This is a genomic window from Pseudobacter ginsenosidimutans (assembly GCF_007970185.1).
GTDB lineage: Bacteria > Bacteroidota > Bacteroidia > Chitinophagales > Chitinophagaceae > Pseudobacter > Pseudobacter ginsenosidimutans.
In genome coordinates, this window is sequence record NZ_CP042431.1 from 4,613,720 (window position 1) to 4,844,405 (window position 230,686).

Consider the following 230,686-nt stretch of genomic DNA (forward strand, 5'->3'; position numbering starts at 1 on the left):
TGTAGCCTTTGTTTGTATTGTCCAGAACGATCATCTGGTTCATGAAAGAGTTCAGCCTGTTCGTATAAATTGGACGCTTGTCGCCGGGCGTGTTCAGTTTTCCTTTTTCCGCACCGAGGTTGGCATTCCTGAAATAAACGTTGTTCACCATTTTGGTATAGAGCGCTTCTAACGTAAATGTGTAGTTGCCTTCGAATTTTTTATCTACTGCCAGGTTGGATCTCCATACCTGCGGCATTTTGAAATCTTTGGCAATAGCGCTATAATTGGAACCGCTGGGAATGGTTGTACCAACCTCAGGTGGGTTTGGTGGAATATGAGCGGTTCTGTCTGTGTTGTATTCGATATCCGCCAGCTGTGAGCTGTTGGCCTGGAAGGTAGCGCGCATGATGCCGTTATCACCTACCTGGTTCACCAGCCAGATGAATGGAATACGGCCTGTGAACAAACCGGTTCCGCCTCTTACTATTGTTTGTTTATCTCCATCCACATCATAGCTGAAACCTACGCGGGGAGATACCAGTACTTTCTTGCTGGGCCATTTGCTTACATCGAATTGTTCGTTGTTGCCATCGGGATCCTTGAACACCACTTTTTCCAGTGCGGGGTTGCGTGGAGGATCGTATGGATAGTTCGGTTGATCGAAGCGGACTCCATAAGTGAGTTTGAAATTCTTTGAAACGGTCCAGATATCCTGTACATAATAACCGATCTGTGCAAACTTCGCTTCAGGCACCCTGATGCCAAGACGGTTATTCGGATCATAGGCAACAGCAAATACAGTAGGAGCATTGCCATTGATGAACGCATCCACAGAAGCGTAACGGTAATAAGAAGGACCGCCTGCGCTGGTGAAGGAGTTGGCGAATTTCATGTATTCATAGCTCACACCTCCCGTAACAGTATGTTTTCCCAGGTTGAAAGTGATATTGTTGGCGATATTGAGCGCCTTATCGGAGATCTCATTCCTGTAAGAGAAAAGATCGGTTCCGAATGAAATGTATACATTGTTCTCGTTGCCTGCCTGCATGATATCAACAAAGGAGGCTGTTGAGTTGGGCACGCGCTTCAACTCATTATCTGTATAAGACACCAGCAACTGGTTGGAGATCCTGCTGCTGAAATTGGAGTTGAGCTCAGCCACACCAGACCATACTTTCACATTGTTCTTGAAATTGGAGCCATTGTATGCCATGCCACCCGTGGTACCGCCTCTGCGGCTGTTATTGATACGGGGCACATTGGAAATGCCTGTTACGCTGGATGCGTTGATCTGGTCGTCATCATCTGTGTTGGATTGTGTGTAACGCAGGGTGAGACGGTGTTTGCTGCTGATATTCCAGTCTAACCTCGCCAGGAATTTCTTGTTCTCTGTTTCAAAATCATATCCCTGGTAGATTCCTGGATCATATTGATAATTGTCCATCAGGTGTTTCCTGAGCCTGTCAAGATCGGATGCGAGAACGGCTGTTACGTTGGGGCCTTTATCGTCATCATTTTTCTTGGCCACAAATGTCTGGCCGGGCTGTGTTCTGTTTTCCATTTCGTAGTTCACGAAGAAGAACAGTTTGTCTTTGATGATGGGCCCGCCGATGCTTGCGCCGAATGTTTTGTTGGAACGTTTGGGATTGTCGATGGTTTGTTCAAGTACTTTCTTTCCTGTAAAATCCTGGTTCCTGTAGAATCCGTACACGGTGCCGTACCAGTTGTTGGTACCTCTCCTGGTAACGGCATTGATACCGCCTCCGATGAAGCCTGCCTGGCGAACGTCAAAGGGGGAGATGTTCACCTGCACCTGGTCGATGGCATCTACGGAGATGGCAGATACTGCGCCGCCGGGGATCATACCGTCGCCGCTTCTTCCGAAGTTGTTGTTGAACAGTGAGCCGTCGATGGTGATATTGTTGAACCTTTTGTTCATGCCTGCAAAGCCGTTATCATTCTGTTGCGGTGTGATACGCGTGAGATTGGTAAGGCTGCGTGTGAGGTTGGGAAGGTTCTGCACGGCCCGGTTGCTGATATTGGTGGAAGCGCCTGTTTTTTCAGTAGCGCCTCTTCGGGCAGCCGACACCGTTACTGCCTGCAGTTCTGCATTGGATGGCAGGAGCGTGGTTTGCAGATCGAATTTATCGCCAAGCGGAATATTGATATCATCCCTGCTGAAATCTGTATAGCCGATATAAGAGATCTTTATTGAGTAAGGGCCACCGGGAGGAATATTGTTGATGTCGAATACACCGCCGGTCCTGGTGGATACATTGAATGAGGCTCCGGTGGGAACGTGTTTCAGAGAAATGGTGGCGCCGGTGAGGGGTTCGCCTTTGTCGTTTTTCACAACGCCGGACATACTACTGGTAGTTACCTGGGCCAGGGTTTCAAAACCGGTAAATACCAATAAGAGGGTTAATAAATAAAGTGTAGTTCTTCTCATACTATAGAATGTTTAATAGTTGGCAGTAAAGAAACAACCGGTGCATTACCTCAGAGGTAAGCATGATATTATCTTATGATTAATTCAGGCTATATGAAATCTTGACTATGTACTGTTGCGGATAACGCTACCAACCAATCTGCTGAATGGCAAACCAGACTTTTTCGTTAGTCTTTGGGCTCGGGTTACGGAATGGATTGAGGGGTCTGAACGTAACAAAAGTAACAGGAAAAAATATCAAGTGTTAAAAAGCCATTAACATATTATTCACACTCCTGATCAGGCGGTTCATACTACCCAATTACCGTTTCAAAACATTATTATGGCCCCTGTTACTGCGCCTGAAAGCGTCGATTGGATAGACAGATCAGACCATAGCTCTGCTGCTCCTTAACCTTAACTTCATGGCACAGATTGCTGGAAATCATATCCGGACCGAACCTTCTTCTGAGTAGGGTGTTTTATTAGTAACTTTGCAAAAATTTGAGGTATGCTTGATTCCATAGAAAGTGCCATTGAAGATATAAAGAATGGTAAGCTTGTGATCGTGGTGGATGATGAGGACCGTGAGAATGAAGGCGATTTTATCACTGCTGCTCATAATATCACTCCCGAACTCATCAATTTCATGGCCACACATGGCCGTGGTCTGATCTGTGCCCCCCTGGATGAAGAACGTTGCAATGAACTGGAGCTGGACCTGATGGTGAACAACAATACGGCGCTGCACGAGACAGCTTTTACCGTGTCTGTGGACCTGCTGGGCGATGGCTGTACAACCGGTATCTCCGCACACGACAGGGCCAAGACCTTCCAGGCATTGGTGAATCCAAATACAAAACCTTCCGCGCTTGCGCGTCCCGGTCATATCTTCCCGCTTCGCTCCAAAAAAGGCGGCGTGCTCAGAAGGGCAGGACATACGGAAGCCACCACCGATCTTACCCGTCTCGCAGGATTTCCGCCTCCCTATGGCGGTGCGCTGGTGGAGATCATGAATGATGATGGCTCCATGGCCCGTCTCCCTGAATTGAAAGAGATCGCCAAAAAATTCAATCTCAAACTCATCTCCATAAAAGACCTGATCGAATACCGCCTCAAAACGGATTCCCTCATCGAGGAAGTGGTGCGTGTTGATATGCCTACCAAATATGGTCATTTCAAACTGGTGGCTTTCCGCGATAAAAGCACCAATGCAGAACACCTCGCCCTCATCAAGGGAACCTGGGAAAAGGATGAGCCCATTCTCGTAAGGGTTCACTCCAGCTGCTTCACCGGAGATATCCTTGGTTCTTTCCGCTGCGATTGCGGCGACCAGCTCCATGCTGCCATGGCCATGGTAGAGAAAGAAGGCAAGGGCGCCATCCTGTACATGAACCAGGAAGGAAGAGGCATCGGTCTCATGAATAAACTGAAAGCCTACAAGCTGCAGGAAAATGGAATGGATACTGTGGAAGCGAACCTGCATCTCGGTTTCCCGATGGATAAAAGGGATTACGGTATCGGTGCGCAGATGATGCGTTACCTGGGCATCACCAAACTCCGTCTCATGAGCAATAACCCAAAGAAACGCGCAGGGCTGCTCGGTTATGGATTGGAGATAGTGGAATCAGTTCCCATCGAGATCGAACCGAATGTGCACAATGAAAAATACCTGCAAACGAAAAGGGATAAATTAGGACATGAGATCCTGAAAGGATAATCAAGAATAAGATCAGTTGCCGGAATTATTGGTACCGGCGCTGTCCACTTTTTTAGGAGCCGGAGGCAGAGCAGCCTTCGGCTTTCTTTTTCTCTCTCCACGTAAGAGCTCCCCGATATTATCAAAGTCGCGGCGATAACTGATACTGGCGCCTGAACGGTTCTGCCTGGCGCCAACGCCGGTTCCGGTGAGGTAATTGTAGGAATCGCGGTAGAAGAAAGTGAGCACCAGTTTGCCATCGGGGCGGATCTTCCATTCTGCCGTGATATCGGGCAGGAACTGGAGGTTCTTGGTGGCCTGCACCTGTTCTGTGCTCAATCCGAAATCAAGCGCCGATCCGAAAGTGAAAGTGAGCCTTTCATTCAGGAAGCTCTTGCCGATATTGAGGTTGAGGTTACTGCGGTCGTAATTGATACGGTTGCGGTCTGTATTGTCTACCAGGTTATAGCCGCTATAGAGTTGTGCATTGAAGTTTACCTTGATGCTCTTGTCGTTGAAGATCTTCTGGAAGATATTGGAACTCCATTTACTGAGTGCGCCGGATACCATTCCGGAGATGCTGCCGATCACCACGCCTTCAAAGGCGATATTGCCCAGGCCGCTCTGGCTGCCGGTTTGAAGCGGACCAAAGCTGTTGAACACGATGAGGAAGGCTACCTGTTTGTTCAATTCGTTCTCGTCGTTCTGGATACGCTGCAGGATGGCGAGGGCATCGGGATCATTTTTAAGTGCGCTTCCCTGTGGCAGCTCGATGGCGAATTTGATGGTCGGGCGCATGAGCTTTTCCGTGAGACTGGCCACCACCACCACTTCGCCACGGTATTTACGTACGGCATTGTTCACTCCGCCGGAAGTACCGGCCTGGATGGAGAACTGATCCAGGCCGAGATCACTGAAGCGAACGTTCTCCGCATGATATTCTGCATCCACCTTGATATCTGCATCGTAGGGATCGCCTTTCCACTGGATATAGTTGCCCACGCCTTCGCGGAGGGTGAATGGTTTACGCAGGAAGCTCTGGAAACTGAAATTGTAATTACCCCTGTCGATCTCGTAGCGGCCGGTGATGGTGAAGTCACCGTCAGTACCAGCTTTGATCTTCAGGTTACCATGACCGTTAGCCTTGATGATATCGCCGGTGAGCTCATCAAGGATCACGTACATATTGGCGTAGTTATTGGCGCTGATATCCAGGTTCACAGTGAGGTTGCTCTCCTGGAATTGTTTCGGAGGCGTCATTTCGCGGCCATACACTTTCCATACGATGAAGTCTGCCTGTCCGCTTTCACGTGAAGGACCGGAACGGATATACAGTTTGGAACTGTCTGCCGGCTCGCCCCTGATATCCATTCTCATATCAGCGAGTGGTCCTTTGAGCGACATATTCGCTTTCGCGAATACGGTACCGAAGTAAGCATCCTTACCGGTTCCGTTGGTGGCCAGCACCAGGAGCTTATTGGTGTTCATCGCAAAATCGAATTCAAGATCATCGAAGCCTTTATGTTTGAGAATTCCTTTCGATACGGTACCTGTATTGCCGAATTCATCCCTGATGGGGAAGGCGCCAAAATCGATGAAACCATCCCTGAAATCGAAACTGGCCGCAGGGATCTTGTATAATACATTGGTATAGTTCACGCGCAGCTGCGCATCTTTGAGCGCCACCTGACCTGTATAGTTGAGCTCATCGGTGGGGCCAGATACGCGGAGATCGCCGGTAGCAAATCCATCCAGGTCGCTGAACACACCCGAGAGGTATTGCTGCAGCAGCTTGATGCGCATATTGCTGAACTCACCGTTGATATCGAGCGGCAGTCTTGTATTGGTGCTGTCTGAGATCGTATAAGCGCCGGTAAGGTTGAAATTGTAATTATCATTCTTGCTGATGGCGCCGAAGTTCACGATGCCGGACCGCATGCTGTAATTACCGGTGAGCGTTACTTTGCCGATGCTGTCGTCATCCAGCCTGAACTGTTCCGCTTCACCGCTGAGGTCCACCTGCATTTTTCGGAAGGGGTCCATGATATCGATATTGGCATTGAGCAAGCCTTCCAGCCTGTTCTTCTTCACAACATAGGGAGCAAAGTCGCCGATATTTATCTTCTTCAGCGATACCCTTATATCATTTGTATTGCCGATATCTGATGGATGCGTGGTTACCAGGATCTCCTGATCGCCGCTATAGATGCGGACGCCATCGGCAGATACGAGGTCTTCGCTGAATACCATTTCCCCGTCTTTTTCTATCAGCCAGTTCTTGCCGTTCACGTCGAAATTGGACTTGTCGAATGTAATGCGCACACCGCGCGGCATGGTCTGCACTTTGGCGGCGATGCTGGCGGTATTGATGGTTTGGCTGGCGCTTGTTTTTATCGATACACGGCTCAGGTCATTGGCAGAGCCGATCTTGATGGTGGTGCCGGGAAAATGCAGGCTGTCGTTGATGTACACATCTGCGATGGTGCTTTCCAGTGAGAGACTGTCGCGGTTCCCGATCCCTTTCAGGCTCACATTGTATACAGTAACATTCTTGTAATTGAACTGTGGTACTTCCGCATTCAGGTCCAGCATATTCTCCTTGCTGTTGATCCTTCCTGCCACAGTACTGAAGTTGAAACCTCCGAGGTTCTTGTCAACAAAGTCGAGGTAGTCCTCCACTTTCTTGGTAGTGATCACAAAGCTGAAGTTCTCGTTCTTCAGGGTGGTGGCGGGCTTGATATAGCTGGGGAAATATTTGTTGAGGAAAGAGCGGAATGCGGCAGGCAATTCCATGATGGAGAAATCACCCACCAGTGCTGCATCGAACTCGTTGCTGAGCACGGTGATCACTTTGTTGTTGCCCATCACTTTCGATTCAACATATAAAGAATCGAATGAGATACGGCGACTGTTCTTGAACACAGAAGCATCGTAGATGCGTGCTGTACCCAGGAAGTTATCGATATTATTACCGGTGAAATCGAAATCGAATTTGCCATAACCTTCGATGCTGTCCTTTGCCAGTTTCAGGTTCTTCAGGTTGATCTTGCTGATGTCTGCATCGAAATTGAATTCAGGCAGTTGCTTGCTGAAGTCCACCAGTCCATTGAGTTTGGCAATGAGATTGGAATCATTCACCATCAGCTCACCATTGAAGAGGCGTTTGGCTACCGTACCCTTCACTTCGATATTCCGGTAGTCGTAGCCGTTAGCTTCGAGCGACTGGATCTTTCCATCCAGTTTGGCGTTGAGGTTGCCGGTGCGGAGGCCTTGTCCGTTCACGCTTCCCTGGAAGGAGATCCTTCCGAGCTGCGGCACATCCAGGAACCTGCCGAGATCGAAGCCGTTCGTTTTGAGGTTACCGTTATAATTGGTATGGCCAACATCGGGGAATTTCATGTTCACGTCTGTGACCAGGGTTCCGAGATTGGTCTCGATGGTGCCATAGGTCACAAAGTCTTTCACAAATCCGGTGAAATTGCCACGGAAGCGGAGGTACTCCACATGGTCCAGCCTTGGCTGTGTAATATGCTGAAGTTGCGGAATGATGGCGATCGCATCCTTGTAGGTGGTTCGGAAATCAGTGGCTTCGAAATCGATGAAGGTCTTATCGATATCAGGCAATCCGCGCAGACTGATATTCCCGTTGAGATAAGCGTTCTGCCCGGATTCGATGGTTATCTTCTTTGCGGAGAGATTGTCTATCGATCCTCTTATCTTTCCATTGATCCTTACTTTCTTTTTCCATTCTTTCATTTCCGGGGCGAAGAAGGCGATATCATCGCTTTCGAGCCAGGCTTCGTCAAAATCGCCTTCCATGCGCACTTTGGTGATGAAGTCGCTCATATCATCGAAAGTATTGTAGCGCATGGCGAAGAAATGGTGGAGATGACTGCGGTTGGTGCGGAGATCCAGGTTATGGAATTCCATGGCCTCGGGATGCCATTTGAAGTTGGCATTGAGATTCTTTACTACCAGGCCGCTGCGCTCGATAGTGCTCAGTTTGATCTTTCCGATAATGGAATCCTGTTTGAATCGTACATCACGGAAATCGCCCTGGATATCACTGAACTGGATATGCGCACCATCGAAATAATCATAGGGCTGGCGGTTGTTTTGCACATCGGATTTGAAAGTACCGTCTTTCAATGTCAGATTGGCAATGCGGATATCCCAATTGCCGGCATTCCAGCGCAGATTATTGGGATCGTTCACATAGGTAGTGTCAACTGATTTGGGACGAAGGGAATCCGGCCTGTTGCCATCATAGTTGAGGATGGCGAAGAGCGGCTTGTCTATGACGATCGTGTTGATATAAAGTTGTTTATCGGCCAGGCTCACATGTTGGGCATCGATATCGAGCGAACCGATACGGAGGAGCTGGTCTTCTCCTCTCCATGCATCTTTTTGGTGCAGGGTCACATTGTCCAGGTCGATGGTCTTGAGATCGAGATTGATGGAGCCTTTGCCGGAGGAGGTCTCTTTGGGACCTGCGAAATGATCGATGATGAAGCGGTAGTTCCAGATGGAATCCGTTCTGTTGAGATGGATCACTGCATCGTGCAGGCCCAGGTATTTGAGCTCTATCTTGTCTTTGAAGAAGAACCAGTCGGTAATATTCACTTTCAGTGCTCCGGCATAGAGCAGGGTATCTTCCAGCCTGTCTTTGATGAGGGTGCCTTCCAGGCTCATCTTGTTGAAGAGGGCAAAGTCCACATGATTGATGGAAACGGTGGTCTGGAGATCCTTACTCAGTCGATGGGTTACCTGCTTAACCAGCCAGTTCTGGACCGGTGTGGTTTGCAGCGCAAGCCATACCAGCACGATCAGTGCGATCAGGACCAGCAAAATGGTCCGGCATATTTTCCAAAACTTTCTCAGGTTCTGAGTATTGGGTGCAAAATTAGGCGATCAGGGTTCATGAGCAAATTCGGTACCACTAATAATACAAATTCCCTGTTTACGGATGCCATCAAAAGGCAAAAAACATACATTGCAGTACCAGCCTAAACAACATTCGTATGAAAAACTGGATACCTTTTTTTATGGTGATGCTTTTTAACAGCGCTTTGGCTCAAAACGACAGTTCCCATATTCCGGTGAAACCGGTACTGGCGATCCATGGAGGCGCCGGCACTATTCTCAAAAAGAATATGACGCCGGAAAAGGAACGCGCTTACCTGGATGGATTGAAAGCCGCGCTGGATAAAGGTTATAGCATCCTGAAAAAAGGCGGCACTTCACTGGATGCTGTGGAAGCGGCCGTTCGTGAGATGGAAGACAATCCTCTGTTCAATGCAGGAAAAGGCGCTGTATTCACCAATGAAGGGAAGAATTAGATGGATGCAGCCATCATGAACGGGCAAAACCTGGCCGCCGGAGCAGTGGCGGGCCTTACCACCATTCGCAATCCCATCAGCGCCGCCCGCGCCTGCCCTGGGCGGCGATGGAGGTCTCATAGCCGTTGACAAAGCAGGCAATTTTACAATGCCTTTCAATACGGAAGGAATGTATCGCGGTTCGGTTGACCGTGATGGTAATGTTGTAATCAAGATCTATAAAGAATGATCAGATTGAGCCCACTGGCCACAGTCTTTAGAATTGCTTTGCAGGATCTTTAATCCCGGGAGCGTTGTTGTATGCCTCAGATTGTCCTTTTTCAATAGACAGACCCTTCCATTCGCCCTTCCTGATCTGTTTACCCAGGTATACTATCTGCCCCACATGACTGGGGTAATGCGCCATCTGCCTGATAATGGCATCGGTAACAGTCAGCGGTTCTTTACGTATATACACATCCGTGAGCAAGTCAGTTTCTTTCAGGCTTTGCAGGGTGTTGAACAGGCAATTCCACCCATCTTCCCACATTTTCAGCAATTGTTCTTTGGAATAGTGCTGGTCTTCAAATTCCTCATCGCGCTTGCGCCAGGATTTCTCTCCGTCCTCTGTGAGCAGGTTGGTCCAGCGGCTGAGCATATTGCCCGCCATATGTTGTATGATGATGGCAATATTGTTGCTGCCGGGATCGGGCCGGTAATGGAAATCGGCTTCCGACAACTGTTCAAATGTTTTATCTGCCAGTTGCTTTTGTGCCTTGAAGCGCCTGATGCTCGTCTGGATCAATTCATTTCCCAATGTCTTGCTCATGGTTCAACAATTTGATGCTAAGTTACAGCAAGCTGTATTGCACCGATGTTAAAAGGAGCTTAGAAACCGGCTGCATGATCATCTCCGCGATGATCGCCCACCGCTTCGATAGCGCCATCAGCCTGGATGCGGATCACTTCAGTCCTTCCGATCTGCCCGCGTTCGCGGATCTTGTAGCCCATCTTTTGTAATTCCTCACGCACTGCAACAGGGAAATTACGCTCCACGAAAATCTCGTCGGGCAACCACTGGTGATGGAACTTGGGCCTGTTGACGGCATCGCTTACGCTCATATCGAATTCCAGCAGGTTGATCAATGTCTGGAAAACAGAAGTGGTGATGGTGGTGCCGCCGGGTGTGCCGGCAATGATATAAGGTTTCTGATCTTTCAATACGATGGTGGGCGTCATGGAGCTCAGCATGCGTTTGCCGGGCAGGATGGCATTGGCGTCTGCACCAACAGCTCCGTACATATTCGGAACGCCGGGCTTCACACTGAAATCATCCATTTCGTTGTTGAGTAAGAATCCGGCGCGGCCCACTACGGTCTTGCTGCCATAACTTCCGTTGAGCGTGGTGGTTACAGCTACGGCATTGCCTTCCTTATCGTATACGCTGAGGTGTGTTGTCTCTTCGCTTTCAGGGATCTGTCCGGCCTGGATGGCAGTGCTGGTGCCGGCTTTGTTGGGATCGTAATCCTGCATGCGCTGCTTCGCATAGGCATCACTGGTGAGTGTTTGAATGGGCACTTTGTAGAAGTCTGCATCACCCAGGAATTTGGCGCGGTCTGCATAAGACCGGCGCTCGATCTCGGTCATGAGCTGAACGGAAGCGGCAGTCTGGAAGCCCATCGCTTTTACATTCCTGTCTTCGATCATCTTCATCATCTGAGGCAGCAGGATGCCTCCGCTGGATGGCAACGGCATGGTGAGAATAGTGTATCCTTTGTAAGGAAAGCTCACGATCTCCCTTTCTTTCGCTTCATAATCCTTAAGATCATCATAGCTGATGATGCCTTTACCGCGCTGCATCTCTTCCACGATCAGCTTTGCAGTCTCTCCTTCATAGAAACCTTTCTGTCCGTTATCGCGGATGCGCTTCAGTGTATTGGCGAGATCGGTCTGGATAAGTGTATCACCTTCTTTCCAGGGCTGGTCTTTCACAAATGCCGGTGAAATGGTATTCAGTTTGACGAAGGATTCTCTGGAATGATTCAGTCCGTTTGCTTCTCCTGCTGTGATCAGGAATCCTTTTTCGGCCAGATCGATCGCAGGTTGTATCAGGTCTTTGAAAGGCAGTTTGCCATATTTGGCGGAAGTGAAAAGTCCGGCTACAGTGCCGGGAACGCCGGCGGCCAGATGGCCATCCTGGCTGAGATTGGTATTGGCATTGCCATTGGCATCCAGGTACATGTCGCGGTGCGCAGCGCCGGGCGCTTTCTCCCTGTAATCGATAGCCAGTGTTTTTCCACTCGCGAGATAGCCTACCAGGAAACCGCCGCCTCCGATATTGCCGGCCCCGGGATACACTACTGCCAGCGCCAGTTGAGTGGCAATGGCTGCATCGATGGCATTGCCACCCTTACGCAGAATGGATAGGCCTGCTTCACTCGCCAGCGGGTGCGCACTCACTACAGCGCCATTCCGGCATTGAATGTTCTTTTGTACGGCATACTGATAAGCATTGATTCCTGTATTGCTCAGTTTGCGGTTGCCCGTACAGGCAGACAGCAATAATACGAGGGTCAGGAGGGATAGAAATGGAGCTCTCATGTTATGGTCTGGTTTGAATATATATAAACACTTATACATATTATTTTCCTCCCTAAAATTATTAAAAGAAAACATTCAAATGCGCAGGACCGACATGGTAATTTGATATTCTTTTATTACTTTCATTATACACAAGTAATTCCTGGTTAGACACCAAAGAACTACGAGCACATGAGAAAAAAGAATATCCCCGCCATGAGCGGGGATGTTCTTTTTTAGGAAGTTATTTCTATTTTCACGGCTCATACTCTTTTCAATATGAAGAAGATCTACTTTACCTGGCTGTTGATGCTGACCAGCATTATGCTGACTGCACAGGTCAAATCCCCTGAACAGTTCCTGGGCTACGCAACAGGAAGCCGTTATACCCCTCATTTCAATGTGGTGAACTATTGTAAGTATCTGGCCACTGCCGCACCAGATATGGTGAAAGTGGAACAGTATGGCCTTACCAATGAAGGCAGGCCGCTCTTGCTGGTATTTGTGGCATCACGCGAGAACAGCGCCAGACTGGAACAGGTCCGGGCCAATAATCTCCGCCTGGCAGGAACTTCCGGAGATAAAGCAGCCCCTGATGAAAATGCTCCCGTGATCGTTTGGCTCAGCTATAATGTGCATGGCAATGAAACCTCCTCTTCAGAAGCGGCCATGCTCACCCTCTTTGAACTGGTGAATCCTTCCAATACCAAAACAAAAGACTTCCTCAAAAATACTGTAGTAGTGGTTGACCCATGCGTTAATCCGGATGGCCGTGACCGTTATGTGAACTGGTTCAACAGCGTGGTTGGCAAACAGGCCAATCCTGTTCCCTTCACCCGGGAACATATCGAACCCTGGCCGGGCGGAAGACCCAATCATTATTATTTCGACCTGAACCGCGACTGGGCCTGGCAAACACAGGTGGAATCCCGTCAGCGCATGGCTGTTTACAACAAATGGCTGCCACAGGTGCATGTGGATTTTCACGAGCAGGGATTTAATGAACCCTATTATTTTGCACCTGCCGCCGAGCCTTTCCATGAGGTGATCACGCCCTGGCAGCGCGAGTTCCAGACACTGATCGGCCGCAACAATGCGCGCTACTTCGATCAGAACGGCTGGCTCTTCTTCACCAAAGAACGTTTCGATCTTTTCTATCCCAGCTACGGCGATACCTATCCCATCTATAAAGGCGCTATCGGCATGACCTATGAACAGGGCGGCCATAGCCGCGGCGGTGCCGCCGTGATCAATGAGGATGGCGATACACTCACGCTCTGGGACAGGCTGCATCATCATTACACCACCGGTATGAGCACCATCGAAGCCAGCGCAGATCATGCTTCCAGGCTGGTGCAGGAATTCAAGAAGTATTACGACAAAGCACGCAGCAATCCTCCCGGCGAATTCAAGGCCTGGCTGCTGAAAGCAGATGAGAGTGATCGCCTGAAACGACTCAGGGAATTGCTGGAAAGGAATAATATCGAATACTCCTTTGTTTCCGGTGGTTCATTCACCGGCCTGAATTATTTCTCCAATAAGAATGAAACAACAAAAGCAGAGAATGGCGATGTGGTTGTCAACATGAACCAGAGCAATTCCAATCTCATCAAGGTATTGTTCGAGAGAACATCCAAACTATCCGACTCTGCTACTTACGATATCACGGCCTGGAGCCTTCCTTTTGTTTATGGCATCAATACCTATGGGCTGAATGCCTATGTTACCAGCGGTTCAAAAACTGAACCCAATGTAAGGTTCGCCAAACCCCTCACCACGCCTCCGGTGGCTTATGCCATCAAATGGTCTGGTGTTAGCAGCGTACGCTTCCTGGCTGAATTGCTGAAACGCAAAGTGAAAGTGCGTTATGCCGAACAACCCTTTGTGGCGGCAGGGGAACATTTTGAAAAAGGAACATTGATCGTTACACGAACCAGCAACAATATCCCGGATAGCAAACTGACGGAGATCATCGATGAAGCATCCCGTAAAGCTGATCAGATCTATTATCCCGTTGGTTCAGGTTTTGTAGAGAAGGGATTCGATCTCGGGTCGGACCGTGTAAGAATGCTGAAAGCGCCGCGGGTGGTATTGCTCGCCGGTGATGGCATCTCATCTCTCGGCATGGGCGAGATCTGGCATTATTTCGACGAAGTGATCGGCTACCCGCTCAACGTGGTTTGGGTGAACAATCTCAACAAGGATGTGCTGAAAGAAACCGATGTGCTCATCATGCCAGATGGCGGCTACAGCAGTTTCGGCAAGCCCACGCATGATATGCTGAAAGAATGGGTGAGCAGCGGAGGAAGACTGGTGGCATTGGAAAGCGCTGTGGCCGCACTCGCCAGGAACGAATGGGGCATCAAATTGAAAGACGGAGAAAAGAAAGAAGACGAAAAGAAAGATGATAAAAAAGATGATTACGCATTACTCCGCAAATACGAGAACCGCGAGCGTGATTATCTTCCCAATTTCAATCCCGGTTCCATCTTCAAAGTAGAAATGGACAACTCGCACCCGCTCGCCTTTGGATACGACTCCACTTATTTTACCCTCAAACAGGATGATAATATTTATGATTTCTTTAAGGAAGGTCTCGGCTGGAATGTTGGCGTGATCAAAAAGAGTGCGCAGGTATCCGGCTTCGTTGGCTTCAAACTCAGGGACAGGCTGAAAGATGGCTTATTGTTCGGCGTGCAGGACCAGGGTGGCGGCGCAGTGATCTACCTGGCGGATAACCCTGTTTTCCGCAGTTTCTGGGAGAATGGAAAGCTCCTGCTTGCCAATGCTGTATTTATGGTGGGGCAATAAGCACATCACCTTTATCTTTGGCCCCGGAATTTGCTTGCTTAAAAATCATTTACTGAATGAGAGAATGTAGACCCCTTCAGCTGATCCTTTGTTTGATTATTTTGTCGCAGGCATTCAATGCTGCTGCGCAAACACCTGCCTCTTATTCCGCTGCTGACCTTCAGCAGCAATTCAAAAAACTGAATGTGCTTGGCTCTGTATTGTATATCGCCGCTCACCCGGATGATGAGAATACAAGGCTGCTGGCTTATCTGGCCAAAGAAAGATTGTATCGTACGGGGTATCTCAGCCTCACACGCGGAGATGGCGGGCAAAACCTCATTGGCGATGAACAGGGCATCGAGCTCGGCCTGATCCGCACACAGGAACTGCTGGCGGCCAGAAGAGTGGATGGTGCTGAACAGTTTTTCAGTCGCGCTTACGATTTCGGTTTCAGCAAAAGCACCGAAGAAGCCCTCAGCATGTGGGATAAAGAGAAAGTACTGGCGGATGCCGTTTGGGTGATCCGCAAATTCCAGCCCGATGTGATCATCACACGCTTCCCGCCGGACAGCAGGGCAGGGCATGGCCATCACTCCGCATCGGCAGTGATTGCACAGGAAGCTTTCAAAGCTGCTGCTGATCCAAAAAGATTTCCCGAGCAGTTCGCATTCGGCGTAAAACCCTGGCAGGCCAAACGCATATTCTGGAATACATTCAATTTTGGCGGCAACAATACTACCAGTAATGATCAACTGAAACTGGATGTAGGCGGATATAATCCCGCTCTCGGCAAAAGTTATGGCGAGATCTCCGCTGAAAGCCGCAGCCAGCATAAAAGCCAGGGATTTGGTGTGCCGGCCGCAAGAGGCGTGAGCACAGAATTCTTTTCCTTCACCGCTGGCGACCCCGCCAGGGAAGATATCATGGATGGAGTGAACGCCAACTGGGACAGGCTGCTGGCCAATGCCAGTGAAAAAGACAAGGGATCGATCTCGTCCATCAATAATTTCTTCAACAAGGCAGCTCAGGAATCATGGCCTGTAGAGCATCCGGAAAAAATGATCAAACCATTGTCTGTATTGTACCAGGATATTTCCAATCTGACAGACAGTTACTGGAAAACACAAAAACTTCAGGAAGTACAGGAGCTCATTGCACGTTGCGCCGGCCTCTGGCTGGAAGCCACTGCCAATACAGAGTTTGCAGTACAGGGCGATTCAATAAAACTGAACATTGTAGCCAATAACAGGATTGGAAAGAATATCATCCTCAACAGCATCAAGGTAGACATGTTGGATGAATCCGTCAACAAGGAACTCCAGCCCAATCAAAACTTTACTGTTAACAGGCCGCTCTATGTTTTCGCCAACAAACCTGTTTCGCAACCTTACTGGCTGGAAAAGAAAATGACCACCGGCTCTTTTGTGGTGAACGATCAGAACCTGATCGGCAGACCGGAAAGCCTGCCTGCATACACTGTCACTTTCAATGTGACTATCGATGGACTGAACTTAGCTTATACAAGACCGGTACAATACAAATTCACAGACCCGGTGAAAGGTGAGCTGTATCGTCCGCTTACCATTGTTCCTCCTGCCACAGTTACCACCGGTCCGGATATCATCGTATTCAGACAGCAGCAGAAACAGAATGCGGAACTCACCGTGAAAGTGACCGCCAATAAGGATTTCAATAATTACAAAGCCACCATCACCAACCGCATCAAGAACAACAGCGAATCCAAAAACGATTCCGCTTTCAATGTTGGCAAGGGACTCAGCAAGAATTACGGATTCACTATCGGCAATGCCAATATGAAAGATGTGGTGCAGGACAATGCACAGGTATTCGTTGATCTGAAAAATGGAAAAGCGGAACAACCAGCCTGGCTGCACCTGGTGAGCATCAACTACGATCATATTCCCCCGATCCATTACTATTACCAGGACAATGCGAAGATCCTCAACCTGGATCTCAAAACTGCCGGTAAGAAGATCGGGTATATCGATGGCGCAGGAGATAAAGTGGCTTATGCACTGGAACAAATGGGCTATGAAGTAAGCATTCTGAAAGAAAAAGATCTCTTCCCCGCCAATCTAACACAGTTCGATGCCATCATCACCGGTGTTCGCGCCTACAATGTGCACGACTTCCTCAAAACAAAATACGATGTGCTGATGGAGTATGTGAAAAATGGCGGTAACCTCATCGTACAATACAATACCAATAATAATATCAGTTCAGTGAAAGGTGGCATCGGGCCTTATCCCTTCACTGTCACACGTGGACGCGTAACTGATGAAACAGCGAAAGTGAATTTCCTTTTGCCCAATCATCCTGTGCTGAATTATCCCAACAAGATCACCGATAAGGATTTTGAAGGATGGATCCAGGAGCGTGGCATTTATTTCGCGGAACAGGTTGATCCTGCATTCCAGAGCCCGCTTTCGATGGCTGATCCCAATGAGGCAGACCAGAAAGGAAGCCTGATCATTGCAGACCATGGTAAGGGGAAATTCGTGTATACGGGACTGGTATTCTTCCGGGAATTACCGGCAGGTGTGCCGGGCGCTTACCGTCTGATGGCCAATATCATCGCATTGAATAAAACGAACAATAAGAAATGAGCACTTCCGCATCGGGAACAGACAAAACAAGGATCTATTTCATCATCGCCATGATCATCGGACTGATCATCGGCAAGCTGATCAAGAAAGTGGGAGTGGGATTGATGATCGGGATCGTGCTCGGTTTGATATTCATGATGGCTTTTTCAAGGAAACGATAATCATAAGAACAGATGCAAATACAACAAGATGATCAGGCTAAAGAGAAAGTGCCGTTATTCCGTAAATGGAGTTACTGGTACTGGCTGGTGATCGGGTTCCTGGGCCTGCTGATCCTGTTGTTCTATTTCTTTACCAAACATTTCGCATGAATTTTTCGGGGCTCGACTGGACGGTGTTGGTAACAACACTTGTCTGCATTATCCTTTATGGCGTTTACAAAGGCCGCAGCTCGAAGAAAAACCTGGAAGGGTATTTCCTGAGCGACCGGCAGATGCCCTGGTGGGTAGTGCTGCTCAGCATCATGGGCACCCAGGCCAGCGCCGTTACCTTCCTTACTGCGCCCGGACAGGCTTACTCAGACGGGATGCGATTTGTACAGTATTATTTCGGTCTACCTATTGCCATGGTGATTGTGGCCATCGCTTTTGTGCCTGTGTTCAGGCGACTGAAAATATTCACTGCCTACGAATACCTTGAACAACGTTTCGATATCAAGACCCGCCTGCTCACCAGTTTCCTCTTCATGCTGAGCCGCGGATTGTCAACAGGCATCAGTATCCTGGCCCCTTCACTGGTTTTGCACAGTATGCTGGGATGGGATATCACCATCACCAATCTGGTGATGGGCGGCGTGCTGATGATCTATACTGCCAGCGGCGGCGCAAAAGCCGTCGGTTATACCCAACAGTTACAGTTCGTGATCATCTACATAGCGATGTTCCTCGCCGCCTGGTGGGCCATCAAGATGCTGCCCGAAGGTGTGGGCCTCACAGATGCCCTGCATATCGGCGGTAAATCCGGCAAGCTGAATGTGATCACTACCGGCGTTACGGAAGAAGGAAACTTCGACTGGAAGGACCGCTTCAATATCTGGAGCGGTATCATCGGCGGTCTGTTCCTGGCATTGAGCTATTTCGGAACGGACCAGAGCCAGGTGGGCCGTTATCTCACGGCACGCACAGAAGGGGAGAGCAAGCTCGGCCTGTTGATGAATGGACTGGTGAAAGTGCCCCTGCAATTCTTCATCCTCCTGATAGGTGTATTGGTTTTCTCTTTTTATCAATTCTATAAGGCGCCTGCATTTTTCAACCTGTCGCTGGAAGAGAAGGTGAAGAAAACTGAATACGCTCCTGAATACAACAGCGCGGTGGCGAAGTATGATGTGTTGCAGGAAGAAAAGAAACAGACCACTATTGCGCTCACCAAAGCATTGCATAACGAAGATCAGCAAACGATAGATGCGCTGCGCGAGAAGATACAAGTGCAGGACAAAGCCACGCATCAGTTCCGTAAAGAGATAGAAGGATTGGTAAAGAAAGCCGTTCCCGGCGCAGACAGTAACGATACCAATTATGTATTTGTCCGGTTTGTGGGCGATTTCTTTCCGGATGGACTGGTGGGTCTGATCATCGCCATTATTTTCCTCGCTGCCTGGGGTAGTGTGGCGGCGGCGCTGAATTCTCTGGCCTCCTGCACCATGGTGGATTTTCACAAACGTTTATCCAAAAAAGAGCTCAGTCCTGAAAAGGAATACAAGTGGAGCCGTTACTATACTTTGTTATGGGGCATCTTCTGTATCATCGTTGCGCAGTTTGCGTACAATCTGGGCAATAGCCTGATCGAAGCGGTGAATATCCTGGGCTCCTGGTTCTATGGAGCCATCCTCGGTATTTTCCTCGTGGCATTCTACCTCAAACATGTGAAAGGGCACGCGGTGTTCATTGCGGCATTACTCACCGAGGTGATCGTGATCAGCATTTACAATATGGATCTGTTCTCCTGGCTCTGGTTGAATGTGATCGGTGCGGCACTGGTGGTAATATTGAGTCTGATCCTGCAGGCGATGATGCCGGTATTCAGAAGAAGAAAACCACTATGATAGTAGAGAGATAGTAGTGAAATACTGGCTTTTTAAACAGGGAGAGTACTGAGATAGTAGAGAGATAGTACTCAGAAAGTACTGAAAAGTGTAAAATTGGCGGAACTATTGGTGGAGATAACGGAGAGAAAAGTTTGATAACCAGCTTTATATATGCTGATTTGAATGGTCTTTTGAAATACTGAATTGGTTATCAATATATTATAGCAGGCTAATTGGTGCTTAATTGGTGGTTTATTGGTGTTTAGTTGCCTGTTAATGGTAGTGGGAGGTATGCCGGGGTGCTGTCGGAGCTACCTGAGAGGCATCAAGGGTCGAGCCATTGGTTACTCCTATAGCAAAAAAAGAGGCTGACCTCCCGGCCAGCCTCCAATAAATTTCTTGCATCAGTTCAGACTGAATCTTATTTCAAAGTCTTCAGGAGTTTTTCGTTCAAAGCAACATAGTCAGGGTTCTTTGCTTCCTGAGCCAGTTTCAGTGATTCGTTGGCAGAAGCGATTGCTTCCTGCTTCAATCCCAGTTTAGCTTCAGCATTTGCTCTCTGATGCCATACCCAGAAGAATTTAGGGTTAAGCTCAGTAGCTTTCTTCAGCCATTCATGCGCTTGTTTTGTGTCTTTTCCTGTTTCCAGATAATACATAGCTGCATTGAAGTACGGAGGTTTCTCAGACTTCATGGCGGTTTCGATCTGCGCCATTACTTTTCCATCGATATCAGTTTTGATGGGAAGTGCAACAGCTGTTTGGTCCCACATGATCCAGAGATTGCACTCGGTGCCTTTGATCTCGTCGAATTGCATGAAGAAGGTTTCGATCTTCTCCTTGATAGCATGAGGCTTCACTTTCACGCGCACTACGTCCTGATCTTCCTTGTAAGCAGAAGGAGAGGTAACATCCAGTTGTTTGGTGAGGATGAGGGTCCACTCGCTTTTGCCAGGAATGCTCAGCAGACCATATTTACCGGCAGGAATATTCTTTCCGCCGATGATCACATCGTCGCTGAAGTTGAGAATAGTTGCTGAATTTGCACCGGTACGCCATACTTTGTCGAAAGGAACCAGGTCTCCGAAGATCTTGCGGCCTTTCGTGCTGGGGCGGGAGTATGACAGTTCAATGTTACCCAGACCAAAATCCTGTTTAATGGTTTGAGCAGGAGATGGGGCGGGAACTTTCAAGCCCTGGGCCTGGATTGCGCCACAATACAATGTGATGCTGCAGGCGATGGCAATTGCTGTTTTGATCATTGCAAACAAGTTTAATGCGGCAAAGATAACCGGTTCAGCAGGAATCCGGAAATAGCTGCAACATTTTGAAGGCCTTAAAAATGCCCTTCATCCTAAAAATGTACGATTACGGTGGCGGTTGCTTTACGTCCGCGTTTGATCTTCCAGGCAGGACCTTCCTTGATGAGGCGGAGCGCCTCTGCATTGGCTTCGGTTGTAGAGCCACTGGTGATAGTGAATTCGGATAATTCGCCCCTGCGGTTTACCGCAAAGGAAACCACCACGTCTTTAACGGCCCTCGCAGAGTCCCTGCTGAGGCGATTGTTCTCACGCAGATAATTCTCGAAGCTCACCCATCCATTGACAGGTTCTGCATTCTGCAGCAGGATATCTGTTTCTTTTATTTTCTTACTGATATTACTCCTTTGTTTTCCGCCGTAACCTGTTACCACCACATCGTTCAACATTTGGTCTGCCGGCTGCAATTGCAGGTTATTGGTGGCCAGTGGTGATTGATTCAGCTTGAACTGTTGCGTGTTGAATCCGATAGCGGCAACGGATACATTGAGTGCTGCTGTATCTATATTTCGTAGAGGAATATTGAAATAGCCTTCCCTGTCTGTGAAATAGGTCATATTCATGGCTGGATTCTGGAAGGTATTCACGTTGGCATTGGGGATGGGCCTTTGTGCATTATCGGTTACACGTCCCCGTATTATATTGTTGAGACGCTTATTCTCTGCTGCATTGGTTTGCAAAACCAGTCCCGGCGTATGCCCCTCCAATGCACCCACGATCTCCGTTCTCACTGGCCTGCCCACAGTATCTGAGAAATTGAATTGGGGTGGATTGTTTTCAGATTTAAGTACGATGTCTTTCTTCTCGAAACCATCGGGTACTACCGTGGCAGGTACATTAGTGTCCAGCGGGATCTGTTTCGCATTAGCCCTGGGCTGAATGGCTATAGTATTGTATTGTGCTTTTTGACTGGCATTGTTTTGACTTCTCTGCAAATTCAAATTCTCACTGCGGGCCTGATCAGCATTTACTCTTGCATCAGCTGCAGATGGCTTTGTTTTTTCTGCAGCAGCATTATCCCTGGTGCTGAAAGTAGATGGTAAGCCTTCGTTATCAGTTAAGGTTAAAGTTTCAGGTGCTGGTAGAGAATCGGCAGGCGGAACTTTGGCAGGTTGCACTTTTTCCTGGTGCTGCACAGCGGCTATTTCTTGTGTTGCCACTGCTTTGTCCTCGCGACTTAAATAACTGTTCCAGAGGAATACGCCTGCTGCAATCACAACAACTGCGGCTGCAGCCATTTTCCACCATACCATGCCCCTGACCTTACCGGAAGCCGGTTGGATCTTTTCAGCAATGGCGGTTCTCAGCTCCTGCAGGTTTTGGTTCACCGGAGCTTCGCCATGGGATTGCATTGCCTGGTCCATTCCCTCGATGGCATCTGCCAGGAAAGGATCGTCCAGCGCTGCTTTTTCCATGGCATGCATTTCGGATGCAGACATGTTGCCACTCAGATATCTTTGGATATCCGCTGCTGTGTAATGGGTGATATGTTGTGATTGATCATTCATGGTGGTGAATGCTCAGTTATATTTCTTTTGTTTCGATAGCTGCCTGTTTATCCATACAGATCTTAAGGTTCCTTCTTCCATTCTGGATATAGCTTCTTACCTTATTCCATTCGATCCCTGTTTCAGACGCTATTTCTTTATAACATTTGTTCTGTAAATAGAATAATTCCACTGTTGTTTTCTGCTCATCGGGCAATGTTTGCAAACAATGTTCCAGTCTCGTCAGGTTCTCCTCTTTCTGCATCATGCCATTCAGATGCGTTTCTGCTTCCGATTGCATAATCTCGGCATTGAATTCAGAGGTGCGGAAATTGCGCGGAGAGCGGAGTTGCATCAGGCAGTGGTTCCTGGCCAGTGTATGCAACCAACTTTTAACATTTTCTACCTGGTGCTGCTTTAGTTTTTTGGTGAGCTCTTCAAAGAGTTGCATCACGGCATCTTTGGCGCTTTCGGGGTCTTTGAGATATTTCAGGCATACGCCATACATCAGGTCCATATACCGCTGGAACAGAGCGCCTAACACTTGCATGTCGCCCGTTTCACGATAACTGTCGGCCAGTTCTTTGTCTGTCCGCTCAGGGTGTTGTATGTTCTTCAGGAAGCCCACGAAAGATAAAATTAGCAAAAGATCGGTTAAGCAAAGAATTTGAAGGCGTACCGGTTGCTCGCCTGGCGAGCGACTGTACCCCGCCAATCATAAAGTTCCGCCTTCCGGCCAGTTGCTCCAGTGTGTATTGGTTGTTTGAGTGGGTTTGAATATTTTTTTGTCGCCGGTTTCCAGCGCATCGGCCAGCATGATGAAGGTCTCGTTCTTTCCGGGTTTCTCTTCATTGGCGAGGTCAGGATGGTTCCAGTCGTCCAGCCGGATGAACAGGGGCAGCCCTGCAGGGATGCGCTGTTTGATATCTTCTTCGGTGGCGAGGAACTGGTTCCGGTGTTCAGGAAGCAGTCCGCGCATCATTTCCCAGATCATGATCTTTCCGGGATCTTCCAGGTGAATGCCTTTGGCCTCATAAAATGCGGGATCATGGGAAAGCGTAATGGCATTCCCGCGGACCAGGATGGTATTGATGGAAGGATCGAGGTAGCTTTCAGTTTCCCGGTCGAATGTGTTGCCCTCCGGACTATCGGCCGTCAGGCTGAGGAAATTGGCATTATCCAGCCCTGGCTTATGTTTCAGGTCGTTGCCGAAAATATAAAGACAGTTCTCGATACCATTGTGGCCACCGCCGCGGTAGTTGAACCCGATCACTTCAATCACGATCCTCCAGTGGCTTTCATTGCGATAAGCGGAGAGCCTGGCCGTTACCGGATAGAGGTAGCCATTGTCCAGCATGGGAAAGGAGAACTGTCTGGCGGCACTGTCCAGTTGTTCCAGGATCTCTTTAGCTGTAAATGCTTCTTTATGTTTTTTGGGCGCCATAACCGGGAGATTTCATATGCAATGTACCGATTAGCGATTATTCTCCCACGTTATGATTCCGGTTTTATTGTTCTCTTATAGGCCCAGTACACCACAATGGGGAACACAAAGAGCTTGAAAATGGTATCGGTGACCAGTCCGCCGATCACCACACGGGCCAGCGGTCTTGCGGTTTCCGACCCGATGCCTGTGCTGATGGCCGCAGGCAGGAGGCCGATGGCCGCCATCAGGGCTGTCATCAATACCGGCCGGATCCTGGATTCCACGCCCTCCCGGATGGCATGTATAAGTCCTTGTTCTGTAGCCACTTTCATCGATCTCATATTGCTTTTGAAGGTGGAAAGGAGGATCACCCCATTCTGGATACAGATGCCGAAAAGGGCAATGAAACCAATACCGGCCGAAATGCTGAAATTGATATCCGTCACCAGCATGGAGAAGATGCCGCCTACAATTGCGAACAATACCGTATGCAATACCAGCAGAGAATCCCTGATATTCCCGAACAAAATGAAAAGGATAAAAAAGATGATCAGCAAACTGATGGGCACCACGGTGGTCAGCCTTTGTGTGGCGCGTTGCTGGTTCTCGAAATCGCCAGACCATTGCAGCGAATAACCATCGGGGATAGTAATGTCCGCCGCAACTTTCTGCTGTGCTTCCGTGATGGTGCTTCCCATGTCGCGGCCACGTACTGAGAATTTGATGGCGCCATAACGGGTATGATCATCCCTGTAGATGATGCTGGGGCCGGTGATGCGTTTGATATCTGCGATCTCCTTGATGGGGATCTTGGTGCCGCGGATCGAAGGCACCAGCAGGTTGCTGATCTCCTGCTCGTGTTGCCGGAAATCTTCCGGATAACGGATACGAAGGTCAAAGATCTTTTCACCTTCATAGATACTGGTGGCGGCCTTACCGCCAATGGCCATCTCTATAACGGCATTGGCATTGTCTGTGGTGATACCATAGAGCGCCATCTTCTGCTGGTTGAGATTGATCTGCAATTCAGGCTGGCCAAGGTTCCGGAGGATCGCCAGGTCTTCAATACCTTTTACTGTTTTCAGCACATTGAATATAGAATCTTCTGTTCTTTCGATCACCTTGTAATCATTGCCATACATTTTCACTACCAGTGATCCTTTCACTCCGGAAACGGCTTCCTCCACATTGTCCATGATAGGCTGGGAGAAATTGAGACTGATACCAGGGATCACTTCCAGCTGACGGTTCATTGCTTCGATCAGCTGCCCGCGGCTCAGTTTCGATTTCCATTCTTTCTCAGGAAAAATATCGATATGGCATTCCACATTGTAGAAACCTGTGGCATCAGTGCCGTCGTTCGGACGACCGGTTTGCGACATCACCTGTTTTACTTCCGGGAAGCCGAGAAATATTTTGCGCATTTCATTTGCCACGCGTACGGATTGGTCCAGCGATGCGGAGAGCGGGCCGGTGGCGCGCACATAGATGGAGCCTTCATTCAGCTGTGGCAGGAACTCTGTGCCAACAAAGCGGAAACTGAAAAATCCGCCGATCAGTATGATGATGGCAATGGTGAAGCTCATCATCTTTTTACCAAAAGAAAGCCGGAACAACCGCATCACATTCCGTTGCACCCAGTTGAGGAAGAAATTGTTTTTCTCTTTTACATTTTTCTTTAGCAATACACCTGATAATACCGGCACCAGCGTAAAGGTGAGTATCAGCGCACCGAGCAATGCAAAGCCAAGTGTCCAGGCTAGAGGAGAGAACATTTTGCCTTCCACTTTTTCAAAAGTGAAAATCGGTAATAAGCCTGCAATGATGATGAGTTTTGCAAAGAAGATGCTCTTGCCGCTTTCCATGCATGCTTTGCGGATCAATCCGAGTTTGCTTTGTGCATTGAACCGCTGCATGCCCACCGCATGCGCGCGCTTATCCAGCATCACGAAGATCCCTTCCACTATCACTACGGCGCCATCGATGATGATCCCGAAATCAACTGCTCCCATGCTCAGGAGGTTGGCCGACATCCCCTTCAGTTTCAAACACACAAAAGCAAAGAGCAGTGATAACGGGATAACTACAGAAACGATCAATGTGGTGCGCCAGTCGGCCATGAAAATGAACACCACTACGGTCACCAGGATGATGCCTTCCATCATATTGTGCAGCACAGTACCGGTGGCAAAGTCCACCAGGTTCTGCCTGTTGTAGAATGGTTTGATCTGCACATCAGCCGGCAATACCTTGTTATTGAGATAGTCTATTTTTTCCTGAAGGGCGGCAATCACTTCGGTGGCATTCTCACCCTTGCGCATCACCACAATGCCCTGCACCACATCCGGGTCCCGGTCCCGGCCCACCTGTCCGAGCCTCGGCAGCGCAGCAATGCTCACATCGGCGATATGGCTCACCAGTACAGGCGTTCCGTTGATATTGTCAACGATGATATTCCTGATCTCATCCACATCATTGAGGATACCGATACCGCGCACCACATATGCCTGTCCGTTTTCCACGATGATATCTCCACCCACATTGATATTGCTCCTGCTCACGGCCTCATAGAGCTCCAGCGGCGTGATGCCATATTGCGCGGCTTTGCCGGGATCCACTGTGATCTCGTACGTTTTCACTTCGCCACCGAAACTAACGATATCGGCTACACCGGGAACGGCCAGGATATTCTTTTCGATGGTCCAGTCCTGGATGGTTTTGAGATCGCGTACGGAATGTGTATTGCTTTCAAGCGTATAGCGATAGATCTCTCCTGTAGGACCATAGGGCGGCTGTATATCCGGCTCGATGCCTTCCGGAAGTTTGGCCTTGCCGATATTGTTGTTCACCTGCACGCGCGCAAATGCATCGTCCACCTTATCTTCAAAGATGATCTTTACCACAGAAAGACCGAACAGGGAAGAAGACCTGATAGCAGTTTTCTTCTGCGCGGTATTCATGGAGATCTCGATGGGCCTCGTCACAAATCTTTCCACTTCCTCCGCACTGCGTCCGGGCCATTGGGTAATGATGGTAACACTGGTATTGGTCACATCCGGAAAGGCCTCAATGCCGATGCTCCTGAAGCTCAGGTATCCTGCAATGGCCAGCAATCCTGTGGCGAAGAAGATGAAGAATTTATTCTTGAGAGAGAAACTGACAACTCTCCTGATCAATTTATTCATGGAACGGCATTAAGGGTTATTGTTTGAGCGCTTCGTAGAAATAGAGCTGACGGCCAGAGATCACCACATCATTTTCATGGAGCCCTTCGCTGATATAAGCGCGGCCGCTCATCTTTTCAGCCACTTCCACAGGTTGGATGCGGGCGGTATTGCCTTCGCGTACCACCACGTAGTAGCGGTTATTGTCGAAAATGAGCGAGCGAACGGGAATGCTTACACGACTATGTTGCTGCACCACTTTAACTTTGGCGGATACAAACATTTCCGGTTTGAGCAGCAGGTCGGGATTATGGATATTGATACGGGCGCGCATGGTCTTTGTTTCAGGATCCAGCACCTGGTAGATCTTTTCGATATCGCCCCTGAACACTTTGCCGGGATAGGAGAGGGACGTAAGGTGAACGCTATCACCCTGATGGATATACGAAATGTCAGATTCAAAGATGTTCACCATCGCCCACACATTGCTGATATCCGCGATCACGAATACGGGATCACTGTTATCCGGCCTGAGATGCGAGTGTTCTGTAACTCTCTTTTCGATCACGAAACCATTGATGGGCGTGGTGATCCGGTAGCCGGCTTCGCGGTCGCCTCCATTGATCTGTAATACCTGCTCTGCCTTGTGTACTTCACTACTTGCGCGCTTGTATTCACTTTTCGCTTCTTCCACATCTTTTTCGGAAGCCAGACCGGAACTGAAAAGATCCTGTTTCAGTGAAAGGTCCCTTCTTGCATTGGCAAGCGATGCCTCCGCGGAAGCGAGCTCATTGCTGAAAGCCGCCATCTCGCTGCTGACCAGCTCGGCCAGTGTTTGTCCGGCTTTCACATACCATCCGGAATGCACATTCACCTTGCGCACGATACCACTCACCATCGGGTAGATCCTGATCTGGCTGTCTTCATCCGGAACAATTTTTCCGCTCACGAGTATTTCATCCTTTACAGCATTGGTGCTGGCAGTATCAGTGATCACTTTGCCAAGCAGTTCTTCCATTTCTTTGGCGGGATCGCTGGCCGGCGCCGGATCTGGCTTTTGTTTGCAGGCAACCATCATAACGGTGATCAGGCAAAGGCCGGTTATAAATTGTTTATTGAGCATGGAAAAGTTTTAAAGGTGAATGAGCTGTGTGCCGCTGACGAAATTGATCTGTTCCAGCGCGCGGTAGCGGTTGTAACGGATCTGATGTAAAGAGATGATGGTCTCCTTGTAGGAGTCATAGAAGTCGATGAACTCGAGCAGGCTGATATTCCTTCTCACGAAATTCTTTTGAACTTCTTCGATGAGGTGATGGAACTGATCATCAAATTCCTGGTCGATTCCTTCATAGAGCGCTTCAGCATTGAGGGCATCGGTATAGCGCTGCATCACTTCGTGAGCGAGCTGGTCTTCGGCATGCTGCAACTGTGTTTTGCTTTGCAGGATGCGGCTTTCAGCCTGCCTGATATTTCCCTGGTTGCGATTGAAGAGGGGAAGTGGCATGGCTACTTTAACGCCGGTATAGTCGCGGATATAACTGCCTTGTCTATCGTATGTGATGCCAACAGTGAGGTCAGGCACAGCCAGCGCTTTCTGTAATTTCCTGTTGAGCTCCTGGCTATTTACATTCTCTTTCGCAGCCAGCAGGTCCTGCCGGTGTGTACGCGCTGAATCCAGCAATTGCTGCACGTTCAGTTCCTGTAAGGGATGAAAGGAGAAAGATGGTTCTGTCCAGACAGGTGTAACCGGTATTGCAGGATCGATGCGTGTGAGCATTTTCAGTTCGGTGCTGACTGCATTCACTTCCTGTTGCAATTCTTTTTTGGTTGCCTTCAAAGTGTAAAGCAGGCTCTGGATTCGAAGTAATTCTTTTTGTGCAATATTCCCTTTTGCCAGTTGTTCCTTGAAGCCGGTTACAATACGATTGAGGGATGCGATCTGCGCATCATACAATCCCAGTGATCTTTGCAGGAATGAAAGATGATAAAAATTATCGCGCAATGTGAAAGTGAGGGTGCGCACGAGATCATAGAATTCATGCTCGCTGAGTTTCACCTGGCTTTGCGCCAGGAGTACGGCTTTATTGCGTTTGCCTGCGAGGATGATCACCTGGGATAGCTCGGCTGTATTCTGGCCGTGGTATCCGGGTTCCAGCCATCTTTTGTTTTCGGGATCGTACAGAACATTCTCGAAGCTGAGTTCGGGGTTGTGGTAGAGGCCGGAGGTGATCACCTCGGTTTTGGCAATGTCGATATTGTATTTGGCTGCCAGCAGGCTGAGATTGCTGTGGATGAACCTTTGTTCAGCCTCGTGCAGGGTGAGGTGCAGGGTATCCGGCGCCTGTGCATGCACGGTAGCGTTGCAGGTGATCAGTACTGTTAGAATGAGGTATAGTTGTTTCTTCATTTGCTTGCCTGGTATTCAGGCTGCAAAATTTGAAAACGATCATTAGACGGTCCTTACGCGATTATTAGAACAAGATTAGAAAGCAGGGTTTATTGGTAAATTAATGTGAAAGCAGGCGCCTTTGCCCTCATTGCTGGCCGCTGTAACAGTGCCTTTGTGCATATGGATGATCTTCTCGGTGATACTGAGGCCCACACCACTGCCGGGGAAGATCCTGGCATTATTGCCCCTGAAGAATGGCTGGAATACTGTGTCCTTTTCTGCGGGATCGATACCGATCCCTTCGTCTGCAATACTGATCAGCACAGAATCGCCGGTATGTGAGATCATAATGGTAACCGGCTTGTTGCCTGAAAACTTGAAAGCATTTTTGATCACATTGTTGATAGCGGTTTCCAGCAATACGCGGTTGCCATCTATCCAAACGGTATCAGTGAGGGAGCTTGAGAAATCGAACTGGTACTGGTTTCCCTGTTCTTTCCAATAATCCATGATATCCTGCAACAGGTTCTGCATGTCTACCGGCTCAAAATGATGGAGCGGTCTGGCGGCGTCGTAATTGCTTAATTCGAAAAGGCGGTTGATGATCACGGTGAGCTTTTCCGATTCAGCCAGAACAGAACGCATAGTACTGATATATTCTTCCTGGCTGCGCGGCTTGTTCAGCATCACTTCCAGCTCACCGATGATGGTGGTGAGCGGCGTTCTCAGTTCATGCGAAGCATTGCTCACAAAGGAACGCTGCATATCGAAAGCATGCTCCAGGTGACTGAGCAGCTCATTGAAATTATTGGCGAGCTCATTGATCTCATCTTTATTTTCTGGTACGATCACGCGCTTGTTCAGGGTTCCTGTCCTGATCTGCCGGATGGTATTGTTCACATGCACGATGGGTTTGAGAGCCTTACCTGCAAAGCGCTTGCTGAGCAGGAAGAGAATGATGAGGCCGATCACATAGGTGATGCAGAGCATCATCAGCAGGTTGTTGAGGTGCTGGCGACCGGTGAAGTTTTCCGCTGTGACGATGATCACGAAATCACCCTGGTTGTCTTTGTACGCAATACCTGCAGCAGGTTTATCGTCGAGCAGGAAGAAGAGCTCGTTGTTATTGCTCTGCCTGATCCTGTTCACGATCTCCGGTGTGATAGTGGCGGTGGAATCGTTGATGAAGGATTGCGTGTTCTCTTCATTGTAGATGAAGGACCGCTCGCCGGCGAGGCTGCGCAAATATTTCTGCTGGATCTCCAGGAAGCTCTTTTTGGTGAGCTCATCTTTTTCCAGGAAAACCTGGGCGGTGATGAGGGCCCTGTCTCGCAGGCGATGATAGAATACCTGCTTCACATAATCGGCAAACAGGCCATAGATAAGGGCCATCACCAGCAGCATGATGCCGGCGGTGAGCAGGGTGAATTCCAGTGAAAGCCTGTTGCGGATCTTCATGAGCGATTACGATTTTAGTACATAGCCCATGCCGGTAAGGGTATGAATGAGCTTCTCCCCGTTGAAGGGTTTCTCGATCTTGTTGCGGAGATAGTTCACGTACACGTCCACCACATTGGCATTGGACTGCCGGTCGATCCCCCAGACGGCATCGGAAATGAAGGCGCGGCTCAATACCTTGTTGGGGTGTTTCATGAACAGCTCCAGCAGTTTGTATTCTCGGGCTGTAAGAATGATCTGTACGCCGTTGCGGGAGGCGGTCTTACTGGCTGTGTTCAGCAACAGGTCATTGAATTGAAGGGTTTCCTCTCCAATATTGTCCTGGTGATGCCTGCGGTGCAACGCCTGGATGCGCGCCAGGAGTTCACGGAAATGAAAGGGCTTGGTGAGGTAATCATCTGCGCCATGATCGAGACCTGTAACGATGTCATCAGTGGTCTGCAGGGCAGAGAGCATCAGAATGGGCGTCCAGACCTGGGCCTGGCGCAGCCTTCGGCAGATCTCGCGACCGTTCAGTCCGGGTAATAGGATATCCAGGATGATGATATCATAATCCTTTTCCATAGCGGCTTTGAGGCCGGCTTCTCCATCGGATTCCAGTTCAACGGTGAATTGCTGCTCTTCCAATCCTTTTTTGATGAAGGAAGCTACTTTCTGTTCGTCTTCGATGATGAGAATGGTCATTGGCGGCAAAGATTAGGAAATTTGCAGAGAGATGCTGCAAGGCAACGTTAAAACCTCCTTCTGAAAGCGGGATGATAGCTCGCCATCGTTGATTTCAGGAAATTATTATCGAGATGTGTATAGATCTCTGTTGTTGTGATGCTGGCATGCCCAAGCATCTGTTGTACTGCGCGGAGATTGGCGCCTCCTTCCACCAGGTGAGTGGCAAAGGAATGACGGAAAGTATGCGGAGAGATATTCTTGGTGATGCCGGCCATCGAGGCCAGCTCTTTCAATATAAGGAATACCATCACACGGCTGAGAGGTTTGCCTCTTCTGTTGAGGAAGAGAAAATCTTCCGAGCCTTTGGCGGGCATCTGCTGGTTGCGATAGTTCTGCTGGTAGATACGGATCTGTTCGATGGCCGAGGCGCCGATAGGGATCAGCCTTTCTTTATCGCCCTTGCCCACCACGCTGATAAAGTCTTTGTCGAGCGAAAGCTTCGAGATCTTCAGGTTGATCACTTCGCTCACGCGCAGGCCGCAGCTGTACATTGTTTCCAGGATGGCTTTGTTGCGATGCCCTTCGGGCTTGCTGAGGTCGATCTGTGCAATGATGGCTTCAATCTCTTCATAGGCCAGCACTTCGGGCAATGCCTTCCTGAGGCGTGGCGCTTCCAGCAGGATGGAGGGATCGTGCTGCGTGATCTCCTCGATCACGCAATACCTGAAGAACTGCCGGATACCGGCTACAATGCGGGCCTGGGAGGTGGTAGTCATGCCCAGTTCGCTTATCCATACCAGGAAGGCCTGAAGGTCTTTGAGAGTGATATCGGAAGGTTTGATGTTTTCCTCTCTGGCGGAGAGGTATTGCGTGAGCTTGTCCACATCACTCAGGTAGGCTTCCACAGAGTTGCCGGATAAAGACTTCTCCGTGGTGATATATCGTTGGAATCCTTTTTTGCTGTCAAGCCACATAACTATTATATTCGCCCTTCAAATGTACACAACTGATGTCACCATTCAATCTAAAGTCGTTCAAGAAAAAGATGTTGCAGAACAAGCCGATCCTCAGGAGGTTTCTCACCCGTCAGGAGAATAACCAACCCAGGGGTCTCGACAAAGTGATGCACCAGGAGAATGTGGAAGTGTGGAAAGACATGGATTGCCTGGCCTGCGCCAACTGTTGCAAAACCATGAGTCCTACCTTCACCAATGAAGATATCAGGCGCATTTCAAAGCATGTTGGCATGAGCGCGCAAGCCTTTCGTGATAAATACCTCTACCTCGATAAAGCGGATAACGACTGGATGAACAAGGCGCAACCCTGCCAGTTCCTCAACCTGGATGATAACAAGTGCAGTATCTACGAAGTGCGTCCCGCCGACTGCGCCGGTTTCCCCCATCACACCAAAAAGAAGCCACTGGATTATATCCACGTGTACAAACAAAATGTGGAGTATTGTCCGGCTACCTACAAACTGGTGGAAAGGATGATGTACCGCATGGAAGGGGAGAAACTGAAATAGTTTCAGCAGTAAATGTCTTCAATTAAATAATAGTCTGTATTGCCATTACGGTGAAGGGTGATGCTGAGGATATCGTACTGGATGCGTTTCCACTGCGGGTCCAGCTGCTGGTAATGTTCTGCGCACTTCATCATGTTCTCCATCTTCTTCCTTGAAACAGCCTCTTCCGGATAGCCGAAACTATGGCTGGTCCTGGTTTTTACTTCGATGAAATGAAGGGTATTGTTCTTCGTGGCAATCAGGTCTATCTCATATTTACGGAAACACCAGTTCCGGTGCAATACCGTGTATCCCTGTTGCCGGAACCATCTCGCAGCTTGATCTTCTCCTATTTTACCGGTCTCATTATGTTGAGCCATGCGGTTGATTTTGTATTATTGTAACCCGAAAACCAGTATATGCAAAATAATACAAAAATCTTCAGGCTCGAAGGCAAGGTGCAACATTACGCATGGGGCGGCAGCGATTATATTCCGGCATTGTTATCCCGGCAGAACCCGGAGAAGCAACCATTTGCTGAATACTGGATGGGCGGTCATGAGAATGCACCGGCCCTGGTAGTAACGGCAGAAGGAAAAATTCCCCTGAATGAATTCATCGCCGGTAATCCGGCCACACTGCTGGGTAAGACAGTGAATGAAAAATTCGGCCGTCTGCCTTATCTGCTGAAGGTACTCGATGTGAAAGATATGCTGAGCATCCAGGTGCATCCCGCCAAAAGCGCAGCAGTGGCAGAGTTCGAAGCAGAGAACAAAAAAGGAACGCCACTGAACGACCCCAAAAGGAATTATAAAGATGATAACCACAAACCCGAACTGATGGTGGCCCTCTCTGATTTCTGGCTCCTGCATGGATTCAGAAGTACGGAGGATACTGCCGTGATCATCGGGAAGATACCGGAACTGAACTTTCTTATCCCGTATCACGATCAAAAAGACCATGCGCGGATATACAAGCATGTTATGACCATGCCGCAACACGAAGTGAACCAGGCATTGCAACCACTGCTGGATCGCATCATTCCTCTTTACAAGGAAGGCAAGCTGGAGAAATCCGATCCCAGCTTCTGGGCTGCACGCGCAGCCATCACTTTCAATGAACCGGGCCGCATTGACCGTGGCATCTTCTCCATCTATCTTTTCAATCTCGTTCGTATCGAGCCTGATTATGCCATCTTCCAGGATGCAGGCGTACCGCATGCTTACCTGGAAGGACAGAATATGGAGATCATGGCCAATTCAGATAATGTATTGCGCGGTGGCCTCACCAACAAACATGTTGATGTGGATGAGCTGATGAAGCATGTGAAATTCACGCCGGTGGAACCAAGGCTTATCATGGGCTCTGTGGAAATGGAAACACCCGAAGGACAATTTGCTGAAACCCGTTTCAAAACGCCTGCACCCGATTTTGAACTGAGGCAGATCTGGTTGCCGGAAGGGGAGCAGCTGACAGTTCCGGTTGATACTGCCGATATCTTCTTTGCACTGGCCGGTAAGGCTGAGGTAAAGAGCGGTGATACTTCGTTTGAGCTGAACCGTGGCGAAGCCATGCTGGCCATTCCCGGAGCAGAAGTGAGTGTGAAAGCGATAGGGGATGAAGTGGTGATCTTCAGGGCTACTGCAGGAATATGACGTTATGCTATAAACGAAATGGGGATGTCTCATACTTTTGAGACATCCCCACTATTTGTTACTTGAACAGTTACGTTAAGATGGTGATCAGTCCTTTTATCACTGCGCCCAGCTTTACAGCTTCCAGCACTTTGCCTTCGCTGCTGCCGTGTTGCAGAACGGATTGCTCATGCGAGGTAACGCACATCTCACAACCATTGATGGAAGAGATCACTAAACTTGCCAGCTCAAAGAACTCCTTGCCCAGCACAGGATTCATCATGATGCTCATCTTGATGCCTGCAGGAGTGGCTGTGTAATATTCTTTCTGCATGAAGTGACGGAACCTGTAGAACACATTGTTGGTAGCCATCAGTGAAGTACAGGCGATCATCTCTGCAATTTCAGCTTCAGTGGCGCCGGCATCTTTTGCCAGGCCGGTGAAAGCTTCCTGCAGGAAGATCACGCGCTCGTTCACAGCAACGCCCAGCGCCAGCAGCAATGCTTCCTTGCGGGTGAGGTACTGCGTGTTGTTCAGTACATTGCCGGTATTGATCTTAAGATCCTTGATATACCTGGCATTCACCTGCAGCAATGCCTGTGCATTGGCAGAGGGAACGTAGTTGGGGATGTTCAGTTCCGCCAGCAGATTTTGAAAAGTCTCGTTCTGAATTACTTCAACGCTCATGGTTCCGGATTTTGATTAGTTCATGTTCAACTGGGTAGTCAGTGTTTCCTGACCTTTATTCCAGTTGCAGGGGCAGAGCTCGTCTGTTTGCAGGGCGTCCAGTACGCGGAGTACTTCCTGTACGTTGCGGCCTACGTTCAGGTCATATACACTTACCCAGCGAACGATACCCTGTGGATCGATGATGAAAGTAGCGCGGTAAGCGATCTTCTCTTCATTATCCAGGATACCCAGTTCTTCAGCCAGTGATTTGGAAGTGTCTGCCAGCATGGGGAACTTCAGGTCTTTCAGGTCAGCATGATCTTTTCTCCAGGCCAGGTGCACAAACTCGGAATCAGTAGAAGCGCCGATCAGCACAGTATCGCGGTCAGAGAAATCGGAAGCTTTCTTGTTGAACTCAGCGATCTCTGTAGGACAAACGAAAGTGAAATCCTTTGGCCACCAGAACATCACCATCCACTGACCCTGGCTGCTTGCATGGTCCTGTGTGAGGTCTGCGAACTCTTTTCCTTTCTCTGTAGATACTACTGCCTTTTTCTTGAATGCAGGGAATTGGCTCCCAATAGACAAAATTCTGTTGGACATATATTGTTGTTTGAAATTTTAATGCTGAATTTTTCTCAGTGGAGCAATCGAATGGTGGCGCAAAAGTAAGGGTGTTAATGATAGATAACCATAAACATTCTCTATTGATCAATAGTTTTTATCTATAAGGAGGGTGAAGCCACTGCCAGGTGGGGTGTATGCGAAAAAATTGTACTTTTGGGTTCTATTACTTTCCATTATGAAATCAAACAAGAAACTGATCTGGAGCCTGGTAGTGATGGTGATCGTTGCTGCCGTATATCGTGTTATCCCTGACAGGCCACTGGGCTTTGCTCCCCAGCTGGCAATTGCCCTCTTCAGTGGCGCCATGATCAAAGACAGGAAGCTTGCCTTCTTATTCCCTGTATTGTCCATGCTGATCTCTGACCTGTTGTATCAGGGACTGTATGCTGCCGGTATGTCTCCCTACGGAGGTTTCTATGGCGGTATGTGGATCAATTACCTGCTCTTCACTTCCGTAACTGTGTTCGGAATGATGATAAAGAAAGTGAATTTGAAGAATGTACTGGCAGCTTCTCTGGCTGGTCCTACATTTTTCTTCCTCTTATCCAATTTCCTCACCTGGGCAGGTGTAGGCGATTATGTTGAATATCCAAAGACCTGGGAAGGACTGATGGCTTGTTATGCAGCCGGCATTCCTTTCTATAAAGGCAGCCTGATGGCAACCGTAGCATTCAGCGGCCTGTTCTTCGGAACCTGGTACCTGCTTGGAAAGCGCGAAACAAAAACTGCCGTGGCCTAGGTCCGGAAAAAGATACAATGCAAAGAGGGCGGTTTCTCGTATGAGATTCCGCCCTTTTGCTTTATGTTTTTGTTCTATTGTAATTCAGTCAGACGGACCAGTTCTGAATCTATATCATCGAAGTGACGCACGTAGGCAGCAAGGTCCTGGTCCATCCATTGAAGAACTTCATAGATCTCTCTTTGAATTGTAGTGGCCAGATCGAAATTGACGCAGTATCCTGAAAAGCAAATGGGCTCATTGTGATAGATCCTGTTGCGGAAACTTCTGATCCGGTTCAGCTTACTGGCAATATCCCTTCTGTTGGCAAAGGAGGGCCGGTTAGGAAAGCAATGAATAGTGCTTCCGCCAATCAAACGATAATGTGCAAGATCAAAAAGCCTGGTCCAAAAACCGAAATGCTGATTGGCCATCACCCTTGTAGAAGAGATCAATCCATATTTGTTCAAAACAATTTCCTCCGCTTCACGCACGGAGTGCTTCATATGGAAACCTGAAACTGCCAGGGAACGGTCACTCATAAAACCATTCTTCTGTTGTAGTATCCAGTGCGGATCGGAAAAGTGGTGAGTCAGTCTTTCATACATGGAGTTTCGCAAGGCTATTTCAAACATATGCAGTATCGGATAAAAACTGCGTGACACATTTAGATTGATATGGTATAGTTTTTTAGCATTCTGCTCTGAATTCATAACTGCCGACAAAAATTTATCCATCCTCGGCTTTGAAATAAAAAATTCCAACCTGGAATAATCCATACCAAATTTTTTTTTTGATGATTAAATAATTTTGCTAGCTTTGAACTGTTATACTCGGTAAAGCCTCTTTCTAACCAGAAACGTAACCGGGTGATTGAATTGAAAAGCTCCGTTTATCGGGGCTTTTCTGTTTTTAGTTCCTGCTGATTCCGAATTCCTGGTTTGGATGGATGAATTTGGGCAGAACGATAATCCCTTAGCTTACGTAAGGGCCCATGTCAGAAAGTAAATGTTTGTACAGTGATGTACAATTGGATTGCGTTAATTCAAATATAAGAATAAATTCATTGCATAAAAAATGCCCCGACATCCGGGGCATTTGTGCGTTAACGTTAGTTACAATTATTTTACTTCATTTCCAGTTTTACTTCCGATACAATCAGGCTCTCTTTGTTCTCCTTGTCAAAAAAAGTAGCTTTAAGATTATAGCTGGCGCCTTTCTGCATGGGATCACCGGTGCTTAACCTGGCGCTGAGCCTGGTAGCCTCTTCGGGTTTGAATCCATCTTTCATGTCAGCGAAAGCATCAGGGAGGTTCAGTAATTCCTTGCCCGAAGTATCTGTTAGCACGATCTTGCAACCAGGGTAAACCCTTCCGTTTTTTTCTTTGTAATTGGTTACTCCGGTGGCAATGATGAACAGGGTAGTTCCCATGTCAACTTTGTTGGAGCTGATCTTATTGCCGGATTCATCTGCCAGGAAACTATCATCGATCCTGAATCCCTTGTAATGGGTGGTAAGCCCGGTATTCAGATCTTTTTTCACGCCCTGGCTGAAATTGCATGCCATGCAGAAAAGCAATGCCAGTGCAACGGGAATGGATAATCGCTTCATGAACGTTGTTTTAAGGTATTTGAAGAATGGTTCTGCTTAATTCTCCCCGCTCTCAAATCCCAGGTCCGGTGGAAGCCCTTTCTGATCGGCTGCTGTTGTGGCCAGCACATCGCAGCGATTGTTATAGGGATTGTCTGCATGACCTTTCACCCACACGAATTTAACCTGGTGTTTTTGTGCCAGTCCGTCGTACCGCAACCAGAGGTCTTTGTTCTTCTTGCCTCCTTTGAAATTGGTGCGGATCCAGTTACGGAGCCAGCCTTCCTGTACAGCCTTCACCACGTATTGCGAATCTGAATAGATGGTGATGTTGAGGCCCGGCCTGGTGAGTGCTTCCAATGCAGCGATCACGGCCATCAGTTCCATACGGTTATTGGTGGTTTTGCGGAATCCGGCAGAAAGCTCTTTCGCTTTTCCTCCCCACATAAGGATGGCGCCATAGCCACCCGGACCTGGGTTACCGCGGGAAGAGCCATCTGTATAAATGATCAGTTCTTTCGACATATAATTTCTTCCGTCAGTCTTTGATAAGAAGGGCGGCAAATGTAATCATTTAAACCTGTATCACTCCCGTTCTGAAAGGCTCGATATGAGGATTGTGATTGGCTGCCGCAATGCCTTCTGCAATCATTCTCCTGGTATCAACAGGATCGATGATACCGTCCACCATCAGACGAGCGGCTGCATAGTAAGCAGTGCTTTGCTCTTCGTAACGTTCACGGATCTTTTCCAGTAATGCATTCTCCTCATCGGGCGTGAGTTCCTTGCCTTTTGATTTGAGACTGTTGATCTGGCTTTGCAATACGGTTTTGGCAGCCTGTTCTCCGCCCATTGCTGCAAGACGTGCATACGGCCATGCATAGATGAAGCGGGGATCGTAGGCTTTTCCGCACATGGCGTAATTGCCTGCGCCATATGAATTGCCGATATAGATGGTGATCTTGGGAACAACGGAATTGGCCACAGCATTCACCATCTTTGCTCCATCCTTGATGATGCCGGCATGTTCACTTCTGCTTCCTACCATGAATCCGGTTACATCCTGCAGGAAGATCAGGGGGATCTTTTTCTGGTTGCAGTTCATCACAAAGCGGGCTACCTTATCTGCACTGTCGTTGTAAATAACGCCACCCATCTGCATTTCACCTTTGTGGTTCTTTACCATTTTGCGTTGGTTGGCAACAATGCCCACAGCCCAGCCATCAACACGCGCATAACCGGTGAGGATAGTTTTGCCATAATCTTCCTTGAACTGTTCGAATTCGGAATTGTCAACAAACCTTTCGATAATGTCCAGCATATCGTAAGGTTTGGTTGCATCTGCAGGCATGATGCCATACAGTTCCTGCGGATCTTTTTTGGGAGGAGCGGGAGCGATGCGGTCGAACCCGGCTTTGGGACCATGACCAAGTTTGCTGATCAGGCTTTTGATATAATCCAGGCAGGCTTCTTCCGATTCGAAACGATAGTCTGCATTACCACTGATAGCAGTATGCGTAACGGATCCTCCGAGTGTGAGGATATCGATATCTTCCCCGATGGCGGCCTTCACCAAATAAGGCCCTGCCAGGGCAATGGAACTGTTGTTGTCTACCATCAATACTTCATCGCTCATCAATGGGAGATAGGCGCCTCCTGCCACGCAGGATCCCATCACAGCAGCGATCTGTGTGATGCCCATGGCGCTCATCTTTGCATTGTTGCGGAAGATGCGGCCGAAATGTTCTTTGTCGGGAAAGATCTCCGACTGCATGGGCAGGTAAACACCGGCACTGTCTACCAGGTAAATGATGGGGAGGTTATTCTCCATAGAGATCTCCTGCATGCGAAGGTTCTTTTTACCGGTGATGGGGAACCAGGCGCCGGCTTTCACGGTCTGATCATTGGCCACAATCACGCACTGGCGGCCGCTGACATAACCGATACCGGCCACGGTGCCGCCGGATGGACAGCCCCCTTCGTCTTTGTACATTTCCCATCCGCAAAGTGCTCCGATCTCGGTAAAAGGTGTGTTCCCGTCACGCAGATACTCGATCCTTTCACGGGCGGTGAGTTTTTTCTTGTCGTGTTGCTTTTCAATGGCTTTCTTCCCGCCGCCAAGGGAAACCTGCTCCCAGCGCTGCCTGAGTTGGCTAACCGCCAGCTTCATTGCATCTTCGTTCTTGTTGAATTCCAGATTTATCATAATCACAATCGTTATTAAGAAGGGGAATAATATGAGTGCAAAATAAGGCATATTGCCGAGAGCCCGAATACCGATTTCCGGTACATTTTATGTCAAATTTGTTCCTATTTTAGCCATATGTTCACCAGAAACAAGTGGCTTTTCGTTTTTACAGGACTGGCAGTTGTAATAAAGGTTTTCTCCCTGTTCCCGGATGCCGTTGAGCGGTATTATTCCAATGGTATCTACCCGCTAATAGGAAAACTGCAGCGAGCCCTTTTCGGCTGGATACCTTTCAGCGTGGGTGATATTTTCTATGCAGTGCTGATCCTGCTCTTGCTGAGGAAGATAGTGGTGCTGGTGAAAAAGATAAAAAAGAGGGAGGCCAACAGGGCTTACTGGCTGGCCGGACTGAAACAGTTCATCTGGGTAGTGGTACTGGTCTATGTTTCTTTCAATGGCCTCTGGGCGCTGAATTACAACCGGAACGGCATCGCTTCACAACTCGGCCTGAAGGTTAGCACCTATACGCAGGAAGAACTGGTAGGGGTGATGGAGACCATTACTGAAAGACTTGCATCCCTCGATAGTGCCGCCTTACTCACCCGGCCGGATATACGAAAAAAAAGGAACCTGTTCCGCAATGCGGTCAACTCCTATGATTCTCTGGCAGCACATGATCCTGTTTTCGATTATTCCATTAAATCAGTGAAGCCTTCATTGTACAGTTATCTGGGGAACTATCTTGGGTTCACGGGTTATTATAATCCATTCTCGGGAGAAGCGCAGGTGAATACTACAGTTCCACTTTTTATCCAACCCTTCACTACCTGTCATGAAATTGGTCACCAGCTCGGATATGCGAAAGAGAATGAAGCAAATTTTGCGGGTTACCTGGCTGCAAAGAGTTCTTCGGATGCGGCTTTCCGTTATTCCGTGTACTTCGACCTGTATACATATAGCTGGTATTACCTGTACAATATCGACAGCGCCATGGCACGCCGCTTCAGCGAGCGCTTGCCCGTTACCGTTAAGAATGATTATAAGGAATTGAAAGAGTTCAACAGGAAGCACCGCAATCCGGTGGAGCGGGTGATAGATCATTTGTACGGTCAGTACCTGAAGGCGAATGAACAACCTTCAGGCAAACTGGCCTATAATGAAGTGATAGCGTGGCTGGTAGCGTATTATAAGAAATATGGGAAGGAAGCGATCTAGAACTTGTTCTTCCACATCATGCTCTCCACAGGTCTGTCTGGCTGACCACTGTACTTGGCATTCTTCTTCTGGTTATACTTGATCTCGATCTCGCCTTCAACAGGGAAATAGATCAGTTGACCCACGGGCATTCCCTTGTACACTTTTACTGGTTGCTTCACAGAGATCTCCAGGGTCCAGTGGCCGCAGAAACCAACATCGCCTTTCCCGGCCGTGGCGTGAATGTCGATACCCAGGCGTCCTGTAGAGGATTTGCCTTCGAGGAATGGTACATGGGCATGTGTTTCGGTATATTCTTCGGTTACTCCCAGGTAGAAGATATGCGGATAGAGTACGAAGCCGTCATCAGGGATCTCAAATACCTCGATCTCATTATGCTTTTTGGCGTCCAGGATATGTTCCCGGTAGGTAGCAAGGTGCTTACCGAGATGCACATCATAGGAGTTGCTGCCCAGGCATTGCCGGTCATAGGGCTCGATCTTGATTGTCCCTTTTTCTATTTCTTCCAGTATTCTCGAATCCGACAGGATCATATTGGTATTTGTTTTGATGAATCAGCAAATAAGTCTTATATCTGCAATCTAAATGCTTAATTCTTACCGTGGGTTTGTTTTATCAACATAATATCAACGGGGGCACAAAAGTAGCAATTTGGCGAATTGAAGAGGATGAAAGTTTTTTCCTCCAAAAAGTACCCCTCAAAGCTAATGTATCGCATCCTTACAAGCGCCTTCAACACCTGGCAGGCCGATACCTGTTACCTGAGCTGGTGGAGAATTTTCCGCTGTCGGAGATCCTGATCGCCGATACCCGCAAGCCTTTCCTTGAAAATGAACAATACCATTTCTCCATTTCACATTGCGGAAATTATGCCGCAGCTATCGTGAGCAGCGAGGAAAGGGTAGGCGTGGATATCGAACTGGTGACGCCCCGTATGTATACCATCGCCCATAAATTCCTTCATGAATCGGAACAGGCTTATTTGCATGAATGGGAATACATGAGCAAGGTCCACCTGGAACTCATGACCATCCTCTGGTGCGCCAAGGAAGCGGTATACAAATGGTATGGCAACGGGCAATTGAGTTTCCGGGAAGATATGCGGCTATGTGGCCCGGTTGTATTTGGGTCCAACGACTGGATCCAGTTCCCCTTCGAGTTCCGGAAAGACGGTATAGTGCCACTCACCATCCGCGCACGGATCTTCGATCCCCTGGTAATGGCCTATGTTACCACCGATGAAACAATCAAAGTGTAAAGGATCTATACTTCCTCCGTTTCTTCCAGTGTATCGTCTATCAGGTTCAGTTGAATGTCTTCGCTTCCGGCAATACCTTCTATGGAGCCCTTGATATGTGCTACGTTGAGCAATACTTTATCGAGTTGCTTTTCGCGGGCCTTCCAGAGTTTTTCCATAGCATCCCTTTCTTTCTGAATGCTGAGGCGGATTGAGAAAAAGCCTTCTCGGATAGCTTTCCATTGTTCACCGAATTCATGACTGGTGAGATAATCGTAAAGCAGGTGCATTTTATCTCCCCGGTTCTGCTGGCTTCTCACGGCCGTGTACATTTTCAGGATGCCTTCGCGCAGCACCTGAGTGAGGGCTGCTACTTCCGTATAGGAACAGATCCAAACGCCATCCAGTAAACCGAAAACCTCCATCTGGTCTGGTCTTGCCTGTGTTACAAGAACAGCAACATCTGCCTGAGTGGAGCGCATATCGGTCTTGAGTTTTTCGATCCAGGCCTTTTCAAAATGTTTGGTGCGTTTGCTTTCGTAAATGATCTTACCGCATTCCTGTCCGAAACTATTGCGGACGGTCTGGATACAATCTGCTCCGCGAATGCCTTTACCTACTTCCTGTATCATATCGAAGGGGAATGCGAGGCGCAGCATTTCTTCCAGGGCCAGTTCCTGGATCTCGCCCTGTAACTGCATGGAGCCCTGTTCTGCTTTGCGTTTCATTTCGTCTGCCAGTTTCGTCTGGTCTTCCAGTTTTTTTTCCATCTCTTTTAAACGAAACTGGTACTCTGCTTCGCGTGAAGAAAATCTTTGTTCTTCCTGTTTACGCAGTTCTTCTGATATCTTGTTTTTTTCTTCCAGCAGTTTGCGCTGGAGTGTTAGCTCCAGTTCTGCTTCTTTGTCTTTCAGCTCTTCTACCTGTTTCAGAAAATTGATCTCACGATCGCGGGCGGCGCGGAGCTTTTCTTCCGTGTCTTTATTGTTATCTTCCAGTAACTGTATTTTGTGGGCGTAGTCTGCACTGATGTTCTTACGGAGGTTCTGCTCCAGCGATTGCTGCAGTTTCAGTTTTTCTTCGTCAAATTGCTTTGCTACGGCCTGCTTTTGCAGTTCAGCTTCTCTTTTCCATTCATTTGCCTTTTGCTGGAATTCTTTTTGCCAGTCTTTCTCTTTTTGCTGGAATTCGTCTTCTTTTTTCGCGAATTCCTCTTCCTTCTTTTTCACAAAATCCTTCATCTTGTCTCTCAGCTCCTTCTTCACATCCTCGGAAAGGGCATCGGAAATAGCGAACTCGTGTCCGCAATCAGGGCACTTTATATCTGCAGCCATCCAGTCTGTAATTTTTTGCAAGTTTACAAAGAAGCCGCGGTTAAATAAGGAATGGGGAAAACACCTGAACAAACTTGGAAATAATTTGCTTACTTTTATTTCATTATTCCACTTCCTCCGTCCTCCCCCCCAACTCTAAATTTTTTCCCCGCCAGGTTAGGCTGCTGTACAACACATTAACCGAACACTGATCAAAGCTGATCTGTGTCTGCCTTTTATTCAACCAACTCAACTTTGTTGTATGCAGGGAACAATGGCTGTTGTAACGATGTTTGCTTCCAATTTTGCTCCTAAGAACTGGGCCTTCTGTAATGGACAGATATTGCCGATAAGTCTGAACCAGGCCCTGTTTTCCTTATTGGGCACTACTTACGGTGGAAATGGCGTAACTACATTTGCACTTCCCAATTTACAGGGGAGGGTGCCGATAGGAACTGGCAATGCTCCGGGAATGTCCGCCTACGTATTAGGGCAGGCTGCAGGAAGTCCCACCACTACACTTACTCTGAATAACCTTCCCTCGCATGAGCATGGTGCAGGAACAGTTCCGGTTGCCATTGATTGCGATTCCAATGCGGCATCGGAGCAGTTCCCTGATGGCTTTTATATTGCCGGCCTCAACAACTCCTTCAATATTTCTCCCACCAATGGAGTGAGTATGCAGGCGCCAGTGTATACAGCCCTTATCGGACCAGCCGGCAATAACCAACCGATCCCCCTGATGCCACCTTACCTGACTGTCAATTTCATCATTTGCCTGGCAGGTATATTTCCATCCAATAGCTAAAACCAATACTTATGTTCATAGAACCCTATCTCGCCAATATCACCATATTCGCAGGGAACTTTGCACCTGTGGGCTGGATGCGTTGCAATGGCGCCATTTTAGCAATTTCAGAACATGATGCTTTGTTCACACTTATCGGCACAACTTACGGAGGTGATGGCATAACAACTTTTGCCTTACCTAATCTGCAATCCCGGGTTGCCATTCATGCCGGAACAGTGAATGGTAACACTTATATCCTGGGAGAGATGGCAGGCACGGAAGAAGTTACGCTCACTGTGAATACAATGCCGGCACATACTCACCCGGTGATCTCCGTATCCGGAAATATTCCAGCCAGCGGCGCTGCCGGCAATCAGAGCAGTCCTTCAGGCAATGTGCCGGCAATATCTCCGGTGAATGTTTACAATCCTTCAGGCGATGGCTTTGGATTGGCGCCCGGGCAGGGCTCGGGAGCAACCGGTGTAGCAGGAGGCAGTCAGCCATTTTCCATTTTATCGCCCTATCTGGCCATGAACTATATCATCGCTGTTCAGGGGATCTTCCCATCACAGGGTTGATTCATCATTACTAACCATCACAAACAACCGATATGGAAGGAGTATTAGCATACGTTACCCCATTTGCCGGCAACTTTGTACCACGGGGCTGGGCAACCTGCCAGGGTCAGATACTGGCCATTTCCAGCAACACGGCATTGTTTGCCCTGCTGGGCACTAATTATGGCGGCAATGGTCAGACCACTTTCGGATTGCCGGACCTTCGGGGAAGAGCCGTTGTGGGCGCAGGGCAGGGGCCGGGATTATCACTTTACGATCTTGGACAATTGGGAGGAAGTGAAGCCACTACTTTGCTGACCTCGGAGATCCCTCTTCATAACCATGGCATCCAGCTGGCCTTTACACCAAAATGTTCTTCGGTCAATGGTAATACAGGCGCGCCGGCCAATACTACTTATGCCCCGCTGAGCAGTGGCGCAAGTGCTTTCAGCGGCGTTCCCAATGCAAAAATGAAGTCTTACAATGCAACGGTGGTAACCGGACCGGGCGGAAACGGATTGCCTTTCAGTAACCGGAATCCATACCTGACGCTTACCTATATTATTTGTATAAACGGAGTCTTTCCACAAAGACCTTAACACATGAATAAAACGATCGGATTATTATTGCCCCGCTCTTCCGAGTATCCTTCGATGGGCTTCGATATACTCGCTGGCCTTAAATCTGCACTGGCATTGCATTCCAGTGATGTCTTCCGCTATGTGACGGAAAATATCGGGTTTGGCGAGAACCCTATGCACAACTATGCCTGCGCCGAAAAGATGATCTTGCAGGAAGATGCATCGGTGATCATCTGTTACAGTCATTTCCTGAATGCAGAGCCATTGTATACTTTGGCCACATCTTCAGGAAAGACCTTCATCTTCCTGGATGCGGGCATGCAGATGATGACCGTTCCGCAACATGAGCGTTGTTTCCATATATCGTTGCAGGGTGTGCATGCATGCTCCATCGCAGGAGCGAGAGCAGCAGCAGGAAACAAAAATGTTCTGATCGCCACTTCATTCTATGATGGCGGATACCGCGGGCCCTGGGGCTGTCACGAAAGCATCGTCAATGCCGGGGGTAAAGTATGCGGCAATTATGTGAGCGGCTACAAAACAGCAGAGTTCTCTATCGAAAAATATCTTCATCTCCTGCAGCATTCAGGTGCAGAAGGAGTGGCGGCCTGTTTCAGCACTTACCTGGCAGTCCTTTTCTTTGGAGCCTTGAAAGAGGCAGGCGCATCCGCCACAGCGCTCCCTTTCTATTGTTCTCCTTTTATGGCTGAAGAGGAATTGATGAAGAAATGTGAATTCCCCGGAGGCAGTTTCCATGCAGTGGTCCCATGGCATTCTTCCATCGTCAATAATAAACAGCAGTTATTCTCCGCCGTTATGAAGCATGACCATGATAAGGATCCCAATATTTTTTCACTGCTTGGCTGGGAAGCTGCCCTGTTGCTGTGCCAGCTGCAAAACAATGGCAGCGGATCGCTGAAAGGGTGGACCTATGAAAGCCCCCGTGGTGAAGTTACCATCCACCCGCAGACGCATCATACCTATGCGCCTTTGTATTATGGAAGGATAGTGGAAGATGGCAATGGGAAATGCGCCTGGCAATATCATGAAACCATTCCGGCAGACCCGGCTACACATATCCGTTACCTGATAGCAGAGAAGAACTTTGTGGCTTCCGGATGGAAGAATAATTACTTCTGTATATGATTCGTGTTGCCATTCTTTGTAATGATCGACTTTGCCTGCCTGCTGTGAGCTGGCTGATGGCATCAGGGCTGGCAGTAGCAGTAGGAATGCCTGCGGCTACGCATGAGACTTCCCTGCTCATCCGCAGTCAATGTCAGCATTCAGGGCTGCCATTTCAAAGTTTCAGCAGAAAATCATTTGCTGAAGATCTTCGTCTCTGGCTTGACGCCTATCAGCCGGACCTGGTACTGGTGAAAACATTTCCCTGGTTGATACCGTCTGCTTTGCTGAACATTCCTTCAAAAGGTTTTATCAATTTTCATTATGCTCCTTTGCCTGCTTACCGCGGTCCATCTCCTCTGTTCTGGATGGTCCGTAACCAGGTGAAACAGGGAGGCGTTACTGTTCATCAGATAGATGAACATTTTGATACCGGGCCTGTGATGCTGCAACAACCGGTTTTGATCCATCCGGATTTTACTTTCGGAATGCTGGTATCGCAACTGGCATTTGCCGGTTTGCATTGTTGCAAAGCGCTTATGCAGGGATTGAATGACGGTACGCTGAAGCAAATACCACAGCCGGAGCATAACGCAGGATGGTATCGCCGTCAGGAGCCTGCAGACCTGGTGGTTGACTGGGAGAAAATGTCAGCTTCTTCCATTCGCGCACTGGTACTGGCCTGCAATCCCTGGAACAAAGGCGCAGCCACTTACTGTAACAATTGGATCTTTGGTCTGACAGATGTTTCGCTGGCCGGAATCATTGGTAACGGAAATGAACAATCGCATTTGCCCGGAACCATATTGACCGTTGATGAAAAGAACGGTGTACTCGTTTCCTGTCTTCAAAACCAGCTTCTCAGGATCGATGTGATCTACTGTGAAGAGGGTTTCTTCCCCGGTTATAAGCTCTCCTCTTTTGGTATCAAAGCCGGCTACAGGCTGGGACATTACACAATGCCTGCTCCTGCAATTCAAACTCCTTCCCATGCCAACCTATATCCATCAACTTAAAACAATGTGTAATGACAAATCATTTACCTCTGATTGCATTCGGGAAACGGCTATTCATAACGGTTATGGTATTGATGCTGGTATTGACCGGTATGGCGCAACAGTGGACGAACGTAACCCGATTCGGCACTTCAAATGGCTTCGAAACAGGACGTGGTGTTTGTACTGACGCCAGCGGGAATGTATATTATGTTGGTCAATTTTCAGCAGGCACTGATTTCGATCCCGGCCCGGGTAATACAACTTTAACACCCGTTGGCATTTACGATAATTTTATAACGAAGTACAATTCATCCGGAGTATTCCAGTGGGCAAAGCAGTGCGGAGGAGCGAGCCAGGATTTTGCAGTGGGGATCACTACAGATGGAACGGATGTGTATATCGTTGGTAATTTCCATACAGCCGCAACCTTTGACGCCATCAGCCTTTCATCCAATGGCGGGGCCGATATCTTTGTTGCGAAATTGAGTGGCAGTAACGGCGCTTTCCAATGGGCACAGCATTATGGCGCCGGAAGCAGCGATAATGGTCATTCCATTTGTACGGATGGAGCAGGTAATCTGTACATTACAGGAACTTTTACCGGCAATGCCACCATTGGAGCATTCCCGCTTACACCAACCGGAGGAGGCGGCAGCGATCTGTTGATAGCCAAACTCTCTGCATCCAATGGTGCCATATTATGGGCTGTAAACGGAGGCTCATCCAATGCAACTGATGGTACTGCATCAACAATTTGTTATCATCCGGGTCTCACTGAAGTGATCGTTGGCGCTGCTTATAATGCAGCGAATGCTACATACGGAGGTTTCAATCTTACCAATACGGGCGGCAATGATATGGCATTGCTGGAACTGAATGCAAACACGGGAGTCTTCCTTCAGGCTTTCGGGTTTGGAGGAACAGATGCCAATGATGATGAAATTGCCGGTGTTTGTTATGATCCGGTGACTACCGATATTTTTCTTACAGGATTCTATAAAGGCGGACTAACGTTTACGGGCACACCGGCTTTGACCAATGCAGGAATGGGCGATTTTTTTGTATCCCGGTATAACCCTGTTACCAATGCTTTTACATGGGCAGTCAGTGGAGGTAGTTCAGGAGAGGAGCGCAGTTATGGTATCTGCAGCAACGGGGCAGGTTCAGTTTATATTGCCGGTTACTATAGTGCGTCTATGAGCTTCGGGGCTGTCAATCTTACTGCAGTTACCGCAGCACCGGAAGTGCTGGTAGGTGGACTCAGTGTTGAGAATGGCGATAAACAGTGGGCATTGAGTGCATCGGGAAATGATGCTACGCTTGCTGATCAGGCGCGTGCAATATCAACAGGCGGACCGATGGGGAAGATCGCAGTAACAGGCCAGTTTGCCGGTGCAGCCAGTTTTGGTCCATTCAATTTCAATGCTGCCGGTAATGTGGACATCTTCCTGGCGCAACTCGGCAGCGCCCCCGTACTCACTGTTGCTACCACAGATCCGAATTGCGAAAATGGCTGCGATGGAAGCGCTACTGCTAATGTATCCGGCGGTGTAGCGCCTTATACTTATGCATGGTCCTCAGGCAGCGGAACTGCTGCAACGGAAAACAATCTTTGTGCAGGAGGATATGATCTTACGGTAACCGATAATATTGGACAAGTGGTGGCGAAGAGTTTTACGATAAGTCTTCCTCCTGTTTCTATCGCCAATGAAGGAGCGGATAATGCTGCCTTCAATATCAGTTCCTCCAATACATGGATCGCCAATTCCGCCTGCCGCCTTATTGCGCGGGTTGTGCCGAATGGCACCAGTCCGATCGGCGGACCAACCAGTGCCTTTGTGAAATTTGAGCCGCTGGTGCCGGTATTCCCGTTGGTAACCGGACAACCATTTGTACAGCGACATTACCAGATCACGCCTGCATCCGGCGCGTCTTCGGCCACAGGAAGGGTAACGCTTTATTTTACGCAGGCAGAATTCAATGCATTCAATGCCCACCCGGGTGCTACCTTGCAACTGCCAACCAATTCAACAGATGCGGCAGGTAAAGCCAATCTCCGGATCGGAAAATACCCCGGCAGTTCAAGTGATAATTCGGGACTGCCCGGAACCTATACCGGCGCAGTGGAAGTGATCGATCCGAATGATGCTGATATTGTTTTCAACGCAACAGAGAATCGCTGGGAGATCAGTTTCGATGTGGAAGGTTTCAGTGGTTTCATCGTTCAAACTTCTTCTGCGCCGCTGCCAGTCACCTGGCTGCGGGTAACCGCATTCCTGGATGCGCAACAAAAAGCACAGCTGAGATGGGAAGTGCAGGAAGCGAATGTTGAGAATTATTTGGTGGAAAGATCAACCGACGGGGTCGGCTACGCCACCATCAGCACCATCATTTCTCAGGGAGATGGGGAACATAGTTACAGCTTCAATGAATCCACTTCGCATACTGGTAAGGTTTATTACCGGATCAGGCAGGTGGATAAAGACGGGCGCGCCTCTTACAGTCAGATAATGATCGTTAACAATCAGCAGGGAGGTACCGTTACCGTATATCCGAACCCGTCAGGTGGCGTGATGAACCTGAACATTACGGACAGGAGCCTTATGAATACAGTGGCCAGGTTGTATAACAGCGATGGACGCGAGTTACAGCAGATCAATATCAGGGAGACCGTAACCAGGATCTCACTAGGTAATTATGTCAAGGGGACTTATTTCCTCAGGCTATCCAACGGAGAAACTTTGAAACTGATAAGAAAATAAGGTTGGTGGATTAGTTGGAAAGTCGCGGTATTGAGAAAAGTCAATACCGCGACTTTTTTCTTTCTAAATGTTTCTATTTAATAAACCATCTTAGTCAATTCTGATATGAATAAAAAAGAATATTTTTATGGCTCTATAGCCTCATCCTTGATACTAATAATCAAAAACAATTTTATTTCATCCTTTCTCAATGGAAAACCTAGTAAATGAGCAGGTGATTTTAAATCGGGTTGCGGCGGATGACAGGGACGCTTTCAGAGAGATATACAACCACTATTATCCGGCAGTACAGCAGTACGTGCTGTTGTTTTCGTTTGATCTTTCGAGACAGGATGAACTTACCCAGGATGTTTTTGTACGGATCTGGGAAAAGAGACATAAGCTCACCAATGTAGAATCATTCCAGAACTATCTTTTCAAAATAACCAAGAACCAGGTATTGAATTATATCCGCGGTGCGCGGGTGCAGCAGCGGATCAAGGAAGCCCAGCTATTGTCCGACGAGCCCGTTACGGACGATACGGACCACAAGGTGCAGCTCAATCAATATTATCGTATGGCGGCGGACGCAATCGAACAACTGCCGGCCGGCAGGAAACAGGTTTTGAAAATGAGCATCGAAGAGGGACTTACCCTGGATGAGATTGCCGAAAAACTGGGGATTTCCAAATCCGGGGTCAAAAACCAGCTTTATGCAGGGATTGCCCATGTTCGTCAGTACCTGGAAAGAAATGCAGGGATCTCCACTTTATTATATGTATTCCTTTCTCTGTTAGACGGGTAAATATTTTTTATTTCTGAAATCCTTGCCAGGACTGCATTTCAGAGATTATTCAAAAAAAACTTCAAAAATTTTCTGGTTCCGGGGTGTCCTTTATCGATTAGGCCGTGTCTTTATTAATGTTATGAATATCCAAGAGGCACGGACATTTGTTGCCAGGTTTGTTCAAGGCAATTACACCAGGGAAGAGCATCTCGCCTTCCACGAGTGGGTGAATGGCGCCTCTATGGATCATATCGAAGCAATTGCCGATGAGTTTGCCTTTCTGCAAAAGCAGGTGGTACTGACTGGCAGGCCTTCTATGGAATGGGCGAACAGTTTGGAAAGCAGGATCGATTCCCTGAAACCAGCCAGCGTGGTGCCTATGGGACGTAGAAGGAAACTCAACGCCGCTATTGGCTGGGCTGCAGCAGTGGTGGTTGTATTGGGAGCTGGTCTGTATTTCATGCTGAATAAAAGTGGCGCTGAAAAAGCAGCCACGGAGGAACTGGCAACAACTGGTACAAAAATCCTTCCTGGATCTGATAAAGCTGTTCTTACACTGGCCGATGGCCGTAAAGTACAGTTGAGCAGTAGTTCAGATGGGATCCTGGCAGAAGAAGGTGGTTCTGTTATCAGAAAGATCAATAACAGCACGCTGGTATATGAACAGCAAGTCAATGCAACACAGCAGGCTGAAGAATACAATACGATCAGTACACCCAGGGGCGGACAATACCAGGTAGTATTGCCGGACCAAACCAAAATTTGGTTGAATGCTGGTTCCAGCATCCGTTTTCCGGTAGCTTTTACCGGAAAGGAAAGAAGGGTGGCTATCACCGGTGAAGTATACTTTGAAGTGGCGAAGAATCCAAACAAACCATTCAAGGCGGTGATCGCAACTGAATTAACGCCCGATGGAGTTACAAAGGGCAGGGGGGAAGTAGAAGTTGTGGGAACACATTTTAATATCATGGCTTATAAAAATGAGCCCGTAATACAAACTACTTTGTTGAAGGGGTCGGTAAAAGTTGTTTCCGATAAAGTCAGCAAAGTGTTGAAACCCGGCCAGCAGGCTACGATCATTGATTACCCGGTTGCTACTGACCAGTTGACTGTACAGGATATTTCCAATGCAGAAAACCTGGTTGCCTGGAAAGATGGATTCTTCCCCGGTGGTTCAGCCGATGTAATGATGCGTCAGATCGCCCGTTGGTATGATGTTGACCTGGCATACGAAGGAAAAGTTCCGGAAATGAAGTTTGAGGGGCAAATACCCCGCACGGCCGGAATCGAAAGTGTACTCAAGATCCTGGATGCGAATGGCATCCATACAGAGCTCGACAAAACCAAGAGGAAAATAGTTGTAAAACAATAATTGCCAACCGATTAGGCGTTCGGTACAATTTATTGTTCAGACAGAAACTCATTTTCCATTAATCATTAAGCCCATCCTAGTGCTGCTTTTTTCGGAAAATAAGAAGCGGCGGAAGCTACTTACTGCGACCTTAGGCTATATATTTGCTGAAAGGTTCGCAGTTTGTAGCTTTTATACTATCTGAAGGAAACGTAGCAAAAAAACTAACTGATCTATCTTTTTCTACGTAGTAGTGTAAAAAAAATTCCTTTCATTCAGTTACACTAAAGTAACCTTCAACCAGGATGTGGAAAACCGTCAAGACAGCTGCTTTATTACTGATCGTTTGCTTGCTCACCCAATTTCAGGCTTACGCTCAGATCGATTTGTCTTACGAAAAAGCTCCCATTAAGGAAGTGCTCACTTCCATTGAAAAGCAATCCCATTACAAATTCATTTATCAGAATACAACTTTTGATGGTAAAGACCGCATAACCATCAGGGTAAGGAATGCTACTATTCACCAGGTACTGGACAGTCTTAAGAAACAATTTCCGTTTTCCATTACTTACCTGATTGAGGAAAATATGATTACGGTAGTTAGGATTACTCCGGTAGCTGAGCCCAAACCCAAACCTCCTCCACCTCCTCAAATAGTTTACCTACGCGGCGCTGTTATGGACGAACAGGAAGAGCCGCTCTATGGCGCTACTGTGTATGTAAAGCGTTTACCCCTTTCCGTTGCAACCAATATCGATGGCAAGTTTTCATTGCCGAATGTGAAACCAGGTGATACCGTTGTATTCACCAATATTGGTTACGAAATGCAGGAGCTGGTGGCAGATGCAACCATGAAGCTCACTGCAAAACTGGTTGCTAAGGTGAATAGCCTGACTGATGTGTCCATCACTTCCGGCATACACAGAGAGGAAAGAAGAAGATCCACTGGTGCTTTTGCTGTGGTGGATGGGAAAGCCATCAATCGGGGAACAGCTGCCAATATTGTTGACAGGCTGGAAGGTGTTACGCCGAGTCTGCTGGTAAACAGAAATATAACCGGAGGTCTCAATCAGTCAGAATTAAGCATCAGGGGGAGATCGACTATTAGTGCAGAGCCCAGGCCTTTGATTGTTCTGGATAATTTCCCTTATAATGGCGCATTGAGCAGTATTAACCCAAATGATATTGAAAAGATAACGGTTCTGAGAGATGCTGCAGCCGCTGCAATATGGGGAGCTTATTCTGGAAATGGTGTGCTGGTGATCACAACCAAGAAAGGAAAATATAATCAGGCGCCGAGAGTTTCATTCTCAAGTACATTGATTTCCGGAGATAAGCCTGATCCTTATTACCTCCCGGCTCTGAGCTCAAGATCAGCTATTGAGATCGAGCAGTTCTTTTATGATAAGAATTTTTACTCACTTTTTGAATCCAATGGTACCCGACCGGTCTTGTCACCGGTGATTGAATTGTTGATCGCCAAAAGAGAGGGGAAGATCAGTAGTGATGCAGCCGATGCAGAGCTGGAAAGACTCAAAAATGCAGACTACAGAAAGGATGTTGATGATCTGTTGATGCAAAGAGCTTTTTATCAGCAGTATGCCGTTAATGTCAGAGGAGGGGGCGTAAACAACCACTATTATCTTTCTGCAGGGTACGATGATCAGAAACAGAATTTTATCAATACCGGATATAAGCGCATAACCGTTAACGCGAGCAATACAATCTTATTTCTTAAAAAACGATTGGAAGTAAATACAAATATTTTATTCAGTTCAAGCAGGACTAAGAAAGATGTAAGTGGCGTGTTTGGTGTTTCCTATCCGTACGCCAGTTTACTGGATAGCAACGGTAATCCTGCAGTTATGCCGGCAGAAATCAGGCAGACTTATAAAGACACTGCCGGAAGAGGTCGTTTGCTGGATTGGAATTATCGTCCACTGGAGGAAGCCAGATTGAATGATAGTAAATTAGACTTGAACTCTTATAGGATGGATATTGCTCTCCGGTATAAGATCATAGCAGGCTTATATGGCAGTATAATGTATCAGTATAACAAAGATGTTGGGGAGGATAATGATCTCAGAAGCCAGGAATCTTATTTCACCCGGAACCTGATCAATAAGTACACGCAGGTGAGCTCCGCGGGGGAGGTAGTTCGTCCGATACCGCTTGGAGGAATATTTGACTCAAGAAGATCTACTTCTACCAGCCATAATTTGCGCTTAAAGACTGAATTCAGCAAGGCATGGAACGATCATGAACTTTCTGTGGTTGCAGGTGCGGATATCAGAAGTGTGGATATGAAGTTTAATTATTCCAGGTTGTATGGGTACAACAAAGAAAGCCAAAGCAGTATGCCTGTTGATTACGAAGGCTTTTATCCTATGTATCATACTTCTTCGCAAACAAATAGAATTCCACCTGCAGCTACAATTCCCACTGGCTATGAAAAGTCTAATTTCATGTCCATGTATGGCAACTTCCTGTACACTTACAAAAGGAATTATAATTTTTCCTTCAGTCTGAGAAAGGATGAGTCCAATTTATTTGGTGTGGAAACCAACCAGAAAGGCGTACCACTTTGGGCGGCAGGGGCAAGCTGGAATGCAAGTAATGAAAGCTTTTATAATATTGACTGGTTGCCAGAACTCAAACTACGGGTATCAAGTGGATATACTGGAAATATCGATAGGAGAACATCGGCGTTTACAGCAGCAGCAAAAGACGGAACCAATTTATATGGATCTCCTACTGCATCAATATTGAATCCTCCAAATCCATCCTTACGCTGGGAAAAGATATACATGTTCAATATCGGTGTAGATTTCACATTCAAAGGAAGCAGAATATACGGCAGCCTGGATTTTTACAGGAGAAAAGCAAAGGATCTGATTGGCGTTACTCCTGTTGATCCAACTTCAGGCGTTGAATCATTCAAATGGAATTCAAGCTCGATGAAGGGGAAAGGTGTAGATGTGCAGTTGAATTTCAAAGTGCTGAACGGGAAATTGGGTTGGACAAGTAGTATTATTGCAAGTTATAACCTGGATAAAGTTGACAAGTATTTGGATAAGGGAAATATGATTAGTACGTATCTGGGAGGACAAACAATTGCCCCGCTGCAGGGAAATCCTTTGTACTCGATTTATGCTGTAAGATGGAAAGGCCTGGATTCCGTTAATGGAGATCCGGTAGGATACTTAAACGGGCAACTCAGCAAAGATTACCCTCAAATAGTAAATTCTGCAAATTTTGGCGATTTGCTCTTTAAGGGATCTGCAACACCTAAATACTACGGAAGTTTTATTAATACTTTTAGTTATAGAGGATTTGAGCTTAGCTGTATGTTTACATACAAGTTTGGGTATTCTTTTCGCAGGTCCAGTATTGTTTATTATCAACTTTTGCTAAATCAAACTTTGGCTCACCCTGATTATGATCTAAGATGGGAAAAAGCAGGAGATGAAAAAAGTACCAATGTTCCTTCGTTCCAATACCCAATTAATTTTAACCGGGATCTTTTTTATAACTATTCCGAAGTTTTAGTAGAGAAAGGTGATCATATCAGATTAAAGGATATTCGCTTTTCCTACTTGTTTAGTTTAAGCAAAAAGAAGGAACAAAAAAACAATGCAGAAGTATTTTGTCTTATTAACAATATAGGTTTAGTATGGAAAGCAAATAAATATGAAATAGATCCTGATTTTCTCTATTCTCAACCAATCCCCCGAATTTATTCGTTGGGTGTCAAAATGGAATTGTAATGAATATAATGTGCAGATATGAATATTAGCAATCTTCACCGGTTCCTATTTTTTTGTATGCTGATCATTATTGCGGCATGCCATAAGAAAAAAGAATTTCTGGATGAGAATCCTTATTCAGATCTGTTCACGCCTAAAACTGTTTCTGAATTACAGGCTTTATTGGATAATGATATTTACATGAATGAAGTTCCTGAGATAGGAACATTGTCAGGAGACGAATATTATCTGGTTGATGATTTCTGGGATAGGCTTACCCCAAAGGAACGGAATAGTTATATCTGGGCGGAGGACATTTATGAAGGCCAGGGCAAAATACCCGATTGGAATTTACCATATAAACAGGTGCTGTATGCGAATATCGTTCTCGAACAAATTGCAAAAGGAGTGAAAGGTGCTGCCAGCCAGCAAGACATTGATAAGCTGAAAGGGAATGCTCTATTTATTAGAGGTTTTGCATTTTACAATATTGCCTTGCAATTTGCTGATTGTTTTGATGATAGTAATGGATCTGAATTAGGAATTCCTATCCGTTTGTCTCCGGAAATCAATCAGGATTCAAAACGGGCCACGTTGAAAGAATCTTATGATCAGATAATCAGTGACCTGATTTCTGCCAGTAAATTATTGCGGGATTCTATATCGTTTCAATACAGGAACAGACCTGGTAAGGCTGCTGCTTTTGCCGCACTTGCTAGAGTATATCTAAGTACGCGATCCTATGAAAAGGCCAATGAAGCTGCAGATAGCAGCTTGAAGTATTATGATAAGTTGATCGACTTCAACAACGTTGACAGGTTCGCATCTTTATCATTTAAGCCGCTGAATGACGAAACTCTTTATCAAGCGAGGTTGTTGTCCAGCTCTTTGGTGGTAGTAGGCATAAGTGCGCCTGGATGTATAATTGACTCAACCCTTTACCGTTCTTACGATGCCCAAGATCTTCGCAAACCAATTTATTTCCGGATTAATGGAGATGGACGGCCCAATATCAAAGGCGGTTTTAGCGGCACTCTTTTCACATTTGCTGGCCTTGCAGTAGACGAAATTTATTTGATCAAAGCTGAATGTTTGGTACGGACGAGTGAGATTCAGCAAGGAATGAATTTCCTGAATACCCTTTTGCGCAAGAGATATTTGACCGGGACTTTTATTGATAAGATTGCACTGAATAAAGAAGCAGCCCTGAAAATAATCCTGGAAGAAAGGAAGAAGGAGTTGGTATTTCGCGGGGTTAGATGGGCTGATCTGAAGAGATTGAATAAAGAGGGAGCGAATATCATATTGAAAAGAAAACTTAAAGGGACTACCTATACACTTGCTCCATCTGATCCTAAATACATCCTGCCTATTCCGCCTGACGTTATCTCACTCGGCGGTGTTCAACAGAACCAACGCTAAATGCAAGTCCCCCCGAAGAAGCGGGGGGACTGTACTAATCAAATACCATTAACCATTAAACCTTATCCTATGAAAACATGAATTTAGGACATTTTGTAATATCCCAAAAATTTTGTGGAGTTGATAGTATGGTACATATCAGAAGAGTTGGAAAAAAGCGATCCTGAGTACATCTAAGGATGTACTTTTTTCTTCACATTAATCAATAAAAATGCACCAGGTATTCTGGTGCACAAATGTTTTATTTGATTTCTTACCAGGCGCACCAAGGCATGAATTGCCCTTGCTGGCAGGGAATAAATTGGTCACAACCCGCTGGTCTGTAATAAGTGCAGGTAGTTACAGGGGAATACTCGCAGACATAATCAATACCCAATCTACCAGCTGGATAGAAGTAATATCCCCAAGGGGTATTCATTTTATAATATTGCTCTTGCTGTGAGCAATAGGGTTGTGGAATACTGGCTAGTGATCCTGAAATAGAAATGGAGACGGCAGCTATCAGCAAACCCAATTTCATCTTTTTCATAGAATTTTAATTGGTTTAATGTCCGGAAAAGATACATTATACTAGCTACTTTTTTTCCGGCTTTATGTGGAATTCTATTGACAAAAAGCTTTCAATAAAAAAGAGCCATTTGATACAAATGGCTCGCCAGAAGGGCTGGATAAAGAAGTAGAGTGTAATTACTTAATTAAGTTGCCCAGCCTTTTTCAAGTTATATATTTTAGTTCGGTGTGTAAAAACCTACTCTGCATGGCTCAAATTGCTGTGTGAACGGGTTCAGAATGTATGTACAAGTTGCAGGGGCTCCACCAGCGCAATAGTAGTTGATTCCCCAGGTACCGGTCATAACATAGTTGCCTGGCGTGGGTTGATGATACTGTTGCTGATTATAACAATCAAACTTCTTCTTTGCTGCAAAAGAGCCAGTAACCGCTGTAATGATAGCTACCGTGAGCAATACCATTTTAATTTTTTTCATAAAATTGTTTTTGAGTTTAAAAATTATTGGACCTGTTGTACGGTGCTAAACTGGATGGAACAGGTTTAACCTCTCCAGTCCGGAAGTACTTGTCTCTGTGCAAAAAGCCTTTTACTTCCTGCATGGAATTATTTTTAGCAATTCGATCAACTCCGCATTTGCCGGACATAGCTATGCGAAGAAGTGATTGCACCAGTAAATTTTGTTAGGTAATGCTGTGGAGGGATGATTAGCCTTAATCCGTTGAAAAAATCAGATGCCATGGGGTGTTCGTGAAATGGTGGTTATAGAAAGCCTCCGTGAAAATGATCAGGAGGAAATGAATAGCGATGGTGTGGGCTGGCTGAATAATTTGGAAATGATCAGTAAGCCACAACTTGTGCACGCTCGTTATCATCGAACGACTTCTTCCTTAGCACCAGCGCAACAGCATTCAAAATCATGAAGAAGATATTGAACATCAGGTGCTGCGGCCAGGTGAATGAGCTGATGACTCCTCCACAGGTGCATGGCACCCTTGCCAGTGCATTCATAATGATCAGGATGATATAAACAGTGAAAATTGTCAGTAAACCGAGTGAAGACCACAATGCCAGCTTTCTCGTCTTTTCAAAAAGCAATCCCGCTGCAATCACCAGCTGTGCTCCGGGAATGAGGTAGACCAGGATCGGTTTGCTCCATTGAAAGATCGGCTGGTTGTATATATTCCCGTGGAAAAATTTATAAGCTAATAACTGTGTAAGACCAGTGTAGAGATATAACAATATCAATAATGCGATGATGCCTTCCAGTGCTAACTTCTTTTTCATATCGGAGAATATCTTTTATCTGTTTAGGTGATTGATCCGCTATCGCTGCACTTTTTCATAATTCCAATACATTGAATGTATGCAGAACTTATTGGCATATGGAAAATGCCCAGATTAGATATTCCCAATTTTGTACTGCGTGGTAATACGCCTAAGAGACTGAAAATCTCGTAGATAGGAAAAGGGGAGAATAGGTGCTGAGCCTTTTTGTAACCAAAATAAGTGTCCCGACTAGGGGTTTACACTTAGCATTGAAAAATTACTCCAATTTATTTCTTTAACTATCCAAATTGTAAAAATTATCCAAAAAATTGATTGGAATCAAGGAAATGGCGGGGGTAAATGGTATTTTTTTCCTGAAAGGCTTGTAAAAAGAAGGAAAGAATGGGCCTAATGCGAAAATTTTAGCCCATTTTCATGACCGCAGCATCTTGATAAGGTTATTTGGTATATGAAAAAAATATAATGTGCTGTCAGGTATTTTACCCCGAAAAAGAAATCCGGTCTGTCAGCATCTCGCACCTTCCTACCAAATACCGAGCCGCTTTCCGCGGTTTTCTTCCCGGATTTTCGTAAATTATTGCAGCACCTTATCCTCAATCAAACTTTATGAATCAGCAACAGGATCCCCGGATTTCGGTTATGCGTCAGCCGGAAGACCTTCTTTCCGATGAATGGCAACCCTGGTGGCAGGGCAAAGGGACCAGCGTTTGGAAAATGCTCACCTCAGCCATCACAGGAGATCTTCATAACATAAAACAATTACTGGAACAAGAACCCGGATTACTGCACTGCTCTTATCGTTATTACTTTCCTCTCTATTTTGCTATCCGGGAAAACCATCCGCAATTAGTGGAGTTCCTGCTGAAAAATACACCCAGACCAGGTTCTAACCCCGGACGTTTGCCAGAGATCGCACGTGAGAGAGGTAATCATGCCATGGCAGATTTCGTTGAAAAACTTTTACGTGAACTGTATGATATCCGCCCGGAAGGTGAAACCCTGGCCTCAACTATCAAACAGGGCAACCTGCCTGCGCTGCAAAAAATGATCAAACAACAACCTTCATTGATCAGGGCCGCAGATTCATTCGGTAACAAAGCCATCCACTGGGCTGTGCTTACCCGTCAGTTACCCATTATCCGCTTCTTACTTGAACATGGAGCGGATATCAATGCGCAAAGACCCGATGGCGCACGCCCACTCGATCTCACCAATGGCGACTACTACTACCGGAGCTGGTACCGCGATCTTCCCCCGCAATCACTCCAGCGCCATGAAGTAGTTGCGGGCTATCTCATCGCATACGGAGCTTCGTACGATCTCAGTGTGGCGGCTAAATTTGGCGATACGGGCCGTGTAAGGGAACTGCTCGATGCAGACCCGTCACTCGTCAAAAAACTGCCTGATTATGTTTCTTACTATTCCGGTTATGCGCTGCGGAATGCAGCAGGAGCAGGCCATCTGGCCACCGTTCAACTACTCCTGGAAAGAGGAGCGGACCCTAATTTTCCGGAACTGGACATCGCTCCGCGGGGTGGCGCTCTGCACGCTGCAATAGGGGGCCATCACCGTCTGATCGCCCAATTGCTCCTGGAACATGGCGCTGATCCAAATGCTGCTGTTGAGTCTTCCGGCAATTGTATGTCGCGCGCCAAAGCTTTCAATGCACCTCCTGAGCTGATCAACCTCCTGGCGCTGTACGGCGGCGCACAAACGGTGGAACTATTATGCTATTATAACAACCTGGAAGAGTTATCGCAGGTATTCCAGTCAAACCCTCTACTGCATGTGCCGCCGGAAGCGCTCGATGCAGCAATCGGAGAGGGACATCAACTCGTTGTTGAATTATTGCTTCGCTATCAACCAGATCTTTTGAAAAAACATTCGCTGGGAAGTATCTCCAATATAAATTTCGCCAGATGGCTGATGAAGAATGGACTGAATCCGAACAATGCCGACTGGCTGGGCATTACACCGCTTCACCGCGCTGCATCCGAAGGTAATATTGAATTGGCTGCACTTTGCCTTGAATACGGCGCAAACATCGATGCCATTGAATCTGATTATTTCTCCACGCCGTTGGGCTGGGCCGCCCGCAAGGGACAGCGCAGCATGGCGGCTTTCCTGCTGCAGGAAGGCGCTGATGCATTGGCGCCCAAACATATCCCATGGGCACAACCCGCCGCATGGGCCGAAAGAATGGGCTATGAAGATATTGTGCTGCTCCTGCTGGATTGAGCTGCTGGTATCAAAATTGAAGCGGCCTCCATATGGAAAAAGAATTATTTACTTACACTGGCAATCCCCTGTTCTCCCACAAATACACCTGTGATCCAACGGTGATCACTTATGCCGGAAGGCTGTTCCTGTACACAGGTCATGATGAGGCCGGGGCAGGAGTGAACGCTTATGTGATGAACAACTGGCTTTGTTTTTCCACGCAGGACCTGGTGGAATGGGAAGAATATCCGATGCCGCTGAAAGCAAAGGATTTCTCCTGGGCCAGTGGGGACGCATACGCCAGTTGCATGGTGCATCATAATGATAAATTCTACTGGTTTGTTGCAGTATCCCATGCGTCTATAAAAGGAAAAGCAATTGGTGTTGCTGTTTCCGGTAGACCGGAAGGGCCTTTCAAAGACGCTCTGGGAGCGGCTTTGGTCTCTCACGATATGTTGCCGGCTGATGCTGGTGAAAAAGCCAATCTCGATCCTTCCGTATTGATCGATCATGATGGACAGGCATATTTATACTGGGGTAATCAACAATGTTATTGCGCAAGATTGAAGCCGGACCTTGCCGGGATTGATGGGCCCATTTCCATTATTCCATTACCCGGTTTTATGGAAGGAGCGCATATTCATGAACGTAATGGATGGTATTATCTGTCTTATGGATATGGCTATCCTGAAAAAGTGGCTTATGCCATGAGCCGTCATCCGGAAGGGCCATGGGAGTTTGTGGGGATCCTGAATGAGATCCCCGGCAACTGCGCCACCAACAGGCCTGCTATCATCCGGTTCAACGGGCAGGATTATTTCATCTACCACAACGGTGCGTTGAAAAATGGGGGAAGTCACCGGAGATCGGTTTGTATAGACAGGCTGGAGTATAACCAGGATGGAACGATGAAGCGGGTGATCATGACCAGCGAGGGCATATTACCCGCAGGATCATCTATGAGACAATTATAGAAAGATGGAATTCGCATATTGAAGCCCGGGAAATGCCCGGGCTTCTTCGTTATATAAAAAATGGAAAACAAAACTTTTGTATTTTCATAGAGAAGATGATAATTCTGAAATAGTATACAGGATTCAATAAACAGGAATGGAAAACTATGCCGTTATACTGCTGATCATGGCCCTCATGATCGTTGCATCGGGTTTTGCTGAAAAGATGAAAGTTGCCGTGCCGGTGGTGCTTCTGATTGTTGGCATCGTGATCGGATTTGTGCCTGCTATGCCGGCCCTGGAGCTGAATCCGGAGATCATCATGCTGTTATTCCTTCCTCCCTTGCTCTACGATGCTGCTTTCAATATCTCCTTCAAGGATTTCAAAACAAATATCAATACCATCAGTACCCTTGCCATCGGTTTGGTTTTTATTACCACTGCAGGTATTGCGGCCGTGGCGTATTACATGATCCCGGGCATGACCTGGCCGCTGGCATTCGTATTGGGCGCAATCCTTTCTGCTACTGATGCCGTTGCAGCGATCGGTATCACCAAAGGGCTGGGGCTTCCACATAAGACCGTCACCATCCTGGAAGGAGAGAGCCTCGTGAATGATGCATCGGCATTGGTGGCATATCGTTTTGCCGTTGCAGCGGTAACCGGAATTGCTTTTGTTACCTGGAAGGCATTGTTGCAATTCCTGATCGTATTGGGAGGCGGTTTTCTGGTTGGATTAGTCCTGGTGAAAGCTTTATCATTCGCCCTTCGTTTTTTCCGTACCAATGACCTGGTGATCATCAGCCTGATGTTGCTGATGCCTTTCGCCACTTACCTGGTGGCAGAGCATTTTGAAGTATCGGGAGTGATCGCTGTTGTGGTATTGGGATTGGGTATGTCCAGACTTAGCAGGGAAAGGTTCCCGGAAAAGATCAAGGCGCAATCCAAACATTTCTGGGACGTGATCATCTTCCTGCTCAATGGTCTGATCTTTTTGCTGATCGGATTGGAGTTCCCGCTTGTATTGAAGCAATTGCAGGATACACAGATCTGGCCATTTATCGGTTACGCATTGGTGATAGCGCTGACAGCGCTCCTGATCCGTATGATCAGGGTATACTGGCAACAGTTCAATCTGCAAAGGGCTTTCCGGGGCAAGCGCCATATCAGCGAAGATGCTTTATTCGATTCCAAAACAAGTTTCATCATTACCTGGTCCGGGATGCGTGGGATCGTTTCTCTGGCCATCGCGCTCGGTCTTCCCATCGCACTGAAGAACGGCGAGCCATTCCCGATGCGGAATGAGATCATTTTCATCTCCATTGCCGTGGTGCTGCTTTCCTTGCTGGGACAGGGTTTGACCTTGCCCTGGGTGGTGAAGAAGTTCGGGAAATAGATTGTATACTTTTATAGCTGAAGCTTATAGCCGATATGTGATGCTTCAAAGCCCAGTCTTTCATAGAAGCGGTGCGCATCAGGCCGCTTCCTGTCTGTTGTGAGCTGCACCAGTCCGCAACCTTCCTTCCTGCATTTTTCTATCGCCCATTCAAACATGGCTTCCCCGAGTCCTTCGCCGCGGCGGTCACTTGCAATACGCATTGCTTCGATCTGTCCGCGTTTCATACCGCTGCGCGACAAACCAGGAATGAACGTCAGTTGCAGCGTTCCGGTTATCCTTCCATTTTCTTCAGCTACGGCAAGAAATTGATTTGGGTCTGTATCGATGGCATGAAAGGCATCGATATAAACCTGTTTTTCCGCATTCTCCCTCGATGCGCCCAGTATATCATCAGCAAGCAATGCTATAATAGCGTCCAGGTCTGCTGTTGCAGCCTTCCGGAATATCAGTTCAGTCATTTGCGATGTTTTAATACCCAGTATGTTTTCAAATATGCTGAAATAAACGCTGGGTTGGGTCAAAAACATTTCATTAACAAAAATACCTTTTGAAGCCTTTTAGGTGAATAATTATTCATTTATCTTTGCCCCGTGAAACCGAAAGATGAAGGAAAAATAGATGAGATCTATACGGCAACCCTGGCACTGGTGAAAGAACAGGGACTGGCCGGCATCACTATGAGTCAGATCGCCAGGAAAGCAGGCTTTGCAACCGGTACCGTGTACATCTATTTTGCCAATAAGGATGAACTGATCGTAAAATTGTTCGACAAATGCATCAATGATTACACCAGGGATCATTTTGCCGGCTACGACCCTTCCGCTCCTTTTAAAGTGGCCTTCCATACCATCTGGATGAATATGCTTCGCTACTCCATCGAGCATTTCCACGAAATGGTTTTCATTGAACAGTGTTTTCACTCACCTTTTATTTCCGAGGCAACCAGGAAAGCAACCAAAGACCGCTTACTTCCCTGGCGTGAACTGATAGAGCGCGGGAAAAAAGAAAAACTGATCAAACAGGTTGATGCATCCTGGATCATGCTTTTTGTAAGAGGTAGTGTGCGGGACCTGGTGAAACATTGCGCTTATCACCAGCTCAAGATCACCAATGAGTTCAGGGAAACCATGTTCGAAATGTGCTGGGATGGGATCAGGGACTGATTTTTTTGCGAAACGAATGAATAATTATTCATCCATGTAGAAAGTATCGAATAATACTTTTCCATTTTTCAACTTCTTGCGATTGCCTGTTATGGTCTGCTCAATCAGACCACCACATCCTTATTGCTTTAACTAAAATGAATATGCACTCAACACAAAAAAAGGGATTAATGGCGTTATGCTTAGGACTGGCAATGATTTGCTCCCTTGCCGTGCATGCCCAGAATCCAATGCCACTGGCCATGGACAAGGCCATCGAGCTGAGTTTACAGAACAGTAAGCAGCTGAAAGTGAACAAAGCGAAAATCGAAGCGGCAACCGGTCAACTGAAGCATGCATTGGATAATCGCCTGCCCGATGCAAAGATCAGCGGAGCTTATATGTTCCTGACATCGCCCAATATCGATCTCAAAACCGGCGAATCCAATGGCGGCGGCAGCAGCGCTTTCCCCAGGCCCAACCAGGCCATGTATGGTATGGCTTCCGTGAACATGCCATTGTATTCAGGACTGAAGATCCGCTATGGCATTGAATCTGCAAAGTTTCTGGAGAAAGCCGCAGAAGCAGATGCAGGCTACAGCAAAGAAGAAGTGATCCTCAATACCATCAACGCGTATTGTAATCTGTACAAGTCTATTTCCGCTGTGAAACTGGTAACGGAGAACCTGGGCCAGTCGCAGCAAAGAGACAAAGACTTTCAAAATCTCGAGAAGAACGGTTTGCTGGCGCGTAACGACCTGCTGAAAGCGCAGTTGCAAACAGCAAATATCGAGCTGGCGCTGGTAAATGCGGAGAACAATCTCAAGCTGGCCATGGTGAGCCTGAACCTGATGATGGGATTACCGGATCAGACCATCCTTCAACCTGATACTACCGGCTTTGAACAACCGCTTACAGCAGCCGGCATTGAAACTTACGTACAGCAGGCTTTCAGTAATCGTAAAGACATAGAAGCGCTCAGTCTTCGCAAAAAAGCAGCAGGTGCAGAAGTGAATGCCGTCAAAGGGGAATACTATCCCTCTATTGGTCTGACAGGCGGCTATGCTGCGGGGTATATTCCCAAACTCCTTACCGCCACCAATATCATGAATATTGGTGTGGGCCTCCAATACAACCTGGGTTCCTTGTGGAAGGCGAAATCCACCATTGCTATAGCGAAGGCCAATGAAAAGGAAATTGAAGCCAGCCAGGAAATGCTCAACGATCATATCAAATTATCGATCAACAAGGCTTACCTGAATTTCCTTTCTGCACAAAAACGGATCGAAGTGCAGGGGAAATCGGTGATCAATGCAACAGAGAATTATCGTATCACAAAAAACAAACACGACAATAACCTGGTCACCACAACGGAGTTGCTGGATGCGAATGTGGCCCTGCTGGAATCGCAGATCGCGCTGGAGGAAGCCAAAGCGGATATCGTTATGGCTTATAATTCACTGCTGGAGCAGGCTGGCATTCTACTCAACAATCAATCCGCGAAATAACAAGAACCCTTAAAGGATAAAAATATCATTATGTCAACTACAAGTAATGAACAAGGCGCAGTCAAAAAGCGTAACTATACTTTTCCGGTCATCCTCACGCTGCTCATTGTGGGCGGCGCCTGGTTTGGCATCAGCAAATACATCCATGCCCTTCATCACGAAGAAACGGATGATGCGCAGGTGGAAGCCAATATCAGTCCGGTTATCCCGCGTATCTCAGGTTATGTAACAGAAGTGCGCGTGAAGGATAACCAAATGGTGAAGAAAGGGGATACGCTGCTGATCCTGGACGATCGCGACATGAAACTCAAGCTGGAACAGACAATTGCGGCGCTTGCCACTTCACAGTCGAACCTGGAAGCAGCCCGCGCTACTGCCGGCGCCGCACATGCGAACATTGCCACAACACAGGCTTCCGTTTCCACCATCGATGCGCAGATAGAAACTGCCAGGGTGAATGTATGGCGCGCTACAGAAGATTTCAAGCGCTTTGAAAACCTCATTAAGGACCATTCCATCACCCAACAGCAATATGAGCAGGCCCTGGCCGGCAAACAAACAGCTGAAAGACAATTACAGGTATTGGAACAGCAGAAAGGACAGGCTTCGCACCAGGTAAATGCAGTGAGCTCTCAAAGCAATGCTTCCGCTTCACAGATCGGTATTGCGTCTGCAGCCATCAAAGAAAGGGAAGTAGCAGTGGATGATGCAAAGCTCAATCTTTCCTACACCGTGGTTACTGCTTCTTCAGATGGCAAGATCTCCAAAGTGAATGTGCGTGAAGGACAATTTGTGAATGCCGGCGCTGCTTTGTTCAGCATCGTGCAGGGAGAAGATGTTTGGGTTGTAGCCAATTTCAAGGAGACCCAGGTGGGGAAGATCCGTGAAGGACAAAAAGTGATCGTTGCGGTAGACGCATTCCCTGATCATGAGTTTGAAGCGAAGGTAGGTTCTTTCTCACCCGCCACCGGTGCGCGTTTTGCGTTGCTGCCCCCTGACAATGCCAGCGGTAATTTCGTGAAAGTGGTGCAACGTCTTCCTGTTCGTATCGAGTTCACGGATACCAAAGATTCCCTTATTCATTTGCTGAGGGCGGGTCTGAACGCAGACGTGGATATTCATCTCGATTCCAATTAATCATTACAAGATGCAAGATCAAAATTCACTGGTAGAGTATGGCCTCCGTCGCGTGATCATCACCATTACAGCGGTGGTGTGCGCGCTGCTGGAGATCATCGATACCACTATCGTGAACGTTGCCATCAGCGATATGCGGGGAACGCTTGGCGCCACGCTCAATGAAGTGAGCTGGGTGATCACAGCCTATGCCATCGCAAATGTGATCATCGTGCCGATGACCAGCTGGCTTTCGCAGCAATTCGGTCGTACCAATTATTTCGCAGCTTCGATCATATTGTTCACCGTATCATCGTTTCTCTGCGGCAATGCAACCGGTATCAATGAACTGATCCTTTTCCGTTTCCTGCAGGGATTGGGCGGTGGTGCGCTGCTGGTGACTTCACAGACGATCATCACTGAGATCTTTCCCGTGGAGAAACGCGCGATGGCCCAGGCTATTTATATGCTGGGCGTGATCGTTGGGCCCACGCTTGGCCCGCCATTGGGTGGTTATATCATCGAACATTATGCATGGCCATATATTTTCTATATCAATATTCCTGTAGGCGTACTGGCCACCTTGCTTACGATCCGGTATGTTAAAAGTCCGCGGTATGCGGAAAAAAGGAAAGCCAGCGAGGTGGACTGGCTCGGCATCGCTTTGCTGGCAGTAGCTGTAGGTTGTTTGCAATATATCCTTGAAAAAGGACAGGAGGAAGACTGGTTCAGTAATACTACCATCATCGTACTCACGGTAATGGCTATACTGGGTATCTTCTTCTTCATTTGGCGTGAGCTCACTTTCAAATATCCGATTGTTGAATTGCGGGTGTTGAAGAATAGTAACCTGCGGATTGGGGTGATCCTGAGTTTCATCATGGGCTTTGGATTGTACGGATCAACTTTCGTGATCCCTGTGTATACGCAATCCATCCTGGGCTGGAATGCGCAGCAAACGGGTATGCTGATGGTGCCGAGCGCCCTCATGATCGCGTTCATGATGCCGATAGTTGGACAATTGATCCAGAAAGGCGTTCCCCAAAAACTGCTCATCACCGGAGGATTCATTATCTTTTTTATTTTCTGTATGGGCTGTTATTATATCATCACGCCTTCTACGGGTGGAGATAATTTCTTCTGGGTGCTGATGATCCGTGGTGTGGGCCTTGGTTTCCTGGCAGTGCCGGTTTCTGTAATGTCATTGTCCACCCTGAAAGGACAGCAGATCGGGCAGGGGGCTGCTTTCTCCGGGATGATGCGCCAGTTGGGTGGTTCCTTTGGTGTGGCGATGATCTCCACATTCATATCAAGACAGAATATGCAGCACCGCAGTACCCTGGTGTCCAGGCTGGATATATACGACCCCGAAGTACAGCAGCGGGTGGAGCAGCTCAAGGCATCTTTCATCGCTAAAGGCCAGCCGGTGAATGTGGCCGAAGGGTCCGCTTACAAGTTGCTGGATGGAACTGTGAATTTACAATCCACCGTTTTATCGTATATGGATGTATTCCTTTATGTAGGCATGATGTTCCTGATCTGCGTGCCTGTTATCATCTTTTTTGTAAAACAATCGAAAACAAAGGTAAGCATGGCTGATGCTGCCCACTAACGTATATGTCTACCGTAATTGTGATCACCAACCTCACAGATTCCTCGCAACATGCGCTTGAATATGCCTGCAGCCTGCAGCAGGATGCACCCGGACGCATTATCCTTTTCCACTTTTTCTCTTTTCTGCCGGGTTCGCCGGCGAGGGAGCTTCGATGGCTGTATTGAATGACGTGTACCAGCAGGAGGAAGCCCTGGTGAAACCGGGAATAGAAAAAGTGAAAGAACGGTTCCCTGGTTTTGAATTCGAAACCCGCGTGGTGGCTGGCAATTTTGAAGATGCTTTGCTAGAGGAGATCGTTTTGTCAGAAGCTTCACTGGTGATCACAGGAGCAGAGGGAGATTATGATGAATTCCTTTCCTGGGATAACCAGGTGCTGAAATTATTCACCAATCTGCCCGTGCCGGTGATCATTGTTCCTGCACAGATCAGATTTTCGCGCGTACAGAATCTTGCATTTGCCTGCAATTACAGGGTGGATGATCCTGATGGGCCGGCTGGCATTTTACGAAAGCTCCGGGAACTCTGGCATTGCAGGATCCATCTCGTGTATGTGAACAAAGATGGAAGGCCGGCAACAGAGGCAGAGAAGGCTACACAACAAAGCTGGCAGGATGCCTTGCAGCGATTCGATGTATTGTTCCATGAATTGAATGGAGCCGATGCTGCCAGGGCAGTGGACAGTTTCTGCCAGGAACAGTTGATCGATCTGCTGGCCATCAGGCCGCACAGGCATGGTATCTGGGATAATTTATTCGGCATGAACAATACCAGGGAGTTTGCACATTTGAATTCTGTGCCGGTACTGGCGTTGAGGGCAGGCCGAAACAGCTGACCGCTCTACAAAAGAAATAGAAAAGGAGAATGATGGCCCGCAAGGCTTATCATTCTCCTTTTTTCATCAGTATTTTCTTCTTCTTAGCAGGATGAGGCCACCGGTGAGCAGCAATATGCCGGGTAGTGCAAATAATACCAGGTAGTACAGTAGGCTGAAGGTTTTGTCTGTAATTGTTACCCTGTTGTCTTCCGGAGGGATTTTTGAAATACGTACCGGATATTCTCCATAACAAAGCCAGCTTAACAAACCGGTGCCCAGGGAGAAGTTGGCTGTTGCAGGATGAGGTTTATTTAGTTCGATATTAGAAAGGAAATCTGCATCACCCACAACAGCTATTCTTTGTTCCTTTCCTGCAAACTTACGGCTAAGTGTAGCTGCTAATGGCAGCGCCAGTTTCAGATCGCCTTTCTCCGGGGAGAATTGAGCCACGGCGGAATCAGTCACCAACCGGTGCCTGGTATACCATGAGTTGGAGGGATCATTGAGTACTACCGGCATGAATTTGAATGGGCTTCCCTTCAATGGCGATATTGGTACAACGCCGGGCATACTTACGCCCACTTCATATTTGAGGTATGGAGCCAGTTGACCATAGATTGAATTTGCATGTTCTGACAGACCGGCTTGCAGATAATCAGGAGAGTACGTAACATCCTGCTGCACCATCTGACCTTCCATCAGTTGCAGACCTAGTTTCTCCAGCAATCCGTTCAGTATAGACTGTTTCTCCGGTTCGCCCAGAATGAGGAGGTTGCCGCCTCCATCAATATAACGTTGCAGTTGTTGCAATTCCAGCGTTGTGAAATCAGACCTCGGGTCGGCTATCACTACTGCATTAATATTCTCTGGTATACCGGTGGAGTCTAACCGAAGGGAAACAAAATCAAAGCCCTGGTTGACCAGTGAACGGCGTGATTTGATCTTCGCTGCCAGTTCATTGAATCCACGGTCACCCACCATTTGCAGGGGTCTTTCGAAATGCCCTTCGAGAAAAGCGATTCGCGGCACATTGGGATCCAGCAACCGTTTCAAGGCGGCGCCGGTTTCTGCCGGGCCTGGATAAAAAAGAAGATCATTGAAAGTTCGCAGGATGCATTTGGCGCCCTGATACTCCAGCTGGATCACATAACTATTCAGCTCCGGTTTTAAATTGATCAGACTCTGCATCTCTTCAGGTGTTTTGAAGCGATCGATCTTCATTTTGTTCGACTTTGCCCTTTTCTCAGCCACCTGTCTTAGCGACATCTCTTTATGCTGTTTGTAAAATCCTTCATCAGAAATTACGCTATCATAATAATAAACGTAATTGATATGTATGTCTGTTTTGAACCATTGATAAGATTCCCAGTTTTCCAGATCTGAAATACGTCTGGCCGGCGCTCCTTTGTGAAAGGTATTATCCAGGATATTCACGTAACAGGTAATGTTCAAAGGGCCTTCATTCATGCTATGGAGTATTTGCTGAATTTCAGGACCAAGGGTCCAGGCTCTGGTAGCGGTATTGTCGAAATATTTAACCCATCCCGGACGAGACGAAAAATAACCGATCACCATCACCACCAGTACCAGTGATGAATACCGGACAAGTTGAATGGTCCGGCTTGCCGGAATGATCAGCTTCCTGAGCCTGATGATGGTGAAACCGATGAAGAGCAGGATGATGAGCAGATAATACAACAGATTCTTTGTTGAGATCAGCCCTTCGAGAAATTGTTGAACCCTGCCTTCCAGAGACAAGTAGTAAGTGAGATCGCGAATAAAGTCGTATTCCTGCCACACATTGCGGAGATAGGACATGGCGGCGAATAGGATCAATGTGCCCAGGGCTGCCACTATCTGGTATTCCGAGAGGCTGCTGATGAATAATCCGATAGCTCCAAATGCGCTGAGCAAAAGAAACAGCCCAAGCAATCCACTCCACATCAGTCCTGTATCCGGCGTGTTGAGCGAATAGGAGGTTAATAGCATGAAGATACCGGCTATGCTTACCAGTAACAGGTTAAAAACCGTGATGGCGAGGTATTTCCCCCAGACGATCCATTGTACTTTCACGGGTGAAGAAAGCAGCAGCCTTATGGTGCCGCTTGCCACTTCCTTTCCTATCAGTCCCATGGTAAGCAGGGGAATGTATAGATAAGCCTTCTCAACAATACCTCCCAGTGTTGAATAGGCGCCGCTGAAAAGGTTGCTGGTAAGGCCACCACGCAGGCTGCCATCAAATGATTGTAACCTGCTGAGGTGTTCAAGGCTATCGAAGAAGTGGATAGCGGGTTGCACCAGAAATACCACCAGTAATAGCCAGGCAATGGGAGAGTAAAAGAGCTGATATAATTCGTTCCTTGCTATTTTCAGAACCGTTCTCATGCTTTGAATTTTGATTGTTGTTTTGAAAGTTTCGCAAACACTTCATCGAGGGATGGCTTCTCGAACAATATTTCCTGCAGCCTCCATTGGTGCTGAACGCTGGCCTGTACAATATCTTCCGCGAGCTTTCTTTCGCCGGAAGTAAACAGCCTGAAACGGTTCCCGCTCAATAGCTCAACTTGCATTATTCCCGGTATTTGCATCAACTGGTCAGATGCAGGAGCTTCTTCGAGATGTACGATCATTGTGTTATTACCTGTATGATTATTGAAGGCGTCCATGGTATCGGAGAATACGATCTGTCCTCCTTCGATCATCACTACATCTTTGCAGAGCGTTTGTATCTCTGTGAGGATATGGGAAGAGAATACTACTGCCCGCTCTTCGGCAATTTCCCTGATCAGTGATCTCACTTCGAGGATCTGGTTGGGATCAAGGCCATTGGTGGGTTCATCCAGTACAATCAATGGCGGCCTGTGAATGATGGCCTGTGCGATGCCTACGCGTTGACGATATCCGCCGGACAGGTTCCGGATCAGCCGCTTGCTGAAATGGGCAATGCCGCATTTTTGTTTGGCTGCTTCTATGGAGGCATTGATCTGTTTGGGCGGGATCAGTCTCAGCTCTGCACAATAGCGCAGATACTCATCGATGGATAGATCGATGTACAAAGGTGCCTGTTGTGGAAGGAAGCCGATCTCCCTGCGGGCCTGCTGCGGATCTTTCCTGAGGTTGATACCGGCGATGATCACATTGCCCTGCGTTGGTCTTAATGCTCCGCAAAGCACATTCATGGTGGTGGATTTACCGGCCCCATTGGAGCCCAGCAATCCGGTGATACCCCTGTTGGGTATATCCCAGTTGATATCCTTTACAGCCCATGATTTATGATATCGATGGCTCAGAGATTCAATTCTCGCAATTATCTCTCTCATTTTATACGGTTGTATATTAACGTTAGTAGTACGGTCATACGCCGCCTGTAAGGGATACAGACGTTCATTAGTAGTGTCAGCGTGGATTCTGTGGAATATCCGGTTTGAACATCATCACTTCCGGTGGAATGAGGAAAGCATAGCGAGGGTCATTGGGAGGAATTGTATAGGTATTTGTACCTATTTTCCTGGTAAGTGTGATGGCCCGTCCCGGTTCGCGGTTCAATCTTTTGATATCGCCCCAGCGCTGGCCGCGCAGAAGCATTTCCTTTCGCCTTTCTGTGAGCACCAGTTCCAGTGCAGCTGCTGCATTGGCGGCAGTTTCAGGAACGAAATGTCCGGCTTTGTAACGGGCCTGAAGCAAGGTGTTGATATCATCCAGCGCTGCCTGTGTATCACCTGCTCTGGCGGCGCATTCCGCCCGGATTAGATATACTTCGGAAACGGTGAGCCCGGTGAAGTTCATACCACCGATAGCATATGTGCCTCGATAGAAATCTGCGCCATCACTGGTGGGGCTGAAGTACATTTCTTTCCTCAGATCGTTCTCTTTATACAGCAACAGTAAATTGGTGTCTACCCTGGGCATGACAAATGGGGCAGCTATACCATTCTCATTGACGCGGTAGAGGAGGATCTCAGGGTTTGTTTCGAACCTGCTGAGTGGATATTCTTCTGCAGCATTGCAGGTATTATAATTTAGCAACTGGTGATGTTCTTTCAGGCTGGCATCTGCCGCTTCCCTTGCTTTGGGATAATTGGCCATCTGCAGGCAGGTCCTGGCCAGCAAGCCCCATGCTGAAGCTTTGGTGGGCCTGTGTTTGTAGAGAGATTGAGCAGGAAGCAGAGGTATGGCGGATTCGAGATCCTTAACGATCTGCCCATAAGTTGTTTTGAGATCGGACCTTACGATCTTTTCATTGTAATCCTCAGAAAAACGAAGCACAATTCCAGGCTCAGTGCCCGCGTCTGTGCTGTTGTACTGGATAGCGAATTGTTGCGCAAGTCTTAAGAATATTTCTGATCTGATGGTAAGACAGGCGCCACGCAAATGATCACGGTTCTTAACAATCCTGCCTGTCTTGGCTTTCTCTGCATTGGTCAATGCTGTATTGAAATGGAGCAGCTGATCATATGCCCCATTCCATTCATAGTAAGATGTTTGGGTGGGATGCCAGAGATAGATATTCCTGTCTTTTTCCTGCCTTGCCTGCCATTCTGCTTCTGTAAGATAATAATCATCACAAGCAGTAAGCGCCATTTCTCCGCCAAAGTATTTTCTGAAATTGTCGAGCAATTCCTGAACATCATCCAGCGTGTTAACTGTGGAGAGTGTTGGATCTGGTTTTTCATCCAGGAATTTTTTGCAGGAAGTGATCATCAGACTTCCAGCCAATATGAGAAGAAGAGGTTTCATAATTAAAGTTTAGAATGTCAATCTGATTTGTCCGCTGATCCTTACTGGTGTTTGGTATGACCCTGAAACAGGTGGAATATTCGGATCGGTCTTTTCATCATTGGCGAGCCAGAGAAATCCCAGGTTCTCCAGGTTCACATTCATAGTGAGGGCGCGCATGATTTTTTTGAGATTCTTTTGTGGCTCCCAGGTATAACCGAATTGAATATTGCTGAACTGGATATTGTCGGCTGGTTGTATGTTTACGCTGGAATTAGTGTAAAAGAAATCGCGATCAGTGCTTGCCGGATAGATCTGGGATGGTACAGTGGTGGTCTTTTCATCTCCGGGCTGCTTCCATCTTTTGAGATAGTCTGTATGCAATAATCCGGATCTTAAGATATTACCATAATTCAGTGCGTCTCTCTGGTAATAATATTTCAGTTTGAATTGAATTCCTACCAGTAAATGAAAGTTCCTGTATGTAAAAAGGTTGTTGAAATATCCATGGATGCGCGGAACGGATGAGCCATGGATCTGTATGGCAGAATCCACAGGTTGATCATTGATGGCCTGATAATCCCTGGAGGGTTTTCCATTTACAAGCCCCATTGGATCGCCTGTTTGTGGATCGAGCCCGGCCGACCGGAAACTGATAATAGAGTAAGGATCATACCCGATACCCAATGCCAGCGGCATTGTCATATTAATAGCTGCCCGTGCAGTTTTGGGAGTAGGATACCGAAGGGTATCGATCTTTTCGATCTTATTTCTAATAGTATTTACACTGATCTCTGTGCTCCATTTGAATACTCCTTTCAGGTTTTGCGTTCGTATGGCCAGGTTGATCCCCCTGGATGCAATACCGGCAAAATTCTTTTCCACTCTTATCACACCGGTAGTGGCATCTATTTGCACATAATGGATCACATCCTGCGCTTTATTCCGGAAGGTTTCGAAAACGATATTGATCCTGTTCTGCAGAAATGCCATGTCGGTCTTGAAGTTCAATGTGGCCAATTTCTCCCATTTCAATTGAGGGTTGGCCGGCGCTTTGATGCTTGCATAGTTCAGGCCGAAATCGGTCCAGCTATTGCCCTCATGCGTTATAATGGTTTGCGCAGATAGTCGCGGGTTTACATTTCCTCTATACCCAAAACTGATACTGGTGTGCAACTGGTCAACATAGGGTAGTTTGAAGAACTTTTCATTGCTGATCTTCCAGCCAAAACCTCCTGACCAGAAGGGAGTCCATTTGGCGTTGGTAGTTACCCCGAAAATATTGGCAGCGTCTCTTCTGCCACTCAGTGTAAAGATGTAGCGTTTATCGTACTGGTATGAGGCATTGGCAACCACATTTACATTCCTGTTGAGGAAAGTACTCAAGGCATTTCCTCCAGGTATACGCTGCATTCCATCGGCGCGGGTTTCGTACAGGGTTGCATTGTCAACCGGGAGTGATTGCATCGTTTCTGCGTTATATCCGTACAGTACACTGCTTTGATTGAAGCTTTTATGTTCACTGGCTTCGGCAGATGCCTGTGCATCCACTTCATGTTTCTTACCAAAAAACCTCGAGAATTGAAGTTGAAATCTGTAATTCTTCTGAGTGCTTTCGCTTCTGGTATCTGACCTGATACCGCCTATCGGAACTGGATAACGTTTTGCCGGGTTGGCTTCATCAAGGTTTGTAAAATTGTTGATGAGATTGCGTGTGTAATAACTATCCAGATCGCGTAGGATGGTGTATAAATGATTGGCGTTGCCATATTGATAGAAGAATGATGTGGTGAAACCAGGCAGTGGTTGCCAGGAGATCTGCCAGTTGACCAGGAACTCTTTTCCTGTTTTGGAATAGTTTTGGCTCCGGGCCTCATCGAGTGGCCGGTATTTCCAGTGGAGATATCTTCCGCCACCTATCGTATCTGTAAATGGTTCCCTGTATTGGTAGGGCGAGGAAGCTGAATGGCCGTTTTCATCCAGGAATGAAAAATAGGGAGGGAGATAATAGCTGCCCTGTTTGAAAAATCCTGCATTCATATCACCGGCTCCATTCGGATGGTCCACTATTCTGTTGAAGCGGATATCCAGTGAAGTAGTCAGGTTCTTAATGGGACGATAAGTATGGGTGGTGGAAAAATTGTACCGCGTCCTTTCTTCCCGTTTCAGATAAGTGGGGAGGTAATCAATATTTCCGCTGAGGTTATACTTTATTTTATCCGAGCCACCGGTAACATCCAAACCCACCTGGTGTGAGATGGCATCCCTGTAAAATAAATCTTCGAATTCTCCTCTTACATCCCGGGCTCTCAGTTTGTCGATTTTGGTTTTGGCTTCTTCTCCGGTAATGGCGCCCTGCCTTTTCAATGCGAGTATTTCCACTACTTCAGAAACGCCGGGAAACCTGGAGCTGCGCAGGTTACTGTTGTAATATCCTTTATCGAAAAGAAAGATCTCGAGATCGATATAATCTGAAGCTCCTGCAAAAGAAAGGGAATGAAGTTCTGGTTTCCGGGTCCGGGAGGAAGTACTGGTGAGGTTCACCTCCATGGGTTGATTGTATTTCCCTTTTTTGGTGTTGATCACGATCACGCCATTGGCAGACTGTGCTCCCCAAACCGAGGCTGCGGCTGCATCACGTAAGATGGTCACGCTTTCAACATCATTCGGATTGATACTGCGGATATCTCCATTGAACGGAAAATTGTTAAGGATGATCAGCGGGCCATCGTATTCGTTGGAGAAAGTGGTGAGTCCCCTGATATTCATTTTCACTCCGTCTTCAGCATCGAGGCGTCCCGGATGGTTGATCCTTCTGTCGAAGAAGATCCCGCTCACGCCTTCCAGCCTGCTGATCAGATCGGGTCCTACCTTTCTGTTGAGCTCCTCTTTCCTGATCACTTCAAAAGACCCTGTGGAACGTTCCTGTGGTATATCCTGGTAACCATTTGAAATGATCACCTGCTCAAGCGCTGCAGGTTTGATGGTAAGTTTGATCAGCAGTTCGGTCCTGTTGCTGACCGGCAGTTCCTGTGACTGATAATTCACGGCAGTGACCAGCAGCACGGCATTGTTGTCGATTCCTTTCAATTCAAAGTTGCCATTGTCGTCAGATTGGCTGGCCCGGTTCTTTCCTTTTACAGAGATGGTGGCGCCTGCCAATGGTTCGTTGTTCTGGCCGAATACTTTCCCTTTTACATCGATGGCTCCAAACAGCGCGTTGTTGATAGCTGTCACAAACGGATCATCTGCCAGCGGTCTTCGCCGCAGAAAGATAGTCTTGTTCCTGATGGAATAGGTGAGTGGCTGGTAAAGAAAGATGGTATCGAGGAAAGTGGAAAGCGGTTCCTCATGAACGTTAACAGTAACCGGTTTTACGCCATTCAAGGTAGCGGTATTGTAGAAAAAGAGATACCCGGTTTGCTTCTGCACTTCTTCGATCAATTGTTTCAGTGCAATGTTTTTCCCGGAGTAGGTGATGGTCTGTGAATGGGCGGCCCCATGCACTTTGAATACGAAAGCAGTGGTGAGCAGGATGATGAGTTTCATCATGAACACAATTTTGGTAATAAGCCGCAGCCTGTTTTGCATCGGTGAATACAATAGCCTACAGCCACAAAGAGCATCGTTTTGCATAACTTTGCGTTGTTTGGGTGCAATAATCTGGTATACTTAAGCAGTTAACTGAATATTGGTTGACCCAAACAAGCTGCCGGAGGTGTTTCAGCCACCTTCGGCTTTTTTGTGGACCAACCTTTCTGGTCAGGTGATCATACTGTAGTTTTTTGTGATGGTGATTGAATGGGTTTATGGCAGTACTGTCAATTGTTTTCCTTCTACTTTGAAATGGATACCGGTTTCTTTCAGTCCATGCAGTACATCGTTCAGGTTCAGGTCTCGACCGATCATCCCCTCGAAGCGTATGGAGGGAATTCCTTTTTCATACACGATATCTACATCGTACCATCTTGAGATCTGCCGCATCACTTCCTCTATGCCTGCATTCCTGAAATTGAAAATGCCTTCTTTCCAGGCTATCACCTTACTGATATCTGCCTGGTTTATAGCTATCAGTTCTCCCTGCTGATCGCATTGCAATTGCTGGCCTGGTTGAAGCAGTTTTTCCTGTTGCGGTAATTTTATTTTTATCGAACCTTCCAATAAGGTGGCGCTGATCAGAGGCTCGTCTGTATAGGCATTGATATTGAAACTGGTGCCCAGCACCTGCACGGTTGTAGTGTTGTTGATCCTGATCCTGAAAGGTTTTTGGGGGGAGGGAGATACTTCAAAATATACTTCACCGGTTACAGAAACCAGGCGCTCATTTCCTGCAAATGCTGTTGGATAAGTGATGGAGGAGGCAGCGTTGAGCCAGGCTTTTGAACCGTCCGGCAACAATAGCTGGAACAGTTTTCCCCTTGCGGTGCTGAGTGTGTTGTAAACGATCTTACCGGACGCAGTTGCTGCGTCATAACTGAGCCGGCCGCTTTGTAATTGCAGTTTGCTTCCTTCCTGTTCTGCAACCAGTCCGTTCTGTGCTGCATCCAGTTGCACGCTGGTGCCGTCAGACAGGGTGAGCATGGCTCCTGAAGCGGCAGGAGCGATGATGGTGGCAGTTTTTGCAGATGGATCACTGGTAGTACCGGCGGAATGTTGCCAGAGATACCAGCAGGTGGCTGCAATCAGCAGCGCCGCTGCTGCCGCGTATCTGACAATGCGGTTGATCCTGTTATTGCGATCCGGTTGTTGAACAGTCTGTATTTGATTGCGCAATCCTTCCAGCACCAACTGATCCACTGATAAGGGAACGGCAGGCAATTGAAGCAATTCCGGATGAATGCTCAAATGCTGTTCGATGAAACCGGTTACCTGCTCACGTGAGCTGTTCTGGTCAATCAGGATCATCAGCTCCGCTCTTTCTTCAAGGCTGAGTGATTGTTGCTGATAGCGCTCCAGTAACCAGGTGATCCTTTGTGATGCCTCCATTTGGTAAAGGGATTGTATATAGAAGAAACCCGTGAGGAAAGAAACAGGGGGTAGTAACGGGAAAAAATTATTCAGGGATTCAACAATTGCAGGAGCAGGATCACGGAAACCTGCCGGCCATGCTGCCGGAGATAATCCCTGACCTGTTTCATGGCATCCATGATATATTTCTTTACCGTTTCCTGGGAAATATTCATCGCTTCCGCGATCTCGCGATGTTTCAATCCCTGGATCCTGCTCAGTTCAAAAACTTTTTGTTGCTGTGGACTCAGTTTTTTCTTTGCATCGGCAACCAGGATTGTCAGTTCTTTCAGTTCAGCTTCATTATAAGTGGCTTCGGAGAATGTATCCGGCTTTTCATGCATTGCATAGGCAAGGTATTTTTCCTGTTGCGCCTGTTGCCTCAGTTTGTTGTAGAGGTGGTTGCGCATGATGGTATTGAGCCAGGCAGTGAAATGATCCATCTGGTGCAGGCTTTCCCTGTTCACCCAGATCTTGATAAAGATATCCTGAAGACTGTCCTGCGCAGCAGCGGTTGATTTAAGAATGGACAATGAACTGTGAAAGATATATTGTTTGTACCGGTGGTACAATTTCTCAAATGCATGCTGGTGGCCTTCGGCAACCAGCCTCAGCAGTTCCTGTTCTGTATTGGGTTCAGCAGTGTTCAATGTTGTTCCAGCTTGGCGGCAATGAATTGGTTGATAAGATAGGAAGGTTATGGTCAGGACCTGAAATTGTTACCGATCCCAAAATAATACGTTTTTTCGAGTGGATGTAAAATTGTTATGCACGTGGTTACAAATTCCTGATTGTGGAAGAGGTGGGTAGAAATGAAAAAGGCTGTAAGCATCAACTTACAACCTTTCCATTTTTCTTGTTTTTCAAAGTATACGGAAAAATAATTTCTTTGATCGCTACTTCCCGGCCGCAGTCAATTGACGGATCAGATCAGTTTCTTCTTTCTTATAGGGTGTTCCATCTTTTCTGAATACATCGTGAAACCAGAGCGGTGGCTCGCTGCCATCGTTCATGGGCGTATCCCAGGCATAAATTGTATTTGTTTTACCAGCCACCAGGCCCCAGTTGATAGCGCCGATATTTTTTTCTTTTAGCATGGGCAGGATATTGCTGAAATAACTGTTTCGGGTACGCGCCATATATTCTGTGCAGATGAGAGGTTTGCCATGCGTCTTCAGTAATTCGATCACCCTTTTATGCCAGGGCGCATCTTCATAATCGTGATAAGTGATCACGTCTGAGTTTTCTATCTGTACCTGGTTGAGTTTTTCAAAATCCCATGCCCAAAGGCCTGCAGTGAGTGGCTGGTCTGGGTTTGCAGCCCTGGCCCATTTGAACACGTTCTCCAGCAATGGAAGCGAGCTGTCCAGTTTTCCCGAATTACCTGGCTCATTGTATACATCCCAGAGCACAATGCGGTGGTCCTTTCCAAAATGCGAGATGATATCCTTTACATAGGTTTCCAGTTCGGGAAAGAGCGTGCTGTCTTTATAATAAGGGTCTCCCGGATCCTGCATCCAACCGGAATTGTGTATACCGGTTTTCGGCGAAGGTTGTGTACCTGGTTTTGGATCTTTGTTCCAGCAATCATCGAATATTACAAAGATGGTTTTGATACCTTTTGAATCAGCGATATCGAGATAACTGGCCACCCTGTCTTTGAATCCCTGTTTGTCCTGGTTCCAGGCCATATGATGCAGGTATACCCGCATGGTATTGAAACCAATGGAGGCTGCCCATCCAAGTTCTTTCGCTATGGTAGCGGTATCAAAGGTTCCTTTTTGCCACATCTCCAATTGATTTATTGCGGTGCTGGGAATAAAGTTGGCGCCCACCATCCATTTTTGTTTGGCGTACCATTCGTTTGCCTGCGCCGCAGACCAGACATTTCTGACAGGGGATCCGGTTGTTTCTTTTTTTTCTACATTTTCCCGGCAGCCTGTGCTCCATAGGATGCCTGCTGTAATGGCGGCAATCGTGATGCTGTGTAAGATCTTCATTTCAGTGAGGATTTATCTTTGTTATTACTGGTTGCAGAAATAGATCATTGATCAATGACGATAATTTGTTTTTCCACTTGTTCACTTCCCTTGTTCACCTTTAAGAAATAATTTCCTTTAGGCAGTTTCCTGGTATCCACTTTTGCCGATGTACTTTCTCCCGGGCTTTTACCTTTTGCAACAAGAGCGCCATTGGTATTGTACAATGCGAAAGTGAATCCCTTATTGTCTGTTCCATAACCTGCAGACTTGCCTGCGTCCAGAACCGGTTCCATCACAATGTTGAGTTCGGTTTTAGCTGGATTGGGATATGTTTTTACCGTGTAAGTTGGAGCGCCTGCAACAGTTGCTGCTGAAGCGCTGATTGGTTCAAATTTCCACAATTGACAATCCAGTCCTTTCCATCGCCAATGCGTTACATCAGCGCCGGGAACATTGCTGCAGGCGCCGATATCCAGCACATAACTACTCACGCGGTTCATGATGCGATAATAACCACCTCCTACGGGTTCCAGTCTGTATTGCTGACAGGGATTTCCATTATTGTCCCACAAACCGAGCGGCGCGCCTTCATTGATATTGCATCCTGTTAGATCCAAAGCATAATGTGTTGGTTGCTGTGAAACGATGGTATAAAAGCCATCCAGGTAAGTAAGCTGCCAGCGCTGGCCGGGGCAGCTGGTTGGAGTCCAGGTACCGATATCTGCTGAACGGCTGGTGCTGCAATTAAAGATATCGAGTACCAGCGGTTGACCGGTTGCTGTGGTCATTTTGGAAACGATCCTGTAGGTGCCATTAGGGATAGTATTGGGAACGATGCAACCCATTCCTTCCGGATCATTGGGCCGCGCAGGCATTCCGGCCCAGGTGGGATACACAGGCATGATAAGGGCATTGGTAAAATACAATCTGTCTATGCACACTCTGCGTGTTGTATAATCACCATTTTGATAGCGGTGATACACGATGAAATATTCATCCTCATAATCATCTCCGCAACCAGGCCGGTGCATGATGGAGGCATGTCCATTCCCCGTGAAAGGACCCCAGTTCTGCAGTATTACACCGCGGTAGGTCCAGGGACCCATGGGAGAATTGGAGGTGGAGTACCTGACATTATAAGTTGAGTTGGCCCAGGAGCCGTTGGAATAGGATAGATAATAGGTGCTTCCGCGTTTCAGCATATGGGGAGCTTCCGTATAATACTGTGGCGTTGCAAGTGTTGGGCCGCCAATAAAGGAAGTCATATTGGAAGCGAGTTTGCGGATCACCATCTTGCTTTGTGCAGATCCTCCATAATAGATATATGCCTGCCCGTCGTTGTCAACAAATACGGCGGGATCGATGATATCTGTTATAAAAGGATCTGAACCGATCAATGGATATCCCAGATCTGTGAAAGGACCAATGGGGGAGGGACCCACTGCCACACCGATCTTGGCTTCGGCAGTATAATAAAAATAATATTGATTGTTGCGAAACACTACATGCGGCGCCCATCCATTTACATTTGCCCAACTGCATTGAGGGCCGAGATCAAATATCACACCTTCAAACACCCAGTTGGTAAGGTCTGTAGAAGAAAACGCTTTAAAGTAATTGCCGCCTGTAGGATAGATATAATATTTCCCATTGAAATACTGAATATCAGGATCGGCCTCATATCCCTGCAAGATGGGATTTCCACTTGCCTGTGCGTGCACTTTATCATGTACAGAAAAAAATATGCACAGTGAACAAATCAGCTGAAACAGCCGGGGAAAGAAAGGAAGCTTTCTCATAGTAAACAATTTAATGATTATTAGCAGTTGGTTAACTCGGTATTACTGCGAGTGGTAAGCTACCAGCCCCTCTATAGGACCTGTCAACACTTTATTTGTTTTCATTCCAAACTCAGCGGCCACTTCTTCCAATAACTCACTGAAAACAAAACCAACTGTTCCACTGCAATTGAATGAGTAGCTGGCATAATCCGGATATAAGGCTACAAGATTTCCAAAAAACTGCCTGAAGCCTGCTCGGATCGTATTCCTGGAATAGTCACAATCCAATTGCAGGAATTTGCAAAAGCCGGCACAGTAACGATTGGCTAACGGCTTTGTATATACGTTATTGAAGATCTCTTCACGGCTGATCCCATAACTGTTGTTGAAACGCTGGGCTACAGCTGCAGGCATGGTGCCACGTAAATAATCCTGGAGCACTTTTCTTCCGAGGGAGGAAGCACTTCCTTCATCTCCTAAAATAAATCCCAGAGAATCGATATGATGAACGATCTTTTCTCCATCATAGATGCAGGTATTGGAGCCTGTTCCAAGTATCGAAACAAATCCGGGTTGATCACCCAGCAATCCCCGGGCCGCTGCCAACAGATCCATAAAAACAAAAACCTCTGCATTGGGAAAAACGCCTGCAAGGGAACGGTTCATTATTGCGATCCTGTCTTCCTCACATCCGGCGCCATAGAAAAATAATTGTCTGATACCGGCAGGGTCGATCCTTTCCGGCAATGAACTGCTCAATGATTCAATGATGTATTCCCCTGTTACATAATAGGGGTTGTAGCCCTCTGTCTGAAACTTCAGTATTTCTTCCTGCCCTGACAATAAACTCCAGGTTGTTTTGGTGGAACCACTATCTGCTATTAGTATCATTCTATTTTATTTATTTGCTAACGCCTTATTTTATGCCCGGCAACAGCATAATATCCAATTGCCAGGTAACAGGGTATCACAATAATATAGGCTAGTTTAGGATTGAAGAGATCAGTTGCATATCCATACAACAGTGGTAATACCGCAGCTCCGGAAATGGCCATCACCAAAAGTGATGATCCTGTTTTGGTGAATTTTCCCAGGCCGGCAATTGCCAGTGGCCAGATCGATGGCCAGATAAGCGAATTAGCCAGTCCAAGCAATGCAACAAAAACTACCGAGGTCAGACCATTGGTAAGAATGGCGATCACTGCGCATACAATACCCAGTAATGCAGAGCCTTTCAGGGCTGCTTCCTGTGAAAGATACCGGGGTATGCAGATGATCCCGATGATATATCCGATCAGCATTCCCACCAGGGTGAATGCCGTAAAGAATTTTGAAGTGGAAAGTGGAATTCCATAATACGCACCATAGCCAATAATACTGTTGCCCGCAATCACTTCCACACCGGTATACAAGAACAATACAAAAACTCCGATGAGAAGATGAGGGAATTGAAAGATGGACGTTTTCTCCGCAAGTGATCCGGTAATGGATTCTGTTTCGGTTTCTTCTTCGTCTACTTCCGGAAGACTGGAAAAATAGATCAAGATCGAAAGAGCTATCAACACAAGGGTGATGATGAGGTAGGGAAGTATCACTTTGCCGGCCAGATCATCCAGTGCAAGAGTTTTCTCTGAAGGAGCGAGTGTGCTTAATTTCTGTTGCAGTGCATCGGCATCGTTCAATATAACGGCGCCAAGGATAAGCGGCGCAATTACACCGGCAATTCCGTTACAGATGCCCATAAAGCTGATCCTCCTTGCTGCACTATCCTTTGGACCGAGGATGGCAACATATGGATTGGAAGCTGTTTGCAGAATCGTCAACCCTGCTCCCTGAACAAACAGTCCCAATAAAAAAACAGGGTATAACCGGTAGATCGCGGCAGGAATGAACAACAAAGATCCCAGGGCCACCAGCAATAATCCGATGGACAATCCATTTTTGAATCCCGTTTTCTTCAATAACCAACCTGAAGGGATACCTGCAATAAAATAAGAAATGTAAAAGGCGAAAGCCACCAGGTAGGATTGAAAATTATTCAGTTCACAGGCTATCTGGAGGTAGGGGATCAGCACAGCACTAAGCCATGTAACAAATCCGAAAATGAAGAACAAAGATCCCACAATGATCAGTGGATTAACGAATGCCTGGTTCTTCGCAGCAGAAGGCATACTATTGGTAATGCTGGTCATGCTAGCGGTGCTGTTGTTTTATTTTTTCCAAAATATCATCATAAACAGATTCCGGGAAAATGGCTGGCTGGCCATACCAGAAAAAAGAATCCATGCCTTCGTACACTCCTTCCCTGATATGTCTTTGTGTGGGCAGGTAGCTGGATACATCATTACAATAGCCTGCAACACTCACCCGTTCCCCAGGCCATATTTTTTTTATTCCGATACTATAATCAGTAACAGCTTCACGGGATAATCCCACCAGTTTCCACGGACCGATATTGATGGTTTGAATATAAACAGGCATAGAAGAGGGCATGGCATGCTCACGGTTCAATTGCAGCATCAGATTGGCCCATCTTACATTCTTTTCTGCATATACATCACCTTCTTTCCCAGCATTCCTTTTACGGAATTCGACCAGTTCTTCTTCTGTCCGGTTCTTTACGGGAAAATTTATTGAGTCCAGGTAGAAGGAAATATTGCCGTTCAATTCTTCGAGCGGACGATCCAGAACAGCGGTGATGTCTTCAGCAAGTTTGGTCCCAGTTGCTGTATGACTTAAATCCATAGGATTGATATCTCCTCCACAACCCTGTATGAATAAGGATTTGCGGATACCGGCATTTTCAGCAAGCCATTTCCTGGTAACACCGGGGTAGTTGGCGCTAATAGTGATCCCCTCTGCGCCTTCATTCTTAAATACAGGATGGCAGCCGGCCAGGAACAGCACTGTTCTTTCTTTATCTTTTTCTCTTACAATTTTTATTACATCAAGATCATCATCATAAGGCAAGGGCGCTTTAGTGAAAGTCCTGTTGCCACCGATGGCTGTTTTACCTCTTCCAAAATAGATCTTGGAAGGTTCCATATGGCGGAGCGCTGCCTGGATGGCGGCTATGAGGGCATGCCTCACTACGCCATATAAGTAAACGCTGTCGGGCTTTTGATTGTGTTCACCCCAGGTCAGCCAGTTCTGTGTTACCGGTGCAAAATGTGTATGAGATGCATTCACCAGTATCGCAGCGGGAGGAATCTTGTTTTTCCTGAGGATTTCCTGTTTTACAGAGGAGATGAAACTTCCGTCGAATCCACATACATCGGTTCCTGCAAGCACTACAATTTGTTTACCTGCTGCCACGGCAAGCGCAGAAACAGAAAGATCTCCATCCGTTCGATGACGACCGGTGTAGATGGTGTTTGACGAATCGATCCCGTAAATAGTATTGCCGGCAATGGCAATGGCTTTCAGTTTTACATCATAGGAGAGGCCATTGTATCTTGCGATCCTGGTTCCAATTGAATGTTCTTTCCCCAGGTCATATTTAATCAGATCATTTTCGGTTGTTAGTGCGTAAAGGGATCCTTTGTATGCGGCCAGGCCCTGGAGATGGGGAATGGTAGTGAGCGTGCTCCATTGCAGCGCTTTCTTTCCCAAAGATGCATAGCTTATTGCTCCGTCATTTGTTGCGATGTAGATACAACTATCCGAAACCGTTAGTGAAACTGTATTGGCAGCGTTCCCGATTTTCTTCCACTTCAATTTTTTTGCAGGAACGGCATACAGCAAATTTCCTGCTTGATCTGCGGCATACCATCCTGCTTTGTTGCCAGCCAATAATCTGATGCCATCTGCATTACCGATGCTTTTCCATGCAGGTTCGCCGTCAATTCCTGAAATCATCAGCTTGCCCTGTGATACAGCTATCAGGTTGTTTGCAGAATTTCCAAATGCTGTGCAATCAACAGCTTCACCTTTCCTGATCCATTCCAGTGTAAACCTGCCATCCCTGGGTGCGCCATAGCCGGCCAGACTTAATGAAAAAGGGTAGGATGGCGGTTCCAGGCTGGTTTGGGCGAAACCTGCACGGTAATTCACCTGGGCGCCCGCAATGGCCATGCTGCCCAGCATCAAACCAATTAATGTTAATCTCGCTACAATCTTCATAGCAACAAATGAATGATTATGGGTTGATAAAAAACATGGTTGTATTGGTGCTTCGCTTACCCGAAGGCGTTACAACAACCACCTTCAATTGTCTTCTTTCACCTTTATGAAGAATGATATGCACTGGCTTATCATACAGGAAATCGGTTTCCCTTGCATCCTGCCCTTCGAAATTGTAATAGATCTTAGCCCCTGTTACGGGTGCTTTCATCTCAATCCTGAATTCTGCTCCATAGAGGGTTGTATCTTTTATTCCAATGGGGCCGGGAATGCGGTATACCTTATCAGTTGTATCCAGCTCCGCTAAATGCAGTGGTAATCTTTTTTCGAAAAAATTGACAGAATCGATTTTCTTCCGCGGGGTCCATGCAATTTCAGCAAGCGCCATCAAACGGGGATAGAGCATATACTCCACCTTCCGGTGTGTGTCCATATGTTCTGTCCAGATAGCTGCTTCCACACCTATGATATGTTTCTTTTCTTCTTCCTTCAGTTCAGCAGGGGTGGGATCGAAGGCAAGCACTTTTTCGATAGGATTGTATCCCCATCCGATAGCCAATGGCTCAAGTTCTCTTTTGCCTTGTATGAAATCGAAGTATACATGGGTTTGTGGCGCCATTACCACATCGTGCCGCTGTTTGGCTGCTTTGATCCCTTCTTCGATATTGCGCCAGCTCATTACTGCTGCATTCGGCGCCAATCCGCCTTCCAGTATTTCATCCCATCCGATGATCTTTCTTCCTTTGGAGTTGACGAATTTTTCTATCCGTTTCACAAAATAGCTTTGCAATTCAAATTCATCTTTCAGCTTCTGGTCCTTGATCCGCTTCTGACAATACCTGCAGGCTTTCCATCTGTCTTTCGGACATTCATCTCCTCCGATATGGATGTATTCCGAAGGGAAGAGTTCCATCACTTCCGTCAATACATCTTCAAGGAATTTGAATGTATTCTCTTTGCCGGCACAGTAAACATCTTCATAGATCCCCCAATGTTCTGCCACTTTAAATGGTCCGGGATTATCGCCGCAAGCCAACTGCGGATATGATGCCAGTGCAGCCAGGGAATGGCCTGGCAATTCTATTTCAGGAATAATGGTCACATGTCTTTCTTTGGCAAAAGCAACAATATCCCTGATCTCATCCTGGGTATAGAAACCGCCGTACGGAATATGATCGATACCGCTCAGCGAATCAACATAATGACTGACCTGGCTTCCTGCCCTGTATGCGCCTACTGATGTGAGTTTCGGATATTTCTTTATTTCAATCCGCCAGCCATGATCTTCGGTCAGGTGCCAGTGATAGACATTCATCTTGTATTTGGCAAGCATTTCTATCTGGCTTTTGATGAAGGATACCGGGTAAATATGGTAGCCAACATCCTGCATGATGCCGCGGTAGGAATAGCGGGGCTTATCGTTGATTTCAGCACATTTCAACCGGATATTTCCATTGTTGTTATGGACCAGTTGCATCATGGTTTGAACTCCGTAGAACAATCCTGTTTCATTTCCTGCAACAACAATGGCTGCGGGATCGATCGACAGGGTATAGGATTCATCCTTATTGCTTCGCCCGCGCTCATGGGAAAAATATATACTGTTCTTTACATTGTTCCTGGAAGTTTTTTCCTGTACCAATGCAATGCCATAGTTCTTTAAAATAAAGCTGGCAAACAAGGACGCTTTCTTTTTGGAGGGCTCATCGGTATACAGGAGCAGCGTGTTGGGGCCGATAGTGAAATAACCATCCTTCACCATCATGTTTTCAGGCATCGGTATTACTCCCGGCTCAGGCGATTGAGCCTGGGAGTAATTGGATATGATCAGCAACAAAAGACCGGTTAAAATATTCCTGCAGTACATCGCTCAATAATTTAGTGTTTGGCACTTACCAGATTTTCGAGCGCTTTCTTCACGCTGCCATGTTTCAGCAATATTGATTTTGCTGCTTCGTAATCGGAGATATCTGATTTTTGCATCAGCATGTTCACGCCCCGATCGATGATCTTGTCGTTGATAAGTTTTACGTTCACCATATTGTTGCCTTCCACTCTGCCCAACTGGATCATTACAGTAGTTGAAATAATATCGAATATCATTTTTTGTGCAGTGCCACATTTCATACGCGTGCTTCCGGTGATGAATTCAGGACCGGTGATCACTTCAACAGGAAAATCGGAAGATGCTGCAATGGGGGACTGGCGGTTGCTGACAATGCACCCTGTGGTGATATGCTGCTCACGGCATTTCTTCAATGCCGCCAGTACAAAAGGTGTTGTTCCACTGGCTGAAATACCCACTACGATATCTTTGGAAGAAATATCCAGTTTTTGTAATTCCTTCCATCCTTCTTCTATATCGTCTTCTTTTTCTTCGAGTGCATCAACGAGGTTCCTTACGCCCCCGGCGAGCACTACATTGAACACGCCTTCTTCCACACCATAGGTGGTTGGTAGTTCGATTACATCCAGCACAGAAAGCCTGCCGCCACTGCCCGCGCCCAGGTAGAACATCCTGCCGCCGGATTTCACTTTTTCAACGATAGCATTAATAAGACTGTTCAACTGCGGCATGGACGCTTCAATGGCCAGCGCCACTTTCTTATCTTCAGTATTGATACAGGCCGTGATTTCTTCAATAGACTTCTGCTCCAGGTTGTTGTATAAAGACGGCTGTTCAGTGATCCTTGTCATGATATTGTTTTTTACTTTTCGATTATTGTAGGTCTGGTTATTTTTTCAATAGTTCGGGATTGTCTTTGTATTCTTTCGCAATTTTGGCGGCGTATTTTTTATACATCTCCGTCGAAACTGCAATGGGATCTCCCTGTGGCGCGTCAGGATACATTTCATTTCCGTTCACCCATTTCCATTCCCATTCTTTTATTCTTTCATCGAATACTTTCTGGTTGAACTCTGTTCCTGTTTTCAGAATGCGGCCGGCATCATCTATGAACATCTCCCAGCGTTTCTTATAAAATCCGCTGAAGAGCCCGGACCAATACCTGTATGCATACTCGTGCAATACGGCATCTTTACCTCCCCATAATGTGATGAGGTTACGTGCATTTTTTTCGTAAAGTCTTTTTTCCTGTTCATTGGTTCCCCATTTTTTTGCATCGTTGAGCCAAACGCCCAGCAGCAGGTCTTTACGGGTAGCCATCAGCTTATCCATATCATCTATCAGTTCCAGGAATGCGGCTGTATTCTTTTTGAAAGCAATGCTGTTGCGGCTCTTGAAGTTTTGAGCAAAGCGTTGCTGAAGCACTGTTGCATAGTTGGCCATCACCTGGCGTGCAACAGCTACGAGATCATATTGATAACAATCGTTGGCGCCGAATCTCTTAGATGCCTTCATCAAGGATGTCCATGATTGCAGGAATTCTGCAGGATCATAAGGGATATCGGTGGCAGCCCAGTCATTGTCTTTATTGAAAGTTGGACGGGCAATGATGATGGATTCATAATTCCCTTCAAAGGAGTAAGCGGTATTTTTCAATATCCTCCAGGCTTCTTCTGTGTCTTTGTTTCGTTTTCCATAACGGCGCTCAGCGTATTTGACCAGCCATTTATCAAGGTCGATGGGTTGATTGTCCCATACATGGTCCAGCATCAGTGAATACACAACCGGGTTTTGTTCGATGCCTTCAGGCACCAGGCCGATGCCCAGCATGTTTCCTGCATTTGGATCGTGCACCATTTCTGCCGGTTCCTTTGCCAGGTAGGCAAGGTTGCCATACAGGGAATTCCTTCCTCCGAAATTGTGCAGCATGGACCAGATCCAGGGCTTGCCATAGAAAGCATCCGTTCTGTTCCAAACCGGATTTTCTTCTGCCCACAGATCAAGAACGATCAGTTTATTGTCGGGCACTGCATTCAGGTAAGCCTTTATCTGATCAGGTTGCCAGAAATCTTTTTTATCTACGAACAGCCAGCCCTGCATTACCCACACAGCTTCCGGGTCAACGCTGGCCATGGATCTGTATACTGCGTTGCTGATATTGTTGAGGTAGATGGAGTCGTTGCTGGGCGGATACATTTCATTGAAGGTATCGGCTCCATACAGATGGTCTGTACCAAACGTTTTGATCTGCTCTTCCATAAACCTGCTTCCTATTTCGTTGAAGAGCGGATCATTTGCATCGAGGATATAGGTATCATCAAACCTGCCTTCCCAGTTTATTTTTTTCAGGTTTGCTTTTGGAAACTTGTCCTTAAACGTTGGAGGCACATGGCCGGTAAATGCGGGAAGGATGGGCGTCATGCCGAGCTCGCGTTCCCGGGCCAGGATCTTTTTCTGTAATGCTTCGTGGCTGATCATCCAGCTTTTCGGCAGGGGGCCACCCCATGCATCGATATTGCCTGCCCAGAACCACATGAAATAAGCCGGGCCTGTAAAGAACGCGTCCATATCGGCATCGCCAAATCCCATTTTCCGGTAAATTCTGTCCCAGACTGCATTCTGGCCAGTCATTGCCAATGGCATATTGATGCCGTTCAATGCCATGTAATCGATCTCCCATTGCCATCTGTCCCAGTCCCACCAGGAAGAAGTATAGTTGAAAGTGCAATAATTGAAGTAATGCCTGTACTTGTGTGGCGTTACTTTACGGATCTTTTTCTCCACCATCGGAAAGGGTGAAGGGATAGCCAGGTTGGTACTGTTCCAGCTTACATCGCAGTGCGCATAATTCTTTAGCCAGTAATTGAATGCACTGGCAACGGAAATGCCATTGTTCCCTTTCAATACTATTTTGCCATTGCTGCTTTCCAGTTCAAATACATCTTTTCCATTTTCTTTTGGAATGTAAGCCACTTCAAACCTGTGGGCATAAGCCGGCAGTATTCTCTTAATGATACCTGATGCCGCCTCCTTATTGAAGCCTGAAGAGTCTTCTCTTACTTTTCCCTTTACCTGAATGGCAAGTATTACAGAAAATGCTAAAAGCGCCGTTGTTCTTTTAATTCCTGTCATCACTTTCATCTTATTTTTTTAATGGCCAGAATCCGGCCGGATTAAATTTATATCTCCACAAATCGCCTGCATTATCCAGCGCAAGCAGGTCGGTACCTGATGCAAATACCAATGGATACATATCCCAGCCACTACCAACATGTTTTCTCACGCCGAAATTTCCATCATCGGAAAGCGGGTACTGGTAAAGGTTTCCATTAGCATCGATTGTGAGCAAACTGTTCTGGTAAGGAAAGATCTGAGCGAAAGTGTTCCAGCCTATTCCGATCTGTCTTATTTGTCCATAATTGAAATCCTCTGCTTCCAGTGGATACATGGTCATGGAACCGCCGCCATTGATGCCGAGCAATGCTCCTTTGTATGGAATGATATTGCTGAAAATGCCCCATCCGAATCCGATCTTTTTGCTGGCGCCGAAATTTCCATTTGCATCGATCACATATTGTGTAATATTGCCGCCACCACTGGCTTCCCTGCCAATTAACCGGTTGCCTCCATAATAAAATACCATATCGAAAATATTCCAGCCAACACCGATCTGTGCAGGCGCTTCAAAGGTTCCGTCATTGGCAACAGGGTAGAGCAATAACTGGCCATCGGGTGTTTTATGGATGAGCTTTCCACCAAAATCGAACATGCTTGTACCTGCATTGGCGCCAAAGGAATATACTTTTTCACGCGGTACTTCGCCAGGCGAATAAGAACCTGTAATAATGTAATAAGTTGTCCGTATCGAATTGTTGATCTTTACATCGGCATTGGTAATACTGATGGGAAGCAGGTAAGTTTCAAACGGCAGTATAAAGCCGAGGGTCTTTACGCTGATATGCAAAGCGCTGGTTGATTGATTGCCGGAAGAAATGATGGCTTCAGGATCGTTGAGCACATAACTTCCCTGCGGCAGTATGCTGTAACTGGTGCCGTTCTTAAGATTGAAACTGTCTACCATTTCCGGCAGCACATCAAATTTCACTTTTACATCTGCACCATTCTTCAGGCTGCCGCCTATGAAGGCACTGTATGTGAACTGATACAATGAATCAGTGATCAGGACTGCTTTTTCCAATGGAGCGTTAGCCTGCGGCATATACACCATGGTAAACTCGCTGGCGCCAGGAATATCTTCATTCACAAATACTTTCTTACCGCAGGACAGGAACAGTATAGCAGTAAGCAGCGTGAACAACTGTATGATCTTTTTCATAATTTCCTACGTTAATGCTTGTTTGTAATTACCATCCCGGGTTCTGAACCATATTGGGGTTCTTGTCTATTTCACTTTGTGGGATGGGGAACAGGTAGTGTTTAGGGGATTCAAAAACCCTTTGCTCGATCATTGTCCGTTTATAATAATTGACATCCTGCAAGCTTGTGCCGGCGGAAATATTCATTCCATAAACGGGCCCCTTATCTGTTTGGGCAGCAATTTTCCAACGATGTGCATCGAAAAAACGATGTGTCTCAAACGCAAGCTCAACGCGTCTTTCGTTTCTGATGGCATCCCGCATCTGAGATACATTCAAGCCTGCGGGAAGGTCCGGCATTCCGGCCCTGTTCCTGATGGCATTGATGGAATTGTACACTTCTGTAACGGGTGTATTCCTGGCTTCATTCAATGCTTCCGCGTAGTTCAGGTACATTTCTCCGAGGCGGAAGAATATCCATGTTTTTAAGGTGAAGCGTTGTTGTGGGATGCTAACAGCCGGATCGGAAAACTTTTTCAGCAAATACCCTGTGGTGTTATAATCTCTTCCGGAATTTCCTCTTCCATCTGCTCCTGTTTGCCAGAACTGCAATCGCCTGTCTATAAAAAATGCACCATTGTAATTGATCGTTGCATAGAAGCGCGGGTCACGGTGGACATACATATTGCTGATGCCTGCCAGCCATCTGCCTGAGGGTTCATCTGCAGTTGCAAATCCTGTTTCTGTGTATCCCGAAGTTGGATTGATCACGGGCGAACCATCGGCATTATAGCCCTGGATGGGTGCCTGGCCGTTGTCCATTTCATAGGCGTCTACCTGGGCTTGTGTGGGGTTCCATCCATTCCATCCTCCGAGGCTTCCGGGGAAGGAACATTTTTCCATCCAGCTGTCCAATCCGGAATTCCTGGCAAACAGCACTTCTGTATTATTGTTTTCCAGGAATAACTGCTGATAGTTCTGAACAGGGTTAGGATATTTTCTGAACAATCCATATCCTGCCGCTTCGCATTTGTCGATACAATCTTTGGCAGCATTGGCAGCCAGTTCCCATTTTTCTGCTTTATACTCCTGGGGAAATAATCTGTTACCTTGTTTGTCGGCAAAATTCTTGTAATCGGGATTCCCATTCCACAGTGGGCTTGCACTATATAACAATACTCTTGCCTTCAGGGCCAGCGCCGCGGCTTCAGTGGGCCTGCCAAGGTCCCTGTTGGTGGCAACATGCATATCCAGCATGCTGATGGCCTTATCACATTCACTTACTACAAAATCCACACATTCGTCCAGGGTTTTTCTTTTGATGGCAGTAAAATCATCTGAAACATTTACAGGGTAATCCAGCACAGGTACCGGTCCGTAGATACGCATCAATTGAAAATGATAGAAGGCCCTCAGAAAAATGGCTTCTCCATTCCAACGCTGTTTGTTCTCTGCTGTCAGTTCCGTTGATACGGGCGTGAGCTCGAAATATTTCAGGAAGATATTTGCCTTCCTGATGCCTTCGTACATATTCTTATAGATCTGCCCTGTTACATTGTAAGAGTTCCAGGAGCCCTTGTTCATGAGCTTGGGGAATTTTTCGGGCCATGGAATATTCATTTCATCCGAAGCGATGATAAATGGATTGATGTCGGCAAAGTCTGTGAAGTAGATCTCATTGGGAAGGCCAGCATAGATATCCGTGAGGAATGCTTCTGCGTATCGTCTTTGTTTGAAGGCATCCTGGATGGCAATATCTTCTTCGGGGCCTTTATCGAGAAAATCTTTTTTGCATGATACATTGAATACGAGATTCAGAGTCAGCAGTCCGAACAGTATATTTCTGGTATTTTTTTTCATGATTGTTCCGTTTTATTTAAAGTCAACCTGAAAACCAACGTTAACAGAACGTTGCAATGGATATCCGCCGGTTCCATCATTCGACTCGGGGTCCATCACTTTGATATGGTCCCAGGTAACAAGGTTCACTGCATTCACGAATACACGAAACCTGCTGATACCGATCCTGTTCATCACTTTCTGTGGCATTGTATATCCGATCTCGGCATTTCTGAGCCGCAGGTAGTCGCCCTTCCGCATCCACAGTGTTGAGTTCAGGAAGTTATTGGGGTTGTTGCCTACATCAATAGCGGGATAACGGGCATTGGTATTGGAGGGCGTCCAGCGGTTATCATAATATTCCCGCATCACATTGTTCACTCCAAGTCCATCGTAGAAAGGCCACATGGATACGCCGCTCATGAAGATGCTGGTTTTGGCAGCGCCGGTAAAATAGATGCTGGCATCAAAATCCTTGTAAGCAACTGTAGTCCCAAATCCGAATGTGATCTGTGGCAATCTGGGATGTCCCACAGGGATCTGATCAAATGCATCGATGATGCCATCGGCATTGATATCCCTGTATTTGACATCACCCACACGAACATTCGAAAATGTTTGACGCGGACTGATATCGATATCTTCCTGGCTTTGAAAAAGACCTTCTGCAATAAAAGCAAATGATTGTCCTAGTGGCAGCCCCTTTCCGGAGAGATAGGCATAACGTTTTGCAGGTTCATCATTTTCTATTATTTCATTTTTCGCATAGGTGAAGTTTCCACGGAAGGAATAATAGAATCCACTGGCGGTGGTATTGCGAACTTCTATCAAACCATCAAAGCCCTTGTTCCTGATCCTTCCGAGATTGCCATAAGGGATGGACCAGGGGAAGAAGCCGGCAACGGCAGGAACGGTTTGTCTTTGTATCAGGATGTCCTTCCTGTCTTCATTGAAGGCATCAAACTGGATGGTGAGCTTGTCGTTGAACAGGCCAATGTCGAGCCCGATATTATTCTTCACAGCAGTTTCCCATGTAACATTGGGATTGCCGATGGCGTCTTCTTCCATGCCCGCCAGCAGTTCCTGATTGGGGCCAAAATAATAGGATTGTCCCTGTGTTCTCACAGTACTTTGAAATAAGAAACGTTGTCCGATCTGATCATTTCCCACAAGACCATGAGAAGCTCTCAGTTTCAGATTGTTCACAAACGAAACATTCCAGAACATTTCATTGGAAACAACCCAGCCTATGGACGCAGAAGGGAAGAACCCAAATCTATTCCCTTTGGGAAAGTTTTCGGAACCGTTATAACCAAAATTGAATTCTGCGAGATACCTGCTGTCATAATTATAAGTTGCCCTTCCTGCAATCCCCTGGCGGCGGAAAGGAATATTTGACCTTGAATCTGCAGCTGTGAGATTCACATAATCCCGCTGGTTGTACAATAACATGGCGGTGACTGCATGACTATTGAATACACGGTCATAGTTTAGTTGTAATTCTGTATAGATAGCCCTGTTGCTGGCATTCTCTGTATAATAACCTAAGGGTTTTTCTTCCCTGAAGGAGGTGCTGTACATGTCTTCGTTGGTCACGGGATCTTTACCCAGGTATCTTTTCACTTCAAATTCCTTGAGACGCACATTGTTGGTTTGTGCGTAGTGATCATAGGAAAAAAGACCGCGTAGTGATAATCCCTTTGTAGTGAAAGAAGACAGATCCCAACGCGCTGCAAAAGTGCCCTGCAGCGTGCTCCTGTTTTGCGTGGAGTAACCTGATTGTGTAACGCGTGCCCAGGGGTTCCAGCCAATAAATGTTTGTGCACCACCTGGACTTCCATCAGGATTCCTGATGGGATAGGCAATGGGTGAGATCACTTTCAGTGCTTCGAAGATCGATGGAGCGGAGAAGCCCGGGTAATTTCCATTTTGAATAATGCCTCCCAGTCCCAGTTGCATGGTCAGTTTTTTGGACAGGTTGATATCGATATTGCTGCGGAAATTATAGCGCTTGATATTGGCGTTGGTCTTGAATTTATTGGATGCATCCTGTTTGTAAATTCCATCCTGGAGCGTAAAGCCGATATTGGTATAATATTTAATGATGTCCGTTCCGCCGGTAACGCTTAAGTTATTGATGGTTTGCCAGGCATCTGTTTTAAGTGTGGCATTGGTCCAGTCGGAGTTCGGATAAAGCCAGGGGTCTGAGCCATCGGCAAATTTCTGCAGCTCTTCTTCGCTCCATCGCGGTGTTTGGTTGGAGTTGACGAGCGCTTCATTCATCAATGATGCATACTCTGCGCCATTGATGTATTTCGGAAGGCGCATAGCAGTAAGGCCTGCAAATTCTGAACGGAAAGTGATCTGCGGTTTTCCGGTGGCGCCTCTTTTTGTATTGATCAATATAACGCCATTGGCACCACGAACTCCATAAACAGCCGTTGCGGAAGCGTCTTTCAGTACAGTAAAGTTCTCGATTTCCTGAGCGTTGATCTGGTTCATATCGCGCTCTACTCCATCGATCAATACCAGCGGGCCGTTGTTGGCAAAAGTAGACAGGCCCCTGATATACACCTGCGCGGCATCGTAACCAGGCTCACCACTAGACTGCCTTGTTATGATGCCCGGAAGCTTGCCGGCAATGGCGTTTGACAGGGAAGGCGTGGATACCCGCTGCACTTCTTTTACGGAAATAGTAGACAAGGATCCTGTTACTGAGACCTTCTTTTGGGTGCCGTACCCGATCACTTTTACTTCATCGAGACTGTTATCATCAACGCGTAAAAGTTTTACGGCAAAAAAGGTCTTTTTACCTACGGCGATGGTCTGCGTTTTGTAACCTACAAAAGAAAACTGGAGAGAATCGGTTTCGCTAACATCGCCGATGGAAAAGTTACCTTCAGTGGAAGAGACCACTCCTTTTTCTGTTCCCCTGATCCTTACAGACACTCCCGGGAAGGGTTGATCTTTTTCATCGGTGATCTTTCCGGTGATGACGGCCGCGGGTGCTGCCTGAAAATCGTTTACCGGCAGTGCATCTTTCGCTTTTTTCATACCGGAATCCGGATCCTCGTTGAGAGGACTGGCGATTCCTGCTTTAATGCCTCCGAGCAAAAGCAGGATAAGTAGAAATCGTTGTAGCATGAGCATCGCAGTTAGTGGTTGTTTATACTTTAGAAAAACGCATAATTCAGGCATTTTGAGCGAGAGTTTAGTCGTTGGGACTAAAAAGTTGATTCAAATTGCGTTTTTGTTGCGTTTATTTACACAATAATAACCGCAATTATGATAGGTTCCAAATTTTTCTTAATATTGGCCCGCTCCTAAATTTTTTATATGAGAAAAGAGGAACGACACAAGCTTATCCTGAGGGAAATCAACCTCCATAACAAGGTGCTGTCAACGGATTTAAGTTCATTGCTGAAGATTTCGGATGATACGGTCAGGAGGGATTTGAAGGAATTGGCAGAATCGGGGAAAGTGTTGAAAGTGCATGGCGGGGCAGCCAGTAAATCATTTGTTGCGCCTTTCAATGCGCAAAACGAAGTTTATGCGTTAATGGAGAAGAAGAAAATTGCAGAAAAAACGCTAAAACTGATCCGCAACAATATGGTCATTCTCACGGAAGGAGGAACTACCATACTGGAGTTTGCGAAAATGATCCCGGATACACTGAAGGTTACTTTCTTCACTATCAGTCCTCAGGTAGCGATCACCTTATCCGAACACAGCAATTTAGATGTGATTACCATTGGGGGTAAACTTAATAAGAATGCCAATCTGCATATTGGAGCCAGTGTTATCAATGAACTGTCTGATCTCAAAGTGGATCTCAGTTTACTGGGAGCTAATGCTTTTTCTTCAGAAGAAGGATTGACAGATATGGACTGGGAAATCGTACAGGTAAAAAAAGCCATTATCAGGGCTTCTAAAAAAAGCGCAGTGCTGAGTATTTCAGAAAAATTAAATACTGTTCAAAGGATCAGGATCTGTGATCCCAATCAAATAAGTTATCTTATTACAGAACTGAATCCCGATGACCCTTTGTTGACTTCGTACAAAAAAAACGATCTGCAGGTTTTGTAGTTGTTCGAATAAAAAAAATGACATTTCAGAACTCCAGGGCGGTGTGTACAAATTGCGAGTGCAGATTAGAATGTGTGGGAGAGGGCAAAAATGGGAGCATTGCGTGTCAATGCGCATAGCCATGTTAGTGAGAAATAAGCTTACTGATTTGTGGCAAAACAATGGCGGAGCCCAATATGTCTATTGTAAATAATCCGAATACACCAGTTAACAACATGATTTTTTAGCATTGTTTTATAGAATAAATAATAGTAGTAGTGAGAACATAATTGGATTTCATCCTCAAGTCAATCGACTTGGGGAGGGTTACGATTATGCTAACCCAAACGGGTTGACAAAGCTCTTGTTTGAAAAAAGCAGGGAAGGGGTCAGTGTTCCATCGGGATACTTTCACGAGAAGGCCAAACAAACAGATTTGGTTTCAGTAACTTTTGCTTCATCTCAATTATTGATTAGTCAAAAGCTAAAGGAAATAATCGTCGCTTCCAATCATTTCGGAATAGAGTTTTTCCAGACTGAATTAATTGGCAAATCTGGTTTGTCGTTTGAATACTGGTTTGTCAATCCGTATAATAGTCAATTGGAAATGCTTGATTTTTCAAAGTCGGAATTCAAATACTACGATGGCTGGTTAAAGAAAGTTATCAGTGTAGCCTCAATAGAGAATGAGGTTGCACTTGAAAAAGCGTTTATGGAAAATCGTCGCTCTGCTATCGATAATCCATACCCTAATCATCACCCCCTAAAGATTTGCAAAATTGTATTTAAAAGCTCCTCACCATTTACTTATGATTTATTCCCTGTTTGGGGTACTATATATCGTGGGATTGCATTTTTTGTATCCCAGCGTTTAAGAGAACAAATTGAACAAGCCAACTGCACGGGCATAATGTTTACAGACCCTAATCAGGCTTATCCATAAGCGAACACTGAAGCCATACCTTTTTAGGTCAGCTATTTATTGAACTCCGGCACGTCAGCATGGCTTTTTTTTGTGAATACCAGACGAGATAAACCGCTGAATGCTGAATGTGGATGAAACTTATCGCATCTTCGATCCATCATCGGCCACTAACCTTAACTCTTCCAATTGTCAATTTGCCGGTTAATTTGGCACTGTCAGATAGCCCTTTCGATAGGTTGGCGTCTGCAACAAAATGTAACAGTGCAGGCCCCGCGAAATGCAAAAAACGGGGTGTCATTTTGAGTGTTTATTAAGTGTCAGAAATAGTGCGAAGAAGTGTGAAAAAAGCGGGAGAAACTGACCTTCGATTAAAAGAAAAAAGGCTGCAAGTCAAAACTTACAACCTTTCTTTGTGCCCAGGACAAGATTCGAACTTGCACGTCCTTTCGAACACCACCACCTCAAAGTGGCTTGTCTACCAGTTTCAACACCTGGGCGCCATTCCCTTTCGGGGTTGCAAATGTAAAACCTTTTTGCAATTCACGAAATTCTTTTTCAAAAAACTGGAATATTTTTTTGAAATAAACTGGTCTGTTTTAATCAATTAGGTATGTAATCCTTACCTGACCTGTGTTTTGTTCTTCAGCACGATCCTGAAAGTGGTGCCTTTCCCTGGTTCGGACTGTTTTACGAACAGCTCACCGCGGTGATATTGCTCGATGATCCTTTTGCTGAGGCTCAGTCCAAGTCCCCATCCGCGCTTCTTGGTAGTGAAGCCGGGCTTGAACACTTTGCTGATATGCTGACTGCTGATGCCTTTTCCTGTGTCAGTCACATCGATAATAATACTGTTGGGATTTTGCTGGATCTGAATACTGATCTGTCCTTTTCCTTCCATTGCATCCAGTGCATTCTTCAGCAGGTTCTCGATCACCCAGTCGAACAGCGGTGGGGAGATCAGTGCTGCGATGTTTTCCTGGTTGTTCACATCCAGGCTGAACTGCACTTTTCCTGTGGCCCGCTTGCGGATGTATTCGATCATGGTGCCTACCTGCGTCACCAGGTTATGTTGTTCCAGTTTGGGCGCGCTTCCGATCTTGCTGAAGCGGTCCGACACCAGTTTGAGCCGGTCGATATCTTTCTCCAGTTCGGCCACGATCTTTTCATTGGCTTTTTCTTCGCGCAGCATTTCCATCCAGCCCTGTAAAGAGGTGAGGGGAGTGCCTAACTGGTGGGCAGTTTCTTTTGCCATGCCGGCCCATACCTGGTTCTGCGAGCTGCGGAAGCTGGTAGTGAGTGCAGTGAGTGTGATGATGATGAACAATCCAACTATCAATAATTGTACTATCGGGTAATAGCGGATCTGGTTGAGCAGCGAAGTGTGACCATAATAATAATGGTTGATCCTGGTGCTGTCGCGCGGATCTGTCCAGATGATCGGATCATTATCGCTCTGGAATTTTTCTTTTTTCTTTTGCAGCCAGGTGCTGTCTTCTGCAATGGAGGCAGAATCCAGGTTCACATATTGCGTGATCTGATCTTTCTCATCCGTTTCGATAATGGGGATGGTAGTGTTTTCTGTGATGATCATACCGGCGAGCTGGTCGCTCAGGCCGGTGGTATCGTTCATAAGGAGTTTACCGGCTTCCACCCATTGTTCCACTTTTGCTCTTTCTTCACGGGCGATCTTACGGGCAAGGAATTGGGAATAGAAGATAGTGCCGCTGACGATTGCGATGGCAACTATCGCCAGGCCTGTTCTCCAGTTGAATAGCGGCTGAATCATGCAACTAATATACGTAAAGTTAAATTGGAGGAAGGTGTGCAGAGCGCTGTTTGAACGAATCCGCAAAATAACGTTCCTTTGCATCCGTTATAACAGTTGTCAATTCAGCGCATTCATGAATCAACCTTTAGTATCGATCGTAATCCTCAATTGGAACGGCCGCCGTTACCTGGAGCAGTTCCTGCCTTCTGTGATGGACACCACTTATGCCAATAAGGAAGTGGTGGTGATCGATAATGCCTCAACGGACGATTCAGTTGAATTCCTGCGTGCGTTCTATCCTGCTGTCAGGATCGTGCTGCTCACAAAGAACCATGGTTTTGCAAAAGGGTACAATGAAGGATTGAAACAGGTGAAAGCGGATTATTATGTATTGCTCAATTCCGATGTGGAAGTGGAAGCGGGATGGCTGGAACCGGTGATCCAATTGATGGAGTCCGATAAAACTATCGGGGCCTGTCAACCGAAACTCCGGCAATTCCATCAGCGCGAGTATTTCGAATATGCGGGAGCGGCAGGAGGGTGGCTCGACTATCTCGGTTATCCATTTGCGAGAGGAAGGGTGTTTGACGAATGTGAGAAAGATGAAGGACAATTCGATGATGCTTCCCCTGTGTTCTGGGCCAGTGGCGCTGCCATGTTTGTACAGGCGGAACTATTTCACAGACTGCATGGTTTTGATGAGTTCTTCTTTGCGCACCAGGAAGAGATCGATCTCTGCTGGCGCATGCAGCTGGCAGGCTACCAGGTATATGTTTGTCCGCAGTCCATTGTTTACCATGTTGGCGGCGGAACGCTGCCCAAAGGGAATGCACGCAAAGTGTTTCTGAATTTCAGGAATAATTTAGTGATGATGGCGAAGAACCTGCCTGCCGGACAGGCATTCATAAAGATAGCCTGGCGGTTCTGGCTGGATGCCATCTCTGCATTCAAGAGCCTGATGGCAGGAGAGGTAACTTATTTTGTTGCAGTTGTGAAAGCGCACTGGGCATTCTTATATTGGTTATGTGCGCATAAGAAAATGGACAGAACAGGGCTGAACAAGCATCGCAACTTACAGGGATATTTGCACAAGAGTGTTGTGTGGGCTTACTTTGTGCAGGGCAAAAAAACTTTTGTGAAAATTGTTTCGTCAAAATGCTGATTTTTTTGAACTGAATTATTACTTTTGCATCGCAATTCACTCATATGGAACAACATCTGGAAGAAAAAGACTATCGCGACAAAGACTTCAAACGCAATTGGGTAAACTCCTCTTCGTTTCTGTTCTATCTGCAGGTTTTTTGTGTAATGGCTTTTGTGCTGGGCGGTTGCTACAACCTGTACAAACACAAGTACAAGGGTAAGCCTGAAGTAACTGTGCAACCAAGCACCCTGTACACTCCCGAGTACAAATAAAAAAAGGGAGAAAAAAATGGGAGAAAAATTTTGACAGAATAAAAAAATCCCTATCTTTGCACTCCCAATAACGATTGATAATCAGTTCTTTATAAAAATATCGCTGCTGTAAAAAGTAGCAAATGCGGAAGTAGCTCAGCTGGTAGAGCATCACCTTGCCAAGGTGAGGGTCGCGGGTTCGAATCTCGTCTTCCGCTCAGATAAATTCCATTCTACTGAAAATGTTGAATGGAATTTTTTGTTTAGATTCATTAGTGAATGTAAACACCCCGGTGGCGGAATCGGTAGACGCGAAGGACTTAAAATCCTTTTTCCCGAAAGGGAAGTGCAGGTTCAACTCCTGTCCGGGGTACAACAGATCAACAAGTAATAGTGGCCGCCTCCGGGTGGCCATTTTCGTTTTGTACACGCATTGGACTTTCCCTCAAAATTCATTACATTCAGATTGTCCTCTTCATGCACTGACAAAACGAAACAAATGAAAATCATCATTTCCCTTCTCCTGGTCATCTTCCTGATCTCCGGTATTCAACCTGTGTCCGGCCAACCAGCAAATAAAAAGTCAGATCCTTTTATCAGCGCTGTTGTCAAAAAAAGGATCGATTCAATGCTCAGCAATTTTATCGACGAAGGCAAAACCGCTGGCCTTTCTGCGCTGATCTTCGAAAAAGGAAAAGAAGTTTACTTCAATGCATTCGGTTATGCAGACAAAGAAGCCAATGTACGAATGAACAGGAGCACCATCGTCCGTATTTTCTCCATGACCAAACCTGTAACCGGCGTAGCGCTGATGACGCTGTACGAGAAAGGCGCTTTTCAACTGGATGATCCCCTGGCAAAATATGCACCCGAATTCTCCAATATGCAGGTGTACAAAGGCGTAGATGCCAACGGGAAAATAATGCTCGAACCTGCCAGACGCCCGATCACCATCCGTGATATAACCCGCCATACGGCTGGTTTTCCGGGAACGGATATTCCTGCGCTGGCAACGCTGGTGAAAAATGCAGACGCATTCAATCCGAACAATTCACTGACGCAGATGGCCGCCAAACTGGCCAGTGTGCCATTGCAATTCCATCCCGGAGATGAATGGTTGTACGGTCCCTCCGTTGACGTACAGGCATACCTGGTAGAACGTATTTCCGGAAAACCTTTCGATCAATATATTCAGGAAATCATTCTCGATCCGCTCGGTATGATACATACACATTATGTGGTGCCGGAAAAAGACAAGAAACAATTTGCCGCCATTTATTTCAGAAGCAATGAAGGCGCATTGTCCCGCGTTCCTGATGAACAGGCGAGCACATTCAATCTGAAGAACTGGAAGCTGAAACCGGGAGGCTGGGGGCTTACCTCTACGCTTGACGACTATACAAAATTCGCTCAAATGCTGGTGAACAAAGGTGCACTGGGCAAGGTAAGGATCCTGAAACCGGAAACAGTAGCGCTGATGGCCACCAACCAGTTGCCGGATACACTTACCAAAAGAAGCTGGCTTCCGGGAAAAGGGAATGTTGGATTCGGAATCGATTTCGCAGTTCGCGTTGGTCCTCCAGCTTCCAGAGAAGAGACAAATGGCGCCACCGGCGAGTTCTATTGGGATGGGGCGGCCAGCACATTGTTCTGGGTGGATCCTGTGAATGAGATCACAGCAGTTCTGTTCACACAACTCTTCCCATACGACCAGGTCAAACTCCACAAGACTTTCAGGGATGCAGTGTATGGAGTGTATTCGCCTTCAACCGCTAAAAATAAATGATGGCCTGCAAAACTGAAGGCTGTTGTATCTTGCGGCCTGAAAATGCAGCCGGTCTATGAATGTATTTGATCTGATCATCAACGACAAGGAAACAGTAAAACTGGACGAAGTTTTTCTGAAAGAGGAAAGCAGGGCTTTTATCCTGCAACTGATCAAAGAACACAAATACATAGAAGAACTGCATAAATATGGTTTGCCCGTAAGTAACAAACTCCTGTTGCACGGAAGCTCCGGATGCGGAAAAACCACCACTGCCAAAGCCATTGCCAATGCATTGGGCAGGCCGATCCTGATCCTCAACCTGAGTAATGTGATCAACTCGCGCATTGGTGAAACTTCCCAGAATATGAAGCAGATCTTCGATAAGGCTGCAAAGGAACGGGCTGTTCTGTTCCTGGATGAATTCGATCTGATCGGTAAATCAAGGGATAACCAGGAACAGGATGTGGGAGAGATGAGGCGCCTGGTGAACACGATCATTCAACTCATCGATTATTTTCCGGAAAAATCGTTGCTTATCTGCGCAACCAATCATGCGGATATCATCGATACTGCGCTGCTGCGCCGCTTCCAGTTCCGCATCTCCTACGAAATGCCCAATGCGGCGGAGTTGGATAATTACTATGATAGTTTGCTGGCGAAGTTTCCGGAAGACCTGCAACTGATCTCCAGGAAGTACGATGTCAGCTTCGCTGAAGCTAAAGATGATGCTTATGCGCAAATAAAAAAGAACCTGATCGCACAGCTGGAGGCACAGGTCCCGGTTGAAAATTGATCAGTTTTGCGGTTGCTGCCGCATTCACACCCTTCATTTGACAGACCTGCACCCGCTTTACTATTTCATTTCAATGCAAATTTGTGGTGTTGAATCATTCAGTCTATTGACAAAAAACACCCACCAATGATCATAACAATTTTCGATCCTGGGATCAGGAAAGAGCTTATCCGTCGCATTCAATCCTTGAATGATAACAGTCAGCGGCAATGGGGAAAGATGACTGTCTGTGAAATGGCGAAGCACATGAATTCCTGGAATGAATGGGTATTGGGTAAGAAAGAAGGTAATGTGTACAAGCAGGACCTGCTGGGTAAGATCTTTGGAAAGCTGGCGCTCAGATCACAGACGAAAGACAATACGCCTATGAAGAAGGGAATGCCTGCGGGTCCTCATGTTGTAAAGAAATTCAACGGCAACCTGGAACTACAAAAGAAAAGCTGGATAGAAGACGTGGAAGCCTACGCAAATTATTCCAACCCGGGGTTTGTACATGATTTCTTTGGAAAGATGACCGATGAACAGATCGGCATCTTCGCTTACAAACATGCCGATCATCATCTCCGGCAGTTCGGCGAGTAAAGATTATTTCAATGAAGGCATTTCGTCTAACGTGATCACATAGTCGCTATTGAACATTTTCTTCCAGAGCTCCAAAAAATTGTGCCTGCTGTTACGCGTGTAATCTCCGTACCAGGGCATGAACCAGCTCCAGGCGGCTTTATCGGTGGTGAGGTTGCTTACGTCAGGGATGGAGCCCACTTCAGACAGTGTAATCATTTTCTTTCCCCCATACAGGTTGTTCATGTTTGTCCATTCGCTGATTTGCGAGCCGTGGTCCCCCTGCTTGTAAATATCGCGGCCAACGATATCACAGTAGTTGTCGCCGGGATACCAGTCGTTATCATTGGGCTCGCGGGTCCAGACCCAGATCAGGTTCCTGAGTTCGTGGTGGTTCACCATCCGGTTGTACATCAGCTGGTATAATTTCTTGCAGCTGGCCGATCCTTTTGCTCCCCACCAGAACCAGCCACCGGCAGCTTCATGGAGCGGGCGCCAGATCACGGGAACGTTCTGGTCCTGCAGTTTCTTCAGCAGTCCGGATACAAAATCGATATCACTGATCATAGCCTGATAATCCGCAGATGTGGGATCATCTATCTTCGAAATATCAAAACTTGTTTTATCGGAATAGAATTCTTCGGTTATGCGTGAGGGATCGCGCCAGTGCCAGATCATTACCGGTATTCCTTTTCGGTCCCACCAGGCTTTGGCATCTTTGATGGGCGCTTCATTATCGTACCAGTTATAATTCCGGTTGCAATGCATGAAATCCAGCCCGATGATGGCAGGCTCTTTTCCTGTATTCGTTTTCAGCCAGTTGGTTTCATCAAAACTACTGAGCGTCATCACGCCGGAGATGATCTTTTTCCCATAATTATCTTTCAGGAATTTGTACAGGGCTGTAGCTTCCTTAGTGGCATTGGGCGTGATCAGTGTTGTGTTGATATTGAAACGATCATCTGGTTGCGTAATTGGTGGCGGAGCAGGAGGTTCCTGTTCTTTATTCGGTTTCTTCTTGCAGGAAAACAGTAAAACACAAAACAGGAAAGTGATAAAACTATACGATGGCAGGCGGTTCATCATTTCAGTTTGGCTAAACAATCGGGTTTAGAATTGAGTACAACTAAGCTAGAAACAACCGGCAGAATTAAATGGTACTATTTTATCATTTGTTTATGCTCTTTTTCCTGCCCTGATTCCACTAAATTTGTGTGAACGGTGAAACGCCTGAAAAAAATACTATCCACCTGGATACTGGTCCTTACAGCATTCAATGTCCTCAATCAGAGCATCGATCTCGATTATTCGTTTCGTGCAGATTTCGCTTTTTATTATTCCGGCGAACTGGATGATATCGATACCATCGCGGAATTCTTCCTTGAAAAAATTTGCGGTAATGAGCAGCTGGTGCCGGATGACAATGACGACAGCGGTTATCCCATCTTTGCCGGACAGGAGAAGCTGGAAGTATTTCCTTTTCTGCTTCCTGTGAACAGGCGCTATACTGAATATCCCCAGGTTGTCAATTATTCCTGCGCCCTTCACCAGAGCGCAGAGGCTGCGCACCTGCTCAAAGGTTTTCTGAATATCTTCTCACCTCCTCCGGACATGGTAAATTCCCTGATCCTGGCCTGAAACACAGGTTATGATTGAACTGCATACTATTTCATTTGTATACTATTCCTAATACAGGAGTAGTAAGAGCTTAATCCCCGGCCCTCTACCCCAATAAATAATATCATGGAAATTCTGATCATCCTGTTGCTGATTTTGATCAACGGCATATTCTCGATGAGCGAGATTGCGTTGGTGTCTTCGCGTAAATTCAAGCTGGAAGCGGCTGCCAGGAAAGGCAACAGCAATGCGCGAAAAGCCCTGGAACTGGCTAATAATCCCAATACATTTTTGTCTACCGTGCAGATCGGCATCACGCTGATCGGTATCCTCACAGGTATATTCAGTGGCGATACCATTACTGTTTCGCTTAAACTGGCAGTTGAAAAAATTGACGTACTCCGTCCATATGCCAATACTATTGCAGTGGCAGCGGTTGTGGTGGCTGTCACTTTCCTTAGCATTGTATTCGGAGAGCTGTTGCCCAAAAGGATCGGACTGATGTTCCCGGAAAAGATCGCTGCAACGGTTGCCAAACCGATGACCCTGGTATCTGTGATCACCAGGCCTTTTATCTGGTTGCTCACCAAAACGAATGATCTTTTCCTGGCCATCTTCGGATTGAAAGGACAAAAAGAAGGCATCGTGAGTGAGGAAGAGATCAAGGCGATGGTGCAGGAAAGTGCGGAAGGCGGGGAGATAGATGAGATCGAACAAAGTATCGTGCAACGTGTATTTGCGCTGGGTGATCGCCGTGTGAGCGAGCTGATGACGCACCGCGGAGATCTTATCTGGTTCAATTTGCATGATGACCTGAAAACTGTAAAAAGAAAAGCAGGCGCAGAAAAACATTCGGTATACATCGTGTGCCGCAACAGTAATCTCGATGATCTGGCAGGCATCGTATCGGTGAAAGATATTTTCCCGGATGAGCTGAGCAATGAAACATTCAACCTGTCCGGTTATCTTAAGGCCCCGCTGATAGTGCATGAATCAACCCCGGCATACAAAGTGCTGGAACAATTCAAGGAGAAGAAACTCCATTATGCCGTAGTGATTGATGAATATGGCACTGTGCAGGGCATGGTGGCCATGGATGATGTGCTGGACGCGCTCCTGGGAGATTCCACAGAGTACAACCAGGAAGAATATTCCATCCAGCAGCGTGATGATCATAGCTGGCTGGCAGACGGACAATATCCCTTTTTCGAGTTCCTGCATTATTTTGATATCGGGGAAGATGATGCGATGGGCAATTACAATACATTGAGCGGTCTTTTCCTGGACCAGGTGAACCATATCCCAACGGCAGGAGAGAAGATCAGGTGGCGCGAATTCGCCTTTGAAGTGATGGATATGGATGGGCCGCGGATCGATAAATTATTGATCACAAGGAAATCCTAATTCCTGCCCTGGTCCCGGGTATTTTCCCGGGATCAGTAAAAAATACCATAATTCCGTTAAAAACTACCTCCACAGCCATTGTAGTATTCATAGCTTTGTGCAAGAATTCAGGGCAATGGCAAAGCAGATCCTTCCTACATACAGCATTTGCAGCATCGCTGACACACCGGTGACGAAGAACGATTTCATGACGGACCGTTTCTCCCATTACCTGGAAGCGCATAAGGACCTGCACTTCCCGCATAAGCACTCGTTCTATCATCTGGTGTTTTTTACTGAAGGAAGCGGCAGTCATTCCATCGATTTCATCAATTTCCCTGTAGAGCCGGGGCAGATCTATTTCATGACGCCCGGACAGGTGCACGAATGGGATTTCAGGAAAAATCCTGAAGGGTATATCATCAACTTTTCGGAGAACTATATCAGTACCCTTGTGATGAATGCACGTTACCTGGACCAGTTCGTTTTCTTTTCCGGAAATGCGGCTGAACAGGTGATCAATATTCCGAAACAGGAGCGACCGCAACTGGTGCAACTCCTGGAAAGCATACTGCGTGAAGAAGCAGCAGGAGCGGACCTGAAAGATGATATGATCAGAACAGTCATGATCCAGTTGTTCATTCATGTGAACAGGCTGGCAGCGCCCGCGGAAAAAATACCTGTAGCCAATTACAATTCTGTATTACTGAAAAACTTTCAGAAGCTGATCGATCTGCATTACCGGGAAAAGAAGCTCACAAGGGATTATGCAGCCATGCTGTTTGTGACGCCCAATCATCTCAATGCACTGAGCAAACATGTAACGGGCAAGCCGGCAGGGGAACTGATCCGCGACCGCGTGATCCTGGAAGCCAAACGGTTACTGGTAAACGCAGATATGAGCATTGCGGAAGTGGCTACTGACCTGGAGTTTGAAGACAATTCCTATTTCTCGAAGTTCTTCAAGAAATATACAGGTCAAACGCCTGAATCATTCAGAAAAAGTATACTCGATAAATAGTTTTTATGATCCCACATACTGAAAATATGGACCTTACAGCAGCGGAAAAGAAACCTTCCATGTTGAACCTGCTGGCATGCAAATGCCCCAGGTGCAGACAAGGTGATATGTTTGCCTCCAAAAATCCCTGGAACCTGAAAACGACCATGAAAATGCACAATGAATGTCCGGTGTGCAAACAGCCACTGAATATCGAAGTGGGCTTCTATTATGGTTCCAGTTATGTCAGCTATGCATTTTCCATTGCCATCAGTGCAGCTACCTTTGTTGCCTGGTGGGTGCTGATCGGTTTTTCTGTATATGATAATCGTTTCTTCTGGTGGCTGGGCCTCAACGCAGCTTTGCTGATATTGTTACAGCCCTACCTGATGCGCGTGGCGCGTACCGGCTGGCTGGCATTCTTTGTACGCTACGACAAAGATTGGAAAACCAATCCCCCGGCGCCACTGGAAAGGACCAATAAAGACCAGGAGAACAACTGGTAATCATCAGGCCTGGCGGTAAAAAAATACTTGTCAATTTTCCGGTTGTTCAGGCTTTTGCACCCATCTACCTTTGAGCAAAAGAAATGAAGATGTTGACGAATGAAAGAATGTACCAGGCCATCATCGATAAGGACCCTTCCTTTGAAGGTCAGTTTATCACGGCAGTAAAAACAACCGGCATCTTTTGCCGGCCCACCTGTACGGCGCGTAAACCGAAGCCGGAGAACGTGGAGTTCCTCCCTTCCACTGCGGAAGCCATGCGCAGGGGATACAGGCCCTGCAAGGTCTGTCATCCGCTGGAGAGCGCTGGTGAAGCGCCAGAGCAGATCAGGGTGCTCATGAAGAAAATACAGGATGATCCCACTACCAAATTGAAAGACTGGGACCTGGTGCAGCTGGGGCTTGAGCCCAGCCAGGTGCGTCGCTGGTTCCTCAAAAATCATGGGATCACATTTCATGCATACCAGCGGATGTTCAGATTGAATACCGCCTTCACAAAAATCCGGAATGGCGAAAGCGTAACGGCAGCCGCCTTTGATGCAGGATATGAATCACTCAGTGCTTTCGGAGATTCTTTCCGGAATGTTTATGGGGTATCTCCATCCAATAGCAGGCAGAAAGGACTTATCAATATCACCAGGCTGGAAACCCCGTTGGGCAGCATGTTTGCCTGTGCTACCGGAGAAGGAATTTGTTTGCTGGAGTTCACAGACCGCAAAATGCTGGAAACAGAATTGAAATGGTTGAGTAAACATCTCAATGCAAGCATCGTGCAGGGAGCCAATAAACATTTCGATCAGTTGCAAAGGGAGCTGCAGGAATATTTTGATGGAAAAAGAAAAGACTTCACGGTGCCGCTCTTCATGCCCGGAACAGTATTCCAGCAGGAAGTCTGGAAGATGCTGATCACGATTCCCTACGGCACAACAAGGTCTTACAAAATGCAGGCGATGAAACTCCAAAGGCCCGAAGCCATCAGGGCGGTTGCCAATGCAAATGGGATGAATAGAGTATCGATACTGGTGCCTTGTCACAGGGTGATCGGCGAAGACGGAAAACTCACCGGCTATGGAGGAGGCCTTCATCGCAAGCAATGGTTGCTGGATCATGAAAAAGCCTGTCGATAATTTTTTCGTTTTACACTTTCAGGAATGTTTTGGTCCACACAGTTTCTCCTTTTTCCGTGATCCGGATATGGTATAGGCCATTAGCCCCTGCGGGTAAGGGTATCGATTGGATTGAATGGCCGCTTTGAATCTCTACACTGATTTTGCGAATGATGCGTCCCTGCGGATCGATGATCTGCAGTCCCAGCTGTTTCGGGTCATTCGCTGTAATGTTCAATTGCAATGTTTCTTTTACAGGATTGAGGAGTAAGGAAAATGAATTCCCTTTTCCTTTACAATCAGTCCGGAGCTGGGCGGAATAACTGATCTCCCCGTTATGTTCCAAACTTTGTATCCGGTAATATTTTGCCGGCAATTGTTGATCAGTATAACTGTATTCATGTTGGGAGGATGGTTGCGGATGGATATTTCCGGTAACCGTTTCCCATTGGATACCGTTGATACTTTTTTGGATCCGGAATGACTGTACATCCTGCGGATTTACTGTTTTCCATTTTATAGTTGGTTGGTTGCTGTTGCAACTGATAGAAATGGAAGATAATTTTATTGGCAGCGGATTGTTGATGGTTGAAAGTGTAAAAGTATTCAGTGAAGCTATCAGGTCTGCGCTGACCTCATTGGTAGAAATATTCCTTTCCCTGAGTCCTCTGGCATACCAGCTTTTTCCATTGTTTGGCGATTGGTATAATTCAAGCAGGCTTTCATTCAGGCCATTCAATTCTTCATCAAAATACTGCATGGTGATGGAGGCATTCAAACCTGTATTGTTTTCCGGTGAGAGCTCATAGCTTCTGTTGATACTGCTGCCGCCACCGTTCCTGAATACCTGGTGGCTGCGTCGGATCACCGTTATTCCGGGTTCTGCGGCTGTACTGATGATGAGGCCCAGGTTGCCGGGGTTTAAGTTGGATGGTTGTTCCAGGTTGATTGTTATCTGAACTGTACCTCCATTATTCCCTATGATGCGGCTGCCGGCCTGTTCATTTTTCAGAATGGCGTTCGGCTGCAAATGCAATGTATGATCATTCAAATCCAGAAATCCTTCCACGAAATTCACTTCGCCTGCTATACTGCAGTCCTTCTCCAATATCAGTTTTGAACCAGCCTGTTTGTTGATCTGTAACTGCCCAATGGTCAGCATGCCTGTTCCGGAAATCCGGCTGTCGGCTGTGCCGGATGCCAAAACCTGAAGGGTTGGTAATTGCAGGTCTGCATTGTTCTCAAGATCCATTCCCTGGCTGAGCACCAGTTGTAACTGCTTGCTTGTTCTTAGGGAAGTGCCTGCTGTAATTTTGATCTGCTGCGCCTTTACGGCAACAGCTAAACAAACGGGTATGAAACAGCTTATGATTGTTTTCATGATCTTTACTTTGCGCAGCAACTGGTTTCCCTGGAAGTGACGATTGTTTCCAATTGGGCAACGAGCGTTTTGGTGGCATTGTTATTTTTCAGCAATGCAATCAGCAGGTCAATCTTTTTAGTTTGTTCTTCAGCTGCCGAAAGTCTTTCCTGTAATAAAATATTCGTTTGTTTCAGTTTGCTGATCTCCTGATTTTGTTGATTGGTGCGTTCTTCCAGTGCATGGATCAGGATCATCATTACACCTTCCAGATCTGCCTGGTTGATGGTTGTATCGTTGCCGATGATGCCGTACTGATCTTGTCCATAAGCGGCAAAGAATTCCTGTGCCATGGGGCCATAATGTCTTTGATGTATGCCTTTATAATTCCAGGACCCCATCTTCATACTGCGTAATCTGCCAAGCATTTCTTCGCCACGGGCCGGAATGAATCTTTCTTTTTTTGTGGAATCTGACACAATACTCCAGCTGTTGCTGTTGGGTGCCAGAATAACGCCGGCACTTAGGTTGCCAGCGCTGTACAGGCGGTAACCGCCACTGAATCTCGTTGTGAACTGATTATCGGCAGAACTTGAAATGGTTGAAATTGCGGATGCGTCACCGATCAAAACAGAGCCACGATGGTCCGCCTTCATATCCATTCCCATTACCAGGGAGTAAAGAGCATTTGGTCCCGTGGAGAGATTCGAGCCAATTCCTATGGAGTAAGTACCATTGATGGTCATCAAACGACCCAGCGCTATGGCCTGATTTCCGTAAACAGTATTGACCCTTCCTACACTGATACTGCCTTGTCCATACATTTGGTTTGATGTTCCAATGGATGCTGATCCGGCGCCGGCGCTGGAATTGAGACTGCCCAGCGCAAATGAATTCAGGCCGGCTGCTGCATTGTTCTGTCCGAATGCAAAGGAGTGCAGACCAATACTGTCCTCGTTCCACAGGTGGCCTTTATCCTCATCCAATGAACCCGCTCTCAATGAAGCTTTTCCTGGATACCACATGAATCTGGCGCCTGCACCGGATACGGGGATACTGCCTTCACCTGGTTTTCCATTGGAGGAGATGGCGCCGGAAGGATCGAAATGAAAACGGTTCACGGGTACTGCGTTTTGGAATTTCGATTTAATGCGTACGGCGCCATTTTCATCGATACTGATCCCTACTGTTGTATCGTTGTTACTGAGGCGATATCCGCCCAGCCGGAGATTTTCTGTTGCCAGGTGTTTGCCCATTTGATCGGACAATGGTTTCCAGGAGTCCTCAAAAATATAGAGTCCTTTCTGTCCATCTGTCTGGAAAATGATCAGGCCGTTTGCCGGAGAGCTGATCGCTTTTTTCTGTGCTTCGGTCAGGCGTGGGGGTAAGAATCCCTTATTGTCGCTCTTTACGTCCAGCATGGCGCTTGTGTGCGGATCGGTATTGTCTGTTGTGATGGCAATGCCCTGTGCGCTGGATTGGAAGTATGCAAGTACGATCAGTGAAAGCAGCATGATCCTTTTCATGATGATGGTTTAGTTGAAACGGGACAAAAATGCGGGAGCGAAAGTAAGCGGCCCAGTCTTTTGCCTGTCAGCAATTCCGACAAATCACCAATAGGAGGGACCAAAATAATATAGGAACGATAAGTTGGAGTAAAAAAAAGCCGCAAATATTGCGGCTTCTCAAATTCATGGTTGTCTTGCTATTTCATATACACTGCAACAAATCTTGCCAGTGGCGCCATACGTGCCTTGTTGATTACAAGCGTATCTCCGTTGACGTAATAATTGTCTGCCTCTGTCAATGCCTTCGTGAACTGGTTTTCTATATCCAGTGCAGGGCAGGCCATTTGAGTGGATACCAGCCTGTCGATCTTGATCCTGTTGGGCGCTTTAAGCTCATACTGACCTCCGAATCCGTTACAGCCGCCGTTACCATTTACCTGGTTCTGGTCTGTTTTGAAGATCACATGTGGCTCTTTCATGAATGTACTGTCCACTTTCACTGCCTTGCCATTGATCTCAGTCAGCTTCCAGTATTTTTCTTTCAGTCCTGTGCTGTCTGTTGACGCCAGCGGAGCAGAGGAGGGGGCTGGTGCTGTTGTAGTATTGTCCACTTTTGCAGTATCCGTTCCGGGCTCCGTGGTTTGCGACTGATTATTGCAGCTAAAAGCCGCCACTACACAAAAAGAAATGAATGCAGGTAAGATGGTCTTCTTCATGTTTTCACTTTTTGGTTATATCAAAAGTATCCAATACCGATCAATAACCAATCTGTTTCGTTGCATCCATTATCAACAAGTGTTTAAAAATAGCCGTTCCTTCCGGCACGGAACGGCTAAAGATTCGGAATGACTAACGCAGATAAGCCGGAATACTTCTCAATGTTGACTGATTTGCTTCAACGGAAAGTGAAGCGCTGTTTCCCTTGCTGCTACTGAAAAACGATAAAATATTCTTGCATCGGAGCATAGCTCACGGATCGCTGTTAATAATTTGTTCTCATTGTTTGGATCGATATGGAATCCTTCACGGCCATCGGTTACCATATCGTATTTACCATCCTGGTCCGGAACTATCACGGGACGGCCGCAGGCCATGGCTTCCAGGATACTCCTGTCCGAAATCGTGGAGTCTTCACCGGGAGCAGAGAGATTGAGCACCAGGTGCGCCTCTTTGTAAAATGGCAGGAGATCATGCTGCGCGCCAAATACGCTGCAATTGGCTGGCAGCATACCTATATGATTGCGGACCACATCATCATCGATCGGTTCGTTCAAAACCAGTTTGAAACGGATGCCCGGCATTTTTGAAGCAATACGGAGAAAATGCCCGTTGGCAATCCGGTTATTGAGAGTAGAGATCATCAAAACGGTACAGGCTGTGCCAAGATGAGGAAGGTCCAGGTTGAATGCTTTCCGGAACCAGGTGGTTCTGCTGTTCTGATGGGGTTTATGTCCTGGCTTTTTCATATGCTTTGTTTTGACATCCTGTATAACTCCATATCTGTGCCAGCCGGATTTTGGGTCCGAAAAGGTTGATTATCAGTAAAAATGAAAAAGTAGGAAAAAGCTAAGGGTCTAATAATGGGAGAAAATTTCCAATTGCAGGAAATTCCATCACAGACCCATTTACCTGTCAACTGCCTTTTGCTTAACAAAACCTGCTAAAAAGTGCTTCCCTCCCTCGCTATCGTCTGAATTGATGCCGATACCCTGTGCATGACTGTTAGCATAACAGGACAGCATAATCGAAAATGCCAGGAGAACTTATTTCAACACGACCTCCACCCTGCGGTTCTTTGCTTTCCCATCATCTGTTTTGTTGCTGGCAACTGGAGCGAGTGAAGCTACGCCCTGCGCAGTTACCTGCGCTTTGTTGACGCCGTATTTTGTGGTGAGCTCGTTCACTACTGCAGCAGCACGGTCTTTGGACAAACTGAGGTTATGTTCCAGCGAACCGGAATTATCTGTATGTCCCACAATGAAAACATTCACTGGGTTGGCTTTGAGAAAGCTGGCAATATTCGTCAGCGTGGGCGCGGATTCTGCCTTGAGAGTGGCTTTGTCTGTATCGAAATAGATGCCATAGAAGAGAACCTTGCCTTCTGCATTCAGGTTGTTCTTTATATCATCTGCTGTCATCACTATATTCTGTTCCATCGGGGCTTCCATGATGCTGGACAAGGTGTAATTCCCGATACCATCGGTATACACTTTTATCCAGTATGTATTTCCACCCTGCTTGAGTTTGAAGAAAACTTTGTCTTTATAAAAATCATCATAAAATACTTCTTCACCGCCTTTCTGTTTTACGGCATTTTTGAAGTTGTTCAGGATCTGCAGAGGCGATGGGCCTTTCTGCCATTCGCCCTGCCATTTGAAGGTCATGCTTTCCAGTTTTCCTTCCTTGCCCGCTACAACATAACCGGAGCTGCTCTTTTTATCGGGTACGTAGATTTCCAGCTGATCGAAATCTTTTTGCGTAACGGAGTATTCATCTACCAGGAAGTTGGGCATGGTGGAGAATAGGGAATGGCTGGTAACACGGCTTTGCGCAGTTGCGATATTCATAGAAAAGGCCAATAGAAACAGGAGACAGATTTGTTTCATGGTAAACTTGTTTAGTAGTTGGTCGCAAAACTAAACAGAAGTAACATGCAGAGAGCGATCAGGCGATAAATTTCATCATCATTACCTTCACTTTCGTCATTAATCCATTTATTGTTGCAACATTTTCCGGCGGATCAGAAACTGGTGTCTTTCCGGATCTGGTCTCTTACCTGTTGCGCCCAGTTCTTCAGGGTGGTCCTTTCGGCGTCTGTGAGTTTGGCGTCTTTATGCGTCCAGGTGTAGGAGGGTAATGGCATTTCGTGTTTTTCCACTGTTTCGATCACTTCTTCCATTTTGTGATCAGCGCGTTTATAGGAGTATGCGGTGAAGGTGGAAAAATTGAGGTGACGCTTACCATCTTTGATATGGCTGGCCAGCCACCAGGCAACGGGTTGTATATTGCTGTACCAGGGGTACAAGGTATTATTGGAGTGGCAATCGTTACAGGCTTTGTCCAGAATGGGTTTTACTTCTGCGGGTATAGCATATTTAGTAGCGATATCAGTGGGAGAGGCAGCAGCTGCGATATTTTTTTCGGGCCTGAAGAATTGAATAATTACCAGTGCCAGCAGCAGTAGCCAGAAGAACTTTTTCATACCAGGGGATTTTGCCCAATATAGAGAATATTGGTGAGCGATGAATCGAAAAAATCATTAGCTTGCTATACGTCTTATGGAGAAGCATATCGTTAAGATCCTGTCAATCACAGAAGTTACTCATGATGTAAAAAGCTTTCGTATCGAAAAGCCAGCTGGGTACGGGTTTATGCCAGGTCAGGCCACGGAGGTCTCTGTGAACAAGCCGGGATGGGAAAAGGAGCGGAGGCCGTTCACCTTCACTTCCCTGAATGAAGAGTCAACGCTGGAGTTCACTATCAAGCGGTATGCGGACCATAACGGAGTTACCAACCAGATCCATCAACTGGTTCCCGGCGATGAGCTGATCCTGCGCGATGTGTGGGGAGCCATCGAGTACAAAGGTCCGGGATATTTCATTGCAGGTGGGGCGGGAATTACCCCATTTATCGCAATTCTGCGGCAATTGAAAAAAGATGGACGGGCTTCGGGGAATGTGTTGTATTTTTCCAATAAGACGGCCTTTGATGTGATCCTTGAAAACGAGTTGTATGAGATCCTGGGAAAAGATGCGCATTTCATTCTCTCCAAGAATGAAACACCAGGTTACGAGCACGGATACATCAACAGGGCATTTCTAGACACAAATGTTACTGATCTCCGCAAGCACTTCTACGTTTGCGGTCCTGATAGAATGATTTCAGATGTCAATGGCGCACTGGAGCAAATGGGTGTTCAGCCCGATGCTGTAGTGTTTGAAAAATAAAAAGCCGCTCTATCTTGAGCGGCTTTTGCCTTTGATTGTTGTTTCTGGTGGCTATACCCGCCGGCCTCTTCTCTTGTGAGCTTCCGCCGTGGCGGATTCTGGCTCAGGTAATCGATCGATCGCTTATGATCTTCAATAAGCATATCTGCCATATCCCTGCTGAATCCATGACGAACGAGTACTCTTTGTGCTGTTATATCGCTGGCCGTTCCGGTTAGCGGATAACTGGCTATCTGCCATCCGCGGGAACGGATCTTGTCTGAGATATCATAGAGGTTGAAACCAAGCGCTTCTTCTGCACTTTGCTTCATCGTCCAGCACGCTCCCGGCCATCCGTGGCGGCCATCGTAAAGGAGATCGAAATAGCCCATCTTTCCCACTGCGCCGGCAATATATGCGGCATGGTCGTTGGTAAGCATCAGAAGAAGATTGCGCGTTTGTATCGGTTGCGGTCCTTGTGAAACTGGTAACCGAGATGCCATTCGAATACATCGGAGGAACCTCCATGTGCTTTCACTGTGATGCCGGCCAGGTAATGTTTCAGGAATCTTGCACGCAATCCCACACGCAGGTAATGCTTTTTATTCTCATCATTGAACTCATTTCTCTTGAGGTAGAAGCCGATGCCCAGTGGAACGGAGATGCCGCGGCGGAGGACCCATTCTCCATTGATGGTGATGCCGGAACTGAACTGCTTGCTGAATTTGGATTTGCCTGGTGTGCTGTCGCGATACTGGCCACCAGCTGCATAAAAAAGATCTGCGCCCAGGCCAGCGCGGAATTTGTAGGAGAACTGGTAGAGGCCCTGTGCGGATAAAGTATTCTTCACGTAGCGTGTGCCACCAATCATGTATTGTTTTTCGCCGGCGGAAAGGAGGAGGTTGGCCAGAAAGAATGGTTTGAATTTGGGAATGGTATCATGCCTGGTATCGATATGCACTTTGTTCACACGATATGCGATGCTGATGGTGGCAGGCAGCATATTGATGCCATAGTTGGGGAGGGTGAACGCACTGTTGCTGAAATGCCGGAAGCCTGCGCCGCCGATCAATAACCAGTTTGGACTGAGTGTATAACTTGCATTGAGAAAGGCTGCCACATAACAGTTGTTACGGGAGCCGATATATTTATTGGATGGATTGGTGGCCTCATCGAAAGGATTGAAGCCAAAAGAAATTCCAAACGCTGCATAGTAACCGAAACGCCAGCGGCTCTGCGGATCGTAATTTTTGAAAGGGATATTGAACCAGCCGTAAAGCCCCATCGGCTTTCCAAAATTCTTATTGTGGAAAGTGGAATAATAGAATCCCACACCCAGTAGCTGGTGTCTGTACAGTTGTGAGTAGGTATCGGGAGAAGGTATCTGCCAACCTACGCGAAGATTGAAGGCATCGTATACGGAACTGTCCAGCAGGGCTTTTCCCGTGCTGCTGCCATCACTCATAACGTAAGCGATCTCCGGGCTGAGGATCAGCCAGAGCGCTTTGCGGGCCTTGAAAAGAGAATCCTGGTTTTGTGGTTTGCCGGAAAACACGCCGTTATCTTCCTGGGCTGTGAGGCCATGGCTAACGCAGATGAGTACACTACAGAAAGAAAAATTTTTCAGTAGCTTTTTGATCATACTTAAATATAATCAAAAAATGTACTGCATCAATACTTGTACTGGTATTGAATTTTCCCGATCAGCGCTTTTGATTTGGAATAGCATTCGTCTTTAGTTTTCAGTCCTTTTTCATCGTAGGTGTAGAACCATTTCTGGTAATCCCCTTCGGAGGTCACCAGCATGGTGGCAATGCGGCCATTGGCATCGTATTCGAAAATGTAATCGGGGATAAGCCGCTGGGCTCTTTCATTATAGCGAACGATATCGGTCAGGCGTTTCTGTTCATCGTAATAATAGAAAACAGCAGGTTGTTCCTTGCCGCGGAAATGACTTCTTTCCTCCACCAGATTGCCTTCTTCATCAAAAACAAAACTCACCAGCGTGGTGTCTTTACCGTTTTTGATCTTCAGCATTTTTTCTGGTCTTCCATTATTGTTCCAGGTCCAGATATGTTCTTCTTTCAGGATGAATTGTCCATCTGAAGTGGAAGAGCTGATCAGCCTGCTGAGTTTGTTGGAGGGCAGGTAGTAATATTCGATGCTGATCTTGTTGCCGTCGCTGGTATCGATGGTGGACTTCAGCAAACCCTTAGCATCGTATTCGGCAATATTGCGGTTGGTGCCGCTGAGGCCGGTGGTGGTAGTGGTGGTGAGGGTGGAACCGTTGCCGGTGATCACCTGTTGACTGGAGAAACCTTCAATGGGCTGGTTGCTGCCGTCGAAGCTGAGGAACTCTACACTGCTTACGCGGTTCTGAACCAGCAGGTCTCTTCTTTTCATGGTTTCCCTGGTCATCAGCACATCATTGTACCAGAACTGGCTGAAACCAGTGCAAAAACTGAGCAATCCCAAAACGATCAGAATAAGTGCTTTCATATACGGTTATTAACGAAGGTGCGCCTTCTTTTTATACAGGCATCGCAAAATTTTCTCCAAAATAGCGCCTTTCCTTATTTTTAGACAAAAATACACCCCAAGTGTCCCACGGTAAAGAACGTCACGAGAAAATCTGCTTAAACTGCAAGTCCGAACTTATTGGGAGATTCTGTCAAAACTGCGGCCAGGAAAATATCGAACCGCATGAGACAGTCTGGAGCCTGGTAAGTCATTTTTTTGCCGATATCACGCATTTCGACGGCAAATTCTTCAGCACTGTCCGTTATCTGATAACCCGTCCCGGGTTCCTGTCTAAAGAATATATCGCAGGCAGAAGGGCCAGTTACCTGCATCCGATCAGGATGTACGTTTTCACTTCGGCATTGTTCTTCCTTATCTTCTTTTCCACTTTCCAGATCAAACGAGATGACTTCGATGGAAAAGTGACTGCCGTAATGCAGGGCACCAATAATCTGGACCTTGACAAAGCGGAAACGAAAATGCTGAAGAAAGCAAACACCGCCACAGATTCAGCGGATGTGAAAGCAGCATATGATGCCATCAGAAAAATGCGTGACCAGGTTTTGCTGAATCCCAAAAAACAGGGACTGAAATTCAAACCGGAAGGAGAGGGTTTCAATTTCGTGGATTCCGTATACCGGTCCAAAAAAGACTACGATTCTGTACAGGCCTCACTTCCGGAGTCCGAAAGGGATGGATTTGTGATGAGAAAACTGCAGTACCGCAGAATTGAAGTACAGGAAAAATATCAGGGAGACAATAAGGCATATACAGTGGACGTGATGAACAAGTTCCTGCATATGTTCCCCTATCTGCTCTTTGTATCATTACCATTGTATGCATTGTTCCTGAAATTACTGTACGCACGAAGGAAGCAGTTCCTGTATGTTGATCATGCACTCTTCCTGATCCATTTGTACATTTTTACATTCCTATTCCTGCTGGTACAGATCGCGTTGTTCAAGCTGTGGGAGGAATATGAATGGATCTGGCTGGGATGGCTGATCTTCCTGCAGTACCTCGCAGGTATTTACTACACGTATAAAGCGATGCGGAAGTTCTATGAACAGGGGAGAGGCAAGACCTTTGTAAAGTTCATGCTGCTCAATTTTCTATGTGGCATTTCCCTGGTACTTCTATTTGTTGCTTTCCTGTTCTTGTCATTATTTCGTACCTAAATTCATAGCATGGAAAAGGAACCTGTTGCATTAGCATTCATGAGGCTGGTGAATATCATGGACGATCTCAGGGTGAAATGTCCCTGGGACAGGAAGCAGACCGAACAGACCCTTCGCCAGATGACTATCGAAGAAACCTATGAACTGGCCGATGCTATTACAGACAAAGACTGGAAAGGCATCAAAGAGGAGATAGGAGACCTGATGCTGCATATGGTGTTCTATGCCAGGATCGGCGCAGAACAGAACCAGTTCACCCTGGAAGAAGCGCTCAATGGTATTTGTGAAAAACTGATCAGCCGCCATCCCCATATCTACGGCGATATCACCGTAAAAGACGAGGAAGAAGTAAAACAGAACTGGGAGAAACTGAAGCTCAAAGAAGGAAAGAAGTCTGTTTTCAGCGGAGTGCCCGTTTCGCTTCCCGCTGTGGTGAAAGCCACCCGGATCCAGGAAAAAGCCAAACAGGTGGGCTTTGAATGGGATAACAAAGAACAGGTCTGGGAAAAAGTGGAAGAAGAAACGGCAGAGCTGAAAGAGGCCCTGGCGCTGGACGATCAGGGTAAGATGGAGGAGGAATTCGGCGACCTCCTGTTCAGTCTTATCAATTACGCACGGTTTTTGCGGATAGATGCCGAAAATGCGCTGGAAAGGACCAATAAGAAGTTCATGGCGCGTTTCACCAAAATGGAAGCCATAGCCATGGAGCAGGGAAAAAGCCTTAATGAAATGTCCCTGGCTGAAATGGATGCCATCTGGGACCTCATTAAAAAACAAAATCGCGGCATTTGAAGCAACTGGTAAGCAACTGGCTATTAAAGAATGTATACCTGCTGGCGGCCATCGCACTCTTTGCCGCGGCTTTCATCCTCAATAAATATGTGATCGATAATACGGCGGCCCGCTACTATGCCCGCCAGATCGAAAAGAAAATTCAGGAAAAAGAGAAAGATTTCAATAAGCTCATAGCCGATGTGCACCTCCTCAGTTCACTCGCGGACCGCGCTTATACAGAAGATACCCTTCAAACGGTGCTGGATACCCGAAAAGGTTATGGTATTTTCATCTTCCGCCGCGAAGCATTCGTTGAACCACAACTCAAATTCTGGAATACGCAAATAGCTGTTCCGCCCGCCGTTCCCCAGCATAAAGACACAACGCTGGTGGTTCGCCTCAACAATGGCGTGTATATCCATGTGGTGAAACTGATGAAGCTGGACGATGGTAAGAATTATTCAGTAGAAGCGCTGATCCCTGTATTGTACAAATATTTTGTAGAAAACGAAAACCTGCGCAAGGAATTTGCCGATGCACCCGATGCTGTTCGCAGAGTGGATATAGCCAATTCCATTACCGAATTCCCGGTGAGTGATCTCAATGGACAAGTATTGCTCTACCTGCAACGCATCAGCGTACATCAGCTGGAACACAGCAACTGGAGCATCGCATTGGTAGCCATCGGTTTCTTTTTCCTCTTTCTCTACCTGCACCAGCTGGCCGACCGTGTGCGTGAAATGTATGGGCTCTGGTATGGTGTACTGTTCCTTATCGGCTCCATTGTGTTGCTTCGGTTAGGCACTTACTATTTCCCGGATGTACTGGACCTCCGGCAGTTCGAGCTCTTTGACCCGGCTATCTACGGATCAAGTTTTGTATTGAGCTCCCTGGGCGACCTGCTGATCAACTCTTTGCTCTTTACCTGGATCATCGTGTTCATCAACCGCCGGTTCGATACATCGCGCATCCATCCGTATAGCGAGCCCTGGAAGAACTGGCTACTGCTCTGCGTGATCCTTACAGCACAAGTGATCTTCACCTTTACTTTCGCAGGCATTGTACAGAGCCTGGTTGCCGATGCGCAGATCTCTTTCAACGTAACCAATTTCTTCAGTCTTACACAATACAGCTTCATCGGGTTTGTGATCCTCGCCACACTGGCCCTGAGCTTTTTCTTTTTATCCCAGATCCTGCTCACTATCGCGGGACGACTGGTAGGCGACAGAAACTATATCACTTTTATCATTACCGGTTTTATAGGATTGCTGCTGCTCAGTTTCAACCGTAACAATTCCATCGTGGAGCTGAATCTGTTTGTGCTGCCCTGGCTGGTGGTATTTGTGTGGCTGATGCAACTGAAGATCTTCGCCGGACTCAACCTCAGGCTGAATATTTCAGAAGTATTGTTCTGGCTCGCTATCTTTTCATCGTCGATCTCCGCTGTGATCATTTTTGAAAACAGGAAGATCGAATTTGAACAGCGCAAGCGATTTGCAGAAAAGCTCACGATGCAGGCCGACCCCTCCGGTGAAAGACTGCTGAGCATCGCCATGGCCTATCTCGATAACAATTTCCTGGCCCCGAACTTCCATCGTTTTGAAGACCGGCAGAGCAATGCAATGTTGAAGGACAGTATCGTGAAAACCAATTTCACAGCCTATCTCAACAAGTACGATACCAAGGTATATACTTTCAATAAAGAGACTGCGCCGCTATTCAATTCAGACCCCGGCTCCTTCGATACGCTCAATACTATTTTCCGGATCCAGGGTAAGCCTACGTCCATTCCCGATATGGCTTATTTTGAACGAAGCTTCGACAAGTATTCCTATATCTTCCGCAAGGAAGTGCGCGATGCGAACGACAGCACTATCGGTTATTTCTTCATCCTCTCCGACCCAAAAAGATATAAGAGCGATGCATTGATCCCGGAACTGTTCAAGCAATCCAGGGAACTGGTGCCGGAATACAGCACAGTGTATTCTTATGGTATCTATGACTCGCTGCGGCTGGTGAATCATTACAACGACTATCCATTCCCGACAGAACTGCAACCCGGTCAGATCTCGCGCGATGAGTTCCGGGTAGTGAGTCGCGGCGACTATGAAGAGCTCTGGTATCGCGGCCTGCCAGACAAGGTAGTGGTGATTGCGCAGAAGAACAGTTCCTTCATGGAAGCGATCACACTGTTTGCCTACCTGTTCAGTACCTTCCTTTTCCTGATGGCTTCCTATCGTCTGGTGAGCCTGCTGATCAAGAGCCGCCTGCAATGGTCAGCTATCAAACAAAGCTGGCAGCTCAGCATCCGTTCACAGATCCATAGCACCATCATCAGTGTGAGCCTGCTCTCCTTTGTGGTGATCGGTATCGCTACCATCCTGTTCTTTGTGAACAGGTATCATCGTAATAACCAGGACAGGCTTTCACGCGCCATCCAGATCATGGGCAATGAAGTAAAGAAGAAGATCGTGGACCATGCCATCTTCAACGACGGTGTAATGCTGTACGAGCCCGGCTTCAATGATGAGATGAAAGACCTCATGGGAGAGATCTCCGAGATCCATGGCACCGATGTAAACCTATACGATACACTCGGCGATCTTAAAGTGAGCTCGCATGCCGATATATACTACCGGGGAGTATTGAGCGAAAAAATGAACCCACTGGCTTACTTCAGGCTCAATAACCTGCATCAGGTGCAGGCTGTAACGGATGAGCAGGTAGGCAAGATCAATTACCTGAGTATTTACAGCCCCGTACGTGATGAATCGGGAAATGCCGTGGCTTATCTCAATATCCCGTCTTACAGCACACAGGGTGAGCTTAAACAGGAGATCTCCAATTTCCTGGTGACCATCATTACACTGAATGCTTTTATCTTCCTCATATCCGGCGCTATCGCGGTGTTCATCACCAACCGGATCACATCGAGCTTCACCATCATCACCCAGAAGATGCGTGATATCAACCTGCGCCAGGTGAACCAGGAGATCGAATGGAAACGCAACGATGAGATCGGTGTACTGGTGAAGGAATACAACAAGATGGTGCAGAAACTGGAAGAGAGCGCCGATGCACTCGCGAAGAGCGAACGTGAAGGCGCCTGGAGACAAATGGCAAGACAAGTGGCGCACGAGATCAAAAACCCGCTCACGCCCATGAAGCTGAGCATCCAGTACCTGCAGAAAGCCATCGACAATAATTCCCCTGATGTAAAAACCATGACGGGCAATGTGGCCCGCACACTGATTGAACAGATCGATCACCTGAGCAAGATCGCGTCCGACTTCTCGCAGTTTGCCAATATCGGCAATCCGAGAAATGAAGTGTTCGACCTGCATGAACTTTTATATTCTTTATCTTCTCTCTATACTGCTACAGAAAACCTGGATTTTGCCTGGGAACCTGTATCGTCCAAAGTGATGGTGTTTGCAGATAAAACGCAACTCAACCGCTTGTTCACGAACCTGATGCAGAATGCGCTGGAAGCCGCTTCCAGTCATGATCTTCGGATCGTTCGCATGCACGAGGAACTGGAGGACGATCATATCATCGTGAGTATTTCCGATAATGGCGAAGGCATTCCTGAACAAACCAGGTCAAAATTTTCACACCTAATTTTACTACGAAATCTTCCGGAACTGGCCTGGGGCTTGCCATGAGCAAAGGCATCGTTGAACAGGCGAGGGGGAGATCTGGTTCAGCACTGTTGAAGGCGAAGGAACAGTGTTTTTTGTGAAGCTGCCGGTGTTGAGGACGTCCTGAGGTTGCTATCGCAAAGGGATATGCGCAATACTGGCTGTGAAACAAACCAGCGCAGTTGGATTTTATTTGGGCTTTTGTTGGACGGTGGGCGGTAGTGCAGGAATGGGCTTTGGAGCTTTTGTTTCGAAGGCCAGTATTGCGTATATCCGCTTTGCTCAACCGCTGGAGGGCGGCAACTGGGGCGGCAGCTTTGAGGAACTCCGCTTGGCGCCTGCAACAGTGTTCACAGATCTTGGGAGAGAGGAGAGTGGGGGCGTCATTCCTGTGGAATGGTAACATTACAGACTATGAAGTGTGGGGAATATGCGATACTTACGCTCGATGAAATTGAAAAGCCTTTGACTTATACGGGAACAAATACTTTTGATAGTAAAGGTTCGTTGACTGGTAATGGAATTTCTGTGCAGGGAAATAGACTGGCTGGTCAGGAAGTGCTGCAGGTTGTCTTTGATGCCGCATCGAAGGCAATGAAGGATTCACTGCCATTGCAGGAAATTTTGATCCTGGCCATGGAAGCAGGAGCAAAGGCAGGTGGCGATTAAAGATGCGGAGAACGAAAAGCTTCCAGCGCATTTCTTACAGTATGTAAACCAGATGATGTAGACAAACACTGGTTAAACCTGGTAGTGTATGGAACAGATGACAGGATCCATGCTGTTGATGAACAGCGCCGGAAGTATGATCAGTGGAAGATCAATAACAAAGCGGGTAATTGAGCTTATATTTTTTTTCAGGGATATTATAGGGCAAACTTTGTTTTTCTCGCTGCCAGGTAATTCTCCAGTTCCGTTCTACTGAAGCTGCTCAGGTTCATTTCTTTCGTCAATCCTCCTTTTTGTGCAGCCAGCACGCCAAACCTGCAATCAGCATAGCCGTCAATAGTATGCGCGTCGGGGTCTACCGAGAGTAATACATTCTGTTGCATGGCCGCATTGATGAAACGCCAGTCGATGTCCAGCCTGCGAGGGTGTGCGTTGATCTCCAGCACCACCTGGTGTTCTGCACAGGCTTCGATGATCTGCTGGTGGTTAACGGGGTAGCCAGGACGGCTGAGCAATAATCTTCCCGTCATATGTCCGAGGATAGTGGTGTAAGGATTTTTGATGGCGTTAAGGAGGCGCATCATTGCTTTCTCTTCCGTCATTTTAAGATTGGAGTGCACTGAAGCAATCACCAGGTCAAAAGTGGAAAGGATATTGTCTGCATAATCCAGGGAGCCATCGTTGAGGATATCGCATTCGATGCTTTTGAAAATACGGAAGGGTGCGAGTTTGGCATTGAGCTCATCTATCTCCTGGTGCTGCGCGCGGATACGCTCTTCCGTTAGGCCGTTGGCATAGAAGGCGCTCTTGCTGTGGTCGCTGATCACGAGGTATTCATAGCTGAGCGCGATGCAGGCCCTGGCCATTTCTTCCAGTGTGTTGGAACCATCACTCCATTTGCTATGGCTATGGATGATGCCTTTGATATCGGTTGGCTGGATCAACTGGCCATTGCCTGGGGAATGCAGGATTGCTGCGGTTTCCCGCAATGCCGGCTCGATCCAGGGAAGTTTCACTGATTCAAAGATGGCTTCTTCGGAAGCAAAGGTCTGTGTGGCAGATTCCAGTGCGCCGGGAAGGGATTGCCATGCCTGACTGAAATCTTCGCTGCTGCTGGTGCTGAAAAGCGTGGCAAAGAAATTGTCAGGCCTTGCCAGGTAGAATTTCAGCGGAATATTTTCGGCTCCTTTTACGGTAAGTGTATTTTCTGTTGAGTTTACAGTGGAATAATTATTCGCTTCAAAGAACGGTTGCAGAACAGCGTTAGTGGCAGTGGTTACCCATGCCAGTTCATCGATGATCTCCAGTTGGCGGCGGAAGGAACCGGTATGCGCAAACTGTTGTTCCTGGAACTGGGCGGAGAGCAGTTGTTGTACATTCATCGCATAGGTTTCGATCTCCGCATAAAGATGACTGCCCTGGTTACGGAAATAAAATTCTATCGCATCCTGAACGTTCTTCTGTGTTTTCTCACCAAAACCTTTATAAAGGGTCAGACGGTTTTCGTTACAGGCATAGAGCAGCTCTCCAAGAGATTCGATCCCCATTTCCTTCCACACTGTAGCGATCTTTTTGGGACCGAGGCCCTTAATGTTGAGCATCTCGATAACACCCGGAGGTGTTTTGGCGATGATCTCATGCAATACACTCAGCTCTCCTGTCTGCAGGATCTCGATGATCTTCTTTGCAGCGGAATCTCCGATGCCTTTTATGGAGCTCAGCTTATCTGCGGGTATATCTGACAGTTGTTGTGGCAATTTTTCGATGGTAAAGGCGGCAGTGGAATAGGATTTTGCTTTGAAACTGTTCTCTCCATGGATGTCCATCAGTTTTGCAAGCAGGGAGAACTGGTCGGCGATATAGTAATTGTCGATTGTCATGATGCAACAAAATAATAAACGGAGATGGTACTCTGCTAAGTAGGAGAGGATAATGATGGAATGACGTGATTGGAATGCGAAGGTAGTGAGATCAATATTACTGCGTAACCGATGCTGCGAATGCAGGGAATACAAGTGGGGGAATGGATTGATAAGGGTAGATGGTGAAGATGAGGTGGACCTGATCCGGACCGGAGGCCGGGAAGGAGTGGGCTGAAAGCCAGAACTAGCGCAGGTTTCAGGAGTATATACAAAGAAAAAGTCCCGAAGAAACTCCGGGACTTGATATGTTCTGCGTTCCAAAGGATTACTTAGCAGCCTTCTTTGCAGCTTTCTTAGCGGCTTTTTTAGGAGCAGCTTTCTTAGCGGCTTTCTTTGCAGCTTTCTTAGGTGCAGCTTTCTTTGCAGCTTTTTTAGGAGCAGCTTTCTTAGCGGCTTTCTTTGGAGCGGCTTTTTTTGCAGCTTTCTTAGTTGCCATGTTTTTGTGAATTTAACGGTTAGTAAATAGAAACTTTCTAAGGTAAAAGTATAAACTAATTTCAAACCACCAAAAAAAATTTCACAAAAAATGACAAAAAAGCGCTATGGCATGTCCTAAGACATCGCTACAACGCTCACTACAGTCTTATCTTCCTTCGTCTTTCTGAATTCTACAACACCGTCGCTAAGTGCGAAAAGTGTGAAGTCTTTACCAACACCAACATTTTTTCCAGGATGGTATTGAGTACCGCGTTGACGAACGATGATGTTACCGGAGATAGCAGGTTGACCACCGAAGATCTTAACGCCAAGGCGTTTGCTTTGTGAGTCACGACCATTCTTTACGCTACCTTCCCCTTTTTTATGTGCCATGATAAAAGAGTTTGAGAATTTTTAAATCTGGATTGTCAGGAGCTTCAGGCTCATCACAAGGCTTGCTCATGTATTGCATGAACAACTCCGTGTGATAATCACCGTTGGCTTATGCGATTTCAGTTACTTTGATCTTGGTATACTGAGTGCGATGACCATGCTTCTTGCGGAAGCCCTTCCTTCTTTTCATTTTGAAGGCGATCACCTTATCTCCCTGTACTTGCTCCAGGATCTCGGCTTTAACGGTAGCCTTTACATTACCGCCCACGGATACATTTCCATCGGAATCTGTCAGCAATACTTCAGCGAAAGACACATTGTCTCCAGAGTTTCCACTTACGCGCGGAACATATAAAGTCTGGTCCTTCTGAACCTTGAATTGCTGGCCTGCGATTTTAACAACTGCGAACATAGGTTTCCAAAAATTAGGAGTGCAAAGGTAGGGTTTTGTAACAGATTGTGAAGGATTTAGAGATAGTTTTTTTCAAATAATCCGGGCCCGATCATCAATAGTAACACAATAAATTGATTATCAGGCCCGTTTCAGTATAGTTTTGTTTTCGGTCAGGATGGGAATAAAAAGGGACGATCCATTCAGATCGTACTACAAAGATGTTGTTCAACTTCACAAAGTTGCATCATCATCACCCTGATTTTCAAATCATGTAAACTCGACCCGCAAACCTTTGTTTCATTTAATGAATTGACGTAGGTTTGTTTTTTAACGTTGATTGGGACTTATGCAGATCAAATCTTTACTGGCAAAACCATTTGCCCACTACATATATAAAGGTATCAGGAAGGGAATGCACACGGCAGTGGAAGATCAGGAGAATATCTTTAAAGAACTTCTCAAAACGGTTAAACTGACCGAATTCGGCAAAGACCATAACCTGCAACAGGTTTCCGTATACGAAGAGTTCATCCAGGCCGTACCCATCCGCGATTACGAACAGTTCAAGCCTTATATCGAAAAGATCAAGGAAGGCAAACACAATGTGCTCTGGAAAGGCAAGCCCATCTATCTTGCCAAAACTTCCGGCACCACCAGCGGGGTGAAATATATCCCCATCTCCAAAGAATCGATCTCCAATCATATCAACTCGGCGCGTAATGCCCTGCTCTGCTATATCGCAGAGAGCGGCAACAGCCAGTTCACCAACGGGAAAATGATCTTCCTCTCCGGTTCACCCGAGCTGGAAAGACTGGGAGGCATTCCCACCGGCAGGCTTAGCGGCATCGTGAACCATCACGTGCCCAGCTATCTCCGCCGCAACCAGCTGCCTTCCTACGAAACCAATTGCATCGAGGACTGGGAAACCAAGCTCGATAAAATTGTGGAGGAAACCATCAAACAGGATATGACGCTCATCAGTGGCATTCCACCATGGATGCAGATGTATTTCGATCGCCTGATGGAGCGCAGCAATGGGAAAAAGATAAAAGAGATCTTCCCCAATTTCTCCGTGATGGTGCATGGTGGCGTGAATTTTGAACCATATCGCCAGAAATTGTTCGAGAGCATCGGGCAGAAGATCGCGGCAGTGGAAACATTCCCCGCTTCCGAAGGGTTCTTTGCTTTCCAGGACAGCCAGCATGCAGAAGGATTACTGCTCAATACCAATAGCGGCATCTTCTTTGAATTTGTTCCGGCAGGAGAGATCTTCTCACCCAATCCAACCAGGCTGAGCCTGAAAGATGTAAAAGTGGGAGAGAACTACGCCCTGATCGTGAACAGCAATGCTGGCCTCTGGGGTTACAATATCGGAGATACCGTGAAGTTTGTATCAACCAACCCTTATCGGTTGGTGGTAACCGGAAGGACCAAACATTTCATCTCCGCATTTGGTGAGCACGTGATCGGTGAAGAAGTGGAATACAGTCTCATCAAGGCAGCGGAAGAAGTAGGTGTGCATATCACCGAGTTCACCGTGGCGCCATTTGTTCAGCAAGGCAAAGGAAAGAGCTATCACGAGTGGTTCATCGAATTCGAGAATGCGCCGGCTGACCTGAGTGGCTTCGCCAACAGGGTGGACAGCTATCTTCGTCAGAAGAATATTTATTACAACGATCTGATCACAGGTAACATACTTTTACCGCTTCATATCCGTTCTGTGAAGAAAAATGGTTTCATCGATTACATGAAATCCATCGGCAAGCTGGGAGGACAGAACAAAGTGCCCCGTTTAAGCAACGACCGTAGGATCGCCACTGCACTCGAGCAGTTCATTGAATAAGCGATTGAATTTTCATCAGACGATTGACCAATTCTATTTAAAACATGTCAAACAGTTTTCCTCAGAAACGTATTGCTTTATTCGGATCCACAGGTTCTATCGGAACTCAGGCTTTGGAAGTGATTGCGGCCAATCCCGACAAATTCACTGCCGAAGTGCTGACTGCCCACAGCAATGATGAACTGCTGGTGAGGCAGGCATTGCAGTTCCATCCTAATATTGTTGTTATCGGCGACGATAAGAAATATGCCAAAGTGAAAGCAGCGCTGGCCGCTACAGACGTGAAAGTGTTTGCAGGCGAACAGGCTCTGGAAGAAGTGGCTGCGATGGATTGTTATGATATGATGCTGGCCGCCATCGTTGGTTTTGCCGGCCTTCGTCCAACGCTCAAAGCTTTGGAGATCGGCAAGGCGATTGCACTTGCCAATAAAGAAACCCTGGTAGTGGCAGGAGATATCGTGATGCAAAAAGCCGTGGAGCACCGCGCGCCTGTGATACCGGTGGACTCAGAGCATTCCGCCATCTTTCAATGCCTGGTAGGCGAAACACGCAACCGCATCGAGAAGATCGTGCTCACTGCTTCGGGCGGTCCCTTCCTGGGGAAGAAGCCGAATTACCTCGTGAACGTGAAGCGCGATCACGCACTGCAGCATCCTAACTGGAATATGGGAGCGAAGATCACTATCGATTCCGCTACCCTCATGAACAAGGGACTGGAAATGATCGAAGCCAAATGGCTGTTCAATCTGAAGCCTGAGCAGATAGAAGTGCTGGTGCATCCGCAAAGCATCATCCATAGCATGGTGATGTTTGAAGACGGCAGCATCAAAGCGCAGATGGGCCTGCCCGATATGAAGCTGCCTATCCAGTATGCGATGGCATTCCCCGGCCGGATCCCGAACGATTTTCCAAGATATGATTTCCGCAAACCTTCACAGCTGAGCTTCGAAGAGCCGGATGTGAAAACATTCCGCAATCTCACGCTGGCCACCGATGCGCTTTTCAAGGGAGGTAATCTTCCCTGCGTGCTGAATGCGGCCAATGAAATTGCGGTGTATGCTTTCCTGCGCAACAGGATCGGATTCCTGGACATGACGGACCTGATAGAGAAAACCATGGAGGCGATCCCATTCATAGAGCATCCCACACTGGAAGAATATTTTGAGAGTGATGCGGAGGCCCGTAATTTCGCCGCTTCGGCAATTAAGCTTTGATTTTCAGGCCATCTGCCGGAACCGGAACTGTTTGAGCTCCGTTAATAAATTGGGAATTTATATCAACGGCGGGCCTGGAACGCTGATATATAATGATTTCAGCATTTTTAATCGTACATTGAAAACCTGGAATTATTCACTTAAAAATTTACAACAGGATTCTGATTCATATGATAACATTGTTAGCAATCGATTGGGCAGTAGTAGGCATTAAGGCGGTACAGTTACTATTGTGTTTGTCCATCCTGGTAGTGCTTCACGAGATGGGCCATTTTCTCCCGGCCAAATGGTTTAAGTGCAGAGTTGAAAAGTTCTACCTCTTCTTCGATCCTTACTTTTCCATCGTTAAAAAGAAAATTGGTGATACCGTTTACGGGATCGGCTGGTTGCCACTGGGTGGTTATGTGAAGATCTCCGGTATGATCGATGAGAGCATGGACAAAGAGCAAATGAAACAGGAGCCACAGCCCTGGGAGTTCCGCAGCAAACCAGCCTGGCAGCGACTGATCATCATGATCGGCGGTGTAACCGTGAACGTGATCCTCGGCTTCCTGCTCTTCGCGATGATTCTGTTCGTTTGGGGCGAAAGAAAATTGCCCATGGCCAATCTGCCGCATGGTGTTGCCACCAATGTGATCAGTGAGAAAGCAGGATTGAAGAGCGGAGACAGGATCCTGAGCATCGATGGCCGACCTGTAGACGATTTCTTCTCCCTCACCAAAGATGTGATCCTTGATGAAGCACAGGTTTTGCAGGTAGAGCGTGATGGTCAGAAAATGGATATCCCTGTTCCCAAAGGAACTATCAATAGCCTGATCAAGCGCAAGGCGCAACTGGTTGAACCCAGGGTATATCCCATTGTGGACACTGTTGTGAGAGCAGTGACCAACTTCACTCAGGACAGCCTCGTGAAAGGAGACAAGATCATTGCCCTGAACGGTACAGCTGTTACCTATTTCGATGAGTTCCTCAAATCCAAAAAGGAGCTGAAGAACCAGGAGATCAGCATGACCGTTCTTCGTGGAGCCGACACCGTTGAAGTGCGTGCTAAAACAGACAGCAACGCTTCCGTTGGTTTCAATACCGATATTTACAAACAGGCAGGCGCATTCGATCAGAAATATGGTTTCTTCGCTTCTATCCCTGCGGGTATCCATAAGGGTTGGGAAACGCTAAGCATGAATGTAAAGAATTTCAAACTCCTCTTTACTTCCGATGAAGTGAAAGCCAGCGAATCGCTCGGCAGCTTTATCAGTATCGGTAATATGTTTGCCGATCAGTGGGATTGGGAAAGGTTTTGGACCATGACTGCTTTGCTGAGTATGGTGCTGGCCTTTATGAATATCCTGCCGATCCCTGCGCTGGATGGTGGTCACGTGATGTTCACACTCTATGAAATGGTTACCGGCAGAAAGCCTGGCGAGAAATTCCTGGAGTATGCACAGATGGTGGGCATGGTGCTGCTGCTGGCTTTGATGGCTTACGCGTTCGGTCTGGATATCTGGAGAACGATCACAGGAAAAGGATAACATTCCACGATATTAATTTCTGCTAAAACCCGCCAATGTGCGGGTTTTTATTTGCGCCGCCTTTTGTGCTGTTATGGAATTAACATAGTTTGCAGCCTGCAGCCGTCAACTAACTGTACTCCTTTGTCTATTTATCAATCATACGCAGAACAACAATTGCTTCTTCAGATCTCACGAAGAGATGAACTGGCTTTTGCAGAACTGGTGAAACGCTATCGCGAAAACATCTATACCACTGCATTGCGGCTGGTACACCGCCGCGTGCTGGCAGAAGAAGTGCTGCAGGATGTATTTCTGAAAGTATGGCTGAATGCAGCAGGTTTACCGGAGCTGGATAATTTCCCAGCCTGGCTGAATCGCGTAGCACGCAACACCATTTACACGGCTTTCCGGCAGTCGCTGAAAGAGAATGTAGTGGAATTGAACGAAGAGGTTGAAGAGGCCGCTCATTTCCTGGAGGAAGACAGGATACTCGATAAAGAATACAGCGCATTATTGCATGAAGCTGTGAACAGCCTGCCTCCCAGGCAGCAACAAACCTGGCGGCTTATTCGCGAGGAAGGAAAGAAAAGAGCGGAAGTAGCAGCCGAATTGAATATCTCCCCCGAAACCGTAAAATTTCATCTCGAGGCTGCTGTAAAAAATGTACGCGCCTATTGCCTCAGTCGCTTGCCTGCTGCTATCGCCATGCTTCTGATCGGCATCAAATAATTTTTTTCATTTCACCCTCCCCACTGCTGAATTTTTGGAGACAATAGTATTGAAGCTATTGTTATGACCACAGATAAACTGATTGAACTATTCGGAAAATGTCAGTCGCAAACGGCAACCGCTGCAGAGAAAGCGGTGTTGCTTTCCATGCTGGAAGATGCCGGTAATGAAGAAGCGATCAGGAACCTGATCGACGGGCAACTGGCGGAAGAAAAACCGTTGCAGGATATTTCAGATAGTACATTCAACGCCATGCTGGAAGCTATTTTCAGGGCAGGCAATAATCTGCCGGCTCCTGTTCGCAAAATATCTTTCCTGCAACGCTGGGGCAGGGTGGCTGCGGCTGTACTTATACTGTTGGCAGGCATTACGGCCATTGCCTTATTGATGAACAGGAAAGAGGAGCATCAGCAACCTGCACTGGTACAGTATCCGCTGGATCTGCCTCCCGGAAAAAATGGCGCGGTGCTAACCCTTTCCGATGGTTCACAACTGGTACTCGATTCATTGAACAATGGATTGATCGGTACACAGAATGGTGCAGCAGTAGTACTCAAAAACGGAGAGCTTGCTTATCAGCCAGCTGAACAAACCTCCGTAACTGTTACTTTCAATACAATGTCTACCCCCAAAGGAAGACAATTCTCTTTATTGCTTCCCGATGGAACCAAAGTTTGGCTGAATGCGGCTAGTAGTCTCCGTTACCCGACAATATTCGCAGACAATGAAAGGAAGGTGGAAATAAGCGGTGAAGCATATTTCGAAGTAGCGAAAGATGCCAGGAAACCATTTTATGTAAGCATTGGTGGTCGTGCAGCTATCGAAGTGCTTGGTACCAGTTTCAATGTGAATGCTTATGAAAATGAAGTGGCTGTAAATACTACGCTGATCGATGGATCGATTGCCGTGTCTGCATTGTCAGGTACACTAAAGCCAGGCGGCAACAGGGTTGTATTGCAACCGGCACAACTGGCGCGCATCACTACTCAGGCCGGAGCCAATACTCAACCGGAAAAGATACTCGTAGTGGATAATGTAGATACCGGAAAAATTACCGCCTGGAAGGATGGCATCTTCAACTTCAATGGTACAAGGCTGGAAGAAGTGATGCGGCAGCTTGAAAGGTGGTACGATATAAAAGTGGTGTATGAAAAAGAAATTCCCAATATCCGTTTCGGCGGAAAAATGAGCAGGAACCTTAATCTCGATGAATTACTGAAAATACTGGAAGCCTCTGAAGTCAGATTCAGGATGGAAGAAGGTCGTCGCCTTGTTGTACTTCCCTGATTTCATTATCCTATACTGTTATTCCATTTCTCCTTTCCTGGTAAACTTGAACAGTTAACTGTCAGTGATGAACCGTATACACGGGCTCGTCTGAATGCATGCTGCCCATCAAAAACAAAACCGCCACGGATTAGGCCCCGTAGCGGCGATGTTTGGGTTGATGCTAAACTCGATTGATAAGTTTTTTTCTAACCAAACTGCAACAAAAGTATGCAAAAAACTGCTTTTACTTTCCATTGCTGCGTCCTCCTGCAATCGATACCAGGATGGGGGATGAAGGGAAAGGAAAATTCCGGAAGGCTACTGCTGCTTCCGGTACAAACCAGGAGAATTATGAGACTGCTCGCATTTTATCTTTTAGTGGCTTCCTTTGCTGTTTCTGCTAAACCGGTAGCGCAAACCATTACGGTATCCGGCAAAAACTTTGCACTGGACCAGCTGTTCAATGTAATCGAAAAACAAACGGGCTTCATGGTGGTGTACAATATGGACCTGCTGGAAAACACAAAGCCAGTATCGGTTTCCGTTCGCCAAATGCCACTGAAGGATTTTTTGAAAACGGTATTCAAAGATCAGCCGCTTGGCTTTCTGGTTTTTGACAATACCAAAACCATTACACTGTCGAGGAAGCAGATAACGGCGCCTGTTCTGAAAGATATTTTGAACCTGTCGCCTTCGATGGATATTTCTGTGAGGCTGATTGCTGCAGGTACTGGTGAACCGGTAGCAGGTGCTTCCGTTACCATCAAAGGCCGAAGGGCGGGAACCATTTCCAGCAGTGCCGGGCAATTCTCCTTATCGAATTTGTCCGATACGGCTTCCATCCTCATCACCTCGATAGGATTTAATCCGGTGGAAGTATCGATAAAACGACTGGCCGCTCTCGAAACAGGCACTTCTTATTTGTTGAAAACCGGTAGTGTGAGAAAAGTGACTGCATCGGAATATGTGATCACGCTCTCGCTCGCAGATAATATACTGGATGAAGCGGTAACTACTGCTTATTCGAGAACCAGTAGAAAACTGGCCATTGGAACGATTGGTACAATCAAAGCGGAGGACATAGAAAAACAACCAGTATTCAATGCCCTTGAGGTACTGGCAGGTAAAGTGCCGGGAGTGAGTGTTACACCCATCTCGGGTAATCGCGCTGCACCTGTACAGGTAATCATAAGAGGGAAAAACTCTATCAATGAAACTACCAGTACGGATCCGCTGTATGTGGTTGACGGAATTCCCTGGACTACACTGAATATTTCCCCTTATTTCGGAAGGTTTCCTACCTCTCTGGGAGCTGTGCAGGGGGGCTTTACAAAAACATATGGAGAGAACCCATTGCTAAGCATCAATCCGAGAGATATTGAAAGAATCGATGTTCTCAAAGATGCCAATGCCACTGCCATTTATGGTTCACGGGGTGCGAATGGCGTGATTCTCATCACTACCAAAAAAGCCCAGAAAGGACCGGCCAGTTTCAATATGTCTGTCAGTAACGGATTGAGTTATGTGCAGAAATACAATACTCTACTCAATACACCGGAATACCTGGCCGTCAGAAGAGAAGCACTCATGAATGACGGAATTACCCCGGATATCTATAATGCACCTGATGTTATGAAATGGGACAGTACCAAATATACCGACTGGCAACGCTGGGCAGCCGGCACCGGAAGTACTACCGATATCAATGCAAGACTGAGCGGCGGTTCGCTGCAGACTAACTATTTCCTGTCTGCCACCTACAGCACAATAAAAGAACCCATGAACCTCGATGGAAAGAACCAGCGGGGCTCATTCAACTCCAGTTTAAATCATACCAGTGCAAACCGCCGGTTCAACATGACCATCGGAAATAACATGGCCATTACACGTGTGAAAGCTTATGCCATCAACGATCTGCAATCGTTACCCCCGAATGCACCGGATGCGTATGATGAAAAGGGAGAATTCAATTTTGAACCCTACAGGGGACAGTACATGAGTGAATTTCCATTCGGTGGTCTTAAAAAGCCGAGTGACAGTAAAACCTTTTCATTGGCAAGTCATATCAATGTTAGTTACGAATTGCTGAAGGGATTGACCCTTTCAGCAAGAGCAGGCTACAACTATTCCCAGAACGAAAATGGCGATTATACACCCGCGGCTGCCAGCGACCCCCTTTACCCAGGAAACTATTCAATGGCCTTCTTTGGTAAAACCCTGAACAAAAGCTGGACGGTTGAACCGCAATTACGCTACAATACTTATCTGGGAAGAGGCAACCTGTCTGTACAGCTCATTACCAATATGCAATCTGTAACCACCCGTAGTGAAACAGTTACCGCCAGTCTTTTTCCCAGTGATGAAATGATGAAGAGCTATATGTATGCCAGCCTGAAAGATTTCCAGGAGAACTATGGTGAGTATAAGAATGTTTTTGCTGTAGCAACAATCAGGTATGATTGGGACAATAAATATAGTATCAACCTCGTGGGGAGAAGGGATGGATCTTCCCGTTTTGGCCCCGGCAAACAATTCGGGAGCTTCGGATCTGCTGGTTTTGCCTGGGTAGCATCGGAAGAAGGATGGCTTAAAAAACTAATGCCCTCCTGGATGAACCTTGTAAAGTTCAGTGCCAGCTACGGCAAAACAGGTTCCGACAATATTGGTGATTATGAATATTTGTCGAGATGGTCGAATCTTCTGGTACTTGGAGGAGCAAACGGTATGCTTGCCTACAATAACGTCAATGCCTTTCATGTGATCAGACCGCTGAACCAGGATTTCCGATGGGAAACCAATTTGAAGTCTGACATCACAGCTTCACTGGGATTTCTCCAGAATAAACTCATGCTGGACATGACCTGGTACAGCGAGTTGTCGAAAGATCAACTGACAAATGTTGATATGCCGTTTATGACAGGTTTTGGTGCTGCATTGGAAAACAGAGATGCCCAGGTGCGCAACAGTGGTATCGAATTCAACCTGAGCGCAAATCTGATAAATTCAAAGGATTGGGGGCTCAGCCTTTCTTTCAATATCGGCAGGAATTGGAACAAGCTGGTTGATTTTCCCAGTCTCGAAAATTCTGTGTACAAAGGAAGATTAAGAGTAGGTTCCTCCACCTCCACCATGTATTTACTCAGATACACCGGCATTGATCCCATGACGGGGTACTATACTTTTGAAGACAGGAATAAAGACGGGAAAGTGTACAGAGGCAGCAATCAATTCCCACAGGAGGCTATTGATGACCGTTATATTGAAGTGGAGCAGGAAGTGAAATACCAGGGTGGCTTTGGCATCAACCTCAGATGGAAAAGCCTTATGTTGTCATCTTTCTTCGATTTCGAGAACAAACTGGGGCTGGATCCTTATCTGCTGATTGTTCCCGGAGGGAGATTCAATTCCGTGGTACCGGACGCCATCAAAAACAACCATTGGAAAAAACCGGGAGATCAGGCTATCTATCCCAGGTATACCACCATGCCTTCCTTGCTGGGCCCCATCGAAAATTCCGATGCAGCCTGGGTGAACCGGTCGTTTGTACGAATGAATACGCTTTCCGTATCCTGGGAGTTGCCTGCCACCTGGCTCAACCGTATTAAAATGAAAGGAGCTTCACTGGCGGTTCAAACAGGAAACCTTTTCATCTTCTCGCCCTATAAGGATATCAACCCCGATATGCAAAAACTGAGTTCGGCCATCCCGCGTTCCAGAACTATTACCACCAGGTTGTCATTCAATTTCTAAATAAGAAGTATGAGCATGAAACTTTTTTCAAAATCGATATATACCGTGGCTCTCTGCCTTTTTTTAACTGCGTGCAAAAAGCTGTTGGATATTGCACCTCCGATCAATTCCGTTACCACAGAGGAACTATTTGCCGATAACAAACAGGCGGAGTGGGCAATGGCGGGTATCTATTCCAAGATGATCAATGGTACTGATTATGTATTCATCGAAGAGGGAGCAAATGTCAATTTTGCGGCTGGTCTTTCCACTATTCAGGGAGCCCTGTCAGCTGACGAAATGGTACCGGGAGTAAGCCGTGCCGGTACGCCGGAAACGAATGCGATGCAGAATAAACTCACCATTGCTTCAGGAGCCAGAACAGACGCTATCTGGATCAGTGCATATAGGATCATCTTCGATGCCAATGCACTGATCGAAGGCATCGAAGCATCAACCGCAATAGCGCTTACCGATAGCGTCAGAAAACAGTTGACAGGAGAAGCCCTTGCCATCCGTGCATTCACTTATTTCTACCTGGTAAACTTTTTTGGAGATGTGCCGTTGCTGATCAATTCCGATTACCGGAAGAATGCAGTCCAGCCCCGGTCGGCTGTGGCAAAAGTGTATGAGCAGATCAAAACCGATCTTGTCAGAGCAAAGTCATTGCTGAACGATGATTACAAGCTGCACAATACGGAAAGAGTGCGGATCACTAAATGGTTCGCTGAAGCACTGCTGAGCAGGGTATACCTCTACACGGGAGAGTACCAGCCAGCGATCATTAGTGCCACAGCTGTGATCGATCAGGCTTCCCTGTTCTCAATAGAACCTGATTTGAATAATGTGTTCACACCCGCAAGCAAAGAGTGTATCTTTCAATTGAAACCATCACAGGAACAAAAGGCTTTTGTACTAAACAACTCACATCCGGAGGCCTATTTGCTGCATCTCGTAACAGGCCTGATGCCAAACTATATCATCAGCCAGCCATTGCTCGATGCCTTCGAAATAAATGATCAGCGAAAAATAAAATGGACGGAAACGCTGAACCAGCAGCTCATTGCTGCCAAATACAAGCGTTCCGGACAACCGGAATACTATACCGTGATGCGCCTGGCAGAAATGTACCTTATCAGGGCAGAAGCCAGACTGCTGCTATCTCCTGCAAACAAGGCAGACGCCATCGACGACCTGAATGTATTGAGAAAAAGAGCCGATGTGGATGAGCTGGATGATCTGCTTACAATACCACAGGTCACCCAAGCCATTGCCCATGAACGTCGGGTGGAATTATTTGCAGAATGGAGCCATCGCTGGTTCGACCTAAAAAGAACAGGTAAAGCCCACGATGTATTATCTGCCATTCCCTACAAGCAACCCTGGTGGGGCGACTATCAGTTTCTCTATCCCATTCCGGCCGGAGAAATAAGACTGAATGCGAACCTGTCGCAGAATCCTGAATACAATTCAAGGTAACCGGCTGTACTGCAGTTATCTGATTATTCATGCTAAAAAAGTAAATGATGCTTTCTACATATTTCAATGCTGACCGGATCAGCAGCTTCCGGAGCCGGATACTTATTGCCCTTCCTGTAATGCTGTCAATAATGGTGGGCAGTTGTAAAAAAACAACCCTCAATACTGGCAATCCTGCCACCCTGCAGGTTTTCAACGCCCTTGATGAGGAGGTGGCATTGCGTGCGAATCTATCCGGCAATCATCCCATCCAGTACAGCACTGCGCAATTGATGTACAACAAATTTTATTTGCCGAACAATAATGTCTTCTATATTCAATCTTTTCCACAGCCATTCAGTGTCTATTCCGAAACTGATACACTGCCTAAAGACAATCCGGTACTGGATATCGATCTCGATCTGGAAAAAGGGAAAGTATACTCTCTCTTTTTGCATGGAAACAAAACGAATGCAGCCTACACGCTGATCAGCGACCAGCTTCCCACACCTGTTGCAGGAGACAGCGTCACGTTTATACGCTTCGCCAACTTCAGCACCGGCCAGGTGATGAGCGCCAACCTGAAGGGAGAACCCTATGGATCGCTCATTCAAAACCTGGCATTTAAATCTGTTTCAGCATTTATTCCGGTGAAAGCCGACATGTCTGTTACAGACCATGAAATTGAGATCAGAGACCAGACAAGCGGCACCCTCATTGCCACATACATCACTTATGGACTGAACCGGAATAGTCCATACTGGTCTTCACCCAGTATGTGGTTGTACAAAATCAATACACTGGTGCTTACCGGAAAACCGGGAGGGAGTGGAAGCGACATGCAAATGATCTACCAGATGCCGCATTGGTGGTAACAAGCAGCAACATCGGATAAAAATTATATCAACACTATATGAGTACGGTATTAAAAGTGGAGAATCTCTCCCACAGATATTCCAGTGCCTGGGCTATCCGTGATATCAGTTTCGAAATCAGCAAACCGGGTGTGATAGGATTGCTCGGCTCCAATGGAGCCGGCAAATCCACCACCATGAATATCATTTGTGGTGTATTGAATCAAACGGAAGGGGAAGTGTATATCAACGGGATCAATAAAAGGGAGCAACCCAGACTGGCGAAAAAGCAGATCGGTTTCCTGCCACAGACAGCTCCCTTGTACAGCGACTTTACAGTTCAGGAATACCTTACCTATACTGCTGATCTCAGATTCATCGAATCATCAATGGTAAAAAAATCAGTGAGTGAAGCAATGGAAAGAACAGGCATCAGTCATTTCAGTTCGAGACTGATCAAAAACCTGTCGGGAGGGTATAAGCAGCGCGTGGGCATTGCACAGGCCATCATTCATAAGCCTCGCATGGTGGTACTGGATGAACCCACCAATGGGCTTGATCCGAACCAGATCATCGAAGCGCGGAAACTGATCAAAGAAATTGCGCAGGAACACACGGTGTTGCTGAGCTCTCATGTGCTGTCTGAGATCAACCTGCTTTGCAGGGATATCATCATGATCGAAGGAGGCAGGATAGTGTTTTCGGATTCGATGGAATCTTTCAATAACTATATACAGCCTGCTTCGGTGCTGGCAAAGATGAACCGGCCACCTGCGGAAACTGAATTGCTGAAGATTGCCGGTGTTACTAAAGTGCAGTTCCTCTCAGAGCAGCATTGCAGGATCTGGTTCAGTGGCAATACGGCTATTACCCAAAACATTATTACTGCCAGTGTGCAGCATCACTGGGAACTACAGGAAATCAATCTGGAGAGATCCATACTCGATGATGTGTTCAAACAATTATCCCAATCCTAATGCTTTTTGTAGTGTATGAAAATCATATTTAAAATAGCGAGGGCAGAGCTCAGGTATTTGTTCTTTTCACCCATTGCATGGTTTGTGATCATCATTTTCTATGCAACAGGATTGGGCATTTATTTTTACGCACTGGAGCAAACGAGCAATTACCAGGAAGTGTTGAAAGACCTGCAACCTGATTGGGCTGGTTTTAGCTCTGGCATCGGCAAATTATTGCTGGATGGTGTGATCGGTAAGCTATCAAACTATATGTACCTGTTCATCCCATTACTCACCATGGGAGTGATCAACCGGGAAGTGAGCAACGGAACCATTAGTTTGCTGTATTCGTCCCCGGTGCGTACCAGGGAAATTGTATTGGGCAAATTGCTGGGGCTGATGCTATTCAATCTGATGCTGATATTCGTGTTGGTACTGGTGCTGCTGGCGGTTTGTATACATGTTCAATTGGCTGAATACTACTGGTACCTGTCGATTTTGCTGGGCATGTTCCTGCTCATTAATACCTTTACTGCAATAGGATTATTTATTTCCTGCCTCACCAATTATCAGATCGTGGCGGCTGTGATCACCTTCACGGTGTTCTTCATACTGTCTTATATTTCTTCGTTCTGGCAACAATACGACCTTATCAGGGATATTACCTTTTATCTCTCTTTGTCGGGCAAAGCCAGCGCCATGATTGACGGGCAGATCAGCAGCCGCGATATTATCTATTTTATTTCGATCATCGTTCTGTTCACTGGCTTCGCCATCATCAGGCTGAAAAGTCTGACTGAATCCAGGCCATGGACAGTAGCTGCATCAAGGTACACTGTGCTTACCCTGCTGGTGATTGTGGTAGGATACTGTAGTTCAAGACCCGGTTATATTGCTTATGCCGATGTAACTAAAAATAAACTCAATACCATTCATCCGGCAACACAGGAAGTGCTGCAGCAACTCGATGGCGCTCCGCTGACTGTAACCCTCTTCACCAATCTGCTGGATGATAATGCAGCGATGGGGTTACCCCAGGCAAGAAACAGTTATCTCTGGGGATTGTGGGAACCTTTTACCAGGTTTTATCCCAATATTCAATTTAGGTACGAATACTATTACGATATCAGGGATGGAGACAGTGCGTATTACAAAAAATACCCGGGCAAGAACCTGGATGATATCATGGTGATCGAAGCCGGAATACTGGGCATCCGTCCTTCTTTGTTTAAAAAAGGGGAAGAGATGCGAAAGACACAGGATCTGTCAGCCGAGGGTATGAAACTGGTGATGCAACTTGAATACAAGGGGAAGAAAGAATTCTTACGAACCTATGGTTCCAGCTGGCCCGCACAGGAAAATATCTCAGCCACTATCAGCCGGCTGACACGTAAAAAGGAGCCTCGTATCAGTTTTCTCACCGGACACTATGAAAGGAATCCCTTCAGCTATGCACCCAGAAATTTCGGAGCTGGCACCACTTACAAAAGGAACAGTCGCTCACTGCTGAACAATGGCGTGGATACCGATACCATTTCACTGTCAAATGCCGACATACCTACAGGGATAGACGCACTTATCATTGCCGATCCCAGGTCTGCTTATTCAAAGGATGAGCAGCAGAAGGTCATCAACTGGCTGAACAGGGGCGGGAATGCGATCATTTTCACAGAGCCAGGTAAACAGGAAATACTTCAACCCATATTGAACAGCATCGGTGTACAGGCAGACAACGGAATCATTGTTCGTCCTAACGACCATGAAGTACCCCATTTGTTTGTCAATGGACTCACCAATGCCGGCAATCATCTTGCTAAGGAACCTGCGATGGAACTGTTTCAAAAATATGGATTGGGAGGAATAGTGGTGGCCTATGAAGGTGCGCTGAATCTCAGTGTCATCGACAGCAGTGCTTTCAAAGCCGAGCCGGTCATTTTTCATACAGGTGATGATAAAACATGGATTGAAACTGGGGAACTGGTGGTTGATTCTGCCGCGCCCGTTTTTTCTCCTGCAGCCGGTGATGTGCAAAAAGAGGCTTATATCATTGCTTTGAAACTAACCCGGAAAATCGGTAACAAAGAGCAGCGCATCATTGTGGCTGGGGATGCTGATTTCATGACCATTGACCGTTTCAATATTTCAAGATTCATTGAACTCGGATTGTACAGTTGGGTGCTGAATAACGAGTACCCGATCTATGCAAACTATCCACTGCCGCAGGACAGGTACCTGGAAGTAAAGCAGGCAACAGTAAAAAAAATGAACTGGCTGATCGTATACGGAGGCACAGGCATACTGTTGCTCACAGGCATCATCATACTGGTGCGCAGGAAAAGAAAATAATAATTGTGGAACTAAAGATAATGGAAGATGTATCTCCAGACCGATGAACAAACGATCGATGACCTCAGGCTCTTTGCCAAAAGAGAAGAAAGCGGCATCTACGAAATCTATAACAATACATCCACCCGCGGAGGAGAATTGCTGCTGGAAAAGATGTTCAGGAATCCTTTGTCTGATTTGCAGGCGATCAGGCAAAGAGCCGGTATCATTTCATCTTTTGCGATACAGAACGCGGTATTTCCGGTAAACCCGGCCCTGCTCGACAGTGTTGAGAAATACATAACACAGGAAGAGAAAGCGGGTAACCATCAGCAACCTGTAATGGGTGAAAAGGAGGTTGCCAACGGTGTTACTGCTTTCATCGAACTGTTCCATCTATTGCATGCGTTTTTGGAAAAGGGGCCGGTAAGGAAAGTGGCGGCGCTGGATCAACAGCGGCAGGAAATGATGGAGATACTGCAACATCCTTCCCTGGAGCCGGTTGCCAAAGAAAGACCAAAGAACAGATTGTCATTTGGTGCAGTGACTGCTTTCGATATCCTGATCCGGGTGAAAGAGAGAGGGAAAGTAATTGCTATGTTGAATTTTATTTATCTCATCGATGTATACATTTCGGTGGCTGCGATTTCCAGGAAGAGAAATTTTATTTTCCCAGTTGCACATGAGAAAGGGAGCAGCATTTTAAATCTGAGCGGTGTTTATCATCCCGAACTGAAGGAACAGTGGTGAATGATCTCCGGATGCATGAAGGCAAGTCGGTAATATTTCTCACCGGGGCAAATATGGCGGGCAAATCTACCTTTCTCAGGGCTTTCAGTATTGCTGTATACATAGCCCATATGGGTTTTCCGGTTGCTGCCGGGGCCATGGAGTTTTCCATACTCGATGGTTTCTATACCACCATCAATCTGCCGGATAATTTAGGCATTGGCGCCAGCCATTTTTATGCGGAAGTGTTACGGGTAAAAAAAGTAGCAACTGAATTAAGTACGGGCAAATCTTTGTTCGTGGTATTTGATGAATTGTTCAGAGGTACGAATGTAAAAGATGCGCATGAAGGTACGGTGGCAGTGACACAGGCATTTGCAGACAGGAAGAACAGTTTGTTCCTGATCTCGTCTCATATTGTTGAAGCAGGAGAGGAGTTGAGCCGGAAAGCAAATATAGGTTTTCACTACCTGCCAACACGCATGAATGGCGTGCAGCCTGAATATACCTACAAGCTGGAATCTGGCATCACCGACGACCGGCATGGTATGATCATTATCCGCAATGAAGGTATCCTTGAAACACTCGCCAACGGAAAAAAGAAAGGATGATTAGTCTCATTCAGTCAAAATCTTCAATTACTATTTATGCGTTTTCATATAGACAAGCAGTCGCTGGATGAATTGAATCTCCTGGGAAGGTTCAGGCAGGGCTCTGTGTATTTTCTTTTCAACCAGGTGAAGACCCGCGGGGGAGAACAGTTGCTCGACAAGTATTTCAAATCAGTGCTGACCGATGAGCAGGCCATTAATCAACGTACTGCCATCTTCCGTTTTTTCGAACAGGCAGCCATTCGCTTCCCCTTCGATGCAGCGCAGCTGGTGCAGATGCAGGAGTACATCGATGCAGGTGGCAGCAGTAGTCGCTGGTATGCACTCGCCAATGTGATGATCAAAAGAACATTGTCATCCCTTACGCGCGACGAACGATACAAATCGATGATTCAGGGGCTGCAGGCAACTATTGTAACGCTGAAAAAATGCCTCACGACCGTGGAGTTGTTATGTCAGCTGGAAGGACCGTACAAACAACGTGTGACGGAGATCCGTTCCATTTTACAGCAGGAAGAGCTGGCCGCTCTCATCGACACAGATATTTATGCGGGTATCAAACTGAGCACGGTAGCCGGGTATGACTACCTGTTAAAAACCAAACTCAACAACGAATTACGGCAATTACTTGATTTCATTGCTGAGCTGGATGTGTATATCACCGTGGCCCAAATTGCAGCAACGAATCATTTCAATTATGCAGTGGCCCTTCCGAAACAAGCCAATGTTTTGCGGGCTGCCAATCTGAAGCATCCCTGCATTCAAAACGCTGTAGGGAATGATATAGAAATGCCGCCGCAAAGCAATGTGGTTTTTCTTACAGGGGCAAACATGGCAGGGAAATCTACCTGGATGAAATCGATCGGTATCAGTATGTACCTGGCTCATATCGGATTTCCTGTAGCAGCGGATTCGATGGAATTCTCCTTGCGGGAAGGAATATTTTCCAGTATTAATGTGGCCGACAATATCGGGTTGGGCTACAGCCATTTTTATGCGGAAGTAGTCCGGGTAAAAACGGCAGCTGATGCCACCTGCACTGGCAGTCACTTGTTACTCATGTTCGATGAACTGTTCAAAGGCACCAATGTGAAAGATGCTTATGATGGTACACTAGCCGTAACCCGCGCATTTGCTGAATATGAGAATTGTCTCTTCATCGTTTCCACCCATATCATCGAAGTGGGGGAAGCCCTCCATGACAAAGAAAATATTCAGTTCCGGTATATGCCTACCGTATTGGAAGGGAATATACCCCGCTATACGTACCAGTTGAAGCAGGGCATCACTGAAGACAGGCAGGGGATGATGATCATTAAGAACGAAGGAATCCTCGAACTAATTTCTACTCAATCCTAACGAAACAAAACCATGACGATAATTTTGAAAATAGCCCGGGCTGAACTGAGGAGTCTTTTTTATTCGCCCGTTGCATGGATAATTATAGTAGTATTCTTTACTGTGTCGGCCGCCTTTTTTGCCGGCCAGCTGATGGATGTCTCCAGGGTGCAGCAGTTGAAGCTGGAGAACGAGCAAGGGTGGACGGGATTTCAAGGCGCACTTTCGCTTAACCTATTTACCAATACCATCAGGCAGGTACTCCAATATTTCTTTATGTTCATTCCCTTGCTCACAATGGGGAGCATCAGCAGGGAGCTGAGTTCGGGTACCATGAAATTGCTCAGTGCCTCACCGGTAAGGATCAGAGAAATCATACTGGGTAAATTTACTGGTTTGGTGCTTTTCGGTCTGGTATTGTTGTCAGCCATAGCCATGCTTTTATTTACCGGCTACTTCAGTATACAAGATGCTGAGTTTGCCTGGTACCTTTCCGTATTACTGGGTTTGTTTCTGTTGTCGGCTACCTATATGGCCATCGGACTTTTTCTTTCCAGCATTACCAGTTATCAGATAGTAGCGGCATTGGCCACTTTTATGACTTTCGTGTTGCTGAATATGGTCGGAAATATTGGTCAGCAGTATGATCTCATCAGGGATATTACCTGGTTTCTTTCCATCACCGGCAGAACAGAACAAATGCTGGAGGGATTGATCACCACAAGAGATGTTCTTTATTTCGTATTGATCATTGCGCTGTTCCTGGGTTTATCGATGCTGGCCATGAAACGCAGGCAGGAATCGAAAAGCTGGTTAAGTTTTCTGCATCTCAACCTGGGATTGATTGTTATAGTGTTAACCCTGGGATATTTTTCATCCAGACCAGCATACACAGGGTATTGGGATGTGACGAGAAATGAGCTGAACACCATCGATACTGCCACCCGGAATATTCTGAAGGAACTGGATGGATCACCTGTTACCGTTACGCTCTATACCAATCTGCTGGGAGAAGGAACGCAGGCAGGACTACCGGTATCCCGCAATGCATATATGTCTGGTATGTGGGACAGGTATATTCGCTTCTATCCGAATATCGATTTCAAATACCAGTACTATTACGATATTAAGAAAGAGGATAGTTCCTTTCTCCAATCCTATCCCGGAAAGAACATTCATCAGATCGCAGCACAAATGGCAAGACTGTACAAGGTAGATACGCAGGATTTTAAAAAGCCGGGAGAGATCGATCAGTTGGCAGACTTTTCTGAGGAACCTTATCGATTGATCATGGAGTTGGAGTATAAGGGGGAGAAATCATTTTTAAGAATTAACGGTGGTAGCTGGCCAGCCGAGCCGAACCTGTCTGCTTCGGTGAGGCGACTGCTGAAAGACAATATGCCGAAAGTGCTGTTCACGACAGGGCATTATGAACGAAGCCCCTGGCGAAACGGAGAGCGTGAGTACGGTAAACATACTAACCTGAAGATGGTGGAGTCGGCAATGATAAATATCGGGATGGAGGCAGATACCATCTCCCTGCGCAGTAATGAAATTCCTGAACAGACAGCTATATTAGCCATCCCCGATCCGAAATCAGTTTTGGAGGCAGATGAACAAAAAAAGATCCTTGCGTATCTGGAAAAGGGTGGGAATGCCATTTTCTATGCAGAGCCGGGCAAGCAGCAATTGCTGAACCCGCTGCTACAATATCTGGGTGTTCATATCGATAAAGGGATATTGGTAAAGCCAGGACTGCATCGATCGCCTGCCTTGTTTGATGCATACCTGAATAAAACCGGCAATTATATGGCCCGGGAAGCTTATATGCAGGTCTTTCAGCAAACGGGACAAAATCCTGCCGGCGCATTCTTTACCGGCGTAAATAATATCAGCTACAGGGATACGAATGGTTTCAAAGTGGAACCGATCATAACCCTGCCAGGAAATGATAATATATGGATAGAAAACGGATTGTTTGTAGCTGATTCGGCTGCGCCTGTATTTGCATTTGAAGAAGGAGATAACAGGAAAGAGGAATATGTGTTGGGGGTGAGGCTTAGCCGGAAACTGAATCATAAAGAGCAGCGAATTGTAGTGGTGGCAGATGCTGATTTTATGTCGGCGGCAAACAATAGCGGCCATTCGATCGGGCTTGGGTTGTACAGCTGGCTTGTGTATAACCGATACCCGGTTTATACAAGTGTAAAACAGGCCAGGGATACCAGGCTTACGATTGGCGCTGGTACAGGGAAAGCCATCTGGTACCTGTATGTGTATATTTTACCAGGGTTGTTGCTGTTGGCGGGTATTCTTATCATCGTACGGAGAAAACGCAAATAGTTTTTGAAACCTTGCAATTTGGCAGTGGCCTGAAATTGCCTTAAATTTGCAGGCTCACTTTATGGGGCTGTACTGGTTTCGACAGCGTAGATCTTTGAAAGTGTAAGCATGTCGTGCGTTGGATAATTAGCACGTAAATCTGAATATTCAAACTTTTATATGGCAATACTCAGTATGCCATGGCCGCTTAATCAGTGATTAAGTAGTCATTAGGGCCGCGTCCGCAAGGGGTTCTTCGGAACCGAGCAGGTTGACCTGTTACCATGCTCCGCCGCCGACTAATAAACCAAAACAGGTTGCTGCTGCAGGGTGTTGTGACTGCAGCTTAAGATGATCGCAACTAAGGAGCAGATTGGTTTGCCGGTTCCCTGCCTGTTCCCGACAATTAATAATCGGATAAGCATGTAGAAAGCTTTTGGAGGATATGTTTGGACGCGGGTTCGAGTCCCGCCAGCTCCACAAAATGGTTTTGCCATATGGCAAAAAATAGCAGAAAAAGCAAAAAAGGCAATTCAATCTGAATTGCCTTTTTTGCTTTTTTTATTTGAAGTGTTCCCACCATTATGTATCTATCAAATCCGGACTTACAATATTTAAGTACTAACCCTTACTTTTGACTTTATTATTTTATCATTAGCCCTTGTTCCTTTCCAGGGATGATTTATCGATGGATACCTACACGCTACATACTGACGAACAGTTGGCCGTTCTTCTTGGAGAAGGGAACCGTGGCGCCTTTACCGAGATTTACAATCGCTACAAGGGTATTCTCTTCGTACATGCCTTCAGAAGGTTGGAAGACCGGGCACAAGCGGAAGATGTGCTGCATGACCTCTTTGCTGCCCTCTGGGCAGGGAGGACCGAACTGCATATCCATTCGGGAAACCTTGGGGGATATCTCTATGCAGCCATCCGCAACAGGATACTGAAGAGCTATGCCAGAGATGCAAATGCCGGCCTTTATATTTCTTCCATCGCAAGTGCCATTGACAGCGGGACTGCAACTACAGACCATCGGGTGCGCGAAAACCAGCTTCGCCAGCACATAGAAAAAGAGATCGCACTCCTGCCAGAAAAAATGAGGGAAGTGTTCATCCTCAGCAGGACAAACCACCTTAGCCATAAAGAGATCGCCGGACAGCTTGGCCTCAGCGAAAAGACGGTGAAGAACCATATCAATCATGCCCTGAAGCTCCTGCGCAAAAAACTCGGCGTACTGCGCTTTATCTACTTGTTGATGTTCTATTAAACTTTTTTCATTTTCTTTTAGGCCCTGAACCTGCCTTGGCGGTCTTACCTTTTAAACGCTATTGCCAAAGGCTATGGAAAAGGAAAATATAAAACCATTACTCGAAAGATACCTCCAGGGGAACGCCAGCCCATCGGAGGTTGAACTGCTGGAGACATGGTACCTGGACTTCCAGGGAAAGGACGATAATGAAATCGATCATGCCATGATCGAAGCATCCACCAACAGGATCTGGCAAAGGCTCCAACAGTCACAGACCAAAACTGCCCGACTCTGGCCGCGCATTGCCGTAGCCGCCTCCCTTCTGTTAGCCATTCTTACCGCAGTCTATTTCATTTTCCGTTCTGATCATGCAGCGATTCCGGTAGTACAGAAATATGATCTTCCTCCCGGAAAGGATGGAGCAACACTTACGCTGGCTGATGGTAGAAAAATTCCTATTGGCGAAGTTCGTTCCGGAAATATTGCAGAAGAAAGTGGAGTACGCATTTTCAAGGATAGCGTTGGACAACTGGTCTATGAAGCAACAAAGCAGGCCGGAGATGGCCAGGCCTTCAACATACTTTCCACCGCTTCCGGACAACAGACCCGGCTGCGTCTTCCCGATGGTTCCCTTGTCTTTCTCAATGCAGGTTCATCCCTGAGGTATCCGACACATTTTAATGGAAATACCAAACGGGAAGTAAGTCTTTCCGGCGAAGGTTATTTTCAGGTGGCAAGTGATCGCAGTCGTCCATTCATCGTCAAATCCCAGGGCCAGCAGGTGGAAGTTCTAGGTACAGCGTTCAATATACTGGCATACGATGATCGAAAGATCAGGACCACCCTGCTGGAAGGAACCGTGGCCATAACTACAGGTGAAAAGAAAACAGTGCTCAGGCCGGGACAGCAGGCATTGGTTCAGGACGGCATTATCTCCGTAAAAGAAGTAGAGGCTGAATATGAGATCGCGTGGAAGGAAGGGTTTTTCCTCTTCAACGGTGACTCGCTCGAAGACATCATGGACAGGATCGGCAAATGGTATGATGTGAAGGTCGTGTTTGCGGACCCTGCATTGAAAGGAGAAAAATTCACCGGTACCGTCAGCAGGTTCGAGCATATCTCCAAAGCACTTGCCATACTCGAAAAAACTAAGGTTGCCTCTTTTTACCTAAGTGATCGAACGGTCACGGTAACGAGAAGGCCTTGAGGATACAAAACAATTCATCAATTTTTATGACCAGCAAACTAACTGCAATATGAAAGAAAACTTCAAGAGCGGATAAACTCCATCAAACGGATAAAAAAAGGCTCCGTTGCGAGCGAAGCCTTTTGACTGTTTCCGTAAAAATCGAACAAACAATTATTACAGGAACTGATGGGTGCCAGCCGGTAGAAGGATGGGCACTTCATCATTAACAGCAATTCAAATGTATAAAATTTATACGAGAAGCCAGCCCGTGCCCGGCGGGTATGGTAGCTGGCTGCTCATAGTCTGTCACGCCCTTTTTGACCAACTGGGCAGCAACAAAAGAAAGTGGATCATGAGAGCCCAACTGATTTTCTCCATCATGCTGATTTCCCTGCTACAGGTAAGCGCCGCAGGATTCGGACAACAGTTTACCCTAAAGAAGAAGGATATTTCCTATACACGACTCTTCTTCGAGATCCGAAAACAGACTGGCTACGACGTGCTGCTGCGCAGTAAAGATTTCGATACCGAAAAAAGGATCGATGCAGATTTCAATGATGCAGACCTGAAGACCGTAATGAAAACAGTATTGTACGGCACACCACTTGTCTTTGAAATAGCTGACAAAACCATAGTGATCAGCAGGCGCCAGGTATCCATCATGGATAAGATCGTCGAAACCAATCAGGCAGTTGATATTTCCGGAAAAGTGCTTGACAGCAACGGCGAACCTCTTGTTGGTGCAACGGTAAAGATAAAAGGCTCGGATAGATTTACGATCACCGATAGCAACGGGGGATATATGCTGAGACAGGTTCCGGATGATGCAGTTATAGTCATCTCTTTCGTTGGATACAGGTCAATGGAAATTGGAGTAAAACCTGGTAAGGTGGTAGTAAAGCTGGAACGGATCAGTAATGAGATGCAGGAGATCAAGGTCAGTGCCGGTTACTATTCCGTTACACGAAGGGAAATGACGGGCAGCATTGCACGTGTTGCCGCAAAGGATATAGAGAACCAGCCGGTCAATAATGTACTGTCCGCTGTTCAGGGCAGGATGGCAGGGGTAAACATTATTCAGAATTCTGGTATTCCCGGTGGAGGATTTGATGTTCAGATCAGAGGAAGAAATAGTTTGAGAAGCTACGTCACAACAGGCTACGATGGCAATAAGCCGCTTTATGTTGTTGATGGTGTTCCTTTGCCACAGGTGAATGATTTCATTACGGGGATGTCTGGAACCTTACATCCCTACAGTGATACAAACCCTCTTCATTCAATCAATCCTGACGACATTGAATCATTTGAAGTGTTGAAGGATGCTGATGCTACGGCTATTTATGGGAGTAAGGGCGCCAATGGCGTTATATTGATCACCACAAAAAAAGGAAAGAAAAAGAAAACTGGAGGCTATATCAAAGCTAGTTATGGCTTGGGTGATATGACCAATTTGCCCAAAATGTTTTCGCTGGAACAATATCTTGAAATGCGAAAACTCGCTTTCGCAAACGATGGAGTTGCTATCCCCGCCAATGCATATGATATCAATGGAACCTGGGATCCCAACAAATCTACTGACTGGCAAAAATATTTCGTAGGCAATCATGCAAAATATTCTGATATACAGTTTGGCCTGTCCGGAGGAACCGGGAATACACAGTTTTCTGTTTCGGGAGCACATAACGAAGAAACAACCATATTTCCCGGGAGTTACCGATACCGCAGGAATAATATTGGTATGAACCTCCAGCATGGTAGTGCCGATGGACGATTGAAAATTGGATTCAGCGGATATGCAGCTTTGCAGGATAATGTGCTTCCTCCTACAGACTTTAATCAGATCTATTCCTCCCTGGCGCCCAATGCACCGGATCTGTATGCGGCCGATGGCTCCATCAATTGGCAGAACAATAATAACCCTATGGGGCCTGCTACACAGACCTATTCCGTTGAAACAAAAAGCTTGAATTCAAACCTGACATTAGGCTATGAGATCGGCAGGGGCTTTAGTGTGAATATGAATGCAGGATATAGTAACTATAACAGCTACGAGCAAAAAATATTTCCTAAGACCACCTACAATCCTGCAAGTAATATCGGCAGCAGTAATTCTACCGTCAGGAAGGGAGAAAAACTCAATCAGAATTGGATCATTGAACCACAACTGAACTATACAGGCAAATGGGATGCACACCAATTCTCTGCGCTCCTGGGTACTTCATTTCAGGAGCAGCAGTCTGATAATATCGTGATACTGGGAAGGAACTTTCCTTCGGACGAAATGCTCGGCAATATTTCAGCTGCGGCAACAATAACCATCCCCAGTGCATACGAATCGAAGTACAGATACCAGGCCATCTACGCAAGATTGAATTACGGATATCAGCAACGTTACTTCGTAAACCTGACGGGTCGCAGAGACGCTTCCAGCCGGTTTGGCATCAATAAACGATATGCCAATTTCGGGGCAGTGGGAGCAGCATGGTTGTTTTCTGAAGAGGGCATATTGAAAAATTGCTCATGGTTAAGCTTCGGTAAATTAAGGGCCAGTTATGGTATAACGGGCAATGACCAAATCGGCGACTATCAATTTTACGATACCTATCAATCTACCGGAGGTTCTTATAATGGGTATACCGGTCTGGTTCCGCAACGACTGTTCAACAAAGATTTTGGTTGGGAAGGTACACGGAAATTCGAAGTGGCCGTGGATCTGGCGTTCCTCAACCAAAGACTGATACTGGACCTCGGATATTATCACAATATCAGTTCCAATCAACTGGTTGGGATCCCAATGCCGGCAACAGTGGGCTTTGGCAGCATGCTTGCAAATTTAGATGCTACAGTACGTAACAGGGGACTGGAATTTTCATTACAGTCTGTAAATATTCGCAAGGGGAAATTTAAATGGACCAGCAACCTGAATTTTACCTTGCCGGAGAACAAGCTCCTTAAGTTTCCAAACCTTGCCAATTCCACCTACGCCAACAAGTTTGAAGTAGGAAAATCCACTACTTTAGGTAAGCTCTACCAATACACCGGCATCGACCAAACCACAGGCTTATACACATTCATGGATATTAATCATGATGGGCGAATCAATGCCACCGACCGTATTGCTGCCAGGGAGATAAGGGAGTACTGGTATGGAGGGATTCAGAATAGTATCCAATATAAGAACTGGTCCTTTGATATCTTGTTGCAAATGGTTAACCAGAGCCAGTACAATATCTATTCGGTGTACGGCAATATTGGTTATATGGAGAATAAACCTTCAGTTTTTCTTGACTATTGGACACCTGAAAATCCTGATGCCCGGTTTCAAAAGCCCAGCGCAGGTTATAATGCAGCAGCCGCAACTTCTGGTTCCCTTTTTACTTCCAGCGATGCTACAGTTTCGGATGTATTTACAGTCCGAGTAAAAAATATCTCGCTAAGCTATCAGTTGCCACCGATTGGACAGCATAAATCAGTTGTCAGATTTTTTGCCAATGGACAAAATCTATTTCTCTTTTCAAATTACAAAGGGAGTAATCCGGAGTTTATGATAGCGGGATTTAGTAGTCCACTGAGAGTTATGAGCCTGGGAATGTCATTGACCTTTTAAAATTTACAAGATGAAACTCATGAAACATATTCTTTCAACTTTGGTCATTTTACATCTTGTGTCAATTACTGGCTGTAAGAAGTTTACAGATGTTGGTTTACCGAAAAGCCAGATTACCAGGGATGTTATTTTTAAAGACGACCAGCTTGCGAAATCTGCTATGGCGGGAGTCTATCGTTCATTGGAAGAGACAGGCTTTCTTTCCGGTTCCCAATCTGGTGCACAGGTAGTGCTGGGAGCTTATACAGACGAGCTGGAGTCTTATGCCGTGGCAACAAATGATGCTTCTGTTTTTTACCAGTTGACCCATCTTGCTACATCAGGCAAGATCCTTAGCATGTGGACTACAACCTATACGCAGGTTTACAATATAAATTCCATTATTGAAGGAGTTGACAATTCAAATGGGATGAGCGCTCCTGTTCGGGATCAGCTGAAGGGAGAAGGTCTTTTTCTGAGAGCTATACTGCACCTCTATCTCGCACAGACCTACAGTGCCGTTCCCTACGTTACATCTACAGCATATGATGTCAACCAGAGCATTGGCAAAATTAGCGTAGAAGAAGTCTATACAAAGTGTCGCAAGGATCTGGAGGACGCACAGTTGTTGCTTCCACAGACTTTGGCGAAAGGGAACAGGATCTATCCTACAAAGATGGCTGCCTATGCTTTGCTGGCAAGGATTGCTTACTATCAGTCTGATTGGAATAAAGCATTGGCATATGCCAACGAAGTACTTGACCATCCGCAATACCAGATGGAACCCGAGCTGGACAAGGTATTCTTAAAAGAGAGTTCAAGTAGCATTTGGCAATTGTTGCCCTATAGCGCCATTTATAATCCTTATCAGGGAAATGTTTTCATCCTGAGAGCTGCTCCACCCACTACAATTGCTTTGCGGGAAGACTTTGTGACGGATTTCGAAAATGGAGATAAGAGAGCAACCTCATGGGTGGGCCAGATCAGGAGCGCCCAAAACCAGATCTATTATTATCCATTCAAGTACAAGCAATATTCCACAAGTACCAGTTCCCTGGAACATTCTGTCATCCTGAGAGTGGAAGAACTAATCCTGATCAGGGCCGAAGCCTTCCTCAAAAAACAACAATACGATCTGGCAGTTGATGACCTGAATGCTATCAGGGGACGTGCGAACCTGTCTTTACTTGAGGAAAATACAGATCCGGAGGATCTGCTCAACATTCTGATAAAAGAGAGAAGATCGGAATTGTTTACTGAATTTGGTCATCGCTATTATGACCTGCGACACTATCAGCGCCTGGACGCAGTAATGTCCGTTAAAAAAACAGGCTGGAAATCCTACTATGCCTACTGGCCACTACCAGAGAAAGAACTACTGCTTAACCCCAACTTAAATCCACAGAATAATGGCTATTAGAATATATATATTGGCCTTACTGCTCATTCCAGGCTTATGCTATTCCCAAAATATTGACAGTCTGCAAGCTATTTATAGCCAATATTATGAAACTGCATTGCTGACTGTTAGTCCTTCGGGTGAATATGCCGTATTGAATCATCACAATACGTTTGGGAAAAATAACGATGTGCTGCTTGACGTGAAAACTGGAAAATCACTATCGCTGGATAAACATATTCGTTACCAGTTTTTAGGAGATGATTGCCTGTTAATGCAGAATATGGAACGCAGCAGATTCATGCATCTAAAGACCCAACAATACCGTGATGTAGCTGGTAGTCATATTCCTGCTATCATTACTAAATCAAGTCAAATTCTGCTGCAAAATAAGGTTGCTAAAGAGGCCTTCCTGACTTCAACAGATGGAGAGGAATTGTGGAAAGCGTCAAACATCAATACCTCCCTGTTTGATGTAAATAACAATCGATTTATCTATGCTTCAGGTGATCAGTTGGTGATCAGAGAACTGAACAGTCATCGGTTAAAAACCTATACACTCGACAGCAACGTTCAATGGATGTTTTCCAACGATCATAGAATCTACTGTGCCAATATTCAGGCAACACAAATAGAACTGTACACTTTGGATCTGCAGTCCAATCAGCTGGCAAAACAAATAATTGTGAGTCCTGCGGATTTGGAATTCGCCTCATCTTTAAATAATTTATTTGAGATCAGAGAAGATAAACACTTCCTGTTTCCCATGTATTTAAAAAGTAAATTAAATGACAAGAAGAATCCTGAATTAATAATTACCTATTCCAACAGAAGTGGCAAGGACAAGTTTTTAAACCATCATTTGGGTATTTATGATCTTAAGAACGGGCAATGGGACTATAAACCTGATACAAAGCAAAAACTGCCTGTTTACAAATTTTTGAATGAAAAAGGTGACTTTGTTGTGTACGATGAAAGTGGGGATGTAGTGGAAGAACAGCAAAATGTTATTCTGGATCTGAATTTGATTTTAGATTATGGTAAAAGTTCATGCTTACTGCCTAAAAAAAGAATACATGACGGCAATTATCTATGGGATCGGGGTACTGAACAATTCATTTATTTCGATCAAAAAAGATGGAGGTTTCATCATATCAAAACAGGGGCAGATCAGGAGCTATTGCCTTTGGGTGCCGGGGGATGGCATGCCTACCAGGCACGTAGAGGAAGTAGTGGCCTTGCAGACGAACCAGAGGTTAAGCCAATTCATATCCGCAACAGATCTGCCATTATGTTGTCTAATCAGTTCGATTACTTTATTGTGGATCTCAAAACTCATCAATTAGAGAGGATCACCAAAGGGGAAGAACAACAGATCAAATATGAACTGCAGTTATCCAGGGAACAGTATCCGAAATCATCCTGGAATATTGGGTTTGCTGAAATTGACCTGGAAAAGGAGATTACTTTCAAGCTCTTTAACCTTAAGACCTATAATTCAGGATTTGCCACCTATTTACATAAAAAGAAAAAAAACGATCTCTTTCAACTAGGACATTACAGGGAGATCATTAAGTATAACAACGGACATTTTTTACCTCTCATTTTGCGTTAGAACCTTTTAGACTGACAAAATTAGAAAAAGGGAAATACACGATTGTATATGAATCTTTAAAAACAGAAATAAAGGACTTAACAGGTACAAAATATCAAATCTTTCAATATCAAACAAGTTATGGTACGGCCAATGCTGCGATCTTGTTTCCTGTTGGTTATGACAGTCAGAAGAAGTATCCGATGATAGTGAATATTTATGAAGTGCAGTCACGTGATCTATTGTATTTCTTGCCGCCATATTTAACGGTAACATATGGCTTCAATTATTTGCACTATTTGATGAATGGGTACATTGTGTTGCTTCCTGATCTTCAATATGAAATCGGTAATGTTAAAAATAGTGTGATCAAATCCCTGGAAAGTAGTACTGAGGCCGCCAAATTATTGGCACCTGTTGATGATAATAATATCGGCGTTTTGGGTTTATCATTCGGCGGTTATGAAACCGGTCTTGCATTGACCAATTCCAGGTACTTCAAGACCGGCGTTGCTGGCGTTATGGTTTCGGATCTGGTATCGCACGCGCTTAGTAAGTCTGAATTCATAACAATGCCCAATTACATGCGGACGGAAAATCATCAAATGAGAATGAAACATAACTTATTTGATAACTGGAATACTTATTTGGAGAATTCACCGGTCTATCATATGAAAAACATTAACGCACCCGTATTGATCTGGACCGGACTGAAAGATAAAAATGTACCACCGGCCCAATCAAAGATGTTTTTTCTTGGCATGAAAAGATTACAGAAGAAAGCTGTTTTGCTGGAATATACCAATGAAACGCATAATGTTTTCCTGCCGTCCAATCAATTGGACCTTAATGTTAAGATCTGGCAGTGGTTCGATTATTACTTGAAAAACAAACGTCCGGCAGACTGGATAATACCTCTCACAGAATAACAGGAGATAAGGAAGAAGACCGCCCGGCACTGAGTGCGCGGGCGATCTTTTCTATTAAATATTGTTTTCTTATTTGGCTGAAAGTGCCACACCTTCAAACTCTATCCCTCCCCATCCATGCTTCATGAATTGCCTGATATTCTGATGATCAGTTCCGTCAGGTGTATTCAGCACCGCCTGATAATGTTCCGCAAACAATAACAATGTATCTTCTTTGCTGAGGCCGTTCAATTGAGCAAAGGTGAAAACCTTTGCGCTGCCCTGATTCTGCGTTGCTTCATTAAAGGCTTCGCCATTTTTAAAGGCCGTAGGCTGATGCTGGTAGCGGGTTTCAATGAATTCGATTACTTCTTTGAAAGGAATCGCATTGGCTTTGAGACTTTGGATCAAATCGGTCAGTTGTTCTTGCATCTGAATATCTTGAATTGAAATGAATTGAAATGAATTGAAATGAATTGAATTTGTGAGGGCAAAAATAGAAAAATATAAAAGATAATGCTGCATAAAAGGCAAGGCCCTCCCAAAGAATTGGGAAGGCCTTTCTAGTGCCAATTTGAAGCGATTTTATTCTATTTTTTCAGAAATTTTACTGTTTGTGTCTGACCGTTCATATTCATCGCAGCGATATACACATTTCCATTTATGATCGATGCAGGTATCCTTACCGTATTTATTCCCTTTTCCAGTTTTACTTTTTCTGCGGAAATAACACGTCCTGAAATGTCGGTGATTCGCAACCAGGCCTCTTCTGCTATTTTTGAATTAACGAGTAAGTGAACGGATGAATTCTCAGCTTTCAATACTTTGAACGACTGTAATTGGTCCGATTGTTTTTGAACGGTGTAAACAGAAGCGATCGGAGGTGGCGTTGCATTGAGGGAATAGTTGTGAATGGAATCCTGCAAAGCTCTCAGATTCTCTACCAGTTTCACCGTATTCAAAGGAGTGGCGCTTCCGAACATTTCAAATCCTCCGCTATAGCCTAAGGATGATGATGTGAGTACTAACAGTCCATCTCCGATCTGGTAAGTGAGAAGATAAGGCCGGTCGGGATTGGCGCCAAAGGATGCTGTGGCTAATTTTCGCCACCCTGCAGAAGGTGTATAGGCTTGTGATGGCGTCATGCCGTCTCTTACAGTTACATTGATATTGTTGGGTGTGGTAAGCCATTGGCCCATCTCTCTGAAAACTGTTTCGCGGGTTGCTGATGTGGCGCTGGACCAGGCTACGGAAGGCAAACCCGTGAACCAGGTATTGATGGGAACATTGCTTCCGGAAATGACAACCAGTCTGCCCTTGCTCACAAAATCCGTGATCTGGTTTTGAAAGAAACTATTCGATAATGAAATGCCTGTGCTGAAATATTTGATCAGCAGCACGGCAGCGTCTTCATCCAGTTTAGCGTTGAGCTCTGTTTCTCCGGTTACTCCCGAGCTGACCTGCCAGTTCCTTTTTTGGAATTCTACGGAAATGGGGAACCTGTTGGCGCTGCCCTGGTCGTACAAAATGATCTTGTTGAACAAAGGATCGGTGATCTCATTCACCAGTTTCACTTCCGCGAAATTGTTTTGATTATAGAAGGATCCATCGGGCCAGCCTGAATTGCCTTCGGGTCTTCCGCGTTTGATCTGCATTTTGAAAGCAGCGTTTTCTGCAGGCGTGATACCGATGGCACTGAATGGAATGGTAATGGTGGTGGTCCAGGTACTATCTGTTGTTGAAAAGCTGTTGGTGGCAGACCAGGCAGGAGAGGAGGTCCAGGACGTTACGAAATTGGTGCCACCCTTTGAACTGGCATCATAGCGCCAGGGCGTTCCATTTTTCGCGTTCACTGCAAAACGGATATAGGCAGGATTGGAGCTGTCTTTTTGCAGATAGATCTCGATTCGGTCGTCTGTGAGTATATTTCCATCATCATGGGCAGTGGCTGTTTGAATCCTGTTGGCAACATCATAATCATGGTTCACGATCCGGATAACAAGATTGGTTGTATTCCAGGTCATTTTTACATCGGTCTGTTCGGTTACTGATTGTCCGTTACTGTTCTCGAATGCAGGTAATCGTGGAACTGAATCCCAGTTGATGGTCCCTGTTACTTTCACTACGGATGTGCTATACCGATAGGCGCGTTCTGTTTTGTAATTGAAGATCTTTTGCCAGTTCAGCAACATTTTACTTTCCAGCGCTATCTGTGCATTCCTGCTTGCGAGCAATGCAGAATCTGTTACATCGTTCTCAAGAGTGGTGCGGGCAATGCGCAGGTGATTGTTCAGTTTTACAAATTTGGGGATCGACAGGAAATTGTCCACGAAGTTGGCAGGCGAGTTATTGTATCCTTTGATATCACCGGGTGCATTCCTCCAGGCGGTATCGAAAGTTTTGTAATAGTCCCTCATATGTGGCCCGGCCGTGCCGTAGATCACGTTGTTCCAGTCGTTCACGATACTATCTGCATTCACTGTATCCCACATGGCCCTGGCGGCTGCATACAGGTTGATCCGGTTGGTATTCCAGTTGGTATTCTCCGGAGAAGTGGAATTGCGATAGGGCCGAAGCTCAGACATATATCCTACCAGTCCATTTGTTTTCATCCAGTCCATTTGTTCAATTTCCCATTTAACCAGGGGTACATACATCGGATCTGTGAACATGATATATTCATACCCCCTGATCCCCATTTGTACATTTTTTCCCAGCCATCCGGTGACCTCTGTGTTGGGAATATTGTTGGTGGCATCAGAACTGCTCATGAATGAATGACGATAGCAGGCTTCGTACAATGCATAACCTACAAATTCAAATGGAGCTGCATCGTTCTGTGGTACAGCTTTGTAGCCCTGGTAAGCATAAGTCCAGTATCTTTTTCCGGGATGTGTGAGTTCCACTTTTTCCATTACGATCCTGGTGAAATTCTGCCAGCGGGTACTTACTGTTGCACCAAGTGGCCGGCAATAAACCGTATCCCTGCAATAGAGCTGGTTGTCTACCGGATACATATGAACGATATCTACATAAGGATTATCATTCCACCATCCCCTGATCATGTCGGCTACTGCATCCTGAACATCGGGATGACCCCAGCAAATATGAGAGGTAACATTGATGGGGCGGGTACCATCGGATTGCAAGGCTGCCCAATCGGGATGCGCTCTCAATACTGCTGTGTCCAGTTTTATATTATGACCTGCGATGCGTGCGAGAAAGCCTTTCTGTTTTCTCGATTTCATTGTTACAGTATCCGTATCACCTTCTTTGAAACCCACAACATTCATTCTGTTCCTGGCCATCCAGGCATCATTATCAGCGTAATCAGTAGCTATCTGGTTGGTGAGTGCCAGTGTACGGATCGGAAGTTTTGGAGTGTGAAAGATGGCAAGCGAACCTACAGTTACACTGCTTCGCACAGGAATGAATTCACCTGAAACGCCGGGCCAGAGCCAGCGTACGCCCAGGTAATCCTGCAGGAATGTGTAGGTGGCATAGAGCGCTGCTCTCGCTGTTTTCCCAGCCAGGAATAAATTGTTGCCATTTCGCCACACTGCTGTTTGTTCTTCGTTCACATTGGAGCCGCTGAGTCCCATACTTGCTGCATTGGCAGACACCAGGGGATTGGCCAGCGTGCCGATCACGATCTGTGCGCCGCTTACAGGATTACTGTTGATGGCTAATGTTTTGCCTGTCATGATCTGAATACATCTCTGCAATTCCAGCGCTGCATACCAGGAAACCGAAGCAGAGCCTGCATTCACATAGATAGACGCCTGTTGTGAAGGGCTTGCAATGACGAGGTCCTGGGCTTTGCAAATGCTTGCTGTGGCCATAACAAATATCGTCATGGCTGAAAGGGTAAAGCGTTTCAGCATAATATTTAATTTATATAATAATGGAATATCGTGTGCATTAACTGCACGTTCCGGAGGCGCCCATATTTAATGGAAACATTTTGCGGAACAAATCCCTAATCGTTTTTTATTTTTATTAAAGGGTGTACTGCTTGCATTGATTCATGCAGTTGCATTGATATTTATAAAATAAAACACTAAATTGCCCATAGGATAAGGCTTGCCCACAAATGCAATTACTTCTAAACAGCATTCAACACCAAAACGATCAGAAGGCTTTCAAGCAACTGTACCAATTGTTCTTTTTTAAATTGTACCAGTTCGCTTACTCTTATACCCGGTCCAAGGAAAGCTCTGAAGAACTGGTGAACGATGTATTTCTCAATATCTGGCAGAAGAGAGATACACTCGATTCCATCCAGAATATCAATCTGTATCTGTACGTCTCCGTAAAGAACGCTTCACTGAATTACCTGCGCAGGAATAGTCTGCCGGTTCCGGTTTCTGTGGATGATCTGCATGCCGATCACTTTCAGATCACTGCCGATCCTGAGTCTGCCCTTATCAGCCGCGAATTGCAGGGCCAGGTTGCAGCAGCCATCGAGCAATTACCGTCACGTTGTAAACTGATCTTCAAACTGGTAAAGCAGGATGGGCTGAGTTACAAGGAAGTGGCTGATCTATTGGGTATTTCCACAAAAACGGTGGACAGCCAGCTTTGTCTTGCTCTCAAAAAACTCGCGCACCTACTGCATCCTGTCAATAGCTGGTGATCATTTTCAGGAAAACAGAAAAAAACTTTCTCATCGCTTAGGGAATTCCTCCGTATTATGTTTCCTTTAATGAAGGAGCAGCCAGTCGCCCGCGTCATCGCGAGTGGCTTTTGTTTGCTCGAATAACTTTTTATGAAACCAGAGAGATTAATAGAATTACTGGCCAGGCAGATGGGCAATGCAGCATCCGATGCCGAGTTGCTTGAATTGCAGGAATTGATGAAACAATATCCTGATCAGCAGCAGCTGGCGGAAATGTTGCGATCTGTCAAAGCAGAAACTACACAACCTGTTGCTGGCCAGGAAGAGGAAATGGTGAGTGAAAACTGGAATAAGCTACAACAGCAGCTGCAGGCTGAGCAGGATCATATACCAGTATTGCCAATGATGCCCAAAAGAAAGTTCCTGCAAACATGGATGGGCAGGGCAGCAGTTTGGGGAGGCATTATTCTTGTAGCAGGTACTACCTGGTTCATGCTCAATAAACCCGGTCAGCAAAATATTGCCAATGTTCAGCAGTTGAGCGCCACCAATGGCTCTCCTGAAAAAAAGATCCTGCCTGACGGTTCCGTTGTATGGCTGAATGCCCGCAGCACCGTTCGTTATGCAGAAGATCGTGAACTGAACACACGTGATGTTTATCTCGAAGGAGAAGCTTATTTCCAGGTGAAGCAGGATCCTGAGCATCCATTCATCGTTCATGCAGGAAATATAGCGGTGCGTGCATTGGGAACCGAATTCAATGTAACCGCCTACCCGGATGAGAACAGACTGGAAACCACCCTGATCAGTGGAAAGGTGCAGGTGACCATGAATGAAAAACCTGATCAGAAGATCATACTCGCTCCCAATGAAAAACTAACGGTGATCAATAAGGAAATGCTCCGGCCCGGACAGCATGAAGATGCAGCGAATGAGATCAGCTTCCAGGTAGAACCCGTTACCAGTCTTGCTTCTGTGAATGCAGTGCCCGAAGTGGCCTGGTTGCAGGATAAGCTGGCATTCCAGAATGAACAGTTCTCCAAACTGGCAAAGCGGATCGAAAGAAGATACAATGTTCATATGGTGTTCAGGGATTCCACACTGAAACACGAGATCCTTACAGGAACCTTTGAAAATGAAAATATCCGGAAAGCTTTATCCCTGCTGCAGATGACCACTCCTTTCCGATACAGGATAGAAGGGGATTCTGTTTTTCTGAATCGAAACTGATGATTTACAGAAGCTGAAAAGCTGACCTGCGCAACAATGATTTGATGCGGGAACAATATCGTATTGCAGCAAAAATGGAAAAGGATAAAAATAAAAAAGAGGAAGAGCGCTAACTCCTCCTCTGATAATGAATGCAATCGGAACAGGCTCACCTGACAAGTTCACTTGTTCCTTTTATTCATCTTTCAATTCAAATATATGAAGAAAAAGCAATTGTCATGCCTCCGGCATGATGATGCCTTATTGCGTAAAATCGGGCGTTGTATGAAACTGACTTTCCTGTTTCTTTTCGTTTGCAGCCTTCATGTTTCTGCTATCGGGTACGCCCAACGGGTGTTCACGCTCAATATGAAAAATGTTGGAGTGGATGAGGTGTTAAGTCAGTTGCAGAAAGAAAGTGATTACCGTTTCTTTTACAACAACCGTCAGGTGAAAGCGCTGGACAAGGTGAGCATCGTTGTAGAAAATGAAACACTGGCCAATATTCTCGACAGGATACTCAACAAAAAATTATCCTACCAGATCCTCGAAGAAAATATCGTGATCATCTCACCGCCAAAAGCCAGCGGCAGTGCAGATCAACCAATACAGGGCACCGTCACGGATGAAAAAGGGATGCCGCTCACGGGAGTGTCGGTTCAAATAAAAGGAACGAAGAAAGGAGTTACTACAGATGCCAAAGGATCGTTTGCGATCGATGCAGATCCCGGCGCCGTGCTGGTGATCTCTTTCGTTGGATATGAGGCGCAGGAGATAGCTGTGAACAAACAAACCAATCTGCAGGTGAAATTACAATCATCTTCATCTGAACTTGAACAACTGGTGGTGATCGGATACGGAACTGTTCGAAAGAGGGACGTGACCGGTTCTGTTGGACAGGTGAAAGTGAATGAACTGCAGAAAGCCCCTGTGATATCTTTTGAAGAAGCATTGGCCGGAAGAATGGCCGGTGTTAAAGTGACTTCGGCAGATGGACAACCAGGCGCCCCCATCAACGTGGTGATCCGGGGCACCAATTCAGTTACCCAGGATAATTCACCCTTGTACGTGATCGATGGTTTTCCAATGGAAAATCCCGACAACTATACTTTAAATCCTGCGGAAATAGAATCTATTGAAGTATTGAAAGATGCCAGCTCCACCGCAATCTATGGCGCAAGAGGCGCCAATGGCGTTGTGATCATCACCACAAAAAAAGGAAAAATGGGAGACCCTGTAGTTGCCTACAATTCCTACTACGGATTCATGCAGAACAAAAGGAAGATGGATCTGATGAACGCTTACGAATTTGTGAAATACCAATATGAAAGAGACTCCGCAAATGCCAACGCCATTTACCTGACCGATGGAAAAAAAATTGAAGATTTCCGTAATGCGCCCAGTATCGATCTGCAGGATGAGATCTTCCGCAGCAGTCCATTCCAAAATCATTTCCTTTCAGTTAGTGGTGGTAAAGGTGGAACACGCTACGCGGTTTCCGGATCCATCCTCAACCAGGATGGTGTGATCAAAAACTCCGGTTATGATCGCTACCAGGGCAGGGTGAATCTTGATCAAACAGTCAATTCCAATCTCAAGATCGGGATCAACTCCAACTATAGTGTTACCAACAGATTTGGTACAGTGCCTTCTGAACAGGTTACCGGTTTCTTCTATGGCAATCTGCTCTACAGTGTTTGGGGATACAGGCCTGCAACAGGCCGCCCTATCAACGATCCGGTAGATAACCAGGACGATGATTTCCTCAGTCTGCAGGGCTTCAATCCGGTACAGACAGTGGAAAATGAACATCGGAAAAACAGGACAGACCTGCTCACGGTAAATGCATACGCAGAATATGCGATCGGTAAATATCTCAAGCTCCGGGTGAGCGGAGGCCTTACCAAATCGAAGATCACCAGGGAGTCTTTCAATAATTCAAAAACAAGACTGGGCAGTCCGTTGACCACCAGCGGCCAGAACAATGGCATCAATGGTTCCGTGATCTCCAATGAACTGCAAAGCCTGCTGAACGAGAATACACTCAGCTTCAACAAAACATTCAATAAAGATCATAACCTGAATGCCGTGGCAGGTTTTACGGCGCAGAAAACAACCACTTCGTCCTACGGCGCCGCTGCCAACCATATTCCCAATGAAGCGCTGGGCATTGCCGGAATCGATGAAGGGCAACCGGTGAATGTGAACTCCACCGCATCACTGTACACCCTGGCTTCTTTCCTGGCCCGCGTGAATTATTCCTACAAATCGAAATACCTGCTGACCGCTTCCATCCGCTCAGACGGGTCCTCCAAATTCTCTGAAGACAATAAATGGGGCTATTTCCCATCCGCTGCACTGGCATGGCGGCTTGACAGGGAGAACTTCATGAGATCATTCGATTTTATTTCAGATGCCAAACTTCGTGTAAGCTATGGCGTTACCGGTAATAACCGCGTCCCTGATTTCGCTTATCTCTCACAGATAGACCTTCCTTCTTCACTTGGTTACAGCTACAACAACCTTCCGGTGAATGCAGCCATTATTTCCGAGCTGGGCAATATGAACCTGAAATGGGAAAGCACCAATCAGTTCAATGTGGGTATCGACCTGGGTTTTCTCAATGATCGCTTTACCCTGGTGGCGGATTGGTACAGAAAGGTCACTTCCGATCTTTTGCTGAATGCAAAACTCCCTTCCTCCATGGGCTTTACCGATGCAGTGAAGAATATCGGCAAAGTGCAGAACCAGGGATTGGAATTCACGCTCAATTCAGTAAATGTGAAAAACAAGAATTTCACCTGGAATTCCAATTTCAATATTTCATTCAACAGGAATAAAGTGCTGGCGCTGGCAGAGAACCAGTCTACCTTATTCACGCTGGCCACCTGGAATATCGATCTCAGAACGGTTCCCCTGTACATTGCTGAAGTGGGGCAACCCGTTGCCAGGTTCTGGGGTTATCAATGGGAAGGGAATTACCAGTTCAGTGATTTTGATGAGACTGCGCCTAGTGTGTATGTGCTGAAATCAAAGATCGCTACTTACAATAAAGACAGAACGCTCACCAAACCGGGAGATATCAAATACAAAGACATCAATGGTGATGGAGTGGTCAATACGGATGACAGGACCATCATCGGTAACCCCAATCCAAAATTCACCGGTGGTTTTTCCAATGATATCACCTGGAAGAATTTCGATCTGAACGTATTCATCGAATTCTCCTATGGGAATGATGTGATGAATGGCAACCGCATCATTTTTGAAGGCGGCGGCCGCGTGAACCAGAATATGTATGCCACTTACCTGGATCGCTGGACGCCGGAAAATCAGAACAATGAATTTTATCGGACCAACGGGAGAGGACCAGCCGATTTCGGTTACTCCACAAGGGTAGTGGAAGATGCTTCCTATGCCAGGATCAAAACTGTTTCACTGGGTTATAATATTCCGGCCAGGATCATTTCCAAAGCCATGCTGAAAGCCGTTCGTGTGTATGCTTCGGCACAGAACCTGCACACGTTCACGAAGTACAAGGGATTCGATCCTGAAGTATCTGCCTATGGCAATTCGGCGCTGATGCCCGGCTTCGATTATTCTGTGTACCCACGTTCCAGAACAATCATTTTTGGCGCTAATATTTCATTCTAAAGCAACAAGTCATGAAACGATTACTGATTGTTATAACAGCGCTTGGTTTGCTCAGCGCTACTGCCTGTAAGAAATTCCTGGACACTAGACCGGAAGATTTTTCGGTCCCTGAACAATACTACAATACTGAATCACAACTCAACGATGCACTCGCCGGAGTGTATGCATCGCTCACCACTACTTCTACATACGGATTGTATTTGTCGCTTTTTCTGCAGCACGGCAGCGATGAAGGCGTTTATAAGAACACCTCTGCAACCGCCAATGCCATGGTGTATGATCACAATTCTGCCGATTCGTATATCGAGCAGACCTGGCGCGATCTCTATATCGGCATCAACAGGGCCAATTACCTGCTGGCCAATGTGCATAAGCCCGCGATGGATGAAAGGAAACGGAATGCCATCAAGGGTGAAGCGCTTTTCCTTCGTGCATTCATGTATTACCAGCTTGTCACCAACTGGGGTGATGTGCCCCTGTTCCTGGAGCCAACTGTAGACAGTAGAAAAGTGAACAACCCGAAAACGCCTGCCAGGCAGGTGTATGACCAGGTGCTGAGTGATATGAAGGAAGCCAGCACGCTCGTGAATGGCTATACCGAAAACGGAACGCCTGTACATATTTCCAAAACTGCCGTACAGGCAATGATGGCCAGGGTATGTTTGAAGATGGCCGGAGAACCACTGAAGGACATTACAAAATATGAAGAAGCGAGAGCATGGGCGGACAGCGTGATGCAATCCGGGATCCATTCGCTGAATCCCAGCTATCAGCAAATATTCACCAATGAGTCCGCTGATCTTTACGATAACAACAGCAGGGAAGTATTATGGGAGATCGAGTTCTACGGAAACAATGTGGGAGCGCTGGAAATGGGCGGAAGGTTCGTGAATTATGCAGCAGTCACCAATAATAACAAAGAGGCCGGCATCGGATACGGAAGGGTTGGCGCATCGGGCTATCTGCATAAACTCTATGATATAGCCGATCTGCGCCGCGACTGGGCCATTGCTCCCTATACCTTCAGAAGCAACAACAGTTTCGAGGAAGTGCTGAAAGCGCCCACCGATATTTATACGAGAGGGATCGGCAAATGGAGAAGAAAGTATGAAACAGTACTGCCACGCAATACAGATTATGGTCCAACCAACTTCCCCGTGATCCGGTATTCCGATGTATTACTGATGTATGCAGAAGCTGAGAATGCGCTGAACGGTGCTACAGACGCGGCCTATGCAGCTATCAACCAGGTAAGGAGACGCGCTTATGGATTTCCTTCAACACAGCCTGTTACAGCTGTTTCAGTAGTGAACAGCATTGTATTGGCGGCAGCAGGTAATACCGGTTACACCAATACAACGCTCACGATCCCTGTAAGTCTCTCCGGTGGCGGCGGCGCTGATGCTGCTGCTGCGGCAACCGTGAGCTCCACTTCAGGAAAAGTCACATCCATTGCAGTGACCAAACCCGGTATCAATTATACCAGTGCACCATCTGTAACGGTTGGAACAGCCTGGGCCGCCAATACTTTGTATCCTGTGGGTATGCAGGTATTCAATGAAAATCGTTTATACACTGTTACTGCTGCGGGCACATCCACTACAACTGCGCCTACCCATAGCAGTGGGGCCTCTTCACCTGCCGTCACAGGTGCAGTGTTCACCTATGCGGGTGTGCCTGCAACCGGTACGGCCACCATCGCCAGTTATACAGTTGATCTGGCTACCGGCCTTTCAAAAACTGATTTTCAAATTCAGATCATGAACGAAAGGGCCAGGGAGCTTTGCTTTGAAGCTTTACGCAAAGGCGACCTGATCCGCTGGGGCAAATTCCTGGAGCAGATGAAAATGATGGAGACAGATATCAAACAAAACGCCCCGGCCAACATGCAATACACCACCAGGGCCTATACCAATGTGGGAGAAAAACATCTGTTACAACCGATCCCCAGTTCTGAACTGGCATTGAACAATGCGATGGAGCAAAACATATTGTGGAAGTAAAGCCCTTACCCCGTCATGAAAAATTTCCTTCTTTCAGGAATGTTCACAGCATTCCTTTGCAGCTTCATTGCCTTTGTTACCAAAGCTGAAGAATTGATCATCGTAAAAAATGGACAGCAGGCAGTGGTTGTTGTCGGCAAAAACGCCAGCTCTGTTGAGCAATATGCGGCCCGTGAATTACAACGAACCATTCAGTTGATGAGTGGCGCGATGTTGAAAATAGAAAACGGGAATGAACGGATCCCGCGGATCGTGATCGGTACGCCTGCATCACAGGACGAGATTGCGCGGCTGGTGAATGAAATGAAATTGCAGGGAGCAGGTGAAGAACAATTGGCGGTATATCGAACCGGGAATACTTTGTTCCTGGCCGGCAATACGCCCCGGGCTGCCTTGTATGCCACTTACACTTTTCTAACTGATGTGCTGGGCGCACGCTGGTACTGGCCGGGAGCTTCCGGTGAATACATTCCCGAAAGAAAAACGATCACCATCGATACACTGCAAATTTCCGATAGTCCTGATCTTGCCATTCGCTCACTTGCCATCACCGGCGTACCCAATGGCGATCCTGATACAGATACCTGGATGGCGAGGAACAGGTTGAACCTCGTTTCTTCAAGAGCTGGGGGCGACAGTTCGGGAAAAATAATTCCTGTGAGACGGGAGAAAGGGTTCCTGATCCGAATTGCGGGGCATAATGTTATCCTGCCAGAACCATTGTTGCGCGAGCATCCGGAATACCTGGCTGAAATAGGTGGGAAGAGACAGTTCCATCCGAGGAACGCCTCGCACCTCTGCTGGAGCAATCCGGCTGTGCAGGATGAAGTGGTGAAAATGATCGCTGGTTGGTGGAAGGAAAGTCCATATCCCGATATTGTACATTTTTATCCCGCTGATCAAACCTTGTATTGCCAGTGTGGCAATTGCAAAGCGATGGGCGATATCAGTACCCGCTGGCAGAAATTCTCCCGGATACTGATCGGCAAGCTGGAAAAGATTGTCCCGGGCAAACGCTACTGGACCTATGCCTACCTCGAATACAAAAAAGTCCCCGACACCGTACCTGCCCCTTTCGAATTGATACCTTATGCGCTGTATGATGTGAGTTATCGTCACCTGCTGTCTGGCAACAGTGAATACAATAAAGAGTCCATTGCAGAACTTGATGGCTGGATGAGTAAGGGCGTGAACACAGGCATCAGGGGATACGAGTATATCATTTTCAAAGAACCGATGCTAACGCCGATGGTTAGCTGGGTAGTTGATCAGATGCGATGGGCGCATCAACGGGGGCTTACAGCTTATATGTCGGAATTGCCTGCTTTTAATATGCCGGCCAATACTGCGCCTGAGCATACTTACTGGAATTGCAGCAGGCTTGCATTGTATGCGGCAACGCGCGCAATGTGGAATACAGATATTACTGCGGAAGAGGTCGTGAAAGACTGGTGCGCTACTGTTTACGGCCCTGCTGCTGAAGAAATGGTTCAGTATTATTTTGATCTGGAATCTGCCTGGCGCAACAATCCTGAAAAGATCACACTGTTCCTGAATTCCGCAGTGGCGCATGTAGATGATATTTTTTCAGATCCGCTTTTTCAAAAACTGGAGTATCAATTTGAAGCATCTGAAAAAAAGATAAGATCAATAACTGATAGCAGGCAAACAGTAAGGATAGGATCGCAGCTGTCGCTTGAAAAAAAGATGCTGGCCAACTGGAAAAGGCTTTTTGAGCTGAAGCACAGGAATGCCGGCATTCATACAATGGATACTACAAAAAAAGGAATACTGCTGTATGATGCAGGGCAGGATAGTAGTCCATTGTCCATCGCATTGCAGGAGAACGGCTGGGATGTAAGTATAGAGTCAACTGATCTGCTGAAGTTCAAACCTTACCTGCAAACCAGGGCATCGGTGATGTTGCTTCGATATTCAAAAAATGGGAAAGCAGAAAAATGGAATGCAGATACATTCATCAGGAAGAATGTAAAACGATACATTGAAAAAGGTGGAGTGGTAATTCTGGCTGTCAGTGGCGATATTCCTGTGAACAACTGGTTTCCCGGCGTTCCCGCCGTAAAATGGTCGGGCGCAGAACCAGTAAAGTTCAGGAAAACAATTCAGTTGCAATCGGGCAGATGGCAGACATGGCCGAATGATCTGGCGGAATCGCTCAATAAAGGGTTGCCACCGAATAAAGGATTCAGGCCTTTGTCTGAAGGATGGGAAACCCTTGCTGCCATTCCAATGTCAGGTGGTAGCGATGCCGGTTGGTTGTTGCGTAAGAAGATCGGCAAAGGCTGGCTGGTGCTTACCAGCGCCCCGATGGGATATGAAGGCGGATTTGAATTGCTGAGTGGAAGGAACGCGGTAAATGTTGTAAAGCTGATTGAAAACCTGCAGGCAGATAATTCTGATAAATAATTCTGACAAAGATGTTTCGATTCAAAAAAAGATATTTCCTGTTTTGCATTTGCCTGTCTCTCTTTGGGGAACAGGCAAGTGCACAACAGGAATTCGATGGTCTGCGTGGCACACATAACTGGATCGGATTCAGTGATGCATGTAATTCATTGTACCATCATCTTGCCCAACAGGCTTACCATTACCTGGAACAGCGCGCCAAAGGAATTGCAGGTATCAAAACCCTGGCACAATGGAAAGAGAGACAATTGTGGACAAGGAAAAAGTTGCAGGAAGTAACCGGCGCTTTCCCTTCGCGGACCCCAATGAATGAAAAGATCACAAGAACAATTGAGAAAGAAGATTTCAGGATAGAACATATTATTTATGAATCACAACCGGGTTATTATGTTACGGCTTCGCTTTTCATTCCATCGAAAATAAAGGGGAGGATGCCGGCCATCATTTATTGCAGCGGGCATTCCAACACCGGCTACCGTTCTTATCAGAATATTCTGGTCAACCTGGTTAAAAAAGGATTTATCGTTTTTGCCTTTGATCCGGCAGGACAGGGGGAACGATTACAATATTTCAATCCATCAACAGGTAAATCGGATTTTCAATGGCCTGCCTGGGAGCACTCTTATGCAGGAGCGCAGGTATTCCTCACGGGCAATACACTCGCGAATTATTTTATCTGGGATGGGATCCGTGCAGTGGATTATCTGCTTACGAGAAAGGAAGTGGACAGGAACAGGATCGGCATCACGGGCCGCTCCGGTGGCGGTACGCAGGCTGCTTTCATTGCGGCTTTTGATGAACGTATTACTGCAGTTGCCCCGGAAAATTATATCACCAGCTTTCAACGATTGTATCAATCCATGGGGCCGCAGGATGCAGAACAGAATTTTTTCAACGGCATTCAACAGGGGATCGATATGGCAGACCTGTTGCTGGTGCGCGCTCCAAAACCAGCTTTGATCATTGCCACCACGCAGGACATGTTTCCCATTCAGGGGACTATTGAAACCCTGCGCGAACTGGAAAGGATTTATAACGCGTATGATCAACCGGCTCAATGCAAAATGGTGACGGATGATGCGCCGCATGCCAGCACCAAAAAGAACAGGGAAGCAATGTATGCATTCTTTCGCCGTGTGCTGAATAATCCCGGCGATACAACCGACCAGCAATACAAACCGCTGACTGCTGAAGAGTTGAAAGTGACTTCAACAGGACAATTAACTACCTGCCTGAAAGGAGAAACAATTTTCAGTCTGAACAAAAAAGAGGCTGAGCTAAAAATGCAGTCGCTGGAAAAAAAGAGAAACTATACGCCGGGGTATTTTTCTGCAATAGTGCAAAATGCGAAAAGTTTATCAGGTTATCAGGAACCGGACCAGCTTGCTATACCCGTCTTTGCAGGAAGAGCAGAACGGCCCGGTTACAGTATAGAAAAATATCTGCTTAAAGGGGAAGGGGATTACATGATCCCGTATACTGTCTGGAAGCCTGCAATACCATCTGATAAAGTTCTTATCTATCTGGACCCTTCAGGAAAATCCGCCGATGCTGCTACAGGGGGGCGATAGAATGGTTTGTAAAAAAAGGCTTGATGGTGCTGGCGCCGGACCTTCCCGGAACAGGAGAACTGGGGCCGGGAGCATTCAAAGGTGATTCCTATATCGATAGTGTGTCTTACAATCTCTGGTTCTCCGGAATGCTGACGGGAAGAAGTATCGTAGGCATTCAAACCGGAGAACTGATCAGGCTGGTGAAATGGCTTCAGCAAAACTATCATGGTACTGAAATTTACGGCCTCGCTAAAAAGCAAATGGCTCCGGTAATGCTGCATGCGGCTGCATTTGATAACAGCATCCAAAAACTGGCCTTGCTGGGCCCGTATATTTCATGGCGGTCGATCGTTTGCAATGAGCGCTATGATCCTGCATTCCTGTATAGTACTGTGCCGGGCGCAATCGGTGTATACGATCTGCCTGACCTGGCAGCTTCGCTGGCTGGAAAAAAATTGTTGCTGGCCGGTATCACTGATGGAAAAGGGCATACGGATCCCATCGACATTGAAAAAGATCTTTCAGTGATCAGAGCTGCCTATAAGGGAGAGACGCAGCATAACTTACAGATACTTCCATTCACTTCTTTTGAACAAATGAATGGCCAGCTAAGCAACTGGCTTGAAAAATAATTTACAGCTATGAAACCTTCGATCTTGCAATTTGTCCGTACAGTTTTTCGATCCCCTGTGGTCCTTTTCCTTTTATTATTTTTAGCGAATCAGCAGGGATTTGCAAAAGATTTTCCCATCACTCAGTATGGGGCCAAACCTGGCCTCACTTCACTGAATACGGTGAGCATCAACAAAGCCATTGAAGCCTGTTTCAGAAATGGTGGCGGCCGTGTGATTGTGCCAGCTGGGATTTTCAGAACAGGCACCATCACGATGAAAGACCATGTGGAACTGCATCTGGAAGCGGGCGCTGTATTGCTGGCCAGTACTGATTTGAAAGATTTTCCGGTGCAGGCGCAACCCCGTTATCGCTCGCAGAAGGATCCCGGTGGCTGGCGCGCCCTGATCTATGCCAATGAAGTAAAGGATATTGCCATCACCGGCCGCGGAACCATCGATGGCAATGGCGCAGCACAGAAACCGGATCCTGATTCGAAATACAAAAGCGATATGGACGGCCGTCCCCGCAACCTGCTTTTCATTTCCTGTAATAAAATAAAAGTGGAAGGCATCACGATGCGGAATGCCGGGATCTGGAATCAGCATTACCTCGATTGTGAGGATGTTGTGGTAGATAAGATCAACGTGTACAATCATGCCAACCGAAATAATGATGGGATCGATATCGATGGTTGCCGCCGGTTCACTTTATCCAATTCCACTTTCGATACGGATGATGATGCCATCGTGTTGAAAAGTACTGGCGCAGCAGGCTGCGAGAATGTAGTGATCACCAATTGCATCGTTTCCAGTTTCTGCAATGGCATCAAGGCAGGTACAGAATCCACCGGCGGATTCAAGAATATTTCGATCTCCAATTGTATCATCAAACCCAGCAGCAATACCCATCCGCCGATCTATGGTACGGTCCGCGGTATTGCGGGACTCTCTCTTGAAATTGTAGATGGCGGCCTGATGGACGGCGTCAGTATCACCAATATTACTATTGAGGGAACCGACTGCCCTTTGTATGTCCGTCTCGGCAACCGCGCAAGGAAACATACGGCTGCTGCGCCGGAACCACCGGTGGGGCGCATGCGCAATATCGTTATCAGTAATGTGGTAGCATACAATACAGGAAATTATTGTTCGTCCATAACAGGTATACCAGGGCATTTTGTAGAGAACCTTTCGCTTTCCAATATCCAGTTCCTCCACAGGGGCGGCTTGCAGGCCGGTGCTTATATCGATGACATGAGCAAAGTAGTGGAAGATGAGCAGGGGTATCCGCAGCCTACTGTATGGAAGGAACTGCCTTCATCGGGATTGTTCATCCGGCATGCTAAGAATATCCAGGTGAATGGTCTGATGCTGAATGCTGCTGCTGCTGATCCCCGCACGCCTGTGATGGCGCAGGATGTGGATGGACTGCAGATCCAGGGTGTAAACCTGACGAAGAATTTCACCGCGCCGGTCTTCTTTAAAGGCGATAAGGTGAACAATGTAAAAATAGACAGGCCGCTGGGTTGGAACAAACAGGTGTGGCAAGTGCCTGAACCTGCTTTGAAGGAAGTGGATGTATGCGTGTATGGCGGCAGCTCTGCCGGCGTTATGGCTGCATACAGTGCCAGGAAAATGGGAAAGACGGTTGTTCTGATCGAGCCGGGCAAACATGTTGGTGGGCTTACCAGTGGCGGATTAGGCTACACAGATATCGGCAACAAGTTTGCCATCAGTGGCCTCTCGCTGGATTTTTACCGCAGACTGGGAAAGCATTACGGGAATTTCGAGAACTGGATCTTTGAACCTTCTGTAGCGGAAAAAACTTTCAAAGAATATTTGCAAACAGCCGCTGTGCCGGTATTGTATGAATATCGTTTGAAAACTGTACAAAAAGAAAAGGAAACAATTTCTTCCATTATTATCGAATCTTCTTCCGGTGCGCAGGCTGATCAGTTGATCAAAGCAAAAATGTTCATCGATTGCAGCTACGAGGGCGACCTGATGGCAAATGCAGGCGTATCGTACACGGTAGGCCGCGAAAGCAATGAGGAGTACAAAGAAACATACAACGGCGTTCAACTCATGGATGGACACCAATTCCCGGATGGAATCGATCCTTACAAAATAAAGGGAGACACCAGCAGTGGTCTCTTATGGGGAATTTCTTCGAATCCATTAATTGCCACCGGTTCCGGTGATCAACAGGTGCAGGCTTATAATTACAGGATCTGTCTGAGTAATGATCCTGCCAACAGGATCGCAATCCGCAGACCGGCAGATTATGACAGTTCCAGGTATGAATTGCTGCTCCGTTTTATTGATCAGGCCAATCCGCCTGATCTAAAGCCCATCCTGAAGATCGATCTGATGCCCAACAACAAAACTGATATCAACAACAAGGGACCTTTTTCAACCGACATGATCGGTATGAACCATCAGTATCCTGAAGCGGATTATGCAACCAGGGAAAGGATCAGGTGGGAACATGAATCATACACGAAGGGACTGCTCTATTTTATTGGCCATGATCCCCGCGTTCCGCAAAAACTGCGTGAGCAGATGCTGCAATGGGGCTATCCCAAAGATGAATACGAAGACAATGATCATTGGTCGCCACAACTCTATGTACGCGAAGCAAGGCGCATGAAAGGTGCTTATGTAATGACCCAGGCCAACTGTGAAGGCAGGTTGAGTGTGGACGATGGCGTTGCCATGGCGGCTTACACGATGGACTCACACAATTGTCAGCGCATCATTATCGAAAAAAATGGAACGCGCATGGTGAAGAATGAAGGGAATGTGGAAGTGGGAGGATTTGGCCCTTATCCCATCGCTTACAGATCTGTTACGCCAAAGCAATCGGAATGCAGTAACCTGCTGGTGCCTGTGTGTTTATCCGCCAGTCATATCGCCTATGGTTCAATCCGCATGGAACCTGTATTCATGGTGCTGGCACAATCATCGGCCATTGCTGCTTCACTGGCCATCGATCAGAAAATACCGGTACAGCAGGTTGATGCAAAAAAGATCCAAAAGATCATGCAGGCCAATCCATTGCTGGATGGCACTGAGCCTGATATTTTGGTAGATGATTCAGATAGCGCCAACACAAGAATAACAGGATCATGGAAAAAACAAACCCGCAGAAGCTATGGCCCTTCGATGCTGGTGAATGATACGGCTACTAACGGAGAAGCATCCGTGCTTTTTATCCCTGCCATCAAAAAAACAGCACGCTATTCTGTGTATACTTATTTACCGAAGCTGCCCGGGATTGCAGATGAGATACAGGTGGAAATTCATGATGGAAAGAAAACACTGCGCAAAACAATTAAACCTCATGAGATCAAAGTGGCTGGTCAGACTTCCGGTGAATGGATTTGGCTGGGCGACTATGATCTCTCCATCCGGAAAGCACCCTGGGTCCGCATCTCCGGGATGGAGGGAAAGGTTTGGTAGTGGCTGATGCAGTATTGCTGAAGATTGTGGAATGAATTCTACATATTGATCGTTTTCCTGACAAAGCAGTCTCTGCCAGGACCGCTTTGTTGATTTAGCTTAGTATTATGTTTGCGAATCCGGCAGCAATAATTACCTAACTTTAAACAAAATACACTGAATGCAAAACTGGGAGCTTTCCTTCTCATCACTGCTTCCGATCTCATCCGCCGGCAAATCGATCCTGAATGCACTACCCGTTGCAGTTTATATCTGTAATGTGGAAGGACAGATCACTTTTTTCAATGAGGCTGCTGTGAAACTTTGGGGATATGAACCGGATCTTACAGATGAAACACTCAGGTATTGCGCCTGCTTTAAAGTGTTTGCAGACGGTGTGCAAATCCGCCCTGACCAAACACCAATGGCCATTGCACTGCAAAACGGACTGCCGTTCAAAAATGTACAGGCGATCGTGGAAAGGCCCGATGGCACCAGGTTCCATGCTACAATAAATATCAATCCTCTGTTTGATGAAAATGGACAATTGATGGGAGCCGTGAATGTTTTCCAGGATACCTCCGACCTAAAGGAAGCTGAACAGAAACTACTCCATGCGAAAGTCTCCGAGCTCACGGAGATGGAGGAGATGTATCACAAGATGATCGGGGAAGTGGAGGATTATGCCATCATCCTGCTGGACGCCAATGGCATAATCCGTAACTGGAACAGGGGTGCGGAAAAGATCAAAGGGTATCGCGACCATGAAATCGTCGGAAAAAGCTTCCAGGAATTCTATCTCGAAGAAGACAGGAAAGCGGGATTGCCATTGAGCCTGCTCGAGAATGCCAGAAAAAGTGGAAAAGCAATTCATGAAGGATGGCGTAAAAGAAAGGACGGGAGCGCATTTTGGGGAAGCATCGTACTCACTGCATTGCATGATGAAGCGGGAAAGACAATCGGTTTTTCAAAAGTTACCCGCGATCTTACTGAACGAAAACTTACTGAAGACCGCGTGAAAGAATATCTTCAGCAACTGGAATTCCAGAACCGTGAGCTGGAACAATTCGTGTACGCTGCATCGCATGATATGCGGGAACCATTGCGGAAGATCCATTTGTACAATAGTTTCATTGCAGAAAATAATGGAAATACACTTGACGAACAATCAAGCATCTTCCTGAACCGTTCCATCAAGGCCACCAGCCGGATGAACAGGTTGATCGAGGATCTGCTGGCCTATTCACGCGCAACATCCAAAACCAACCAGGAATCCGTTGCCGACCTGCAGCGGATCATCGATGAGATCGAAACAGGTTACAAGGAAGATCCAATGATGGCCGGTCTCGTGATCCGCAGGAACGATCTTCCGAAAATTACAGGTGTTCCCTTTCAATTAAAACAACTTTTTTTCAACCTGATCGATAATGCCATCAAGTACAAACATCCTGACAGGAAAGTGGAGATCGATATAACCTTCCGGGTAGTGAAAGGAACAGCCCTGCTTCAATTGCCTGATGCTTCCAAAGATTATCTAGAACTAACGGTGAAGGACAATGGACTTGGTTTCGATCCGGAATACTCGCAGAAGATCTTCGAGATCTTCCAGCGATTGATACCTGCTGCTTCCGTAAGAGGATCAGGCATGGGGCTGGCCATTTGTAAAAGGATCATGCAGAACCATAACGGGATCATTGAAGCCGATGGTGTACCCGGAGAAGGCGCCAGTTTCAGATTGTATTTTCCTCAGGCGGATCAGGCCCTGCAAAACCGCAATAGCTTCCTCGCCAGATCGTAACATTCCTGGAGGTGGAAGGGTTTGATCAGGTAATCGGTAGCGCCGTTATTCAAACATTCTTCGATATGCAAAGGAGCATTGGAAGTGCTCAGGATTATTTTGGGTGTGCTGGAGTAGCGTGCATCTTCATTCAGTGAAAGCAGTAACTGCGCGCCATTCTTCTGAGGCATATTGTAATCGAATACGATCAGTGAAGGCGTTGGTATAGAATCGTCCCCCATCAAATATTGTAAAGCGGAAATCCCATTGCTGAAAAGATGTAGTTGCACCCCTGGTTCGATGGATTGAATAGCCATCTGCAGAAGCTCCAGGTCTTCAGCGTCATCATCTGCCATAACAATATGTATCGGGCTGTCTGTCTTCGTCATACTAAACAAAATTGGGAAAGCGGGCAAAACAAATTTAAGGAATTTGAAGTCCCTGCCCGTATTTTGATTTTGTGTAGCATTTATCCCGGGAGCTGCATTGAACCAGTTATTGAAATTCAATAAGACCAGTCGCAAATGTCAGCTGCCTGTGATTGCAGGGCTTTGGCGTGGGCAAGCGGCCTCTGGTAATATTTTTTCCATCATCACCACAATGCTTGTTAACTTCAGGAAGCATTTTTCATCAATACGGAATAATATGCAAACAATGTCGCAACTGCAGAAAGGGGAAGCGCTGAAAAAACTGCATCAGCGTTCAGGCATATTCGTTATCCCTAATGCCTGGGATGCAGGTTCGGCCAGAGTGCTGACAGGACTTGGGTTTGAAGCTATCGCCACTACCAGTGCCGGACTGGCGTTTGCCAGGGGAAAGCCGGATGGGGAAGGGGCGCTCACTAAAGGTGAAACCTTTGAAAATGTGGCGGAGATCATTGCAGCCACCTATCTTCCTGTGTCTGCAGACCTGGAAAATGGTTATGGTGATGAACCGGAGGATTGTGCCAAAACCATTCTGGAAGGAGCGGTGCTGGGACTTGCCGGTGGTTCCATCGAAGATGCCACGGGCAGGCCGGGTGATCCGATCTATCCTTTTGAGCTGGCTGTGGAGCGGGTACGCGCTGCCGTGAATGCAGCCCGCAATCTGCCTTTTGAATTCACGCTGACTGCAAGGGCCGAAAATCTGATCTATGGCAGGCCTGATCTGAAAGATACCGTCAACCGGCTTGTAGCCTATGCTGAAGCAGGGGCAGACGTCCTTTTTGCTCCTGGACTTTCCACCCGCGAAGAAATTGAAACCGTAGTGAAAGCTGTAGCTCCCAAACCTGTGAATATTGTGATAGGACTGGGCATCACACGCTTCACACTGGAAGAGCTCGCATCCTTCGGCGTAAAAAGAGTAAGCCTCGGTTCATCGCTTGTAAGGGCCGCCTATAGCGGTTTCTACAAAGCCGCAGAGGAAATCAAACAAAACGGAACATTCTCTTACAATACCGGAACCCTCAGTTACGGAGATATCAATGAAATGCTCAGGTAAGTAGTTATTGTTTTTTCAGCAGAACTGTTTTGGATTGCACAACCAGGGTATCGCCATTCCTTAATCGTGCAAGGCATCCAGGATTGAACATATTCCATACGTCTCCATTGGCACTTGAGCAGGCTGAGTAGGGGTGATTATCGTTGGAGAATGCATAACTCAGAAAAGGGGCAGTCAGTGTTCCGGCTTTAACATTCAGCACATAATCGAAAGAAGGTGTATAAAACGTGCTGTAACCGCCCGCATCGGGTATGGATACTATATTCAATTTGTTGACGGGATACTGCAGGATACTATCTCCCATTTGCATACACCGGAAGTTGGGGTTGGGCATCTGCCACAGCGTTTTACCAACCCAATTCAACAGGTACCGGCCATTGCCGGTCTGCCTATAACTCATTTCCATGGTCATTGGCTGACCGGGATATTTCACGGTGGCTTTTCCCGGCTCCAGTGAAATGGTCACTAGTCCGGTTTCCGGCTCTTCCGTTTGTGCCGATTTGAAAAAACGCTGCAGATCTCTGCTGGCAATATACCTGTTGATCAGCGACTGATCTGTTACTTCACCATTACCTGTATACATTTTGACGCCTGCTATCAGAATTTTGGATGATACGTAGTTGCCGGATGGCATTTGGTCATCGCCGCTTTTGCTGCAGGCGCTAAGGAGTGTAAGGGTGGCTGCCATTGCAGCGAAGCAAATTTGTTTCATAGTAGAATAATGAATGCCAAACTAAGAATGTTTTGGCTGAGAAGCAAACGTATTACAGCCATCTTCTCACCCGGCGGCAATAATTAATATACTGTTCACCGAAGTCCTTTCTCAGCCTGGGCTCTTCATAGAAAATGATGAAGAGATTGAATGCGATGAAAATAGAAACAGTATAAATGAATAATGCAGTGACGGGAACCAGTAAACACTCTCCGGTAAGTATGCTCATAACGCCGATATACATGGGATTTCTTGAATACCTGTAAAGTCCTGCAATTACAAGTTCTTTTGTAGGATCAGCAGGAGAGAGCGTGCCGCGGCCGTCTGTGGCAAAACGGATGATGCATAGTAAAGTTATGATGACGCCTGCCAGCAGTAGCAACAGACCTGCATACCGGACAATGGAAAAATCAGAAAAAGTAGAATGGTTGATGGATTCCCTGACCAATAGCCAGGGAATCAAACCCGCCACCATCCCAGGTTGCAGGATAGTGAAGAATAAGTTTCGCCAGAATAGGGATACATTTCCTGCCATACTTAAATATAATAAGAATTTTCCGCTGATGCCAGCCGGGACTATTTGCGTTTGTAGCCGGAAATATAGCTGGAAGGGGTCATTCCTGTTACTTTCTTGAAAACCCTGTTGAATGTGATGGTATTGTTGAAGCCGATGGAATAGGCGATAGAAGAGATGGAATCGAAATCCCCGTTGATGATCCTCTTGCAGGCTTCATTGATGCGGATCTCATTCAGAAAGCTCATATAGGTTTTCCGTGTATGTTTCTTGAAGTACTTGCAGAAAGCATGTGGAGTGATATGCGCCACTTCGGAAACTTTCTTCAGGGAAATATTTTCCGCGTAGTGCTCAACGGTATACTGATAGATATCGTTCATGCGCAAGCCTTCGCTGTCTGTGAATGAATACTTGGAGAATCCATTCGACAGGGATTTCCAGTCTTTCACTTCATTGGCGAAGAATTGCAATAGCCGGAAGAATTCGAACAGTCTTTCTGCCCTGTCTGTGGTGTTGATCCTTTTGATCATGAGCGAGGCCATACCGCAATATTGTTCCGGTAACTGATAGCCATTGCCGGCATTGAGCAGGAATTTCCGGATACCATCCAGTTCCTGCAGATTCAGGATGCCTTTGAGAAGCGAGTCCTGGTCGAAGTAAACATGGATGGCATGGATATTATTTTCCTGCTGGTTTTCGAAATAATGTGCGTCGGCTTTGAAGATATGCGGTTGATTGGCGCCCAGCAGGTAAACCTCACCGGGTTTGAAAGGTTGTGTGTAATTTCCGGCAATGAAAGTGCCTTCGCCCTTGATGATCAACGTGATCTGGGCTTCGGCGTGGCGGTGATAATAATTGTAAAAGTAGGGAAGTATGTCTTCCTGTACCGCCAGAGAGCCTTTTTGGACAATCGGAACCGTAAATTGGAGGACTTTCATTAAACCAATATTACCAATTTTTACAGAAATTAGCCAAATGAAGGATAATTTCTGTTTATAATTCGCTAATCAGGGTAAGCTTCAGCCGTAAACTAGAGGGAATGGGCCGGGAAAACGGGATAATAATTGATGGTTACAATTGTTTTGCTGTAAAATCGTTTTTGGATAGCCTGATTTTATCCGGATTATCGTCTTACCAACAGTTATCAGACCATTCATGAATTCAGATCTCCTTGTAATACCCCTCTTCCTGTTTCAGCTACTCATCACCGTTGTGATAGAATCCCTGGTGCTTTATAAATTCGGGTATCACTCCATGCTGGCCTCTCTTGTATTTGCTTCGCTGGCCAATACCATATCTGTTGTTACTGGTGGATTGTTGCTGATGCAGACCGCTGAACCCCTGCTGGCGTCTCCTTCCTTTCCCTGGAACCTGGTGCTGATCTTTTGCATGCAGGCGATGCTGGTGGAGTTCATTGTATTGAAGCTTTGCCGGAAAGATTTCCCCGCATCCCGCCTGGTGCTTCCTGTATTGCTGATGAATCTGCTTTCTACTATTCCACTTTATTTTTTGCTTTCGTAATCGCAGTAGTATTTTTATTGTAGAGAACGATAATATTGTAGTTTTGCGACATTACTTTTCAAACCTTATCCTTCCGTTACACAGGTGATACCGGCAACGCTCTCTCTCGAAACCATTGCATTAAACCCGCCCGTTCAAACCGGGCCTGAACCTTATGAAAGTAGTTGTACTGTATTCTATCCTTTTATTATTTCCAATTAGTCTTCTTGCACATGATTCCCTGCAGTACACTGTCCGGCAGTATACTGATGAGAATGGTCTGCCGCAAAACAGCGTAAAGGCCATGGGCTTCGACAGAAGCGGTTTTCTCTGGATGAACACGGAGAATGGCGTTGTACGATTTGACGGACAATTTTTCCGCTCCTTCAATAAGAATCAACTTCCGCTGAGGAGCAGCCGGATGTCATGGCTGCTTCCTGATCTCCAGACCGGCGCACTGATCAGTGTTACTGAAAGGAACCAGTTGATCTGTATGCAGGACGGCCAGGCAACTTTACTGACGGATCACTATTTACTTTCTGAAATTCCTCTTGGACCTGATATACATGACGACAATTACAAATTATATAGTGCGCTGGGTCTTCCCAATGTGTTCTCCAGCCTGATCAGAATTGAAAAGTACAAGATAAGCACGGCGGTGGACAGGTATTATTTACTTACCAGCGATTCCATCATTGCCCGGGACAAGGGAAAGATGGAATTCTCTTTACAATATAAGGCTGGAAATTACTGGGAATTCTTCCTGGTGGGAAACAGGTTGTATCAGATTCAGGGTGTACAGATCAAATTGATAGAAGCCGGTCAGGTCATTGCAACGGGACAATTGCAGGGAGATATTCGTCAGCATCCCGGTTTCCTTAACGGCAAGGTGCAGCCGAAAATTTACTGGAGCACCAGTGCTGGACAGGTATTTGTAGTAATGGATAAATCGCTTTACATGGTGAAGCCCGGAGCAAAAAACGGCCTCACTACGGAGCTGCTGATGCGTGATTTCGATTATGAAGCAAACAGGATCACAGTTGTTTGTTATGACACCCTTTACAAGCGCATCTTCATGGGGAGCCAGACGCGCGGTCTGTTCGTTTTCACAAGGAAACCTTTTTTCACCATGCGCTCAGGCCAGTCCGATGCAGATGAAGTGTACTACGCACAGGCCCTTGTGGGGGAGAACAGGATCCTAACGCCCCAGGGATATTTGTTCAACCTGCAGGATATACATGAGGTATTGCCGGAATTCAACAAAAGGATGCGGGAAGACAGATCCAGTATGGTGCTGGACCATAATAAGAATATATGGGTGAAGCACCGGACGATGCTGTACTGTTTTGATCCCACAGGCAGGAAACTGTTGAGGGAATTCAGTTATCCTTATAATATCACCATGCTGTATGAAGACCAGGACAGCAACCTGATCGTTGGCATCAAAAGGCGGGCGGCCTGGCGTTTCAGCCTGAATGATCCTCTTGCAAAACCTGAGGTGGTATATCCTTCAATAAAGGACCTCTGTTATATCCAGGAAGAAGGGAAACTCAGGATGTGGATGGGCTGCGGAAATGGTTTGTACAGTATAGATAAATCAACCGGAAAGATCGATTCCATCAAAGAGTTATCGGGAAAGTATATACGAAGTTTGTATGTGCGCCAGGAAGGCGAGATCTGGATCAGCACCCATGAAGATGGATTTTACCTTTACGATGGAAAAAAGCTGATTGCCATGCCCATGGACAAAGGCGGATACCTGGCTTCAGCGCATTGTGTGATTGAAGATGACAATGGCTTTTTCTGGATCACTACCAATAAGGGATTGTTCCAGACTGCAAGGCAGGACCTGCTGGATTATGCGGCAGGAAAACAGCACAGTCCATTTTATCTGTATTACGACAAATACACTGGTTTCAATACGAATGAATTCAACGGCGGCTGCCAGCCTTGTGGCCTGAAGCTCAAAGGTGGTTATTTCTCCCTGCCTTCGCTCAATGGCCTGGTGGTGGGAAATCCATCGAAGCTGGTGCCGGAAGTGCCTTCGCTCAATCTCTTCATAGACAGGATCGAGATCGATGGTCAATCCATTCCGCTGGCCGATACCATCTCGCTGGACAATCATTTCGATTTTTTCCGGCTCTTCATTACCACTCCTTATTTTGGTAATTCTTACAACAGGCATCTTGATTTTTCGCTGGTGAAGGATGGAAATGCCGGCACCTGGTTGCCGTTGGATGGCGATGGAAGTATCAAGCTGTCTTCCCTGGCTTCGGGTTCCTATGAGATCAGGATCCGGAAGGCGAATGGATTTGGCGCCGATAACCACCTGGTGAAAAGCGTGTTGCTGGTGGTTCCGCTGGCGTTCTATGAAACTGTCTGGTTCCGTTTGCTGATGGCATTGCTGGTGATCATCGGATTCTTTTTGTACATGCGCATAAAGCTGCGGTATATCCGCAGGAAGAATGCGCAACTGGAGGAGAAGATCGATGAACGCACACAGGCTTTGCAGGCAACGCTGAAAGAACTGCAGCAATCGGAAGAAAGCATGCGCAGGCAAACGCGGATGCAGGAACGGATGATCGCTGCCATCACTCATGATATCAAAACACCGCTCAAATATCTTACCGGAGCAGCCAGGAGATTGTTCGAAAGCACAGAAGGGGAGAAGACCACCGATGATAAGAAACGAAGCGCCCACCTGATCTACGAATCCGGTTACAGGATGTATCACCTTACAGATAATCTGCTTCAATACATCAAGCTGAACTCTTCACAGGGCAGTATTGTAATGGACAAGCTCTGTTTGAATGTGCTGGTGGAAAACAAGCTGCAGATCTTCAATGAGATCGCTGCGGAGCAATCCACCAGGATCGAGAACAATATTCCCAGGGATACTTATGTGCTGAGCAATCATCACCTGCTGGGGATCATGGTACATAACCTGATCGACAATGCAGTGAAGGCCACTTTCGATGGCGTGGTGAAGATATCGGCAACCACAGATGATGATACTGTTTGCATTCGTGTGGAGGACAGCGGTTTTGGCATGAGCAAGCAAACGCAGCAATGGTGTAATGACGAAATGGGCACTGCCGGATCGGGCAATGGCATTAGCAGCAAATCGGGATTGGGGCTGATCATTGTCAAGGACCTGGTGGCTCAGATGAAGGGACGTGTGCGGGTGAGTGATGGGAAAGAAGGGGGAACGGTGGTGGAGCTGATCTTTACAAAATAAAAGCAGCGGATCAGGATGCCTGTCCGCCGTACAATCTTACTTTTTCTGCCAGGTCTATCACATTGGCAACATCCAGTTTATCGAAGATCCTCGCTTTGTAAGTACTCACAGTAGATATCTGCAGGCTGAGCATGCTGCCGATATCAGCTACGCTTGAGCCTTTGATGAGTAATTGCATCACTTCCATTTCACGGTTGGAAAGGGATTGCAGTGGGTTCTTTGCGATGTCTGATTTTGTATTGAGGCCGTTGAGCAGGTGTTGCCTTACGGTGGAGCTGATGTATTTCTCATTGTTGAGAATGGTGCGGATAGCGGTTTTGAGGTCTTCTTCAGGTGAATGTTTCACCAGGTATCCGTCTACTCCTGCCTGCAGGTATCGAAGTGCGAAGAGTTGTTCATCATAACCGGAGAAGATCAGGATCCGGATCTGGGGTTGGTGAAGCCGCACTACATCAATCATCTGGAGGTTGTTTCCACCGGGGATATTGATGTCGAGGATAAGCAGGTCAAACCTTTGCTGGTTTAATAATTTAAGGACCTGACTGAAGTTCTCTGCTTCGGATACGTGAACACCAGGCATAAGGTCTTTTATGATCAGGGTAGTTCCATAGCGTACGATCGCGTGATCATCCGCAATCAAGATGTTCGGCATAGTGTGTGTTTCAATGGTTTTCAGAACAGAGCGTTGCCAAACCAGGTTACCCGTTATAACCAAGTTGCTAAAAAACGGTGCCAAGATACAATATTATTTCTACACGTATTCCTTCAACAATATCGAAGTTTTACTACAACAATATTGAACTGCTACTACATCTCTTTACGAAATGTTAAAATATATTTGTGTTGTCGATCGGATATACCGGTTCTCAACACACGAAGATCAGTCATAGTTACAGCAGAGGATTGATCATTGGTTACTTACTCTGATAGCAGCTCCACTTTTTTCAACGGCAATCCTGCCGGATTTTTCATTATTTCATTTTCTCTATACCAATCGCCAATCCTTTGTAAAGCCTGCTGCGCATATATTGCGACAGTATCGTTTTTCCAATATCATTTCGAAAAAATGTGCTTGCCTGGTGCATTTCCATGCAACCGGTTTTTATTCGCAGGTCAGAAGCACTGTATAACTAATGACTGATGGTTCCGGTTCCCCGGAGCCATTTTCATATAGAATAACTACTATTTCATATAGAGCTAATACTGTGAAATAGAATTAATACTACAATATCTTCGTAAATCTCTTACCTGATTCTTCTTTGTCATTAAGTAATTTTGCAGCCGTCAGGATCGGAATTCACCATCAATGTGAACATAACGATCGGATCTAAAAAAAAATAAATGAGAAGAAGAATTTTACCCCTCGCGGCCTTCGCGATGCTGTTCGCTTCTGTTGCATCAGGCCAGGAAATCTCCAGGAAGAAAGGAAAGCTTATCGGCTTCAGTGTAAACGCCACCGACTTCAAAACTCCCAACGACATCAAAGCCACTTCTTTCAAAGACACCTGGAAAAAAGGTGACTGGCATAATTTCAAGAATCATGATTTCGGATTCTCGCTCATGTACTGGCAGGGAATCACCAACAAGATCGATTTCTCAGGCCGCTACAATGGAGTGTTCACCAACTATTCCAAAAACGGCTCTTCCAATGAGTACTCGAACGAATTCGAAGGATCACTGCATGCACGCCTGTTGAATGACAACTACACCGTAAACCCTTTTCTCACTGCAGGTGTTGGAGTAGGTAATTACGGCAGCAGATGGTCTCCCTATGCTCCGCTCGGTATCGGCGCACAGGTGAATATCGCTGGTCTTACCTATATCTTTGTACAGGCCAACTATCGCCTGGCGTTCAACCAGAAAAAACATGACGATAACCTGTTCTGGTCTATCGGCTTCACAGAAAATATCTCCAAACCTAAAAAGTCCGAGCCTGTAAAAACAGTGCCCATCCCTGTTATCGAAGCTCCAAAAGACACTGATGGCGATGGCGTGGTAGACAGTCTGGACGCATGCCCTGATATCAAAGGCCTGGCCCAGTTCCAGGGTTGCCCTGATACTGACGGCGACGGTGTACCCGATAAAGATGATAAGTGCCCCGATGTAAAAGGACTGGTGCGCTACAACGGCTGCCCCATCCCTGATACAGATGGTGATGGTGTGAACGATGAGGAAGACAAATGTCCCAATGTACCCGGAGTTGCCCGTTACAATGGTTGTCCTGTTCCCGATACCGATAAAGACGGTGTGAATGATGAAGAAGATAAATGTCCCAACCTGCCCGGCCCCAAAGAGAACAATGGTTGCCCTGTAGTGAAAGAGGAAGTAGTGAAGAAAGTGAATGTAGCAGCAGGAAAGATCTTCTTCACCACCGGTACTGCCAAACTGATGGCCAAATCAAATGCCTCCCTGGATCTGGTAGCTGCTGAAATGAAGAAAGATGCCGACCTCAAACTGAGCATCGAAGGTCATACGGACAATACCGGTACTGATAAAGTAAACCAGCCGCTGAGCGAAAAACGCGCACAGGCAGTTCTGGCTTACCTGAAATCAAAAGGTGTTGATGAAAGCAGGATGAATGCAGCAGGTTTCGGTTCTGCCAACCCCATCGCTGACAACAAAACTGCCAAAGGCAGAACACTCAACAGACGTGTAGAGCTCAAACTGAGCTATTAAGATAGTTCTTGGATCATGGTTCAAAATCGGATGCTGTTCAACAGGTACAAAGAATAAGCATCCAGGGTTTCTTGTAAAGGTTCCATTCTTATCCTGGCCCCGTTTTCACGGGGCTCAGGAAAGAGTGGTTTTTTTGTTTATTGACATTCCTCAAATTGCCTTTTTCGGTTATCCGGCCTGTTCATGCGGAAAATGACCCCGTTGATGGAATGTATAGAGGCATTCGTGTACTATCTCCCAAAATAAAACAGAATCAATGTTACTTTGATATAAACCGTGCCGGTATGGCATTTGGTTTTTCTCATGTACAGTTTGAAACTGGTTTTCTGCGAGAAGTCTATCTGGTTTCGAATCGCAGGAAATTGGTGTGACAACCCCGTTTAAGTCACTAAGGAAATGTATCTACATTTCCTTTTTTCTTACCCTTACAGCTTTCTTCACTTTCACTGCTGCCGGAATTCTTTCTCCATTTTTTGTCAGTTTTTCTACCAGTTCCAGCAGGAACTTCAACAGTTCCGATTGTTCCTTCAATGATATTACTATTAGCTTCATGTTAGCAGCAAGCGATGGATCGATCCGGGCGGGAAGAAGCTTCCCGGTTTTGACGGAACTTTGCTTTTCAGCGATGGGCACATAATCGTATTTGATCTTTTTGAAATAACGGAGAATGATATCCGTGGAATTCCTTTTCGGTTCTGCTTTACCGGCAATCCAGTTGTACACTTTTGAAAAACTGATCTTCTGGGAGGTAGCGAAACTGCGCACATCTGTTTGTTGCTGGTTCATCGCTTTCACCAGCTCTTTTACGATCTGGGGGATCTTTCTGGGAGGATTGGCCGGCAGCCTGATAGGACGGTGCTTTTTGACTGACATGAACAAATTGTTTTTTTGTTTGAAAATGGAATAACAGAACTGCGGAATGCAGGCATTGAAGCGCTTGCAAAGCAGATCATGGCATTGCCATTTCATCTCAGAAAAAAAGTTGAAAGTAAAAAGCGGGAGATCGCTTTTTGATGGATCCTGGTTGGTTTGATGCCGAAGATAATGAATTTAGCTTTCGTTCCTTTCCGATTTTTTAGTAATTTTTTAGCCGCTACAGTTAAGGATCTTGCCAATTGGCCGGACAAGTATGGCAAAATGATTGACAATTGGTATGTCTTGCAACAATACATTCACACAAATGTCCCTGTTATGAAAAAGTCCCGCAGATCGTTTTTGAGAAATACTGCGCTCGCCGGCGCCGGAGTGCTGGCGGCCCAATCCGGAATCAGCGCCTTTCATTATCGCCGTATCCCGGGAGCCAATGACCGCGTACGCGTGGGTGTGGTGGGTTATTCAGACCGCCATCGTCAATCCCATATGCCCTGTTTCATGAACCATTACAAGGAATTGAATTTCGAAATAGTGGCTGTATCCGATATATGGAATAAAAGACGTGAGGAAGGCGCATCGGCCTGGAAGGAAAAAATGATGCGCGATGTGATCGCCTGCCGCAACAATGAAGAAATGTATGGAAAGAAAATAGTGGACGCAGTGTTCATCAGTACGGCCGATTTCCAGCATGCGCTGCATACCATCGAAGCAGTGAAGGCAGGTTGCGATGCATACGTGGAAAAACCTTTTGCCGAAACGATGGAAGACAATCGCGCTGCGCTCAAAGCCGTGAAGGAAACGGGAAAGATCGTGCAGATCGGATCACAACGCAGAAGCGGCACCAATTATCATGCAGCCAATGAATTCATCCGCAGCGGAAAGTTTGGTCCGCTCACCATGGTAGAACTCACCTGGAATGTGAACCAGCCCGGACGCTGGAGAAGACCTGCATTGCTTGACCAGATCAAGGAATCGGATACAGACTGGAAACGTTACCTGCTCAACAGGCCCTATGAACCTTTCGATCCGCGTTTATACCTGGAGTATCGCTTGTTCTGGCCCTATTCATCCGGACTGCCAGGGCAGTGGATGAGCCACCAGATAGATACCGTGCACTGGTTCACCAACCTCCCGCATCCGCGAAGCGTGGTAGCCAATGGTGGCATCTACATGTGGAAGGATGGCAGGAAGAACTGGGACACGCTGATGGCAGCCTTCGATTATGGACCGCTGGACGATCTGAGCAAAGGTTTCCAGGTTACCTTCGGTTCGCGTATGCATAACGGTGATGAGAAACCCGCAGAGATCTATTATTCCAACGGAGGCGAACTCAACCTCAATACCAATAAAGTATCTCCCGCCGGCGGCCTTACCGCCAATCATGCGAAGGCAATGAAGATGGAAGCCAACCTGCTGCCTGAACAAAGTCTCGGCGCTTCTGTTGCCGTGTCTGCTTCAGCCAATACCGGTGGCGATATACTAACGAGTAACCATGTACGCAACTGGATGGAATGCGTGCGCAGCCGTAAGCAGCCCAATGCACCGGTGGAAGCAGGTTACAGTCATTCCATCGCTACCATCATGACCACAGCTGCTGCGCGTACTGGCGAGAAAGCCACATTCGATACCAAAACGCAGGAAGTGATGGCCGGCGGTAAGATCTTCAAATACTGATCCTTAAAACCAGTCAAATGAGAAACCTTAACAGATCGATAGGCGGAATACTGTTTGCGCTGGGCATTGCAGCCGGTGCATCCGCACAGGACGCTGTGAAATTTGAAAAGAAGAAAAATGAAAAAAAGATCGATGTGCTGATCGGCGGTCAGCTCTTCACATCTTTCCTGTATCCCGATACTTTGGAAAAGCCTGTATTGTATCCGGTGCATACAGCGGCAGGAACGATGGTCACACGTGGCTTTCCAATCATCCCGCAGCCCGGTGATCCCACGGACCATCCGCATCATATCGGAATCTGGTTCAACTACGAAAGCGTGAACGGTCTCGATTTCTGGAATAATTCTTACGCCATTCCACCGGCACGCAAACCGAAATACGGTTGGATCAAAACGCTGCCTGATCCTGTTGCCAAAGGCAACCAGCTGAGCTACCGCGCCAACTGGATCAACCAGGCAAAGGATATTCTGCTGGAAGAATCCACAACACTTCAATTCAGCGGCAGGAGTGGTTTACGGATCATCGAACGCACCACTGAGCTCAAAGCAAGAACTGAAGTTGTTTTCAAAGATGTGAAAGATGGTATGCTCGGTTTCCGGGTGGCGCATGCATTGCAGATCCCGGAACTGAAAGACAAAGAATATAAAGATGAACATGGTGTGGTAACGGTAGTGAAAGGGCAGGCTGACAGTATCGCCAATGGCAATTACCTCACCAGTGAAGGAAAGCAGGGAAATGATGCCTGGGGCACCAGGGCCGGTTGGTGCAAGCTCTACGGAAAAATGGGAAATGATTCCGTGAGCATTACTATCATCGATCATCCGAAGAATGTGAACTATCCCACCTGGTGGCATGCGCGCGGATATGGCTTGTTTGCCGCCAATCCACTGGGTGAAGCTGTGTTCACCAATGGCAAAAGCTCCACCAATCTTACATTGAAGCCGGGCGACAGAGTTACTTTCCGTTATCTCATTATTGTACAAAATGGCATTCAAACACTCAGCCCTTCAGAATTGAATCTGCTTGCCACTTCTTTCAATATGTAAAACACTACGGCATTTGATTTTTGATAAGCGCAATCCGGGTTTCTATCCGGATTGCGTTTATTTATTAAGGGCTGTTTCTTAAAAATCACATATTTGGGCGATAGGCTGGAGTAGTGTATTGACCTACCTTTGCGCAGCTCAGGTAACAAGACTGGTAAACATCCTGGTCAATTCACATCCTCAATTTCCGGGAAAGCCAGCAGCACTATACTTTTTATCAATCATCCCATATTCAATCAACAAGTCTAATGAAAAAGAGTGTCTTATTTTCTTGCGCCATATCATTTGGTCTGGCCATTGTAGTTTCCTGTAATGATCAACAGGCACAGGAGCCGCTTGCAGATGGATCGCTGAGTGCAGACAGCCTGGTGAAGCGTGGTGAGTACCTCGTAACTGTAATCGGTTGCGGTGATTGTCATTCTCCCAAAGTGATGGGACCGCAGGGGCCAATGCCGGCGCCAGGCCTGGAATTGTCTGGTCATCCTGCCAGTCTTCCCATTCCAAAAGTGGATACCAGTGAGCTGAGATCATGGGCATTGTTCAACCACAGTAACACTGCCGTGGCAGGTCCCTGGGGCGTTTCTTTCGCAGCCAATATCACGGGTGATTCCACCGGTATCGGTGCCTGGACAGAAGCTCAGTTCTTCCGCGCCATGCGTGAAGGAAAATACAAAGGTCTGGAGAATAGCAGGCCCCTGCTGCCGCCTATGCCCTGGATGAACTATACAAGAATGAAAGACATCGATCTGAAATCGATCTATGCATACCTGAAAACTACCGGTGTGAAGAATGTGGTGCCGGCCGCTATTCCTCCAACAGCGCTGGGGAAATAGTCATAAATCATTATAACCTGTCCTGACCGTAGTCCCTTATACAATTGTGTAAGGGATTTTTTTTGCCCCAATGCCAGTTCCTTTGGTCTGATCGTTTTGAGCATGGATTTTGTAACTTGAATCGAGTAATCGAAACCTATGAGGCTTTCACCGAAGGAAACACTGACCGAACAGGAGATCAAGACGGGATTGAAGTATGTGATTGGGGACGGATTGGCAACGGAGGCGATGAATACGCTTACGGGGGGCGCCTTCATGGTTGCATTTGCGCTGTTGCTTGGCGCCAACAACTTCGAGATAGGATTACTGGCAGCGCTGCCCACCCTGGTGAATGTATTCCAGCTGATCTCCATCTGGCTGGTAAGGCGGTACAATAACCGGAGAGCCATCAGTGTGATCTGTTCCCTGCTGGCCAGAACGCCGCTGATAATGATCGGCTGCCTGCCGCTGATGGGAGGTGTAACCACCATCGAGCCTGTTATCTTTTTCCTGTTTTTTTATTATCTCTTTGGAAGCATTGCGGGACCGAGCTGGAATGCCTGGATGAAGGACCTGGTGCCAGAATCCCTGCTGGGCTCGTACTTTGCACGCAGGGCCAGGAATATGCAATTGCTGAATGTGCTGCTTAGCCTTACTCTGGCGTTATCCATCGATTATGTGAAAGATCATTTCCCGCAATATGAACTTACCACTTATGCTGTAATGTTCATCAGTGCAGGTCTTGCAGGCGTCATTGGCGCTATCGTTTTGTCCAAAGCGCCGGAACCGAGATCAACACTCACCAATGGAAATATTTTCAGGCTCCTGGCCAAACCATTGAAGGATGCGAATTTCAGGAAGCTGCTGATGTTCAACTCTGCCTGGATCTTTGCATTCAACCTGGCAACACCGTTCTTCAATGTGTTTATGATGAAGACGCTGGGTATATCGTTGTCGTATATCATCGGGCTGACCATCCTGAGCCAGCTGGCCAGTATCTTCACTGTGAGGATGTGGGGTGTGTTCTCTGACCGTTACAGTAACAAGACCATTCTTGCTATCTGTGCGCCCTTGTACATCCTGGTGCTGATCGGTTGGTGCTTTGTGGGGATCTATTCCCGTTTTTATGTTAACCTCGCTTTGCTGGTACTCATCTTCATTGCAAGCGGAATTGCTACTGCCGGGATCAATTTGTCCCTCACCAATATCGGGCTGAAACTGGCTACCCGCAATGAATCCATCGTATACCTGTCAGCGAAGAACATCGTTACTTCCGTGTTCTCGTCATTGGCTCCGCTGGTAGGCGGATTACTGGCGGATTATTTCACCAGCAGGAAGATCGTGATCAATATCGAATATACTGGTCCGAAGATCAATAAAGTGTTGCATCTGATCAGCCTGCATGAATGGAATTTTTTGTTCCTGATCGGTGCGGTGCTGGCTTTTATTTCGCTGGAATTCCTGGTGCGCGTGAAAGAAACAGGAGAGGTGGAAAGGGATGAAGTGATGCGTGTGATGCGCAGCAGTATCCGTAACAACCTCAAGGATTATTTTCTGATCGGTCAGCTGATCGGCTGGCAGGAACAGTTATGGGGCATCTTCAGAAGAACATTGCATCCTGAAAGATATCCGGAAAAGAAGAAAATAGAAAAGTGAACATACCTGCAGAAAACAATGATCCACCGGAACAATCCTGATGGAAGTCCCTTTTATTGATGACTGGCGCTAATTCGCCAGATGCAATTGGCTGCATCATCTGTTACCAGCATACTGCCATCTTTCAGAACAGTAACGCCTACCGGCCTTCCATGCACTTTATTTCCTTGGGGATCGATCACAAAACCGGTGAGGAAATCTTCCGGCTCTCCTGAAGGTTTACCGTTTTTGAATGGAATGAAAACCACTTTGTATCCCGACAACCTGCTGCGATTCCAGGAGCCGTGCTGGGCCACGAAAGCGCCATTGCGATACTGTTCCGGAAATGCCTGCCCTTTATAGAAGGCCAGTCCCAGTGAAGCTGTATGATTGCCCAGCGCAATATCCGGTGCAATCGCTTTTTCCACAAGATCTGTTCTTTGTCCTTTCATACGCGGGTCTTCATTCTTACCAAAATAGGAGTAGGGCCATCCATAGAATCCTCCTTTTTGCACCGAAGTGATATAGTCTGGCACCAGCTCATCACCGAGCTCGTCGCGTTCATTCACGGCAGTCCAGAGAGTTTGTGTACCCGGCGCCCAATCCATTCCTACCGGGTTGCGAAGACCAGTTGCATAAATCTCTTCATTGCTCCCGTCCGGATTGATCACCAGAATATTGGCGCGTCTTATTTCGTTTTCCATTCCATGCTCTGCATTGTTGGATCCGGAGCCTACTGAAATATAGATCTTACTGCTGTCTGCATTGGTGATGATATTGCGGGTCCAGTGATTGTTATAACCGCCTTTGGGGAGGTCAAGTATTTTTTCAGCGGCCCCTGAAGTTTTGTCTGCACCGGCTTTGTAAGGGAATCTCAACAGACCATCTGTATTGGCTACATAGAAATGATCTTTGAGTACCAGCATTCCGAATGGCTGATTGAGACTGGTGAGAAAGACTTTCCTGAATTCCGGTTTTCCATCTCCATCGGCATCGCGAAAAACGGTGATACGGTTTGCGCTGCCGGTGTTCATGGATTTTGCTTTTCCTGTTACGGCATCTTTCACTTTTTCAGTAGCGGATTTGGTGGTATTTGATTCGGCTACGAAGATATTGCCATCAGGCGCCTGGTAGACCCAGCGCGGATTATCTAGCTTGTCGGCAAAAAGTGTTACAGTAAAGCCCTGCGGAGCTTTGGGCCTGGTACTGTCCTGCCACCCGATCACATCGCTGTAGAGCTTTGCAGATGGTGTGGAGAAGGGCGGCGGCAGGTTTACAGGGCCCTGGGTATAGCTCGCAGAATCTGCAGATGCCTGAGTTTGTGCAGCTTCCTTATTTTCTTTTGGTTTCGGTTTGCAGGCCGTGATCAACAATCCGCCTGATAATAAGATGAGCAAGGCAGGTTTCATAGCATATACGTTTACAGGGAATGCTTAAATCTTATGCCATCTGTCAATAGGAATGTTCTTCTGCTGATCAGATGCTGATCATTTGTATGAAGGCATTCATACAACGACGACATTCTTCCGCACAAATCCCGCAATGCTCCATGCCATGCCGGGCATGCTCATAGCAGATATCCGCGCAACGCTCACAAACGGCAAAGCGGAACTGGCAGATCTGTTCAGAGAAGGCGGCTTCCGGAAGTTTTACCAGGAACCGTAAAAATCTTAGACCAGCTCCTTTTCAAAATATGCGGTAAATTGATGGCATGACCGCCAATGAAATGGACAACTGGTACCTTAAGCAAAAGGAACCACTGAAAAGCTGCCTGTTGGCGCTTCGCAGCATCATTTTGCAGCAGGGGAGTGAGATCACTGCTGTCTGGAGATATGGTATGCCCTTTTTTTATTACAAGGGCAGGAGATTTTGCTATCTCTGGGTGCACAAGAAATGGAAGCAGCCTTATATCGGTATCGTGGATGGTAACAAAATAGAACATCCGGAACTGCTTACGGAGAAGCGGTCCCGGATGAAGATATTGTTGATAGATATGGAAAAGGATTTTCCTGTAAAAACCATCCAGGAGTTATTGGAAGAAGCCATCGGTCTGTTAAAGGATTAGGTTAGCCTGTTATCCTGCAGCAGGCCTTCCTCAAAGTGCTTCCCGTTCCTGATGATCCCGATAATACCTTCATTGTGGATGATCCGCATGCCATGCCTGTCTGTAGTAACGCCTTTCTGTAACCGATAAGTATACCGGGGCACTGTTCCTTCCATGATGGTAGGAAAATAGTGGAAACTGATATTTGGAACTGATGCCAGCGCTTCCGTTACTTCAATGATATGGGTTGATATGATGTAGAAACAGTTGGGATAGCCGGCAAAGGCCCTGGTTACAGACAGGGTGGCATCATAAGCATCTTTCACATTGGTGCCTTTGAAAAGTTCATCGAAGATCACCACCATATTCTTCCCTTCACTGACATCTGTGGCAATATCCTTTACCCGCCGTACTTCAGCGTAGAAATGGCTGTAGCCCGATTGCAGATTGTCCGGCACATTGATGGAGGAGTACAGCCCCTCCATAACGGAGAAGCGCATTTGTTTTGCGGCAACGGGAAAACCGGCATGCGCGAGGTATACGGCAATACCGAATGATTTCATGAAAGTGGATTTGCCCGCCATGTTCGCGCCAGTGAGGAACAGCACATTGTTGCTGCCGGTCAGGTGCAGGGAATTGGCGACAGCTCCCTTCAATAAAGGATGACGGCATTCTTCAATCGAGATCATGCCCGCTTCAGCCGGCAATGCTTCAGCATAGTTCAGGTTCTCTGCTGCCGCCACCCTGCCTACGGTGCTGTAGAGGTCCAGTTCGTAAATGAAGCGCAGCAAAACGTCCATATGGTCCCTGAATCTTACCCGCAGCAGGTTATTGAAAAGGATGGCTTTGGAGAAGCTGAGTTCCTTTCCTGCCGGATATTGCAGCAGTTCCTGTATTCCGGGGAGCTGAAGGATGTTTCTCACTTCCTGTAACCGCCCAAAAAGGGGAGCATGGGAAATGGACAGCAACAGGTCCGGCAGCTTGTTCAACACAGCAATGGATAGGCGAAGATTCTCCAGGATGGGTTGAAAGTCCTTTCCCATTCCCAGCTGCTGCATCCATTTCTTACGGATAAGAACAACCGATTCCTGCCATTTGCCGGCGGCGTTGCTCCGAAGGTAGTCTTCCATCTGCCGGAGGGTATCGCTATCAAAGGGGAAGTCCAGCGGATGATGGTGGAAGTAACGGAACACATTGCTGCGCTGGTTGATGGCCGCGGCATCCTTCAGGGGTTGTACAAAGAGTTGCTCCAGCAGTCTTTCCCCGCCGGTACTGTTCACTTTATTGAACAAGCTGTAGATGGAGTTGTTTTTGAATTTACCTGGCAGGTTGAGGTCTTCCTGCGTTTGCCTGTCTGCTTTAAAGTTCATGTGCCCTGATTTTTGATTTTCCTTTTTCCAGCATTTCAAGGATGCCTTCATGCTGAATGATGATCATGCCATGCCTGTCTGCTGAAATGCCTTTTTGTAACTGGTAACTGTATTGTGTAGCTCCGTTCCGCACTTCACTGGGCAGGTAAAGGAACTGGATATTGCTGCAGTTTTTGGCCAGTTCTTCTCCTGCTTCCATGATATGGGTGGATACGATGAACATGCAGTTCGGCTGGCTGGCAAATGCTGCTGTTACTTCAATGGTAGCTTCACCCGCATCTTTTACATTGGTGCCTCTGAACAGCTCATCGAAAATGATGAAGAGATTCCTGCATCGCTTCAGTTGCTGCGCCATCTTCTTCACACGTAGTACTTCCGTATAAAAATGACTGTATCCCATTGCCAGGTTATCCGGCAGGTTGATGGTAGTGAGCAATGCATCGCAAACGGAAAAGACCATCCGGGCAGCAGGTACCGGAAAACCAATATGGGCAAGGAACATGGCTATACCCACAGATTTCATGAAAGTGGATTTTCCCGCCATATTGGCCCCGGTGAGAAATACGATATTGCTACCCGGCAACATGGTCAGGTTATTACTCACAGGTTTTGGAAGTTGTGGATGATACACGCCTTCCAGCAATAATTCCCTTTGCATGCTATCGGTGGCTTCTGCAGTTACAAATCCCCTGTTCTTCGCTACAGCAGCTGCTGAGATCAATACATCCAGCATGTAGATGCCATAAAATATTTTCCTGATCTGCTGCATTTCCTCCTGTCTGATGATCTTGTCCCAAAGCGCAGTTGTGGCGAAGTCGGGTTTCAGTGGAAGCTTAAGCCCTGCCATCTCCTTCAGTGCCGGCGATTGCAGCGATAGAGAAAGTTGCCTTAGCTCTTCACTGAGCGGCATTGACGTGGAACTGACCGGCATGGTTGCCAGGAACTGCTGCAGCCTGATCAGTATCTCCACCACGGAACAGAGCCCGCGAAGCAATTGCTGGTATTCATTGTCTGCACCAATGAACTGATTGAATTTCCTGCCAATATCGTTCTCATGCCGGTACAGCAATTTTCGGTTGTCCGTTTCCGACAGGTATTGTTCGGCAGCATCAAACAGCTCTCCTTTGAAGGGGAAAGCTGTTTGGTTTTGCATAAAGTAGCGGATGATCTTACTCCGGTCATTGATCTGCTGCCTGTTGGCGAGCGGGTAGCGGAACAATTGTTCCAGCAGTTCCGCTCCACCTCTTGTATGGGTACGGTTGTAGATAGAATAGATGGAACCTTTCTCTTTATTCCCGAACACCCTGAGGTCGTCCAGGGTCTGCTGATCGATCACTAAGCTCATGGTAAATAATTTTTATCTGCTTTTTCTGCGGATCCAGATGAACATGCCGCAACAGGTCAGGAGAACGGGGAATAGCCATTTCAATCCGGCCTTGCTGATTGCCCAGCTGGTTTTACCAAGGTTCAGTGAGCGGTCTGGTTGGTTGGGCCTGCGCATGTCTACGGGGAGTTCTTCATTGGTGAGCCAGTAGAAAATGCCACTGATGAAATTGAAATTGGCGGCAGGCACATCTTTCCGGTTCATCATCAGTTCCCCGTTGCTGAAGCAGTCTGCATCACCCATCACGATGATATGTTGTTGTTTGTTGTTGACGGTCCTTTCCAGCGCAACTACAGTGGGCCAGGGTTTTTCCTGTTCGCCTGCCTGCGGGTCGAGCCTGGCTGAATCGTCTATAAAGTTGGTGGTCTGTTGTTCCAGCCATCCTCCTGTACTGTCTGATGTGAAGAGGGTGGTGGCTTCAAAACCTTTGTTGGTGCTCACCTGCAGGGCAGAAGCAGTAGAGAGTGGCAAGAGTTGTTCATTCTGGCGGATATTCCGGAAATGGAAAGCCAGTTTGGTGGATTGAGGTGTGGGCGAAAGCAGGAGCAGGTCCGGCTGGAATTTTTTGCCGGGCTTCACCAGTGTGCCTGGCAGAAAGCTGACGCCTAATGGCTCGCTGAGCGGGTTCATGAATGCCTCACGGCCAGGCTCACCTGCAATGATACAATTGCCGCCTTTGGCGATATAGCGGTTCAGCCTCGCCAGTTCTTCTTCCGTCAGCGGTTTCCTGATCTCGGCTACGAGCAGGATCCTGATATGCTCGGGAATTTCCTGGTCGAGGGTCACATCCTGGAAATCGAAGCCCTGGTTGATGAGTGCGTAACGGAAGGATTTCTCCTGCGCAAACATATTGTAGCCACGGTCTTCTTCTCCATCACTCCTTCTTTCTCCATGACCTGTGAGGAAGCCAACAGTAGGCAGCGTATCAATCACCAGTCGTTTGAAAGCAGCAGTGATCTCGGTTTCAGAGGGAAGCTTTTGCAGGTCGTCGTATACACGGAGGAAGGCTTCCTTGCCATTGTCGCTTTTCAGATGCCGCACAAAATGGAATTTCTCCGCTTCCAGTTCAACGTCCTTACTGTAATGCTTATACGGATAGATATCGAATTTCCAGTCGTACATCTTGGTGAGGGTATCGATCATCTGATCCCCGTTGAGGGTGGGATATTGTTTGTTCAGCAGTTTATTGTCTGTGAGATGATAGTAGTAGTGGTACTTCATTTTGATACCTGGTTTGAAGCGCTGGTATTGTTTGAAACGGTCCACATCTATTTTGTAGGATTCAGGCAGGGCGATCCAGAAGTTCTCGTCCAGCATATTGGTGTAGGTATGGATGGTCATACCATCTTTGAGATGGCTCAGTACCTCCTGGCTGCTTTTGGTGAGGGTATTGGTTTTGGTTCGTGTGGCATCGTAATACCCCATCAGTTTCGGTTGTGCGCTGAAGTAGCCCAGCATCAGTCCTGTCACCAGCACGGCAGCGTATTTGCCTGAATTGATCACCCAGGATCTTTTCTGCCTGGCGGCCTGCATTTTGATGATGGTGAAACTGATGAACAAGCAGATCACGATGAGGAAGTAAAGGAGGTCTTCACTGGTGATCATCCCTGAAATGAAAGTATCGCAACGGCCGGAGATGGCCAGCCAGTAAGTGAGGTCGCGTACGAATTCAATATCCTGTCCAACCGTCTTCACATAATTGAGTACGGCAAAGATGGCGAGCGTTCCCATGGCAGACACTACGGTGTAGGAGGTGAGGGAGCTCATGAAGAGTCCGATGGCGGCATAGGCGCAGGTGAGGAGGAAGAGGCCCAGCAGTCCTGTGAGGATCAAAGGTACATCTACCTTGTGGATAGTGCAGATGGCAAAGATGCTGAATACTGCCAGCACGGCCATCAGCACCAGTGCATAGATCACCAGGGCGAGGTATTTGCCAAACACGATCTGGCGTGAGCGCAGCGGGGAGGAGTACAAAAGTTTGATGGAACCGCTGCTGAATTCACGGCTCATCAATCCCATTGTGAGTAGAGGAATATATAGAAAAAGATATTGTTGCACGATCGTGAAAGTGCCCTGCATGCCGCCGAATGTGCTGAAAGTGGCGCTCCATAATTTCCATCCGATCAACTGTCTTCTCACCATCCCGTCGTAGAGGGAAGTGAATACCAGCCCGGTCTGAAAAGCGAATATGACAATGATGAGCCAGGCGATGGGCGAAAAGAAAAGTTGCCTGAGCTCTGTTTTTGTGATTTTGAGTATGGGTTTCATCCTGATCAGTTTTTACCGGGCGGTTTTGTTTTGAGATAATGCTGCGAAAACATTTTCGAGCGACATTTTTTCCAGGGAGATTTCCAGCAATCTCCATTTTTTCTGTACGCTGGTTTCGATGATGCGTTCCATCGTTTCCTGCGCCTGCGTATACTGCACCCGGTAGCGGATGCCGCCGAGCGGTTCAATGTTCATCACACCTGGTATGGAGAGGAATTCATCCAGAGGTGGCGCACTGATCATAGACAGTACGAGGGTGGAGGGAAGGATATATCCATCGAATTCTTCCATGGATCCCGCGAATGCCACTGTTCCCTGGTTGATCATCCAGATATTATCGCAGAGCGCCTGCACTTCCTGGAGGATATGTGTAGAGAGCACTACTGTTCTTTCCGAGGCTATTTCCCTGATGAGGTTGCGCACTTCCAGGATCTGGTTGGGGTCGAGGCCATTGGTGGGTTCGTCCATCACAACAAAATCGGGTTTGTGGATGATGGCCTGTGCAATGCCCACGCGTTGCTGGTAGCCACCGGAGAGGTTCCTGATCAGCCTTTTGTTGAAATGGCTGATGCCAACTTTTTCCATGGCTTCACCAATTGCTTCCCTGATCTTCGATTCCGGCATGAGGCGGATGCCGGCTGCATGTTCCAGGTATTCTTCCACGGTCAGGTCCATCAGCAGGGGTGGCTTCTGTGGCAGGAAGCCGATATATTTTTTAGCTTCCACCGGATGGGTGCGCATGTTCACGCCTTTGATGGAAACCTCACCCTGTGTTTGGTTCAGTACGCCGCACATGATGTTCATGATCGTTGATTTGCCGGCGCCATTGGCGCCGAGCAAACCATAGATCCCATTCCGGTCGAGTTCGAAGTTGATATCTTTCACTGCCCATTGCGAATTGTAGCGGTGCGAGAGGTTTTCAACTTTTACAATAGCTTCATTCATTATCGAGTGTTGAGTTTTTTAGTGAACGGATCACGGATATCTTCTGAAAACGTATTCATAGTAAGAGCCCCATTTCCAACTGAGGTCCACGATATCTCCCACCTGTTGCTGTGAGAACAGGATGCCGGTGGCGCCGGGTTGGCGCTGCCCAGTATTTCTGTTTTGAGACTGCAGATGGAGAATACACCATTGCTGAGCGCTACGCCCAGCTCGCCGCCTGGTGCATCGGTGGTGATGGCTTTGATAACACCGTTGCCAAAATCGTGATAGAGCTTAACCTGTTTGGTATTCACATCGTAGAAATACAATTTGCTGCCTTCCCCGAAGAAGAGATAGGAAGAATTGCGGATGCGATGGTAAATGGTATTGTCTGTTACGATGCCATTGCCGGCAAATGCTTCCTGCTGGTGTTCGTTGGCTTCCAGTACTGTACCTCTCCTGGTGAGTCGATAGTTCTGTAACAGGTACTGGCCGCTTGTTTCGTTTTTGATGATGTTCATGAAATAAGCGCCATTGGCATAGTCGCTGCAATAGATCAGCGCATAACCGGCCTGGTTATTCAGGTCAACGAAACCTGCGGGCGGTGTGCTGCCGTTGGCCAGGTACAGTTTGCCTCCGAGGAAGGAATCGTCGCCGGTGGTGGTGAAGAGGCCGAGGAAGCGTTTGTGCAGGTCGTCATACAGATAAAGAAAATAAGTGTAGTCGATGCTTACATCGATGATTTTGCTGATATGGGCGCCGCCGCCTTCGAAGTACACGGGTACATCCATGAACTTACCCTGGTGGATACCGCCCATCGTTACGGAATTTCTTTTCCAGTACACATTGCCATCACTGAGTAAAGTGAAGTTGACAGGGCCGCCGTCCACATAATCAACCGGCACGGCGTTATTGGGAAAAGCATTGCCATTGAATTCATTCCTGAGTTCGATCACTTTTGAGAGATCGGAGCCATTCAGGTAGGTAGTAGCATTACCCTGTAAAAGCAGCACTTCATCTGCTGTGTAATCAGGAAAGGCTTTGCTGGCGAATTTTACGGGATTATTGCCGAGTGGAGCGTCCGGATGCAACTGGTTGTATACATCGGGGAAATATTTGTACTCATAATAAAGCTGATTGTTGTTATCCCTTTTGGCATCCCGTCTTACGAAAGATATTACAGATTTACCCTGGTCTTTTGTAAGCAGCATCCAGCCTGCCTTGTAAGATGAGATCACCTGCACCTGTATCGAAAATCGTGTAACGATCCCTGTTGCTTTTTCTTTCACATGCAGGTAGATCATAACATAGCCGGTGATGTCCGGCACATAGCCGAGGTTACGTTCGCGGGATACAACGGAATCCAGTTGACGCCACTCGAATTCGAAAGCGTTACCTGTTGTGTCCCTTTCAGGATGTTCCCAGGAGAAGGCTGGTTTGAGCTTCAGGGAATCTCCCAGTATCACCGGAGGCACGGTAGGATGCGTGATATTGTTGATCTTGCTGTATTCAATGATGTCGTAATTCCCTTTGTCCTTGTAACAGGCCGTAGCCATCAGTATTATACAAAGGATCAATATTTGAAGGGGTGATTTCATGTTGCTGATTTTTTGATTCACGAATTATCCGCCGATGAGGGCTACGGTCATTTCGGAGCCATCTTCTTCATAAACTGTTCTGCCCGCATCTTTTTCCATGAGCAGGTAATTTTTGAACAGAATGGTGTAATTGCGGAGCTCAGGCTCATTGGCTGGATTGAGGTCTACTTTACCTGTTACCTGGATGAAGAGCTGGTATTTCTTGTTTGAATAATCTCCCAGAAAATACCATTCTACACGCTCCTTCCACCATCCCGGTTGTGCAATTACGTTAGATATATTGATGATGGCGATGGAATAATCGGTTTGTCCCTGTCTGAAATCATCGGTGGGTGTGATGCGCAATACCAGTCTCAGCGGTTTCACGGAGATGGCAGGCGTTTTTTTGATGGTGATCCAGGCGGTGTCTGCGATGCTGTTGGCGGGGAGGGTGAAGCCGGAAGGCAGGGCGTAGTTGCCCTCTTCCGCGGTGGAGGCTTCTTTCACCACAGTGATCTTATATTGTCTGTCTTTGTCCACCGGTTTACCGATCAGTTCCACGGTCAGTGGCATGGCGCCTTCATCCTCATCGGGCAGGGCCAGGAAGGAGAAAGCGGAGGAGTCTGTATAGTTCTTACTGAACTGAATGTATTCATCTCCTTTGTATAATTCGATCTCATCTTTCTTACAACTGCTGAACAATGCGAGGATGCAGCAGGGGATGAGCAGGTATTGAATCAGTTTCATTTGTTCATTTTTTTAAAGCATGTAAGCGGTTTCACTCAATGGAAATGGAGCATACCAGTCCTGGGGAGCCATCACCAGGTCTGTGGCGCCATTGAAGATGTTCCGGTTGAGTCTCTTGTAGAGAAAGAAGGTTTGTCCTTCCGTCAATGATTCCCGGGTAATATCCTTCACCAGCATGTCCATCAGTTGGCCTGGCGTTGCAGCGGGGTTGATGGGTGTTTTGGCGCCGCGGTTGATGCGAAGGGTATTGAAGATGGGGATGGCGTCCCCGGTATTTTGCTGCCTGAGGAGGCATTCGATGAGGATATGGTACATCTCCGTGAAGCGGATCACGGGCAGGAGCGGACCCTGTGATTTCAGCACCTGCTCTGCATTGTAGCTGTTGCCACGTGGCCTTTGCCAGGTGAGGTAGCGCTGGTCGTTGTAACGGTTGTACCAGCCAACAAGACGGAAATCGTCCAGGTCTCCTTCAAAGAGTTTGCTCATATAGCCACTGTTCATCCGGAAGAACTGGCTTTGTCCCTGGTTGCTGTTGATGATGGCATCGTAATTATCGTAGTTGAATGAATTGGAGAAGGCGAGCACCAGTTCATCCGGCCTTTTGGTATAGATGAAATCAACATCGGTTATCTGTCCCTGGTAGATGGAGCTGGTCCATGCAAACCAGTTCCTGCGCTGTGCATCGTATACGATCTTCGCCTGCTTGTAGGCTTCCACGTAGTCGCCTTTGTAGAGTTGTATCCTGGCAAGCAGTGCGGTGGCGGCGAAATAGTTCATGCGTTGCGCGCGGAAGCAGAAGAATTCGCCCTGTGGAATATTGTAGGGGGAATTGGCTGTTTTGATCCTTCCTGTGGGCAATCTCATAGTACTTCTGAGGAAAACGGTATCGATGCTGGCCAGCAGGGATTGCGCCTTCGTCATATCCTCAATGATCCTGGTGAAGATGGTGGGCATGTCGAGCCTTGCAGGCTGATAATCCGGATAGCTGCTCACATAAGGGATGGTAAGTCCTGTTGCTCCGGCGGCGGGTGAGGGGGCAAAGATGCGCAGCAGGTCGAAATGCACCATGGCGCGGATGCCGTACATTTCTCCAAGGATCATATTCTTTTCATTGGAGCCCTGCGCAAATACACCTGTGTCTTTCTTTCCAACTTCCTGAATGATATTATTGCAATTGGCCAGCACATTATAGGACCGTTTCCATACCTGCTCCATGAGCGATTGTGTGGATGACGATTCGTAATTGAATGATGCTGCATCACGCATGTCGAAAGGCGTGTAATAGTAATCGTAATTGTTTCCCATGGCGCTGATCACTCCCCAGCTCAGGTTCTTGCCATACAGGTCAGTGCCGGAGAGCAGGCGATATACGCCGTTCACGGCAATGCGGATACCTTCTCCATTCTTGAAGATACTTTCCTGCAATACCTGGTCATTGGAAGAAACATCCAGGAATTTGTTACAGCCCTGGAATGTATACAAGGGAAGCAAAAGCAGCAGCAGCCAGCGTTGTATAGGTTTCATGATGATTAGTTTAGAAGCTTGCGTTGATGGTGAAAGTGAAAGTGCGGGCATAGGGATAGTCCAGACCCATTTCTCTTTTGATAGTTGAGAACAGTGCAACATCGCTCATCAGAATAGATGCCCTCAAAGAGCTCATGCCCACTTTTTTCAATTGTGCCGGCAGGAAATCGTAGCCGATGGACAATGAGTTGAAGGAGATATAATTGTTCTGCTGGATAAAGCGGGACGTGGGTCTTGTGATGAAGTACCTGTCCTGTATTGCTTTCAGTGGAGCGATGTCTCCTGGTTTTTGCCAGCGTTGTGTGAGCACGCGTCCGTCTGCGTTGTAGTAAAGCAGGTTGGCATTCTCCACATTGTTCACCATGGTTTGATTGTATTGTTCTCCGCCCCATTCATAGAAGAAGCTGGTGTAGAGGGAAAACTGTTTATACCGCGCATTCAGGCCGAAGGAACCCTGGGCCCAGGGCTCTGAATTGCCGATGGGTTGCTGGTCTGCGGCGTTCCAGTCGTAGGTGACAGTACCGTCGCGCTTCAGATACAGCTCACGGCCATTGGCAGGATTGATGCCGAGCGATTGCATGCCGTAGATGGTGGTGAGAGAATTGCCTTCTTCGAATTTCATGATAGGCCGTGCAAACTTGGCATTGTTATCGTTCAGGGTGAGAATGGATTGAGGAAAAGTGGAACTGTTGTATTGTCCGTAGTATTCATCAATGCGGTTGTTATAGCTCTTCAGTGATTCCGCGATCTTCACGATACTGTTGCGGTTATGGGCCAGGTTGGCGATGAAGATGATATTCGTATTCTTTTTGTTCACCAGGTTGAGACTGGTCTTCACTTCAAAACCCTTGTTGAGCACCTGTCCGATATTATCGCGGTACACGTTGAATCCGGATGAGGAGGGCAGAGACACGTCTGTGATCAGATCGTATGTGCGTTTGTGATAGTAATTCAGTTCCAGCATATATTTCTTCTGCCAGAAAACGCGGGTGCCGATATTCCAGGAGATCTGTTTTTCCCAGGTGAGCTTATTGTTGCCCATGTAGTTGAGGCTGGCGCCAAGACCGGTTGGATACCAGTCGTCCAGCATCATGGTATAGGTATTACGGGCCATGAAGGGGAGAAATTGCTTTTACCGGTCTGCCCGATATTGGCAGTTACCCTCAGTTCCGTGAGGTTGGGGTTATTGCGGAAGATCGATGTATTGTGAAGATTGATACCTGTGCCTGCAGACCAGAAAGGCGCCCATTTCTTATCGGTGCCGAATTCAGAAGAACCGTCCAGTCTGAAAGAACCATCGAAGAGATAGATATTGTTCAGGCTGTAGTTGACAGTAGCAAAGGAACCGAAGAGGCGTTTCTTGTTATCGCTCAGGAGCGGCTTGCTGGTGATCTCATGCGCATGGGAGGGCGATGAATAGCTGGGCCCCGGAAAGCCACGGTAAAGGGCGGTGGAGAAATCTTCGTTGGTTGACTTGGCATTGAAGCCTGCGGAAAGGTTGATATTATGAGCATCGATGGTACGGTTGTACGATCCGAAAAGATTGGCATTCCAGTCCAGCATGTAGTTGGAAGTCTGCCGGAGTTCCCCTTTTTCAAATGCCGTGATATTGTCATAACGGGTAGAGGTAGGCGAAATGAATTTATCGCTGCTGGTTTCTTTCAGGTCCACTGCCAGTTGTCCGCGGATGAAAAAGAATTTATTCAGGTAGAGATTGGCGGTGAGGTTGTCTGTCCACTCATGGTATTTCGATCTTGAAAAATTGCCAACAGTAGATTCGAACAATGGATTGATCTGTGGCCCGCGTCCATCATAATCGGGCAGCGTTCTGAGCAGGCTGCCGGTCTTCTCGTCGTACAGGGCAAAATAGGGTTGCTGCCTTGAATAGTCGCTGAAATTTCCGTAGGGAGAATCTTTCATATCCACTTGATCGAAAGTGAGCTGGTTCCTGATCTGGATGCCGGTAGTCTGGTATTGCAGTGTGAGGCCGGCGCCCATGCGGTTGCGACCTGATTTTTTCATTACTCCGTTCTGGTTTTCGTATCGAAGTTCCAGTCCAACCCGAACAGCTTGTGAGCCGCCTTCCACAAATACATAATGACTGTGGTTGAACATGGTGCTGAGTGGTTGGCTCAGCCAGTAAGTATTCACGCCTTTGGCAATGGCATTTTCTTTTTGTTGCATGTACCAGAGATTCTCCCTTAGCGTGCCCTGATAATAAGGGTTGTCTTTTTCCAGGAAAGGCAGGTAGCTCTGTGCTGCCCACTCGGCATCGAGCTTCTCGCGTGCATCCATCATGTTATAGCTGGAGAGATCGGGAGCTGTTATGAAATAGTTGCCTGTGTAGTTCACGCGGAACTCGCCTGGTTTGGGTGCGATGGTCTCTATCACCACTACGCCATTGGAAGCGCGGCTTCCATACATGGCAGTGGCGGCCGCATCTTTGAGGATAGTGATATTGGCAATACGGTTGATGTTCATGTCAAACACTTTCTCGATGCTCACTTCAAATCCGTCCAGGATGAAGATGGGCGTATTCGGATTGTTCTTGAGCGAAAACTGTGATACATCGGAACCCGATTGGATCTTGTCCAGCTCCTTCATTCCGGGGAAGCCTGATTGTCCTCTTACATAGAATTCCGGCAGCACATTTGGATTGGAGCCTACACTGATATTCTGAGCTATCCGGAAAGATGGATCGAAAACCTGCAGGGCGCTGATGAGATTGTTGGCCGTTACTTTCTGAAGATCTGCTTTGGTGATCTGTGTGTAGGTGCCTGTAAAACTTTCGCGGCGGATATTGGCGTAGCCAGTGACCACTACATCGTTCATGGTGGCATCTTTTTGTTTCAGGATCACTTTGCCGTTAGAGGGGAAATCTTTCACTTTGATCTCACGCATGGTCATGTTCACATGTGTGAAAACCAGCACCTGGTCTGGCTCGGCATTGATACTGAATTTTCCCTGCACATCCGAATTGACGCCGGAATTGGCGCCTTTGATACGAATGCTGACGCCTTCGAGCGGTTTGCCATCTTCCGTGAGAGTAATGCCGGAAACGGGGACAGGCAGTGGTGCTTCTGTTTCATCGGGGAAGCTGAGTTGGGATCGCCGTTGTTTTTCATTTTCTTTTTCCTCCCTGTTGAGCAGGAAAATGGTTTTATCGAGGATCCGGTATCCGATCGGTTGTTTCCTCATCACACTGTCCAGGAATTCAAGCAGTGGCATATTGCTGGCTTTGATGGAAACGGGAAGACAATTGTTCAGGAGGCTGGCTTTTCCGAACACGGAATAACCTGTTTGTTTTTTGATGATGCCGAACACTTTTGTAAGTGGCAGCTCATGTGCGGTAAGCGTAACGGTCTGCGAGTGCGTGGCTGCAGCGAGATGCAGGCTGCCTGCCAGCAGCAGGATGGCTGTAATTTTCATCACAGTGGTTAGTTTTTTTCTGGTGGTCAATCGATGACCGGAGTGTATTGACCTGAACTCCGGGAACGATCCGGGCGGCCGCAAGCTTTGGATACTACGGCTGCCAGCAGCGTTTTTTTGCATACTTTAGCAGTGGTTTTGGTGAATAAGAAATTCGGGTTACATGAATTTTGGACATGCCAATACCGGCATCGCTTTCAGCGATGATCCAGAACCGTTACGCCCGCAATGCGTGACGGTTTTTTACATCAACATATCCTTTGGTTAAGAATCGTTACAATAGGATCGGTCCTCTGGTTTATATTATCGAAGTACTCTGAGTTTTCTGCCGGGCTCCATCTTCAGGCGAACACCCATTTGTTCCAGTGTGGCGATCAACTCCGCCAGGTTCACATTTCTGCTCATCTCACCAAAAAATTCCGTGTTGGGTGCGTCTTTGTCGTATACCACCGAAATATCGTACCAACGTTCCAGTTGTTTCATGATCACACGAATGCTGGCGCCATCGAAATTGAAGAAGCCATTTCGCCAGGCCATTACTTTTTCCGTATCTGTTTCAGCCGTTTTGATGGCTTCCGGGCTTATGTCGCTGAACCATGCCTGTTGTCCCGGCTGAAGCCGTACCGTAGCATTGGTGGGCTGTTTCAGCAGGCTGACGGATACAGCACCTTCGAGAAGGGTAGTACGGATGGCGCCATCGTCCTGGTAAGTGTTCACATTGAAATGTGTGCCCAGCACTTTCACTTCCGCATCAGTTCCGATCTGCACAAAGAATGGCTGTTTTGCTTCTCTCGCCACTTCGAAATAGGCTTCACCTGTAACAATCACTCTTCGTTCGTCGCCTGTAAAGCTCGTGGGATAATGGATGGAGCTTTCCGCATTCAACCATACACGGGTACCATCGGGCAACATCAACTGGAATTGCCTGCCTCTTGGAGTACTCATGGTATTATAAGAGACTGATTCACCTGCATTACCGGTGGATTTATAGCTGAGCTTTCCTTCGTCCAGGATCACTGCTGATCCATTTTGCGCTGATATGAATCCGTTAGTGAGTGTATCCAGTACGATCTTCCTGCCATCAGCCAGCGTGAGCACTGCGCCTTCGTTTCCGGGCATGATATCTTTGGCCTGGACCACCACCGGAACAGGTTCCCGGTGGGTTTTCAACATATAGAAAAGGCCGCCCGCTGCCAGTAACAGGATAGCAGCGGCAGCCCACCATCGACGAAGTAAAAGTGAAACAATGCTTGGCGAAACTTTTTTTTCCTCCTGCGCTTTTTGCAGCATGAGACGGAATTGCCGGTCGATATCCATTCCTTCGGAGAGGTCTTCCAGTTGATCACTTTCCAGCAGTCTTCCGATCTGCGCCTGGATAGCGGCCGCATATTCGGCCTGGCGCGCCATTTCGAGAAAAGCCTCCAGCTCTTCCGGGGTCAGTTGATCGGCGATGTATCGCTCCAGCAGGTTGTTGAATCCTTGTTTCATTGTCCGTTTGAATATTGATCGGAAATGTACCGATAGTATAAAGACACAATTACGAAAGGATAGGGCCCTGGTCTGGTAAAAGTTTTTTTATAAGGATAGCAGCATCCAGAGAAAAATAACGGAAGAACCGGCATGTTTCTCCAGGTAATTGCGAAGCGAAAGATTGGCGCTGACAATATAATTCTTGACAGTTCTTTGGGAAAGACCGGTTTCAGCAGCGATCTCTGCATGGCTCAGTCCCTGAAACCGGCTAAGTCTGAATACCTTTTGCTGTTGCGGTGTAAGCTGGTTGATACCATTGTGGATGATCTGTTCCGCCTCTTTGAATTCCAGCGTAGCGGCCGGGTTGGCAAGGGCATCGCTGAAATATTCCTGGAGATAAGCTGTAAAGCTGCCTGTGAAAACCTGTCCGCGTAATTTATTGAAGATATGATTCCTGGCGGTGGCAAAAAGGTAGGCGCGGAATTCCCTTACATTCACCAGTTGCTCTTTTTTTATCCATAGCTGTGCGAAGATCTCCTGTGCTGCATCCTCGGCTGCTTCCGGCACTTTGGCCAGCAGGAGCGCTACGGAATAGACTCTCGGCCAGTAATGCTCAAATAGCTGCCTGTAGGCAGATTCATCGCCGCGGGCCACCATCAGAACCAGTTCCTTTTCGTTATGTATGGGATCACCTTGCAACCAGAGCAGAATTAGGGTGTTGTTATACGCGCAAGCTAAAATAAAAATATGACATCCAATTAGCTAAATAGGAGGAGAGGAAATGCTGCTTTAAGCTGAAGCAGGGATGTATCCCCATTCGTGAAAGGTGCAACACCGATCAGGTGGAAAAATAAAACATCCGGAACTGCAGAAGTTATGCGGTCCCGGATGAAGAAATTATAAATGGATATAGACAGGGATCACTGAGACAATCCCAGGAATTTGAAAGGAGCTGCATCCTTAAACCGGGCCGATGCATTTCCCGCATATGTTTCTCCGTTAGACAGTGGAAGTTTTTTCACTTTTCCCTTTTCGGAAAAATCAATGTCTTTGAAATTTACCCAAAAGGTATTGGGTGTGAGCACTGTTTCAAAATAGTACACCAGGTTCTTATGATCGGAAACAGACCTCCACCTGGTGGAAGAAATATTGGGCTGATCCGGCGTAGTGATACCATAAGGTGTAGATGCGTTACGGATCACACTGAATACACTGGCTACGGCTACACGTGTATTATCTGTTTTCGGAATGGCTTCGGTGTAGAAGGATGCGCGGACAAATCTGTCGGATGCACGATTGGTGCCGGGAAGCATAACGGTGCCGCCTATCTCTTTCCAGTACTCGTTCAGCGCAAGTTGTTTTTCGTATGTGGGAGAGTTGGTCATCACTACAAACTCAGGACTGTGGTGAATGATCAGTTTGCCCTTGATGTATTCGAGAACTGCATTGTCGCCTGAAGGGTCGGAGAGTGATAAATGCAGGTTGGCCATCCGGTCTTCACCCGGTACTTTATCGGACACCACGATGAATTTTTCCTGCTCCAGTTCTTTCACTGCTTCCGCAACAGTGGAGAAATTGTCGAGTACATACTGCACCCAGGCGGCAATGCTGAGCCCTGGTTTGCCGGAAGTATAGGTGGGATATTCAGATTCTGCCAGCCAGAGCAGGTTGGCCACCAATCCTTTTTCGTTCATGCCATCCGTGCTGCAGAATTCGTAGGCGGAGCAGACCACACTGCCATGCTTGGATGTCCATTTCAGGGAGTTGGGGCCGGCTTCTCCTGATCTTGACATGCCTTTTGGAAAGATCCACAGACTGGGCATGATATCTTCTTTCCAGTCCATGGACCGGGCTGTGAGGAACAGGTTGTTCAGTCCTTTGTACATCACACGCGTACAGGCATCCGACTGATGTGCGAAACAATAAAACAGTAAAGCGGTAGTGAGGAACAATGATTTCATTGCGCGATTTTTTAATGAAAAGATTGTATCAGGAAATGATACGTGTATTAAAATCCGCAGGAATGATCAGGGCTTACTACGTGTAAGGAATGGGGTACAAAGATACAGGTTTGCATTATCTGTCTTACCGGACCTGCAATTTTCTGGTTTGATAAGATCCATCTGCAAACCGGAATCTGAGAACATAACTTCCTGCTGCAATAGAAGGGAGTTGATATTGATATTGTCCACCGTTCCAGGTATGCAGCAGTTTTCCGGAATTGCTGAAAAGCTGGATGCCAGACAATCCGGAAATATCTTCGGTACCCACCAGGAAATATCCTTTTGCCGGATTAGGCGTGATGGTGAGATGTGCGGCTTCATATTCTCCGGGAGCCACCAGTATCTTCGAAAGGGAGGAGCGGCCATCTTTATCGGTTTGCCGTATCCGGTAGTACAGTCTTCCCTGAATGCCGGGATTGTCAGTTGCCTCATACTTCGATTCAAACAAGTTGTTCCTGGCAGGTATACCGGTAATGGACATATGCCAGTTGCTTGCATTGGTACTTCTTTCTATATCGAAATGGCTGACATCGATCTCCTGCTTTGTAGTCCATTTGATCCGGATGAAATTACCTTCGCGCGAAACGGAAGCTGAGCCCCATTTCAAAGGGAGCGCCGTACCCGCGGCCAGCAGGATCTCTTCCAACGGCCTGTTGCTGATACCATCTGCCTGCAGGTAGTTTTGTGCGGGGTCTGAGATGGAAGCCGGAAAGCCCAGCCAGCCCGAGCCATTGTTAATAAATAACTGAAGGGTGTTTTCATCCAGTCCGTTCAGTTCTCCATCGAGATAACTCAATCGGATAATGCCATTATAATTGCTGCTGGTTGGGGCAAAACGGAACACCCGTTGAATATACGTTGAAGGAAAGCTATTCACTGTTGAGGCGGATTGCTCCAGCTGGCTATTGAAATTGAAATCGGTGGAAGGGATCAATGTGAGGCCTGACCAGGAAAGTTGATTGGCGGATGTAAGGACCATTTGTCCTCCACCATATACTGATAGCTGTTGGGCCTGCGGTGAATGCATCATGCCGCAAATGCAGAGCAACAAAAGAATGCTTCTCATACAATCAGATTTTGTGTGATCTATCAATGTAGGTTGCTGTAATCAGGCAGATTTTCTACTGCGGTATTTCAACAGTAGGGCGCCCAGGGCCATACCGGCAATGATCAATATTGTGATCTGCGGTAAACTGGCATTGTTGCTGGCAGCCTTGTTTTCCATTGCGTCCAGCCTGCTGCGCAAATGTTCGTTCTCTTTTTGCAATGCTTTTATGCTGGCAGTTTGATCCTGAGTACGGGTGTCCAGCGCCTGTACGGCAGCGAGGGCAATGCCATCTGCATCAACCGTGCCAATCCCTTTTTCGTCTGAGCCTAACTGAAAGGCTGCATAGAAATCCTGTGCAGTGGGGCCGATATGGCGGATGTTCTCATCCTCTGATTTGTAGCTCCATTTTTGAATGGGAATGGAACGTAATTGCTGCAGGATGGTCTCTCCCGAGATGTTTTCGAAATGATGTTTGCGATTCACGTCTGAAGAGTTCTGCCATACGCCTCCGGTGCTGAGCATAGCGCCGGTGTAAGTGGAGATCACTGCGTTGGATTGTCCCCAGTTGCTAACGTTGGTGCCTGATTGAATGGTTACCCCTGTACTGAGGTTAGAGGACGTGAAGATCCTGAAGCCGCCTGATACGCGCCAACTGGCGGAATGGTTCACGCCTGCGCGGATGGTGTCTATTGTGGAGCGGTCTCCGAATACGAAACTGCCCTGCCTGGCATTGGTATGGGCATGATAGCCCATAGCCACGGAAGCGGCTCCTGAGGCGGTGTTTTGATCCCCGATAGCAAAGCTGTTGATCTGGGCTGCAGTGCAATATCGGCCGAGGGCAACAGCATTATCGGCGCTGGCGCGTGTGTTCTCTCCGATGGCCAGGGAATGAGTGCCGATATTGGCATCATCCCATTGTGTGCCATCGATGGTACCTGCACGGAAAGCGGATTTCTCAGGATACCAGAACAGCCTCGTTCCAGGTCCTTCTATTGGAGGAAGAGGCGCTCCAATGTTGGGGTTGAAGGTCCCGCCGAGGTAAAAAGCTCCGTTCACATGCAGGCCCAGCCTGGTTTCCAGAGCACTGGTGCGAACAGCCAGAAGCGTGTCTGGTATTTGCGCCATTGCAACAAAAGGAGAAATGCAAAAAAGTGTAAAAATTGAAAAAAGCATTTTTTGACGCATGCCGCTATATGCATGCAGAATAGTTGTTAGCATGGTATTGAATTTTGGTTTTAAGTGGACTTCGATGGAGGGGTGCTCCAAAAATATAAAAAAAAATCATGTAAGTTCTGTCGGAGATCTGTGGATAAGAAAATGCTTCTTTGGCCGGTCTGCGATTCCTGCAACCGGGAGTGAATTATCCCTGCTTCGATAAGGATCGGTTGGGAGCTGATGGACTGGCTGGTATACTTGCGCCATAATACTTCATTATGAGCTATACTTTCAATAATAAGGCGGCACTGATCACTGGCGCCAACCGCGGACTGGGACTGGAGCTCAGCAGACAACTCAATAAAAAGGGATATTTTGTTTTCATGGGAGTAAGGGATCTGGAGAAAGGAAAAATAGCTTTGCAGACGTTAACAAATCCCGATTATGCATCACTGTTATTGCTGGATGTATCAGATCCTGCTTCAGTGGGCAGCGCAGTGAAACAATTGGATCAAACTGGCTACCCTTTACAGATACTCGTCAACAACGCAGGTGTGATGATGGATGGCGATGTGATGAAAGACTCTACCACAGAGATAGGACCTGAACAACTGCGGAAAACTTTCGATACCAATTTCTTTGGACTGGTGGAACTGACCAACCAGGTATTGCCTTCTTTATTACAAACCCCGGATGCCCGCATACTGAATATCTCCAGTGATATGGGCTCATTGCAATTGCATGCACGGCAGCATCCATTGGCCCGCACTTTTGCTTATAATGCCAGCAAGGCTGCACTGAATATGTATACCATTCACCTGGCAAATGCGCTGAGGGATAAAAATGTAAAAGTGAACGCTGTTCATCCCGGCTGGGTGAAAACGGATATGGGAAGTGAATATGCTCCTTTGGAAATCCCGGATGCAGTGACGGCCATAGTGGATTTTTTGTTGAAGGATGATCTGCCTACAGGGAAGTTTGTGTTCAGAGGGGAGGAAATTGAGTGGTAAGGATCATATGGAGTCATCAGGCGTTTCTCACTCCTGCACCAGCCACTCCGTTGGCGCTCTGCCGAATTTCTTTTTGAATGAATGCGAGAAATGCGACAGGCTTTCAAAGCCAAGGTCGAGATAAATGGCTGATGGTTTCCTGTTCTTTTTTTCTATCAGGTACCTGGCTTCAGATAAGCGTTTTTCAAGTAACCATTGCCGTGGTGGTATTCCGAATGTTTTTTGAAAATCGCGCTTGAACCCGGCAAGGCTTCTGCCTGTGAGTCTTGCGAATTGTTCAACAGGGATATTATAATGAAAATTAGTGTGCATGAATTTTTCCAGATCGATCTTATGCGGTTCGGAAAAATCGAACAGGAATTCCCTTAGTTCCGGCATGGCATCCAAAAGCAGGTATACAGCCTCTTTTATTTTAAGCATGCCTACATCTGTGGTTATCTTCTTTTCCGGATGACGCACATACGGCAGTGTCGATTGAAAAAACGCATGCAGGAAATCACTTCCGGGGATCAGCATGTTGGAAGGACCAGTATATTTTTGCTCAATCACAATTTGTTCCTCAAGAGCAATTTTTCTGAGCAGGTCCTCTTTCAGACGGATAACAATGGTTTGATAACCTTGTGCATCTTCGGGTGTTTTGGTAAGCTCACCCAGCTGATTCTTTCGTATCAGCATCATCTGACCACTGCCCATCGATATCTTCTGGTGGGCAGTTTCCAGGGTAAACCGGCCGAGGACCTGCAATACAAGTGTATTGTCCTCCATGAACGCACATTTCTCTTTTCTCATGGTGGAGTAGTAAGAGAAAAAAATGACCCCCGGAAGTATTTCAGTTGGATTCATCATTCTATAAAAATACAAAACTGGACGACCTAATGTTCAATCCTCTTATCGCTGTAGATAGGTACTGCCTAAAATTGCACCTGGAGCAAATGCTGTATTGAGCATATTCAATTCATCAGGACTGAATGTGATTTCCATAGCCTGAAGATTCTCCGGCAGTCTTGATCTGCGGCTCATGCTAACCAATGGCATAATATCACTGTCCTGCAGGTTCACCCAGGCAATGGCCAGCTGTGCCGGTGTGTAACCTTTCTCTTTTGCCATTTGTTTCAATATTTCCACTTTTTCCAAATTCTTAATCAGGTTCTCACCCTGGAAACGGGAAAAATGATTAAGATAAGAATTGGCAGGAAGCGGCGCTTTCATGGCGCCGGTTAGCAGTCCTTCTGCAGTATTGGCAAATGCCACTACACCGATGCCAAGTTCTTTGGCAACAGGAAGCAGGTCGCTTTCTATCTGGCGGTCCGCCAGCGAATAGCCAATTTCGAGTGCTGTTACCGGGTGAATACTATTTGCTTTACGCAGTTGATCGGCAGTTATTTCAGACACTCCGAGATACTTCACTTTCCCTTCCCTGATAAGATCGGCAACGGTTCCGATCACATCTTCCATTGGAACACTGTTGTCGAGTCTGCAGGGTTGATAGAGATCGATGGTGTCTATGCCCAATCTTACAAGGGAATAATTGATGAAGTTCCTGATTGACATGGGACGAAGGTCCAATCCAAGTAAACGACCGCCATCAAAAACAGCTCCAAATTTTACGCTGATGAATGCATCGTCCCTTCTGCCTTTGACGGCTTTTCCTACCAGCAGCTCATTATGGCCACTGCCATAGAAATCCCCGGTGTTCAGAAAATTGATGCCATTGTCAAGTGCTGATTGAATGGTGGCGATGCTTTCATTCTCATCATTCGTTTCACCACCCCAGATGGAAGACATGCGCATACATCCTAATCCGAGCTTCGACACAAGTGGTCCGTTCTTACCTAAAGCTATCTTTGTTATCATTGTACTGTTTTTTTGAGGATACAAAGATCAGCTTAAGAGTGAGGTGGCTGTTTTCTCCCAGAGCTCAAATTGCTTGTCTGGGTGGCTCAGGGGAGGATGTAGCCGCAAACCACCTTCATATTGACGCAAGTACACCTGATACGAGAAATCTGCACGGATTAACTTTGTTCAATCATAATCGCAATCAGTGGAGCAGGCACCACTACAAAAACGGGCGGAACCGAAAAGCCAGATGAGTAGGAATAAATCTTAATCGTATGTCCAATAATTCTGTTTCATTACACAGGGTAATAAAAACATCGCCTGAAAAAGTATACCGTGCATTTACGGAAGCTGCTGCAATGGCTTCCTGGTTACCTCCCTACGGATTTCTTTGTACTGTTCACGAAATGAAAGTGGAGAAAGGCGGTACTTTTAAAATGTCTTTTCAGAATTTTTCAACCGGCAACAGCCATTCATTCGGAGGAGAATACCTCGAACTCAAGCCGAATGAATTTTTGAAATACACTGATAAGTTCGACGATCCCAATCTGCCGGGTGAAATGATCACTACTGTGTCGCTCAGCAAGAATATTGCCGGTACGGAAATAAAGATCACCCAGGAGGGAATTCCTGCTGTGATCCCGGTTGAAATGTGTTACCTGGGTTGGCAGGAATCGCTGGAGAAGCTGGCTAAACTGGTAGAGCCAGAAATTCCGGATGCTTGATCAGGGGCCTCAGTGACTGAGGCTTAATATCTTGAGTTCAAATTATTTGGAAACTATTAGGTAGATATTATTTCTTTGTTTATTTTTGCACCCCATCTGACTCCCTAGCTCAGTTGGTTAGAGCTACTGACTCTTAATCAGTAGGTCCTGGGTTCGAGCCCCAGGGGGGTCACAGAAAGCGGCTTCAGGCCGCTTTTTTTATGCATTGAATGTCCCACGGCAGGTCTTCTTTTCTATTTTTCTTTTTCAATAAAACTACCCGCATCTTATGAAGGGCTTATTACAGTTTTCATTATTTTCGTCTGGAATTTCACTTTTCTTCAATTTGAGCGTATGATGGATATTGTAATACAGTAATTACCTCCCGGGTAATTACATCTTTTCTGAAAATTTATTCATGGCTTCTGCGTCTTCAACAGAGGCAGCAATTCTTATTTTTATTCAATTCTATCAGTAATGCACAAATACAATTATACTATCAGGAGGGAGAAACCTTCTGATATCGGGGCAATCGATCAGGTAACTAAATCTGCGTTTGCCTCCGCAGCATATAGCAGTGGAACGGAATCTTTCATCATAAAAGCCTTGCGCGCAAATGGTCAACTGGCCGTTTCTCTGGTAGCAGAGGAGGAGGGAGTATTGATAGGGCATATTGCCATATCGCCTGTAACCATTTCTTCAGGAAGTGAAGGCTGGTTTGGACTTGGCCCCGTATCTGTGATACCTTCCAGGCAGGGGGCTGGTGTGGGTTCTGGCCTGATCCGGGCCGCCATTGATGCATTGAAGGAGCTGCATGCATCCGGCTGTGTAGTGCTGGGTGAGCCTTCTTATTATGGCCGGTTCGGATTCAGGAGCGATGCCCGTCTGCAGTACCTGCATGCTCCCGCCGAGTATTTCCAGATACAATCATTTGCAGGAAAGATACCAGAGGGGATTGTTGAATATGATGATAGTTTCAATGTCACCAGCTGATCTAAGATATAGATAAGATTAGTTTCATCAAATAATACAGGTTCGCATTCGCGAACCTGTATTATTTTTAATATTCCACAAATCGAAATTGACTATGAGAATTGCAGTAGTTGGTGCTCACCGGGTTGGCAAATCAACCCTGGCGGAAGAAGTTTTGGCGAATCTTCCCGGATATACACTCGAAATGGAACCATACTATCAACTGGAATCATCAGGATATGAATTCTCAGAAATTCCTACTGCTGAGGATTTTATTGAACAGTTTAATTATTCGGCCAGGCTGGTCTCCAAAAGCGAAGGCAATGTGATATTTGACAGGTGTATCATTGATATTTTAGCCTATCTGCATGTTATCGATCCCGAATTGAATATTCAATTGCTATTTGAAACAGCCCAAACTGTTATGGCTGAAATCGACCTGCTCGTATTTGTTCCAATAGAAGAACCGGATCTGATACCAGACCATCAGACAGATCTGCCAAAACTCAGAAGGCTGGTTAATGATTTATTGCATGACTGGATTTGGGATTTGGGTATAGAGGCGATTGAAGTGAGCGGTACCTTACTGAACCGCAGAGACCAGGTTCTCGCTAAGATTTCATGATAGGTTCTGGTCTGTCGCCGAACAGTGATGCCAATATTTGAAACTCTGTCATCTCTTTTCTGACCCCATCCGGGTACTGGTACAATTTTTTTACGTTCCATAATATAGGGAGCTTAAAATTACTGTGTTACCCCGCATATGTGATTTTGTTGTATTTTCACCCTCCCCACGTTTTTTATCATAACCTCATCCTTCCCGGCATGTTTGCCGCTATTTACTTTCGTTTTCATTCAATTATCTTCTCACGGGAATCTAAAAGGCTTAAATTTTGGAAAGCAAGGATCAAAACGCGGAACTATTGAATGCTTTGAAAACAACAGACCGCCGGAAAGGGGTGGAGCTGGTTTTCAAGCAGTATTACAGTGAAATGGTGGATTATGCCTGGAATATCACAGGCGCCAGGAAGTTGGCGGAAGACGTGGTAATGGAAGTGTTTCTCCGCCTGTTGCAAAAAGAATTCAATTTTGAAAACATCAATAACCTTAAAGCATACCTGATGATTACCGTCAGGAATTCCTGTTTTGCTACCCTGGAATCGGAGGAAAAAAGACAGAAGCGGCAACAGGAGGCCGAGAGCAGTATCAGCAACCTGGAATCCCTGGATCTTGACCGCATCGATGCCAGTGTTACCCATCTTATCTATTCAGAGATCGAGAGCCTTCCCGCCAGGGCCAGGACCATCTTCATCCTGAAAACTTTCAACAGGTTCAGTTACGATGAAATTGCCGAAAGAATGGGCATTAGTTCCAAAACGGCGAAGAACCAGTATTTTATTGCCCTGGCGAAACTCCGCACCAGCTTTCTGAAAAGGAATATTGTGCTTCATTTACTTGTTTCTTTATCCGGGTTCCTGCACCATTTTCTGCTGTTGATAACCGGCAGCACCCATCTTTTTATAAAATAATTTAAAAAAAGAGAAAATTCTTTTGGGCCCTTTTTACTGTTTTGCCCTCTTATAGCTGAACAGAGGTTAATTCCGGTAAAGGCGCCTGATGAAATCTTAATTCTGATTGTATGAACAGAGAAGAAATCGAAGAGAGGCTGACCGAGTTGCTTGTGAAGCAATTGAGAAATGAATTGACGGATGCTGAATCAGCTGAACTGGAAGGTTACTGTTCGCTAAGTCCGCTGATAAGGCAATTTGCAGATAAATGGAAAGATGAAAACTATGTAAATAAAAGGATGCAGCGGAAAACAGAGATCGATACAGCTGCTGCCTGGAAGGAGTTTTCGGAAAGGTCAGGTACTGTTCAGATGCCAATGGTCCGGAGATTTATGAAGAACAGATGGGTGATGGCCGCTTCCCTGACAGGACTGATAGCTATCGGTGCATTTTTCCTGATCCGTTCAGGAGAAAAACAAAATGTGGGACCGATAGTGAAAGAGATTCCTGCCAATGAAATCCTCCCCGCTAAAGGCAATGTAGTTCTTACGCTTGCAGATGGTAAAACCATTTCATTGGGCCAGGGAAAAAATGGGACCACAGTTGCCACGCAGGGAAATAATGAGCTGATCAGTAAAGACAACGAACTGGTGTATGATCCGAAAGGAGAAAAATATACCGGCACATTCATGATGAATACTGTGTCAACAGGTTATTCAAGTCTTTATAAACTGCAGCTGTCCGATGGTACCAGGGTTTGGTTGAATGCCCAGTCCGTATTGAAGTATCCTGCAGGTTTTACAGGTAATGAGCGGCGCGTTGAGTTGTGGGGCGAAGGGTATTTTGAAGTTACAGCCGATAGCAAAAGACCTTTCTATGTTACAACTGCCAATGCCGATATAAAAGTGTTGGGTACGCGCTTTGACGTGAATGCTTATGATTCCGCAAAGAAAATTGTTTTGATTGAAGGTGCAGTGAATGTAGTTGCCAATGGGATACATAAAACACTCCGTCCTGGTCAGTTGGCAACCGTAAAGCCAGAGGGCGGTATTGAAGTGAGCAGATCAGCTGATGAAAATCATGTGCTGGCCTGGGTAAATGAAAAGTTCAGTTTCCAGGATGCGGCCATTGAAGATATCATGAAAGAGCTTCGAAGGCATTATGAGATCGGGGAAGTGGAGTACAGTGGAAAAATAGATGCAAAGTTCAACGGGTCAATCGCAAGAGGACTTCCCCTCACAGAAGTGTTGCGCATCTTTTCTTCCACCGGTTATGTGCAGTTCAATATCCGGGATAAGAAAATAATTGTTAAGCCTTAAAATAATTAACCATTGATGCCGGAAGCTATGAAGTTCTAATTTGTTATTCCAATTTTACCCGGGTTGTTTCTACACCCCGGTTTGATAACTGCTTAGGAAAGCTATTCGATATGAAAAACCGGGATCATTGTAATGTTAGTCACTAAAAGATCATCAGGACCTACCAATCAACAGTGAAGGGAGAGTTCTCCCTTCCTGTTTATCAAAGGGAATATTGTTGATCTTCCTGCCAGCAAACCATTGGACTTTATCCGGAAAATTCGCTACAGGAGCTTTGTATCACTTCCTCCAATATCCAATTATACCTTCTTCTATTTCCTGGGTTTGCTAATCTTCCTGTCTTTTTGCTTGTCTTTTTACTGTTATTGGATTCATCAAACTACTACCCATCATGAGAACGATTATTCTTATATCGTTAGTTGCTGCATTCATACAATTGAGTGCAAATGCACAAACCAGCAGCAATCCATTTGCCGATATGGAAAAAAGGAATGTGCAAACCTATACCGTAGGTGATAAAGTTCCGGTGCTGGAATTCAGGAACCTGGTTAATTACCCTAAAGCACATACGAAGTCTGATGACCCTGATCTCAAAGGGAAGATCATCATCCTTGATTTTTGGGAAAGAGGCTGCAGCGCTTGCGTACGGGCCTTTCCGAAATTGGAAAAATTGCAGGAGAAGTATAAAGATAGGTTGCAGGTGATTACGGTCACATCGCAAAGCCCGGAGGAGGATGTGCTTGGGTATTTGAAAAAACTTTCCATTACAAAAGATGTGAAACTGCCGATTGTGATCAGAGATGAAATGCTGCACAAGCAGTTCCCTTATGAATTCATTTCCCATGTAGTATGGATCGGTGCAGACAGGACGGTGAAAGCCATTACAGGAACAGAACATTTTACGGAAGAGAACGTACTGGAAATGCTGAACAAGGAAACGGTGGATTGGCCAGTAAAAATAGATATCATCGGCTTCGATCCTAATAAACCTTTTTTCGATTTTGCCAATGAAAATGTAAAGTCGCCCTCATTGAAATTGTTTTCAGCTTTCACTGGTCCGGTACCGGGAGTTGAGCCGCTTGCAAGGATTGCAAATGATTCAGTGAGCCAGGTAAAAGTGATCAATGCCTTCAATACGCCATTATTGGATCTGTGCAAGGCTTCGATCAAAGGAGAGATCACTGGTGATTGGGATATGAAGGAAGTGAAGTTTGAAGGGGCCGATCTTGCAAGGTATGATTACAGAAATACCAATGGCAATAACTGGGTGGCGAAAGGTGTGTCTACGAATATTTTTACTTATACTGCTACAGTTCCGCTTTCTTACAATGAGGAACAAATCAGACAATATATCAGGAAGGACCTGAGCCGCTGGTTGGAAGCGGCGCTTGGAATAAGGGTTAGAAGGGATACGCTGCAGGTGCCAACCCTGGTGATAATTAAGAAAGATGAAACGAATCCATTTGTAGTACAGGAGAATGAGAACAGATTTGAAATCAGGGAAGCGGGTGAAAAGGGATATCAGTTTGTCAATTTCAGTCTGGCTGATCTGGTGAACCATTTCAATGCAACAGATGAAAAATATTATATGGCAGATGAGTCGGGAGTAAATGTGCATGCCCGGGCCACCATGGAATTGCCGGTAAGTGCTCATACAGATGTTGCTGATTTGAAGAAGGCGTTAGCCCGGTATGGACTGGATATAATAGAAACTACCCAAGCCAGGCTAATGTATGTGATTACTGAGGAGAAATAATAGTAAAGTGACTGACTAACTAAAAAGCTCTGATTAACCAACCAACAAAAAAAATGTCATGAAAAGAATTGTACTCTTTTTCATCTTTGTTGTTCTTCTTCAATTTATTTACTCCACTGGTTATGGTCAAAAACCTGTCTCTCTCGAAGCGAAGGAAGAAAACCTGGTGACTGTATTGCGTAGTATTCAATCTCAATCAGGATACAGTATCATATGGGTTGACAAACAAATGCAAATTGCCAATAAGGTTACCATCTCCCTGAAGGCGGTATCAATACAGGATGCATTGGCAAAAATATTCGCCAATCAACCTCTATCATATATTATCGAAGAAGACGGTAAGCGGGTGATCATTCAGGCAAAGAAGAAAAATGCAAAACAGGATCAGCAAGGGGGCCGTACTGTAGATATAAAAGGTAAAGTGGTAAACAGGCAGGGGGAACCCATT

180 protein-coding genes, 4 tRNA genes, 1 other RNA gene and 2 pseudogenes (2 of these 187 cut by a window edge) are annotated in these 230,686 nt (G+C 46.7%); 102 read left to right on the top strand and 85 right to left on the bottom strand.

All coding sequences use genetic code 11. The features are described from left to right. Positions 1–2,431, bottom strand: the 5' portion of a protein-coding gene (locus tag FSB84_RS18180; RefSeq protein WP_130539336.1) for a TonB-dependent receptor. The gene continues 875 nt to the left of window position 1, outside the view; only the first 2,431 of its 3,306 coding nucleotides appear in the window; the start codon lies at positions 2,429–2,431; the stop codon falls past the left edge of the window. Between the two features lie 490 nt (positions 2,432–2,921). Here FSB84_RS18180 and FSB84_RS18185 point away from each other — a divergent pair, with 490 nt between their 5' ends. Further along, a complete protein-coding gene (locus FSB84_RS18185) occupies positions 2,922–4,130 on the top strand; it encodes a bifunctional 3,4-dihydroxy-2-butanone-4-phosphate synthase/GTP cyclohydrolase II (protein ID WP_130539337.1) in 1,209 nt (402 codons plus the stop codon). Between the two features lie 12 nt (positions 4,131–4,142). Here the strand turns inward: FSB84_RS18185 and FSB84_RS18190 are convergent, their stop codons facing one another. Continuing rightward, entirely contained in the window at positions 4,143–8,957 is a 4,815-nt protein-coding gene (locus FSB84_RS18190) for a translocation/assembly module TamB domain-containing protein (RefSeq protein WP_130539338.1), read from the bottom strand. Positions 8,958–9,160: 203 nt separating this feature from the next. Between FSB84_RS18190 and FSB84_RS18195 the strand changes: the two are divergent. Beyond that, a pseudogene (locus tag FSB84_RS18195) lies at positions 9,161–9,577 on the top strand (isoaspartyl peptidase/L-asparaginase). Beyond that, entirely contained in the window at positions 9,546–9,677 is a 132-nt protein-coding gene (locus tag FSB84_RS31710) for an isoaspartyl peptidase/L-asparaginase (protein ID WP_225980107.1), read from the top strand. The pseudogene FSB84_RS18195 and the gene FSB84_RS31710 overlap by 32 nt, the downstream one beginning before the upstream one ends. Before the next feature lie 27 nt (positions 9,678–9,704). On the opposite strand, the gene FSB84_RS18205 is transcribed toward FSB84_RS31710, so the two are convergent. Both FSB84_RS18205 and ggt read right to left on the bottom strand, forming a co-directional pair. Continuing rightward, positions 9,705–10,256, bottom strand: a complete 552-nt coding sequence (locus FSB84_RS18205; protein WP_130539339.1) for a DUF1572 family protein — start codon at positions 10,254–10,256, stop codon at positions 9,705–9,707. Between the two features lie 59 nt (positions 10,257–10,315). After that, entirely contained in the window at positions 10,316–12,028 is a 1,713-nt protein-coding gene (ggt, locus tag FSB84_RS18210; RefSeq protein ID WP_130539340.1) for a gamma-glutamyltransferase, read from the bottom strand. A gap of 258 nt (positions 12,029–12,286) precedes the next feature. Between ggt and FSB84_RS18215 the strand changes: the two genes are divergently transcribed. The 5 genes from FSB84_RS18215 to FSB84_RS18225 are packed head-to-tail and all read left to right on the top strand — an operon-like array spanning position 12,287 to position 19,468. Next, positions 12,287–14,818: a M14 metallopeptidase family protein gene (locus FSB84_RS18215; RefSeq protein ID WP_130539341.1), complete on the top strand. Its 2,532-nt coding sequence runs from the start codon at positions 12,287–12,289 to the stop codon at positions 14,816–14,818. A 56-nt stretch (positions 14,819–14,874) separates the two neighbouring features. After that, positions 14,875–17,427 (top strand): PIG-L family deacetylase, encoded by a 2,553-nt coding sequence (locus FSB84_RS18220; protein WP_130539342.1) that lies wholly within the window; start codon positions 14,875–14,877, stop codon positions 17,425–17,427. Continuing rightward, entirely contained in the window at positions 17,424–17,588 is a 165-nt protein-coding gene (locus tag FSB84_RS30810; protein ID WP_164735196.1) for a hypothetical protein, read from the top strand. The genes FSB84_RS18220 and FSB84_RS30810 overlap by 4 nt, the downstream gene beginning before the upstream one ends. Before the next feature lie 12 nt (positions 17,589–17,600). After that, positions 17,601–17,738 carry a hypothetical protein gene (locus FSB84_RS30815; protein WP_165434883.1) on the top strand — a complete coding sequence of 46 codons (138 nt, stop codon included), beginning with the start codon at positions 17,601–17,603 and terminating at the stop codon, positions 17,736–17,738. Then, positions 17,735–19,468, top strand: a complete 1,734-nt coding sequence (locus tag FSB84_RS18225) for a sodium:solute symporter (protein WP_130539343.1) — start codon at positions 17,735–17,737, stop codon at positions 19,466–19,468. Before FSB84_RS30815 ends, FSB84_RS18225 begins: the two co-directional genes overlap by 4 nt. Positions 19,469–19,871: 403 nt before the next feature. On the opposite strand, the gene FSB84_RS18230 is transcribed toward FSB84_RS18225, so the two are convergent. From FSB84_RS18230 to xerD, 10 genes are all read right to left on the bottom strand, one after another. Next, positions 19,872–20,711, bottom strand: a complete 840-nt coding sequence (locus FSB84_RS18230) for a DUF2911 domain-containing protein (RefSeq protein ID WP_130539344.1) — start codon at positions 20,709–20,711, stop codon at positions 19,872–19,874. A 92-nt stretch (positions 20,712–20,803) separates the two neighbouring features. Next, a complete protein-coding gene (locus FSB84_RS18235; RefSeq protein WP_130539345.1) occupies positions 20,804–22,276 on the bottom strand; it encodes a carboxypeptidase regulatory-like domain-containing protein in 1,473 nt (490 codons plus the stop codon). A gap of 16 nt (positions 22,277–22,292) precedes the next feature. Then, positions 22,293–22,901: an RNA polymerase sigma factor gene (locus FSB84_RS18240; RefSeq protein WP_225979818.1), complete on the bottom strand. Its 609-nt coding sequence runs from the start codon at positions 22,899–22,901 to the stop codon at positions 22,293–22,295. A gap of 69 nt (positions 22,902–22,970) precedes the next feature. Next, the gene (locus FSB84_RS18245) at positions 22,971–23,699 is read right to left on the bottom strand and encodes a DUF7003 family protein (RefSeq protein ID WP_130539346.1); all 729 of its coding nucleotides are present in this window, start codon (positions 23,697–23,699) and stop codon (positions 22,971–22,973) included. A gap of 50 nt (positions 23,700–23,749) precedes the next feature. Continuing rightward, on the bottom strand, positions 23,750–26,866 hold the full coding sequence (locus FSB84_RS18250; RefSeq protein WP_130539347.1) for an efflux RND transporter permease subunit: 3,117 nt from the start codon (positions 26,864–26,866) through the stop codon (positions 23,750–23,752). 16 nt (positions 26,867–26,882) lie between these two features. Beyond that, positions 26,883–27,968, bottom strand: coding sequence for an efflux RND transporter periplasmic adaptor subunit (locus FSB84_RS18255; protein WP_130539348.1), 1,086 nt, complete (start codon positions 27,966–27,968; stop codon positions 26,883–26,885). A 9-nt stretch (positions 27,969–27,977) separates the two neighbouring features. Beyond that, positions 27,978–29,252, bottom strand: a complete 1,275-nt coding sequence (locus tag FSB84_RS18260; RefSeq protein ID WP_130539349.1) for a TolC family protein — start codon at positions 29,250–29,252, stop codon at positions 27,978–27,980. Positions 29,253–29,327: 75 nt separating this feature from the next. Next, complete coding sequence (locus tag FSB84_RS18265; RefSeq protein ID WP_130539350.1) at positions 29,328–30,692, bottom strand: sensor histidine kinase; 1,365 nt, start codon at positions 30,690–30,692, stop codon at positions 29,328–29,330. Between the two features lie 6 nt (positions 30,693–30,698). Further along, positions 30,699–31,376: a response regulator transcription factor gene (locus tag FSB84_RS18270; RefSeq protein WP_130539351.1), complete on the bottom strand. Its 678-nt coding sequence runs from the start codon at positions 31,374–31,376 to the stop codon at positions 30,699–30,701. A gap of 47 nt (positions 31,377–31,423) precedes the next feature. After that, on the bottom strand, positions 31,424–32,332 hold the full coding sequence (xerD, locus tag FSB84_RS18275) for a site-specific tyrosine recombinase XerD (RefSeq protein WP_130539352.1): 909 nt from the start codon (positions 32,330–32,332) through the stop codon (positions 31,424–31,426). A 35-nt stretch (positions 32,333–32,367) separates the two neighbouring features. On the opposite strand from xerD, the gene FSB84_RS30680 reads away from it, so the two are divergent. After that, a complete protein-coding gene (locus FSB84_RS30680) occupies positions 32,368–32,883 on the top strand; it encodes a YkgJ family cysteine cluster protein (RefSeq protein WP_158643991.1) in 516 nt (171 codons plus the stop codon). Between the two features lie 2 nt (positions 32,884–32,885). On the opposite strand, the gene FSB84_RS18285 is transcribed toward FSB84_RS30680, so the two are convergent. Next, complete coding sequence (locus tag FSB84_RS18285) at positions 32,886–33,242, bottom strand: YraN family protein (RefSeq protein WP_130539353.1); 357 nt, start codon at positions 33,240–33,242, stop codon at positions 32,886–32,888. Positions 33,243–33,281: 39 nt separating this feature from the next. Here FSB84_RS18285 and manA point away from each other — a divergent pair, with 39 nt between their 5' ends. Next, positions 33,282–34,517 (top strand): mannose-6-phosphate isomerase, class I, encoded by a 1,236-nt coding sequence (gene manA, locus FSB84_RS18290; RefSeq protein ID WP_130539354.1) that lies wholly within the window; start codon positions 33,282–33,284, stop codon positions 34,515–34,517. 70 nt (positions 34,518–34,587) lie between these two features. On the opposite strand, the gene FSB84_RS18295 is transcribed toward manA, so the two are convergent. Then, positions 34,588–35,184, bottom strand: a complete 597-nt coding sequence (locus FSB84_RS18295; protein WP_130539355.1) for a carboxymuconolactone decarboxylase family protein — start codon at positions 35,182–35,184, stop codon at positions 34,588–34,590. A 15-nt stretch (positions 35,185–35,199) separates the two neighbouring features. After that, entirely contained in the window at positions 35,200–35,769 is a 570-nt protein-coding gene (locus FSB84_RS18300) for a peroxiredoxin (RefSeq protein ID WP_130539356.1), read from the bottom strand. A 199-nt stretch (positions 35,770–35,968) separates the two neighbouring features. Here FSB84_RS18300 and FSB84_RS18305 point away from each other — a divergent pair, with 199 nt between their 5' ends. Further along, positions 35,969–36,532 carry a DUF6580 family putative transport protein gene (locus tag FSB84_RS18305; RefSeq protein WP_130539357.1) on the top strand — a complete coding sequence of 188 codons (564 nt, stop codon included), beginning with the start codon at positions 35,969–35,971 and terminating at the stop codon, positions 36,530–36,532. A gap of 74 nt (positions 36,533–36,606) precedes the next feature. On the opposite strand, the gene FSB84_RS18310 is transcribed toward FSB84_RS18305, so the two are convergent. From FSB84_RS18310 to FSB84_RS18325, 4 genes are all read right to left on the bottom strand, one after another. After that, the gene (locus FSB84_RS18310; protein ID WP_341273664.1) at positions 36,607–37,053 is read right to left on the bottom strand and encodes a hypothetical protein; all 447 of its coding nucleotides are present in this window, start codon (positions 37,051–37,053) and stop codon (positions 36,607–36,609) included. A 584-nt stretch (positions 37,054–37,637) separates the two neighbouring features. Continuing rightward, positions 37,638–38,123 (bottom strand): hypothetical protein, encoded by a 486-nt coding sequence (locus FSB84_RS18315; RefSeq protein ID WP_130539359.1) that lies wholly within the window; start codon positions 38,121–38,123, stop codon positions 37,638–37,640. Positions 38,124–38,159: 36 nt separating this feature from the next. Then, positions 38,160–38,627 (bottom strand): ribonuclease HI, encoded by a 468-nt coding sequence (rnhA, locus tag FSB84_RS18320; protein ID WP_130539360.1) that lies wholly within the window; start codon positions 38,625–38,627, stop codon positions 38,160–38,162. Positions 38,628–38,676: 49 nt separating this feature from the next. Beyond that, entirely contained in the window at positions 38,677–40,308 is a 1,632-nt protein-coding gene (locus tag FSB84_RS18325) for an acyl-CoA carboxylase subunit beta (protein ID WP_225979819.1), read from the bottom strand. 117 nt (positions 40,309–40,425) lie between these two features. Between FSB84_RS18325 and FSB84_RS18330 the strand changes: the two genes are divergently transcribed. After that, a complete protein-coding gene (locus FSB84_RS18330; protein WP_130539361.1) occupies positions 40,426–41,505 on the top strand; it encodes a DUF3810 domain-containing protein in 1,080 nt (359 codons plus the stop codon). On the opposite strand, the gene dcd is transcribed toward FSB84_RS18330, so the two are convergent. Next, positions 41,502–42,038, bottom strand: a complete 537-nt coding sequence (dcd, locus tag FSB84_RS18335) for a dCTP deaminase (protein ID WP_127124599.1) — start codon at positions 42,036–42,038, stop codon at positions 41,502–41,504. The genes FSB84_RS18330 and dcd overlap by 4 nt on opposite strands. Before the next feature lie 68 nt (positions 42,039–42,106). Between dcd and FSB84_RS18340 the strand changes: the two genes are divergently transcribed. Continuing rightward, positions 42,107–42,763 (top strand): 4'-phosphopantetheinyl transferase family protein, encoded by a 657-nt coding sequence (locus FSB84_RS18340; RefSeq protein ID WP_130539362.1) that lies wholly within the window; start codon positions 42,107–42,109, stop codon positions 42,761–42,763. Positions 42,764–42,768: 5 nt separating this feature from the next. Here FSB84_RS18340 and FSB84_RS18345 read toward each other — a convergent pair whose 3' ends face one another. Next, entirely contained in the window at positions 42,769–44,076 is a 1,308-nt protein-coding gene (locus FSB84_RS18345) for a DUF2130 domain-containing protein (RefSeq protein WP_130539363.1), read from the bottom strand. A gap of 241 nt (positions 44,077–44,317) precedes the next feature. Here FSB84_RS18345 and FSB84_RS18350 point away from each other — a divergent pair, with 241 nt between their 5' ends. The 10 genes from FSB84_RS18350 (at position 44,318) to FSB84_RS18395 (ending at position 58,153) form a co-directional block, all read left to right on the top strand. Then, complete coding sequence (locus tag FSB84_RS18350; protein ID WP_130539364.1) at positions 44,318–44,863, top strand: phage tail protein; 546 nt, start codon at positions 44,318–44,320, stop codon at positions 44,861–44,863. Between the two features lie 11 nt (positions 44,864–44,874). Further along, positions 44,875–45,423, top strand: a complete 549-nt coding sequence (locus FSB84_RS18355) for a phage tail protein (RefSeq protein ID WP_130539365.1) — start codon at positions 44,875–44,877, stop codon at positions 45,421–45,423. Positions 45,424–45,455: 32 nt separating this feature from the next. Continuing rightward, positions 45,456–46,001, top strand: coding sequence for a phage tail protein (locus FSB84_RS18360; protein ID WP_130539366.1), 546 nt, complete (start codon positions 45,456–45,458; stop codon positions 45,999–46,001). 3 nt (positions 46,002–46,004) lie between these two features. Beyond that, a complete protein-coding gene (locus FSB84_RS18365; RefSeq protein ID WP_130539367.1) occupies positions 46,005–47,129 on the top strand; it encodes an ABC transporter substrate-binding protein in 1,125 nt (374 codons plus the stop codon). Further along, positions 47,126–48,124 carry a methionyl-tRNA formyltransferase gene (locus tag FSB84_RS18370; RefSeq protein ID WP_130539368.1) on the top strand — a complete coding sequence of 333 codons (999 nt, stop codon included), beginning with the start codon at positions 47,126–47,128 and terminating at the stop codon, positions 48,122–48,124. Before FSB84_RS18365 ends, FSB84_RS18370 begins: the two co-directional genes overlap by 4 nt. 11 nt (positions 48,125–48,135) lie before the next feature. Beyond that, positions 48,136–50,868 (top strand): T9SS type A sorting domain-containing protein, encoded by a 2,733-nt coding sequence (locus FSB84_RS18375; RefSeq protein WP_130539369.1) that lies wholly within the window; start codon positions 48,136–48,138, stop codon positions 50,866–50,868. A 190-nt stretch (positions 50,869–51,058) separates the two neighbouring features. Further along, complete coding sequence (locus FSB84_RS18380; protein ID WP_130539370.1) at positions 51,059–51,652, top strand: RNA polymerase sigma factor; 594 nt, start codon at positions 51,059–51,061, stop codon at positions 51,650–51,652. A gap of 121 nt (positions 51,653–51,773) precedes the next feature. Continuing rightward, positions 51,774–53,006 carry a FecR family protein gene (locus FSB84_RS18385; protein ID WP_130539371.1) on the top strand — a complete coding sequence of 411 codons (1,233 nt, stop codon included), beginning with the start codon at positions 51,774–51,776 and terminating at the stop codon, positions 53,004–53,006. A 284-nt stretch (positions 53,007–53,290) separates the two neighbouring features. Next, a complete protein-coding gene (locus FSB84_RS18390) occupies positions 53,291–56,752 on the top strand; it encodes a SusC/RagA family TonB-linked outer membrane protein (RefSeq protein WP_130539372.1) in 3,462 nt (1,153 codons plus the stop codon). Positions 56,753–56,809: 57 nt separating this feature from the next. Then, a complete protein-coding gene (locus tag FSB84_RS18395) occupies positions 56,810–58,153 on the top strand; it encodes a RagB/SusD family nutrient uptake outer membrane protein (RefSeq protein ID WP_158643994.1) in 1,344 nt (447 codons plus the stop codon). A 253-nt stretch (positions 58,154–58,406) separates the two neighbouring features. On the opposite strand, the gene FSB84_RS18400 is transcribed toward FSB84_RS18395, so the two are convergent. From FSB84_RS18400 to FSB84_RS18410, 3 genes are all read right to left on the bottom strand, one after another. Further along, positions 58,407–58,682, bottom strand: a complete 276-nt coding sequence (locus FSB84_RS18400) for a hypothetical protein (protein ID WP_130539374.1) — start codon at positions 58,680–58,682, stop codon at positions 58,407–58,409. 199 nt (positions 58,683–58,881) lie between these two features. Further along, entirely contained in the window at positions 58,882–59,139 is a 258-nt protein-coding gene (locus FSB84_RS18405; protein ID WP_130539375.1) for a DUF6520 family protein, read from the bottom strand. 362 nt (positions 59,140–59,501) lie between these two features. Further along, positions 59,502–59,948: a MauE/DoxX family redox-associated membrane protein gene (locus FSB84_RS18410; protein ID WP_130539376.1), complete on the bottom strand. Its 447-nt coding sequence runs from the start codon at positions 59,946–59,948 to the stop codon at positions 59,502–59,504. A gap of 609 nt (positions 59,949–60,557) precedes the next feature. Here FSB84_RS18410 and FSB84_RS18415 point away from each other — a divergent pair. The 3 genes from FSB84_RS18415 to FSB84_RS18425 all read left to right on the top strand — a co-directional run bounded on the left by FSB84_RS18415 (position 60,558) and on the right by FSB84_RS18425 (position 64,520). Then, positions 60,558–62,189, top strand: a complete 1,632-nt coding sequence (locus tag FSB84_RS18415; RefSeq protein ID WP_130539377.1) for an ankyrin repeat domain-containing protein — start codon at positions 60,558–60,560, stop codon at positions 62,187–62,189. Between the two features lie 32 nt (positions 62,190–62,221). Further along, complete coding sequence (locus tag FSB84_RS18420; protein ID WP_130539378.1) at positions 62,222–63,145, top strand: glycoside hydrolase family 43 protein; 924 nt, start codon at positions 62,222–62,224, stop codon at positions 63,143–63,145. 136 nt (positions 63,146–63,281) lie between these two features. Further along, positions 63,282–64,520: a Na+/H+ antiporter gene (locus FSB84_RS18425; RefSeq protein ID WP_130539379.1), complete on the top strand. Its 1,239-nt coding sequence runs from the start codon at positions 63,282–63,284 to the stop codon at positions 64,518–64,520. A gap of 11 nt (positions 64,521–64,531) precedes the next feature. Here the strand turns inward: FSB84_RS18425 and FSB84_RS18430 are convergent, their stop codons facing one another. Next, a complete protein-coding gene (locus FSB84_RS18430; RefSeq protein WP_130539380.1) occupies positions 64,532–64,981 on the bottom strand; it encodes a GNAT family N-acetyltransferase in 450 nt (149 codons plus the stop codon). Positions 64,982–65,113: 132 nt separating this feature from the next. Here FSB84_RS18430 and FSB84_RS18435 point away from each other — a divergent pair, with 132 nt between their 5' ends. The 6 genes from FSB84_RS18435 (at position 65,114) to FSB84_RS18455 (ending at position 70,736) form a co-directional block, all read left to right on the top strand. Then, positions 65,114–65,686: a TetR/AcrR family transcriptional regulator gene (locus tag FSB84_RS18435; protein WP_130539381.1), complete on the top strand. Its 573-nt coding sequence runs from the start codon at positions 65,114–65,116 to the stop codon at positions 65,684–65,686. 170 nt (positions 65,687–65,856) lie between these two features. After that, entirely contained in the window at positions 65,857–67,173 is a 1,317-nt protein-coding gene (locus tag FSB84_RS18440; protein WP_225979820.1) for a TolC family protein, read from the top strand. Between the two features lie 30 nt (positions 67,174–67,203). Beyond that, positions 67,204–68,310 carry an HlyD family secretion protein gene (locus tag FSB84_RS18445; protein WP_130539383.1) on the top strand — a complete coding sequence of 369 codons (1,107 nt, stop codon included), beginning with the start codon at positions 67,204–67,206 and terminating at the stop codon, positions 68,308–68,310. A 10-nt stretch (positions 68,311–68,320) separates the two neighbouring features. Continuing rightward, positions 68,321–69,901, top strand: a complete 1,581-nt coding sequence (locus tag FSB84_RS18450) for a DHA2 family efflux MFS transporter permease subunit (protein WP_130539384.1) — start codon at positions 68,321–68,323, stop codon at positions 69,899–69,901. A 5-nt stretch (positions 69,902–69,906) separates the two neighbouring features. Continuing rightward, positions 69,907–70,068, top strand: a complete 162-nt coding sequence (locus tag FSB84_RS30685; protein ID WP_158643995.1) for a hypothetical protein — start codon at positions 69,907–69,909, stop codon at positions 70,066–70,068. Beyond that, positions 70,056–70,736 (top strand): universal stress protein, encoded by a 681-nt coding sequence (locus FSB84_RS18455; RefSeq protein WP_147122258.1) that lies wholly within the window; start codon positions 70,056–70,058, stop codon positions 70,734–70,736. Before FSB84_RS30685 ends, FSB84_RS18455 begins: the two co-directional genes overlap by 13 nt. A 66-nt stretch (positions 70,737–70,802) precedes the next feature. Here the strand turns inward: FSB84_RS18455 and FSB84_RS18460 are convergent, their stop codons facing one another. The 17 genes and pseudogenes from FSB84_RS18460 to FSB84_RS18540 all read right to left on the bottom strand — a co-directional run bounded on the left by FSB84_RS18460 (position 70,803) and on the right by FSB84_RS18540 (position 99,471). Further along, positions 70,803–73,103 (bottom strand): Gldg family protein, encoded by a 2,301-nt coding sequence (locus FSB84_RS18460; RefSeq protein WP_130539386.1) that lies wholly within the window; start codon positions 73,101–73,103, stop codon positions 70,803–70,805. Beyond that, positions 73,100–74,038 carry an ABC transporter ATP-binding protein gene (locus tag FSB84_RS18465; protein ID WP_130539387.1) on the bottom strand — a complete coding sequence of 313 codons (939 nt, stop codon included), beginning with the start codon at positions 74,036–74,038 and terminating at the stop codon, positions 73,100–73,102. Before FSB84_RS18465 ends, FSB84_RS18460 begins: the two co-directional genes overlap by 4 nt. A 76-nt stretch (positions 74,039–74,114) precedes the next feature. After that, positions 74,115–75,455, bottom strand: coding sequence for a RagB/SusD family nutrient uptake outer membrane protein (locus tag FSB84_RS18470; protein WP_130539388.1), 1,341 nt, complete (start codon positions 75,453–75,455; stop codon positions 74,115–74,117). 9 nt (positions 75,456–75,464) lie between these two features. Then, positions 75,465–78,986 (bottom strand): SusC/RagA family TonB-linked outer membrane protein, encoded by a 3,522-nt coding sequence (locus FSB84_RS18475; RefSeq protein WP_158643996.1) that lies wholly within the window; start codon positions 78,984–78,986, stop codon positions 75,465–75,467. Positions 78,987–79,241: 255 nt separating this feature from the next. Next, positions 79,242–80,420, bottom strand: a complete 1,179-nt coding sequence (locus FSB84_RS18480; protein WP_130539390.1) for a FecR family protein — start codon at positions 80,418–80,420, stop codon at positions 79,242–79,244. A gap of 71 nt (positions 80,421–80,491) precedes the next feature. Further along, positions 80,492–81,091 (bottom strand): RNA polymerase sigma factor, encoded by a 600-nt coding sequence (locus FSB84_RS18485; protein ID WP_158643997.1) that lies wholly within the window; start codon positions 81,089–81,091, stop codon positions 80,492–80,494. A 246-nt stretch (positions 81,092–81,337) separates the two neighbouring features. Beyond that, entirely contained in the window at positions 81,338–82,441 is a 1,104-nt protein-coding gene (locus FSB84_RS18490; protein ID WP_130539392.1) for a glycoside hydrolase 5 family protein, read from the bottom strand. 44 nt (positions 82,442–82,485) lie between these two features. Next, positions 82,486–84,222, bottom strand: a complete 1,737-nt coding sequence (locus tag FSB84_RS18495) for a family 43 glycosylhydrolase (protein WP_130539393.1) — start codon at positions 84,220–84,222, stop codon at positions 82,486–82,488. Between the two features lie 42 nt (positions 84,223–84,264). Further along, positions 84,265–85,095, bottom strand: a complete 831-nt coding sequence (locus FSB84_RS18500) for an N-acetylglucosamine kinase (RefSeq protein WP_130539394.1) — start codon at positions 85,093–85,095, stop codon at positions 84,265–84,267. Positions 85,096–85,112: 17 nt separating this feature from the next. After that, entirely contained in the window at positions 85,113–86,396 is a 1,284-nt protein-coding gene (locus tag FSB84_RS18505; RefSeq protein ID WP_130539395.1) for a sugar MFS transporter, read from the bottom strand. A gap of 1 nt (position 86,397) precedes the next feature. Next, a complete protein-coding gene (locus FSB84_RS18510; protein WP_130539396.1) occupies positions 86,398–88,326 on the bottom strand; it encodes a hypothetical protein in 1,929 nt (642 codons plus the stop codon). Between the two features lie 16 nt (positions 88,327–88,342). Next, positions 88,343–90,163, bottom strand: a complete 1,821-nt coding sequence (locus FSB84_RS18515) for a beta-N-acetylhexosaminidase (protein WP_207234183.1) — start codon at positions 90,161–90,163, stop codon at positions 88,343–88,345. Between the two features lie 41 nt (positions 90,164–90,204). Next, positions 90,205–91,029, bottom strand: a pseudogene (locus tag FSB84_RS18520) (N-acetylmuramic acid 6-phosphate etherase); the annotation flags it as partial. Positions 91,030–91,060: 31 nt separating this feature from the next. Further along, positions 91,061–93,313, bottom strand: a complete 2,253-nt coding sequence (locus tag FSB84_RS18525; RefSeq protein ID WP_207234184.1) for an alpha-N-acetylglucosaminidase — start codon at positions 93,311–93,313, stop codon at positions 91,061–91,063. Position 93,314: 1 nt separating this feature from the next. After that, positions 93,315–94,508 (bottom strand): BT_3987 domain-containing protein, encoded by a 1,194-nt coding sequence (locus FSB84_RS18530; protein WP_130539399.1) that lies wholly within the window; start codon positions 94,506–94,508, stop codon positions 93,315–93,317. A 28-nt stretch (positions 94,509–94,536) separates the two neighbouring features. Beyond that, positions 94,537–96,348, bottom strand: a complete 1,812-nt coding sequence (locus FSB84_RS18535) for a RagB/SusD family nutrient uptake outer membrane protein (RefSeq protein WP_130539400.1) — start codon at positions 96,346–96,348, stop codon at positions 94,537–94,539. A gap of 12 nt (positions 96,349–96,360) precedes the next feature. Further along, complete coding sequence (locus FSB84_RS18540; RefSeq protein WP_207234185.1) at positions 96,361–99,471, bottom strand: SusC/RagA family TonB-linked outer membrane protein; 3,111 nt, start codon at positions 99,469–99,471, stop codon at positions 96,361–96,363. A 192-nt stretch (positions 99,472–99,663) separates the two neighbouring features. Here FSB84_RS18540 and FSB84_RS18545 point away from each other — a divergent pair, with 192 nt between their 5' ends. Both FSB84_RS18545 and FSB84_RS18550 read left to right on the top strand, forming a co-directional pair. Beyond that, complete coding sequence (locus FSB84_RS18545) at positions 99,664–100,413, top strand: DeoR/GlpR family DNA-binding transcription regulator (RefSeq protein WP_130539401.1); 750 nt, start codon at positions 99,664–99,666, stop codon at positions 100,411–100,413. A gap of 331 nt (positions 100,414–100,744) precedes the next feature. Further along, the gene (locus tag FSB84_RS18550; protein ID WP_130539402.1) at positions 100,745–101,335 is read left to right on the top strand and encodes an imm11 family protein; all 591 of its coding nucleotides are present in this window, start codon (positions 100,745–100,747) and stop codon (positions 101,333–101,335) included. Positions 101,336–101,730: 395 nt separating this feature from the next. On the opposite strand, the gene FSB84_RS18555 is transcribed toward FSB84_RS18550, so the two are convergent. Next, positions 101,731–101,814, bottom strand: a tRNA-Leu gene (locus FSB84_RS18555). Between the two features lie 122 nt (positions 101,815–101,936). Then, the gene (locus tag FSB84_RS18560; RefSeq protein WP_130539403.1) at positions 101,937–103,103 is read right to left on the bottom strand and encodes a sensor histidine kinase; all 1,167 of its coding nucleotides are present in this window, start codon (positions 103,101–103,103) and stop codon (positions 101,937–101,939) included. 115 nt (positions 103,104–103,218) lie between these two features. Here FSB84_RS18560 and FSB84_RS18565 point away from each other — a divergent pair, with 115 nt between their 5' ends. The 7 genes from FSB84_RS18565 to FSB84_RS18595 all read left to right on the top strand — a co-directional run bounded on the left by FSB84_RS18565 (position 103,219) and on the right by FSB84_RS18595 (position 107,623). Continuing rightward, complete coding sequence (locus FSB84_RS18565; protein WP_130539404.1) at positions 103,219–104,247, top strand: glycosyltransferase family 2 protein; 1,029 nt, start codon at positions 103,219–103,221, stop codon at positions 104,245–104,247. A gap of 44 nt (positions 104,248–104,291) precedes the next feature. Then, positions 104,292–104,501 (top strand): hypothetical protein, encoded by a 210-nt coding sequence (locus FSB84_RS18570; protein ID WP_127124534.1) that lies wholly within the window; start codon positions 104,292–104,294, stop codon positions 104,499–104,501. Between the two features lie 124 nt (positions 104,502–104,625). After that, positions 104,626–104,698 (top strand) — tRNA-Gly (locus FSB84_RS18575). A gap of 69 nt (positions 104,699–104,767) precedes the next feature. Continuing rightward, positions 104,768–104,853, top strand: a tRNA-Leu gene (locus FSB84_RS18580). Between the two features lie 126 nt (positions 104,854–104,979). Continuing rightward, a complete protein-coding gene (locus FSB84_RS18585) occupies positions 104,980–106,266 on the top strand; it encodes a serine hydrolase domain-containing protein (protein WP_130539405.1) in 1,287 nt (428 codons plus the stop codon). A gap of 55 nt (positions 106,267–106,321) precedes the next feature. After that, entirely contained in the window at positions 106,322–107,041 is a 720-nt protein-coding gene (locus FSB84_RS18590) for an AAA family ATPase (RefSeq protein WP_130539406.1), read from the top strand. 126 nt (positions 107,042–107,167) lie between these two features. Continuing rightward, positions 107,168–107,623: a DUF1569 domain-containing protein gene (locus FSB84_RS18595; protein ID WP_225979821.1), complete on the top strand. Its 456-nt coding sequence runs from the start codon at positions 107,168–107,170 to the stop codon at positions 107,621–107,623. Positions 107,624–107,626: 3 nt separating this feature from the next. On the opposite strand, the gene FSB84_RS18600 is transcribed toward FSB84_RS18595, so the two are convergent. Further along, positions 107,627–108,688: a glycosyl hydrolase gene (locus tag FSB84_RS18600; RefSeq protein WP_130539407.1), complete on the bottom strand. Its 1,062-nt coding sequence runs from the start codon at positions 108,686–108,688 to the stop codon at positions 107,627–107,629. Positions 108,689–108,823: 135 nt separating this feature from the next. Here FSB84_RS18600 and FSB84_RS18605 point away from each other — a divergent pair, with 135 nt between their 5' ends. From FSB84_RS18605 to FSB84_RS18625, 5 genes are all read left to right on the top strand, one after another. Next, positions 108,824–109,240, top strand: a complete 417-nt coding sequence (locus FSB84_RS18605) for a hypothetical protein (RefSeq protein WP_130539408.1) — start codon at positions 108,824–108,826, stop codon at positions 109,238–109,240. Positions 109,241–109,345: 105 nt separating this feature from the next. Next, positions 109,346–110,623, top strand: coding sequence for a hemolysin family protein (locus tag FSB84_RS18610; protein ID WP_130539409.1), 1,278 nt, complete (start codon positions 109,346–109,348; stop codon positions 110,621–110,623). A gap of 115 nt (positions 110,624–110,738) precedes the next feature. After that, entirely contained in the window at positions 110,739–111,623 is an 885-nt protein-coding gene (locus FSB84_RS18615; RefSeq protein ID WP_130539410.1) for an AraC family transcriptional regulator, read from the top strand. A 5-nt stretch (positions 111,624–111,628) separates the two neighbouring features. Next, positions 111,629–112,108: a DUF983 domain-containing protein gene (locus tag FSB84_RS18620; RefSeq protein WP_130539411.1), complete on the top strand. Its 480-nt coding sequence runs from the start codon at positions 111,629–111,631 to the stop codon at positions 112,106–112,108. Positions 112,109–112,197: 89 nt separating this feature from the next. Then, complete coding sequence (locus tag FSB84_RS18625) at positions 112,198–113,235, top strand: bifunctional transcriptional activator/DNA repair enzyme AdaA (RefSeq protein WP_130539412.1); 1,038 nt, start codon at positions 112,198–112,200, stop codon at positions 113,233–113,235. 10 nt (positions 113,236–113,245) lie between these two features. Here the strand turns inward: FSB84_RS18625 and FSB84_RS18630 are convergent, their stop codons facing one another. The 6 genes from FSB84_RS18630 to FSB84_RS18655 all read right to left on the bottom strand — a co-directional run bounded on the left by FSB84_RS18630 (position 113,246) and on the right by FSB84_RS18655 (position 119,284). Next, positions 113,246–114,595, bottom strand: a complete 1,350-nt coding sequence (locus tag FSB84_RS18630) for a T9SS type A sorting domain-containing protein (protein WP_130539413.1) — start codon at positions 114,593–114,595, stop codon at positions 113,246–113,248. A gap of 5 nt (positions 114,596–114,600) precedes the next feature. Then, positions 114,601–116,100, bottom strand: coding sequence for a tail fiber domain-containing protein (locus FSB84_RS18635; RefSeq protein ID WP_130539414.1), 1,500 nt, complete (start codon positions 116,098–116,100; stop codon positions 114,601–114,603). Positions 116,101–116,279: 179 nt separating this feature from the next. Continuing rightward, positions 116,280–116,798: an META domain-containing protein gene (locus tag FSB84_RS18640; protein ID WP_130539415.1), complete on the bottom strand. Its 519-nt coding sequence runs from the start codon at positions 116,796–116,798 to the stop codon at positions 116,280–116,282. A gap of 159 nt (positions 116,799–116,957) precedes the next feature. Continuing rightward, positions 116,958–117,548 (bottom strand): glycosyltransferase, encoded by a 591-nt coding sequence (locus FSB84_RS18645; RefSeq protein WP_130539416.1) that lies wholly within the window; start codon positions 117,546–117,548, stop codon positions 116,958–116,960. A gap of 297 nt (positions 117,549–117,845) precedes the next feature. Then, positions 117,846–118,688 (bottom strand): OmpA family protein, encoded by an 843-nt coding sequence (locus FSB84_RS18650; protein WP_130539417.1) that lies wholly within the window; start codon positions 118,686–118,688, stop codon positions 117,846–117,848. Positions 118,689–118,822: 134 nt separating this feature from the next. After that, entirely contained in the window at positions 118,823–119,284 is a 462-nt protein-coding gene (locus tag FSB84_RS18655; RefSeq protein ID WP_130539418.1) for a heme-binding domain-containing protein, read from the bottom strand. A 76-nt stretch (positions 119,285–119,360) separates the two neighbouring features. Between FSB84_RS18655 and FSB84_RS18660 the strand changes: the two genes are divergently transcribed. Then, on the top strand, positions 119,361–120,029 hold the full coding sequence (locus FSB84_RS18660; RefSeq protein ID WP_130539419.1) for an FAD-binding oxidoreductase: 669 nt from the start codon (positions 119,361–119,363) through the stop codon (positions 120,027–120,029). On the opposite strand, the gene FSB84_RS18665 is transcribed toward FSB84_RS18660, so the two are convergent. From FSB84_RS18665 to FSB84_RS18675, 3 genes are read right to left on the bottom strand one after another with little or no spacing between them, the layout of a single operon-like run. Beyond that, positions 119,999–120,448: a hypothetical protein gene (locus FSB84_RS18665; protein WP_130539420.1), complete on the bottom strand. Its 450-nt coding sequence runs from the start codon at positions 120,446–120,448 to the stop codon at positions 119,999–120,001. The genes FSB84_RS18660 and FSB84_RS18665 overlap by 31 nt on opposite strands. After that, positions 120,448–121,650: an acyloxyacyl hydrolase gene (locus FSB84_RS18670; RefSeq protein WP_130539421.1), complete on the bottom strand. Its 1,203-nt coding sequence runs from the start codon at positions 121,648–121,650 to the stop codon at positions 120,448–120,450. The genes FSB84_RS18665 and FSB84_RS18670 overlap by 1 nt, the downstream gene beginning before the upstream one ends. Positions 121,651–121,679: 29 nt before the next feature. After that, positions 121,680–122,507 (bottom strand): RHS repeat domain-containing protein, encoded by an 828-nt coding sequence (locus FSB84_RS18675; protein WP_130539422.1) that lies wholly within the window; start codon positions 122,505–122,507, stop codon positions 121,680–121,682. 101 nt (positions 122,508–122,608) lie between these two features. On the opposite strand from FSB84_RS18675, the gene FSB84_RS18680 reads away from it, so the two are divergent. The 5 genes from FSB84_RS18680 (at position 122,609) to FSB84_RS18700 (ending at position 128,790) form a co-directional block, all read left to right on the top strand. Further along, positions 122,609–123,706, top strand: a complete 1,098-nt coding sequence (locus tag FSB84_RS18680) for a DUF3667 domain-containing protein (RefSeq protein ID WP_130539423.1) — start codon at positions 122,609–122,611, stop codon at positions 123,704–123,706. 9 nt (positions 123,707–123,715) lie between these two features. Then, positions 123,716–124,498 (top strand): nucleoside triphosphate pyrophosphohydrolase, encoded by a 783-nt coding sequence (gene mazG / locus FSB84_RS18685; RefSeq protein WP_130539424.1) that lies wholly within the window; start codon positions 123,716–123,718, stop codon positions 124,496–124,498. Then, positions 124,495–128,145, top strand: a complete 3,651-nt coding sequence (locus FSB84_RS18690; protein WP_147122260.1) for a sensor histidine kinase — start codon at positions 124,495–124,497, stop codon at positions 128,143–128,145. The genes mazG and FSB84_RS18690 overlap by 4 nt, the downstream gene beginning before the upstream one ends. A gap of 139 nt (positions 128,146–128,284) precedes the next feature. Continuing rightward, positions 128,285–128,524: a hypothetical protein gene (locus FSB84_RS18695; RefSeq protein ID WP_147122262.1), complete on the top strand. Its 240-nt coding sequence runs from the start codon at positions 128,285–128,287 to the stop codon at positions 128,522–128,524. Continuing rightward, on the top strand, positions 128,518–128,790 hold the full coding sequence (locus tag FSB84_RS18700) for a DUF1028 domain-containing protein (RefSeq protein ID WP_130539427.1): 273 nt from the start codon (positions 128,518–128,520) through the stop codon (positions 128,788–128,790). Before FSB84_RS18695 ends, FSB84_RS18700 begins: the two co-directional genes overlap by 7 nt. Positions 128,791–128,987: 197 nt before the next feature. On the opposite strand, the gene FSB84_RS18705 is transcribed toward FSB84_RS18700, so the two are convergent. Beyond that, complete coding sequence (locus FSB84_RS18705; protein ID WP_130539428.1) at positions 128,988–130,670, bottom strand: helix-hairpin-helix domain-containing protein; 1,683 nt, start codon at positions 130,668–130,670, stop codon at positions 128,988–128,990. Positions 130,671–130,755: 85 nt separating this feature from the next. Between FSB84_RS18705 and FSB84_RS31460 the strand changes: the two genes are divergently transcribed. Continuing rightward, positions 130,756–130,887 carry a hypothetical protein gene (locus tag FSB84_RS31460; RefSeq protein ID WP_262713762.1) on the top strand — a complete coding sequence of 44 codons (132 nt, stop codon included), beginning with the start codon at positions 130,756–130,758 and terminating at the stop codon, positions 130,885–130,887. A 90-nt stretch (positions 130,888–130,977) separates the two neighbouring features. On the opposite strand, the gene FSB84_RS30820 is transcribed toward FSB84_RS31460, so the two are convergent. The 3 genes from FSB84_RS30820 to rplU form a co-directional block, all read right to left on the bottom strand. Continuing rightward, a complete protein-coding gene (locus FSB84_RS30820) occupies positions 130,978–131,148 on the bottom strand; it encodes a hypothetical protein (protein WP_165434884.1) in 171 nt (56 codons plus the stop codon). Between the two features lie 116 nt (positions 131,149–131,264). Beyond that, on the bottom strand, positions 131,265–131,522 hold the full coding sequence (rpmA, locus tag FSB84_RS18710) for a 50S ribosomal protein L27 (protein ID WP_127124514.1): 258 nt from the start codon (positions 131,520–131,522) through the stop codon (positions 131,265–131,267). 109 nt (positions 131,523–131,631) lie between these two features. Continuing rightward, the gene (gene rplU, locus FSB84_RS18715) at positions 131,632–131,934 is read right to left on the bottom strand and encodes a 50S ribosomal protein L21 (RefSeq protein ID WP_127124513.1); all 303 of its coding nucleotides are present in this window, start codon (positions 131,932–131,934) and stop codon (positions 131,632–131,634) included. A 328-nt stretch (positions 131,935–132,262) separates the two neighbouring features. On the opposite strand from rplU, the gene FSB84_RS18720 reads away from it, so the two are divergent. The 21 genes from FSB84_RS18720 (at position 132,263) to FSB84_RS18815 (ending at position 162,756) form a co-directional block, all read left to right on the top strand. Beyond that, positions 132,263–133,759, top strand: a complete 1,497-nt coding sequence (locus tag FSB84_RS18720; RefSeq protein WP_130539429.1) for a GH3 auxin-responsive promoter family protein — start codon at positions 132,263–132,265, stop codon at positions 133,757–133,759. A 44-nt stretch (positions 133,760–133,803) separates the two neighbouring features. Further along, positions 133,804–134,973, top strand: a complete 1,170-nt coding sequence (locus FSB84_RS18725) for a 1-deoxy-D-xylulose-5-phosphate reductoisomerase (protein WP_130539430.1) — start codon at positions 133,804–133,806, stop codon at positions 134,971–134,973. 170 nt (positions 134,974–135,143) lie between these two features. Further along, positions 135,144–136,502, top strand: coding sequence for an RIP metalloprotease RseP (gene rseP / locus FSB84_RS18730; protein WP_130539431.1), 1,359 nt, complete (start codon positions 135,144–135,146; stop codon positions 136,500–136,502). Between the two features lie 123 nt (positions 136,503–136,625). After that, entirely contained in the window at positions 136,626–137,213 is a 588-nt protein-coding gene (locus FSB84_RS18735; protein WP_158643998.1) for an RNA polymerase sigma factor, read from the top strand. A 63-nt stretch (positions 137,214–137,276) separates the two neighbouring features. Beyond that, a complete protein-coding gene (locus tag FSB84_RS18740) occupies positions 137,277–138,500 on the top strand; it encodes a FecR family protein (RefSeq protein ID WP_130539433.1) in 1,224 nt (407 codons plus the stop codon). Between the two features lie 333 nt (positions 138,501–138,833). Further along, complete coding sequence (locus FSB84_RS18745) at positions 138,834–142,232, top strand: SusC/RagA family TonB-linked outer membrane protein (RefSeq protein WP_158643999.1); 3,399 nt, start codon at positions 138,834–138,836, stop codon at positions 142,230–142,232. A gap of 84 nt (positions 142,233–142,316) precedes the next feature. Continuing rightward, positions 142,317–143,690: a RagB/SusD family nutrient uptake outer membrane protein gene (locus tag FSB84_RS18750; protein WP_158644000.1), complete on the top strand. Its 1,374-nt coding sequence runs from the start codon at positions 142,317–142,319 to the stop codon at positions 143,688–143,690. Between the two features lie 44 nt (positions 143,691–143,734). Continuing rightward, the gene (locus FSB84_RS18755) at positions 143,735–144,544 is read left to right on the top strand and encodes a DUF4397 domain-containing protein (RefSeq protein WP_130539436.1); all 810 of its coding nucleotides are present in this window, start codon (positions 143,735–143,737) and stop codon (positions 144,542–144,544) included. Between the two features lie 38 nt (positions 144,545–144,582). Then, positions 144,583–145,500, top strand: a complete 918-nt coding sequence (locus FSB84_RS18760; protein ID WP_130539437.1) for an ABC transporter ATP-binding protein — start codon at positions 144,583–144,585, stop codon at positions 145,498–145,500. 15 nt (positions 145,501–145,515) lie between these two features. Next, positions 145,516–147,828 carry a Gldg family protein gene (locus tag FSB84_RS18765; RefSeq protein ID WP_130539438.1) on the top strand — a complete coding sequence of 771 codons (2,313 nt, stop codon included), beginning with the start codon at positions 145,516–145,518 and terminating at the stop codon, positions 147,826–147,828. A gap of 27 nt (positions 147,829–147,855) precedes the next feature. Beyond that, entirely contained in the window at positions 147,856–148,557 is a 702-nt protein-coding gene (locus tag FSB84_RS31135) for a hypothetical protein (RefSeq protein ID WP_225979822.1), read from the top strand. An 11-nt stretch (positions 148,558–148,568) separates the two neighbouring features. Beyond that, the gene (locus tag FSB84_RS31140) at positions 148,569–149,147 is read left to right on the top strand and encodes a MutS-related protein (protein ID WP_225980108.1); all 579 of its coding nucleotides are present in this window, start codon (positions 148,569–148,571) and stop codon (positions 149,145–149,147) included. A gap of 36 nt (positions 149,148–149,183) precedes the next feature. Continuing rightward, the gene (locus FSB84_RS18775) at positions 149,184–150,506 is read left to right on the top strand and encodes a MutS-related protein (RefSeq protein WP_130539440.1); all 1,323 of its coding nucleotides are present in this window, start codon (positions 149,184–149,186) and stop codon (positions 150,504–150,506) included. A 12-nt stretch (positions 150,507–150,518) separates the two neighbouring features. Beyond that, a complete protein-coding gene (locus tag FSB84_RS18780; protein WP_130539441.1) occupies positions 150,519–152,828 on the top strand; it encodes an ABC transporter permease subunit in 2,310 nt (769 codons plus the stop codon). A gap of 63 nt (positions 152,829–152,891) precedes the next feature. Further along, positions 152,892–153,290: a transfer-messenger RNA gene (ssrA, locus tag FSB84_RS18785) on the top strand. Positions 153,291–153,468: 178 nt separating this feature from the next. Further along, on the top strand, positions 153,469–154,077 hold the full coding sequence (locus tag FSB84_RS18790) for an RNA polymerase sigma factor (RefSeq protein ID WP_207234186.1): 609 nt from the start codon (positions 153,469–153,471) through the stop codon (positions 154,075–154,077). Between the two features lie 73 nt (positions 154,078–154,150). After that, positions 154,151–155,266 (top strand): FecR family protein, encoded by a 1,116-nt coding sequence (locus FSB84_RS18795; protein ID WP_130539442.1) that lies wholly within the window; start codon positions 154,151–154,153, stop codon positions 155,264–155,266. A 334-nt stretch (positions 155,267–155,600) separates the two neighbouring features. Continuing rightward, positions 155,601–158,855 (top strand): SusC/RagA family TonB-linked outer membrane protein, encoded by a 3,255-nt coding sequence (locus FSB84_RS18800; protein ID WP_158644001.1) that lies wholly within the window; start codon positions 155,601–155,603, stop codon positions 158,853–158,855. A gap of 10 nt (positions 158,856–158,865) precedes the next feature. After that, the gene (locus FSB84_RS18805) at positions 158,866–160,254 is read left to right on the top strand and encodes a RagB/SusD family nutrient uptake outer membrane protein (RefSeq protein ID WP_130539444.1); all 1,389 of its coding nucleotides are present in this window, start codon (positions 158,866–158,868) and stop codon (positions 160,252–160,254) included. Continuing rightward, positions 160,244–161,848 (top strand): hypothetical protein, encoded by a 1,605-nt coding sequence (locus FSB84_RS18810; protein WP_147122264.1) that lies wholly within the window; start codon positions 160,244–160,246, stop codon positions 161,846–161,848. The genes FSB84_RS18805 and FSB84_RS18810 overlap by 11 nt, the downstream gene beginning before the upstream one ends. A 281-nt stretch (positions 161,849–162,129) precedes the next feature. After that, positions 162,130–162,756: an alpha/beta hydrolase family protein gene (locus FSB84_RS18815; RefSeq protein ID WP_158644002.1), complete on the top strand. Its 627-nt coding sequence runs from the start codon at positions 162,130–162,132 to the stop codon at positions 162,754–162,756. Between the two features lie 69 nt (positions 162,757–162,825). On the opposite strand, the gene FSB84_RS18820 is transcribed toward FSB84_RS18815, so the two are convergent. Next, positions 162,826–163,260, bottom strand: a complete 435-nt coding sequence (locus FSB84_RS18820) for a HopJ type III effector protein (RefSeq protein WP_225980109.1) — start codon at positions 163,258–163,260, stop codon at positions 162,826–162,828. A 65-nt stretch (positions 163,261–163,325) separates the two neighbouring features. Further along, a complete protein-coding gene (locus FSB84_RS18825; protein ID WP_130539446.1) occupies positions 163,326–166,619 on the bottom strand; it encodes a DUF4838 domain-containing protein in 3,294 nt (1,097 codons plus the stop codon). Positions 166,620–166,828: 209 nt separating this feature from the next. Here FSB84_RS18825 and FSB84_RS18830 point away from each other — a divergent pair, with 209 nt between their 5' ends. The 9 genes from FSB84_RS18830 (at position 166,829) to FSB84_RS18875 (ending at position 184,052) form a co-directional block, all read left to right on the top strand. Next, complete coding sequence (locus FSB84_RS18830; protein WP_130539447.1) at positions 166,829–167,371, top strand: RNA polymerase sigma-70 factor; 543 nt, start codon at positions 166,829–166,831, stop codon at positions 167,369–167,371. Between the two features lie 132 nt (positions 167,372–167,503). Then, a complete protein-coding gene (locus FSB84_RS18835) occupies positions 167,504–168,583 on the top strand; it encodes a FecR family protein (RefSeq protein WP_130539448.1) in 1,080 nt (359 codons plus the stop codon). Between the two features lie 264 nt (positions 168,584–168,847). Next, positions 168,848–172,216, top strand: coding sequence for a SusC/RagA family TonB-linked outer membrane protein (locus FSB84_RS18840; RefSeq protein WP_130539449.1), 3,369 nt, complete (start codon positions 168,848–168,850; stop codon positions 172,214–172,216). Positions 172,217–172,227: 11 nt separating this feature from the next. Next, positions 172,228–174,219: a RagB/SusD family nutrient uptake outer membrane protein gene (locus FSB84_RS18845; RefSeq protein WP_130539450.1), complete on the top strand. Its 1,992-nt coding sequence runs from the start codon at positions 172,228–172,230 to the stop codon at positions 174,217–174,219. A 15-nt stretch (positions 174,220–174,234) separates the two neighbouring features. Then, positions 174,235–176,646: a DUF4838 domain-containing protein gene (locus tag FSB84_RS18850; protein ID WP_130539451.1), complete on the top strand. Its 2,412-nt coding sequence runs from the start codon at positions 174,235–174,237 to the stop codon at positions 176,644–176,646. Positions 176,647–176,657: 11 nt separating this feature from the next. Continuing rightward, positions 176,658–178,217 (top strand): alpha/beta hydrolase family protein, encoded by a 1,560-nt coding sequence (locus tag FSB84_RS18855; RefSeq protein ID WP_147122268.1) that lies wholly within the window; start codon positions 176,658–176,660, stop codon positions 178,215–178,217. Between the two features lie 23 nt (positions 178,218–178,240). Beyond that, positions 178,241–178,831, top strand: coding sequence for a hypothetical protein (locus tag FSB84_RS18860; RefSeq protein ID WP_147122270.1), 591 nt, complete (start codon positions 178,241–178,243; stop codon positions 178,829–178,831). A gap of 9 nt (positions 178,832–178,840) precedes the next feature. After that, positions 178,841–182,275: an FAD-dependent oxidoreductase gene (locus FSB84_RS31145; protein ID WP_225979823.1), complete on the top strand. Its 3,435-nt coding sequence runs from the start codon at positions 178,841–178,843 to the stop codon at positions 182,273–182,275. A 160-nt stretch (positions 182,276–182,435) separates the two neighbouring features. Continuing rightward, on the top strand, positions 182,436–184,052 hold the full coding sequence (locus FSB84_RS18875) for a PAS domain-containing sensor histidine kinase (protein WP_130539453.1): 1,617 nt from the start codon (positions 182,436–182,438) through the stop codon (positions 184,050–184,052). Here the strand turns inward: FSB84_RS18875 and FSB84_RS18880 are convergent. Next, positions 184,010–184,420, bottom strand: a complete 411-nt coding sequence (locus tag FSB84_RS18880) for a response regulator (protein WP_130539454.1) — start codon at positions 184,418–184,420, stop codon at positions 184,010–184,012. The genes FSB84_RS18875 and FSB84_RS18880 overlap by 43 nt on opposite strands. Positions 184,421–184,685: 265 nt before the next feature. Here FSB84_RS18880 and FSB84_RS18885 point away from each other — a divergent pair, with 265 nt between their 5' ends. Beyond that, positions 184,686–185,510 carry an isocitrate lyase/PEP mutase family protein gene (locus tag FSB84_RS18885; protein WP_207234187.1) on the top strand — a complete coding sequence of 275 codons (825 nt, stop codon included), beginning with the start codon at positions 184,686–184,688 and terminating at the stop codon, positions 185,508–185,510. 4 nt (positions 185,511–185,514) lie between these two features. On the opposite strand, the gene FSB84_RS18890 is transcribed toward FSB84_RS18885, so the two are convergent. The 3 genes from FSB84_RS18890 to FSB84_RS18900 are packed head-to-tail and all read right to left on the bottom strand — an operon-like array spanning position 185,515 to position 187,674. Next, entirely contained in the window at positions 185,515–186,222 is a 708-nt protein-coding gene (locus FSB84_RS18890; protein ID WP_130539456.1) for a hypothetical protein, read from the bottom strand. A 52-nt stretch (positions 186,223–186,274) separates the two neighbouring features. Next, positions 186,275–186,757, bottom strand: a complete 483-nt coding sequence (locus FSB84_RS18895) for a methyltransferase family protein (protein ID WP_130539457.1) — start codon at positions 186,755–186,757, stop codon at positions 186,275–186,277. A gap of 41 nt (positions 186,758–186,798) precedes the next feature. Further along, on the bottom strand, positions 186,799–187,674 hold the full coding sequence (locus FSB84_RS18900; RefSeq protein ID WP_130539458.1) for an AraC family transcriptional regulator: 876 nt from the start codon (positions 187,672–187,674) through the stop codon (positions 186,799–186,801). A 217-nt stretch (positions 187,675–187,891) separates the two neighbouring features. On the opposite strand from FSB84_RS18900, the gene FSB84_RS18905 reads away from it, so the two are divergent. After that, positions 187,892–188,257: a hypothetical protein gene (locus FSB84_RS18905; RefSeq protein WP_130539459.1), complete on the top strand. Its 366-nt coding sequence runs from the start codon at positions 187,892–187,894 to the stop codon at positions 188,255–188,257. A gap of 154 nt (positions 188,258–188,411) precedes the next feature. Next, positions 188,412–191,474, top strand: coding sequence for a sensor histidine kinase (locus tag FSB84_RS18910; protein WP_130539460.1), 3,063 nt, complete (start codon positions 188,412–188,414; stop codon positions 191,472–191,474). 10 nt (positions 191,475–191,484) lie between these two features. On the opposite strand, the gene FSB84_RS18915 is transcribed toward FSB84_RS18910, so the two are convergent. Then, the gene (locus FSB84_RS18915) at positions 191,485–192,126 is read right to left on the bottom strand and encodes a response regulator (protein ID WP_130539461.1); all 642 of its coding nucleotides are present in this window, start codon (positions 192,124–192,126) and stop codon (positions 191,485–191,487) included. A gap of 689 nt (positions 192,127–192,815) precedes the next feature. On the opposite strand from FSB84_RS18915, the gene FSB84_RS18920 reads away from it, so the two are divergent. Then, positions 192,816–194,150: an OmpA family protein gene (locus FSB84_RS18920; RefSeq protein ID WP_130539462.1), complete on the top strand. Its 1,335-nt coding sequence runs from the start codon at positions 192,816–192,818 to the stop codon at positions 194,148–194,150. A 402-nt stretch (positions 194,151–194,552) separates the two neighbouring features. On the opposite strand, the gene FSB84_RS18925 is transcribed toward FSB84_RS18920, so the two are convergent. Then, complete coding sequence (locus FSB84_RS18925; protein WP_130539463.1) at positions 194,553–195,023, bottom strand: hypothetical protein; 471 nt, start codon at positions 195,021–195,023, stop codon at positions 194,553–194,555. A gap of 318 nt (positions 195,024–195,341) precedes the next feature. Here FSB84_RS18925 and FSB84_RS18930 point away from each other — a divergent pair, with 318 nt between their 5' ends. The 4 genes from FSB84_RS18930 to FSB84_RS18945 all read left to right on the top strand — a co-directional run bounded on the left by FSB84_RS18930 (position 195,342) and on the right by FSB84_RS18945 (position 200,211). After that, on the top strand, positions 195,342–196,697 hold the full coding sequence (locus tag FSB84_RS18930; protein ID WP_130539464.1) for a Gfo/Idh/MocA family protein: 1,356 nt from the start codon (positions 195,342–195,344) through the stop codon (positions 196,695–196,697). Between the two features lie 17 nt (positions 196,698–196,714). Continuing rightward, positions 196,715–197,743, top strand: a complete 1,029-nt coding sequence (locus FSB84_RS18935) for a DUF6807 domain-containing protein (protein WP_130539465.1) — start codon at positions 196,715–196,717, stop codon at positions 197,741–197,743. Between the two features lie 248 nt (positions 197,744–197,991). Next, positions 197,992–198,576 (top strand): diheme cytochrome c-553, encoded by a 585-nt coding sequence (locus FSB84_RS18940; RefSeq protein ID WP_130539466.1) that lies wholly within the window; start codon positions 197,992–197,994, stop codon positions 198,574–198,576. A 138-nt stretch (positions 198,577–198,714) separates the two neighbouring features. Further along, a complete protein-coding gene (locus tag FSB84_RS18945) occupies positions 198,715–200,211 on the top strand; it encodes an MFS transporter (protein ID WP_147122272.1) in 1,497 nt (498 codons plus the stop codon). Between the two features lie 53 nt (positions 200,212–200,264). Here the strand turns inward: FSB84_RS18945 and FSB84_RS18950 are convergent, their stop codons facing one another. Further along, a complete protein-coding gene (locus FSB84_RS18950) occupies positions 200,265–201,599 on the bottom strand; it encodes a PQQ-dependent sugar dehydrogenase (RefSeq protein ID WP_130539468.1) in 1,335 nt (444 codons plus the stop codon). 133 nt (positions 201,600–201,732) lie between these two features. On the opposite strand from FSB84_RS18950, the gene FSB84_RS31465 reads away from it, so the two are divergent. Both FSB84_RS31465 and FSB84_RS18955 read left to right on the top strand, forming a co-directional pair. Further along, entirely contained in the window at positions 201,733–201,855 is a 123-nt protein-coding gene (locus FSB84_RS31465) for a hypothetical protein (RefSeq protein WP_262713764.1), read from the top strand. A 46-nt stretch (positions 201,856–201,901) separates the two neighbouring features. Next, positions 201,902–202,255 carry a DUF1801 domain-containing protein gene (locus FSB84_RS18955; protein WP_192909879.1) on the top strand — a complete coding sequence of 118 codons (354 nt, stop codon included), beginning with the start codon at positions 201,902–201,904 and terminating at the stop codon, positions 202,253–202,255. On the opposite strand, the gene FSB84_RS18960 is transcribed toward FSB84_RS18955, so the two are convergent. The 14 genes from FSB84_RS18960 to FSB84_RS19025 form a co-directional block, all read right to left on the bottom strand. Beyond that, on the bottom strand, positions 202,252–203,604 hold the full coding sequence (locus FSB84_RS18960) for a MutS-related protein (RefSeq protein WP_130539469.1): 1,353 nt from the start codon (positions 203,602–203,604) through the stop codon (positions 202,252–202,254). The two genes, FSB84_RS18955 and FSB84_RS18960, sit on opposite strands and share 4 nt — an antisense overlap. Next, entirely contained in the window at positions 203,594–204,949 is a 1,356-nt protein-coding gene (locus FSB84_RS18965; protein WP_130539470.1) for a MutS-related protein, read from the bottom strand. Before FSB84_RS18965 ends, FSB84_RS18960 begins: the two co-directional genes overlap by 11 nt. Positions 204,950–204,961: 12 nt before the next feature. Further along, positions 204,962–207,256, bottom strand: coding sequence for a Gldg family protein (locus FSB84_RS18970; protein ID WP_130539471.1), 2,295 nt, complete (start codon positions 207,254–207,256; stop codon positions 204,962–204,964). A gap of 12 nt (positions 207,257–207,268) precedes the next feature. Beyond that, positions 207,269–208,201, bottom strand: a complete 933-nt coding sequence (locus FSB84_RS18975) for an ABC transporter ATP-binding protein (protein WP_130539472.1) — start codon at positions 208,199–208,201, stop codon at positions 207,269–207,271. After that, positions 208,201–209,778 carry a PKD-like family lipoprotein gene (locus FSB84_RS18980; protein WP_147122274.1) on the bottom strand — a complete coding sequence of 526 codons (1,578 nt, stop codon included), beginning with the start codon at positions 209,776–209,778 and terminating at the stop codon, positions 208,201–208,203. Before FSB84_RS18980 ends, FSB84_RS18975 begins: the two co-directional genes overlap by 1 nt. 24 nt (positions 209,779–209,802) lie before the next feature. Beyond that, positions 209,803–210,504 carry a DUF4843 domain-containing protein gene (locus tag FSB84_RS18985; RefSeq protein ID WP_130539474.1) on the bottom strand — a complete coding sequence of 234 codons (702 nt, stop codon included), beginning with the start codon at positions 210,502–210,504 and terminating at the stop codon, positions 209,803–209,805. A gap of 12 nt (positions 210,505–210,516) precedes the next feature. Beyond that, positions 210,517–212,028, bottom strand: coding sequence for a RagB/SusD family nutrient uptake outer membrane protein (locus tag FSB84_RS18990; protein ID WP_207234188.1), 1,512 nt, complete (start codon positions 212,026–212,028; stop codon positions 210,517–210,519). 10 nt (positions 212,029–212,038) lie between these two features. After that, positions 212,039–213,142, bottom strand: a complete 1,104-nt coding sequence (locus FSB84_RS18995; RefSeq protein ID WP_147122276.1) for a SusC/RagA family TonB-linked outer membrane protein — start codon at positions 213,140–213,142, stop codon at positions 212,039–212,041. Further along, positions 213,118–215,457, bottom strand: a complete 2,340-nt coding sequence (locus FSB84_RS19000) for a carboxypeptidase-like regulatory domain-containing protein (RefSeq protein ID WP_225980110.1) — start codon at positions 215,455–215,457, stop codon at positions 213,118–213,120. The genes FSB84_RS18995 and FSB84_RS19000 overlap by 25 nt, the downstream gene beginning before the upstream one ends. Positions 215,458–215,760: 303 nt before the next feature. Continuing rightward, complete coding sequence (locus FSB84_RS19005; RefSeq protein WP_130539475.1) at positions 215,761–216,945, bottom strand: FecR family protein; 1,185 nt, start codon at positions 216,943–216,945, stop codon at positions 215,761–215,763. Positions 216,946–217,032: 87 nt separating this feature from the next. Continuing rightward, positions 217,033–217,626, bottom strand: coding sequence for an RNA polymerase sigma factor (locus FSB84_RS19010; RefSeq protein ID WP_130539476.1), 594 nt, complete (start codon positions 217,624–217,626; stop codon positions 217,033–217,035). Positions 217,627–217,847: 221 nt separating this feature from the next. Beyond that, the gene (locus FSB84_RS19015) at positions 217,848–218,888 is read right to left on the bottom strand and encodes a linear amide C-N hydrolase (protein WP_130539477.1); all 1,041 of its coding nucleotides are present in this window, start codon (positions 218,886–218,888) and stop codon (positions 217,848–217,850) included. A 124-nt stretch (positions 218,889–219,012) separates the two neighbouring features. Then, a complete protein-coding gene (locus FSB84_RS19020) occupies positions 219,013–219,996 on the bottom strand; it encodes a T9SS type A sorting domain-containing protein (protein WP_130539478.1) in 984 nt (327 codons plus the stop codon). Positions 219,997–220,038: 42 nt separating this feature from the next. Further along, positions 220,039–221,196 (bottom strand): tail fiber domain-containing protein, encoded by a 1,158-nt coding sequence (locus FSB84_RS19025; RefSeq protein WP_130539479.1) that lies wholly within the window; start codon positions 221,194–221,196, stop codon positions 220,039–220,041. Positions 221,197–221,411: 215 nt separating this feature from the next. Between FSB84_RS19025 and FSB84_RS19030 the strand changes: the two genes are divergently transcribed. Further along, on the top strand, positions 221,412–222,143 hold the full coding sequence (locus tag FSB84_RS19030; protein ID WP_130539480.1) for an SDR family NAD(P)-dependent oxidoreductase: 732 nt from the start codon (positions 221,412–221,414) through the stop codon (positions 222,141–222,143). Positions 222,144–222,170: 27 nt separating this feature from the next. On the opposite strand, the gene FSB84_RS19035 is transcribed toward FSB84_RS19030, so the two are convergent. Continuing rightward, on the bottom strand, positions 222,171–222,932 hold the full coding sequence (locus FSB84_RS19035; protein WP_225979824.1) for a helix-turn-helix domain-containing protein: 762 nt from the start codon (positions 222,930–222,932) through the stop codon (positions 222,171–222,173). 99 nt (positions 222,933–223,031) lie between these two features. Next, positions 223,032–223,997, bottom strand: a complete 966-nt coding sequence (locus tag FSB84_RS19040; RefSeq protein WP_130539482.1) for an aldo/keto reductase — start codon at positions 223,995–223,997, stop codon at positions 223,032–223,034. Between the two features lie 257 nt (positions 223,998–224,254). Between FSB84_RS19040 and FSB84_RS19045 the strand changes: the two genes are divergently transcribed. From FSB84_RS19045 to FSB84_RS19080, 8 genes are all read left to right on the top strand, one after another. Next, positions 224,255–224,704 carry an SRPBCC family protein gene (locus FSB84_RS19045; protein ID WP_130539483.1) on the top strand — a complete coding sequence of 150 codons (450 nt, stop codon included), beginning with the start codon at positions 224,255–224,257 and terminating at the stop codon, positions 224,702–224,704. Positions 224,705–224,802: 98 nt separating this feature from the next. Beyond that, positions 224,803–224,876, top strand: a tRNA-Lys gene (locus FSB84_RS19050). A gap of 284 nt (positions 224,877–225,160) precedes the next feature. Further along, on the top strand, positions 225,161–225,676 hold the full coding sequence (locus tag FSB84_RS19055; RefSeq protein ID WP_130539484.1) for a GNAT family N-acetyltransferase: 516 nt from the start codon (positions 225,161–225,163) through the stop codon (positions 225,674–225,676). Between the two features lie 94 nt (positions 225,677–225,770). Then, positions 225,771–226,280: an AAA family ATPase gene (locus FSB84_RS19060; protein ID WP_130539485.1), complete on the top strand. Its 510-nt coding sequence runs from the start codon at positions 225,771–225,773 to the stop codon at positions 226,278–226,280. A 268-nt stretch (positions 226,281–226,548) separates the two neighbouring features. After that, complete coding sequence (locus FSB84_RS19065) at positions 226,549–227,184, top strand: RNA polymerase sigma factor (protein ID WP_158644004.1); 636 nt, start codon at positions 226,549–226,551, stop codon at positions 227,182–227,184. A gap of 110 nt (positions 227,185–227,294) precedes the next feature. Beyond that, positions 227,295–228,482: a FecR family protein gene (locus tag FSB84_RS19070; protein WP_130539487.1), complete on the top strand. Its 1,188-nt coding sequence runs from the start codon at positions 227,295–227,297 to the stop codon at positions 228,480–228,482. Between the two features lie 391 nt (positions 228,483–228,873). Beyond that, complete coding sequence (locus tag FSB84_RS19075) at positions 228,874–230,238, top strand: TlpA family protein disulfide reductase (RefSeq protein ID WP_130539488.1); 1,365 nt, start codon at positions 228,874–228,876, stop codon at positions 230,236–230,238. A 58-nt stretch (positions 230,239–230,296) separates the two neighbouring features. Continuing rightward, positions 230,297–230,686 carry the 5' portion of a SusC/RagA family TonB-linked outer membrane protein gene (locus FSB84_RS19080; protein ID WP_130539489.1) on the top strand. It continues 3,135 nt past the right edge of the window, so the window shows 390 of its 3,525 coding nt (coding positions 1–390); the start codon lies at positions 230,297–230,299; its stop codon lies beyond the right edge, outside the window.

Bases quoted from the DNA above. Each gene is read 5' to 3' on its own strand.
- FSB84_RS18305 (WP_130539357.1), top strand. From the start codon at position 35,969: ATGAAATCAAACAAGAAACTGATCTGGAGCCTGGTAGTGATGGTGATC.
- FSB84_RS18315 (WP_130539359.1), bottom strand. From the start codon at position 38,123: ATGAAGCGATTATCCATTCCCGTTGCACTGGCATTGCTTTTCTGCATG.
- FSB84_RS19030 (WP_130539480.1), top strand. From the start codon at position 221,412: ATGAGCTATACTTTCAATAATAAGGCGGCACTGATCACTGGCGCCAAC.
- FSB84_RS18590 (WP_130539406.1), top strand. From the start codon at position 106,322: ATGAATGTATTTGATCTGATCATCAACGACAAGGAAACAGTAAAACTG.
- FSB84_RS18460 (WP_130539386.1), bottom strand. From the start codon at position 73,103: ATGAGAACGGTTCTGAAAATAGCAAGGAACGAATTATATCAGCTCTTT.
- FSB84_RS18310 (WP_341273664.1), bottom strand. From the start codon at position 37,053: ATGAGTGACCGTTCCCTGGCAGTTTCAGGTTTCCATATGAAGCACTCC.
- FSB84_RS18565 (WP_130539404.1), top strand. From the start codon at position 103,219: ATGAATCAACCTTTAGTATCGATCGTAATCCTCAATTGGAACGGCCGC.
- FSB84_RS18630 (WP_130539413.1), bottom strand. From the start codon at position 114,595: ATGAAAACAATCATAAGCTGTTTCATACCCGTTTGTTTAGCTGTTGCC.
- FSB84_RS18285 (WP_130539353.1), bottom strand. From the start codon at position 33,242: ATGGCTCAACATAATGAGACCGGTAAAATAGGAGAAGATCAAGCTGCG.
- FSB84_RS19070 (WP_130539487.1), top strand. From the start codon at position 227,295: ATGAACAGAGAAGAAATCGAAGAGAGGCTGACCGAGTTGCTTGTGAAG.
- FSB84_RS18675 (WP_130539422.1), bottom strand. From the start codon at position 122,507: ATGAAAGCACTTATTCTGATCGTTTTGGGATTGCTCAGTTTTTGCACT.
- FSB84_RS18570 (WP_127124534.1), top strand. From the start codon at position 104,292: ATGGAACAACATCTGGAAGAAAAAGACTATCGCGACAAAGACTTCAAA.
- FSB84_RS18725 (WP_130539430.1), top strand. From the start codon at position 133,804: ATGTCAAACAGTTTTCCTCAGAAACGTATTGCTTTATTCGGATCCACA.
- FSB84_RS18800 (WP_158644001.1), top strand. From the start codon at position 155,601: ATGAGAGCCCAACTGATTTTCTCCATCATGCTGATTTCCCTGCTACAG.
- rseP (WP_130539431.1), top strand. From the start codon at position 135,144: ATGATAACATTGTTAGCAATCGATTGGGCAGTAGTAGGCATTAAGGCG.
- FSB84_RS18980 (WP_147122274.1), bottom strand. From the start codon at position 209,778: ATGAAATCACCCCTTCAAATATTGATCCTTTGTATAATACTGATGGCT.
- FSB84_RS18805 (WP_130539444.1), top strand. From the start codon at position 158,866: ATGAAACTCATGAAACATATTCTTTCAACTTTGGTCATTTTACATCTT.
- FSB84_RS18830 (WP_130539447.1), top strand. From the start codon at position 166,829: ATGCAATTACTTCTAAACAGCATTCAACACCAAAACGATCAGAAGGCT.
- FSB84_RS18295 (WP_130539355.1), bottom strand. From the start codon at position 35,184: ATGAGCGTTGAAGTAATTCAGAACGAGACTTTTCAAAATCTGCTGGCG.
- FSB84_RS18415 (WP_130539377.1), top strand. From the start codon at position 60,558: ATGAATCAGCAACAGGATCCCCGGATTTCGGTTATGCGTCAGCCGGAA.
- FSB84_RS18430 (WP_130539380.1), bottom strand. From the start codon at position 64,981: ATGACTGAACTGATATTCCGGAAGGCTGCAACAGCAGACCTGGACGCT.
- FSB84_RS18840 (WP_130539449.1), top strand. From the start codon at position 168,848: ATGAAACTGACTTTCCTGTTTCTTTTCGTTTGCAGCCTTCATGTTTCT.
- FSB84_RS18825 (WP_130539446.1), bottom strand. From the start codon at position 166,619: ATGCTGAAACGCTTTACCCTTTCAGCCATGACGATATTTGTTATGGCC.
- FSB84_RS19035 (WP_225979824.1), bottom strand. From the start codon at position 222,932: ATGAGAAAAGAGAAATGTGCGTTCATGGAGGACAATACACTTGTATTG.
- FSB84_RS18390 (WP_130539372.1), top strand. From the start codon at position 53,291: ATGTGGAAAACCGTCAAGACAGCTGCTTTATTACTGATCGTTTGCTTG.
- FSB84_RS18900 (WP_130539458.1), bottom strand. From the start codon at position 187,674: ATGAAAGTCCTCCAATTTACGGTTCCGATTGTCCAAAAAGGCTCTCTG.
- FSB84_RS18850 (WP_130539451.1), top strand. From the start codon at position 174,235: ATGAAAAATTTCCTTCTTTCAGGAATGTTCACAGCATTCCTTTGCAGC.
- FSB84_RS19045 (WP_130539483.1), top strand. From the start codon at position 224,255: ATGTCCAATAATTCTGTTTCATTACACAGGGTAATAAAAACATCGCCT.
- FSB84_RS18495 (WP_130539393.1), bottom strand. From the start codon at position 84,222: ATGAGAAAGCTTCCTTTCTTTCCCCGGCTGTTTCAGCTGATTTGTTCA.
- FSB84_RS18505 (WP_130539395.1), bottom strand. From the start codon at position 86,396: ATGACCAGCATTACCAATAGTATGCCTTCTGCTGCGAAGAACCAGGCA.
- FSB84_RS18880 (WP_130539454.1), bottom strand. From the start codon at position 184,420: ATGACGAAGACAGACAGCCCGATACATATTGTTATGGCAGATGATGAC.
- FSB84_RS18895 (WP_130539457.1), bottom strand. From the start codon at position 186,757: ATGGCAGGAAATGTATCCCTATTCTGGCGAAACTTATTCTTCACTATC.
- FSB84_RS18470 (WP_130539388.1), bottom strand. From the start codon at position 75,455: ATGAAACCTCTTCTTCTCATATTGGCTGGAAGTCTGATGATCACTTCC.
- FSB84_RS18525 (WP_207234184.1), bottom strand. From the start codon at position 93,313: ATGAAAGTGATGACAGGAATTAAAAGAACAACGGCGCTTTTAGCATTT.
- FSB84_RS18545 (WP_130539401.1), top strand. From the start codon at position 99,664: ATGAGAAAAGAGGAACGACACAAGCTTATCCTGAGGGAAATCAACCTC.
- FSB84_RS18925 (WP_130539463.1), bottom strand. From the start codon at position 195,023: ATGTCAGTCAAAAAGCACCGTCCTATCAGGCTGCCGGCCAATCCTCCC.
- FSB84_RS18990 (WP_207234188.1), bottom strand. From the start codon at position 212,028: ATGAAACCTATACAACGCTGGCTGCTGCTGCTTTTGCTTCCCTTGTAT.
- FSB84_RS18445 (WP_130539383.1), top strand. From the start codon at position 67,204: ATGTCAACTACAAGTAATGAACAAGGCGCAGTCAAAAAGCGTAACTAT.
- FSB84_RS18345 (WP_130539363.1), bottom strand. From the start codon at position 44,076: ATGGCTGCAGATATAAAGTGCCCTGATTGCGGACACGAGTTCGCTATT.
- FSB84_RS18185 (WP_130539337.1), top strand. From the start codon at position 2,922: ATGCTTGATTCCATAGAAAGTGCCATTGAAGATATAAAGAATGGTAAG.
- FSB84_RS18250 (WP_130539347.1), bottom strand. From the start codon at position 26,866: ATGAATAAATTGATCAGGAGAGTTGTCAGTTTCTCTCTCAAGAATAAA.
- FSB84_RS18955 (WP_192909879.1), top strand. From the start codon at position 201,902: ATGACCGCCAATGAAATGGACAACTGGTACCTTAAGCAAAAGGAACCA.
- FSB84_RS18745 (WP_158643999.1), top strand. From the start codon at position 138,834: ATGAGACTGCTCGCATTTTATCTTTTAGTGGCTTCCTTTGCTGTTTCT.
- FSB84_RS18215 (WP_130539341.1), top strand. From the start codon at position 12,287: ATGAAGAAGATCTACTTTACCTGGCTGTTGATGCTGACCAGCATTATG.
- FSB84_RS31145 (WP_225979823.1), top strand. From the start codon at position 178,841: ATGAAACCTTCGATCTTGCAATTTGTCCGTACAGTTTTTCGATCCCCT.
- FSB84_RS31140 (WP_225980108.1), top strand. From the start codon at position 148,569: ATGCATGAAGGCAAGTCGGTAATATTTCTCACCGGGGCAAATATGGCG.
- FSB84_RS18230 (WP_130539344.1), bottom strand. From the start codon at position 20,711: ATGATCAAAACAGCAATTGCCATCGCCTGCAGCATCACATTGTATTGT.
- FSB84_RS18820 (WP_225980109.1), bottom strand. From the start codon at position 163,260: ATGCAGCATTATCTTTTATATTTTTCTATTTTTGCCCTCACAAATTCA.
- FSB84_RS18300 (WP_130539356.1), bottom strand. From the start codon at position 35,769: ATGTCCAACAGAATTTTGTCTATTGGGAGCCAATTCCCTGCATTCAAG.
- FSB84_RS30810 (WP_164735196.1), top strand. From the start codon at position 17,424: ATGAGCACTTCCGCATCGGGAACAGACAAAACAAGGATCTATTTCATC.
- rnhA (WP_130539360.1), bottom strand. From the start codon at position 38,627: ATGTCGAAAGAACTGATCATTTATACAGATGGCTCTTCCCGCGGTAAC.
- FSB84_RS18755 (WP_130539436.1), top strand. From the start codon at position 143,735: ATGATGCTTTCTACATATTTCAATGCTGACCGGATCAGCAGCTTCCGG.
- FSB84_RS19005 (WP_130539475.1), bottom strand. From the start codon at position 216,945: ATGAAACAAGGATTCAACAACCTGCTGGAGCGATACATCGCCGATCAA.
- FSB84_RS18410 (WP_130539376.1), bottom strand. From the start codon at position 59,948: ATGAAAAAGAAGTTAGCACTGGAAGGCATCATCGCATTATTGATATTG.
- FSB84_RS18995 (WP_147122276.1), bottom strand. From the start codon at position 213,142: ATGGCCCGTAATACCTATACCATGATGCTGGACGACTGGTATCCAACC.
- FSB84_RS18970 (WP_130539471.1), bottom strand. From the start codon at position 207,256: ATGAAACCCATACTCAAAATCACAAAAACAGAGCTCAGGCAACTTTTC.
- FSB84_RS18705 (WP_130539428.1), bottom strand. From the start codon at position 130,670: ATGACAATCGACAATTACTATATCGCCGACCAGTTCTCCCTGCTTGCA.
- FSB84_RS18885 (WP_207234187.1), top strand. From the start codon at position 184,686: ATGTCGCAACTGCAGAAAGGGGAAGCGCTGAAAAAACTGCATCAGCGT.
- FSB84_RS18510 (WP_130539396.1), bottom strand. From the start codon at position 88,326: ATGAAGATTGTAGCGAGATTAACATTAATTGGTTTGATGCTGGGCAGC.
- FSB84_RS18540 (WP_207234185.1), bottom strand. From the start codon at position 99,471: ATGCTACAACGATTTCTACTTATCCTGCTTTTGCTCGGAGGCATTAAA.
- rpmA (WP_127124514.1), bottom strand. From the start codon at position 131,522: ATGGCACATAAAAAAGGGGAAGGTAGCGTAAAGAATGGTCGTGACTCA.
- FSB84_RS18890 (WP_130539456.1), bottom strand. From the start codon at position 186,222: ATGAAACAAATTTGCTTCGCTGCAATGGCAGCCACCCTTACACTCCTT.
- FSB84_RS18905 (WP_130539459.1), top strand. From the start codon at position 187,892: ATGAATTCAGATCTCCTTGTAATACCCCTCTTCCTGTTTCAGCTACTC.
- FSB84_RS18845 (WP_130539450.1), top strand. From the start codon at position 172,228: ATGAAACGATTACTGATTGTTATAACAGCGCTTGGTTTGCTCAGCGCT.
- FSB84_RS18395 (WP_158643994.1), top strand. From the start codon at position 56,810: ATGCTGATCATTATTGCGGCATGCCATAAGAAAAAAGAATTTCTGGAT.
- FSB84_RS19075 (WP_130539488.1), top strand. From the start codon at position 228,874: ATGAGAACGATTATTCTTATATCGTTAGTTGCTGCATTCATACAATTG.
- FSB84_RS18220 (WP_130539342.1), top strand. From the start codon at position 14,875: ATGAGAGAATGTAGACCCCTTCAGCTGATCCTTTGTTTGATTATTTTG.
- FSB84_RS18615 (WP_130539410.1), top strand. From the start codon at position 110,739: ATGGCAAAGCAGATCCTTCCTACATACAGCATTTGCAGCATCGCTGAC.
- FSB84_RS18875 (WP_130539453.1), top strand. From the start codon at position 182,436: ATGCAAAACTGGGAGCTTTCCTTCTCATCACTGCTTCCGATCTCATCC.
- FSB84_RS18270 (WP_130539351.1), bottom strand. From the start codon at position 31,376: ATGACCATTCTCATCATCGAAGACGAACAGAAAGTAGCTTCCTTCATC.
- FSB84_RS18400 (WP_130539374.1), bottom strand. From the start codon at position 58,682: ATGAAAAAGATGAAATTGGGTTTGCTGATAGCTGCCGTCTCCATTTCT.
- FSB84_RS18950 (WP_130539468.1), bottom strand. From the start codon at position 201,599: ATGAAACCTGCCTTGCTCATCTTATTATCAGGCGGATTGTTGATCACG.
- FSB84_RS18465 (WP_130539387.1), bottom strand. From the start codon at position 74,038: ATGAGAGAGATAATTGCGAGAATTGAATCTCTGAGCCATCGATATCAT.
- FSB84_RS18475 (WP_158643996.1), bottom strand. From the start codon at position 78,986: ATGATGAAACTCATCATCCTGCTCACCACTGCTTTCGTATTCAAAGTG.
- FSB84_RS18860 (WP_147122270.1), top strand. From the start codon at position 178,241: ATGGTGCTGGCGCCGGACCTTCCCGGAACAGGAGAACTGGGGCCGGGA.
- FSB84_RS18245 (WP_130539346.1), bottom strand. From the start codon at position 23,699: ATGGCGCCCAAAAAACATAAAGAAGCATTTACAGCTAAAGAGATCCTG.
- FSB84_RS18365 (WP_130539367.1), top strand. From the start codon at position 46,005: ATGAATAAAACGATCGGATTATTATTGCCCCGCTCTTCCGAGTATCCT.
- FSB84_RS18235 (WP_130539345.1), bottom strand. From the start codon at position 22,276: ATGAATGATCAATCACAACATATCACCCATTACACAGCAGCGGATATC.
- FSB84_RS30680 (WP_158643991.1), top strand. From the start codon at position 32,368: ATGTCACCATTCAATCTAAAGTCGTTCAAGAAAAAGATGTTGCAGAAC.
- FSB84_RS18935 (WP_130539465.1), top strand. From the start codon at position 196,715: ATGAGAAACCTTAACAGATCGATAGGCGGAATACTGTTTGCGCTGGGC.
- FSB84_RS18480 (WP_130539390.1), bottom strand. From the start codon at position 80,420: ATGGAGGCATCACAAAGGATCACCTGGTTACTGGAGCGCTATCAGCAA.
- FSB84_RS18380 (WP_130539370.1), top strand. From the start codon at position 51,059: ATGGAAAACCTAGTAAATGAGCAGGTGATTTTAAATCGGGTTGCGGCG.
- FSB84_RS18375 (WP_130539369.1), top strand. From the start codon at position 48,136: ATGACAAATCATTTACCTCTGATTGCATTCGGGAAACGGCTATTCATA.
- FSB84_RS18560 (WP_130539403.1), bottom strand. From the start codon at position 103,103: ATGATTCAGCCGCTATTCAACTGGAGAACAGGCCTGGCGATAGTTGCC.
- FSB84_RS18425 (WP_130539379.1), top strand. From the start codon at position 63,282: ATGGAAAACTATGCCGTTATACTGCTGATCATGGCCCTCATGATCGTT.
- FSB84_RS18420 (WP_130539378.1), top strand. From the start codon at position 62,222: ATGGAAAAAGAATTATTTACTTACACTGGCAATCCCCTGTTCTCCCAC.
- FSB84_RS18530 (WP_130539399.1), bottom strand. From the start codon at position 94,508: ATGAAAAAGATCATACAGTTGTTCACGCTGCTTACTGCTATACTGTTC.
- FSB84_RS18810 (WP_147122264.1), top strand. From the start codon at position 160,244: ATGGCTATTAGAATATATATATTGGCCTTACTGCTCATTCCAGGCTTA.
- FSB84_RS19025 (WP_130539479.1), bottom strand. From the start codon at position 221,196: ATGCTAACAACTATTCTGCATGCATATAGCGGCATGCGTCAAAAAATG.
- FSB84_RS30820 (WP_165434884.1), bottom strand. From the start codon at position 131,148: ATGGCAACTAAGAAAGCTGCAAAAAAAGCCGCTCCAAAGAAAGCCGCT.
- FSB84_RS19000 (WP_225980110.1), bottom strand. From the start codon at position 215,457: ATGAAAATTACAGCCATCCTGCTGCTGGCAGGCAGCCTGCATCTCGCT.
- FSB84_RS18625 (WP_130539412.1), top strand. From the start codon at position 112,198: ATGTTGACGAATGAAAGAATGTACCAGGCCATCATCGATAAGGACCCT.
- FSB84_RS18450 (WP_130539384.1), top strand. From the start codon at position 68,321: ATGCAAGATCAAAATTCACTGGTAGAGTATGGCCTCCGTCGCGTGATC.
- FSB84_RS19015 (WP_130539477.1), bottom strand. From the start codon at position 218,888: ATGAAATCATTGTTCCTCACTACCGCTTTACTGTTTTATTGTTTCGCA.
- FSB84_RS18600 (WP_130539407.1), bottom strand. From the start codon at position 108,688: ATGATGAACCGCCTGCCATCGTATAGTTTTATCACTTTCCTGTTTTGT.
- FSB84_RS18910 (WP_130539460.1), top strand. From the start codon at position 188,412: ATGAAAGTAGTTGTACTGTATTCTATCCTTTTATTATTTCCAATTAGT.
- FSB84_RS19060 (WP_130539485.1), top strand. From the start codon at position 225,771: ATGAGAATTGCAGTAGTTGGTGCTCACCGGGTTGGCAAATCAACCCTG.
- FSB84_RS18620 (WP_130539411.1), top strand. From the start codon at position 111,629: ATGATCCCACATACTGAAAATATGGACCTTACAGCAGCGGAAAAGAAA.
- xerD (WP_130539352.1), bottom strand. From the start codon at position 32,332: ATGTGGCTTGACAGCAAAAAAGGATTCCAACGATATATCACCACGGAG.
- FSB84_RS31135 (WP_225979822.1), top strand. From the start codon at position 147,856: ATGTATCTCCAGACCGATGAACAAACGATCGATGACCTCAGGCTCTTT.
- rplU (WP_127124513.1), bottom strand. From the start codon at position 131,934: ATGTTCGCAGTTGTTAAAATCGCAGGCCAGCAATTCAAGGTTCAGAAG.
- mazG (WP_130539424.1), top strand. From the start codon at position 123,716: ATGGAAAAGGAACCTGTTGCATTAGCATTCATGAGGCTGGTGAATATC.
- FSB84_RS18665 (WP_130539420.1), bottom strand. From the start codon at position 120,448: ATGCTTACCAACGACCATGCCGCATATATTGCCGGCGCAGTGGGAAAG.
- FSB84_RS19020 (WP_130539478.1), bottom strand. From the start codon at position 219,996: ATGAGAAGCATTCTTTTGTTGCTCTGCATTTGCGGCATGATGCATTCA.
- FSB84_RS18945 (WP_147122272.1), top strand. From the start codon at position 198,715: ATGAGGCTTTCACCGAAGGAAACACTGACCGAACAGGAGATCAAGACG.
- FSB84_RS18960 (WP_130539469.1), bottom strand. From the start codon at position 203,604: ATGAACTTTAAAGCAGACAGGCAAACGCAGGAAGACCTCAACCTGCCA.
- FSB84_RS18350 (WP_130539364.1), top strand. From the start codon at position 44,318: ATGCAGGGAACAATGGCTGTTGTAACGATGTTTGCTTCCAATTTTGCT.
- FSB84_RS18355 (WP_130539365.1), top strand. From the start codon at position 44,875: ATGTTCATAGAACCCTATCTCGCCAATATCACCATATTCGCAGGGAAC.
- FSB84_RS18265 (WP_130539350.1), bottom strand. From the start codon at position 30,692: ATGAAGATCCGCAACAGGCTTTCACTGGAATTCACCCTGCTCACCGCC.
- FSB84_RS18385 (WP_130539371.1), top strand. From the start codon at position 51,774: ATGAATATCCAAGAGGCACGGACATTTGTTGCCAGGTTTGTTCAAGGC.
- FSB84_RS18500 (WP_130539394.1), bottom strand. From the start codon at position 85,095: ATGATACTAATAGCAGATAGTGGTTCCACCAAAACAACCTGGAGTTTA.
- FSB84_RS18775 (WP_130539440.1), top strand. From the start codon at position 149,184: ATGCGTTTTCATATAGACAAGCAGTCGCTGGATGAATTGAATCTCCTG.
- FSB84_RS18915 (WP_130539461.1), bottom strand. From the start codon at position 192,126: ATGCCGAACATCTTGATTGCGGATGATCACGCGATCGTACGCTATGGA.
- FSB84_RS18660 (WP_130539419.1), top strand. From the start codon at position 119,361: ATGGAGAAGCATATCGTTAAGATCCTGTCAATCACAGAAGTTACTCAT.
- FSB84_RS18780 (WP_130539441.1), top strand. From the start codon at position 150,519: ATGACGATAATTTTGAAAATAGCCCGGGCTGAACTGAGGAGTCTTTTT.
- FSB84_RS18930 (WP_130539464.1), top strand. From the start codon at position 195,342: ATGAAAAAGTCCCGCAGATCGTTTTTGAGAAATACTGCGCTCGCCGGC.
- manA (WP_130539354.1), top strand. From the start codon at position 33,282: ATGCAAAATAATACAAAAATCTTCAGGCTCGAAGGCAAGGTGCAACAT.
- FSB84_RS18670 (WP_130539421.1), bottom strand. From the start codon at position 121,650: ATGATCAAAAAGCTACTGAAAAATTTTTCTTTCTGTAGTGTACTCATC.
- FSB84_RS18720 (WP_130539429.1), top strand. From the start codon at position 132,263: ATGCAGATCAAATCTTTACTGGCAAAACCATTTGCCCACTACATATAT.
- FSB84_RS18700 (WP_130539427.1), top strand. From the start codon at position 128,518: ATGGTAACATTACAGACTATGAAGTGTGGGGAATATGCGATACTTACG.
- FSB84_RS18205 (WP_130539339.1), bottom strand. From the start codon at position 10,256: ATGAGCAAGACATTGGGAAATGAATTGATCCAGACGAGCATCAGGCGC.
- FSB84_RS30815 (WP_165434883.1), top strand. From the start codon at position 17,601: ATGCAAATACAACAAGATGATCAGGCTAAAGAGAAAGTGCCGTTATTC.
- FSB84_RS18260 (WP_130539349.1), bottom strand. From the start codon at position 29,252: ATGAAGAAACAACTATACCTCATTCTAACAGTACTGATCACCTGCAAC.
- FSB84_RS18635 (WP_130539414.1), bottom strand. From the start codon at position 116,100: ATGAAAAGGATCATGCTGCTTTCACTGATCGTACTTGCATACTTCCAA.
- FSB84_RS30685 (WP_158643995.1), top strand. From the start codon at position 69,907: ATGTCTACCGTAATTGTGATCACCAACCTCACAGATTCCTCGCAACAT.
- FSB84_RS18965 (WP_130539470.1), bottom strand. From the start codon at position 204,949: ATGAGCTTAGTGATCGATCAGCAGACCCTGGACGACCTCAGGGTGTTC.
- FSB84_RS18920 (WP_130539462.1), top strand. From the start codon at position 192,816: ATGAGAAGAAGAATTTTACCCCTCGCGGCCTTCGCGATGCTGTTCGCT.
- FSB84_RS18535 (WP_130539400.1), bottom strand. From the start codon at position 96,348: ATGAAAAAAAATACCAGAAATATACTGTTCGGACTGCTGACTCTGAAT.
- FSB84_RS18835 (WP_130539448.1), top strand. From the start codon at position 167,504: ATGAAACCAGAGAGATTAATAGAATTACTGGCCAGGCAGATGGGCAAT.
- FSB84_RS18225 (WP_130539343.1), top strand. From the start codon at position 17,735: ATGAATTTTTCGGGGCTCGACTGGACGGTGTTGGTAACAACACTTGTC.
- FSB84_RS18640 (WP_130539415.1), bottom strand. From the start codon at position 116,798: ATGAAGAAGACCATCTTACCTGCATTCATTTCTTTTTGTGTAGTGGCG.
- FSB84_RS18325 (WP_225979819.1), bottom strand. From the start codon at position 40,308: ATGATAAATCTGGAATTCAACAAGAACGAAGATGCAATGAAGCTGGCG.
- FSB84_RS19055 (WP_130539484.1), top strand. From the start codon at position 225,161: ATGCACAAATACAATTATACTATCAGGAGGGAGAAACCTTCTGATATC.
- dcd (WP_127124599.1), bottom strand. From the start codon at position 42,038: ATGATCCTGTCGGATTCGAGAATACTGGAAGAAATAGAAAAAGGGACA.
- FSB84_RS18645 (WP_130539416.1), bottom strand. From the start codon at position 117,548: ATGAAAAAGCCAGGACATAAACCCCATCAGAACAGCAGAACCACCTGG.
- FSB84_RS18255 (WP_130539348.1), bottom strand. From the start codon at position 27,968: ATGCTCAATAAACAATTTATAACCGGCCTTTGCCTGATCACCGTTATG.
- FSB84_RS18655 (WP_130539418.1), bottom strand. From the start codon at position 119,284: ATGAAAAAGTTCTTCTGGCTACTGCTGCTGGCACTGGTAATTATTCAA.
- FSB84_RS18795 (WP_130539442.1), top strand. From the start codon at position 154,151: ATGGAAAAGGAAAATATAAAACCATTACTCGAAAGATACCTCCAGGGG.
- FSB84_RS18370 (WP_130539368.1), top strand. From the start codon at position 47,126: ATGATTCGTGTTGCCATTCTTTGTAATGATCGACTTTGCCTGCCTGCT.
- ggt (WP_130539340.1), bottom strand. From the start codon at position 12,028: ATGAGAGCTCCATTTCTATCCCTCCTGACCCTCGTATTATTGCTGTCT.
- FSB84_RS18610 (WP_130539409.1), top strand. From the start codon at position 109,346: ATGGAAATTCTGATCATCCTGTTGCTGATTTTGATCAACGGCATATTC.
- FSB84_RS18330 (WP_130539361.1), top strand. From the start codon at position 40,426: ATGTTCACCAGAAACAAGTGGCTTTTCGTTTTTACAGGACTGGCAGTT.
- FSB84_RS18585 (WP_130539405.1), top strand. From the start codon at position 104,980: ATGAAAATCATCATTTCCCTTCTCCTGGTCATCTTCCTGATCTCCGGT.
- FSB84_RS18855 (WP_147122268.1), top strand. From the start codon at position 176,658: ATGTTTCGATTCAAAAAAAGATATTTCCTGTTTTGCATTTGCCTGTCT.
- FSB84_RS18760 (WP_130539437.1), top strand. From the start codon at position 144,583: ATGAGTACGGTATTAAAAGTGGAGAATCTCTCCCACAGATATTCCAGT.
- FSB84_RS18455 (WP_147122258.1), top strand. From the start codon at position 70,056: ATGGCTGTATTGAATGACGTGTACCAGCAGGAGGAAGCCCTGGTGAAA.
- FSB84_RS18650 (WP_130539417.1), bottom strand. From the start codon at position 118,688: ATGAAACAAATCTGTCTCCTGTTTCTATTGGCCTTTTCTATGAATATC.
- FSB84_RS31465 (WP_262713764.1), top strand. From the start codon at position 201,733: ATGCTCCATGCCATGCCGGGCATGCTCATAGCAGATATCCGCGCAACG.
- FSB84_RS18490 (WP_130539392.1), bottom strand. From the start codon at position 82,441: ATGAAGATCTTACACAGCATCACGATTGCCGCCATTACAGCAGGCATC.
- FSB84_RS19040 (WP_130539482.1), bottom strand. From the start codon at position 223,997: ATGATAACAAAGATAGCTTTAGGTAAGAACGGACCACTTGTGTCGAAG.
- FSB84_RS18765 (WP_130539438.1), top strand. From the start codon at position 145,516: ATGAAAATCATATTTAAAATAGCGAGGGCAGAGCTCAGGTATTTGTTC.
- FSB84_RS18440 (WP_225979820.1), top strand. From the start codon at position 65,857: ATGGCGTTATGCTTAGGACTGGCAATGATTTGCTCCCTTGCCGTGCAT.
- FSB84_RS18740 (WP_130539433.1), top strand. From the start codon at position 137,277: ATGACCACAGATAAACTGATTGAACTATTCGGAAAATGTCAGTCGCAA.
- FSB84_RS18815 (WP_158644002.1), top strand. From the start codon at position 162,130: ATGAATGGGTACATTGTGTTGCTTCCTGATCTTCAATATGAAATCGGT.
- FSB84_RS18985 (WP_130539474.1), bottom strand. From the start codon at position 210,504: ATGAAACTGATTCAATACCTGCTCATCCCCTGCTGCATCCTCGCATTG.
- FSB84_RS18595 (WP_225979821.1), top strand. From the start codon at position 107,168: ATGATCATAACAATTTTCGATCCTGGGATCAGGAAAGAGCTTATCCGT.
- FSB84_RS18405 (WP_130539375.1), bottom strand. From the start codon at position 59,139: ATGAAAAAAATTAAAATGGTATTGCTCACGGTAGCTATCATTACAGCG.
- FSB84_RS18975 (WP_130539472.1), bottom strand. From the start codon at position 208,201: ATGAATGAAGCTATTGTAAAAGTTGAAAACCTCTCGCACCGCTACAAT.
- FSB84_RS18360 (WP_130539366.1), top strand. From the start codon at position 45,456: ATGGAAGGAGTATTAGCATACGTTACCCCATTTGCCGGCAACTTTGTA.
- FSB84_RS18940 (WP_130539466.1), top strand. From the start codon at position 197,992: ATGAAAAAGAGTGTCTTATTTTCTTGCGCCATATCATTTGGTCTGGCC.